The sequence below is a fragment of the Klebsiella sp. C349492 genome (assembly GCF_042055345.1).
GTDB lineage: Bacteria > Pseudomonadota > Gammaproteobacteria > Enterobacterales > Enterobacteriaceae > Klebsiella > Klebsiella scottii.
Genome location: NZ_JANQCE010000006.1, coordinates 57,672 through 285,744 on the forward strand (window position 1 = coordinate 57,672; position 228,073 = coordinate 285,744).

Below are 228,073 nucleotides of genomic sequence, written 5' to 3' on the forward strand. Positions count from 1 at the left end.
TAGGCCAGTGACGACCGTCATCACCGCCCGCCTAGGGCGGAAAAAAGCTCAATAGGTTAAAAAACAGCGGAAAAGGAGCACGAAGTGAAGAGGAAGTTATAAATACGGCACTTACCATATTGTTTTTCAATATATAACGTGGTGCTAATGTCTGTACTCAGAAGCTTTCTCTTCTTCCTCGGCGCGGCCTTCGCCTCCGCCGTCGCGGTGCTCTGCCTGTGGATGGACGTGCGGGTCTTTGATAACAATATTGCGGAAATATCGCTCACCGAAATAGTGCAGGAACTGGTGCTGATGACGATCGTGCTGATTCACTTCTGGCTGGCGAAGAGATATACGCTTCTGCGCTACTGTAATATTCTCGTCGGCGGCTTTTTCCTCGCGATGCTGATTCGTGAACTGGATGCGGCCTTCGATCTTATTTCCCACGGTAGCTGGGTCTGGTTTGCCCTGTTCTCCACGCTCTGTACGCTTATTTATCCGCTAATCCATTTCCGTCAGACCCTCGCGCAGCTGGCGCAATATACCCGCTCGCCCTGGTACGGGATGATGCTCAGCGGCCTGCTGGCGGTGCTGGTCTTCTCGCGTCTGTTCGGCATGCACGGCCTGTGGTTCGCCATCCTTGCCGAGGATTACGCCCGGGCCGTGAAAAACGCCGTCGAAGAGGGCAGCGAGTCGTTTGGCTATATGCTGTGCCTGACGGCATCAATCGGCTACTACTGCTATTTTCGCTATCTCGCCCGCACTTCGGCAACGGCCAGCGCCTGATCGCGCGCGTCCCCGGGGCAACGCCGCAATGCCCCGGCGGCCCTTAATAGTTCCACTTCGGCCTGGCGACGGTATTCTTCTTCAGTAAATTACGAAACTCTTTCAGATAGGGCTCGTTGCTGCGCCCGCGTTTGCAAATCGCCGAGAACGGCGACTGGAAGCCGAACTCGTTGGGCAGCAGCACCCGCAGCCGGTTCTCCTTGATCCACGGCCAGGCGTAGTGTTCCGGGAGATAGCCGATATATTTCCCCGACAGGATCAGCAGCAGCTGCGCATCGACCGTCTCCACGGTGGCGCTGCCTTTACTGAAACCGCGCCGCCGCAGATCGCTGGTATTCCAGTAGCTGCGGGTCACCAGCGGGCACTGGCTGATGTGCTCTTTATCGAGCTGGCGGCTGAAGAACATCGGGTGCAGGTCGCTGCAGTAGAGCCAGTGCTGCTCGCGATAGAGCGGCTCACTGATGATGTTATGCACCTGGGAGTTGTAGCTGCCGATAGCCAGATCGATATGGTTGTTGAGCACGCCGTTCAGCTGCTCCGCCGGAGTGCGGATAATCAGTTTGATATGCACGTGGGGAAACTTATCGCTGAAGCTGCGCAGCACCACCGGCAGCGACAGCGCGGTTTCGGTTTCAATCGAGTCGAGCGTCGAGATGCAAATCGTGCCGCTGTGCTCGCCCTTCAGCAGCGCCGACTGGCGTTCCAGCTCGTTCAGCTCGCTTAGCACCCGAATCGCCTGCTGTAAAAACTGCTGCCCTTTCTCGGTCAGCGCAAAGCCGCCGCGCCCGCGCTGGCACAGGCTAAACCCCAGCTGGCCTTCCAGCTGAGACATCGCGTTGCTGATCGCCGACACGGAAATCCCCAGCTCCTGCTGGGCTCTGCCGTAGCTTTCCAGGCGGGCCACCGCCTCAAAAATCTGCAGTTGGCGAATGTTAAGGCTGCCGTCGTTGAGCATGATTAGTTCACCATTAAATGAACTAAGTATTTACAGCAGACGATTTAAAGTCCAGCACATCTTTCGCACTATCACCTTATCGAGCATTTGTGTGTCAGATTCAGGAGCTGAAATGGATAACATCTTTCATCAACCGCAGGGTGGCAACGAGATGCCGCGTTTCGGCGGCCGCGCAACGATGATGCGACTGCCTTTTATCGAAGATTTACAGGGGCTTGATGCGGCTTTCGTTGGCATCCCGCTGGATATCGGCACGTCGCAGCGGTCCGGCACCCGCTACGGACCGCGCTATATCCGCGCCGAATCGGTGATGATTCGTCCCTACAACATGGCAACCGGCGCGGCGCCTTTTGAATCGCTATCGGTGGCCGATATCGGTGACGTACCGATAAATACCTACAGCCTGCTCAAATCGGTGCAGATCATCGAGGATTACTACACCGGTTTAAATAGTTTTCCGCTCATCCCGCTGACCCTCGGGGGAGACCACACCATCACCCTGCCGATTCTCCGCGCCCTGACCAAAAAACATGGCCCGGTCGGGCTGATTCATGTGGATGCCCACACCGACACCAACGATGACATGTTCGGCGAGAAAATCGCCCACGGCACCACCTTCCGCCGCGCAGTCGAAGAGGGGCTGCTGGATCTTAAACGCGTGGTGCAGATTGGCCAGCGCGCCCAGGGTTACGCCGCCGGCGACTTCCAGTGGGGCGTCGACCAGGGCTTTCGTCTGGTGCAGGCGGAGCAGTGCTGGCACCGGTCGCTGGCGCCGCTAATGGCGGAGGTTCGCCAGCAGATGGGCGCAGGCCCGGTCTATCTCAGCTTCGATATCGACAGCCTCGACCCCATCTGGGCGCCCGGCACCGGCACCCCGGAAGTCGGCGGCCTGACCTCCATTCAGGCGCTGGAGATCGTCCGCGGCTGCCGCGGCCTGAACCTGATTGGCTGCGACCTGGTTGAGGTCTCCCCGCCTTACGATATCAGCGGCAACACCTCCCAGCTGGCGGCCAACCTGCTGTATGAAATGCTCTGCGTCCTGCCGGGCGTGAAATATCCATAGGGGATTCAGAATGCAGCCAACCATGCAGCTCAAGGTTTTTCGCACCCTCTGGGGCGTGACGACCCCGTGGCAACAAACCCTCAGCGAGCTAAAAAGCGTCGGCTGCTGCGGCATCGAGGCGCGGGTCCCGCTGAGCGCCGATGAGCGGCAGACGCTGGCCCGGCGCCTGCAGGAGTCCGAACTGGAGTATATCGCCATCCTCTTCAGCGGCGGCGGCGTGATCCCGGCGCAGGCCGAAACGCCGCTCCAGCATCTGGAGCGCTTAAAAAGCCGCTTTGCAGAGGCAAAGACGCTGAATCCGCGCTTTGTCAATCTGCTGGCCGGCAACGACCGCTGGCCGCTGGCGCAGCAGGTGGATTTTCTCGGCCGGGCCCACGAGCTGGCCGCCGCCAGCGAACTGATCTGCAGCTTTGAAACCCATCGCGCCACCTCGCTGTATAGCCCGTGGCTGACTCTGGAAATTATCCAGCAGCTGCCGCAGCTGCGCTTTACCGCCGATATCAGCCACTGGCTGGTGGTGAGCGAGCGTCTGCTGGATGACCCCTGCGATGATTTCAGCGCCTTTATCGACCGCGTCCACCACGTCCAGGCCCGCGCCGGCTACGACCAGGGGCCGCAGGTGCCGCACCCGGCGGCGCCGGAATATCAGGCCGCGCTGCAGTTTCAGCAGCGCTTCTGGCAGCAGGTCTGGCAGTCGCAGCGCCGGCGCGGGTATCAGCAAACCACGTTGACGCCTGAGTTTGGCCCTGACGGCTATCTGCACCACCTGCCGTTCACCAACGTCCCGGTGGCCGATCTGTGGTCGCTGAATGCATGGATGGCGAAACATGAACAGCAGCATTTCGCCGAGTTTTTATCGCTAACCGAAAAGGATCTGTCGTAATGAGCGTCGCAAAAAGTTCTTTCACTGAGTTACCGACCATCGATATCAGCGATCTGGCCAGCGACAGTCTGGCAAAGCGCCAGGCCGTCGCCGACACCATCGGCAAAGCGGCGCGGGAAGTCGGCTTTTTCTACATCACCGGCCACGGCATTGCCCCTGAGCTGATCGCCGGGATCCGCACGGCGGCCAAACGGCTCTTCGCCCTGCCGATGGATCAAAAGATGCAGTACTACATCGGCCACTCCCGCAGCCACAAAGGCTACGTCCCGGAAGGGGAAGAGATCTACGGCTCCGGTAAACCGGACCACAAAGAAGCGTTTGATATTGGCTTTCAGGCCGCGGATGACCACCCGTTTGTGCTGGCCGGCACGCCGCTGATTGGCGCCAACGAGTGGCCGCAGCTGCCCGAGTTTCAGTCCCGGGTGCTGGCCTACTATGAAGCCGTATTTGCCCTCGGCCATCGCCTGTTTGACGCCTTCGCCCTCGCCCTTGGCCTGCCGGAAGGGTATTTCAAGGCGATGGTGACCTGCCCGCCGTCGAAGCTGCGCCTGATCCACTATCCCTTTGACGCCAGCGCCGAAGACGTTCCCGGTATTGGTGCACACACCGATTACGAGTGCTTCACCCTGCTGCTCGCCGACCAGCCGGGCCTTGAGGTGCTGAATGAAGATAGCGCCTGGATCGACGCCCCGCCGGCGAAGAGCGCCGCCGGAGAAGAGGCTTTCGTGATCAATATCGGCGATATGCTGGAAGTGCTAAGCGCTGGCACATTTGTTGCTACAGCCCACCGTGTCCGCAAGGTGCCGCAGGAGCGCTACTCCTTCCCGCTGTTCTTCGCCTGCGATTACCACACCCTGATCCGCCCGCTGCCCAACTTTTTAACCGCCGGAGAGGCCAGCGACTATCAGGAACTGAGCATTGGCGAGCATATGTGGAGCCAGGCGTTGCAGACCTATCGCTACCTGCGCGAGAAGGTCAACAAAGGCGAGCTGCAGCTCCCGGAACGCGCCCGAGGCACCAACACCTTTGGTCATCTGAAAAAACAAGCCCAGCAAAAAACCGTAACTAACCCGTGAGGATACATGATGAAAAAAACGCTCCATAAGCTCTCGCGCCGTGTGGCTTTGGGCATCGCCGTCGCCGCCTGCTTTTCACCGCTGACCCAGGCGGCAGAACTGCTGACGGATGGCGTATTTAAAGTCGGGATGGAGGTGACCTATCCGCCGTTTGAATCTTACGACAGCAATAACAACATCGTCGGCCTCGACCCGGAATTCGCCGCGCTGATTGCCGAGCAGCTGAAGGCCAAACCGCAGCTGATCGATACCAAATTCACCAGCCTGATCTTAGGGATTGGCAAGAAATACGACGCGGTGATCTCCGGAATGTACATCACGCCGGAGCGCCTTAAACAGGCCGACGCGGTGCCTTACGCCTTATCCGGCGCGTCAATTATCGCCCTGAAGAGCGGCGAGATTCAGCCGAAAACGGAAGACGAACTATGCGGCGTCAAGGTCGGGCTACAGCAGGGCACCAGCTGGGTCGCCAGCCTGAAAAATCACTCCGACGAGTACTGTCTGAAAAACGGTAAGCCGGCGATTAGCATTCAGGAGTTCCCGACCGCCCCGGAAGTCTCCCAGGCCCTGATATCGAAAAATATTAGCGCGCAGTTAGAGATCGCTCCGGCGGCGCAAATTCTTGTCGATAAGAGCCGCGGGCGGCTGGCGATTAGCTCCACGCGGCTGGTCTATCCCCTGCCGCTGGGGATTTATGTCAGCAAAGGCAATAGTGAACTGGTGGAGGCGATTAAATCGACGTTAGCCACCTTAAAAGCCAACGGCAAATATGACGCCATCATCAAAAAATACAATTTAGAACGCATCGATTAAATACGATCAAGCCAATGCGCAACAGGAGTCGGTATGGAGTTCGATTGGGGATACTTTTTCTCGTTATTTAGCATTGGGGCATTCTGGCAGGCGTGCGTTACCGTCATCGTCGTCAGTTCATTGTCGTGGTTTATTGGCCTGGTATTAGGTTTTCTTTTAGCCTGCGCGAAGCTCTCCGGCCCGCGCTGGCTCAAGGTTCCCGTCGAACTCTATATTTGGTTTTTCCGCAGCGTGCCGCTAATGGTGCTGCTGGTGTTTGTCTATAACCTGCCGCAGCTGTTTCCGGCCACCCAGCCGCTGCTCGGCATTCCGTTTATTGCCGGCCTGGTCTCGATGACCGTCACCGAGGCGGCCTATATGGCGGAAATTCATCGCGGCGGTTTAATTTCAGTGGCGAAAGGACAAAGCGAAGCAGGCCACGCCTTAAGCTTCAGCTTTATCGGCATTCAGCGCCTGATTATTATCCCGCAGGCGTTTCGCATCTCGCTGCCCACGATGATTAATGAATACATCACCATCATTAAACTCAGCTCGATTTTGTCGGTGATCTCTTTACCGGAACTGCTGCTCACCGGCCAGCGGCTGTACGCGCAGAACTTCCTCGTGATGGAGACGCTGCTGGCGGTGGCGGTGTACTACGTAATGGTGGTGACGGTATTTACCTGGCTGTTCCGGGCGCTGGAAAACCGGCTCGATATTCAGCAAAAGCGCCCGCAAACCTTCAACGACGCCGAATGCGAGACCCTGCGCCAGAGCCTGAAAGCGCCGCCGCAGGCGGCGAAAACCGAACCCGCCAGCGGCAACCCGCCGGCTCTCGATCTGCGGGCGATCGAAAAATCCTGGGGCCAGCATCAGGTGCTGAAAGGCATCGATCTGAAGGTCGATAACGGCGAGGTCATCAGCATCATCGGGCCATCCGGGTCGGGCAAAACCACCCTGATCCGCACCATCAACGCCCTGGAAAGCATCGATGGCGGGGAAATCATTCTCTACGGCGAAGATTACCTGAAAGGCGCGGCGATCGTCGATAAGCCGCAGATGCGCGCCGGCGTGCGCCGTATCGGCATGGTTTTCCAGGGCTTCAACCTGTTTCCTCACCGGTCGGTGCTCGACAACGTCATGCTCGCCCCGCTGTATCACAAGCTGGTCGATCGCCGCGTGGCAAAAGAGCAGGCCCTCTATCTGCTGGATCGCGTCGGGCTGCTGGCCCACGCCGAAAAATACCCCTGGCAGCTCTCCGGCGGCCAGCAGCAGCGCGTTGCCATCGCCAGGGCGCTGGCCTTAAAACCGGACATCATGCTGTTTGACGAACCCACCTCGGCGCTGGACCCGGAGCTGGTTGGTGAGGTGCTGAAGGTGATTCAGTCTCTCGCCCGCGAAGGGATGACGATGCTGATCGTGACCCATGAGATGGACTTCGCGTTATCCATTTCCGACCGGGTGGTGATGATGGAAAACGGCGTGGTGGTGAGCGATGTGCCTCCCCGGCGCATTCGCGACGGCGCCAGCGATCCGGCACTGACCCGCATCCGTGAATTTATGGGAGTACAATAAATGGCTACTGAACGTGAACTGCGCCAGGATCTGGCCGCCGCCTACCGCCTGGCGGCGCTGTTTGGCTGGGAAGATACGCTCTATACCCACTTTTCCGTGCGCCTGCCGGGCGACGGCGAACCGCGGTTTCTGATTAACCCGTTCGGCATGATGTTCGATGAAGTGACCGCCAGCAATCTGATTGTCGTCGATATGCAGGGCAAGGTGGTGGAAGGCCACGCCCCGGCTAACTCGGCCGGTTTTACCATCCACAGCGCGGTGCATATGGCGCGGGAGGATGCCCACTGCGTGATCCACACCCATACGCTGCCGGGGATGGCGGTCGCCGCCTGTCAGGATGGCCTGCTGCAGCTTAACCAGATCAGCACCGAGTTTTATCAGCGCGTCGGCTATCACCCGTATGAAGGCGTGGCGTTTGACCTCGACGAACGCGAACGTATTCAGCGCTCGCTCGGGGATAATATCGCCATGATTTTGCAGAGCCACGGGCTGCTGTCGGTCGGGCGCAGCGTCGCCGATGCGTTTTGCATCATGTACTACCTCAACCGCGCCTGCGAAATTCAGATGGCCGCCGCCCAGCTCGCCCAGCTCAGCCCGATTCACCTCATCCCGGCGCACCTGAGCCAGCACGCCTGCGAACAGCTGATGGGCGTGGAGCACGAGCGCCAGCAGGTCTGGCAGGCGTGGCTGCGCCGCCTTAACCGCCTCGACACCTCTTATAAAGACTAACGCCTATGCCGAACCTGACTATCGTTGTCGACTGCAACGACCCAAACTACGCCCGCGAGATTTGCGACGCGCTGCAGCTTTTTCCCCACGTGACGGCGGTCCTGCCCGACCATCCGGCGGCTGGTCGCGCGGAGTATGCCAGCTGCTGGTTTCCCGACCCTCAGCTGCTGGCCCGCTCGCCGGAGCTAAAACTCATCCAGGCCGCTTCGGCCGGGGTCGACCATCTTCCCGAAGAGGTGTTCGCCAGCCAGGTTCCGCTATGCCGGGTGGTGGATGAAGATTTTCGTCACGGGATGTTCGAATATGCGCTGTGGGGCGTGCTGTGGTTTCAGCGCCACTTTGACCGCGCGCTGGCGCATCAGCGCGAGCGGGTGTGGCAGGCCTACCCGCAGCGGGCCGCCGCCGATTTTCGCGTCGGGGTGATGGGGCTCGGTGAAATCGGCGGCTACATCGCCACCCGCCTTGCCGGGCTGGGGTACTGCGTCTCCGGCTGGGCGCGAAGCGAAAAGCGCCTGGCGGGCGTGCGCTGCTACCACGGCGATGCGCAGGCCGCTGATTTCCTGGGCGAACTGGACGCGCTGATCAACGTGCTGCCGCTCACCGAGCAGACCCGCGGCATCCTCGCGCAGCCTCTGCTCGACCAGCTCCCGGCCGGAGCGGTGCTGATCAACTGCGGACGCGGCGAGCATATGGTGAATCACGATGTGCTGCAGGCGCTGGACAGCGGCCGACTGGCGGGCGCGGTGCTGGACGTCTTCCCCGTCGAACCGCTGCCGGACGCCGATCCGCTGTGGTCGCATCCGCGGGTGGTCATCACTCCGCATATCGCCTCCATCGCCCCGGCGCAGGTGATCGCTCGCCAGCTGCTGGAAAATATTCAGCGCCTGCAGCAGGCGCTGCCGCTGAAAAATCTGGTCAATAAACAGATGGGCTATTAACACCTTGCAACCTCTGTCTCCGCCCGGTGCGGGCGTCAGCTGCTACGCTTAATGGTCTGTTGCTCACACAATAAGGCCAAGGTTATGAAGATTGATTTATCGGGGAAAGTCGCGCTGGTCACCGCCTCCACGGCAGGCATTGGTTTTGCTATCGCCAAAGGGCTGGCGGCCAGCGGCGCGGAGGTGGTAATTAACGGGCGCAGCGAACGCAGCGTTAACGCGGCCATCTCCCGCTTACAAAACGAAGTTCCCGGCGCCAGAACGCGTCCGGCGGTCGCCGATCTGAGCGGCGCGCAGGGCGTGAATCAGCTGCTGCAGGCGCTGGTCGGCATCGATATTCTGGTCAACAACGCCGGCATCTATGGCCCGCAGGATTTCTATGAAACCGATGACGAGACCTGGGAAAACTACTGGCAGACCAACGTGATGTCCGGCGTGCGCCTTACGCGCGCCCTGCTGCCGGCGATGGTGCAAAAAGGCTGGGGCCGGGTGGTGTTTATCTCTTCGGAATCGGCGCGCAACATTCCGGCGGACATGATTCACTACGGGGTGACCAAAACCGCCCAGCTGTCGCTGGCGCGCGGGCTGGCGAAATACGTCGCCGGCAGCGGCGTCACCGTCAACAGCGTGCTGCCGGGCCCCACCCTTTCCGACGGCTTTGCCGAAATGATGAAAGAAGAAGTCGCCAGGACCGGGAAACCGCTGGAGCAGCTGGCGAAAGAGTTTGTCATGGCCCATCGCCCCGCGTCGGTGATTCAGCGCGCGGCATCGGTGGAAGAGGTGGCGAATATGGTGGTGTACGTCTGCTCGACCCAGGCCTCGGCGACCTCGGGTGCGGCGCTGCGCGTTGACGGCGGCGTGGTGGACGATATCGTCTGATGACGCGACGCCCGTCCGCCGGCTAGCGGTCGGGCGTTTTTGACGACTCTTTTACGGTGGTCATTTCGTACTTACCCTCAGGATCCATCGCGTTGACCGCTTTTTGCAGCTCCGCCAGCGCAAACTTGAGGGAGGCAACCTCCTCTCGCAGCGCCTGCACTTCCTGTTCCTGAGTGGTACCCCGGCTGGTTTTGGGGAACGCTTCGAAGACGTCCTCTTCGAAAAACATACGAACCTGACGATTATCAACGTTGACCAGCTGGTACTTCAGCCGGCCGCTGTTGATCGCGTTATAGATAGTTTTACGACTCACCATCGCTAACTCTATGACGTCGCTGATTCGTAACATCTTGTCCCTCTTCGCTTCCGGCATCACCGTATTGAGCTCATCAATTTATCTTACTGCGTGACGATGGCATCGGTGAACACTTTTGCAATCTCCTCTGGCGTCATTTTAACGATTTCGTTAACGCGATCGCTATCGGCCAGTAAGGCGAACAAGGATTGAATAATTGCCACCTTTTCGCAAGTTTTATCAATTGCCATCATCACCACGATCTGCGGAACTACCGCCTCCTCAGGCTCATCGGTACGCTGGAACTCAACGCCCGCGAGGTTAATGCCAATGGCAAAACCGGTGCGGTTGACGTGCTCAAACTCGGTATGCGGGATGGCGACGCTGTGGGTCTCCATAAAAATCCCCGTCGGATAGACCTTTTCCCGCTCCAGCACCCCTTCGCTAAAGCTCGGCTTGACCAAACCATCGGCCTGCAGGCTTGCCGCCAGGCGGGTCAGCAACGCCGTCCGGCTGACCGCCTCGGTGAACTTCACCACGCGCTGTGCGCTAAACATCATTTGCCCACCTCTGCGTTCGCTTCAGCTATCTGCCCGTTTTCCTGCGCCAGCTTGCGGCGGTTCCACAGCACCAGGGCGATGGTGCACAGGGTCAGGATCCCCACGCCAATCTCTTTTAAATGGAAGCTCTGGATGATAGCCCACGGCAGCATCGCTCCGGCGTAATCCACGCTGCTGATGCTGGTGGTGCCCTGCGGCAGAGAGAAGCCGGTACTCACCGCCGTGCTGGTGACGATCGGCGCCAGGTTGGTGCCGATCAGCAGCGCCAGGCTGAGCGTCAGCAGACCGGTAAGCAGCGTGCGGAACATATCGCCACGGCACACCGCGGTAACCAGCACAAAGGCAAACGGCAGACCGGTTAACGAGGCGAAGGGCAGGAACTGGTTGCCCGGAATAATCGCCGCCAGCACCAGCATAATGGGGATCATCAGCATCGATACCGACAGCGTCACCGGATGACCAACGCTGACCGCCGAGTCGAGGCCGATGGCAATTTTACCGAACGAGCCGGCGCGCGACTGGGCAATTTCCTGAATACGCTCGCTGATCGGATAGACCCCTTCCATCAGCATTTTAGCCATTCGCGGAATAATGGTCATCACCGCCGCCATAGTAATCGCCGTTTGTAAAATGGCCTTCACTTCAATACCGGCAATAATTCCCAGCAGCGCCCCGATAATTGCGCCAAGCGATGCCGGACCGCCGAGAATAGATAGCCTTTTCTGAATAACCTCGGTATCAATTTTAATATCGCGAATCACCGGAATACGATCGACAATCGCATTGACCAACCATGCCGCCGGAACAAATGATGCGGAGAAACCGTGCGGCACGGAAATAGACGGCAGGTTCAGGTATTTTTCGACATCGCCGCTGGTACGGTCGGCAATAACCATCGTGATAATACAGTTAATCGCAGCTGCGAAAATACCCAGCCAGAGGCTATCGGTAATAATCGTGACCAGCGAACCGGTAAACGCGTGGTGCCACAGGTTCCAGATATCGACGTTCAGCACCCGGGTGGTTTTGCTGTACAGCATCAGCACGTTAATAGCCACGCACACCGGAATGACCAAGGCGCCGACCCGCGTCCCCATTGCCACCGCCGCCGCAGCGGGCCAGCCCACGTCCAGCACGGTGAGGTTCAGGCCAAAGCGTTCCACCAGCGCATGGCTGACCGGCGTCAGGGAGTCGATCATCAGATTAACGGTAATGCTTAAGCCGATAAAACCAATCCCCACCATTAAACCAGCTTTAAGGGCTTTGCTGAGCGACAGACGTAATATCAGTCCGAGGATCATAAATATTAGCGGCATCATCACTGAAGCGCCCAGGCCCACAATATAATCAACAATAAACATGGCTTAACCCTCGGCGAGAATTAATTCTTTCACGCTGCTGAAAACTTTATCGGTGCCCATGCCGGTCAACAGCGGCAGAGCGTTAATAACCGGAACGGAAAGCGCAACGGGTGAAGTCGAGACAATAAAATCAATATCATCACGCGTTTTAGCTTCCGCCACGGTGCCCTGCGAAATACGCACCTTAGCGACGAGATTTTCTTTTTTCAGGAACTCCTGCAGCTTGTTTAACGCAACGGTGCTGGTTGCTACGCCAGCGCCACAACAAATCATCATGTGTTTCATGAGTATTCCTCTCCGTTTTGGTTGAGAGGATTAAATCATGACGGCGGGTTAAGAATTGTGATCAGTGTGTAATTTTACACACTGAGTACACATAGAATGAGATTAAACACATAACACATTGATAGTAATTAATATTTATTTAAAGCGTCTCTTCTACCCCTTCACGCCGGTGGCCTGGATATAGCGCTGGGGCGAAACGCCCAGCTTTTTGCGAAACATGGCGATAAACGCGCTGGCGCTGGCGTAGCCCAGATCGTTTGCCAGGGTGCTCACCGCCACGCCGCGGGCCAGATTACACACCGCCTCCAGCAGGCGAATTTGCTGACGCCATTCGGAAAAACTCAAATGCGTCTCTTCGCGAAACAGCCGCGCCAGGGTCCGCTCGCTGGCCCCCACCTTTTGCCCCCACCAGGCAAGGGTCGCCGCGTGATCCAGCTCGCGACAAAGCGTATCGCACACCTGACGCACCCGGCGGTCGCTGGGCAGCGTCACGTGGCACAGGGCGCAGGCAGGCAAACGCGCAAGCTCGTCGCTCAGCAGGGCGTAAACCAACGCCTGCCGCTCCGCCGTCAGCCCCTCTTCGAAGCCGGCGGCGATAAGCGCTTGCAGCAGCGGCGTAGCGGACAGGCCGCGGCAGCGGTCGCCGAACTGTCGGGACGCCGGAGGCGTTAAATAGAGATTTTGCGTTACCACGTGGTCAACCGCCTGCAGGCCGTGCGGCAGGCCGCCAGGCAGCCAGATGGCGCGCCCCGGCGACAGCAGCCAGATATGCTGCGGGGTAACAATTTTCGCCACCCCGCGCAGCGGGTAGATCAGCTGCCCCTGTTCATGTTGATGAACCGGCTCTTCGCTGCCCGGGGTGTACTTCAGCTGGCGCAGCCCTTCAATCGCGTGCTGGGTTGTCATCTTCACCTGCCCTTTGTCTGATTCTCACCATTTGTGCTTACTGCTGCGTTTAGAGACAACTTTTGTCCGAATGGCGACATCCAGGTGACCAGTGGCGCCATTCTGCCACGGACGGTCTTCTCTTTTAAAGGTGAATAATTATCATTTCCATCCAATTCTAATAACAGTCGGAAATGCTATGAGACAGATTGGCAAGCTTTTCAGGGATAAACCGTTGAAAGTACTGGCATGTACGATCATCGCAGGATACAGCGGGCAGGCCTTCACTGCGGATAACGGGCAGGATAGCACAAAAGAACAGACGATGGTGGTCACCGCCGCTCCCGACGTCCAGGGGCAGGATGACGAAAGCAATATCGTCCCCCATAGCGCGACGGCGGCCAGCAAATCCAGCCAGCTGATTAGCCGCACCGCGCAAAGTATTGCGGTCGTCACCCAGGCGCAAATTGCCGCCCAGGCGGCGAAAACGATCCCGGAAGCGCTGCGCTACGTCTCCGGCGTCTCGTCGGAAAGCTCCGGACCGGATACCCGTTTCGACACCATTATGGTGCGCGGATTTGAAGCCGATGAGTATCTCGACGGCCTGCGTCTGCCGCGCGAAGCCTGGTGGAGCCGGCCGGCGTGGGACCCGTTCCTGCTGTCGCGCATCGAAGTCGTCAAAGGCCCGGCCTCGGTGCTTTACGGCCAGGCTAACCCCGGCGGGATCGTCAACATGGTCAGCAAGACCCCGCAGGCCGAACCCGGCGGCCAGGTGTACGTCACCGCCGGCAACAATAACCTGTTTGGTACCGGCTTCGACGCGACCGGGCCGCTGAATGATGATAAAACCCTGCTGGGCCGCGTCGCGGGCACCTTTTTCGATACCGAAACCCAGGTCGATCACACCCGCTATCAGCACTATGCCATCGCCCCGTCGTTAACCTGGCAGCCGAGCGATCGCACCAGCCTGACGCTCCTGGCGCAGCTGCGCAAGGACCCGGACAGCGGCTTCTACAACCAGATGCCGGTCTCCGGCACGCTGACGCACAACCCGAACGGCCAGATCTCCTCCAGCTTCTACGGCGGCCAGCCCGGATTCGATAAATACGAGCGCAAGCAGGGCAGCATCGGCTATCAGTTCCGCCACGACTTCAACGATACGGTCACCTTCCGCCAGAACCTGCGCTATATCAGCAGCACCGGCGACTACCTGATGGTCTATCCGTGGGGCGCGCACGCCGACGCGCCGCTGATTGACCGCTATTCGATGAACCTGAAAGAGACGATGGTCAACTTCGCGGTGGATAACCAAGCGGAATTCCATCTGCAAACCGGCCCGCTGAAGCACACCCTGCTGGCCGGTATTGACCGGATGCACAGCTCGGTGCGCAGCCAGTCCGGCTACGGCGACGCCAGCCCGATCAACTATCGCGATCCGGACTACAGCACCCCGGTGGAAAAGCCGCCTTTCGACAGCAGCACCCACTCGACGATGGATCAGACCGGCCTCTATTTGCAGGATCAGCTGGAGTGGAACAGCTGGATCATGAGCCTTGCCGGGCGCTACGACGCGGCGAAAACCAAAAGTACCGACCTGCTTACCGACGTGCGCAGCGAGCGTAACGACTACGCCACCACCGGCCGCGCCGGGCTGCTCTACCACTTCGATAACGGCCTCGCGCCCTACGTCAGCTACTCCACGTCGTTCGTGCCGAGCAGCAGCAGCGATTTCTACGGACGCGCCTTTAAGCCCACCGAAGGTAAGCAGTCGGAGATTGGCCTGAAGTACGATCCGGTCGGCCTCGACGCCCTGTTTACCCTCGCGCTGTTTAACCTGCGCGAAACCAACGTCGCTACGCCCGATCCCGATCACGCCAACTTCAGCGTGCAGACCGGCGAGATCCGCTCCCGGGGGATCGAGCTGGACGGGAAAATCAACATCACCCCGGCCTGGTCGGTGCTGGCATCCTGGGCCTTAACCGATCCGCAGGTCACCAGCGCCAACGACGGCAGCGAAGGCAAGCATCCGGTAGGGATTGCCCGCAACAGCGCCAAACTGTGGACGCAATATGCGCTCAGCGGCCCGCTGGACGGCTTCTCAATCGGCGGCGGCGTGCGCTACGTCGGCAGCAGCTACGCCACCACCGATAACAGCCTGAAGGTCCCGGCCGCCACGGTGTACGATGCGCGATTGGGCTATCAGTGGCGCGAGTGGGGCGTGGCGCTTAACGCCGCCAACCTGACCAACAAAACCTATCTCGCCTCCTGCCAGGATAACGGCTGCGAATATGCGATGAAGCGCCAGCTGGTCGCCACCGTGAACTACAAGTGGTAACCATGCTTTCACGACGCAGGTTGTTAACCGCCGCTCTGCTGGCCCCCGCGCTGTCGTGGGCCAGCGGTACGCCGGTGCCGCAACGGCTGGCGGTGCTCGACTGGGGGCTGGCAGAGACGATCCTCGCCCTCGGCGTGACGCCGGCCGGCGTTTCGGCGCCGGCGTGGTATCGCAAACTGATCCCTACCCCCGCCCTGCCGCAGACGGTGCAGGACCTGGGGCTGCTGTTTCAGCCGAACCTCGAAACCCTCTACGCGCTGCGTCCTGACCGCATTGTGGTCACTCCCCAGCACGTCCTGCTCAAGCCAGCCCTCGAAAAGATAGCCCCGATCCTGACGCTTCCCGCCCACGGGCTGGGCGCGTTTATCGAATCCACGCGCCGGCTCGGCGCCACGCTGCAGCGCCAGGCGCAGGCGGAGAGCCTGCTCGCCCGCCTGCATCAGCAAATCGCCCGCGCCCGCGGCTACGCGCAAACCCTGCGCCAGCCGGTGATATTCGCCGCCCCGGTCGATGCCCTGCACCTGCAGCTCTATACCAGCGGCAGCCTGCCGGGCGACGTGCTGGCGGCCTGCGGCATGCGCAACGGCTGGCCCGGCGGCGGCGGGGCGGAGGGGAACGTGCTGATGGAGCTGACCCGCATCGCGACTCTCGACGCGCGGCTGATCCTGCTGGTGGCCGAAGAGCGGCGTGAAGCGCTCGCCCGCTGGCGGCAAAGCCCGCTCTGGCAGCGCCTGCCGCTGACGTCGCGCTATCCCATCGGGCTGATTGAGCAGCCCATCAGCGACGCCGGGGCGCTGATCACCGCCGGGCGTTTTGCCGATATTTTCAGCCAGCTGATGGCGGGGTGGCGCGATGCCTGAATCCTTTTCCCGCCGCCTGTCGTGGGGCGTCATCGGCATCCTGTGGCTGATTTCCCTGCTGCTGGCGGTCAGCGACGTACTGCATCAGGGCGGATTTCATGCGCTGTTCAGCGCGCAAAACGCGCGGCCGCAGGCGATTATCCTGCACGGCATGTGGCTCCCGCGCCAGGGAATGGCCATCGTCAGCGGCGCCACCCTCGGGCTGTGCGGCTGGCTGATGCAGCGCGCGCTGCGTAACCCGCTGGCGGAGCCGATGACCCTCGGCCTGACCTCGGGAGCGACCCTGGCTATGGGGCTGGCGTCGCTGTGGCTGCCGACGCTAACGGGCGGGCCGCGGATGGCGGTGATTATCGGCGGCGAGCTGGCGGCGCTGCTGCTGGTGCTGCTGCTGAGCTGGCGCCAGCGCCTCTCCCCGCTGGTGATGATTCAGGCCGGCATGATGATCAACCTGTGGTGCGGAGCGCTGACGATGCTGATCGCTATCGTCAACGACCGCTTTCTGCTGACCGTCCTGATGTGGGGCGGCGGCTCTCTGGCGCAGGAAGATGGTCATCTGCTGCTGACGCTGCTGCCGTGGCTGGCGCTGTGCATGCTCCTGCTGGCCCTGCTGTTCCGCCCGCTGGAGCTGCTGCAGCTGCCGGAAACGATGGTCAGCGGCCTCGGCGCCTCGCCGCTGCGCATTCGCGGCGCCGCGGTCGCGCTGGCGCTGGCGATGAGCGCGCTGATTATCAACGCCGTCGGGGTGATTGGCTTTCTCGGCCTCGCCGCGCCGCACCTTGCGCGCTTTGGCGGCGCCCGCACGTCGCGCCAGCTGATGCTGCATAGCGCGCTGACCGGCGCCGGCCTGCTGTGGTTTACCGACCTCTGCGTGTCAAAGGTTTCTCTGTTCAACGGCCAGCTGCTGCCGGTGGGGATGCTGACCGCGCTAACCGGCGGGCCGCTGCTGATCCTGCTGGCGCGCCACGCCCGCCAGCACGGGATTGATACCTCCCCGCCGCCGCTGGTTTCGGCGCGCTCCGCCGGCCGCTGGGTGCCGTGGGCGGCGGCTCTGACGCTGGCGGCGGCAATAGTGATTTCGCTGTTCCTCGGCCACGGGCTAAGCCACTGGCACTGGGCAACCCGCGGCGAACTGGCGCAGCTGCTGCCGCTGCGGATACCTCGGCTGCTGGCGGCCATCAGCGCCGGCGCCCTGCTGGCCGCAGCGGGAGTCCTGATGCAGCGGGTCAGCGGCAACCCGCTGGCCAGCCCGGAAGTGCTGGGCATCGGCGGCGGCGCGGCGATGGGAGTAACGGTCTATATTCTGCTGTTCCCCGCTCAGGGAAGCGGTTTTCTGCTGCTCAGCAGCCTGGCCGGGGCGCTCATCAGCCTGCTGCTGACGATGTGGAATAGCCGCCGCAGCGCCTTTAATCCGCAGCGGGTATTGCTCAACGGTCTGGCGCTGAACGCCCTTTGTCAGGCGGCGGTGAGCATCGTGATGCTCAACAACCTTGCCGCCAGCTCGATACTGCTGCCGCTGATGACCGGCAGCACCTACTACATCAGCGCCCCGCTGGCTCAGGTTTTATTTATCGCCACCCTGATCCTGCTGGCTCTGACGCCGCTGTTTCGCCGCTGGCTGGTGCTGCTACCGCTGGGCAGCGTCGCCGGCTCGCTGGGCGTTTCCCTGCCCCGTGCCCGCCTGGGCGTGCTGGCGCTGGCGGCAGTCATGACCGGACTGGCTACCCTGCTGGTGGGCCCGGTGTCGTTTATTGGCCTGCTGGGGCCGCATCTGGCGCGCCGGCTCGGGGTCAAGGGGCCGCTGGCTCAGCTGTACGCCGCGGCGCTGCTGTCGGCGGGCATTATGACGGTCGCCGACTGGCTAGGGCGCAATGCGCTCTATCCGCGCCAGCTGCCGGTTGGGCTGGTGGCATCGCTTATCGGCGTTCCGCTGCTGGTCTGGCCGCTGATCCGCTCCAGGGCCCATCGTCAATCCGCATAACGCGTTGTGAGCAATGAATAAGGAATTTCGCATGTCGGTGTTGTTGATTTTATTTCGAATGGTCGGCGGCTGGCTGCTGCTGGCGGTGGTCGCCGGGCTGATTAGCGGTTTTAGCAACGCCTCGCTGCTGGCCATGATTAACCACAGCCTGACGCTGCCGCAGACCGAGCGCTGGCTCGGGCCCGGCGTCCAGTTTGCGCTGCTGGCGCTGCTGATGCTGGCAACCCGCGTGATCTCGCAGACTACCTTTATGTATCTCGGCCAGAAGGTGAAAGCCCGCCTGCGCGGCGAGCTGACCCGGCAGGTCAGCGAAACCCGCTGGCTGCAGCTGGAGAAGTCCGGGATGAGCAAAACGATATCGGTGCTCACCCAGGACCTCGACACCCTGGTGGTGTTTTTCGTCAGCCTGCCCAACCTGTTCATCTACGGCGCGGTGATCGCCGGCTGCCTAGTTTATCTCGCCACGCTCTCCGCCAGCGTCCTCGGGCTGGCGCTGGCGGCAATCGCCCTCGGCAGCCTCGGCTATCGCGCCGCGCACGGTCGGGCGATGGGGCTGCTGCGCCAGTCGCGGCAGCGGGAAGATACCCTGATTCAGCAGTGCAAAAAGCTGTTCGACGGCGGACGCGAATATCGGCTTAACGCCGACCGTCGCCGTCGGTTTGTCTCCGGCGAGCTGGCCGATAATATCGAGGCCGTGCGCCGGCAGCGTACCCGCGGCTACGTGCTGTACGGACTCGCCACCAGCTGGGGCAGCATTTTGTTCTTTGCCTTTATCGGCCTGGTGCTGTTCGGCCTGCGCGATCTGCTGCTGCTGGAGCCGGCGACCATCACCGGCTACGTCATGATATTTCTGTATATGATTGTGCCGGTGGAGGGTGTGCTGTCGTCGCTGCCGACCCTCGCCAGCGCCAGGGTCGCGCTGCAGCGGGTGCAGCAGCTGCGCGACGATCTGCCGCCGGAGCAGCCGCAGCGCCCCTTGCCTGTTGAACCCTTTCGCTCCCTGGCGCTGGAAGAGATCCGCTATCGGTACCAGGGCGAAGATGGGGAGCGCTTCACCCTCGGCCCGCTCGATATGCGCTTCTCCCCGGGCGAGCTGGTGTTTATCGTCGGCGGCAACGGCAGCGGTAAAACCACCCTCGCCAACCTGCTGGTGGGACTCTATCCGCCGGATAGCGGCGCGATTGTGCTTAACGGCCGCGCCGTCGCCGGCGACCAGCAGGAGGGCTATCGCCAGCTATTCTCGGCGGTATTTAACGACTTTTTCCTTTTCGACGACGTGGCGTTTGTCCACGAGCGCACGGCGGAGCAGGTTAACCATCTGCTGCTGCTCCTGAAGCTGCAGCACAAGGTCCGCTTTGCCGAGGGGCGTTTCTCAACCACCGCCCTGTCGCAGGGACAGCGCAAGCGGCTGGCGCTACTCCAGGCGTGGCTTGAGGAGCGCCCGCTGTACCTGTTCGACGAGTGGGCGGCCGATCAGGACCCGGAGTTTAAGGCGGTGTTTTATCTTGAGCTCCTGCCGATGCTGAAGGCCGAGGGCAAAACCATCGTCGCCATCACCCACGACGATCGCTACTTCCACCTCGCGGACCGCATTATCAAGCTGGAGTCGGGGCGGATCGTATAGGTGCCTCAGGGTTGGCGCTTAGCACGCGCGCCGCACAGCAGCGCCGCCAGCGCCGCCATCACCGGAACCAGCGAGCCCCAAAGTACGGCGTTCCAGCCGAAGAGATTCATCAGCGCGCCGGAGGCGAAGGCCCCCACCATCATCACGCCGAAGACGATAAAGTCGTTCAGCGACTGCACCTGGGTTTTCTCTTCCGGACGATGGAAATCCATAATCTGCGTCGAGGCGCCGGTGAAACCGAAGTTCCAGCCGATGCCCAGCAGAATGAGCGATATCCAGTAGTGCATCACCTCGGTCCCGGCCAGCCCAACCAGCACCGACAGCGCGAGAAGAGCCAGCCCCGCCTCATTAATTCGCCCGGCGCCAAAGCGGGCGATGAGCCTGCCGGTAAAAAAGCCGGGGCCGTACATCGCCACCACGTGCCACTGAATGCCGAGGTTCGACGCCTGCTGAGAAATCCCGTGCAGGTGCATGGAGAGCGGCGCGGCGGTCATCAGGAAGTTCATCACCATGTAGGCCACCGCCCCGCTGAATACCGTGCGGGCGAAACCAGGCTGGCGCACGATCTCCCCGAGCGGGCGGCCGCCGCTCCGCGCCTGGGCCACCGGCTCTGCGGACTTGACCCCCAGCAGCACCAGCGCTGAAACCGCCGCCACCGCGCCCTGGGCAATAAAGGTCATGGCGAAGGTATGCGCCGGCCACAGGTTCATCGTGCCGGTCACCAGCATCGGCCCAATCACGCCTGCGGCCACGCCGCCGCCCATTACCAGCGACAGCGCCCGGGCGCGGCGCTCAACGCCGACGCCGTCCGTGGCGGCAAAACGAAACGAGACCGCCACCGCCGCGTAGGCTCCGCCCAAAAATGCCGCCACGCAAAATAGTCCAAATGCGCCGAGCACCACCGCCAGAGCGGCCAGCAGGCCGGTCAGGACCCCCGCGCCGGTTCCCAGCATAAAGACCGCCTGGCGCCCGCGCTTTCTGGCAAGAAAGCCAAACGGTAAAATGCAGGCCGCCATCCCGAGGACAAAAATGGCGATCGGCAGCGTGGCAAGGGTGCTATCGGGGGCAATGGCGTTGCCGACAATCGCCCCGGTGGCGTAAAAGACCACCGAGTTGGCCCCCGCCAGCGCCTGAGCCGTAGCCAGACGGATAATATTGTTGTTTTGCTGCCTGACGGGCAGGGTTATCTCAGCGTTCATAAATTTTCGTTATCCGGTTTCGATGCGGCCGCAGCGCGCCTGCGCGGCGGGTAAAACAGTCACTTTACCCGGCAACGAGACAATCGCCAGCGCCTATTCGTGAATTTTCCACTTCTGCTTGAGCACATTTTTATCCTGGCTATCCAGCCAGCGGTTGACCTTCTCCAGCAGCGGCTGATTATCCTTTTTCATCATGTACACCTTAAAACTGGCGGTTCCCGGGAAGGGCCGTTCGTTGGCGACGCAAAAGACGCCGGGCTCTTTATTCTGGTAATAGATGCCCTCAATCAGGTCGGTCACCATCATATCGGCGGTTTTCTGCCGCAGCGCTTCCAGGTTATCAACGTTGTTTTTCACCCGGATAATCTGCGCATGTTTAATATGCGCATCAACATAGCTTTGATTGGTACCGCCGGGGTTCACAATCACCTTCACGTTCGGCCGATCGATTTTTTCGAGGCTCCCCAGCGCCGGCGCGGCCATGCAGCTGGCGAGGGCAATTTTGCCGTTGGTGACCACCGGATGGCTGAGGGCGAAATCTTTGGCCCGCTCCGGCGTTTCGGTGACGCCACCCATGGCGATATCAAACTTATCGGCCTGCAGATCGCCCGACAGAGTCGGCCAGCTGGTCTGCACGAACGTCACCTTAAGGCCCAGCTTCTCGCCAAGATCTTTTGCCATATCAACGTCATAACCGAGCAGCTCGCCGACGCCATTATGAAACGCCAGCGGGGCGTAATCTCCCGGCACGCCGACCTTCAGCTCGCCGCTTTGCTGAATTGTTTGCATATCACGTGCCAGGCTACTGCAGGCAATGCTCGCCAGCGCCAGGGCAATACAAACCTTAATCTTCATACAATCATCCTTATTAATTAGTCAGTTATGTTAATTCTTCACGCCTGATGTCCGCCGGTTTTCTTTTTTCGTTAACGGGCATTAATGATAATTTTGTTAACCATATGTTTTCTTTTTGTGATGCACAACCAGGAAATGTTGCACCTTCTTTGTGCATATTTTGGCGAAAATCTACGCTCATAGTTCGCCTGCCTCCACTCTTTTCCCCGTAATACCGCAAACGACGGTGTTCCGTAATAGATGGCATGCATCGTGCTTTGTTAGCTGAGTAACAGCGGAATGGTTTATGAGAGCCAAATATCACCGGGGGTAAGGATGAACGATAATAGCGATGGGCTGTTTCGCACCATTGAGGCGACCTTTAGCCAGCTGACGCCTAGCGAAAAGCGCATCGGCAGCTGGCTGCTGAGCCATCGCCAGCATATCCCCTTTGAGACCGCGGACAGCATTGCCCAGGCGACCGGCACCAGCGGGATCACCGTCGGCCGCTATCTGCGCAAGCTGGGCTACCGCAACCTCGACGACGTCAAAAACAGCCTGAAGGATCGCGCGCCGGTGCCCTATAAACATTGGGGCGTCATCGATCGCCTCGACTCCTGGGAGCAGCAGCAGGCGCAGCCCGACCGCGCCAGCCTGTCGCTGCAGATGGAGTTTGACGCTATCCGCTACGTCTACCAGCTGGCGCAGGAAGAGACCTTTGCCCGCATCAGCGAACGGATTGCGCAGGCCGACACGGTGATTGTGATCGGCATTCAGTCAACGCGCGGTCTTGCCAACGCCTTTTTTAGCCATCTTGAATACCTGCGCCCGCGGGTGACCTACGCCGACGGCAGCTCCGGCAGCTGGCTGGAGGCGCTGAACTCCGAATATGAGCATCCTTATGTAGTGATCACCGATACCCGCGCCTACTCCAGCACCGCCCGCCAGTTTTGCCGGGTGGCCGCCGACCGGCGCATTGCCACCGCGCTGGTGACCGACATCTGGTGCCCGTGGGCCCGCGACTATCCGCTCGATCTGCTGCAGGTCAAAACCGATACCGGCCACTTTTGGGATTCGCCCGCGCCAATCAGCTGTCTTTTCAACCTGCTGCTCTCGGCGGTGGTCGAACGGCTCGGCCCGTCGCTGTCGCAGCGCCTGGCTGAGAACCGCGCGCTGCAGCAGGAATTTGGTCAATTTGAACGTGAATAAGCGCCTGCTCGCCAGGCTCCAGGACAGGAAATAACAGATGAATCAGCAAGTCTCTCTGGTCGATATCCGCGCGCGGTTTCCGGCGCTCCCCGTCGACCTCAAGTACGCCAGCGCCGATAACATTACCGGCCAGCCCATTTATGCCGAAGCCCGCTGCCTGCTGCACCCGGATGCGGCGGCGGCGCTGGAGAAGTCTCTGCGCATCGCCCGGCTGGCCGGCCTGACGCTGCTGGTTCTCGATGCCTATCGTCCGCAGCAGGCTCAGCAGCTGCTGTGGAACGCCTGTCCGAATCAGGACTACGTGGTGCCGATTGCGCTGGGTTCGAACCACAGCCGCGGTACCGCCATCGATGTGACGTTACTCGACGAAAACGGCCAGCCGCTGGATATGGGCACCGCCTTCGATGAGATGGACGACCTGTCCCACCCTTACCACCCGGCGCTTCCCGAGGCCGCTCAGCGTAACCGCCTGCTGCTGAACGCCATTATGTTTGGCGGCGGCTTTAAGGGTATTTCCACGGAATGGTGGCACTTCGAACTACCGGACGCGGCCGGTTATCCGCTCCTTGATGATGTTTTTGCCTGCCTGGCCCCGGCCAGGACTGACGGAGTTACGCCATGAAAATGATTCGCACCCCCTTAACCGCTTTTCGCCCACTGCTGCTGGCCGTCGCGCTGGCCGCCGCCGTCGCGCCGGCCTATGCCGCGGTCCCCAAAGATATGCTGGTCATCGGCAAAGCCGCCGATCCGCAGACCCTCGATCCAGCCGTGACCATCGATAACAACGACTGGACGGTCACCTACCCGGCCTATCAGCGGCTGGTGAAATACAAAACCGATGACGGGAAAGGTTCGACGGACGTCGAGGGCGAGCTGGCGGAGAGCTGGCAGGTCTCCGATGACGGTAAAACCTGGACCTTTACGCTGCACAAAAGCATGCAGTTTGATGACGGCTCGCCGGTCACCGCCGAGGCGGTCAAGCTCTCGTTCGAGCGCCTGATGCGCATTAAGCAGGGTCCTTCGGAAGCCTTCCCGAGCGGGCTGAAAATTGAAGCCGTCGATCCCACCACCGTCCGCTTCACCCTGCCGGAGCCTTTCGCTCCGTTCCTGCATACCCTCGCCAACGACGGCGCGTCGATCGTTAACCCGGCGGTGCTGAAGGCCAACGCCGGCGACGACGCCCGCGCCTGGCTGGCGGAGCATACCGCCGGCTCCGGCGCCTATATGCTGCAGCGCTGGCAGAAAGGCCAGCAGCTGGTGCTGGTGCCCAACCCGCACTACAGCGGCATTAAGCCGGTCTTTAAGCGGGTGACGGTGAAGATTATCGGCGAAAGCTCCGCCCGCCGCCTGCAGCTAACCAAGGGCGATCTGGATATTGCCGATGCCCTGCCGGTAGACCAGTTCGCGGCGTTGAAAAAAGAGGATAAGGTCGCGGTGTATGACTATCCGGCGCTGCGCGTCACCTACCTGTACCTTAACAACGGCAAGGCGCCGATGAATCAGGTCGATCTCCGCCGCGCCGTCTCCTGGGCCACCGACTATAAAGGGATGGTCAGCGGGATCCTCGGCGGCAACGGCAAGCAGATGCGCGGCCCGATCCCGGACGGCATGTGGGGCTATGACGCCAGCGCTATGCAGTACTCCCTCGATATGGATAAGGCCAAAGCCGCGCTGGAGAAAGTGGCGGATAAGCCGAAAACCCTGTCGTTCCTCTACTCCGATAATGACCCGAACTGGGAGCCTATCGCCCTCTCCACCCAGGCGAATCTGCAGGCGCTGGGTATCCAGGTGAAGCTCGAAAAGCTGGCTAACGCCACCATGCGCGAGCGGATTGGCAAAGGGGATTACGACATCGCCATCGGCAACTGGAGCCCGGATTTCGCCGACCCCTATATGTTCATGAACTACTGGTTTGAGTCGGATAAAAAAGGGCTGCCGGGCAACCGTTCATTCTATGAAAATCCTCAGGTTGACGCCCTGCTCAAGAAGGCGGTCTCCACCGCCGATCAGGCGCAGAGAACCGCGGATTATCAGGCGGCGCAGAAAACGGTTATCGATGAGGCCGCCTACGTCTATCTGTTCCAGAAAAACTATCAGGTGGCGATGAACAAAGAGGTCAAAGGCTTCGTCTTTAACCCGATGCTCGAACAGATCTTCAATATTGCCGAGATGCACAAATAGCGGGCCGCACCTTAACCTTGTGATGCCGGGCAGCCATCGGCCCGGCAGAGGACGTCATGATGAGTTTCTGGGGTTTACTACGACAACGCAGCTGGGGACTGATCCTCGTCGTCGCCGGCGTATGCGCAATCACGTTTATTATTTCGCACCTTATTCCCGGCGACCCCGCGCGGCTGCTGGCGGGCGATCGCGCGAGCGATGAGATCGTGCGCCATATTCGCCAGCAGCTGGGGCTGGATTTACCGCTCTGGCAGCAGTTTTTGCACTACGTCAACGCGCTGCTGCACGGCGACCTCGGCACCTCTATCCGTACCGGTCGCCCGGTGCTGGAGGATCTGAAAACCTTTTTCCCCGCGACGCTGGAGCTGGCGATATGCGCGCTGTTTATCGCCCTGGTGGTCGGCATTCCGCTCGGCGTGCTCTCGGCGGTGTACCGCAACCGCTGGACCGATCATCTGGTGCGCCTGATGGCGCTGACCGGGATTTCCACCCCGGCGTTCTGGCTGGGGCTGGGGGTGATTGTCCTGTTTTACGGCAAGCTGAACTGGCTGCCGGGCAGCGGACGCCTTGACGACTGGTTTGACCCGCCGACCCACGTGACCGGTTTCTATCTGATCGACTCGCTGCTGGAAGGCAACCTGGAGGTGTTCTTTAACGCGCTTCAGCACCTGGTTCTGCCGGCCACCACCCTGGCCTTCGTCCACCTGGGAATTGTTGCCCGCCAGATTCGCTCGGCGATGCTGGAGCAGCTCAGCGAAGATTATATCCGCACCGCGCTGGCCAGCGGCCTGCCGAAGTGGACCATCGTGATGCGCTACGCGCTGCCCAATGCGCTGATCCCCTCGGTCACCGTGCTCGGCCTCGCGCTGGGCGACCTGCTGTACGGCGCGGTGCTAACCGAAACCGTCTTCGCCTGGCCCGGGATGGGCGCCTACGTGGTCTCCTCGATTCAGGCGCTCGATTTCCCGGCGGTGATGGGGTTCGCCGTGGTGGTGTCATTTGCCTACGTGCTGGTCAACCTGCTCGTTGACCTGCTCTATTTATGGATAGACCCGCGTATGGGTCGGGGAGAAAGCTAAGTGATGATGACCCAGGAACGTCCCGGCGTCGGCGTGAAAATCAGCCGCAGCCACGCGTGGAAACGCCGCCTGTGGCTGATACGTAAAAGCCCGCTGACGCTGATCGGCGGCGGCATTATGCTGATCATGCTGTTCCTGATGATCTTCTCCCCCTGGCTGGTGCCGCACGATCCCAACGCCATCGATCTGACCGCCCGCCTGCAGGCGCCGTCGCTGAGCCACTGGTTTGGCACCGACGAAGTGGGCCGGGATCTGTTTAGCCGGGTGCTGATCGGCAGCCAGCAATCGATCGCCGCCGGGCTGGCGGTGGTGCTGATCGCCGGGATCGGCGGCTCGCTGCTGGGCTGCCTCTCCGGGGTCCTCGGCGGGCGCAGCGATGCGCTGATCATGCGGCTGATGGATATCATGCTGTCGATCCCCTCGCTGGTGCTGACGATGGCGCTGGCCGCCGCGTTAGGCCCCAGCCTGTTCAACGCCATGCTGGCGATCGCTATCGTGCGGATCCCCTTTTACGTCCGCCTGGCGCGCGGGCAAACGCTGGTCGTCCGCCAGCACAGCTTCGTGGAAGCCTCCGTGACCTTCGGCGCCTCCCGCTGGCATCTGATCAGCTGGCATATCCTGCGCAATGCGCTGCCGCCGCTGGTGGTGCAGGCTTCGTTGGATATCGGCAGCGCCATTTTGATGGCGGCGACGTTAGGCTTTATCGGCCTCGGCGCCCAGCAGCCGACCGCCGAATGGGGGGCGATGGTGGCCAACGGCCGCAACTATGTTCTCGATCAATGGTGGTACTGCGCCTTCCCCGGCGCCGCCATCCTGATTACCGCCGTCGGTTTTAATCTGTTTGGTGATGGGATTCAGGATTTACTGGATCCGAAGTCCGGAGGACGCAGCTAATGAATAACCGGGTTCTGACTATCGATAACGTCCGTTTAAGCTTCCCTGTCTACCAGGGCGCGGTGCATGTCCTGAACGCCGTCTCCCTGCATATCGACCGCGGTGAAATTGTTGGCGTGGTGGGCGAGTCGGGGTCGGGGAAATCCGTTACCGCGATGCTGGCGATGCGTCTGCTGCCGCCGGGCAGCTACCAGATTCACAGCGGCCAGGTAACCCTGATGGGCGACGATATCCTCGGCGCAACGGAAAAAGAGATGCGCGATATTCGCGGTCGCAAGGTGGCGATGATTTTCCAGGAGCCAATGACCGCCCTGAACCCGACGCGGCGGATTGGCAAACAGATGGTGGACGTTATCCGCCAGCACCATCCGCTCTCCGCCCGCGAGGCGCGCGCCAGGGCGGCCGCTCTGCTGGCGGATATGCAGATCGCCGACCCGCAGCGGGTGATGGAGCGCTACCCCTTCGAACTCTCCGGCGGGATGCGCCAGCGGGTGATGATCGCCATCGCCTTCTCCTGCGAGCCCGACCTGCTGATTGCCGACGAACCCACCACCGCGCTGGACGTCACCGTCCAGCGCCAGGTCCTGCGTCTGTTAAAACAGAAAGCGCGGGCCACGGGAACGGCGGTGCTGTTTATCAGCCACGACATGGCGGTGGTTTCCCAGGTCTGCGATCGGCTGTACGTTATGTACGCCGGGGCGGTTATCGAAAGCGGTTCGACCCCGCAGGTGCTGCACCATCCGCTGCATCCCTACTCCGTTGGCCTGCTGAACAGCGCCCCGGATAACGGCGAACCGCGATCGCCGCTGCGATCGATTCCCGGCACGGTGCCAAATCTCGCGCGCCTGCCGGGCGGCTGCGCCTTCCGCGAACGCTGCTTCGCCGCCGGCGAGGGCTGCGGGATCGCCCCGATGCTGCGGCTAATCGAACCCACCGAACAGCAGGCGGCCTGCTGGTATCCGCAACGGGAGAACGCCCATGTCTGACCGGCTATTAACGCTGAACGATGTTCATCTTAACTTCCCGGCGCGCAAGAACTGGCGCGGTAAGGTCGTCGAGCGCGTCTATGCGCTAAACGGCCTGGATATGACGGCATATCGCGGCGAAACCCTGGGCATCGTCGGTGAATCGGGCTGCGGGAAAAGCACCCTCGCCAGGCTGCTGATGGGCATGCTCAAACCCTCTTCCGGCCAGTTCGAACGCGGCGGAGACTCCGCTGCCGGGCGCTCCGCCGGCAGCATGCAGATGGTCTTTCAGGACCCGCTCTCCTCTCTGGATCCGCGCCTGCCCGTCTGGCGGACTATTACCGAGCCGGTGTGGATCCAGTCCCGGCCCAGCGAGAAGGCGCGGCGCGAGCTCGCCGAACGGCTGGCGCTACAGGTTGGGCTGCGCCCGGAGTACCTCGACCGCCTGCCGCACGCCTTTTCCGGCGGCCAGCGGCAGCGCATTGCGATCGCCCGCGCGCTGTCGGCGAAGCCGGATATTATCGTGCTGGATGAGCCCACCTCGGCGCTGGATATTTCGGTGCAGGCGCAGATCCTCAATCTGCTGGTTGAGCTGCAAAAACAGCAGAACCTGACCTTCGTGCTGATCTCGCACAACGTCTCGGTGGTGCGCCATATGAGCGACCGCGTGGCGGTGATGTATCTCGGGCAAATCGTGGAAATGGGTGAGGCGCGTCAGGTCCTCGACGCCCCGGCTCATCCCTATACCCGGCTGCTGATGGATTCGGTGCCGCGCATTGGCATGCCGCTGGGCGACGCGCCGCGCAACACCGAGCTGCCCGGCAACCGGCATCTGCCGGAGGGCTGCTATTTTCGCGATCGTTGCCCCTTCGCCAGCGCAGGCTGTGAAAAGCCGCAGCCGCTGCGCCCGCTGGCTAACGGCACCTCGGCCCGCTGCTGGCAGGCGGAGGCCCTTGCCCGCGGCGGCGTAAACTAAAAAAACCCGCCACCTGAGCATAAGGTGGCGGGTTTTATCTGCCGGTCACGGAGTGACGCGGCGTAGGTTCAATCAAAACAGACCGAGCGGCGCGGTGCCGTAGCTCACCAGCAGGTTTTTCGTCTGCTGGTAGGCGTTCAGCGCCATTTTGTGGGTTTCGCGCCCGACGCCGGACTGCTTATAGCCGCCAAACGCCGCGTGGGCCGGATAGACGTGGTAGCAGTTTGTCCACACGCGGCCCGCTTTAATCCCGCGCCCCATGCGATAGGCCAGGTTCGTGTCGCGCGTCCAGACGCCGGCCCCGAGGCCAAACTGGGTCTCATTGGCGATCGCCAGCGCTTCCGCTTCATCCTTAAAGGTGGTCACGCCGATTACCGGGCCAAAAATCTCCTCCTGGAAGCTGCGCATATCGTTGCGCCCCTTGATCAGGGTCGGCTGAATATAGTAACCGTTATCCAGCTCCGCGGTGATGCTGGCGCGCTCGCCGCCGGTGAGGATCTGACCGCCTTCTTCGCGAGCAATTTTAATGTACGACAGGATCTTATCGAACTGCTGACGCGAGGCCTGGGCGCCGATCATCGTATCGGTATCAAACGGGTCGCCGCGGCGAATTTGCGCGACTTTCGCCATCACCCGCTCCATAAACGGCTCGTAGATGGATTCATGGATCAGCGCCCGCGACGGGCAGGTGCAAACCTCGCCCTGGTTGAAGAAGCCGAGCACCAGCCCTTCCACCGCCTTCTCAATGAACTCGTCTTCACCCTCCATCACGTCGGCAAAATAGATGTTTGGCGACTTGCCGCCGAGCTCAACGGTACAGGGAATAATATTCTCCGCGGCGCAGGCCATAATATGCCGGCCGACCGGCGTGGAGCCGGTGAAGGCGATTTTGGCGATCCGTTTGCTGGTCGCCAGCGCTTCCCCGGCCTCCTTACCGAATCCCTGCACGACGTTCAGCACGCCCGGCGGGAAGATATCGCCGATAATTTCCAGCAGCAGCGTAATGCTGAGCGGCGTCTGCTCTGCCGGCTTGAGCACCACGCAGTTGCCCGCCGCCAGCGCCGGCGCCAGCTTCCATGCCGCCATCAGCAGCGGGAAGTTCCACGGGATGATCTGCCCCACCACGCCCAGCGGCTCGTGGAAGTGATAGGCCACGGTGGTTTCGTCGATCTCGGCGGTGCTCCCCTCCTGCGCGCGCAGGCAGCCGGCAAAATAGCGGAAGTGATCGACCGCCAGCGGCAGATCGGCGTTCAGCGTTTCGCGAATCGGCTTCCCGTTATCCCAGCTTTCCGCCACCGCCAGGTACTCGAGGTTTTTCTGGATGCGATCGGCAACTTCCAGCAGCAGATTGGAGCGCTGCTGGACCGACGTTTTTCCCCATGCGTCCGCGGCGCGGTGCGCGGCATCAAGGGCAAAATCAATATCTTTGGCATCGGAGCGGGGAAATTGCGCAATGTCGCTACCGTCCACGGGGGAGGTATTCATAAAGAATTCGCCGCCGAGCGGCTCGACAAACTTACCGTCAATATAGTTGCCGTAGGCGGATTTGAGTGAAACTAACGCGCCCGGGGTGCCAGGATGAGCATAACGCATTGCAATCTCCTTCTTGTAGGGTTGAGGCGCAGCGGCGTATTGGTTTTTTGCTCTTGCCTGCTGCATCAACGCTATTGCAGGGGTTGTGCCAGTTTTACCATCCTTTAAAATAATAAATAAAATCAGATAATTAATAGCGAATTCTCGTCTGCATGGCGCCTGCTGCCGCATTGATTTCTGCTTCTGTGTCGCAAATCGCAACACATAAGAAACCGCAAAGCTACAATGTTGCAACATAACTCAGCCGACCATGAGGTGCTCCGTGCAAGGAAACCCGTTTACCCTCGCCCCGGAGGTAACAGCTAATCCGTTGCTCAGCGATTCGTGGTTTCGCAGCCAGCTGTATGGCCTGCAGCCCACGACGGATGACTTCCCGCGCCTGCGATCCGGCGAGCTGGCGGATCTGCTGGCCAGCCATAGCGGGCTGCAGCAGCTCGCGCAGCCGGTGATTAGCGCCCTGTCGCGTAAAGTCGCCGACCTGCAGTCGGTGGTGATCCTCTCCGATGCCAGCGGCCTGGTGCTGCAAACCTTCGGCAACATGCACGCCATGCGCAAGGCGCAGAGCTTTGCTCTCGCGCCGGGAAATTTATGGAGCGAGAGCGGTCGCGGGACCAACGCTATCGGTACCGCGCTGGCGATTGATGACAGCTGTGAAATTGACGGCCGCCAGCATTTTCTCACCAGCAACCAGGATCTCTACTGCGCGGCGATCCCCATTCAGAGCCCCGACGGGCAAATTGCCGGCGTGCTGGATATTTCCGGGCCGGCGCATTTCCCGCACCCGCATACCCTGGGCTGGGTGAAAGAGGCGGCCAAACAGATCGAGTATCTGTGGGTGAAACAGAGCCTGCACCCGCAGCAGTGGCTGATGAGCCTGCACTCTCAGCCGCAAAAGCTCGACAGCGTCGAAGAGCTCCTGCTGGTCTTTTCCGATAACGTGCTCACCGCCGGCAACCGGCTGGCGATGCGCGAGCTGGGGCTGAGCAGCGAGCAGCTAGGCCACATCACCTTCCAGCAGCTCTTTCCGCTGCTGACGCAAACCGCGGTCGCCGTTCCGCTGCCGCTTACCGTCCGGCGACAAAGCTACTATTATCGGTTACGCGCTCCCACCCGCAGCGCCGTGGCGGTGCCGGCCCCTCCGGGCGTCGACCTCCCCTTCGCCAGCCCGCGCGAAGGGGAAAAAATGGTGCGTCTGCTCAATGCCGGTATCGCGCTGTGCATTGAAGGAGAAACGGGATGCGGAAAAGAGTATGTCAGCCGTACGCTGCATCAGCATAGCCGCTGGCGCAGCGGTAAGTTTATCGCCATCAACTGCGCCGCTATTCCCGAATCGCTGATTGAGTCAGAGCTCTTTGGCTATCAGCCGGGCGCCTTCACCGGCGCCAGCAAAAACGGTTATATCGGTAAAATTCGCGAGGCCGATGGCGGCGTGCTGTTCCTGGATGAGATTGGCGATATGCCGATGCTGCTGCAGACGCGGCTGCTGCGCGTGCTGCAGGAAAAAGAGGTCACTCCGCTCGGCGCCAGCCAAAGCTCCCCGGTCAACTTCGCGGTGATCTGTGCGACCCACCGTAACCTGGCGCAGCGCGTCGCCGACGGCGAGTTTCGCGAGGATCTGTTCTATCGCCTGCGGGAATTTGCCTTAACCATTCCGCCGCTGCGCGACTGGCCGGCGCTCCCGGCATTTATCCAGCGGCTATGGCAGGCGCTCGGAGCGGGCCAGCGCCGGGTGCTGCTGTCGCCGGGCCTGCTGGAGAATCTCTCCCGTCAGCCCTGGCCGGGCAACGTGCGGCAGCTGCAAAGCCTGATGAAAGTTCTGCTGGCGCTGGCCGACGACGGCGCCCGCCTCGAGGTCGACGATTTACCCGCAGAGTACCGGGCGGCTCCGGTATCCGCCGCGCCGCGCGGGCTGCAGCAGCATGATAGCCAGCTGATTGCCGATACGCTGACCACCTACAACGGTAATATCAGTAAAGCGGCGCAGGCGCTGGGCGTGGCGCGCAGCACGCTCTATCGCCGGGCCGCGCGATCGGGACGCAATTAACCCTCTGCGGGGCATCGCGCCCCGCGATCGCAGCGACGACGTCAACACACCGCCCTTCTCGCTGGCGTAATCCGCCGCTTTATTTTAGAATAATCTAAATTTAGACAATGCTAAAATAAAGAGATGAATACACCACAGCAGCTGCAGGTCAGCGCCGGGGAAGCCGCGGCCCTGTTAAAAGCAATGAGTAACCCAAACAGGCTGATGATTCTGTGCATGCTTTGCGACGCGCCGAACGCCAGCGCCGGCGAGCTGGCGCAGATTACCGGCCTGAGCCCTTCCGCAACCTCACAGCATCTGGCGCGTATGCGCGACGAAGGCCTCATCGACAGCAGGCGCGAGGCGCAGCGCATCCATTACTTCATCACCGATCCTGCCGTCCAGCAGATTATCGCCACGCTGAAGGCCATCTATTGCCCTTAAGGAGCCGCCATGACTATCGCCACCCTTTCTCCTGAAGAAGCCCGGACGCAAATCGCCCGGGGCGCCAGATTAATTGATATCCGCGACGCCGATGAGTATGCCCGCGAGCACATTCCCGACGCCGAGCTGGTCCCGCTCAGCGCCCTGAACGGCGGAGCCACGCTGCAAGCCACCGCCGATCAGACGATTATTTTCCACTGCCAGGCGGGATCGCGGACGCAAAATAACGCCATTCGCCTGCTGGCCGCCGCCGCTCCGGCGCAGGTCAGGCTGCTGGCCGGCGGTATTCAGGCCTGGAAAGCGGCGGGCCTGCCGGTCAAAGAGGATAAATCCCAGCCGCTACCGCTGATGCGTCAGGTACAGATCGCCGCCGGCGGGCTGATACTCCTCGGCGTAGTGCTGGGATACGGCTTCGGCAGCGGCTTTTTCCTGCTGAGCGCCTTCGTCGGCGTCGGGCTGACCTTCGCCGGTATCACCGGCTTTTGCGGCATGGCGCGGCTGCTGGCCGTGATGCCGTGGAACCGACGCTGAGACCTACTCCTTCAGGTCAGTTGTCTCCTGCCGTTTGGCTGAGCTATGGTTAATATCCGCAATCGCGACGCAGGGTCACGGCAGGTAGCAGGATGAAGCGTCGGATTATTCATGCAGAGGAGAGAGATAATGTATTCACCGGGCGATCTGGTACAGCCGCGAACGGGCGGTCCAAAGCTTAAAGTGGTGGCCGTCGAGGGCGATCAAATTGTCGCCGTGCAGGCCAGCAATGAGCAGGGCGAGAAATTTACCTTCAAATCGGCCGACGTTACGCCCTATACCGAAGACGGCGATTTCGGCGTTTGCTGATATTCACGGTGGGTAGCCCCACCGTGATTAATCTCTCCCGCAGCGAGCCTGCAGCTGCGGGGATAATATTAAATCAGGAAACTCTCCAGCGTTTTACCCGCGGAGATCGCGCGGGCGATTGGCTTCGGCATACGGCCCTGGCCCGTCCAGGTTTTTTCCAGGCCGTTAAAATCGATAAAACGATATTTTGCCGGGCGCGGCCGGCGCGCTTTCTTCGTTCCCGGCGAGGTCTGCTGGCCGAGCAGCTCATCCGGCATAATGCCATCGGCCATCATCAGCTCCAGCCAGGCACTCATTTTTTCCTGATATTCAGCTTTCTGCTCGCGAGCAGCCTGCTGCCGGGCGCGCTTTTCTTCAGTGACGGTCCTGAGCTTTTCCAGCATATCGTCAAGAACGTCAATGGAGAATTCACGCGTCATGACACGCAGCGAGCGGATATTATTCAGTTTGCGTAATATTAAAGACATAAATTTCCAAAAGACTCCGGCTAAAAAACGAAACAAAATTACGCCGCCATTTTAATGGCCGAGGTTATTTATTACCACCCTTAACATTCCCGCATAAATATATAAAGATAATTCCAGTGTGAATTATTTTATACACAAGCTGGACGGCAGGCCTGCGCGGATAGGATCTGTTATAGCGCCGGGCGTTGCGAATTATTCAGATTAGCGCAACGGCAATCTGCTCGCTGAAATTACCCTGAGGGCCGCGTCGCGAAATGGAAAATAACCAGAAGGAGCGCGCGTGCTCCGTCATGCGGATATGGCGAGGATGCGGGGAGCCTTTGCATAATATCGCCAATGGCGAAGCGCGCCGCGCCCGCCAGCTTCTGCATAAGCATTCATTAAAATCGAATGGCAAAAAGGAGTCCGCAACAGCATCTTATGCTGAATTAATCGGCATAATGTGCATAATAAATCTAAAAGTGATAAATATCACACCACTGCCAGAAAAATGCGCTGGACAAGGACTTACCCATCGGGGTTATCTTTTACGCAACATACTTATAACAACAATAACTCACTGATAATTAATGATAAAAATAAAAATCAGCATAAAACTAGCGAAACGCTCAGCGAACACTCTTCCGCAGAGTATTTTATAGACAAAAAGCCATTAAATAAAAATTTACAGCTAGTTGCTACCTTCAAGCCAGAGATATAACCTACTCACATCAAAACATACAGCCCAAAAACGCTATAACAGCGCGCATTTTTTGGCGTAACAGACTTTATTTTCGAGGAGCATACCGATGTTCTCTGCGCAGTCCCGCTTGCGTCATGCGGTAGCAGACACCTTTGCGATGGTCGTGTACTGCACCGTCGTGAACATGATGATCGAGATTTTCCTCTCCGGAATGACTTTTGAGCAGTCGTTATCTTCACGTCTGGTCGCTATTCCGGTAAACATTATTATTGCCGTACCCTACGGTTTTTATCGCGACCGCGCGATGCGCCTGGCGCGCCATATCAGCCCGACAGGCTGGATGAAGAACATTGCCGACGTCGTCGCCTATGTAACCTTCCAGTCGCCGGTGTACGTCGCGATTCTGTTTGTGGTGGGTGCCGACTGGCATCAGATTGCCGCCGCGGTGAGTTCGAATATCGTCATTTCGATGATGATGGGCGCGGCGTATGGCTACTTTCTTGATTACTGCCGCCGCCTGTTCCGCGTCAGCGCCTACCGCCAGGCGAAAGCCTGAGCCCATAGCCAACCAGCGACTGGCAAGCGCCAGTCGCTTTCTGCATTCACATCCTTGTTATCATCCCTCAGCTGCGATCGGTTCGCACATCGATGCGGAAATCCGCTAGTTAATTATGGGACATCGTCGGCTGCGCTTCGCCGAATAAGCCACTCAGAAAGCGCTCAAGCGCAATACGTGAACTGAATCCGTGTGGAATACCATAATGCTGCTGCGCATCACCGGCTAAATAGAGCGGGAACTGCTCGTAATGATCGCAGGTCTTGATATCCGAAGCGGGGTCCGCCAGCGTATTGCTGCGCTCTTTGAGCGCCGGATGAATAATTAAAGCGGTACGCCCCATGCGCGCTTCGCGGTTCACATAAACATAATTATCGCCACGGCGATAGCCGTACGCTTTTTGCGTCACAACATCCATGGTGAAGCCGGCTTTTTCAAGAACACGCGCCACCTCATCGGGTCTTAAATACATACTCATTCCTCGTTATCTTTTACCGCACATTTACCTTACCTTATTCATGATTGGCAGGGCTTTCGGAAAATTCCAGAAACCACGGTTTAAAAGCATAATTCAAAATCTTGTCCTACACTTAATCGCTCTACCCTAAATAATGCAGATTGCAAAGCGACAGCAACGTGAATGCAACCTGAAGTATGGCGGGTATCGATGAAATTAAGGGAGAAATCAATGGCCAACCGTGTGAATCGCAACAATGTAGATGAAAGCGCTGAGGATATTCATAACGATGTCAGCCAATTAGCGGATACGCTGGAAGAAGTGCTGAAATCGTGGGGCAGCGATGCAAAAGACGAAGCGGAGGCTGCGCGGAAAAAGGCGCAGGCATTGCTGAAAGAAACCCGCGCGCGCATCAACGGCAACAACCGCGTGCAGCAGGCCGCACGTGATGCCGTCGGCTGTGCCGACACCTACGTGCGCGACAAACCCTGGCAAAGCGTCGGCGCCGCCGCCGCAGTTGGGCTATTTATTGGCGTATTGCTGAATTTACGCCGATAATATAAACGTAAGACGAAGATAACAAATACGCGTCAACCCCTGTATGCCGTCGGTATGCGGGGGTTTTTTATTTCTCGCCGATAGCCAGCCTGAGCTGACGCACGAGGTCAGCGGCCATCTCTGGTGACGTCAGGTTGGTAAAACTGACCAGCAGCCCTCCCTCCCCGCGGCTTTGCATCCGCCAGTCGCTCAGCGCCTGAACGTCCAGCCCGGCCTCCCTTGCCCGCCGCGCCAGCAGCCGATCGTCGCCGCGCGTCGCAATAACCAGCTGAATGCCGCCCAGCTGCGGAACCACCGCAAAGCCGGCGGCCGAAAGCGCCGACTCCAGCCACTGACGGCGCAGGGCGTAGCTGGCGCGCATTTTTTTCAGATGGCGCCAGAAATGGCCTTCCTGAATAAAATCAGCCAGCGTCTGCTGCCACAGCGTCGGAACGCTGCAGCTCATCAGCTCCGCCTGGCGCCGGAATGCGGGCACCTGCGGCGGGGGAACCACCAGCCACGCGGTGCGCAGCGCGGGGAATAGTGATTTGCTGAACGTCCCGCAGTAGATCACGCGCTGCGGGGCATCGAGGCTTTTCAACGGCGGCAGCGGCTTGCCCCGATAGCGAAACTCGCTATCGTAATCATCTTCGATAATCCAGCCGTCATTTTGCGCCGCCCATGCCAGCAGCTGCCTGCGTCTCGCAAGCGAGAGCGCAACGCCGGTCGGGCTTTGGTGAGCGGGGGTCAGCAGCGCGAAGTGCGCGTCCGGAAAGTGACGCAGCGCGTACTCCACATCCATTCCTTCATCATCCACGGGGACCGGATTAATGATGATATTTTGCCCCGCGATCGTCGGGCGGATAAGCGGAAAACCGGGGTCTTCCATCCACATTGCCTGTCCGGGCCGCGCCAGGGTACGCAGGATCAGCGTCATTGATGCGGCATAGCTGCCGGTCACCAGCACCTGCTCCGGCTGGCACTCAATGCTGCGCGAGAGGCGGAGATAATCGACAATCGCCCGACGAAGGATCGGTTCGCCGCAGGGCTCACCCGGCGCCAGATCGAAGCGGGTTTGCGTGCGCAGGCGGCGGCCCATCACCCGCGCCCACAGGCCGCGCGGGAAAAGATCCAGCGCCGGCAGGCCCATTTTAAACGGCAGGGGCGCTGTCGGCTCGCTGCCCGTCGCCAAACGCGTCGGCGCCTCCTGCTGCGGGCTGAGACGCTCGCTGACGAAGGTTCCCGCCTGGCCGCGCCGTTCGAGCCATCCCTGGGCCACCAGCTCACCCCAGGCATTTTCCACCGTCGCCCGGGATACGCCAAGCTCCTGAGCATATACCCGGCTGGCGGGCAGGCGGCTGCCCGGCGGCAGCTCGCCGCGCTCAATGGCGGATTTGAGCTGGCGGGCGATACGCTGGTAGTGCGGCGCTTTTTTGGCTTCCATCATGGTCTGCTTTTTTCATCAAAATATGGCTATCTTTTGCAGTCCATTATAGTGCTATTTTGACTGCCGTCTTAGAGACTATCTCAACAGACGTCACCGTTGATGTCCGTTTGGGGCCCGCTGCAGGGCCCTGTAGCCAAAGGGATAGCTCTTAATGTGGAGAGAAAAATGAACACACTGCGTCAGCCCTACAATGAACTCAGTCCGGAAGTCTATAACGCGCTGGTACAGGCGAAAGTTGCGCTGGAAAAAAGCGCGCTCGACGGCACGCTGCTGGAACTGGTCTACCTGCGCGTGTCGCAGATTAACGGTTGCGCCTTTTGCCTGGAGATGCACAGTAAAGCGCTGCGCAAATCCGGCGTCGCCCAGGGCCGTCTGGACGCGCTGGCCGGCTGGCGGGTAAGCGCCCACTTTGACGCCGCGGAGCGCGCGGCGCTGGCGTGGGCGGAGTCCGTGACCCACATCGCCAGCAGCCATGCGGAAGATGACGTTTATCTGCCGCTGCTGGAGCATTTTAGCCCCCGTCAGATCAGCGATTTAACCTTCGCCATCAGCCTGATGAACGCCTTTAACCGTCTTGCCGTCAGCATGCGTCTGTAGTTTTACGCCCGGCCGCCCCCGCCCTCACAGGATCGCTCCTTGGGGGTTTTTCTTATTTTAAAACGCTATATATTGCGTGGTTGAACTTTTCTACAACTACATCTAGTATTTCCTGAACAGTTAATCGATACCAACCGCTGCGCCTTTTTGCGCCGTCCTGTTATCTTAAATGGAAATACGAATCATGCGCATTACTATTTACACTAAAAATGACTGCGTTCAGTGCCATGCTACTAAGCGCGCTATGGAGAGCCGCGGCTTTGCCTTCGAGATGGTCAACGTCGAGCATCATCCCGATGCCGCAGAGATGCTGCGCGAGCAGGGCTTTCGCCAGCTGCCGGTGGTGATTGCCGGCGAGACCCGCTGGTCCGGCTTCCGTCCGGATATGATTAATCGCCTGCATCCCGTCACGGCGGCCAGCGCATGAGCCTCATCGTCTACTTCTCCAGCAGCTCCGAAAATACGCATCGGTTCGTCCTGCGTCTGGGGCTGCCCGCGGTGCGCATTCCGCTTAACGAGCGAGAGCGTATCCAGGTAGACGAACCCTATATTCTCATCGTCCCCAGCTACGGCGGCGGCGGTACCGCGGGCGCGGTGCCGCGCCAGGCGATCCGCTTTTTAAACGATCCCCACAATCGTCAGTTAATTCGTGGCGTCATCGCCGCAGGCAACCGCAACTTTGGCGACGCCTACGGCCGGGCCGGCGACGTTATCGCGCAGAAATGCAGCGTGCCGTACCTCTATCGCTTTGAGCTGATGGGTACCCCACAAGATGTCGCTAACGTACGCAAAGGAGTAAGCGAATTTTGGCAACAACAACCGCAGAACGTCTAACCGCAGAGGCGCCGGATTTCCACGCCCTGAACGCCATGCTGAATTTGTACGACAGCAACGGCCGCATTCCGTTTGAAAAGGACCGCCAGGCGGTGGACGCCTTTATGGCGACGCATGTCGACGCCAACACCGTCCCCTTCGCCAGCCAGAACGATAAGCTGGAGTGGCTGATGGCCGAAGGTTACTACGACGCCGGCGTGCTGGCCCGCTACGACCGCCGTTTCGTCCTCGCGCTGTTTGAGCAGGCCCACGGCTACCGTTTCCGCTTCCAGACCTTTCTCGGCGCCTGGAAGTTCTATACCAGCTATACGCTGAAAACCTTCGACGGCAAACGCTACCTTGAACATTTCGCCGATCGCACCTGCATGGTGGCGCTGAGCCTGGCGCAGGGCGACGAAACCCTGGCCCGCCAGCTGACCGATGAGATCCTGAGCGGGCGCTTCCAGCCGGCGACCCCCACCTTCCTTAACGCCGGCAAGCAGCAGCGCGGGGAGCTGGTTTCCTGCTTCCTGCTGCGCATCGAAGACAATATGGAGTCGATTGGCCGGGCGGTAAACTCGGCGCTGCAGCTCTCAAAACGCGGCGGCGGCGTGGCGTTTTTGCTGTCGAACCTGCGCGAGTCCGGGGCGCCGATTAAGCGTATCGAAAACCAGTCGTCGGGGGTGGTGCCGGTGATGAAAATGCTGGAAGACGCCTTCTCCTACGCCAACCAGCTCGGCGCCCGCCAGGGGGCCGGAGCGGTCTACCTGCACGCCCATCATCCGGATATCCTGCGCTTCCTCGACACCAAGCGCGAAAACGCCGATGAAAAAATCCGCATCAAAACCCTGTCGCTCGGCGTCGTTATCCCGGACGTGACCTTCCAGCTGGCGAAAGACGACGCGCAGATGGCGCTGTTCTCACCCTATGACGTCGAGCGGCTGTACGGTAAACCGTTCGGCGATATCGCCGTCAGCGAGATGTACCCGCAGCTGGTCGCCGACGAGCGGGTCAGCAAGCGCTGGATCCGCGCCCGCGATCTGTTCCAGCGGCTGGCGGAGATTCAGTTTGAGTCCGGCTATCCGTACATCATGTTTGAAGATACCGTGAACCGCGCCAACCCGATTGCCGGACGGGTCAACATGAGCAACCTGTGCTCGGAAATTTTGCAGGTCAACACCCCGTCGACCTTTGACGAAAATCTCGATTACGCCAGCGTCGGCGAGGATATCTCCTGCAATCTCGGCTCGTTGAATATCGCCCATACTATGGATTCGCCCGACTTTGCCCGCACGGTTGAAGTCGCCATTCGCGGCCTGACGGCGGTATCCGATATGAGCGATATTCGCTCGGTGCCTTCGGTGGCGGCGGGTAACGCGGCCTCTCACGCCATCGGGCTGGGGCAGATGAACCTGCACGGCTATCTGGCGCGGGAAGGTATCGCCTACGGCAGCCCGGAGGGGCTGGATTTCACCAACCTCTATTTTTACACCGTGACCTGGCATGCGCTGCATACCTCAATGCTGATGGCGCGCGAGCGCGACCAGCGCTTCGCCGGTTTCGCCCGTTCGCGCTACGCCAGCGGCGAGTATTTCCAGCAGTATCTGCAGGGCGACTGGCAGCCGAAAACGGCGAAGGTGCGCGAGCTGTTCGCCCGCGCCGGTATCGCCCTGCCCGACCGTCAAATGTGGCAGCAGCTGCGCGATGACGTGATGCGTTACGGTATCTATAACCGCAACCTGCAGGCGGTGCCGCCCACCGGTTCTATCTCCTATATCAACCATGCGACGTCGAGCATCCATCCGATCGTCTCGAAGATAGAGATCCGCAAAGAGGGCAAAACCGGTCGGGTTTACTATCCGGCTCCGTTTATGACCAATGACAACCTGGAACTGTACCAGGACGCGTATGAAATCGGCCCGCAAAAAATTATCGACACCTACGCCGAGGCCACGCGACATGTCGATCAGGGGCTCTCTTTAACGCTCTTTTTCCCCGATACCGCCACCACCCGCGATATCAACCGGGCGCAGATCTACGCGTGGAAAAAAGGCATTAAGACGCTCTACTACATCCGCCTGCGCCAGCTGGCGCTGGAAGGTACTGAAATTGAGGGCTGCGTGTCCTGCGCGCTGTAAGGAGAACCCGATGACCCATCTATCGCGCATTAGCGCCATTAACTGGAACAAGATTCAGGACGACAAGGATCTGGAGGTGTGGAACCGCCTGACCAGCAACTTCTGGCTACCGGAGAAGGTGCCGCTGTCCAACGATATCCCCGCGTGGCAGACCCTCAGCCCGACGGAGCAGCAGTTGACCATCCGCGTTTTCACCGGCCTGACGCTGCTCGATACCATTCAGAACACCGCGGGCGCGCCGGCGCTGATGAACGACGCCCTCACCCCGCATGAGGAGGCGGTGATGTCGAACATCAGCTTTATGGAGGCGGTGCACGCCCGCTCCTACAGCTCGATTTTCTCCACCCTGTGCCAGACCAAAGACGTCGACGCCGCCTACGCCTGGAGTGAAGAGAACGCCCCGCTCCAGCGCAAAGCCGAGCTGATGCTGGAGTATTATCACGCGGATGAGCCGCTGAAGAAGAAAATCGCCAGCGTATTCCTCGAATCCTTCCTCTTCTATTCCGGATTCTGGCTGCCGATGTACTTCTCCAGCCGCGGTAAGCTAACCAATACCGCCGACCTGATTCGCCTGATCATCCGCGACGAGGCGGTGCACGGATATTACATCGGCTACAAATATCAAAAAGGGCTGGAAAAAGTCAGCGCCGAAAAGCGGGAGGAGTTGAAGAATTTCGCCCTCGATCTGCTGATGGATCTCTACGATAACGAGCTGGCCTATACCCATGAACTGTACGCCGACAGCGGCTGGGCTGAGGAGGTCACCGCCTTCCTGTGCTACAACGCCAACAAGGCGCTGATGAACCTGGGCTATGAGGCGCTATTCCCGGCGGAAATGGCCGCGGTCAATCCGGCGATCCTCGCCGCGCTCTCGCCAAACGCCGATGAAAACCACGACTTTTTCTCTGGCTCAGGATCGTCCTACGTGATGGGTAAAACGGAAGAAACCGCCGACGCCGATTGGGACTTTTAACCTTACTTTCACCAGGAATATATTCACTTGATTCCTGGTGATCTATTTCACATTATTTCCATTCATCACACCATTATCTGTTCTGACATTTTCAGGAAATCCTCTCGTAATATTTAGTAGAAATCCCGTGATTTTGACAATAATTCTCCGGTAAGCATTAAAAAATATCACTACGGCGTAATCAACGCTCAGCCCTTATATCACGGGGAATGCGCGGCATTGCTGCCGCGCCATATCCTCCCGCCGCGGACATTGAGGGTTGTCACAGAATCTGAGTATGTTAGGGTGTAAACAGGTAAATATCTCCACCAGGTACTATATCGACATAATACAAATAACGGGAAACTCTCTATTGCATGGCAATTAAATTAGAAATAAAGAATCTCTATAAGATATTTGGCGAGCATCCGCAGCGAGCGTTCAAATATATTGAAAAAGGATTTACTAAAGAACAACTGCTGGAAAAAACGGGGCTTTCACTTGGCGTAAAAGACGCCAGTCTGACCATTGAAGAAGGCGAGATATTCGTCATCATGGGGCTTTCCGGATCGGGAAAATCCACCATGGTTCGCCTTCTCAATCGCCTGATTGAACCCACCCGCGGACAGGTGCTGATTGACGGCGTGGATATCGCCAAAATCTCAGAATCCGAGCTGCGCGAGGTGCGCAGAAAAAAGATCGCAATGGTTTTTCAATCATTTGCGCTGATGCCGCATATGACCGTGCTGGACAATGCCGCCTTTGGCATGGAGCTGGCGGGCCTCTCCACCCAGCAACGCCAGGAGAAAGCGCTGGAGGCGCTGCGCCAGGTCGGTCTGGAAAACTACGCTCATGCCTGGCCGGATGAACTCTCCGGCGGGATGCGCCAACGCGTCGGGCTCGCCCGCGCGCTGGCGATTAACCCCGATATCTTATTAATGGATGAAGCCTTCTCGGCCCTCGATCCCTTAATTCGTACCGAAATGCAGGATGAGCTGACAAAATTACAGGCCAAACACCAGCGCACCGTGGTCTTTATTTCCCACGATCTTGATGAAGCCATGCGCATCGGTGACCGGATTGCCATCATGCAAAATGGCGAAGTTATTCAGGTCGGTACTCCGGATGAAATCCTGAATAATCCGGCCAATGATTACGTGAAAACCTTCTTCCGCGGCGTCGATATTAGCCAGGTATTCAGCGCCAAGGATATTGCCCGCCGTAGCCCGGTAGGCTTAATTCGTAAAACGCCGGGATTTGGCCCCCGTTCGGCGCTGAAATTGTTGCAGGATGAAGACCGCGAATATGGTTATGTGATTGAACGCGGTAATAAGTTTGTCGGCATTGTCTCCATTGATTCACTGAAATCCGCGCTGAGCGAAGGTCAAGGAATTGATGCGGCGTTACTCGACTCCCCGCAGGCGGTGGATGCGCAAACGTCGCTTAGCGACCTGCTCTCCCACGTAGGCCAGGCACCGTGCGCGGTGCCGGTTGTGGATGAAGGGCATCAGTATATCGGCATCATTTCTAAACGAATGCTGCTGCAGGCTTTAGATCGCGAGGGGACAAACAATGGCTGATCAATCTAACCCGTGGGATACCGCACCGGCGGCGGATAGCGCCGCCCAATCTGCCGATGCCTGGGGCACTCCGGCCGCCGCGCCGACCGACGGCGGCGGTGCCGACTGGCTGACCAGCGCGCCGCAGGCGCAGCCGGAACATTTCAACATCATGGACCCGTTCCATAAGACGCTGATCCCGCTGGATAGCTGGGTGACGCACGGTATCGACTGGATAGTGATCCACTTCCGCCCGCTGTTCCAGGGGATCCGCGTGCCGGTGGACTACATACTCAGCGCCTTCCAGCAGCTGCTGTTAGGGATGCCCGCTCCGGTGGCGATTGTGATATTCGCCCTGATCGCCTGGCAGATCTCCAGCGTCGGAATGGGCGTCGCCACGCTGATCTCGCTGGTGGCTATCGGCGCTATCGGCGCCTGGTCGCAGGCGATGGTCACCCTGGCGCTGGTTCTGACCGCCCTGCTGTTCTGTATGCTGATCGGCCTGCCGCTGGGGATTTGGCTGGCGCGCAGCCCGCGCGCGGCAAAAATTATCCGTCCGCTGCTCGACGCCATGCAGACCACTCCGGCGTTCGTCTACCTGGTGCCAATCGTCATGCTGTTCGGGATCGGTAACGTTCCAGGCGTGGTGGTGACCATTATCTTTGCCCTGCCGCCCATCGTGCGTCTGACCATTCTGGGGATTAACCAGGTGCCGGCCGATCTGATTGAGGCATCGCGCTCCTTCGGCGCCAGCCCGCGCCAGCTGCTGTTTAAAGTTCAGCTGCCGCTGGCGATGCCGACCATTATGGCCGGGGTCAACCAGACGCTGATGCTGGCGCTCTCGATGGTGGTTATCGCCTCGATGATCGCCGTCGGCGGTCTCGGCCAGATGGTACTGCGCGGGATCGGCCGTCTTGATATGGGCCTGGCCAGCGTGGGCGGCGTCGGGATTGTTATCCTCGCCATCATTCTTGACCGCCTGACCCAGGCCGTTGGGCGCGACTCCCGCAGCCGCGGCAGCCGCCGCTGGTACACCACCGGGCCGCTGGGGCTGATCACTCGTCCTTTCAGTAAATAACCTTCTCATTGCCCGGCGGCATTGCGCCTGCCGGGCCAGCAGTCATCCTTTCATATTTATGAGGAACAACGATGCGACATACAGCGATTCTTGCCACAGCGTTCACCGCACTCATTTCCACCGGCGCCTTTGCCGCCGATCTGCCGGGTAAAGGCATCACCGTAAAACCGATTCAGAGCACCATCACCGAAGAGACCTTCCAGACCCTGCTGGTCAGCCGCGCGCTGGAGAAGCTGGGCTACACCGTCGATAAGCCGAGTGAAGTTGACTATAACGTCGGCTACACCTCGCTCGCCTCCGGCGACGCCACCTTTACCGCCGTTAACTGGCAGCCGCTGCATGACGACATGTACGCCGCCGCCGGCGGGGACAAGAGCTTCTACCGCGAAGGCGTTTTTGTTAACGGCGCCGCGCAGGGCTATCTGATTGATAAGAAAACCGCCGAGCAGTATCACATTAAATCTATCGATCAGCTGAAAGACCCGAAAATCGCCAAACTGTTTGATACTAACGGCGATGGTAAGGCCGATCTCACCGGCTGTACGCCGGGCTGGGGCTGTGAAGCGGTGATTAACCACCAGATTGATGCCTATGGCCTGAGCAACACCGTGGTGCACAACCAGGGCAACTATGCCGCGATGATGGCCGATACCATCGCTCGCTATAAAGAAGGCAAGCCGGTGATTTACTACACCTGGACGCCGTACTGGGTCAGCGACGTGCTGAAACCGGGTAAAGATGTGGTCTGGCTGCAGGTGCCGTTCTCCTCCCTGCCAGGCGTACAGAAGAACATCGACACCAAACTGGCTAACGGCGCGAACTACGGCTTCCCGGTCAGCACCATGCATATTGTGGCCAACAAAGCCTGGGCCGAGAAAAACCCGGCGGCGGCGAAGCTGTTCAGTATCATGAAGCTGCCGATTGCCGACATTAACGCCGAAAACGCCATGATGCATGCAGGCCACGCTTCGGAAGCGGATATCCAGGGCCACGTTGACGGCTGGATCAAAGCCCACCAGCAGCAGTTTGACGGCTGGCTGAAAGAGGCGCTGGCGGCGCAGAAATAATCCGCCCTCGTCAGAATGCCATGTCGCTCCGGCGTGCGTTATGCCGCCGGAGGTTCCCGGGTTTCGCCTTCTGCGCCCTGCCCGGGCACCGCTTCTCTTTCGCTATTCCACAAAACCACCTCCGCTCCTGCCGCCTCAGTATCTCCCGTCGCTAATGTGCGCTAACCTACGAACCGGCAAAGAGATTTTATTCCTGGCTATAGGTTTAACGTATCAATTGTAGTCAATAATTCATTTGATTTATTTGTCACAATAGTTATTATATCGGCTGTAATTAATGAGGTCATACCCAAATGGATAGTTCGTTTACTCCCATTGAGCAAATGCTCAAATTCCGCGCCAGCCGTCACGAAGATTTCCCTTTCCAGGAGATTCTGTTAACTCGCCTCTGCATGCACATGCAAGGTAAGCTACTGGAAAATCGCAATAAAATGCTGAAAGCGCAGGGAATTAACGAGACATTATTTATGGCGCTGATCACCCTGGAATCTCAGGAAAACCACAGCATTCAGCCCTCCGAGCTGAGCTGCGCCCTGGGGTCGTCACGCACCAACGCCACGCGCATTGCCGACGAGCTGGAAAAACGCGGCTGGATTGAACGCCGTGAAAGCGATAACGATCGCCGCTGTCTGCATCTGCAGCTTACCGACAAAGGTCATCAGTTTTTGCGTGAGGTTCTGCCTCCGCAGCACAACTGCCTGCATCAGCTCTGGTCTTCTTTAAGCACCAGCGAAAAAGATCAGCTCGAGCACATCACCCGTAAACTGCTTGGTCGCCTTGACCAGATGGAAGAGGACGGTGTGCTTGCGGAGTCTCTGCGCTAAGCACGGAACCGCTCGAAATCTTTCTGAATTGACAAGGAAAAACAGACCAGGCCAGCAGATCTTCTGCTGGCCTTTCTGATAAACAGGTCGGCCCAGCCGATGTGAAATAATAAGATCGTGGAGAATAACATGAGCGCAAATGCGGAGAGCCAAACCCCGCAGCAACCGGGCAGCAAGAAAGGGAAGCGCAAAGGTGCCCTTCTGTTGCTGACATTGCTCTTTATTATTGTTGCCGTGGCATATGGGATTTATTGGTTTTTGGTACTGCGTCATTATGAAGAGACCGATGACGCATATGTGGCAGGGAATCAGGTACAGATTATGGCGCAGGTGTCCGGCAGCGTGACGAAAGTCTGGGCCGACAACACCGATTTTGTGCAGAAAGGCGATCCTTTGGTCACCCTCGACCAGACCGATGCCCAGCAGGCGTTTGAGAAAGCGCAAACCCAGCTGGCCGCCAGCGTGCGTCAAACCCGTCAGTCGATGATCAACAGCAAGCAGCTGCAGGCCAATATCGACGTCAAAAAAACCGCGCTCTCGCAGGCGCAAACCGACCTCAACCGCCGTATCCCCCTGGGAGCCGCTAACCTGATCGGCCGCGAGGAGCTGCAGCACGCTCGCGATACCGTCGCCAGCGCCCAGGCCGAGCTCGACGTGGCGGTGCAGCAGTTTAACGCCAACCAGGCCATCGTTTTGGGGACCCGCCTTGAGCAGCAGCCTGCCGTTCTGCAGGCGGCCACCGACGTCCGTAACGCCTGGCTGGCCCTGCAGCGTACGCAGATCGTCAGCCCGATTAGCGGCTACGTTTCCCGTCGTTCGGTACAGCCCGGCGCGCAGATAAGCCCGACCACCCCGCTAATGGCGGTCGTTCCGGCGACGAATCTGTGGGTCGACGCCAACTTTAAAGAGACCCAGCTGGCGCATATGCGCATCGGCCAACCGGCCACCGTAATCAGCGATATCTACGGCGACGATGTGAAATACACCGGTAAGGTCGTAGGGCTGGATATGGGGACCGGTAGCGCCTTCTCCCTGCTGCCGGCGCAGAACGCCACCGGGAACTGGATTAAAGTCGTCCAGCGTCTGCCGGTGCGTATTGAGCTCGATGAGAAGCAGCTGGCGGCGCACCCGCTACGTATTGGCCTCTCTACGCTGGTTGAAGTGGATACCTCCAACCGCGACGGCGAGATACTGGCGAACGAGACGCGTAAGTCTCCGGCGTATGAAAGTAATGCCCGTGAAATCGCTCTCGACCCGGTAGACAAACTGATCAACGGCATCATCCAGGCTAACGCCGGATAATTCGGGGTGAGCGTAATGCAACAGCAAAAACCGCTGGAGGGCGCGCAGCTGGTCATCATGACCATTGCGCTGTCGCTTGCGACCTTCATGCAGGTGCTGGACTCCACTATCGCCAACGTGGCTATCCCAACCATCGCCGGTAACCTTGGCTCGTCCCTGAGCCAGGGTACCTGGGTGATTACCTCGTTTGGGGTGGCAAACGCCATCTCCATTCCGATAACCGGTTGGCTGGCAAAACGCGTGGGGGAAGTGAAGCTGTTCCTGTGGTCAACGGTGGCGTTTGCCATCGCCTCCTGGGCCTGCGGCATGTCCAACAGCCTGACGATGCTGATTTTCTTCCGCGTGATTCAGGGGATCGTCGCCGGTCCGCTGATCCCGCTGTCGCAAAGTCTGCTGCTCAACAACTACCCGCCGGCAAAACGCTCCATCGCCCTGGCGCTGTGGTCGATGACGGTTATCGTGGCGCCAATCTGCGGGCCGATCCTCGGCGGCTATATCAGCGACAACTACCACTGGGGCTGGATATTCTTTATCAACGTCCCGATCGGCGTTGCGGTGGTGATCATGACGCTGCAAACCCTGCGCAGCCGGGAAACCCGCACCGAGCAGCGGCGCATCGACGGCGTCGGGCTGGCGTTGCTGGTGGTTGGCATCGGCAGCCTGCAGGTGATGCTCGATCGCGGTAAGGAGCTGGACTGGTTCGCCTCCACGGAGATTATCGTCCTGACGGTGGTGGCCGTGGTGGCCATCAGCTTCCTTATCGTCTGGGAGCTTACCGACGACAACCCGATAGTCGACCTTTCGCTATTTAAGTCGCGAAACTTCACCATCGGCTGCCTGTGCATCAGCCTCGCCTATATGCTCTACTTCGGCGCTATCGTTCTGCTGCCGCAGCTGCTGCAGGAGGTCTATGGCTACACCGCGACCTGGGCGGGTCTGGCGTCGGCGCCGGTGGGGGTGATCCCGGTCATTCTCTCGCCGATCATCGGCCGCTTTGCCCATAAGCTCGATATGCGTCGGCTGGTGACCTTCAGCTTTATCATGTATGCGGTGTGCTTCTACTGGCGCGCATGGACCTTCGAACCGGGGATGGACTTCGGCGCATCGGCCTGGCCGCAGTTTATCCAGGGCTTCGCGGTGGCCTGCTTCTTTATGCCGCTGACCACCATCACCCTGTCCGGCCTGCCGGCGGAGCGGCTGGCGGCGGCCTCAAGCCTGTCGAACTTCACCCGTACGCTGGCGGGCTCTATCGGGACCTCGATAACCACCACCATGTGGACCAACCGCGAGGCGCTGCACCACGCGCAGCTCACCGAGTCGGTCACGCCCTACAACCCTAACGCCCAGCAGATGTATGACCAGCTGCAGGGGCTGGGGATGACCCAGCAGCAGGCGTCCGGCTGGATAGCCCAGCAGATAACCAACCAGGGGCTAATTATTTCCGCTAACGAAATATTCTGGGTCTCGGCGGGGATCTTTATCCTGCTGTTAGGCCTGGTGTGGTTTGCCCGACCGCCGTTCAGCGCGGGCGGCGGCGGCGGTGCGCACTAGCGTTAATACTAAGGGATCTGCGGATCCCTTTTTTATTGGCCGATAAAAACGCCTGCCTGTCCAGTTTGCGCTAGCTTCTGTCCACTGCGCTAAAGCGCCCCGCTCTCCTTGTCGTGCAGGATAAAGATCCAACTCAAGGAGCTCATCATGCTGAAAAATCCTCACCAAAAGTATCGCCCCTCGCCGGTGATATCCCTGCCCGATCGCCGCTGGCCGGACCGGCAAATTGCCCACGCGCCGCGCTGGCTCTCTACCGACCTGCGCGACGGCAACCAGGCGCTGGCGGAGCCGATGGACGGCGCGCGCAAGCTGCAGTTCTGGAACCTGCTGCTGGAGTGTGGGTTCAGAGAGATTGAAGTCGCTTTTCCGTCCGCATCGCAGACTGATTTCAACTTCGTTCGCCAGCTGATTGAGGAGCAGCGTATCCCCCAGGACGTCACCATTCAGGTGCTGACCCAGGCGCGGGAAGATTTAATCCTGCGCACCTTCGAATCGCTGCGCGACGCCCACAGCGCCACCGTGCATCTGTATAACGCCACCGCGCCTCTGTTTCGCCGGCTGGTCTTCGGTATGGAAAAAGCGCAGGTGGTTGAGCTGGCGACCCGCGCCACCCGACTGATCCGCCAGCAGTGCGAACAGCAGCCGCAAACGCGCTGGCAGTATGAGTATTCGCCGGAAACCTTCTGCTTTACCGAACCTGAGTTTGCGCTGGAGATCTGCGAAGCGGTGGCGGACATCTGGCAGCCCTGCGCCGAACGCCCGATGATCATCAACCTGCCCGCCACCGTGGAGGTCAACACCCCCAACGTCTATGCCGATCAAATCGAGTATTTTTGCCGTCACTTCTCGCGCCGCGCCGACGTCTGCATCAGCGTCCACCCGCATAATGACCGCGGAACCGGCGTTGCCAGCGCCGAGCTGGCGGTGATGGCCGGCGCCGATCGCGTTGAAGGCTGCCTGTTTGGTAACGGCGAGCGCACCGGCAACGTCTGTCTGGTCACCCTCGCCATGAACCTCTACAGCCAGGGCGTCGATCCTCAGCTCACCTTCCCGGAGATGAAGCGGGTCGTGGAGATCGTCGAGAGCTGCAACCAGCTGCCGGTTCACCCGCGTCATCCGTGGGCGGGAAGCCTCGCCTATACCGCCTTTTCCGGCTCGCATCAGGATGCGATTAAGAAAGGTTTCGACGCCCGTCGGCCCGGCGAAATTTGGCAAATGCCCTACCTGCCCGTCGACCCGCAGGACATCGGCTGCAGCTATGAGGCGGTTATCCGCGTCAACAGCCAGTCGGGTAAGAGCGGCAGCGCATGGCTGATTGAGCAGAATCACGGCTTAAAGCTGCCCCGCATGCTACAGCAGGATTTCAGCCTGCACGTGCAGCGCGCAACCGATAGCCACGGCAAGGAGATGACGCAAAACGCCCTGTGGCAGCTGTTTCGCGAGCGCTACGGCCTGGTGGCTGCACCGCCGCTGGCGCTGCTGGATTATAAAAGCGACGGCCAGCAGGACGGCCAGCTCTCGCTGCAGGCGACGCTCAGGGTCTACGGCGAGACCCGCAGGCTGCAGGGGAACGGCAACGGGCTGCTTTCCGCCGCGGCAAGCGGGCTTAGCGCGCTGCTTAAGCAACAGTTTGTGATTAAGGATTATCACGAGCATACCCTCGGCGAACGCAGCGACAGCCGTTCGGTGGCCTATATCCGCTGCGTCTTGCCGAATGGCGACAGCCGCTGGGGGGTCGGGATCGATAACGATGTTGCCCGGGCCTCGCTCCAGGCGCTATGCAATGCGCTCAGCGGCGGCGATCACTCTGGCGAGCGGAAGTAATCGCTGGGAGCCATCCCCATCACCCGGCGGAACATGGCGCTGAAGGCGCTGTGGCTGCCGTAGCCAAGGTCCAGCGCCACCCGCAGGACCGACTGCCCCTGCGCCAGGCGCACCAGCGCTTCCATTAGTTTCGCCCGGCGCACCCATTCGCTCCAGGTCAGCGTTGTCTGCTGCTGGAAGTGGCGGTTGAGCGTCCGCTCGCTCATATTGCTCTCTTTTGCCGCCTGGACGCAGCTCCAGGCGTCGCCCGGCGTTTCGCGGACCTTTTGACATAGCCGGCGCAGCGCCTCGCTTTGCGGTTCGATCAGGCCAAAGGGCAGCACGGTCATGCCGCGGATCTCATCAAGAATTAATTCATAGACGCGCTCATCGCGGCTGCCGGGATCGTAGCGTTCGGCCAGCGTCAGCGAGGTGACGATCAGCTCGCGCAGCAGCGGCGAGATCTGCACGATCTGGCACGATGACGGCAGATCGGCGCGGGCAAGGGGATCGATAAACAGCGTGCGCGCCGCGACTGCGCCGGTGATCCGCAGCGCGTGGGGCGTACCCGCCGGCAGCCAAACGCCGCGCCCCGGCGGGACAACCCAGTAGCCAGCCGGCGTCTCCACCCGCACCACGCCGCTCAGGATATGCAGCAGCTGGACGCAGTCATGCTGATGCCACGGCTCGCTATCGCCATGGGCGTAATCATGGGCAAAGGGCACCAGGGAGCGATGCTGAAAGGAGAAGCGGGAAGTCGTCGACATCGCGGCGTGAGGATATCGGCCCGACGCTATCGCCGGGCCGTGGCAGAAGAACTAGATATGCAGTTCTTGCAGCGTTTCTTTCGGCAGCGCCAGCTCGTCATTGCTGTTGATGCGTACGTCGCGCTCAAGAATATGACGCGCGATGTCCTGAGCTTCTTCCAGCGAGTGCATGGTGTAGGTACCGCACTGGTAAACGTTGAGCTCAGGGATCTGGCTCTGCTCTTTTACCTTCAGCACGTCGGCCATTGCCGCTTTCCAGGCATCCGCTACGCGCTGCTCGTCCGGCGTACCGATCAGGCTCATATAGAAGCCCGTGCGGCAACCCATCGGAGAGATATCGATAATTTCCACACCCTTACCGTTGAGATGGTCGCGCATAAAGCCCGCGAACAGGTGCTCAAGCGTGTGAATGCCTCTTTCCGGCATCACTTCCTGATTCGGTATGCAAAAACGCAGATCGAAAACGGTAATTTCATCGCCGTGCGGCGTGTTCATTTTCTTCGCGACGCGCACCGCAGGGGCTTCCATTCGGGTATGGTCGACTGTGAAACTATCTAACAACGGCATTCTTCACCTCCGATAGTGATTTTTTTTAAAATAAAATGAACTCTTTTTACACCCGCTAGTCTGAGTATGTGAAAGACGCGCATTTATTATCATCATCATCCCTGAATCAGAGATGAAAGTTTGGCCACATTGATGTGGCCTTTTTCTTTTGTACCGCTTTTTGCTACGCGTGTCTCGCTAACAGAGCGCTAAACGGTTCGCTATCTTCCGCTTCTACCTTCTGCTGACGCACGGCTGACGCCTCACGCTCGGTAATGAAATCCTCTTCGCGTAAAATCTCCAGCGGCTCTTCCCGCAGCATCGTACGATACCGATCGGCCAGCTCCTTACCGGTGCCGCCAATCCCTTCTTCAAGCATAGAACGCAGAATGCGCGCCGAGAAAGTTAATTCCGGATCGTCGAAGCTGGCAACCAGCTCATCGCACACCTTCTGATAGGCGTCGCCGCCGTGAATGCCGTCCAGAATCTGCGCAACGCGGCGCAAATCGCGGAACAGATCTTTACCTACCTCAGCCAGCGGGAACTGCGCGCTTTCGCAGCCGATCCCCAACGTTAGGCCAGGCTTACGCCCTTCAAGAATCACCCGATTCCAGTTAGTGCGCGTACACAGCAGCTCGTCGCTGCTCATTTCCGGCGCATCGGCCAGCACGCACCAGACCATAAACAGATCGAGGAAGCGCACCTGCTGCTCGTCAACGCCAATCGGCGAGAACGGGTTGATATCCAGTGAACGAACTTCGATATATTCGATTCCGCCGCGCAGCAGCGCGTCAGACGGCGTCTCGCCGCTGCGGGTCACGCGTTTCGGGCGGATTGGCGCATAGAGCTCGTTTTCAATCTGCAGAATATTACTGTTAATTTGCAGGTACTTACCGTCTTTCTCGAGGCCAATTTCCGCATATTCCTGCGACGGGGTTTTAATCGCCCGCTTCAATCCTGCCACATACTCCTGCAGATCGTTAAACGTAATTCCGAGATTGCTTTGCGACTTATTGGTATAGCCGAGGTCGCTCAGGCGCAGGGAGGTCGCGTACGGCAGGTAATACATGCCGTTTTCCGCTTTCTCAAACGGCAGCGTGGTCGGTTTCCCCTGCAGGAAAGAGGAGCAAATCGCCGGGGAAGCGCCAAACAGATACGGGATCACCCAGCCAAAGCGGTAGTAGTTGCGGATTGAGCGGAAATAGCCCGCCGAAATGGCCTCTTTCCCGCTTTCCTCGTCCTCAACGCCGCACTTCGCCTGCCAGAACGCCATCGGCAGAGAGAAGTTATAGTGCACGCCGGAGATGGTTTGCATCAGCGCGCCGTAGCGGTTTTTCAGCCCTTCACGATACAGCGTCTTCAGACGGCCGATATTCGATGTGCCGTACTGCGCCAGCTCGATGTCCTGGCCCGGAGCAATATAGCAGGGCATGCTCAGCGGCCACATCCGCTCATCGCCGATATGGCGGGCGGTATAGCGATGAACATCGCGCATAAAAGTCAGCATGTGCTGAATATCGCCATCAACCGGCGTAATAAACTCCAGCAAAGCTTCAGCAAAATCGGTGGTAATCCATTTATGGGTCAGCGCCGAACCCAATGCCTGAGGATGGCCGGTAGTGGCCAGCGAGCCATCGGCGTTAACGCGCAGCGTTTCGCGCTCAAGGCCGCGATGAATGCCCTTTAGCGCCTGCGGATTTTTTTCCAGCCAGGCCAGCGCCTGTGATACGTCCGGGATCAATTTGACCTCCCGCCTGTCGAAATCATTTGAATAAGCATAATTGTAATGGTGACCATACAGGTTATTCCAGCAGACGTTATTGTTACAGCCTGTCCGGAGAGCCTCAGTTCCACAATTAGTGCCACCACATCATGCCCTGAAGCGTAACCAGCGCAATGACGATATAGCGCAGCGCTTTACCAAGGCATAAAAAAAAGAGCACTGGTCCCCAGGAAATGCGCATCCATCCCGCCAGTAAACACAGCAAATCGCCTATCACCGGCGTCCAGCTTAATAATAATGTGACCGCACCGTAGCGCTTTAACCAGCCGGAAGCCTTCTCCTGCCAGCGCGACGTTTTGCGCAGCGGAAACAGGCGCCCCAGAATAACGTTAGTTACCCCTCCAAGGCTATTGCCGATTGTTGCTATTAATACCAGCATCCACGGTTGGCTCGCTCCCGTAAGCAGCATAGCAACCAACACAACTTCCGAGTTACCGGGAAGCAGCGTGGCGCTGAGAAAGCTACTGGCAAACAGCGATATCAGCGATAGCGCGTCGCTCACAGCAGCCGAACGTCGACAGCATCCATCCCCGCGCGCTGTGCGGCCTGCAGACCAAAGTCAGCGTCTTCAAACACCACGCATTTTTCCGGCGCAACGCCCATGCGCTCGGCGCACAGCAGGAAGGTATCAGGAGCAGGCTTGTGGTTTGTTACGTGATCGGCGGCAATGACCGCGGAGAAATAGTGACGCAGGCCGAGATGGGCCAGCAGAGCTTCCGCAACGGCGCTTTCGCTGCCGGTGCCAACCGACATCGGGCGACGGCCGTGCCACTCTTTTACCACCTCAATCAGCGGTAAGGGGCGCACGCTATCCAGCAGCATCGCTTTGACGGCGTTGGTTTTTTCCAAAGCCAGGCGATGAGGGTCTAAATCCGCCTGGTTCATTTCGATAATCACCTGGGCAATACGCCAGGTCGGAGAACCATTGAGCGCGACCATCGCCTGTTCGTCGAAACGCATTCCGTAACGGCCCAGAACCTCGCGCCAGGCCTTACGATGCGTCGGCTCGGTATCAAGAATAGTGCCATCCATATCAAAGATAAGTCCTGCGTAACGTTCGTACATCGTGTTCTCACAAACCGGATAAGGAAAGGTTACTTTATCGCAAAAGGCGCATATTGTCGCGGGTGGAGGCAGAAGCAGCAAAGGCGCCACGGGGCGCCTTTATTATATCGATGCATCGGCTTATTTGATTTTCAAATCATTCTCAACCAAACGAACGCCCTGCACTCTGCGGGTCACCTCTACGGCGCGATTAGCATCCTTCTGTGACGAAACAAAACCGCTCAGCTGAACGCGGCCTTTGAAGGTCTGCACGCTAATTTCAGTGGATTTAATCTCTTTTTCGTTAAACAGCGCGGTTTTGACTTTGGTGGTCACGACGGTGTCGTCGATATAGCCGCCGGTACTTTCCTTCGTGGCCGATCCGGCACAGCCAGCCAGAGATACGGCAACCAGAAGCGTCGCGCAAAAGGCAGGTATTGCTTTGAACCATTTCATGGATTTCTCTCCTTGCACTCATCTCACCCGAATCAGGTCGATATACAGGGGTAAATTATAGTGGAAAGAGCAACTTGCCAATATTAAAAAGTGCGCAAGAGCGTGCAGAAACGGCTAAGCGACGGCGGCTGACGGGGTGGTTGGGCGATAAGGTTTTCGAACGCGGGACTATTTCGCAGACCGTGGAACAATTGTGTCAGGGTTATTTCAGGAGAAGATGGTGCATCCGGGAGGATGACTCACTGGGTTCGCCCTGCGGGCCGTCGCTTATGCGACGTTATCCTCCCTGGTGCTGGCGACTATCTCGCAGACCATGAGGCAATAATGTTGGGGTTATTTCAGGAGAAGATGGTGCATCCGGGAGGATGACTCACTGGGTTCGCCCTACGGGCCGTCGCTTATGCGACGTTATCCTCCCTGGTGCTGGCGGTTTTTTCGCAGACCATGAAGCAATAATGTTGGGGTTAGTTCAGGAGAAGATGGTGCATCCGGGAGGATTCGAACCTCCGACCGCTCGGTTCGTAGCCGAGTACTCTATCCAGCTGAGCTACGGATGCATCAGGGGGAACTTCTTTACTACGCTATCTTCCCTGGTGCTGGCGATTATCTCACAGACCATGAAACAACAGTATTGCTGTTATCTCGAAGAAGATGGTGCATCCGGGAGGATGACTCACTGGGTTCGCCCTACGGGCCGTCGCTTATGCGACGTTATCCTCCCTGGTACTGGCGATTATCTCGCAGACCTTGAAACAACAGAATAGCTGTTATCTCGAAGAAGATGGTGCATCCGGGAGGATTCGAACCTCCGACCGCTCGGTTCGTAGCCGAGTACTCTATCCAGCTGAGCTACGGATGCATCAGGGAGAACTTCTTTACTACGTTAACTTCCCTGGCGCTGGCGATTATCTCGCAGACCATGAAACAACAAAAGTGCTGTTATCTCGAAGAAGATGGTGCATCCGGGAGGATTCGAACCTCCGACCGCTCGGTTCGTAGCCGAGTACTCTATCCAGCTGAGCTACGGATGCATCAGGGAGAACTTCTTTACTACCAGCAAGCGCCGCAAATTAACCATTGCCACGCTTCACAAGATGGTGCATCCGGGAGGATTCGAACCTCCGACCGCTCGGTTCGTAGCCGAGTACTCTATCCAGCTGAGCTACGGATGCAAAATGGCGGTGAGGCGGGGATTCGAACCCCGGATGCAGCTTTTGACCGCATACTCCCTTAGCAGGGGAGCGCCTTCAGCCTCTCGGCCACCTCACCACACGCCTCTTTCGAGTGCTTCGAAGAACTTGTTTCTGCTCTTCGTCGCTGCGATGGCGCACATATTACTTTCTGGTACTTATAAGTCAAACAATTTTTCGAGACCTTTTTTCCGTTTGCACACTTACCGCGCAATCAGCCTGCAAAAACGGCAAAAAGAGCGTTTAATCAACAGAAATTCAGGGTTTACGGCCTGCTACGGGCAAAAAATAAAGATAGCCGACGATGGGCAAGTAACGGAAAAGAGAGGCGTCTGAAGTAGAAAATAGAGAGAAATCGACTGGCTGTGGGATGCGCCTCACGAAATCGCGAGGCGCGAAAGCCTTAGTAACTGGACTGCTGGGATTTTTCAGCCTGGATACGCTGGTAGATCTCTTCACGATGCACGGAGACTTCTTTAGGGGCATTAACGCCAATACGTACCTGGTTACCCTTAACCCCTAAAACTGTCACAGTGACCTCATCTCCAATCATGAGGGTCTCACCAACTCGACGAGTCAGAATCAGCATTCTTTGCTCCTTGAAAGATTAAAAGAGTCGGGTCTCTCGTATCCCGGCATTATCCATCATATAACGCCAAAAAGTAAGCGATGACAAACGCCTCACGGCGTAACGCAGTCATGGCATCACATTCTGTTAAACCTAAGTTTAGCCGATATACACAACTTCAACCCGACTTTATCGTTATCAGTGCTTCTCTTGCAAGATACCGTAATCCGAAGATCACGGCACCTATGCGTTTATAGTTATTACAGTTTTGCGCTTACCCAGCCTTTCACACTGGCTAACGCAGCAGGGAGAGCAGACGCATCGGTACCACCGGCCTGAGCCATATCCGGACGACCGCCCCCTTTGCCGCCCACCTGCTGAGCGACCATACCAACCAGCTCCCCTGCCTTCACGCGATCTGTCACATCCTTAGACACACCGGCAATCAGAGAAACCTTACCATCCGCAACCGTGGCTAACACTACAACCGTTGAACCCAGCTGGTTCTTCAGATCGTCAACCATAGTACGCAGCATTTTTGGCTCAACGCCGACCAGCTCGCTGACCAGCAGCTTAACGCCGTTAATCTCTTCCGCTTTGCTGGAGAGGTTTGCGCTCTCCTGCGCTGCCGCCTGCTCTTTCAGCTGCTGCAGCTCTTTTTCCAGCTGGCGGGTACGTTCCAGCGCGGAGCGTATCTTGTCACCGAGGTTATGGCTATCGCCCTTCAGCAGCTGTGCGATATCGCCCAGCAGATCGCTTTGGGAATGCAGACTCGCAATCGCGCCCTCACCGGTCACCGCCTCAATACGGCGCACGCCCGCGGCGGTCCCGGATTCGGAGGTGATGCGGAACAGGCCGATATCGCCGGTACGTGAAGCGTGAGTACCGCCGCACAGCTCGGTGGAGAAATCACCCATTTTCAGGACGCGAACGCGGTCATCATACTTCTCGCCGAACAGCGCCATGGCGCCAGATTCGCGAGCCGCATCGATATCCATAATGTTGGTTTCGATAGCCAGATTGCGGCGAATTTGCGCATTGACTAAATCTTCAACCGCGCGGATCTCTTCCGGCTTCATCGCTTCAAAATGCGAGAAGTCAAAGCGCAGCGCCTTGTCATTTACCAGAGAGCCCTTCTGAGCCACGTGCGTACCGAGAACCTGGCGCAGCGCGGCATGCATCAGGTGGGTCGCGGAGTGGTTCAGACGGATACGCTGGCGGCGAGCGCGATCGACATCGGCCTGCACCGCGTCGCCCACTTTCAGGGTGCCGCCAGCCACTTTGCCGATATGACCAATAGCCTGGCCGTACTTCTGCGCATCGCTGACGATGAACGAGAAGCCCGCGCCTTTCAGCTCGCCCTTATCGCCGACCTGGCCGCCGGACTCGGCATAGAACGGCGTCTGATCCAGAATAACAACCGCTTCCTGACCGGCGCTGACGGTATCAACCGCTTTGCCGTCGATGAACAGCGCGGTGACCTTGCCGTTCAGCTCCAGGCTATCGTAGCCTTTAAACTCTGAAGCCCCCTCAACGCGAATCATCGCGTTGTAGTCGGCGCCGAAACCGCTGGACTCACGCGCGCGACGGCGCTGCTCTTCCATTGCCGCTTCGAAGCCTGCCTCGTCAACTTTGATATTGCGCTCGCGGCACACGTCCGCGGTCAGGTCAACCGGGAAGCCGTAGGTATCGTACAGGCGGAAGGCCGTTTCGCCGTCCAGGGTGTCGCCTTTCAGCTTAGCCAGCTCTTCGTCCAGCAGCGCCAGGCCGCGTTCCAGAGTGCGGGCAAACTGCTCTTCTTCCGTTTTCAGAACATGCTCAACCTGAGCCTGCTGCTGCTTCAGCTCTTCGCCAGCGGAGCCCATGACCTCAATCAGCGGCGCAACCAGCTTCCAGAAGAAGGTATCCTTCGCACCGACCATATTGCCGTGGCGGACGGCACGACGAATGATACGACGCAGCACGTAGCCGCGGTTCTCATTCGACGGGATCACGCCATCAGCGATCAGGAACGCACAGGAGCGAATATGATCGGCAATCACGCGCAGCGACTTGTTGGTCAGATCGGTGGCGCCGGTCACTTTTGCCACGCTCTCGATCAGTTGACGGAACAGGTCGATATCATAGTTGGAGTTCACGTGCTGCAGAACGGCGGCGATACGCTCAAGGCCCATACCGGTATCAACGGACGGCTTCGGCAGCGGCTCCATGGTACCGTCGGCCTGGCGGTTAAACTGCATGAAGACGATGTTCCAGATCTCAATGTAGCGATCGCCGTCCTCTTCCGCGCTTCCCGGAGGGCCGCCCCAGATGTGGTCGCCGTGGTCAAAGAAGATTTCGGTGCACGGGCCGCAAGGACCGGTATCGCCCATTTGCCAGAAGTTATCGGAGGCAAACGCGCCGCCTTTATTGTCGCCAATGCGAATAATGCGCTCACGCGGAACGCCAACCTCGTTGGCCCAGATGTCGAAAGCTTCGTCATCGGTTTCGTAAACGGTTACCCACAGCTTTTCTTTCGGCAGAGCGAACCAGCTTTCGCCGGTTAACAGCTCCCATGCGTACTTGATGGCATCCTGCTTGAAGTAGTCGCCGAAGCTGAAGTTGCCCAGCATTTCAAAGAAGGTGTGGTGGCGCGCGGTATAGCCGACGTTTTCCAGATCGTTGTGTTTGCCACCCGCACGAACGCAGCGCTGCGAGGTGGTCGCACGGGAATAATTACGCTTGTCGAGGCCAAGGAACACATCCTTGAACTGGTTCATCCCGGCGTTGGTAAACAGCAGGGTCGGGTCGTTGTGCGGCACCAGGGAGCTGCTGGCAACTACCTGATGTCCCTTACTATGGAAAAAATCGAGAAACGCCTGACGGATCTCAGCAGTGCTCTTGCTCATAATTATCCTGAAATCAAGCTATACACTTCATCCTTCACGCCGCCTCGACGCTGGCTGCGCGCGTTCACCTCAGCTACGTACCTTTGTACGCCTCAGGGACTCACTCCGTTGCCGCCGTGATGCGGCGTGAATGATTTTGTGTATAAGGAATAATCGCCCTGGGCGCTGATTGCCTTTTAAACAGCCAGCGGCCGGACGGAATAAAGTGGGAATAAGATAAGTTTTCTTTACGGGGAAGTAAAATCCCCGATGGGTCAATCTGCAAAATTTCGCCAGATTTCCTGGATATCTTCCATTAAGTAGCCGCGGTACAGCAAAAAGCGCTGTATTTTAACTTTTTCTGCAAATACGGTGGGGAGCGGATCGCCATACTTTCTCTGCGCCTGCTCCTTCGCCAGCAGCGCCCAGTCGATTTCGCACTCGCGCATTGCGCGCTCGCTCTCTTCGCGGGCGATACCTTTCTGGTTCAGCTCCTGGCGGATGCGCGCCGGACCGTAGCCTTTGCGGCTGCGGCTGGCAATAAACTGGCGGACAAAGCGCTGGTCATCGAGGTAGCGGTTTTCGATGCACCAGCCCACAACGCGATCGACCTCTTCCGGCGTAACGTCCAGCGCCTCGGGGCCATTTTTCCCCATGACCGGCGCGGCCATCTTGCGCCGCAGCTCCTGTTCGCTATGGTCGCGCATTGCCAGAATACGAATCGCGCGATCCAGCAGGCGGGCGTAGCCGGAACGGCGGGATGAAGATTCAGTCACGAGCACCTCGATAATCAAAAAGCAAAAGGGCCGCATAAGCAGCCCCTTGTTTTCCCGTCTTATTTCAAATCGCATGCACGCTGGCCCTGCCAGCCCTGCAACCTGAACTATTCAGGAGACCATTACCTGAAGGTATCAGAAATCCTGCTCGCTTGCTTCTTCGCTTTTACCGTCAACCGCGAAGTCCGGCGTGGAGTCCTGGTTGTTCAGCAGCAGCTCACGAACTTTCTTCTCGATCTCTTTCGCCGCAGCCGGGTTCTCTTTCAGCCAGGAGATAGCGTTCGCTTTACCCTGACCAATTTTGTCGCCGTTATAGCTGTACCAGGCACCCGCTTTTTCAATCAGCTTCTCTTTCACGCCCAGATCGACCAGCTCGCCGAAGAAGTTGATGCCCTCGCCGTAGAGGATCTGGAACTCCGCCTGCTTGAACGGCGCGGCGATTTTGTTCTTCACGACCTTCACGCGGGTTTCGCTGCCAATGACGTTATCGCCATCTTTTACCGCACCGATACGGCGGATATCCAGACGCACGGAGGCGTAGAATTTCAGCGCGTTACCGCCGGTGGTGGTTTCCGGGTTACCGAACATCACGCCGATTTTCATACGGATCTGGTTGATGAAGATCAGCAGCGTGTTGGACTGCTTCAGGTTACCGGCCAGCTTACGCATTGCCTGGCTCATCATACGCGCCGCGAGGCCCATGTGAGAGTCGCCGATCTCGCCTTCGATTTCCGCTTTCGGCGTCAGCGCCGCAACGGAGTCGACCACCAGCACGTCTACCGCGCCAGAGCGCGCCAGCGCGTCACAGATCTCAAGCGCCTGTTCGCCGGTATCCGGCTGAGAACACAGCAGGTTGTCGATATCTACGCCCAGCTTGCGGGCATACACCGGATCCAGCGCGTGTTCTGCATCGATAAAGGCACAGGTTTTACCTTCACGCTGCGCGGCGGCGATAACCTGCAGAGTCAGCGTCGTTTTGCCGGAAGATTCTGGCCCGTAGATCTCGACGATACGGCCCATTGGCAGACCGCCGGCGCCCAGGGCGATATCCAGTGAAAGCGAACCGGTGGAGATAGTTTCCACGTCCATGGAACGGTCTTCACCCAGGCGCATGATGGAGCCTTTACCGAACTGTTTTTCGATCTGGCCCAGTGCTGCCGCCAACGCTTTCTGTTTGTTTTCGTCGATAGCCATTATTACTCCTGTCATGCCGGGTGGAACCGGGTAGTGAATTCTGTTCTGTTGAGGCAATTATACTGTATGCTCATACAGTATCAAGTGTTTTGTAGAAATTGTTGCCAGAGGAGCTGCAGGGCGTAGGCCGTGGCCTGACGGCGCACCGACTCACGGTCTCCGGCGAAACATTCGCGCTGCGTGATCCCCTGCCCGTTGGCGCAGGCGACGCCAAACCACACCGTTCCGACGGGCTTTTCTGCGCTGCCGCCATCCGGCCCGGCAACGCCGCTCACCGAGATCGCGTAGGTGGCGCGCGCAGCGCGCAGCGCGCCAATCGCCATCTCCACCACCACCGGTTCGCTCACCGCGCCGTGCTCAGCTAACGTCGCTTCGCTGACGCCAATCATCTGGGATTTAGCTTCATTGCTGTAGGTGACAAAACCGCGCTCAAACCACGCCGAACTGCCGGCGATATCGGTAAGCACTTTAGCAATCCAGCCGCCGGTACAGGATTCAGCCGTGCTCACCGTCGCGCCCTGCGCCTTCAGCGCCTGCCCAACCCGCTCACTCAGCTGCATTAATTCCGAATCAGTCATCGTCGCCTCGTTTAAGCCAGATAAAGAGGCCATCAAAGATAGCACTTTCAGCACAGATATGGGGATCGGGAGATGAATTTACGAGGGGGCTTGTGAAAATGGACGGTCCCGACGGGCCGGGACCGTAAAATAGCGCTTTACTTCATGCTGCCGGCAATCAGTTCGACGTTATGACGCATCATTTTCACGTAGCTGTCCGCCACGCCGCCCGGTTTTGACAACGCCTCCGGATAGAGCTCGCCGCCCGGCTGCGCGCCCGTCGCGTTGGCAATCTGCTTCACCAGCCGCGGGTCGAGCTGGTTTTCCATAAACCAGGTGTGCACGTTATCGGCTTTAATCTGTTTAATCAGCGCCGCAACCTGCGCGGCGCTGGCTTCACTTTCCGATGACAGCCCCTGCGGCGCAAGGAAGGTCACGCCGTAGGCGCGCCCAAAGTAGCCGAACGCGTCATGGCTGGTCAAAACCTTACGTTTCGCCTGCGGAATGGCGCTGAACTGGTTCTTCGCCCAGCCGTGAATCTCGTTGAGCTGGCCGATATAGCGCTTACCGGAGACCTCAAGCGCCGCTTTATCCTCAGGGTCGGCTTTGACCAGCCCGCTGAGGATATTTTGCGCGTAAAGCGCGCCGTTGGCAGCGCTGTTCCAGGCGTGCGGATCGGTCACCGTTTTCCCGTCCTCATCGAGGGTATGCGTTTTTACGCCCGTCGATGCCACCACCAGCTCGCCTTTGAATCCCGATGCTTTAATCAGCCGATCGACCCACCCCTCCAGCCCGAGGCCGTTAACCACCACCACGTCGGCCTTGCTGAGTAAAGCGCTGTCCTGCGGCGATGGCTCAAAGGTGTGCGGGTCGCCGTCGGGACCAACCAGCGTATCGACATGAACATGCTCGCCGCCAACCTGCTGCACGATATCGCCCAGCACCGAAAAGCTGCTGACCACGTTGAGCGTTTTCGCCATCGCCCCCTGCGCCGCCAGGCCCAGCGCCAGCGCTAAAACTACCCCGGTACGTTTCATCATATTTTCCTTACCCCATTAATTTGCGCCAGCCGACCACCAGCCGGCTGCGCGTGCCAAAAAACACCGAAATAAAAAAGATCCCGCTGGCGGTCAGCACGATGGCGGGGCCGGCGGGCAAATTCGCCGCCCACGACAGGCTGAGCCCCATCCAGGCGCAGGCGCTGCCGATCAGCGCCGCCAGCAGCAGGATGGCGGGCAGCGTTCGCGCCCAGCAGCAGGCGGCCACCGCCGGGAGCATCATCACCCCCACCGCCATCAGGGTGCCCAGCACCTGAAAACCCGCCACCAGGTTCAGCACCAGCAGCGCCAGAAACAGGCCGTGCAGTAGCGCGGGCAGCCGGCGGTTATTCACCTGCAGCCACGCGCTGTCAAAGGCCTCGCTCACCAGCCCGCGATAGAGCAGCGCGATGCAAATAAGCGTCAGGCTGGCAACCCCGGCGACGAACAGCGCCGCGTCGTTATCCACCGCCAGAATCGAACCAAACAGCAAATGCAGCAGATCGACGCTGGAGCCACGCAGCGAAACCAGCGTCACCCCCAGCGCCAGCGAGCCCAGATAAAACCCGGCGAAGCTGGCGTCTTCTTTAAGCGGCGTGCGGCGGCTGACCCACCCCGCCACCAGCGCTACCGCAATGCCGGCGATAAAACCGCCCACCGACATCGCCAGCAGCGACATGCCGTTAAGCAGATAGCCCACCGCGACGCCGGGCAAAATCGCATGCGACAGGGCATCGCCCATCAGGCTCATGCGTCGCAGCAGCAGGAAAACCCCGAGCATGGTGGTGCTCAGCGAGAGGGCCAGGCACACCACCAGCGCCCGGCGCATAAAGCCGAATTCGATAAAAGGTTGAAAGAAGGTGTGCCAGATCATGCCAGCCTCGCGGAATCGAAGGCGGGAAGCACGTCGCCGGTCTCGCCCCAGCGGGCATTCCTCGGCTCCAGCAGCAGGGTTTCCGGGAAATATTCGGCGACGCGCTGATTATCGTGCAGCACCGCCAGCACGGTCTGTCCCTGCCGGTGCATCTCAAGGATCAGCGTCATCAGCTCGCGGCTGGTGGACTCATCGATCCCGGTAAAGGGTTCATCGAGCATCACCAGCGGAGCCTGCTGGACCATCACCCTGGCAAACAGCATGCGTTGAAACTGCCCGCCGGAAAGCGCTTCAATCGGCGTTTTCGCCATTGACGCCAGGCCGACGCGATCCAGCGCCGCGTCAATGCGCCGGCGAAGCTCACCGCGCAGTCCGCTCAGAAGCGAGACCTGCGGCCAGGCGCCCTGGCTCACCACGTCCCGAACCACGAGGGGAAACTGTGATTCCAGCGAATGCCGCTGCGCCAGCCAGCCGATAACCGGGCGCGACGCGCGCCAGTGCAGGCGGCCGCTCACCGGGGGAATAAACCCGGCCAGCGTTTTTAATAAAGTCGATTTACCGCAGCCGTTCAGACCGACAATAGCCATCAGGCTGCCCGCGGCGATAACGCCGCTCAGCGCCGGGGTAATCGCCAGCTCGTCATACCCGGCAACCAGGTTTTCCAGTTCAATCATGGCAAGGTTACCGCCCACCATGTCGCCAGCCACAGCAGCGCCAGCAGGACGCAGGCGAAACCTACGCGCAGCGCGGCGGAGCTTGAAAAAAGAGAAGTGAACATCTTTGCCTCAGTCAATATGTTATAACATAACACTATTGGATCGGCGGAATAATGTAAATCAGCGTCAACGAAGGGAAATGCTGCAAAATGTAACAGACTCCCCTCCGGGCAGAGGGAAGTCTCGGGGAAAGCTTACTGTCCGCGGGCCTGAGAAACGGCCAGGCCGAGCTGCCAGACGGCCATCGCGTAGTGGGTGCTGTGGTTATAGCGGGTGATGGTGTAGAAGTTCGGCAGCCCGTACCAGTACTGGTAGCCGGTACCAATATCGAGGCGCAGCAGGCTAGCCTGCTGATGGTTACCCAGCGGCTGCGTTGGCGTCAGGCCGGCCGACGTCAGCTGCGATACGCTGTAATTGGTCTTAAAGCCGTTCTCCAGACCCGGGGCCTGACCCATTGCCGGTACCGCGACCAGATCGCCGCTCACCCAGCCGTGCTGCTTGAAGTAGTTGGCAACGCTGCCGATCGCATCCACCGGGTCCCACAGGTTGATATGCCCGTCGCCGTTGAAATCCACCGCGTACTGGCGATACGAGGAGGGCATAAACTGACCGTAGCCCATTGCGCCGGCGAAGGAGCCTTTAAGGTTCAGCGGATCGTCGCTTTCGCTACGCGCCATCAGCAGGAAGGTTTCCAGCTCGCCGGAAAAGTACTCGGCGCGTCGCGGATAGCTGAAGGAGAGCGTCGCCAGGGCGTCAAGAATGCGGGTTTTCCCCATCACGCGCCCCCAGCGGGTTTCCACGCCGATAATACCGACAATGATTTCCGGCGGTACGCCGTAGACCTGCCAGGCGCGGTTCAGCGCATCCTGATACTGATTCCAGAACGCCACGCCGTTTTGCACATTATCCGGGGTGATGAACTGCTTTTTGTAGCGCAGCCACGCGCCGTTCGGCCCGGACGGCGGCAGTCCGCTCGGCGCCTGGCGGTCCATCAGGCGCAGGACGTAATCCAGACGCTTAGCCTGGGAGAGAATTTCGTGCAGCTGCTGCCGGTCAAATCCGTGCTTGCTCACCATTTTGTCGATGAACTGCTCCGCAGCAGGATTGTTGGCGAAATCTCCCCCCATATTCATAACGTTATGCTGCGGCTCCAGCAGGAAGCCACCGGATCCTCCCGTGGTCTCCGTTACTGCGGTGGCTTTAGGTTTGCTGCTACAGGCAGCGAGGAGTACGCACAGCGGGAGTAATGCCAGATAGCGACGCTTCAACATGGGGCTTCCATTTAACAAATTCGGCAAAGGGTAATTATGGTAAAGCATGCGGCCGTCAACAAGGAAGCGGCAATGTATTCGCGGACAAAATAGTCCTGCCCGCCCCCTCTCTCCCCGCCCGAAGATCCTCTTCCCGGCCAATTTGCAGGGTGAAATTTTCATCCCATCGGCAATAAACTTTCAAATTAAAATATTTATCTTTCATTTTGCGATCAATTTAACACTTTTAAACCTTTCAAAATGATTAAAATCAGCTGCCAGTTAGCAAGAAAAATAACGCTACAAAGGAGAGAATGATGATTGAAGTTATTACCCACGGCGCCGAATGGTTTATCGGCCTGTTTCAGAAGGGGGGCGAGGTCTTTACCGGTATGGTTACCGGGATCCTCCCTCTGCTGATCAGTCTGCTGGTTATCATGAACGCGCTGATCAACTTTATCGGCCAGCAGCGGATCGAAAAGCTGGCGCAGCGCTGCGCCGGGAATCCCGTCTCCCGCTACCTGCTGCTGCCCTGTATCGGAACGTTCGTTTTCTGTAACCCGATGACCCTGAGCCTGGGGCGCTTTATGCCCGAGAAGTACAAGCCCAGCTACTACGCGGCGGCCTCCTACAGCTGCCACTCCATGAACGGCCTGTTTCCCCATATCAACCCCGGCGAGCTGTTTGTCTATCTCGGGATCGCCAACGGCTTAACCACCCTAGGCCTGCCGCTGGGGCCGCTGGCGGTGAGCTATCTGCTGGTCGGTCTGGTAACCAACTTCTTCCGCGGCTGGGTGACCGACCTGACAACCTCCATTTTTGAGAAAAAAATGGCCATCCAGCTTGCACAAAAAGTGCATCTGTCCGGAGCTGCATCATGACGCGTATTCGTATTGAAAAAGGGGCCAGCGGCTGGGGCGGCCCGCTTGAGCTGGACGCCGTCGAAGGCAAAAAAATAGTCTATATCACCGCCGGAACCCGCCCGGCCATCGTCGACAAGATCGCCCGGCTCACCGGCTGGCAGGCCGTGGACGGCTTTAAAGAGGGGGAACCGCCGGAAGCTGAGATCGGCGTGGCGATTATTGACTGCGGCGGCACCCTGCGCTGCGGCATCTACCCGAAGCGGCGTATTCCGACCATCAATATCCACGCCACCGGCAAGTCCGGGCCGCTGGCGCAATATATCCTTGAGGACATCTACGTCTCAGGCGTTAAGGAAGAGAATATCCACTCCGTCGCCGATGCCGGCGCCGACGAACCGGCCCCGCTTCAGCCCGCGGGTCGCGATTACGATGCCAGTAAAAAAATCACCGAGCAGAGCGACGGCCTGCTGGCCAGGGTCGGTATGGGAATGGGCTCCGTGGTGGCGGTGCTGTTCCAGGCCGGGCGCGACACCATCGATACGGTGCTGAAAACGATCCTGCCGTTTATGGCCTTCGTCTCGGCGCTGATCGGCATCATCATGGCCTCGGGCATTGGCGACTGGATTGCCCACGGCCTGGCGCCGCTCGCCAGCCATCCGCTGGGGCTGGTGACGCTGGCGCTGATCTGCTCCTTCCCGCTGCTGTCGCCGTTCCTCGGCCCTGGCGCGGTTATCGCCCAGGTTATCGGCGTGCTGATCGGCGTGCAGATTGGCCTCGGTAATATTCCGCCGCATCTCGCCCTCCCCGCCCTGTTTGCGATTAACGCCCAGGCGGCCTGCGACTTTATCCCGGTCGGCCTGTCGCTCGCCGAAGCCCGTCAGGAGACGGTGCGCGTCGGGGTGCCTTCGGTGCTGGTCAGCCGCTTCCTGACCGGCGCGCCAACGGTGCTAATAGCCTGGTTCGTTTCCGGATTTATTTACCAATAAGAGGTTCCTGAAGATGACCGTGATTTACCAGACCACCATTACGCATATCGGCGCCAGCGCGAAGATGGCGCTTGAGGATCGGATGCTGATTACCTTCCGCGAGGGCGCGCCGGCGGATATCGAAGAGTACTGCTTTATTCACAACCACGGCGAGCTCGTCGGCTCGCTGGCGCCGGGGGCGGAGCTCCAGCTGGGCGATCGGCGCTACCCGGTCACCGCGGTGGGCGACGTGGCGGAACAGAATCTGCGCGAACTGGGCCATATCACGCTGCGTTTCGACGGCCACCGCGTGGCGGAGTTTCCGGGGACGGTTCACGTGGCCGGCCCGGTACCGGAGGCAATCGCCCCCGGCTGTGTACTGAAATTTTTTGCTTAAGCTGTAAGGAGAGAACTATGAGTCAGGTTGCTGTTGTCATCGGCGGAGGACAAACCTTAGGTGAGTTTCTGTGTCGTGGCCTCGCCGCGCAAGGATATCGCGTGGCGGTGGTTGATATTCAAAGCGATAAGGCCACCCGCGTGGCGCAGGCGATTAACGCCGAGTATGGCGAAGGGACGGCGTACGGTTTTGGCGCCGATGCGACCAGCGAGGCCAGCGTCGTCGCGCTCGCCCGCGGCGTGGACGAGATATTCGCCCGCGTGGACCTTCTGGTTTACAGCGCCGGGATCGCCAAAGCGGCCTTTATCAGCGATTTTGCGCTGGGCGACTTCGACCGCTCGCTGCAGGTCAATCTGGTGGGCTACTTCCTCTGCGCCCGCGAGTTTTCACGGCTGATGATCCGCGACGGCATTCAGGGACGCATCATTCAGATCAACTCCAAATCCGGCAAAGTGGGCAGCAAGCATAATTCCGGCTACAGCGCGGCGAAGTTTGGCGGCGTGGGGCTGACCCAGTCGCTGGCGCTGGATCTGGCGGAGTACGGTATTACCGTGCACGCGCTGATGCTCGGCAACCTGCTGAAGTCGCCGATGTTCCAGTCTCTGCTGCCGCAGTATGCCCACAAGCTGGGTATTGCCGAAGATCAGGTCGAGCAGTACTACGTCGACAAGGTTCCGCTGAAGCGCGGCTGCGATTATCAGGACGTGCTCAACGTACTGATGTTTTACGCCAGCCCGCAGGCCTCTTACTGCACCGGGCAGTCCATCAACGTCACCGGCGGGCAGGTGATGTTTTAACCGCCGGTTCCCGGGTCGCGCCGCGATCCGGGTTCTTCCCGACGCCACGCCTTAAGGAGATTTTATGGTTAGCGCATTAATCACCGTCGCCGCCATCGCCTGGATCGCCCAGCTCGCCTTCGGCGGCTGGCAGATCCGCCGCTTTAACCGCGAGTTCGATAAACTCTGTCAGCAGGGCCGCGTCGGCGTGGGACGCTCAGCGGGCCGCTTCAAGCCGCGGGCCATCGTCGCCATTGCGGTTGATGAACACGACCGCATCAGCGGCACGCTGCTGATGAAGGGCCTGACCGTCTTCGCGCGTCCGCAAAAAATCCCGGCGCTTGACGGCAAACTTTTGCAGGAATTGCAGCCGGATATGATCTTTCCCCATGATCCGCTCTGTCGGAATGCACTATCATTAGCGCTTAAACCGAAACATGTATAATTTCGTTGTAAAAGTAAATATCTTGCGAAATTATCATATCGAAACTTTAAACGCAGGATATAACCGCTATGAAACCACGTCAGCGACAGGCCGCTATTCTTGAGCATCTGCAGTCGCAGGGTAAATGCTCGGTCGAAGAGCTGGCGCAACACTTCGATACCACCGGCACGACGATCCGCAAGGATCTGGTGACCCTCGAACATGCCGGAACCGTCATTCGCACCTACGGCGGAGTGGTGTTGAATAAAGACGAAAGCGACCCGCCTATCGATCATAAGACGCTGATCAATACCGCGAAGAAAGCGCGCATCGCCGAAGCCGCCGTGCGCTTTATTCACGATGGCGACTCGATCATCCTCGATGCCGGCAGTACGGTGCTACAGATGGTGCCCCTGCTCAGCCGCTTCAATAACATCACGGTAATGACCAACAGCCTGCATATCGTTAACGCCCTCTCTGAGCTCGACAATGAACAAACGATTCTGATGCCCGGCGGCACCTTTCGCAAAAAATCAGCTTCCTTTCACGGGCAGCTGGCGGAGAATGCCTTCGAGCAGTTCAGCTTCGATAAGCTGTTTATGGGTACCGACGGCATCGATCTGAACGCCGGCGTTACCACCTTCAACGAGGTTTATACCGTCAGCAAAGCGATGTGCAATGCCGCCAGGGAAGTGATCCTGATGGCCGACTCATCGAAGTTTGGCCGTAAGAGCCCAAACATCGTCTGCGGCCTTGAAAGCGTGGATATGCTGATTACCGATGCCGGTATCGACCCGACGTTCCAGCGGGCGCTGGAAGAGCAAGGCATCAAAGTGATTATTACTGGAGAAGATCATGAGTAACTTTCTGTTAGAAGCCGGACGCCAGACCCTGCTGCTGGAGCTCCAGGAGGCGAGCCGCCTGCCTGAACGCCTGGGCGACGACTTCATCCGCGCGGCGGAAACCATCATCCACTGCGAGGGTAAACTGATTGTTTCCGGCATCGGTAAATCAGGTCATATCGGCAAAAAGCTGGCCGCCACCTTTGCCAGCACCGGCACGCCGGCGTTTTTTGTCCACCCGGCGGAGGCGCTGCACGGCGATCTGGGGATGCTCGACGGCCGCGACGTGATGCTCTTTATCTCTTATTCCGGCGGGGCGAAGGAGCTCGACCTGATCGTGCCGCGGCTGGAAGAAAAATCGATTCCTCTGCTGGCGATGACCGGTAAATCGAAATCCCCGCTGGCGCTGGCGTCCAGGGCGGTGCTGGATATTGCCGTAGAGCGCGAAGCCTGTCCGATGCACCTCGCCCCGACCTCCAGCACCGTCAACACGCTAATGCTCGGCGACGCGCTGGCGATGGCGGTGATGCAGGCCCGCGGCTTCAATGAAGAAGATTTTGCCCGCTCGCATCCGGCCGGCGCGCTCGGCGCGCGGCTGCTGAATAAAGTCCACCATCTGATGCGTCGCGACGAGGAGGTGCCGCGCGTTGACGTCACCGCCAGCGTGATGGCCGCCATGCTTGAACTCAGCCGCACCGGGCTCGGCCTGGTGGCGGTATGCGATGCGCAAAACCGCGTCGAGGGCGTATTCACCGACGGCGACCTGCGCCGCTGGCTGGTGGGCGGCGGCACCCTTGAGGATACCGTCAGCCGGGCGATGACCCGCAGCGGCGTGACGCTGCAGGCCGAGAGCCGCGCGGTTGAAGCCAAAGAGCGCCTGATGAAGCACAAAATCAGCGCCGCCCCGGTGGTGGATGAGCGTGGCCAGCTGGTCGGCGCGATTAACCTGCAGAACTTTTATCAGGCCGGGATTCTTTAAGCCCCAGACGCTTCGCCAGCCGATGCAGGTTGGCGACGTCCAGCGCCAGCGCGCGGGCCGCTGCCGCCCAGCTGCGGTTATTCTCCGCCAGCGCCCGGGCGATCGCCTCGCGCTGGAATGACTCCGTCGCCTCACGCAGGTTTAGCGTCGGCGCCGGCGGCGCGGCGCTCGGCAGGTTCGGCGCGTCGCCGGCAAACTGAAAGTGCTGCGGCTCCAGCACGATTTCATCCCCCGCCTGGGTCGCCCGCGCCAGCACCACCGCGCGATGAATCGCATGCTCCAGCTCGCGAACGTTGCCGGGCCACGGCCAGGCGCCCAGCCTTGCCCGCGCGGCGTTGCTTAACACCACCTGCCCCAACCCCATCCGCAGGCGGCACTGCTCGCAGAAATAGCCCGCCAGCAGCACCACGTCCTGATCCCGCTCGCGCAGCGCCGGCACCGACAGCGGAAAGACGCTCAGCCGGTGATAGAGATCGGCGCGAAAGCGCCCTTCGACCACCTCCTGGCGCAGGTCGCGGTTGGTGGCCGCCAGCACCCGCACGTCCACCCGCAGGCTGCGATCGTCCCCGACGCGCTGAATGTCGCCATACTGCAGCACGCGCAGCAGCTTCGCCTGCAGCGCCAGCGACAGCTCGCCGATCTCATCGAGGAACAGCGTGCCGTTATCGGCCATTTCAAACTTGCCGCTGCGGTTGCTGATAGCCCCGGTAAACGCTCCTTTAACGTGGCCAAACAGCTCGCTCTCGGCAACGCTTTCCGGCAGCGCCGCGCAGTTGAGGTAGACCAGCGGATTGGCGGCGCGCGGCGAGCCCTGATGCACGGCTTTCGCCACCAGCTCCTTGCCGGTGCCGGTTTCACCGTCAATCAGCACGTTGAGATCCGATGCCGCGACGATATCAATCTCCTTTTTCAGCTGCAGCATCGGCGCCGAAAGGCCAATAATCTCCTGGCGCTCGGCGGCCGGGTAGCTCACGCTCGGCTCCGGCAGCACGTTCTGGTTCTCCAGGCGGGCGATCAGCAGCGCATTGTTGAGCGCCCCCGCCACCAGCGCGGCAATCAGCCGCAGCTCCTCATCGCTGAAGCTGTCAAAGCGGTCGGCGTCCATGCCGTCGAGGGTCAGCGCGCCGATCAGCGTCTGCCCGGCAAACAGCGGCAGCCCCACGCAGGCGTGAACCTTGAGGCTTTCCTGGCCGGGGATCAGCCCGTCATACGGGTCCGGCAGGTCGCTATCCGCCGGAAAGCGCACCACGTCGCCGGCGCGGGCGATCGCCTCCAGGCGCGGATGCCCTTCGAGGGAAAAGCGCCGCCCCAGCACGTCCTGGGCGAGGCCGTCGATGGCCAGCGGCACAAACTGATGCGCCTCATAGCGCAGCAGCGCCGAGGCATCGCAGCCGAGGATCTGCCGCAGGGTGGTAATCAGACGCAGGAAGCGGTCGGCATGGCCGATATCGCTTTGCAAATCAATGGCGATTTTCGCCAGCGCCTCTACGGAAAAGCTCATCGCTGCCTCACTGTCATTTTGACAATCACAATAGTCATAACGACTATTTTAACCATTGTCATTTTGACAGCAACGCTTTTAGCAAAAAATAATAAAACCAATAAAATCAACAAACTGAAAAGTTGGCACGCAACTTGATATAAGCAAAACATCTTATTTTGAAAACGCTGAATTAATTGAGGTTGCTATGTCTATTCTGGTTAAAAATAACATTCATTGGGTTGGCCAACGCGACTGGGAAGTGCGTGATTTCCACGGAACTGAATATAAAACGCTGCGCGGCAGCAGCTACAACAGCTATCTTATCCGTGAAGAAAAGAACGTCCTGATTGATACCGTGGATCATAAATTCAGCCGCGAGTTCGTACAGAACCTGCGCAGCGAAATCGACCTCGCCGATATCGACTACATCGTGATTAACCATGCGGAAGAGGACCACGCCGGCGCGCTGACCGAGCTGATGAACTCGATCCCGGACACCCCGATTTACTGCACCGCCAACGCCATCGACTCCATCACCGGGCACCACCATCACCCGGAGTGGAACTTCAACGTGGTGAAAACCGGCGACAGCCTCGATCTCGGCAACGGTAAGCAGCTGATCTTCGTGGAAACCCCGATGCTGCACTGGCCGGATAGCATGATGACCTATATGACCGGCGACGCGGTGCTGTTCAGCAACGACGCCTTCGGTCAGCACTACTGCGACGAACACCTGTTCAACGACGAAGTGGATCAGACCGAGCTCTTCGAGCAGTGCCAGCGCTACTACGCCAACATCCTGACGCCGTTCAGCCGCCTGGTGACGCCGAAAATTACCGAGATCCTCGGATTCAACCTGCCGGTGGATATGATCGCTACCTCCCACGGCGTGGTCTGGCGCGACAACCCGACGCAAATCGTCGAGCTGTACCTGAAATGGGCGGCGGATTATCAGGAAGACCGCATCACCATTTTCTACGACACCATGTCCAACAACACCCGCATGATGGCCGACGCTATCGCCCAGGGCATCACCGACATCGACCCGCGCGTGGCGGTGAAAATCTTTAACGTTGCCCGCAGCGACAAAAACGAAATTCTGACCAACGTGTTCCGCTCAAAAGGCGTGCTGGTGGGCACCTCGACCATGAACAACGTCATGATGCCGAAAATCGCCGGCCTGGTGGAGGAGATGACCGGCCTGCGTTTTCGCAATAAACGCGCCAGCGCCTTTGGCTCCCACGGCTGGAGCGGCGGCGCGGTTGACCGCCTCTCTACCCGCCTGCAGGACGCCGGCTTTGAAATGTCCCTGAGCCTGAAGGCGAAATGGCGCCCGGACCTGGATGCGCTGGAAGTCTGCCGCGAGCACGGTCGCGAAATCGCCCGCCAGTGGGCCCTCTCCCCGCTGCCGGTCGCCGCGGATAAGAACGCGTCGGCTGAGCAGAGCGCCTGCGCCGCCGCAGCGGCGGCCGACCTCGGCCCGTCAATGCAGTGCAGCGTGTGCCAGTGGATCTACGATCCGGCGACAGGCGAACCGAACCAGGACGTCCAGCCTGGCACCCCGTGGAGCGACGTACCGGATAACTTCCTGTGCCCTGAGTGCTCTCTCGGCAAAGATGTCTTTGACGTTCTGGCAACGGAGGCAGTATGAGCGATGGCATCGTCATCATCGGCTCGGGCTTCGCGGCCCGCCAGCTGGTAAAAAATATTCGTAAGCAGGACCCGCAGATCCCGCTGACGCTGATCGCCGCCGACAGCATGGATGAGTACAACAAGCCGGATCTCAGCCATGTCATCAGCCGCGGTCAGAGCGCCGAGGATCTGACCCTGCAAACCGCCGGGGAGTTTGCCGAACAGTATAATCTGCGCCTGTTCCCGCATACCTGGGTGAGCGACATCGACGCCGAGGCCAAAGTGGTCAAAAGTCAGGATCGCGAGTGGCGCTACGACAAGCTGGTGCTGGCGACCGGCGCCGCGCCGTTTATTCCGCCGGTGCCGGGTCGCGAGCTGATGCTCACCCTCAACAGCCAGCGGGAATACGGCGCCGCCCAAACCCGGCTCCACGACGCGCGGCGCGTGCTGATCGTCGGCGGCGGGCTGATCGGCTGCGAGCTGGCGATGAATTTCTGCCGCGCCGGCAAAGCGGTGACGGTGGTCGACAATTCCGCCAGCGTGCTGTCGACGCTGATGCCGCCGGAGGCCAGCAGCCGCCTGCAGCATCGGTTAACCGACATGGGCGTGCACCTGATGCTGAAAACCCAGCTCGAAGGGCTGGAGCAAACCGCTGACGGCATCCGCGTAAGCGTCGATCGCCAGCGCAGCGTGACCGTGGACGCGGTGGTTGCCGCCGCCGGCCTGCGCCCGGAAACCGCTCTGGCGCGTCGGGCAGGCCTTGAGATTAACCGCGGCGTGGTGGTCGATAGCCGCCTGCGCAGCAGCCATCCGGCAATCTTCGCCCTCGGCGACTGCGCCGAAATTAACGGCATGGTGCTGCCGTTCCTGCAGCCTATTTTGCTCAGCGCCATGTGCCTGAGCAAAAATCTGCTGGAGCAGCCGGGCGAGCTGAAGCTGCCGCCGATGCTGGTGAAGGTGAAAACCCCGGATCTCCCGCTGCATCTGGCCGGAGATACGCGGCGCGAAGACCTAACGTGGAATATCGTGGCCGCCAACGACGGCCTGGTGGCTAAAGGCGTGGATGCGGAAAACCAGCTGCGCGCCTTTGTGGTCAGCGAAGACCGGATGAAAGAGGCCTTTGCCCTGCTGAAGCAGCTGGTGAGCTAAGCGCTTTCCCGGGTCGCGACGTCAACGCCTTGCCCGTGTATGGATGCCCCCGTTATACAACCCATCTCTTCGGTTGTGTAACGGGGGTAAGTGGCGTTCACATATCCGGCCCCTCTCTCAACACCATCACCATCGTATACGGCCAGGATGCTATCTGCGCGCCAGCTTCCCTTCGGGCTATCGGCTTGTTTATCAGAGTGCCTTCAGCCAGGCAGCTTATTATGAGCAATGTTTATCTGGTAAAAATGCTCAACCAATTGCGTCCATTGCTGCCTGGCTTCGCAAAGTGAATGGGCTAACGCCAAAAGACGTGTGTGAAAGGTGAAGAGTACCCTGCAGATTTACGCTCCCCCGCCACGGACAGAATCACCGCAAAATCCTTCAGGATGAAATTTACCCCTACATTTAGTGGTGGCTACGTGAAGGAGGTTCATCTATTCTGCCTTTATCAGCGAGCAGGCCGGAGTCCTTCTTTGTGGATAATCCCATTCTTCAGAAAACCCTCATCATCTTTATTCTCATCCTGTGGGTAATCGATGAATTCCGGGCCAGGGCCAGGAAAATAAAAAATTCTGACCCCGCGATTGAAGCAGCTGATGCCAGGGAACGCCATCAATGGCGCTATCTCAGATGGGGGTTCCGGGCAGTACAAGCGGCAGCGACGGTGTATATCTTCATTCAGCTGATTCAGGTATTACTGAGATAGATGCCACAGGCAGGTACAGCTGGACAGACACATTTTACTTTCCAGCTGAGGCTCGGTGAGCGCCGTGGTGTAGATGCCATGAGTGCCAAGGGCGGACGTTGCTAACATTCTGACTGTATTAATCAATTGGAACAAGTCAGTTATACAATGAATGAAACGGCTCTATAGCCATCTATCTGCGATTGTGATAATTATTAAGTAGGTACAGTGGAAAAATGAAAGGAAAGCTGCCTTTGTAAGCATGCCCAATACGGATGCAATAGTTTTAGCGGGCGATTATTTTTACCACAGTGAAATCTGCAGAAAAGCCTTTACATTAGCTCAAAGCAGATCTTTGCAGCGGTCAGTTAAGTACCAAGAGCGGAGTGTATTAGATATTTTAACAGTCATGTATAGTATCTATAAGTTCATAACTCGTCTAGATGGGCTACTTAAAACTCGGGCATTGAGATAATAAAAGTTGATATGAAAAACAATATTACTAATGATAAAAAACTATCTAAGTTATGCCTGGGGATTTATATTTTATACGAATCTCTTTGAAAGCTTATTGCTTTCGTATCACACTCTTTGTATAGTAATATTGAGTTAAATTTACGCTTTATAATTTGAGAGTATTAACTACTTTTTTTGAAAGGAGCGAAGCACCATGGAAAAAAATAGTAAAGGTCTAAGGGTTCGTAATTTTTTTGATATTGAAGCCAAAGAAATCATGGAAAGATATCGTGTGATAGAAACTTTATTGCCTAATACAAATGCCAAAGGTGCTTATCACCGAGGCGAAGAAGGGCGTTATATTGAATCGTTGTTAAGATCGTTTCTTAATAGCCATCTTCCTTCTAATCTAAAAGCCATGTCTGGATTTATTCTTAGCCCCTCAACTAAAACGGGAATAGAGGATAATACTCGTGTTGAAAACTACCCAGATCGTCATTCAAGGCAATTAGATATTATAGTGTATGATGTTGCTAACTATCCAATTTATGAAAAATTTGAAGAGTTCTGTATTGTCCCACCTGAAGGTGTTGTGAGCATAATATCTGTAAAAAAGAAATTAAAGATAAATGACATTCCCCATGAGGCTAAAGCATTAAGAGAGTCTGCCACCTTATGCTCTGGAAATAATAAGAGAACACCTCACACAGCTATCTTTTCTTTTGATAGTGATATCAAAACATTGAGAAGTCTCAATGCGAAAATCTTCTCAAGTATTTCAAAAGAGAACGGAGGTTCTTTTTCCACTCTTATTAACGAAATTATAGTTGCAAATAAGACATGTGTATTTAAACTTAGAAAGGACAACACAACTGTAGAAGGTCATGCCCAATATGTGGGTGTGGATTGTACAAAAAGACCTCATATCACGTTGCAGAGAATACTTCAGAGTATATTATCGGTTCACTATGATATATCTAGAGGTAGTACACTTAATAGGCCAGGATTTGTATCTTTCGAAAAGAATACATTTGCCGATTCTCCAAAAATTGGTACAGTTCCATATGATTATGACTAGGTAGGAGTACTTATATTGCCGACCACCAATTACTTAAGCTGTCTTTTTGCAAAATATTTTAATTTAGCACGAAGACATAATTAAAATCATCATACCTGACTAACCTAGGCTTGTATTGAGGTGACCTGCTCTCTATGACTCAAGACACCTATACATTCCGAACCTCCACGGTTCGCTCACAGCGGACCTTTGGCTCAGTTAGTTTGTCCGCTCTGTGCCAAGAGCGGAAGTTGTCAAGACCACGCTAGATAGGTTGAAATATTGCATATCCCAATGGATATGGATTCTACACATGAAAATACGCTGGTTACTGCTTATATTGCTCATCACTTCCCAATCGTAGGCAAGTCAGCCCTCCCCAAGGGAGCAAGCTAAACAAATGGCTGAAGCAGCATGTCTATTCCAATACAATGTAATCCACTCTCACTTTACGTTTTATTTTCATGAGGAAAAAGCAATTCAAGCATCGTCTAAAATACTAACTAATTATCTGGAGAGTAATGAATAAAATGCGGAAAATTCTTTTCTCTCATCGATTCGTAGAAGTAAAATTGCACAATTACGGGAGTTAGAAGTAAATAAATAGGCAGTGCAGCAACTAAGATCTCCCGCATCAGATTTTAAAGATAAATTTTTATCTTCTTGCAATGAAATGAAAACAGAACAGTTGGAAGCTATGCTTTTTTTTGTACAAATCCAGCATTCATACATGCTGATACGATTTTTTATGGGGCATCGCATTAGTTACTTATGATCCTCGCTCATAGCAGGTCTTACGCCCACTACGCTTAGTCGGGAGGGACAATAACACACGTGCGAACATGGTGGTACATCAGATAAATAGCCTATCGACGACAACATTCCTGATAGGCTGTTAGGAATATTAACTCAGTAATTGAAACTTATACTGAGGTTATTTTAGTTCTTTATTTTTGCCATCTTTTTATAATGTGCAGAATATCCTGTATGCTCGAATACTAATCTAAGCCCCTCTTTGAAATCATTATAGTTAAATTCCTTGAAGTCAAAAATGTTCTGTCCTAATGAGTGTGATTCTCTGTTTATGTAGCGAATAAAGGACTGAAATCGTGGTTTTTTTAACTCCGGTTTTTGAGTGACGTTGCTTAAGTCTGCTTTTTGTACAAAGTTGAAAAAGTATTCAATTATATTCCTCATGCAGTTAGCAATTAAGGCCGGGGGTTGTTTATCATCATTTATTACTGACCAGTAAGACTGGTAGTCATTTTGTATTTCATCGTACTTCATTAAGCTAATTGAACTGCCATTGGAGTTTTTAGACAGCCTAAATAAATTTTGAGTTTCTTTTCTTCTTTCATGGTTTGCATCAGCAAGTTCATAGAAAAAATATAGGCTGTGAGATAAAACAAATACCTGTTCAATTTCATCAGAGTTAAAGAAGTCATTTTTTATTAGTTGGCCAATGTTATAGACAAAAATATGTGATAAGCTTGATACAGGATCATCGATTATTGCTATTTTTCTCGTTTTACCCTCGGTAGCGATTCTTTTACCTCTGAATAGTTCTCTAAAATATAAAAGGCTGATAATCATTTTTTCGCCTTCACTTAATGATGAGAATATTTTAGAATTAGACTCATTGCGTACTATGCGATAAAGAGCATCTTCATATTTTTCGATATAAAAATCAGTAATTCCGATATCATTTAAACCTTGATTTATATTGAATACTGCCTCATCTATATTTACGGTGGATTTCTGACATTCAATACGCTCTTCATCTTTAGCCTTTATCGTTTCTTCTTTTCCATCTTTTTCTATTTTTTTTTGAATGATAATATTATTTGCACTGTTTTTTACATCATTGAAATTTAAAATTGTTTGATCATACTCATGCCTTAAAATCTGCCAGAACGATATCTTTATTTTTTCTAACTCATCTTTTGCATTGTCTATTTTGGAGTTATGTGTGGTTATTTCAACATTAACTAATTCCACTAATGAATTGAAGTTATCAACAGAGTTAGATATATCAGCCAGAGCTACCGGATTACTGGGGTTTATTATTTTCTGTTTTATTAGTTCCAAGTTACTCTCTGTATCTTTGCTTAATTGGTTATAATAGCCACTTAATTTAATTAATTGATTGGCAGACAGTTTGCATTCTTTATAAGTATCCAGTGAAGGAATGGTGTCAATCAATGACTTATATTTAGTCTGAATGGATTTTATTTTTTCCACACTATTTTGATACGTCTCGTCGAAATAATTACGAATATGCTGAACCAAGTTTTCAGTTATAGTTTGAGATTGACAAAATGGACACTGGGAGTCTCCTGTTTGTTCTAAGTATTTTAGCCCTTCATTTACCCAATCTGAATTCTGAAGCTTACTTATAAGATATGAAACGGGACTGTCTGTACTTCCCACAATGATATCTTGAAGCAATTCCACTTCATCGAATGATAATTCAATGGTGTCAATTTTCTCTAACATGCTGTATTTAATTGCTGTCTCGCCATCAACTGCACTTGCTTCTTCTTTTAGGTTAGAGATGTTTTTTGATGGCTTAGGATTAGGTAAAGGAATGGAGCAAAGATGGTTAAATAATGATTCTTTACTTCCCATTTTTCCTGACAAACAAAACTCAAGGACTCTATCACCACCTGAATAGTTAGTTTTTATTTCCCATGTTTTATTTTGAGCTTTGTTTTTTGCATCAGAGATAGTTTTTTCTTGTGCTGTAATTTCACTTTCAATTTCACGTTTTTCATCAGAAAATTTTATTATTTCTAATGTAAGGCTCTCAACCTTTTCTTTTGCTTCTTTATTTTCTTTGGATAAACTAAATATTCCATTTAGAGAATCCTTTGCATAAAAGTTATCCTGAATGAATTTCTGATTGTAGACAAGAACTTCATCATACTCACCTGAGTGAGAGCAATGCTGATATTTTTTATTCTCTATGTCATAGAAATAATTGGAGAGAGTGCTTTTACCTGTTCCATTTAAACCATAAATAATATTTACTTTTTTATCAGTATTCAACTCTGATTTTGATTTATAACTTGCAACTTCATTTAACACTATATTGTTTATCATGATTTGCCCTTTAGATGTTCGTGACTAAAGACCCAAGGTTGATAAAGTATCTCTTATGAGGGTTCTAAGCAAGTAAGCGAGTGATGTTTTGCGACGTAGATACATAAGATATTACCCTGCCACTGCGACTTCATATTCTCTTCATTGCAAGAGAGGGGTGTCCGTTAATTGAAGTGTAGTTTTTAGTGTTTTCTATCTTTCATGTTAGCCAATCATCATAAATTTTATTTTATATTTTAGCAAGGCTGTTTTAATTTAAATAATCTATGGCGTATAGGATAAACGCAAACTAATTTATGCACCGAAAAGGTTGACGACTCGGTTTGTATTTTTCATTCGGATAGACCCAGTTTCATCAAAAGTACGATCAAGAGTAGAGCCTTTATGCCACAAGTTTTCTAACTACCCTCAAAAAATAGGTATTAAAAGTGTGCCGATGAAGTTGCAAAATCCGCTCCCCGCTCATACCAGCCCTTTAGCATTACCGTTCATCTCGTTGCCTGTACTCTGACTCGCCCCAGTGTCCAAGGTGGAAGGAAGTATTCATCAGTCCGCCGTTCTTGCAAAAGGCATTGGATAGATACCTTCAATGCCGCTACCCATGACAAAAGCCCCGTGTACTCCTATTAGTAATGCAACGTTACATGATCTTATATTCTTTCCTGAATCCCCTTCGCAATAATCAATACTGCTCATGAAATATATACTGTGTTTTTATTCAGTACAGTACAATAAATAAAGCCAGATAAAACCCTCACCTGTCATAACGGAAGAATGGAATAAGCAGGAAGATTTTTAAAGAGCGCGGTATGAAAGTGTTACCAGCACTTCCACACCGCTAACCACAGACAACTATCAAGGAGTTGAATATGGCTGAGCAGAATTTTAAGCCAGAAAGTACTATTGCCAAAATAGATTCTGATGAATCAGAAACGAGTGGTAAAAATTGCGAGCTGGAACGTAAAAAAACCGTTAAGCACTTGCAGAATAAATCCACAGCGGAGTTACCGCTACCGCTTAGCCGCACGGAGTTTTATGACCGTATGCGGCATGACTATATCCCGCTCGAGGGTGACTGGCTTTCGCAGGCCGGATTTACGCCGGGTATGCCGATAAAAATCAGAGTGATGCCAGATTGCATTGTGATCACCGCCCAGAACAGCCGGGAGCTGTTCGGTTGTGCCGAAGGGCTAAGCGCGGCTCATTTCAGCAAGAAGAAAATGGACTTGTGGATCAAGACGTTTCCCGGTGCGCTTAACGATACCGGTGACCTGCCGGTTATCCGGCGGGAGAAGCCCCGCTATGATTGCCTGAAGCGAAGCCGCTACTGACCCTTAAGGTAAAATCCCGGCTCAGACGGCCGGGATTTTAATGAAGATCAATCAGCATCTGAAGGGGGGTAATTTACGGGCTGTGCGCTCATCTAAATAGCTGCGCCTGATAGCGCTACGCTTTTGCCAGACCATATTGATCACCGGGGAATGGACTGGCCGTTTTTATAAAGTGGCGAACCTTTTTCAACCGTTGTCACATTGAGCGACACTGACGGTTCGGGTGATAGCGTCATGTCATGCCTGCCGCAGGCGTGCAACATGATTGGCGAATAGACCGGCTGATAAATAACCCGAACTTCGGGCTATGCGTCAGCCAGCGCTGCCTTTCCCGGCTCTGGTGAATAATCCAGGTACAGCGCAAGCCGGGACGAGATCCCCGGCCTACTGCGCCAGATTATCGTATCCGCGCCAGCGATAGTTAATCACCGACAGCACCCAGCAGGCGACAAACAGCCCGATAACCACGAAGCCGGCGTTGCCGAGATTATCGTTCAGCGCCCCCACCCAGCGCCACGGCCCGCCGCTGAGCGCAAATTTATCCATCAGCAGGCCCAGCGCCTCCATGCCGCCGATAAACAGCGCCACCACCACCGAAGTCCCGGTAATGGTCATATTGTAATAGAGCTTGCGCTGCGGCTTGCTGAACGCCCAGCCGTAGGCGCCCACCATCAGCACGTTATCGAGGGTATCCACCAGCGCCATGCCGCTGGCAAACAGCGCCGGGAAGACCATAATCGACCAGATAGAGATGCCGCTTGAGGCGCTGGCGGCGGAGATGCCCAGCACGCCAATCTCGGTCGCGGTATCAAAGCCGAGGCCGAACAGAAAGCCGACCAGATACATCTGCCAGCTGCGGCTAATCAGGCGGAAGGTTTTGCCGAACAGCCAGCTCATCATGCCGCCGCCCGCCGCCACCACATCGCTCACCTTCTCCCCGCGCTTCCACGCCTGAAAGCTGCGCCAGACGCTGCGCAGAATAACCAGGTTGATAAAAGCCATCAGCAGCAGAAACAGCGCCGAAACGGCGGTACCGATCGCGCTGCCGGTATCGTGAAACCAGCTCATCTGCTGGCCGAACGCCGTCGCGGTAGCGGCAATGGCGGCGGAGGCCAGCACCACAATCGACGAGTGCCCCAGAGAGAACCAGGCGCCCACGCCGAACGGACGCCGCCCCTGCTGCATCATCTTGCGCGTCACGCTATCAATCGCCGCAATATGATCGGCATCGACCGCATGACGCAGACCGTATCCCCAGGCCAGCAGGCTGGCGGCCATCAGCGCGCCGCTGTCGCCAAAGGCCTGCCACGCCCAGACCCAGGCGACCAGGTTGGCCACAATAAGCCCCAGCACCAGCGCTGCGGCGCGCGGCTGCTGGCGTAAAATCGTCACTATCATGATGGTGTCCTGTGAGCCTGCCAGCGGGCGGCGGCGACTGCCGCCTGACCAAACGCGATAGCTCCATCACCGGCAGGCAGCTGATGCGGAAACAGCAGAGTAAAATCCGCCAGATAAAACGTCAATCGGGAAACCAGCAGCCGGTTGTGTAGTACCCCGCCGCTACAGACCAGCGTAGAGATGCCGCGCCTGTCGGCGTGGTCGCGCGCCATTGCCGCCAGCCCGCGGGCCAGCGCGTCGTGAAAGGCCCAGGCCTTGTGCGCCGGCTGCGCCTGCCAGCCTAGCCACCGGCGCCAGAAGGTGGCGAGATCCAGCCGACCGTCGCGCCACGGCAGGCTAACCGGATGATCGATACCGGCGCAGGTCGCCGCCAGCGCCTCCAGCCGGCAGGCCGCTTCCCCTTCGTAGCTCAGCGTGGTCGGCGCACAGCCCAGCGCGCAGGCCACGGCATCGAACAGCCGCCCGCAGGAGGAGGCTTTCGGCGCGTTAATTTCCCGCTCGACGGCGCGGGCGACCAGCGGCCACGCCTGCCGGAGCAGAACCTGGGTTTCAGGATAGTTTTGCCACTCCGGCACAAAGGCCAGACAGTGGGCCAGCAGGTTGCGCCACGGCTGACGAGCCGCCAGATCGCCGCCGGGGAGCGCCACCGCCGGCAGGCCCGCCAGATGTTCACACTGGCGGTAGTTGACCCGCAGGCATTCGCCGCCCCACAGCGCGCCGCCCTCCCCCATGCCGATGCCATCCAGCACCAGGGCGATCGCGTCCCCGCCGTCCAGCGGCCAGCCGTGCTCCGCCAGACAGGCGGCGGCATGGGCGTGATGATGCAGCACCCGCTCGATCGGCAGCGCCATCGACGCCGCCCACCGCGTCGAACGATAGCCCGGATGCGCATCGGTCACGATCCCCTGCGGGGTGAAGGCGTAAATCTCCTGCATCAGGCGCAGCGCCTCGCGCCACTGCGCCTCCACGCCCTCATCGCCGAGGTCGCCAAAATGCTGGCTCAGCACCGCTTCATCGCCGCGCGCCAGGCAGAAGGTATTTTTCATATCCGCGCCGAGGCACAGCAGCGGCGGGACGTCGTGAAACCCCGGCGGCAGCGGCAGCGCATCCGGCACGTAGCCGCGCGAACGGCGTAGCATCTCCCCGCTCTGCCGCACCACGGAATCATCCATTCGCTGCACGATATCGCGGTTATGCAGCAAAAATCCGTCGGCAATCCCGGCTAAATCCGCCAGCGCCCGGTCATTAGCCAGCGCCGGAGGGCGCCCGCTGAGATTGCCCGAAGTCATCACCACCGGGCGCGCCAGCGCCTGCAGCACCAGGTGCTGGAGCGGGTTCGACGCCAGCATGACGCCCGCCTCCGCCAGCCCCGGCGCGATATCGTCACATAAGCCGCTGAGCCGGGTTTTATCCACCAGCACCACCGGCGCGGCGGGCGACGACAGCAGCGCCAGCGCCTCGGCCGGCAATCCCTCCGCCGTCGGCAGCATCACCGCCAGCGGCTTAGCCGGGCGGTGCTTGCGCTGGCGCAGGATCGCCACGGCGCGTGGGTTTCCGGCGTCGCAGGCGAGATGGAAGCCGCCAAGCCCTTTAATCGCCACAATCTGTCCGGCAGCAAGCCGGTCCGTTGCCGCCCGCAGCGCCGCCTCGCCGTAGCAGTTCTCCTCCCCGCTGCGCCACTCAAGCCGCGGCCCGCACGATCCGCAGGCCACCGGCTGGGCATGAAAGCGCCTGTCGGCCGGACTGCGGTATTCGGCTTCGCAGGACGGGCACAGCGGGAACGGCGCCATCGCGGTAAACGGACGATCGTAGGGCATGGCGCGAATAATGGTAAAGCGCGGCCCGCAGTGGGTGCAGTTGATAAACGGATAGCGGTAGCGGCGCTCCCGCGGATCGTTCATTTCCGCCAGGCACGCCGGACAGGTGGCGGCATCGGGAACGATCTGCGTGCGCATGGTTCCGCCTCCGCTCCGGCAGATGGTGAACGCCTCCGGCAGGGCTTCCCAGGCAAAGGGTGAGGCCTGCGCGCTGTCGATACGCGCCAGCGGCGGGCAGCGGCGGGCCAGCGCGGCGACAAACTCCGCCTCGTCGCCCAGCAGGCGAACCAGCACGCCGTCGCCGTCGTTGCACACGTCGCCGAAGCGTCCCAGGCGCTGCGCCAGCTGCCAGACGAAGGGGCGAAATCCCACCCCCTGCACCTTACCGCGGATGCGGATTTTCACCCCGTTCATGCCGCTTTCGCCCTACCAGGCCAGCGCCGTACGGCGACGTTTTTCAATATTCATCTGCTCAAGCTTATTGCGGTCAACGCAGATAAGCGCATGCGTCGGGCAGGCGTCCATACAGGCGGGCCCCTCTTCGCGATGATGGCAAAGGTCGCATTTATTGGCTTCGGCCTTTTCCGCCGTCACGTTCAGGCCCGCGCCGCTATGGCGGATCACCGGACGCACCACCACCTCCATCGCCCCATACGGGCAGGCCACCACGCAGGTTTTGCAGCCGATGCAGCGCTCCTGCATCACGTGGACAAAGCCCTTATCGCGGCTGATGGCCCCGTTCGGGCAGACGTTAGCGCAGGGCGCATCTTCACACTGACGACAGGCGGTGGCCGTCGACACGTTGACACCCTTGATGACATGGATACGCGGTAAAAAGGATTTTGGCGTCAGCGCGGCGCAGTCCTGATTGGCCTGATGAGAGACCACGCAGGCCACTTCGCAGGTACGACAGCCGATGCATTTGCTCGCATCGGCAATAATGAAACGGTTCATCCATTTCTCCAGCAGTAAGAAGGTTACGCGCCGGAGTATGCATAATACGTTCCAATTATTATCTGATTGATAGTAAAGGTAATTAATCGGGTGATTTCTGTCATCGTCACATCTGACGATGACAGGTGACGATCTCAGGCGCCGGGGCCTGCGCCAAGAGAATCGCGCTCAATCAGCTCGCCGGGGAACGTTTGCTGGAATTTTAAATCACCGCCGTCGAGCATGAAAATCAGCCGGTTAATGCTCTCTTTGATCATCTCCGTCACCGGGATTTTGACGCTGGAAAGCGCCGGGATCATATAGGGCGCCAGCACGATATCATCGAAGCCAATCACCGAGACCTGCTCCGGCACCTTCACGCCGTGCAGATGCAGCTGCTTCATCGCGCCAATCGCCATATCGTCGTTGCTCGCCACCAGCGCGCTGTAGCCGGCGTTGCGCTGGCGCAACGTCTCAACCCCGGCCGCACCGGTTTCCGGCGTCCATTTTCCCTTCACGATCAGCCCTTCATTGAGCGGAATGTCGTGCTGAGCCAGCGCATCTTTGTAGCCGGCGAGACGTTCGATGCCGGTAGGTGAATCCAGCGAGCCGGTGATAAACGCAATCTCACGGTGGCCGCGGGCGATGAGCTGCTGTACCGCGGCAAAGGCCGAGGCTTTTTGATCGGACCAGACGCAGTGGCTGGCGTTGCGCCGCAGGCGGCGGTTAAGCACCATGATTGGCCGGTCGTGCTGCTCGACGATCTCGTCCATTTCATCGACGCTAAGAAAGCGCGGGTAAATAATAATCGCGTCGCAGCGCAGGTCTAGCAGGTACTGAATCGCCTCGCGCTCTTCGTCGGCGCTGTGCTTGCCGTCGGCCAGAATCAGCTGACGCCCCTTGTCTTCGGTCATCCGCGCCACCTGAAACAGCAGCTCGCTGAAGTAAACCCCGTGATAGAGGGTATTGGTGACGACCAGTCCCAGGGTCTGGCTCTTTTTGGTGGCCAGGTTGCGCGCCAGCAGATTCGGCCGGTAGCCGCTTTCAGCAACGGCCTGGAACACGCGATCTTTCGTCTCCTGGCTGACGTAGCCGTTGCCCGATAGCACCCGCGAAACCGTCGCCTTCGACACCCCTGCGCGCTTAGCGACCTCCAGCATCGTTGCCATGTTGTTCTTCCTGTTGCAAAAGATGCTCGCAGTGTACTGCACGCCCTGTCGTTTTACAGCCTTCACGTTGCTGACGGCCTGTTTTCCCTCTTCGCGACAAAGCGATCAAAATCACAAATTTGAAAACTGATTTTTTTAGATCTTGTATGAATCGATGAAACTCATCATGATTTTGTGGAACCGGTTTCCTACATATGCACGACGCCACGCAGCTTTACGGCGCGGTGAAAAGCCAGTACCCCATTGATAAACAGGATAAAATCCGATGTCTAAAAATTATGCAGCCCTGGCACAGCAGATCGTCTCGGCGATTGGCGGCGTTGAAAACGTCACCGCCGTCACCCACTGCATGACCCGCCTGCGTTTCGTGGTCAAAGACAACGAGCAGGTGGATAGCGCGACCCTAAAAGGGCTGAAAGGCGTACTTGGCGTCGTGCGGAGCGATAACCAGTGCCAGGTGATCGTCGGCAATACCGTCTCCCAGGCCTATCGCGAAGTCATTGGCCTGCTGCCGGGCGATATGCGCCCGGCGGAGCCCGTGGGCAAACCGCCGCTGACCTTCAGGCGAGTTGGCGCCGGGATCCTCGATGCGCTGATCGGCACCATGTCGCCGCTGATCCCGGCGATTATCGGCGGATCGATGGTCAAACTGCTGGCGATGATCCTCGAGATGAGCGGCCTCCTGGCGAAAGGCGCGCCGACGCTCACCATTCTGACAACGATCGGCGACGGCGCATTCTTCTTCCTGCCGCTGATGGTCGCCGCCTCTGCGGCGGTAAAATTCAAAACCAATATGTCGCTGGCGATTGCCCTCGCCGGGGTGCTGGTGCATCCGAGCTTTATTGAGCTGATGGCCAAAGCCGCTCAGGGCGAGCACGTCGAGTTCGCCTTTATTCCGGTCACCGCGGTGAAATATACCTACACCGTGATCCCGGCGCTGGTGATGACCTGGTGCCTCTCTTATATCGAGCGCTGGGTCGACAGAATCACTCCGGCGGTGACGAAAAACTTCCTCAAGCCGATGCTGATCGTGCTGATCGCCGCGCCGCTGGCCATTCTGCTGATCGGCCCGCTCGGGATCTGGATCGGTAGCGCCATCTCGACGCTGGTGTACACCATTCATCACTATCTGGGCTGGCTATCGGTGGCGATTATGGGCGCCCTGTGGCCGCTGCTGGTGATGACCGGGATGCACCGCGTCTTTACGCCGACGATCATTCAGACCATTGCCGAAACCGGCAAAGAGGGCATGGTGATGCCGTCGGAAATCGGCGCCAACCTGTCGCTGGGCGGCTCTTCGCTGGCGGTGGCGTGGAAAACGAAAAACCCGGAGCTGCGCCAGACGGCGCTGGCGGCGGCGGCGTCGGCTATTCTCGCCGGGATCTCCGAACCGGCGCTGTACGGGGTCGCGATACGGCTCAAGCGCCCGCTGATCGCCAGCCTGATCAGCGGCTTTATCTGCGGCGCGGTAGCCGGCATCGCCGGGCTTGCCAGCCATTCAATGGCGGCACCGGGCCTGTTTACCAGCGTCCAGTTCTTCGATCCGGCGAATCCCATGACTCTCGTCTGGGTCTTCGGCGTGATGGCGCTGGCGGTGGTGCTGTCGTTTGTTCTGACCCTGCTGCTCGGCTTTGAGGATATCCCGGTGGAAGATGCCGCCGCCGATGCCCGACAGCGCCAGGCGACGGCCGAAGCATCGCACGCCTGAACATAATTTTTGACACAGAGGTAACGCATGGCGACTTTTCCACACGGATTTTTATGGGGCGGCGCACTGGCCGCCAACCAGGCTGAAGGGGCATATCTGGAGGGCGGCAAAGGGCTGACTACCGTCGATACCCTTCCCCACGGGGCCAGGCGCCTGCCGGTTAAGCTGGGGCTGGAAAAACGCTTTCAGCTGCGTGACGATGAGTTCTACCCAAGCCATGAAGCGATAGACTTTTATCATCGTTATAAAGAAGACATCGCCCTGATGGCGGAGATGGGCTTTAGCGTATTTCGCACCTCCATCGCCTGGAGCCGCCTGTTCCCCAACGGCGACGAGCAGGAGCCAAATGCGCAGGGGATCGCCTTCTACCGTTCGCTGTTTGAAGAGTGTAAAAAACACAATATCGAGCCGCTGGTGACCCTGTGCCACTTCGACGTGCCGATGCATCTGGTGACCGAATACGGCTCCTGGCGCAATCGCAAAATGGTGGGATTCTTTACCCACTACGCCCGCACCTGCTTTGAAGCCTTTGACGGGCTGGTGAAATACTGGCTGACCTTTAACGAAATCAACATCATGCTCCATAGTCCCTACTCCGGCGCCGGCCTGGCGTTCGAAGAGGGCGAGAATCAGGAGCAGGTGAAGTACCAGGCCGCGCACCATGAGCTGATTGCCAGCGCCCAGGTGACCAAAATCGCCCACGAGGTGAACGCGCAAAATCAGGTTGGCTGTATGCTGGCGGGCGGCAACTTCTACCCCTGGTCCTGCAAGCCGGAAGATGTGTGGATGGCGCTGGAAAAAGATCGCGAAAACCTGCTCTTTATCGACGTGCAGGCGCGCGGCGCCTGGCCGGTATGGGCGGCGCGGGTGCTCCGCGAGAAAGGCGTGACGATTGTCAAACAGCCGGGCGACGACGAGATCCTGCGCAACACCGTCGATTTTGTCTCCTTCAGCTACTACGCCTCGCGCTGCGCCTCGGCGGAGATGAACGCCAACAATACCAACGCGGCCAATATCGTGAAGTCGTTAAAAAATCCGCATATTCAGGCCAGCGAATGGGGCTGGGGAATCGACCCCCTCGGCCTGCGCATCACCATGAATATGATGTATGACCGCTACCAGAAGCCGCTGTTCCTCGTGGAAAACGGCCTCGGGGCGCGGGACGAAATCGACGCCAACGGCGAGATTAACGACGACTATCGCATCAGCTATCTGCGCGAGCACATCAAAGCGATGGGCGACGCTATCGAAGACGGTATTCCGGTGATGGGCTATACCAGCTGGGGCTGCATTGACCTGGTGGCCGCCTCCACCGGCGAGATGAGCAAACGCTACGGCTTCATCTACGTTGACCGCGATGACGCCGGCAACGGCACTCTCGACCGTAAGCGCAAGAAGTCGTTCTGGTGGTATAAAAAGGTCATTGCCAGCAACGGCGAAGACCTGGCGTAACGGCAATCCCCCGGATAGCGGCGCTGACGCCTCTCCGGGGAAACCTCACTCCGCCACCGCTTCCAGCGGAGCAAACCCGCCGAGGCCCTGCCAGCCGTTCAGCTGCCGGTAAACCTCGGCCACCGCGTCTTTAATCGGCTGGGTCATCGGATAGTAGAAGCCGACGATATCCGGCTGAATGCCTAAGAAAATCACCTCGCCGACGTCCTCTTTCAGCTGATCGATCAGATAGTTGAGCGGCATATTGTGGGTGGTCATCATAAACATTTCGGCGATATCGTCAGGATCGACGATGCGGATCGCGCCGGGACTGAGCCCCATGTCGGTCGCGTCGACGATCAGCAGGCGATCGGGGCGCAGCTCGCGGATCGCGACGATGTCGTTTTCCGGGGCGCTGCCGCCGTCAATGACCACCCAGCGGCCCGTCGGGTTTGCCGCGCACGTTTCCGCCAGCAGCGGACCCGCGCCGTCGTCGCCCATCATGCTGTTGCCCACGCAGAGTAAAACGTCAGTCACGGAGTCTCCTCACCATCAGATAGATGGCGCTTTCCTGGTGAATATCATGCAGCATGCTGAGCATCAGCCTGCTCCACGCCTGCTGCTGCGGCGTCTGCGCAACCTGCGCGTTATCAAAGGCGTTGGCCAGCATCGTCACGTGATTGCTGTCGATAACGATTTCGCCATATTTCGGCACGCCTTCCATTTTTCGCCGGGCGGTGCTGCCCGCTTCAAGGGTTGCAATCCACGCCAGGTACTGGTCCCACGGGCAGCTCAGCGCCGTTTCCAGACAGTCGATAACCCCAAGATGGTGACCAATCGCCAGGCTGTAATAGATAACCTGCTGCGCCTGGTCAGGCGTGGCGTCGTTCTCATCAATAAATTTACGGCTCAGCTGGCTGAACACCACCGTTTCACTCATCGGATGCGCGCCTCCTCAACCACCTGATTGAGATGGGTAACGATCTCGGTCAGACGCGGATCTTTTTCCGCCTCCAGCCAGCGCACGACCTGGCTGTCGCCCTGGCCGAGCAGGCGCATATAGTCATCGGCAATCTGCCGACCGTAGCGATAGCCCGCCAGGCGGCGCGCTTCGCGGTCGATGCGCACCCGCAGCGGCTGGACCATATTCGGATGCAGAATTTCCGCCGCCTTGTCATCCTGCTCGCCCGGCAGACGGGCGTGAATTTTCTGCTCCAGCAGGCCCAGCGCCATCGCAAAACCGTACAGCGTCGCGGCCGGCGTCGGCGGGCAGCCGGGAATATAGACGTCGACCGGCACAATTTTATCGGTGCCGCCCCATACGCAGTACAGATCGTGGAAGATACCGCCGCTGTTGCCGCAGGCGCCGTAGGAGATACAGATTTTCGGGTCCGGCGCGGAGTGCCAGGCGCGCAGCGCCGGTGAGCGCATGGCGCGGGTCACCGCCCCGGTGAACAGCAGGATATCGGCGTGACGCGGCGACGGAACGACCTTTATTCCAAAGCGTTCGGCGTCAAACAGCGGCGAAAGCGTGGCGAAAATCTCAATCTCGCAGCCGTTGCAGCCGCCGCAGTCCACGCGGTACACGTAGGCGGAACGCTTAATATTCTTCAGCAGCGATGCCTTCATGCTGGCGATAGACTCGTCTACCGTCATCGGCACGGGAATACCGTTTTCATCGCGCGGGCCCAGTAAATTACTCATCAGCTGGCCTCTCTCATATGGCGAGTCAGTTCAATACGATCGGACGGCACCAGGCACTTCTGGCGCTTGCACTCGGGGCAGGTTTCGAAGCTTTCGCGGCGCAGCTCGGCGCGGGTATCGCCGTTGTGCTCCAGCAGCGCGATGGCGTAATCGATCTCTTTCTGCACGGCGAAGGGACGCGCGCACGCCCGGCAGTGGCACATAGCAAAGCGCGACTGCTGGAGGAAATCCTCTTTCTTCCACACCGCCAGCTCGTACTCCTGCGAGAGCTTAATCGCCGCCGTCGGGCACACCTCTTCGCAGCGGCCGCAAAAGATGCAGCGCCCGAGGTTGAACTGCCACGCCAGCTGGTTAGCGGCGAGGTCAGTCTCCACCGTCAGGGCATTCGACGGGCAGGCGTTAACGCAGGCCGCACAGCCGATGCACTGCTGGGGAGTGTGTTCCGGCTTGCCGCGGAAGTTTTTATCCACCGGCATCGGCTCCAGCGGATAGGCGTGCGTCGCGGTGCCGGTATTAATAACTTTTTTAATAAAGGTAAACATGGCGGCTCCTTATTTCAGCGGCGAGTTTTTACGCTCGATGCTGTAGCGCTCCAGCTCTTTGTACGGCACCACTTTGCTTTTCTTCTTCCGCACGTCGACCACGGTCATTCGGTCGGTACAGGAGTAGCAGGGATCGAGGCTGCCGATAATCAGCGGCGCATCGGAAACGGTATTGCCGCGCAGCATATAGCGCAGGGTCGGCCAGTTGGCGTAGGTCGCCGCCCGGCAGCGCCAGCGGTAGAGCTTCTGATTGTCGCCGGTCATGCTCCAGTGGATATCATCCCCGCGCGGCGCTTCCGAGAAGCCCAGCGCAAAACGATGAGGAATATAGGTGAAGCCATCCACCATCAGCGGGCCGCCCGGCAGATTGTCGAGGCCGAAGTCGATCATATTTAGCGCGGTGTAGACCTCGTTGATGCGCACCTTCAGGCGCGAAATCACGTCGCAGCCCTGCTCGCTGTGCACTTCCATCGGCAGCAGGCCGTAGCCGACAAACGGATGGTCGGCGCGGGTATCGCGCGCGTGGCCGCTGGCGCGCACCATCGGGCCAACGTTGCTGAAGTCGCGGGCGATTTGCGGGTCGAGACGGCCAATGCCGACGGTACGCTGCGCCATGTTCGGCGTGCTGAGCAGCATCTCCACCAGCTCCTGCACGTCGCGGCGCATCTGCTGCGCCAGCTGGCGGGTCTGGATCATATCCTCTTTCAGCAGGTCGCGACGGATGCCGCCAATCAGGTTCAGGCCGTAGGTTTTACGCGCCCCGGTGAGGATCTCCGCCATCTTCATCGACGTCTCGCGCACGCGGAAGAACTGCATGAAGCCGGAGTCAAAGCCGGTAAAGTGGCAGGCAAGGCCGAGGTTGAGCAGATGCGAATGCAGACGCTCCACCTCCAGCAGAATGGCGCGGATCATCTGCGCGCGTTCCGGCACCACGATGCCCATCGCGTTTTCTACGGAGGTGGTATAGGCGGTGCTGTGGGCAAAGCCGCAGATGCCGCACACCCGATCGGAGAGGAAGGTCACTTCGTTGTAGCCCATCCGGGTTTCCGCCAGTTTCTCCATCCCGCGATGGACGTAGAACAGACGGTAGTCGGCGTCGATAATATTCTCCCCGTCAACGAACAGGCGGAAATGGCCGGGTTCATCGGAGGTGACGTGCAGCGGGCCAATCGGCACCACGTTGTTTTTCTTACTGCCCAGCTCGTTAATGAACTCGTAGGTTTCCGCATCGGTGGTCGGCGCCGGACGCTGACGGTAATCCATGCTGTCTTTGCGCAGCGGATAGAGTTCGTCCGGCCAGTCGTCCGGCAGCACCAGACGGCGCTCATCCGGCAGGCCAACCGGCAGCAGGCCGTACATATCGCGCACTTCGCGCTCGCCCCATACCGCAGCGGGCACCCGCGGCGTCACCGACGGATATTCCGGCTTATTGGCGTCCACTTCCACGCGCACGGTTATCCAGCACTTCGTCCCCTGCTCCATCGACAGCACGTAGTAAACGGCATAGTGGCCGTTGAGCTTGCGTTCGTCGTTACCGAACAGCACCGACAGCCAGCCGCCCTGCTGGTAGTAGAGAAACTCCACCACTTCCGGGAGATAGTTGATCTTCACCGTGACGGTGAGCTGATCGTTGGTCTGCCAGGCCTCGTCCAGCACCACGCCCGGGAAGGTCTGATGCAGCGCGGCGAGATAGCGTTGACCCGGTTTTTCTTCGTTCATATATAAAACTCTCTTAAATCACGCCGCCAGCAAGGAGACGAAGGCTAAAAAGGCAAAGCCAAAACCGGCCCAGGTAACGCGGGACGTGGCACAAAAGCGCAGGCGCGCCATGCTGTTTTCAAACAGGGCAATAATCAGGACGCCGGCCACCAGCTTGACGACGGCGACGACCAGCGCCAGCAGCAGCCCACCGACGCTAAAGCTGGTCATCTGCCCCCACGGCATAAACACACCGACAAACATCTGCAGGACCACCAGCTGCTTGAGGCTAATCCCCCACTTCAGCACCGCGAAACCGCTGCCGCTGTATTCGGTCAGCGGCCCCTCCTGCAGCTCCTGCTCCGCCTCGGCAAGGTCGAACGGCAGCTTGCCCATTTCGATAAAGGTGGCAAAAGCGCAGGCGCCCAGCGCGAGGATCAGCGGAATGCTGCGCGCGGCGGGCCAGTGGTAGATGGTATCGGTGATGCTGCTGATATGGGTTGAGCCGGCAACCTGCGCCGCCACCCACAGTCCCAGCAGCAGAATCGGCTCCACCAGCACGCCGAGCATCGCTTCGCGGCTGGCGCCGATGGCGGTAAACGGGCTGCCGGTATCCAGACCGGCGATAGCAAAGAAGAAGCGGGCGATGGCGAAGAGATAGATCAGCGTAATCAGGTCGCCCAGCCCCGCCATCGGCGAGTCTACGGTAACCACCGGCAGCGCGGTGGCGATGGTCAGCATCACGCCGACCATCACGTACGGCATCAGGCGGAATACCCAGCCGGAGGCATCCGGACCGATGCTCTGGCGCCCCAGCAGCTTGATAATGTCCCGATACTCCTGCAGCACGCCCGGCCCGCGGCGGTTATGCAGACGGGCGCGGGCGACGCGGGTGATACCGGACAGCAGCGGCGCGGCGGCAAACAGCGCCAGCGCCTGCAACAATGCAACGAATACGCTCATTCTCAGGCTCCTCGTGAAATGACAATAACGACCAGCACCGCCAGCTCAATCAGCGCAACGCTGCGCAGCAGCGCGGGCGCGGAGCCGTTCTGCCAGCCGGGGATCAGGCGTACCGGGTTCAGCCAGTGGCGCAGCTTGAGCAGCGGAGCAAAGGCCTCTTTGACCGGCATCGCGAAGCCGTGGGCGGTCACCACCATCGATTTTTCATGGTCGTAGCCGCAGACCCAGGCCGCGCCGCGGGATCGCGCGGGCAGGCGGTCGCCTTTGTAGAAAATCATCAGCAGCAGCGGCAGCAGCGGACAGGCGATCAGCAGAATGGCAATCAGCGGCTGCGACACCACGCTCGATACCTGAGCCTGGGCCGGGACCACGCCGCTCACCAGCGGCAGAAGCCACGGCGCTGCCACGCCGCCAATCACGCAGCAGAGCGCGGAAAACACCACGCTGAAGGTCATCAGCCACGGGGCGCTGGTGGCGTTTTCCGCCTGCTGGCTCCGCGGCGCGCCGAGGAAGGTGACGCCGTAGACTTTAGCCATGCACATCACCGCCAGGGCGCCGGTAATCGCCAGGCCTACCGCCAGCAGCGGCCCGAGCAGGCGGCCGATAAACGCCTCGCCGGTGCTGAGCCTAAAGAACGACTGATAGATAACCCACTCGCCGGCAAAGCCGTTCAGCGGCGGCAGCGCCGCCATAGCCATCAGGCCAACCAGCATAGAGAGCGAAATCAGCGGCATTCTTTTGCCGATACCGCCCAGCTTTTCGATATCGCGATGGCCGGTGCGGAACCACACCGCCCCGGCGCCAAGGAACAGCGTGGTTTTAAACAGACTGTGGTTGATCAGGTGATACATCCCGCCGATAAATCCCAGCACCATCAGGCTGGCGTTACCGAGGGCCACGCCGGTGACAAACGCGCCGAGGCCCAGCAGGATGATGCCGATATTTTCCAGAGTGTGGTACGCCAGCAGGCGCTGGATATTGTGTTCCATCAGCGCGTAGAGCCCGCCGATAAACGCGGTGATCATCCCCAGCACCAGCAGCAGTACGCCCCACCACAGCGGCGGGATGCCGCCGGCAAGGGAGACCGTCAGGATGCCGAACAGGCCAACCTTCATCACCACCGTGGAGAACAGCGCGGCGGCCGGCGCGCCGGCGCCGGCATGGGCCTGCGGCGCCCAGCCGTGCAGCGGAATAATCCCCGCCAGCAGCGCAAAACCGACCAGCGCCGGGAGCCACAGCAGCATCTGCTGCGGGGCTCCGGCGGCCAGCAGGCTAATCTGCGTCAGATCGAGCGTGCCGTAAAACGACCACACCAGCCAGCAGCTCCACGCCAGCAGCAGCGTGCCGAAGCGGCCCAGCGCAAACCACAGCTTGCCGGACTGGGCGCAGCCGGTAAGGAAGGCTCCGCACAGGGCCATAATTTCCGCCATCACCACCAGACTGCCAAAGCTGGTCGTCACGACGGCGCAGGTGGCGGCCGCCAGCAGCAGGTTGACCAGCAGGCCGTTAGCTTTTACCTGCGGATGGCGGTGCCAGGAGATATTAAATAGCGAAATCGGTAATGCCGAGAGGCCGATGGCCAGCAGCCACAGGGCGTTAACCCCGCTAACCCGCACGGGCAGCGAGATCATCTGCAGCACGCCGGTGCTCACCCTACCCGGCATCAGCAGCGTCGCCATCCCGGCGACGATCAGCATCGCGCTGGCAACCGCCCCGCCGATCCCGGCGATCGCGCCGCTTAGCGGTTTTCTCAGGCTAAAGAGCAGCGCCAGCACGGCGCTGACGGCGTACCAAACCACCGCCTGACTGACTAAAGAGATAATGTTCACTTCACGCCCCCTTGTTGCGCCTGAAACAGCGACAAATCGCCGAGGTCGGTGTTAAAAGTCAGCTCGCGCTTACGCCTGCTGGCCAGGGCGATGTCGCGGATATCAACCAGCAGCAGCGCTTTTGTCGGGCAGGTACGCACGCAGGCAGGTCCCTGCTCATCGAAATGGCACAGATCGCATTTCACCGCGATGGCGCGTACGCCCGGTACCCAGTCGAGCAGCGAACTGACGCGGGCGGGCGCGGGCGGCGCGGCGGGCGCCATCGGCGTATTCGCATTTGCCGGAATATCCAACGGCCGGCTGCCGGAAAATTCGATCGCGCCAAACGGGCAGGCGATGCCGCACAGCTTGCAGCTTACGCACAGGCTTTCGTTTAGCTGGACCGCGCCGTCGATGCGGTTAATCGCGTTAACCGGGCATACTGCGGCGCAGGGGGCGTCTTCGCAGTGGTGGCACATCTGCGGCGCGGATTCTTTTTCATTACGCATGACCTGCAGTCGCGGCATCGCCTGCAGGCCCTGCTGGCGATGCGTCTCAGCGCATGCGGCTTCGCAGGTGCGGCAGCCGATACAGACGGTGGAGTCAGCAATTACAAAACGGTTCACCGGGTCTTCCTCGGGTGAAAGTCATTTTTGACGAAATCAGGTGGTGCAGATGTCATTTTCGACACCCGTCGACACCTTGCGCTTAATCGTCCAGCTGCAGATGGCTTAAATCCACCGGCTGGTCCTGTTCCATGGCGTCGTACAGGCGGTCGTATACGGTCGCCACGATCGCCAGATAATGCTCCAGCACCTGCTCGCGGGAGCGGTTGCTGATCCGGCCGTCGATGGTGCCGTCAGAAGCCAGCGTAGCCTGCGCGATCAAGCGCTTATCTTCGCCATTTTTGCTTTGCACGTAGTATTCGATGGTGTGGTTGTTAAAGCCTTCCGCCAGCGCGACAAAAACCTGAAAGTGGCCGAACAGCACGAAGCACAGCTCTTTGTCCGGCGCGCAGCTCATCGCATGATGCAGGCGCGCCTTCGACAAGGTGATGCCCTGAACCAACGAGTTGCAGTAGGTATGCCACTGCTCCTGATGCTGGCGGTGACGATCGGCGATGTAGTCCGCCTTTTCACTTATTTCCCAAATAGTCATCTCGGATCTCCCGGTTGCATGAGATGCACTGCACTAGCATTTTCTATGCCAAATTTTATCTTATTGATATTTATTGAAATTAATAAAATTCGGGGCCTTCAGCGACATGTCGACGACGTCATCAGGCCATCGTCATCGACAGTTTCTCCGACAGTACCGATGCCCTGGCATCGTTATTGCATATATGGCCCATTGCGGCGATGTGGAGGCCACCATGCACGAAATCACGCTTAGCCAGCGGGCGTTGGAAATTATTGAACAGCAGGCTCAGCAGGCCGGCGCGCGTCGGGTCACCGGCGTGTGGCTCAAGGTCGGGGCCTTTTCCTGCGTGGAGGCCAGCGCGCTGACCTTCTGCTTTGAACTGGTGTGCCGCGGCACGCTGGCCGAAGGCTGCGAGCTGCATATCACCGAACAGCAGGCCGAATGCTGGTGTGAGTCCTGCCAGCAGTACGTGCGCCTGATCTCTCAGCACGTGCGGCGCTGCCCGCAGTGTCAGAGCGACAGGCTGCAGATCGTGGCGGACGATGGCTTACAGATTCAGAGAATAGAAGTGATCCCCGCATAGTGCGCCTGGGATCGCGGCGGCAGGCGCGCGAGCGCCGCCAGCAGAGAAACAACGCGCAGTATGGCGGGATAGACCAGGAGTAAAATTATGTGTACCACCTGCGGCTGTGGGGAAGGCAACCTTTATATAGAAGGTGACGAACGTAACCCCCACTCGGCGTTTCGCAGCGCCCCCTTCGCGCCGGCTACGCGCCGGCCGATGACCATTACCGGCGTCAAAACCGACGGTTTTACCCCCAGCCGCTCCGCTGAGGGCGACCTGCACTACGGCCACGGCGAGGCGGGTACCCATGCGCCGGGCATTAGCCAGCGTAAAATGCTGGACGTTGAAATTGACGTGCTGGAGAAGAACAACCGTCTGGCCGCCCGCAACCGCGCCCGCTTTGCGGCCAAAGGCCAGCTGGTGCTGAACCTGGTCTCCAGCCCCGGCTCCGGCAAAACCACCCTGCTGACCGAAACCCTGCTGCGCCTGAAGGCGAAAACCGCCTGCGCGGTGATTGAAGGCGACCAGCAAACGGTCAACGATGCGGCGCGCATCCGCGCCACCGGCACGCCGGCCATTCAGGTCAACACCGGCAAGGGCTGCCACCTCGACGCGCAGATGATCGCCGAGGCCGCCCCACGCCTGGAACTTGCCGATAGCGGCATCCTGTTTATTGAAAACGTCGGCAACCTGGTATGCCCGGCGGGCTTCGATCTCGGCGAGCGGCACAAGGTCGCGGTCCTGTCGGTGACCGAAGGTGAAGACAAGCCCCTGAAGTACCCGCATATGTTCGCCGCCGCCAGCCTGATGCTGCTGAACAAAATCGATCTCCTGCCGTACCTCAATTTTGACGTTGAGCAGTGCCTCGCCTGCGCGCGGGAGGTAAACCCTGATATTGAAATCATCCTGCTTTCCGCCACCAGCGGAGAGGGCATGGAGCAGTGGCTTAACTGGCTGGAGGCGCAGCAATGTGCATAGGCGTCCCGGGACAAATTTGCGCCATTGAGGGCAACCAGGCCAGGGTCGAGATCTGCGGCATCCAACGCGAGGTCGACTTAACGCTGGTGGGCGCCGTCGATGAGCAGGGCCGGCCGCGGCTCGGCCAGTGGGTGCTGGTGCACGTCGGCTTCGCCATGAGCATCATTAATGAAGCCGAAGCCCGCGATACCCTCGCGGCGCTGCAAAATATGTTTGAGGTCGAGCCGGACGTCGGCGCCCTGCTGTTCGGCGAGGAGCGATAATGCGTTTCGTTGATGAATACCGCGCGCCGGAGCAGGTGCTGCAGCTGGTGGATCGCCTGCGGGAGCGCGCTCGCCTGCTGCCGCATACCGCCGCCCGTCCGCTGCGGATTATGGAGGTTTGCGGCGGCCACACCCACGCCATCTTTAAATTCGGCCTCGACCAGCTGCTGCCGGAAAATATTGAATTTATCCACGGTCCCGGATGCCCGGTCTGCGTCCTGCCGATGGGCCGCATTGACGCCTGCATTGAAATTGCCGGCCGCCCGGGCGTCATTTTCTGCACCTTCGGTGACGCGATGCGCGTACCTGGGAAAAACGGCTCCTTGCTGCAGGCAAAATCGCGCGGAGCCGACGTGCGCATCGTCTATTCGCCGGTCGATGCCCTGAAGCTGGCGCAGCAAAACCCCGACCGCGAGGTGGTGTTCTTCGGGCTGGGCTTTGAAACGACCATGCCCGCCACCGCGCTGACCCTACGCCAGGCGCGCGACCGCGGCGTCGATAACTTCTTCTTTTTCTGCCAGCACATTACCCTGCTCCCGACCCTGCGCAGCCTGCTCGATACTCCGGACAACGGTATCGACGCCTTCCTCGCCCCCGGTCACGTCAGCATGGTCATTGGTACCGAAGCCTACGGGTTTATCGCCAGCGACTACCGCCGGCCTTTAGTGGTTGCTGGATTCGAACCTCTTGATCTACTGCAAGGCGCGGTGATGCTGGTTGAGCAGACAATAGCGCGGTGCAGCCGGGTCGAGAACCAGTATCGTCGCGTGGTACCCGATGCAGGTAATCCGCTGGCGCAGCAGGCGATTGCCGACGTGTTCTGTCTCTCCGGCGACAGCGAATGGCGCGGGCTTGGGGTCATCAGCAATTCCGGCGTAGGGCTGACGCCTGAGTATCAGCGTTTCGACGCCGAAGCCCATTTTCGCCCAGCGCCCCAGCGCGTTTGTGACGACCCGCGAGCCCGCTGCGGCGAGGTGCTGACCGGGCGCTGCAAACCGCATCAGTGCCCGTTATTCGGGCAGGTCTGTAATCCGCAAAGCGCGTTCGGCGCGCTGATGGTCTCATCAGAAGGCGCCTGCGCCGCCTGGTATCAATATCGCAGTCAGGAAAACGAAGCATGAAAAGCATCCAGTTAGCCCACGGTAGCGGCGGTCAGGCGATGCAGCAGCTGATCGCCTCCCTGTTTATGCAGGCCTTCGCCAATCCGTGGCTGGCGGAGCAGGAGGATCAGGCGCGGCTTGACCTGGCGCAGCTTGCCGCCCAGGGGGATCGCCTCGCCTTCTCCACCGACGGCTACGTTATCGATCCGCTGTTTTTTCCCGGCGGCGATATCGGCAAGCTGGCGGTATGCGGCACCGCTAACGACGTGGCGGTAAGCGGCGCCCTGCCGCGCTACCTCTCCTGCGGTTTTATCCTCGAAGAGGGGCTGGAGATAGCCACCCTTGAGAAGGTGGTGAACAGCATGGCGCAGACCGCTCAGGCGGCGGATATCGCTATCGTCACCGGTGATACCAAAGTCGTGCCGCGCGGGGCGGCGGATAAGCTGTTTATCAATACCGCCGGGATTGGCGCGATTCCTCCCGAGATCCGCTGGGGAGCACGGCAGATTACGCCCGGCGACGTGCTGCTGGTCAGCGGCACGCTGGGAGATCACGGGGCCACCATTCTGAATTTGCGCGAAGGGCTCGGGCTGGACGGCGCGCTCTCCAGCGACTGTGCGGTATTAACGCCGCTGATTCAGACGCTGCGCGACCTTCCCGGCGTGAAAGCGCTGCGCGATGCCACCCGCGGCGGCGTTAACGCGGTGGCCCATGAATTTGCCGCGGCCAGCGGCTGCGGGATTGAGCTGCACGAACGAGAGCTGCCGGTCAACGATACCGTACGCGGCGTTTGCGAACTGCTTGGGCTCGATGCCCTCAACTTTGCCAATGAAGGCAAGCTGGTTATCGCCGTCGCTCGCGATGCGGCGGAAGCGGCGCTGACCCGGCTGCGGGCGCACCCGCTCGGCCGCCGCGCGGCGATAGTCGGCGAAGTAGTTGAGCGCAGCGGCGTGCGGTCCGTCGGCCTGTACGGCGTGAAACGCACCCTCGATCTTCCTCACGCCGAGCCGCTGCCGCGAATTTGCTAGTCGCCTCTGGCCGCCGGGGTAGCGTTGCGGCGGAAAGCGCCCGACTGGCGCAAAAATGCTTTATTAACATACTATTACATCCTAAATAATTCGAGTTGCAGGAAGGCGGCAAGCGAGGGGATCCCGATGAGCTTACTCAGGTAAGTGATTCGGGTGACTGAACGCAACCCACGCAAATGCAACTTGAAGTATGACGGGTATATTTATGTCATCACTTTCTTATGCGCTGCTTTGTCGGCGCTTTTTGGACGTAAGCAATGTCGTATACACCGTTGGGCGATTTCGGGCAGCAGGGTCTGTTCGACATCACCCGTGTTTTATTACAGCAGCCCGATCTGGCCGCGCTGAGCGAAACGCTGACGCGTCTGGTCCGGCAATCTGCGCTGGCGGATCGCGCCGCTATTATTCTCTGGAACGCCGGCAACCACCGCGCGGCAAGATACGCCTGCGACGAAGCGGGCCTGCCGGTGAGCTACGAAGATGAGACCGTGCTGGCGCACGGGCCGGTGCGGCGCCTGCTTTCGCGCCCCGACGCGCTGCACTGCGATCGCGCCACCTTTGTCGAAGCCTGGCCGCTGCTGGCCGATAGCGGCCTGTACCCGTCGTTCGGCCATTACTGCCTGCTGCCGCTGGCAGCAGAGGGCCGCATCTTCGGCGGCTGCGAATTTATCCGCAACGATGCGCGTCCGTGGACGGAAAAAGAGTATCAGCGCCTGCATACCTTCACGCAGATCGTCGCCGTGGTCACCGAGCAGATCCAGAGCCGGGTCAGCAATAACGTTGATTACGATCTGCTGTGCCACGAGCGCGATAACTTCCGCATTCTGGTTGCCATCACCAACGCCGTGCTCTCCCGTCTGGATATCGATGAGCTGGTCAGCGAGGTCGCCAAAGAGATCCACCGCTATTTCCGCATCGACGCCATTAGCGTGGTGCTGCGCAGCGGCCGCAAAGGCAAGCTGAATATCTACTCGACCCACTACCTCGACGCCAGCCATCCGGTGCACGACCAAAGCGAGGTCAACGAGGCCGGAACGCTGACCGAGCGGGTGTTTAAAAGCAAAGAGATGCTGCTGCTCAATTTGCACGAACACGACTCCCTGGCGCCGTACGAAAAAATGCTCTTCGAGATGTGGGGTAACCAGATTCAGACCCTGTGCCTGCTGCCGCTGATGTCCGGCAATACCCTGCTTGGGGTCCTGAAGCTGGCGCAGTGCGATGAGAAGGTCTTCACCACCACCAACCTCAAGCTGCTGCGCCAGATTGCCGAGCGCGTATCGATCGCCGTCGATAACGCGCTGGCGTATCGCGAGATCCAGCGTCTGAAAGAGCGGCTGGTTGATGAGAACCTCGCGCTGACCGAGCAGTTGAACAACGTCGAGAGCGAGTTTGGCGAGATAATCGGCCGCAGCGAAGCGATGCACAGCGTGCTCAAGCAGGTCGAAATGGTGGCGCACAGCGACAGCACCGTGCTAATCCTCGGCGAAACCGGCACCGGTAAGGAGCTGATTGCCCGCGCGATCCATAACCTCAGCGGCCGCAACGCCCGGCGAATGGTGAAAATGAACTGCGCGGCGATGCCCGCCGGGCTGCTGGAAAGCGACCTCTTCGGCCACGAGCGCGGAGCCTTTACCGGCGCCAGCGCCCAGCGTATCGGTCGTTTTGAGCTGGCGGACAAAAGCTCGCTGTTTCTCGATGAGGTCGGCGATATGCCGGTTGAGCTCCAGCCGAAGCTGCTGCGCGTGCTGCAGGAGCAGGAGTTTGAGCGCCTCGGCAGCAATAAGCTGATCCGCACCGACGTGCGGCTGATCGCCGCGACCAACCGCGATCTCAGGCAGATGGTCGCCGATCGCGAGTTCCGCAGCGATCTCTACTACCGGCTCAACGTTTTCCCGATCCATATCCCGCCGCTGCGCGAACGTCCGGATGATATTCCGCTGCTGGTCAAAGCCTTCACCTTTAAAATTGCCCGCCGTCTTGGGCGCAATATCGACAGCATTCCGGCTGAAACCCTGCGTACCCTAAGCCGCATGGAGTGGCCGGGCAACGTCCGCGAGCTGGAAAACGTCATTGAGCGCGCGGTGCTGCTGACCCGCGGCAGCGTGCTGCAGCTATCCATGCCCGAGCTGAACAGCGATCCGGAACCGATGGCGGCAGAAATTCTGCCGCAGGAGGGCGAAGACGAGTATCAGCTTATCGTCCGCGTGCTGAAAGAGAGCAACGGCGTGGTTGCCGGCCCCAAAGGCGCCGCCCAGCGTCTGGGCCTAAAGCGCACGACCCTGCTGTCGCGGATGAAAAGATTGGGTATTACAAAAGATGAGCTAGTATAGGTCCGACACGCACTCAACCAGGTACAAGGAGATTCTATGGCGGTATCAGCACGTAATCAGCTCACCGGCACGGTCAGCGCGGTAGCCACGGGCGCAGTTAACGATGAGGTTGAATTAACCCTCGCGGGCGGCGCAAAGCTGGTGGCAATTGTCACCCACAGCAGCAAGGAAGCGCTGGGCCTGGTCGCAGGAAAAGAGGCCATTGCGCTGATTAAAGCGCCGTGGGTCACCCTCGCGACCGAGGATTGCGGCCTGAAGTTCTCCGCACGCAACCAGTTTGCCGGCAGCGTGACCCGCGTAACGGAAGGCGCGGTCAACGACACCGTACATATTAAAACCGATGCGGGTTTTGAGATTGTCGCTGTCGTCACCAACGAAAGCCAGCAGGAAATGAAGCTCGCGCAGGGCAGCCGCGTGATTGCGCTGATCAAAGCATCGGCGATCCTCCTCGCAACCCGCGCCTGAGTCAGACTCAAAGCGCTGCTTCACTTTGAGTGAAACAGCGTTCATTGCAAACCTCCGCGTCAGCAGCGCCTTTCGGCATTTTTCCGCTGGCGCTGCGCCGATCGGGCGTCGATTTCGCGCCCGTTTCCCCTCCGCCGCTATGCCGATCTATCGTTTCCACGCTCATTATTCGCCCACCATCTAAATAATAATCATTTTCATTTATCAATAGCCTGTGCTATATAACATAGCACAGGCTATAAATGATGATTAATTAATCGCAACGTTGTGAGGGAACCTATGCTGCACCTGCCACCGCTGAAACACCTGATGTTTGCCGCTACTCTGGCGATCCTCGCCGTCGCCCCCGCGCAGGCGAAAGATAAATTTAAGGTCATCACCACCTTTACGGTGATCGCCGATATGGCGCAGAACGTGGCCGGCGATGCCGCCGAGGTGAGTTCAATTACCAAACCGGGGGCCGAGATCCATGAGTATCAGCCCACGCCCGGTGATATCAAGCGCGCCCAGGGAGCGCAGCTCATTCTCGCCAACGGTCTGAATCTCGAACTGTGGTTCGCCCGCTTCTACCAGCATTTAAACGGCGTGCCGGAAGTGGTGGTCAGCAACGGCATTCAGCCGATGGGCATCAGCGACGGCCCCTATAACGGCAAGCCCAACCCGCATGCGTGGATGTCGGCGGACAACGCCTTAATCTACGTCGATAACATCCGCGACGCGCTGGTGAAATACGATCCGGACAACGCCGACGTCTATCGCCGCAACGCCGAGGCCTACAAGGAAAAAATCCGCCAGACCATGGCGCCGCTGAAAGCGCAGCTGGCGAAACTGCCGGAAGATAAGCGCTGGCTGGTCACCAGCGAAGGCGCATTCTCCTACCTCGCCCGCGATAACGGCCTGCAGGAGCGCTATTTATGGCCGATTAACGCCGACCAGCAGGGCACGCCGCAGCAGGTGCGTAAAACCATCGACACCATGAAAAAAGAGCATATCCCGACCATCTTCAGCGAAAGCACCATCTCCGATAAGCCGGCGCGCCAGGTCGCGCGCGAAGCCGGCGCCCACTACGGCGGCGTGCTCTACGTTGACTCCCTGAGCACCGCCGACGGCCCGGTACCTACCTATCTCGATCTGCTGCGGGTGACCACGCAAACCATCGTCCAGGGCATCAACGATGGCCTGAGGAAACAGCCATGAGCGCAGGGACGGCGGGGCTGGTCATCGATCGGGTCAGCGTAACCTACCGCAACGGCCATACCGCGCTGCGGGATGCCTCCTTCAGCGTCCCGCAGGGTTCGATTGCCGCGCTGGTTGGGGTGAACGGCTCGGGGAAATCGACCCTGTTTAAAGCGCTGATGGGCTTCGTGCGCCTGGCGCGCGGCGATATTGCGATTCTCGGCCGGCCGGTCAACCAGGCGCTGCGGCAAAATCTGGTGGCCTACGTCCCACAGTCCGAAGAGGTCGACTGGTCGTTCCCGGTGCTGGTGGAGGACGTAGTGATGATGGGACGCTACGGCCATATGGGCTGGCTGCGGCGGGCAAAGGCTCGCGACCACGAGATCGTTGACGCGGCGCTGGCGCGCGTAGGCATGAGCGAATACCGCCAGCGGCAGATCGGCGAACTCTCCGGCGGGCAGAAGAAGCGCGTGTTCCTTGCCAGAGCCATCGCCCAGCAGGGCAAGGTGATCCTGCTGGATGAACCCTTTACCGGCGTCGACGTACAGACCGAAGCGCGGATCATCGCCCTGCTGCGGGAGCTGCGCGATGAAGGCTGCACCATGCTGGTCTCAACCCACAATCTCGGTTCGGTCAGCGAGTTTTGCGACTACACCGTGATGGTCAAAGGCACCGTTCTCGCGAGCGGCCCAACCGAGACCACCTTTACCGCCGAGAATCTGGAGCTTGCCTTTAGCGGCGTGCTACGCCACGTGGTGCTGAAAGGCGGCGAGGATCGCATCATTACCGACGATGAACGGCCGTTTATCAGCCGCCGGGCGACGGGAGGCGAAGGATGAACTGGCTGATCGAGCCGTTTGGCTATCAGTATATGCTGAACGCGATGTGGGTCTCCGCGCTGGTCGGCGGCGTGTGCGCATTTCTCTCGTGCTACCTGATGCTTAAAGGCTGGTCGCTGATTGGCGATGCCCTTTCCCACTCGATCGTCCCCGGCGTGGCGGGAGCCTATATGCTCGGCCTGCCCTTTGCGCTGGGCGCCTTTCTCTCCGGCGGGCTGGCGGCGGGCAGCATGCTGTTTCTCAACCAGCGCTCAAAGCTCAAGGAGGATGCCATTATCGGGCTGATTTTCTCCTCCTTCTTCGGTATCGGGCTGTTTATGGTGTCGCTCAACCCGACCTCGGTAAATATTCAGACCATTATCCTTGGCAATATTCTGGCGATTGCCCCGGAGGATATTATCCAGCTGGCGGCGATTGGCTTTATTTCGATAGTCATCCTGCTGCTGAAATGGAAAGATCTGATGGTGACCTTTTTCGATGAAAGCCACGCTCGCTCCATCGGCCTGAACACCACCGGACTCAAGCTGCTGTTCTTCACCCTGCTGGCGGCCTGTACCGTTGCGGCGCTGCAAACCGTGGGCGCGTTTCTGGTGATTTGCCTGGTGGTCACCCCCGGCGCCACCGCCTGGCTACTCACCGACCGCTTTCCGCGCCTGCTGGCGATTGCCGTCGCCATCGGCAGCCTGACCAGCTTCTTCGGCGCCTGGCTGAGCTACTATCTGGACGGCGCCACTGGCGGCATTATCGTGGTGGCCCAAACGCTGCTGTTTCTGGCGGCATTTATCTTCGCGCCAAAGCACGGCCTGCTTGCCAGCCGCCGTCGCGCCAGGGAGGCCTCATGCTGACCGCTCTGCTCGAACCGTTCCAGTTCTCTTTTATGATTAACGCCATGCTGGTGGCGGCTATCGTTGCCGTCCCCTGCGCCCTGCTGTCGGTGTTTTTGGTGCTTAAAGGCTGGGCGCTGATGGGCGATGCCATGAGCCACGCGGTGTTTCCGGGGGTGGTGGTGGCGTACATCGTCGGCATTCCATTCGCCATCGGCGCCTTTATTGCCGGGCTGTTCTGCGCCATTGCCACCGGCTATCTTGATGACAATAGCCGCATCAAGCGCGACACGATCATGGGGATCGTCTTTTCCGGCATGTTTGGCGCAGGGCTGGTGCTATACGTCGCCATTCAGTCCGAGATTCATCTCGACCATATTCTGTTCGGCGATATGCTGGGCATCTCCGCGAGCGATATCGCGCAAACGTCGCTGATCGCGCTGGCTATTGCGCTGATTATTGGGCTGAAGTGGCGCGATTTTCTGCTGCACGCCTTCGACCCGCATCAGGCCAAGGCCAGCGGTTTACGCTGCGGGCTGCTGCACTACGGGCTGCTGTGTATGATTGCGCTGACTATCGTCGCGACGCTGAAAGCGGTGGGGATTATTCTGTCGATTTCGCTGCTGATAGCGCCGGGCGCTATCGCGCTGCTGCTGACGCGGCGCTTTATCAGCGCGCTGCTGCTGGCGGTGGCGCTCGCCGTGAGCTGTTCGCTGGGCGGCGTCTGGCTGTCGTTTTATCTCGATAGCGCCCCGGCGCCCACCATCGTGGTGCTGTTCACCGCGCTGTTTATCATTACGTTCGTTTATACTTCGATGCGCGATAGCCAGACGCAGGCCGACTCCGCAGAGGTCGAGGGCCGCGGCTAGCGCCACTGCCTGGAAAAGCGCCGGCTATTTTTTTGGCCGGTATTTTTCCGGCAGCTCGGGTACCGGGCGCCGGTCATCAATCAGATGACGAATGGTTAATATCGGGTGGCGCCAGAGCATTCGCGGCCCCGCCCAGCGCATGATCTGCTTCATCTCTTCGCGTTTTGCCGGCTGATAGCAGTGCACCGGGCACTGCTTGCAGGCCGGCTTTTCTTCACCAAACACGCATTTATCCAGCCGCTTGTCGGCATAGGCATTGAGCGCCTGATAGTGCTCCACATCGCCTGTAGCCTCCGGGCAGCGGCGCCGATAGAGCGAAATCATCCTGCTGATGGTCTCTTTTTCGCGATCGATACGTTTACCCGCCATAGCCTGCCCCCGGCAACAAAGATGCACCTATAATACACCTTAAGGCGGCGCGGCGCAGCCGGTTACTCCCTGAGGATTAGGCCGGCTTATCCACGTGCCCCAGCGGTTTTTCCGGGAAGCAGACGTCGCGTACCCGACGCTTGAGCTCCGCCGCATCGGGGAAACCGTCGTCCTGTTTGCGATCCCAGATTTGCACATCGTCTACGGTGATGGTGAATATTCCCCCGGTTCCCGGCACCAGCGTTACCGAGCCGATATCGGTGCTGAAGGTGTGCAGCAGCTCCTGCGCCATCCAGCTGGCGCGCAGCATCCAGTTGCACTGGGAGCAGTAGGTGATGGTAATGGCGCGCTTAGTCATTGTTATCCTCAATAGTTCCTACCTGAATGATCAGGTTAGTTAATCGTTAAGCCGAATTGTAAGCAACTTTATGAATAAAATGTGGAGATATAATGAATTAGTTGCAAATGGTAATACTTATCATTAGTATTCGCAAAATTACAGGGAATGAATTCGCCAGCGCAGGGAAATAACGGGGTGAATCGACAAATCTGGAAGTAACGCGTGAGCCGATACTAATAATTATCAAGGCGTGGCTACTATGTACAAATCCACTCAATCAACGGCATGGTTTAAAAAAAGCCTGCTGGTGACTTCTTTGCTCGCAGCAATTTATCAGACCTCCGCCGGGGCGGCTGACAGCACCAATAAAAATCTCACCAGCGATGCATCATCCGATGATAGTTCGGAGCTGATGACCGTGACCGCACCCGCGCCCGAGCTGAAAGCAGGCAGCGAACACTCCGTTAGCGCCCAGGATCTGCAGGATAAAGGCGCGAAAGATTTTGGCTCCATCATGCGCTATGAACCGCTGATTGGCGCCACCGGCGCCAGCGGCGGATCGGGCAACGGTAAAAGCGGCTTCGACCGCGGCGGCTATACCGGCTACAACATTCGCGGCATGGAGAGCAACCGCGTCGGCATCGACGTCGACGGCATTGCCCAGCCGAACGCGACCGGACGCAGCTACGTCAGCCGAGCGGGCCTCAACACCTTCGGCATCGGCCGCGACTACATTGACCCGTACATGTACGGCAGCATCAATATTCAGTCCGGCGCCACCTCTACCGAAACGGCCAACAGCTCCATCGGCGGTAACGTCTCTTTCCGTCCGAAATCTGCCGATGACTATCTGCACTCGGGTAAAACCAGCGCCTTTGGCTACCGCAGCGGCTACGACTCCGCCGACCGCAGCTGGCACAACGGCGTCACCATCGCCGGCGGCGATGAGACCCTGCGCGGGATCTTCGTCTACAGCCGTCGCGACGGCCAGGAAACGGAAAATAACAGCGGAACCGTCGATTCATATCCGGCCAACTGGCACTCCGACGCCTTTATGACCTCCGGGATCTGGCAGCCAAATGAAGAGCATAAGCTGACCGGCACCTTCGATTACTACCATAAAACCAACCATACGCACTACGACACCTGGGACTCCAGCGGCGGCAGCGTTATCGGCACCGCCAACCAGACCAGCCAGACGCGTCGCTGGGGCCTGAGCCTGAAAGACGACTGGACGCCGATGAACGACTATATCGATAGCGTGTCGACTAAGGTCTACTACCAGCATACCGAGGCCCATGACTGGACCTATATGCCGGATAGCACCTCCCTGGCAATGGAGACCGTGAACTCGAACTTTGACACCGACACCTGGGGATTCCAGACCGCGCTGGCCAAATCCGTGGGCCGTCATGACCTGAGCGGCGGCCTCAACGCCAGCACCACCAAAACCCAGCGTCCGTTCAGCCAGTCGCCGGTACCGAGCGTCTACAGCGCGATCATGCAGCCGGAAGCTGATAGCCGCGGCTACGTCATCGCCGGCTTCGTGCAGGATAAGATTAACTTCGATCTCGACAGCCATAACTTCGCCGTGATCCCGGGTATTCGCGTAGTGCACCAATCGACCAAGCCTGAGAACCTCTCGGATCTGACCACCAACAGCAGCGTGCTGACCGGCTCCGCCGTCTCGACGCTGTACGGTAAGAACTCCGATACCCAGGCGCTGCCGTCGCTGACCCTGCAGTACGATATGACTCCGCGCCTGATGACCTACCTGCAGTACCAGCGCGGCGCGCAGTTCCCGAACGCCAGCCAGCTGTACGGCTCATGGAACCTCGGCTCCAGCTATGCCGGACGGGCGCAGTACGCGCTGATCGGCAATACCGATCTGAAAACCGAAACCAGCGATAACTTCGAGTGGGGGATGAAAGGCGAGGTGACGGAAGGCATCACCATGCGTACCGCGCTGTTCTACAACAGCTATAAAAACTTTATCGCCTATAGCCGCTACACGCGCTCCGGCAACCCGGACCAATTCACCAACGTACCATCGAATATCTATACCATTTATCAGGCGGAAAACCGCGATAAGGCCTATATCTACGGCGGCGAAATCAGCGCCAAATTTAACTTTGGCACCTGGTTTGAAGAGGTTAACGGCCTGAGCGCCACCCTCGCCTACGGCTATAGCGAAGGGAAATCGAAGTCCAGCTATAACGGCGACAAGTACGTCGACCTCGATAGCGTCGCGCCAATGAAGGCTATCGTCGGCGTGGCCTGGGACGACCCGGCAAAAGTGTACGGTACCGCGCTGACCGCGACCTTTGTTAAGGGCAAACGCGCCAGCACCACCAACCGCGAAAGCTATACCAACACCGGCTCGGCGATCACAGATTCCACCAGCGAATATATGCGCGTGCCTGGCTACGGCATGCTCGACTGGACCGCTTACTGGCAGGTGGCGAAGAACGTGCGCCTGAACGGCGGGGTTTACAACATTACCGATCGTAAATACTGGGATTACCTGAGTAGCCGTAATATCGAGACATCGACCAACCAGGATGCCAATGACAAAGCGCTGGCGACGATGCCTGGCCGTACCTGGCAGCTGGGCGTGAACGTCGATTTTTGATAGATCCAATAATAAGAAACCTGCCCCCGGCCATCGTGCCGGGGTTACTCATCGTAGAGAAGGATGTGAATTATGCGAGACGCTCAACATCAACCTGCCCCGCTGTGGCAGCGCTATCTGACCACTAAAGCGCAATCCTCCGCCAAATACGCCCGCGATATCGCCGCCGAAATGGGGATTAGCGAAGCCGAACTGACCGAAGCCCGCCTCGGCTACGATGCCGTGCGCCTGCAGGACGACGCGCGCGCTATCCTGGCCGCGCTGGAAGCCGTCGGCGAAACGAAGTGTATCTGCCGCAACGAATATGCGGTACACGAGCAGGTCGGCGAATTTACCCACCAGCACCTCAACGGCCACGCCGGGCTGGTGCTCAACCCGCGGGCCCTCGACCTGCGCCTGTTTCTCAGCCAGTGGGCCAGCGCTTTCCACCTGACCGACAACGATCGCCAGAGCATTCAGTTCTTCGATCATCACGGCGACGCGCTGCTGAAGGTCTACGCCACCGAACAAACCGATATGGCCGCCTGGGACGCGCTGATTGCTGAGCACACCCAGAACGCGCCGACGCCGCTGGCGATTCGTCCCGTCGAGATCGCAAAATATGCAGACACCGTCGACGGCGCCGCGCTGGAGAGCGAGTGGCGCGCGATGACCGATGTGCACCAGTTCTTCGTCCTGCTGAGAAAGCATAATCTGTCGCGCCAGCAGGCTTTCCGGGCGGTGAGCGACGACCTCGCCTGCCGCATTGAAAACGATGCCCTGCCGCGCCTGCTGGGCGCCATCCGCGAAGAGGGCAACGAAATTATGATTTTCGTCGGCAACCGCGGCTGCGTGCAAATTTTTACCGGCGCGATCGAAAAGCTGCTGCCGATGCGCGGCTGGCTCAATATTTTCAACAGCACCTTTACGCTGCACCTGCGCGAAGACAGCGTTGACGAGGTTTGGGTGACCCGCAAGCCGACCACTGACGGTCACGTCACCAGCGTCGAGCTGTTCGCCAAAGACGGCACGCAGATCGCCCAGCTCTTCGGCCAGCGCAGCGAAGGCCACCCGGAGCAGGAGCAGTGGCGCAGCCAGGTTGACCGTCTGACGACGGAAGGACAGACCGCATGAAACGCTGGCTCGTACTGTTGACGGTCTTGCCGCTGGTTGCCAGCGCCGCCGCCGAACGCATCATCTCTCTCGGCGGCGACGTCACCGAAGTGGTTTACGCCCTCAATGCCCAGCAGCAGCTGGTCGCCAAAGACAGCACCAGCACCTGGCCCGCCGAGGCGCAGTCGCTGCCGGACGTGGGCTATCTGCGCCAGCTCAACGCCGAAGGGATCCTCTCGCTACGTCCGACCCTCGTGCTGGCCAGCGCCCAGGCCCAGCCTTCGCTGGTGCTAAAAAAGGTGCAGGAAAGCAGCGTGAAGGTTATTGACGTGCCGGGGGGCTACAGCCTGGCGTCAATTGATAAAAAGGTCGCCACGATTGCTGATGCCTTAGGCAAACAGGAACAGGGCGATGCGCTGCTGCAGAAGCTGCACCAGCAGATCGCGCAAATCCCCACCCAGCCGCTTAACAAGCGGGTGCTGTTTATTCTCAGCCACGGCGGGATGAACACGCTGGTTGCCGGGAAGCAGACGGCGGCTGACGGCGCGATCCGCGCCGCCGGCCTGCAGAACGCGATGCAGGGCTTCGACCACTACCGCAGCATGTCCCAGGAGGGCGTGGTCGCCAGCCTGCCGGACCTGGTGGTCATCTCCGCCGACGGGCTTAACGGCATGGGGGGCGAAGCGGGACTGTGGAAACTCCCCGGCCTGGCGCAAACCCCGGCGGGCCGCCATAAGCAGGTGCTGGTGATTGACGATATGGCGCTGCTCGGGTTTGGCCCACGCACGCCGCAGGCGGTCATCACGCTGCGGCAAAAAGCGGAGCAGCTGCCCTGATGCGTGCCGCTCCCGCCCGTACTCTGTGGCTAATGCTGTTGCTGCTGGCAGGACTGACGCTGTTCGCCACCACCCTCGGGGCGATGCGTCTGCCGCTCGCCAGCCTGTGGCCGTCAGGAGATGAGGTGCTGCGCCATATCTGGCTGACGATCCGTCTGCCTCGCGTGCTGCTGGCGCTGCTGGTGGGCGCCGCGCTGGCGCTCTCCGGCTGCGTGATGCAGGGGCTGTTTCGCAACCCGCTCGCCGACCCGGGCCTGCTGGGGATCAGCAGCGGCGCGGCGCTGGCGGTAGCCTGCTGGCTGGTGCTGCCGCTGTCGGTGCCGGTACTGGTGGCGCTGTATGCGCCGATGCTGGCGGCCTTTATCGGCAGCATGGCGGTTATGGTGGTGATTTTTATCCTCAGCCGGGCCGGCGACGGCTCGCTGTCGCGCCTGCTGCTGGTCGGGATTGCCATCAACGCGCTGTGCGGCGCGCTGGTGGGCGCGCTGGCGTGGATAAGCAACGATACCCAGCTGCGCCAGCTTTCCCTGTGGGGGATGGGCAGCCTCGGCCAGGCGGAGTGGTCTACGCTGCTGGTGGCGGCCACGCTGATGGTCCCGGCGTCAGCGGCGGTATGGCTGATGGCCTCGCGCCTCAATTTGCTGCAGCTTGGCGATGAGGAAGCGCACTACCTTGGGGTCAACGTCCGGGCGCTGCAGCGGCTTCTGCTGCTGTGCAGCGCGCTGCTGGTGGCGGCATCGGTAGCCATCAGCGGAGTGATCGGCTTTATTGGCCTGGTGGTTCCGCATCTGATGCGGATGTGGCTGGGGCCGGACCATCGCGGCCTGGTCCCCGGCTCGCTGCTCGCCGGCGCGATTTTACTGCTCCTCGCCGATACCCTCGCCCGCACCGTCGCCGCTCCCGCCGAAATGCCGGTCGGCCTGCTGACCAGCATGCTCGGCGCGCCGTGGTTTTTATGGCTTATTTTCCGCCAGCAGAGGACGATCAATGGATAACAGCTATATCGCCCGCTCGCTGTCGCTGCGCGTCGGCCAACGCCTGCTGATTGACGATATTTCACTGCAGCTGAGCGCGGCCGGAATGACGGCGCTGATTGGCCCGAACGGCGCGGGCAAATCGACCCTGCTCCGCCTGCTGACCGGCTTTTTAACCCCGGACAGCGGCGAACGGCGCGTAGAGGGCCGACCGCTGGAAAGCTGGACGCCGGAGGCGCTCTCCCGCCGTCGGGCGGTGATGCTGCAGCGTACCCAGCTTCACGCCGACTGGCCCGTTGAGACGGTGATCGCTATGGGACGCTCCCCGTGGGGCAAAACCCCGGACCTCAAGGCGGTCCGCAGGGTGATGGCGGAGACCGGCTGCGACCATCTGGCCGGCAGGCGCTACCCTTCGCTCTCCGGCGGCGAGCAGCAGCGGGTGCAGCTGGCCCGCTGTCTCGCCCAGCTGTGGCGCGACGACGCACCGCAGGGCTGGCTGTTTCTTGATGAGCCGACCTCGGCGCTGGATCTTTACTATCAGCAGCACCTGCTGCGCCTGCTGAAACGGCTGACCCGCAGCGGCCTGCTGCACGTCTGCATCGTGCTGCACGATCTTAACCTCGCTGCGCTATGGGCTGACCATATCCTGCTGATGCATCAGGGAAAGCTGGTGGCGGAAGGCACGCCGCATGAGGTGATACAGCAGCCGATCATCAGCCGCTGGTACGGCGCCGACGTGCGCACCGGCCAGCACCCCGATCACCCGATCCCCCAGGTCTATCTGGCGCCATAATTCCGCCGTGGGTAGCGCGCTCGTCCGCGCTACCCGCTTTAGCAACTGGAACGCAGATCGCTGCATCTCGTTTCGTCACTTTCCCTGAAAGTCGTATCTCCGTTATGATGTCTCTCCAATGTGATACCAACGAAAACAAAAAAGATCGCAACCCATTAAAACCCAGGGAGCTGGATAACTTTCTATGAGTACAATCGACAATCTCGACGCCCACACCCCGATGATGCAGCAGTATCTGAAGCTGAAAGCGCAGCATCCGGAGATCCTGCTGTTCTACCGCATGGGCGACTTTTACGAGCTGTTCTATGACGACGCTAAACGCGCCTCGCAGCTGCTTGATATCTCGCTGACCAAACGCGGCGCCTCGGCGGGCGAGCCGATCCCGATGGCCGGGATCCCGCACCATGCGGTGGAAAACTACCTCGCGAAGCTGGTGAATCAGGGCGAGTCGGTGGCGATTTGCGAACAGATTGGCGATCCGGCCACCACCAAAGGACCGGTCGAACGGAAAGTGGTACGCATCGTCACGCCCGGCACCATCAGCGATGAAGCGCTGCTGCAGGAGCGTCAGGATAATCTGCTGGCCGCCATCTGGCAGGACAGCAAAGGCTTCGGCTATGCGACGCTGGACATCAGCTCCGGGCGTTTTCGCCTCAGCGAGCCGGCCGATCGCGAAACCATGGCGGCGGAGCTGCAGCGCACCAACCCGGCAGAGCTGCTGTATGCCGAAGATTTTGCCGAAGCGGCGCTGATTGAAGGCCGCCGCGGCCTGCGCCGTCGCCCGCTGTGGGAGTTTGAAATCGACACCGCGCGCCAGCAGCTGAATTTACAGTTCGGCACCCGCGACCTGGTGGGCTTCGGGGTCGAAAACGCCCCGCGCGGCCTGTGCGCGGCGGGCTGCCTGCTGCAGTACGTCAAGGATACCCAGCGCACCTCCCTGCCGCATATCCGCTCGATTACCATGGAGCGCGAGCAGGACAGCATCATTATGGATGCCGCCACCCGCCGTAATCTTGAGATCACCCAGAACCTGGCCGGCGGCACCGACAATACCCTCGCCTCAGTCCTCGACTGCACCGTCACCCCGATGGGCAGCCGGATGCTTAAACGCTGGCTGCACATGCCAATCCGCAATTCCGCGGTGCTGATCGAGCGCCAGCAGACCATCGGCGCCCTGCAGGAGCGCTATGGCGAACTGCAGCCGGTGCTGCGTCAGGTCGGCGATCTCGAACGTATTCTGGCGCGCCTGGCGCTGCGCACCGCGCGGCCGCGCGATTTAGCCCGCATGCGTCATGCCTTCCAGCAGCTGCCGGCGCTGCGCGACATGCTGGCCGACGTCCCCTGCGCCCCGGTGCAGCAGCTGCGCGATAAAATGGGCGAGTTCGACGAGCTGCGCGAGCTGCTGGAAAAGGCCATTATCGACGCGCCTCCGGTGCTGGTGCGCGACGGCGGCGTGATTGCCCCGGGCTATAACGAAGAGCTCGACGAGTGGCGCGCGCTGGCCGATGGCGCCACGGACTATCTCGATAAGCTGGAGGTTCGCGAACGCGAACGGCTGGGGCTGGATACGCTGAAGGTGGGCTACAACGCGGTTCACGGCTACTACATCCAGATTAGCCGCGGCCAAAGCCAGCACGCGCCGATTCACTACGTGCGTCGCCAGACGTTAAAAAACGCCGAGCGCTATATTATTCCTGAGCTCAAGGAGTATGAAGACAAGGTGCTAACCTCGAAAGGCAAGGCGCTGGCGCTGGAGAAACAGCTCTACGACCGCCTGTTTGATATGCTGCTGCCGCATCTTGCCGACCTGCTGCAGAGCGCGAGCGCGCTGGCGGAGCTGGACGTGCTGATTAACCTCGCCGAGCGGGCCGAAACCCTTAACTACTGCTGCCCGACCTTTAGCGATAAACCGGGCATCCGCATTGTCGAAGGCCGCCATCCGGTGGTGGAGCAGGTGCTAAAAGAGCCGTTTATCGCCAACCCGCTCACCCTGTCGCCGCAGCGGCGGATGCTGATTATTACCGGTCCGAATATGGGCGGTAAAAGTACCTATATGCGCCAGACCGCGCTGATTGCGCTGCTGGCGTGGATCGGCAGCTACGTCCCGGCTGAAAAGGTCGAAATCGGCCCCATTGACCGCATCTTCACCCGCGTCGGCGCGGCGGACGATCTGGCAAGCGGCCGCTCAACCTTTATGGTCGAGATGACCGAAACCGCCAATATTCTGCATAACGCCACCGAACACAGTCTGGTGCTGATGGATGAAATCGGCCGCGGCACTTCGACCTACGACGGCCTGTCGCTGGCGTGGGCCTGCGCGGAGAACCTGGCGAATAAGATAAAAGCGCTGACCCTGTTTGCCACCCACTACTTCGAGCTCACCCAGCTGCCGGAGAAAATGGAAGGGGTGGCTAACGTGCATCTGGACGCGCTGGAGCACGGCGACACTATCGCCTTTATGCACAGCGTTCAGGACGGCGCGGCGAGCAAAAGCTACGGCCTGGCGGTCGCGGCGCTGGCGGGGGTGCCGAAAGAGGTGATCAAGCGCGCGCGGCAGAAGCTGCGCGAGCTGGAGAGCATTTCGCCCAACGCGGCGGCGACCCAGGTTGACGGTACGCAGATGTCGCTGCTGTCGGCTCCGGAAGAGACCTCCCCGGCTCTCGAAGCGCTGGAGCATCTTGACCCCGATACGCTGACGCCGCGTCAGGCCCTGGAGTGGATCTATCGGCTTAAAAGCCTGGCGTAATCCTCTTATCCTCTGAACGTCACTCCCGGGCAGCAATGCTTCGCCCGGGAGTGAACCGCAGAAATGGCCGCAGAAACCGGTATGTTACCCCGCCCGCTGACGTAAAAAATCGATAAACGCCCGCACCTTAGTCGGCACGTGCCGCGCATCCGGATAGACCGCATAAACTCCCTGCGACGGAAAGCTTACCTCCGGTAGCAAATGGATCAAACGCTTCTGAGCCAACGATGAGGCCACCAGCCACTCCGGCAACAGCGCCACGCCGCTGCCGGCAAGGGCGAAGGCCATTAGCGCACTGGCGCTATCCGCCGACAGACGCGGGGTCTTTTGAATTTCAAAACCGAACGCCTCCTGATCCTGCCCGCTGAGCTGCCAGCGCAGCGGCGTTTGCAGGCGCTCATGAATAATCCACTCGGCCTGGGCCAGGTCTTCGAGGGTTGCCAGCGGATGCTGCGCCAGCCACGCAGGCGCGGCCACGGGCAGGATCGCGAAACGCGAAATCAGCGCCGCGCGGTAGCGCGAGTCCGCCAGCGTCCCGAGACGAATGGCGACATCAAAGCGTTCAGAAATTAAATCGGCATGATGCGAGGATGAAACGTGGCGCACGCGCAGCGCCGGGTGCAGCTGGCTAAACTCGGCCAGGGCGGGAATAATCACCCGTGCGCCGTACTCCGGAGTGGTGGTGATGCGCAGCTCGCCGCTCAATCCGGCGTGGCTGGCCCGCACCTCGTCCTGGAGATTTTCCGCCGCCTTCAGCAGCCCGACGCCGCGGTGATAGAACACCGTCCCCGCATCCGTCAGGGTCAGCCGCCGCGTGGAGCGTAAAAGCAGCGTGACGCCAAGCTCGCTCTCCAGCTGCCGCACGTTAAAGCTCACCACCGCCTTGGTCTGGGCCAGGGCGACCGCCGCCGCGGTAAAACGTCCGCACTCCACCACCGCCACAAACATGGCCATTCGTTGCAGATTCAGCATGCTAACTCAGCTTATTGTCAAAAATTATCAGACAGTATATCCCGCTTCGCCGCGTTTATCCGCCCGACGCAGAGGTTTAGAGTAGCGACCTTCTTTACCGGAGATCGCCATGACCTATCGCAGCAAGGTTGCCACCGTTTTTCTGCTCGGTTTCTTTCTCGACTTAATCAATATGTTTATCGCCAGCGTTGCCTTTCCCGATATGAGTCGGGCGCTCAACGCCTCCGTGGGCGAGCTGACCTGGGTCAGCAACGGCTATATCGCCGGGCTCACGCTGGTGATCCCCTTCAGCGCCTGGCTCGCACAGCGATTTGGCGCCCGGCGCGTTTTTCTGCTGTCGCTGCTTCTGTTCAGCGCGGCGGCGCTGGGAGCCGGAATGGCGGATTCGCTGAGCGCGCTGGTTTTCTGGCGCGCGCTTCAGGGGATGGGCGGCGGGCTATTAATTCCCGTTGGTCAGGCGGTGACCTGGCGCTACTTTAAGCCCCACGAGCGGGCAAAGCTCTCTGCCGCCGTGATGCTGGTCGGGCTGCTGGCTCCCGCCTGCTCTCCAGCACTTGGGGGGCTGCTGGTGCAGACGTTCAGCTGGCGATGGGTTTTCTTTGCCAGCCTGCCCGTCGCTTTTCTGACGCTTATCCTGGCCGCCTGCTGGCTTGAAAAAGAGGTGACAACGACGCGCCCGGGCCGCTTTTTACATCTGCCGCTGCTGGCCGACCCGCTGCTGCGCTTCGCGATGCTGATTTATCTCTGCGTCCCCGGCACGTTTATTGGCATCAACGTGGTCGGCCTGTTTTACCTGCAGACCCTCACCGGGATGTCGCCTTCAGCCATCGGGTCATTGATGCTGCCGTGGTCGCTGGCATCGTTTGTGGCGATAACGCTGACCGGCAGATACTACAATCGATTCGGCCCCCGGCCGTTTATTATCAGCGGATGCCTGCTTCAGGCGGCGGGGATCCTGCTGCTGATCGGCGTAAGCCCGCAGACATCGGCGAGCACCCTGATAAGCGCCTTCACGCTGATGGGCGCGGGCGTCAGCCTGTGCAGCAGTACGGCACAAAGCAGCGCCTTTTTGAATATCGCCAACCACCACCTGCCGGACGCCAGCGCGCTGTGGAATATCAACCGTCAGCTCAGCTTTTTAGCCGGCGCGGCGCTGCTGGCCGCGCTGCTCAGCGCCCTGCTCCACCACTATTCCACCGCGCTGGCATGGCGCGGGGTTTTTATCACCGCAGCCGGGATCACCCTCATCCCCCTGCTGAGCTGCCTGCGATTCGACAACCGGGCGCTGATCCTGCGTCTGCATAGCAAAATGGAGAAGAAATGAGCGCATATTTCGAGGAAGTCCTCAATGCCCACGTCATCATTGAAAACTGGTTAGGCCGTAAGGAAGGAAGCGCTGAGGCGTTAATGACGCGCTTTACCCACGATTTTACGCTGGTCGCCGCGGGCGGCGCCCGTATGGATCGCCGGGCGGTCAGCAATTTTTTTCAGCAGGCTGGCGGCAGCCGCCCGGGCCTGAAGATCGCTATTGATAGCCTCACGGAGCTTGCCAGCTGGCACGACGGCGCGGCGGTTCTCTATCGCGAAACGCAGACCCTTCCCGGACAGGCGCCCACGGTGCGCTGGTCAACGGTAGTGTTCAGGCAGGAGGATGAGCGGATTTTGTGGCGCCACCTGCAGGAGACCTGGCTGGGGTAGAATAAGGCTGGCTAAAAAAGGAAAAGGCCCAATCAACCGATCGGGCCTTTTTTAAGAAAAATGTCTTATTCGCGGAATAGCGCTTCGATGTTCAGCCCCTGACCTTGCAGGATTTCCCGCAGGCGGCGCAGGCCTTCAACCTGGATCTGACGCACGCGTTCGCGGGTCAGGCCAATTTCACGACCTACATCTTCAAGCGTAGCGGCTTCATAGCCCAGCAGGCCAAAACGACGCGCCAGGACTTCACGCTGCTTGGCGTTCAGTTCGAACAGCCATTTGACGATGCTTTGTTTCATATCATCGTCCTGCGTGGTGTCTTCCGGGCCGTTATCTTTTTCATCGGCCAGAATATCCAGCAGCGCTTTTTCCGAGTCACCGCCCAGCGGGGTATCCACCGAGGTGATGCGCTCGTTCAGACGCAGCATACGGCTAACGTCATCAACCGGCTTATCCAGCTGTTCGGCAATCTCTTCCGCACTCGGCTCGTGGTCCAGCTTATGGGACAACTCACGCGCGGTACGCAGATAGACGTTCAGCTCTTTCACAATATGGATAGGTAAACGAATGGTACGGGTTTGGTTCATAATCGCCCGTTCAATCGTTTGACGGATCCACCAGGTTGCATAAGTTGAAAAACGGAACCCACGTTCCGGGTCAAACTTTTCAACCGCGCGGATCAGCCCCAGATTACCCTCTTCAATCAGATCCAGCAGCGCCAGACCACGATTGCTATAACGACGGGCAATTTTTACCACCAGACGCAGGTTGCTTTCTATCATCCGGCGGCGTGAAGCGACATCACCACGCAACGCGCGTCGGGCGAAGTAGACCTCTTCTTCAGCCGTCAGCAGCGGGGAATAACCAATCTCACCAAGATAGAGCTGAGTCGCATCAAGCACGCGTTGCGTTGCGCCTTGCGACAGGAGATCTTCCTCGGCCAGATCGCTATCACTGGGTTCCTCTTCTACTAAGGCTTTCTCATCGAAAACCTCAACTCCGTTCTCATCAAATTCCGCGTCTTCATTTAAATCATGAACTTTCAGCGTATTCTGACTCATAAAGATGGCTCCTACCCGTGATCCCTGAGCAAAGCACCTTCGCTAAATATCATTCAAATGTCGCCAGGACAGCTTTTTAGCCCCAATGCAGAGCGGCGTTCACCGCCCCGGCGCCTTTTAACTGACGTTATGCTTATGCGTACTTCGCCAAATTATCGCTGCGGTAAGTACTGCAGCGGGTTGACGGATTTCCCCTTGTAACGAATTTCAAAATGTAATCTTGTCGAGCTGGTTCCGGTGCTACCCATGGTAGCGATTTTCTGCCCCGCTTTAATTTCCTGTTGCTCCCGGACCAGCATGGTATCGTTATGAGCGTAGGCACTCAGGTAATCATCGTTGTGTTTGATGATAATAAGATTACCGTAACCGCGCAGTGCGTTACCGGCATAGACGACGCGTCCATCAGCGGTCGCGACGATAGCCTGTCCTTTACTGCCTGCAATATCGATGCCTTTATTACCGCCTTCGGCGCCGCTAAAGTTCTCGATAACCTTGCCCTCAGTCGGCCAGCGCCATGAAGAGATCGGCGAACTGGTTGACGTGCTGCTTGCAGTCGGTTGGTTGCTGCTGATAGCTGGAGCCGTAACCGGCGCAACGACTGTCGTCGCAGGCTTATTGTTCGGCAACATCTTATTAGCATTCTGTTCACCTGAGGGTTCAGAATACGTAATAGTTGGTTGTGACGCAACCACTGCGGTTGATTTTTGTGCAGGATGTGAGGCCGCCGTCGCACCTCCGCTTGCCCGAGCGCTGGCCTGAGCAACGGCGTTATCGCCGGTGATTGGCTGGCCCGCGGAGTTGCCAACCTGCAGCGTCTGGCCGACGTTCAGGCCGTACGGCGCCGGGATATTATTGCGTTGGGCAAGGTCACGGAAATCGTTGCCGGTCACCCAGGCAATATAGAACAGCGTGTCGCCGCGTTTGACGGTGTAGGTGCTGCCGCCGGTGTAGCTGCCTTTCGGAATATCGCCATATTTGCGGTTATAAACGATCTTGCCGTTCATGGTCTGCAGCGGCTGCTGCTGCTCCATCGGCTGAATTTGCGTCGGCCGGGTCTGAACCGGCTGCACCTGAGGCACGGCGGTAACGCCCGTTTTCGCCGGCGGGGTAATCAGCATCCCGGAGCTGGTCCCGGAGGAGGAGGCGCCTCCAGCCGAACTGACCGGCGCAGGCGGATTATTCGTATTCGAACAGCCTGCCAGCCACAGTGAAACCAGCGATAGTGCCGCAATACGGCTTAAGGTAAATTTTGGGCTTCCCGCGCTCATTTATCCCCCAGGAATAGGTTAACTACCAATATCTTGCTTACCGGGCAACGCCCGGCCAGGACACTGAAAATGTGTCCACCCTACGCCTAAAATCAGGCAAAAAAAACCTGGAATAATCCGGGTCTCACGCCAGCTCACCTTGAACCAGGGGAACGAAGCGAACGGCTTCAACGGTATCAATAACAAACTCATTACCGCGACGACGGATCCGTTTCAGAAACTGATGCTCTTCACCTACCGGTAAAACCAGCACGCCACCTTCATCCAGCTGCGCCAGCAGCGCCGGCGGAATTTCCGGTGGCGCGGCGGTGACGATAATCGCATCAAAAGGTGCTCGCGCCCTCCAACCCTGCCATCCATCACCATGACGGGTTGAAACATTATGTAAATCAAGTTGTTTGAGGCGACGCCGCGCCTGCCACTGCAGGCTCTTAATTCTCTCGACCGAACAGACGTGGTGCACCAGCTGCGCCAGTATCGCCGTCTGATAGCCCGAGCCGGTGCCAATTTCCAGCACCCTGGACTCTGGCGTCAGCGTCAGAAGCTCCGTCATCCGCGCCACCATATAGGGCTGCGAAATGGTTTGCCCCTGGCCAATCGGCAGCGCGGTGTTTTCCCACGCCTTATGTTCGAAGGCCTCATCGACAAACTTTTCCCGCGGCACCAGCGCAATCGCTTCGAGCACGCGCTCGTCGACGATGCCCTGAGTACGGAGCTGATTCAGCAGGCTTTCAACACGTTTGCTTACCATTGGCTGTCTACTCCGACGCGTTCGAGCCAGTCGGTGACCACTTCATGGGCCTGGTGGGCGGTTAAATCAACGTGCAGCGGCGTAACCGACACGTAGCCTTCATCTACTGCCGCAAAGTCGGTATCGGGCCCGGCATCGTGCTTCTCGCCCGGAGGACCAATCCAGTACAGGGTATTGCCGCGCGGATCTTTTTGCGGGATAACCTGATCGGCCGGATGGCGGCTGCCGCAGCGGGTCACGCGGATGCCTTTAATCTGCTCAAGCGGCAGATCGGGTACGTTGATATTGAGAATGCGCCCGGTGCGCAGCGGCTCGCGGCTGAGCGCGCGCAGAATAGTGCAGGTGATGGCCGCCGCGGTAGCGTAATGCTGATGGCCGTTTAGCGACACGGCCAGCGCCGGAAAGCCAAGGTGCCGGCCCTCCATCGCGGCGGCCACGGTACCGGAGTAGATTACGTCATCGCCAAGATTCGGCCCGGCGTTAATACCAGAAACCACGATATCCGGACGGGGGCGCATCAGGGCGTTGACGCCGAGATAGACGCAGTCCGTCGGAGTGCCCATCTGGACGGCGATATCGCCATTATCAAAAGTGAAGGTGCGTAGTGAAGACTCTAGCGTCAGGGAGTTCGATGCGCCGCTGCGGTTACGATCGGGTGCGACAACCTGGACCTCAGCGAATTCCCGTAAGGCCTTCGCCAGGGTCTGAATGCCCGGCGCATGAATCCCGTCATCGTTACTCAGCAATATTCGCATAGTCACCCGTTGTGTTGATAAGTTCCCTTACCACGCTGGTGGCGAAGCTGCCCGCTGGCAGCCAGAAACGCAGTTCAACGGTTACGTCATCCCACCAGTTCCAGCTCATCTGCTGCGGATAGAGCAGCATCGCCCGGCGCGCGGCCTCTACTTTTTCACGCACCAGCAGCGCCTGGAGCGGCGTCTCTTCAGCCACCGCCGCCCGTTCGGCGGCCAGCGCATCGCGTTGGCTGCCCCAGTCGCCGCTGCCCGGCAGCGCAGCGGTAATCAGCAGCTCGCGGTTATCAACCCGCCCCTGCAGTTCCGCCAGCTCTTCAGGCGCAGCGACAAACCAGCTGCCGCGCCCCGCTAATTGTAGCGCATCGCCATCAACAACCTGATTAAATTCTGTTTTTTTTAATCTAATACTGACCTGCTGATTAAACAAGCCGCTACGCGCCGCCGACAGCCAAAAACTGCGTTTATTTCGATCGCGCACCGGGGCTCCGCTCTCTGCCCAGCGCAGCGCGCCCAGCAGGTTGCTGCCGCCAATCCCAAAGCGCTGAGCGCCAAAATAGTTTGGCACGCCGCCGGCAGCGATGGCCTGCAGGCGCTGCTCGACATCATCGCGGTGGCTGACTTCGCGCAGGATCAGGGTGAACTGATTGCCCTTCAGCGCCCCAAGGCGTAGCTTGCGCTTATGGCGCGCGTACTCCAGCACCTGGCAGCCCTCGAGCTGAAACTTGCTGAGGTCGGGCATCTCTTTACCCGGCACCCGGGCGCAGAGCCACTGTTCGGTCACCGCGTGCTTGTCCTTTTGCCCGGCAAAGCTAACTTCCCGGGCATGGATTTTAAGGAATTTTGCCAGCGCGTCCGCGACAAAGCGCGTGTTGCAGTCCTTTTTGAGGATCCGCGCCAGCACGTGCTCACCTTCGCCGTCGGGCTCAAAGCCGAGGTCTTCTACCACCATGAAGTCTTCCGGGCTGGCTTTCAGCAGCCCCTGCCCCAGTGGTTTACCGTGCAGCCAGGTGAGTTCGTTGAAGGCGATCATTGTGCCGCCTTACGCAGCAGCGCCACCGCTTCACAGGCAATGCCTTCGCCGCGGCCGGTAAACCCGAGCTTTTCGGTGGTCGTCGCCTTCACGTTGACGTCGTCCATATGGCAGCCAAGATCTTCGGCGATAAAAACGCGCATCTGCGGAATATGCGGCAGCATTTTGGGCGCCTGGGCAATGATGGTGACGTCAACGTTGCCGAGGGTATAGCCTTTCGCCTGAATCCGGCGCCAGGCTTCGCGCAGCAGCGCGCGGCTGTCGGCGCCTTTGAAGGCCGGATCGGTGTCCGGGAACAGCTTACCGATGTCCCCCAGCGCAGCCGCGCCCAGCAGAGCATCGGTCAGCGCATGCAGCGCGACGTCGCCATCGGAGTGGGCCAGCAGCCCCTTCTCGTAAGGAACGCGCACCCCGCCAATAATGATTGGGCCTTCACCGCCAAAAGCGTGTACGTCAAAACCATGTCCAATTCGCATTAAGCCTTCTCCTGGTGTCGGGAACGGGTAAGGTAAAATTCTGCCAGCGCCAGGTCTTCCGGGCGCGTCACTTTAATATTATCCGCGCGTCCGGCTACCAGTTCGGGATGGAAGCCGCAGTACTCCAGCGCCGACGCTTCGTCGGTGATGGTTGCGCCTTCGTTGAGCGCACGCGTCAGGCAGTTAAAGAGTAATTCACGCGGGAAAAACTGCGGCGTCAGCGCATGCCACAGGTCGTTGCGATCGACGGTATGGGCAATGGCGGCTTTGCCGGGTTCGGCGCGCTTCATGGTATCGCGAACCGGTGCCGCCAGGATGCCGCCAACGCGGCTGGTTTCACGCAGCGCCAGCAGGCGGGTGAGATCGTCCTGATGCAGGCACGGGCGCGCGGCGTCATGCACCAGCACCCACTGCGCATCGGGCAGCGCCTTGAGGCCAGCAAGAACGGAGTCGGCGCGTTCGCTGCCGCCATCAACGACGGTAATCTGCGGATGGGAGGCCAGCGGCAGCTGGCTAAAGCGGACATCGCCGGGGCTGACGGCAATCACCACGCGCTGGACGCAGGCGTTGGTCAGCAGCGCGGCGACCGCGTGCTCGAGAATCGTTTTGTTACCGATTGAGAGATATTGTTTCGGGCATTCCGTTTGCATACGACGGCCAAAACCGGCCGCCGGCACCACGGCGCAAACGCCCGGAAAAGTGGCTGCCATGTCGTAATCCTGGGCTTATTTATCGATTATTCTGCGCCGATCCCTGATTGCGTTTAGACGCATCCGGGACCAGACGATAAAACGTTTCACCCGGGCGGGTCATACTTAGCTCGTTGCGCGCGCGTTCTTCGATCGCTTCCTGACCGCCGTTGAGGTCGTCGATTTCCGCAAACAGCTGATCGTTGCGCGCCTTTAATTTACCGTTAGTGTCCTGCTGAGCGGAGACATCGTCATTAACCCGACTATAGTCATGCAGACCATTTTTACCGAACCACAGCGAGTACTGTAGCCAGACCAGCAAAGCCAATAATAGCAGCGTTAATTTACCCATCCTGCCCCCTGAAAAACGGCATCATCATCCGATAACTCGCCCGAGCGTTTTACTCCGACGCGCGGACGATGCCGCGTAACGCGGGGACTGTACCACATTTTTGTCATCGATACCCAGGCTTGATTCATACGCCAAAAAGACTATCCCAGCAGCCAGAGGAACAGCAGGCCGAACATCAGTCCGATGGTTAAAATCGTCGCGCACGAGCTGTAGAGGAGTTTACCATTCAACAACGAATGCAGCGCAATACCGACCACAACGGCAACCGGCATCAGTGCAAGGAAGAACGGCCAGGTGTAGAGAAGAAAAAACAGCGTATTGCTGCCATAGATGAGAAAGGGGATACCCAGCGCCAGCAGCCATGAGATAAATCCCACGGCGGCGCCTGACAAAGACCAGGTGGTCTCGTCATTCGCCACCGGGGGTGGTTCTGAACGAATCATACTGAGGTTCTGGGTATTGCGCATATCGAATCCTGTTCACCGGGCGGCCAACATCTCAGTGCCGCCACCGTTTCAGGATCTGATAATATCGCTCTGTCTGAGCAGGTCTAATAGTTGGTGCACCAAATTTGTTACCAATTGTTCACCATCCAGATGAATTTCCGCCTTTTCCGGTGCTTCATAAACTGAGTCAATTCCGGTGAAATTGCGTAATTCTCCCGCTCGCGCCTTCTTGTATAACCCTTTCGGATCTCGCGCCTCGCAGATCGCCAGCGGCGTATCGACGAATATTTCGATAAAGCGCCCTTCCCCCAGGCGCTCGCGCACCATCTGGCGCTCGGCGCGGTGCGGAGAGATAAAGGCCGTCAGCACAACCAGCCCGGCCTCAACCATCAGCTTAGCCACTTCGCCCACGCGGCGAATATTCTCTTTCCGATCGCCGTCGCTAAAGCCCAAATCGCTGCACAGGCCGTGACGCACGTTATCGCCATCCAGCAGATAGGTACTGACGCCTAGCTGCTGGAGCGCCTCCTCCAGCGCGCCGGCAACGGTAGATTTACCAGAGCCGGAGAGCCCGGTAAACCACAGCACCACGCCGCGATGGCCGTGGCGCTGCTCGCGCTGCTGCTGAGTGACCGGATGGGCATGCCAGACGACGTTTTCGTCATGCTGCGCCATTACTTGCCTCCCAGCAGATCGCGAGCGTCCCAGTGCGGGAAATGCTTACGGATAAGCTGGTTCAGCTCCAGCTCAAACGCGCTGAACGACGAAGCGGACGCCTGAGCGTGCTCCTGCGGTTCGCGCACCATGCCGGCGCCGACGGTGACGTTCGACAGGCGGTCGATAAAAATAAGCCCCCCGGTCACCGGGTTGTCCTGGTATTTGTCCAGTACCAGCGGCTCATCAAAGGTCAAATCCACGAGGCCGATGCCGTTGAGCGGCAGCGATTCCACCTCACTCTGGGTCAGATTGTTAATATCAACCTGATAGCGAATGCCGTCCACGCGGGCGCGGGTTTTCTTACCGGCAATTTTAATATCAAAGCTCTGGCCCGGAGAGAGCGCCTGTTCAGCCATCCACACCACGTCAATGCTGGCGCTCTGCACGGCTGGCAGCAGTACCTGCGCATCGACCAGCAGGTCGCCGCGGCTGATATCAATCTCATCCTTCAGCACGATAGTAATCGCTTCCCCGGCGCCGGCTTCCTGCAGGTCGCCGTCAAAGGTCACGATGCGCGCCACGCTGGACTCCACGCCCGACGGCAGCACCTTCAGACGCTGGCCAACCGTCACTTTGCCGGAGGCTACGGTACCGGAGAAACCGCGGAAATCGAGGTTTGGACGGTTCACAAACTGCACCGGGAAACGCAGCGGCTGGGTTTCGACCTGGTGATGGATCTCAACGGTTTCCAGCACTTCCAGCAGCGTCGGGCCGCTGTACCAGCCCATCTTCTCGCTCTGGCTGGCAACGTTGTCCCCTTCCAGCGCGGAAAGCGGCACGAAGCGAATATCGAGGTCGCCCGGCAGCTGCTCGGCAAAGGTCAGATACTCTTCGCGAATCTGGTTAAACCGCGCTTCGCTGAACTCCACGAGGTCCATTTTATTCACCGCCACCACCAGGTTTTTAATACCCAGCAGCGTTGAAATAAAGCTGTGACGACGGGTCTGATCCAGCACCCCTTTGCGCGCATCGATCAGCAGGATCGCCAGATCGCAGGTTGAGGCGCCGGTCGCCATATTGCGGGTGTACTGCTCGTGCCCCGGCGTGTCGGCGATAATAAACTTGCGCTTTTCGGTAGAGAAATAGCGGTAGGCCACATCGATAGTGATGCCCTGCTCGCGCTCCGCCTGCAGGCCATCCACCAGCAGCGCCAGATCCAGCTTCTCGCCCTGGGTTCCGTGACGCTTGCTATCGTTATGCAGCGATGAGAGCTGATCTTCATAGATCTGGCGGGTATCGTGCAGCAGGCGGCCAATCAGCGTGCTTTTGCCGTCATCAACGCTGCCGCAGGTCAGGAAGCGCAGCAGGCTTTTATTCTGCTGCGCGTGCAGGTAGGCTTCAACGCCGCCTTCATCAGCAATTTGTTGTGCAATTGTCGTATTCATGGCGGCTCCTTAGAAATACCCCTGACGTTTCTTCAGCTCCATCGAGCCTGCCTGATCGCGGTCAATCATGCGACCCTGACGTTCGCTGGTCGTGGAGACCAGCATCTCTTCAATAATTTCCGGCAGCGTTTGCGCGTTGGACTCCACCGCGCCGGTCAGCGGCCAGCAGCCGAGGGTACGAAAACGCACCATCTGCTGTTTGATAACCTCGCCCGGCTGCAGGTCGATGCGGTCGTCATCGATCATCATCAGCATGCCGTCACGCTCGAGAACCGGGCGCTCTGCCGCCAGGTACAACGGCACGATTTCGATATTTTCCAGATAGATGTACTGCCAGATATCCAGCTCGGTCCAGTTAGAGAGCGGGAACACGCGGATGCTTTCGCCTTTGTTAATCTGGCCGTTGTAGTTGTGCCACAGCTCCGGGCGCTGGTTTTTCGGATCCCAGCGGTGGAAGCGGTCGCGGAAAGAGTAGATACGCTCTTTAGCGCGAGATTTCTCTTCATCGCGGCGGGCACCGCCGAACGCGGCGTCAAAGCCATATTTGTTCAGCGCCTGCTTGAGACCTTCGGTCTTCATGATATCGGTATGCTTGGCGCTGCCGTGGACAAACGGGTTGATGCCCATCGCCACCCCTTCCGGATTTTTGTGCACCAGCAGCTCGCAGCCGTAGGCCTTCGCGGTACGGTCACGGAACTCGTACATCTCACGGAATTTCCAGCCGGTATCAACGTGCAGCAGCGGGAACGGTAGGGTTCCCGGATAAAACGCTTTACGCGCCAGATGCAGCATCACGCTGGAATCTTTACCGATGGAGTACATCATCACCGGATTTGAGAATTCTGCGGCCACCTCGCGAATGATATGGATGCTTTCCGCCTCCAGTTGTCGCAGGTGAGTGAGTCGTTTTTGGTCCATTAACCGTTCCTTATAAGGCCTGTTGCGCCGGGCCTAAGCCAGATTGACCACAGAAGAGCCAAACCCTTCTGCGTTCGTTGTGTGTTGAAACCAGGCGAGCTGCTGATGTAGCTGCACCACTTCGCCCACCACCAGCAGAGCCGGCATCGGGGCATCTTTCGCCAGGTGTTCCAGTTGTTCTAACGTGCCGATCGTCGTTTGCTGATCGGCGCGAGTGCCGCGGGAGATAACCGCTACCGGCGTGTTCCTGTCGCGCCCGTGCGCGATCAGCTGCGCGCTGATTTCCGCCGCCTTCATCGTGCCCATATAGATAGCCAGCGTTTGCCGGCTCTGCGCCAACAGCGCCCAGTCGAGCGGCGCGCTGTCCGCCTTGTAGTGGCCGGTGACAAAGGTCACGCTCTGCGCGTAATCGCGGTGGGTCAGCGGAATTCCGGCATACGCCGTCGCGCCCGCTGCTGCGGTCACGCCGGGAACAACCTGAAAGGAGATCCCCGCAGCCGCTGCCGCCTGCAGCTCCTCGCCGCCGCGACCGAAAATAAACGGATCGCCGCCCTTCAGGCGCACCACCGTTTTGCCCTCTTTCGCCGCCGCGACCAGCATCTGATTCGTTTCATGCTGCGGTACCGAATACTCTCCGGCGCGTTTACCAACGCAGATCATCTCCGCATCGCGACGCACCAGCTCGCGTATCTCCGGCGTTACCAGACGATCGTAAAACACCACGTCCGCCCGCTGAATCGCCTGAAGACCGCTTAGCGTAAGGAGTCCGGCATCACCCGGCCCGGCGCCGACAAGGATGATTTCACCCAACCGCTTTTCCGGCTGATACAGCTCATCCTCCAGCGCCTTATCGGCGGCGGCTCTGTTGCCGGCAATCATCAGGCTGACAAAGCGGCCGTTGAAAACGCGCTCCCAGAAACGGCGCCGCGCCGCGGTAGTGGTCAGATGCGTTTTAATATGATGCCGCCAGTAGCTTGCCGCTTCGGCAACGCGTCCCAGATTGGTCGGCAGCAGCGCTTCAATTTTTTCGCGTATCATCCGCGACAGTACCGGCGCCGAACCGCCCGAAAAGATCGCCACCAGCAGCGGGGAGCGATCGACAATGGAGGGGAAGACCACCGAACAAAGCTGCTGATTGTCCACCACATTCACCAGGCGAAAGCGCGCGTTCGCGGCGGCAAAAACCCGCTGGTTCAGCGCGTCGTCTTCGGTGGCGGCAATCACCAGGAAAACGTCGTCGATCTGCTGTTCCTGAAACGCTTCTGCGCGCCACGCTATTTCCTGGCGCTCGACCAGCTCAGCAAGCTCATCGGATAGCGCAGCGGCCACAATCTGCACTTTCGCCCCCGCCCGACGCAGAAACATGATCTTGCGCTCGGCAATCTCGCCGCCGCCGATAACCAGCACCGGCCGCTCTTTTAATTCGGCAAATAAGGGCAAATAGTCCACGATGCCATAACTCGCTTACAATCAGTCATAGTGCGACTATAGGGTGCCACTTAGAGCAAATGAAATTACGAAATGGAATGAGTTGTTACTCAAAGGAATAACGACCTGGGAAAGCAAAGATCAAAAAGTGCTTAACATGCGACTTTTCCGCTATTTAAGAGCAAATGAAATTGTTTAACCTCGGTCACAGTTTCATACTAAGCGGGTCAAATTGTTCTGTTGCCGTAAGGACCCTCTTATGTTTTCCGCGTTGTGCCGCCGCCTGCTTCCACTGGCGCTTGGCGCAGGTTTTGTCTTCTCCGCCCCGGCTTTTAGCGCTATGGGCGAAACCGCTAATACGCAGGCTCGTCATATCGCGACCTTTTTCCCCGGAAGAATGACCGGCTCGCCCGCAGAGATGCTGTCGGCGGACTACCTGCGTCAGCAGTTCGCGCAGATGGGCTACCAAAGCGATATCCGCAGCTTTCATACGCGCTATATCTACACCACCAAAAATCAGCGACAGAACTGGCAAAACGTCACCGGCAGCACGGTGATTGCCGCCCACGAGGGCAAGGCGCGCCAGCAAATCATCATCATGGCGCACCTCGATACCTACGCTCCCATGAGCGATAGCGACGTGGAAAAAAACCTCGGCGGTTTAACCCTGCAGGGGATTGACGACAACGCCCTTGGCCTTGGCGTGATGCTGGAACTGGCCGAACGACTCAAGAACGTGCCCACCCATTATGGCATTCGCTTTATCGCTTCCAGCGGTGAAGAGGAGGGCCGCCTCGGGGCGCAGAATCTGCTGAAGCGTATGGGCGACGAGGAGAAGAAAAATACCCTGCTGGTGATCAACCTCGATAATCTGGTGGTCGGCGATAAGCTCTATTTTAATAGCGGCCGCAGCACGCCCGCGTCGATTCGCAAGCTCACCCGCGACCGGGCGCTGGCCATCGCGCGTAGCAAAGGGGTTGCCGCCTTCAGCAACCCAGGGCTGAACCGTGACTATCCGCAGGGCACCGGCTGCTGCAATGACGCCAGCGTTTTTGACAGCGCCGGAATCCCGGTGCTGTCGGTGGAGGCCACTAACTGGTCGCTCGGTAAGAAAGATGGTTTTCAGCAGCGGGCAAAATCACCCGCTTTCCCAGACGGCAACAGCTGGCACAGCGTTCAGCTGGATAATCAGCAGCATATCGACAAGGCGCTGCCCGGCCGCATCGAGCGGCGCAGCCGCGACGTCGTCAAGGTGATGCTGCCGCTGGTGAAAGAGCTGGCGAAGGCCGATAAGCGCGGCTAGCTGGCGCTTTGCTGCTGCCGGTTGCACGAAAAAGCCCTCAGCGTGAAGCGCGAGGGCTTTTTTTAAAACTCAATATGTTTAAAGCAAACGTCTTTAAAACAAAGGCGATCGAGACCTACCCTTCGTGCAGCCCGCACTCGCGCTTCAGGCCAAAGAAGCGCGTCTCTTCTTCCGCCATCCCCGGCTCCCATTTACGGGTGGTGTGGGTATCCCCCACGGAGAGGTATCCCTGATCCCACAGCGGATGGTATTTCAGGCCGTGCTTCTGCAGATACTGATAAACGGTGCGGTTATCCCAGTCGATAATCGGCAGCACCTTAAATACCCCGCGCTGAATCGCCAGCACCGGCAGCGTTGCCCGGCTACCGGACTGTTCGCGGCGCAGGCCGGCAAACCAGGTACGGGTGTTCAGCTCCTGCAGAGCGCGGTTCATCGGCTCGACTTTGTTGATGTCATTGTATTTCTCAATGCCCTCAACGCCCTGCTCCCACAGCTTGCCGTAGCGGGCTTCCTGCCAGGCCGGGCTGGTCTGCGCCCGATAAACTTTCAGATTCAGCTGCAGCTTGTCGGTAAGTTCATCAATAAACTGATAGGTTTCCGGAAACAGGTAGCCGGTATCGGTGAGGATCACCGGAATATCCGGACGGATCTGGTTAACCAGATGCAGGCTAACCGCCGCCTGAATACCAAAGCTTGAAGAGAGCGCATAGTCGCCGGGCAGGTTTTCCAGCGCCCACGCCACGCGTTCTTCGGCGCTGAGCTTCTCCAGCTGAGCGTTGGTTTCCGCCAGCTGCAGTACGCGTTCAACTTTCGGCAGTTCATTTAGCGCGTTGAGATCGAGTACGGACATAGTTACCTCGTTATTTTCCCTTCACCTCATTCCGCTCCCCGTAAGCAGGGAGGGAATCGTCAGGCGCAGATGAATAGGTTTATTCCCAGAAATCACGGGCTGGATCGAGCACCGGACGCACGATACCCGCACGCACCGTAAAGTCGCCGAAGCCTTCACCCGCTTCGCGCTCTTTCGCCCAGCGCCCGACCAGTTCGTCTATCGAATCGAGAATTTCCGACTCGGTAATATTTTCGCGATACATGCGCGGAATGCGCGTTCCGCTGCGGTTGCCGCCAAGGTGCAGGTTGTAACGGCCCGGCGCTTTACCGATCAGCCCAACCTCCGCCAGCAGGGCGCGGCCGCAGCCGTTCGGGCAGCCGGTCACGCGGGTGACGATATGCTCCTCGCCCACGCCGTACTTGCTCATCACGCCGTCCACCTTATCAATAAATGACGGCAGGAAGCGCTCCGCTTCGGCCATCGCCAGCGGGCAGGTCGGGAAAGAGACGCAGGCCATCGAGTTTTCACGCTGCGGGGTGACGCTATTCATCAGCCCGTGATCGCGAGCCAGCTTTTCGATCTTCGCCTTCTGATCTTCCGGCACGCCGGCAATAATCAGGTTTTGGTTCGCCGTAATACGGAACTCGCCTTTGTGGATCTTCGCAATCTTCAGCAGGCCCGTCTTCAGCGGACGCCCCGGATAATCAAGGATACGACCGTTTTCAATAAACAGCGTCAGGTACCAGTTATTGTCGATACCTTTCACCCAGCCAATCCGATCGCCGCGACCGGTAAACTCATACGGACGGATCGGCTCGAATTTAATGCCGGCACGACGCTCAACTTCGGCCTTGAAGGTTTCAACGCCAACGCGTTCCAGGGTGTATTTCGTTTTCGCATTTTTGCGGTCGGTACGGTTGCCCCAGTCGCGCTGGGTAGTGACCACCGCTTCCGCCACGGCCAGAGTGTGCTCAAGCGGCAGGTAGCCGAATTCGCTGGCGGTGCGCGCGTAGGTTTTCTTGTTGCCGTGCTCAATAGACAGACCGCCGCCCACCAGCAGGTTAAAGCCCACCAGCTTGCCGTTTTCGGCAATCGCCACGAAGTTCATGTCGTTGGCGTGCAGATCGATATCGTTCTGCGGCGGGATAACCACGGTGGTTTTGAACTTACGCGGCAGATAGGTCTGGCCAAGGATCGGCTCTTCGTCCGTGGTGGCCACCTTCTTCTGATCGAGCCAGATCTCCGCATAGGCGCGGGTGCGCGGCAGCAGGTGCTCGGAGATTTTTTTCGCCCACTCGTAGGCTTCAGCATGGAGCTGAGACTCGTTGGGGTTAGAGGTGCACAGCACGTTACGGTTCATATCGTTGGCCGTCGCCAGCGCGTCCAGCCCCACCGAGTGCAGCATCTGGTGCACCGGCTTGACATTCTTCTTCAGAATGCCGTGGAACTGGAAGGTCTGACGGTTGGTCAGACGAATGCTGCCGTAGATCGTGTTATCGGCGGCAAACTTATCGATCGCCTGCCACTGTTTGGTGGTGATCACCCCGCCCGGCAGGCGGCAGCGGAGCAGCATCGCGTGACGCGGCTCGAGCTTCTGCGCCGCGCGTTCGGCGCGGATGTCGCGGTCATCCTGCTGATACATGCCGTGAAAGCGGATCAGCAGGAAGTTATCGCCTTTAAAGCCACCGGTGAGGGGGTCGTTTAAGTCTTCCGCGATGGTGCCGCGCAGGTAGTTGCTCTCTACCTTCATACGCTCGGCGTCGGTCAGTTTACCTTCGACCACCAGCGGTCCAGGATGTTTTTCGCTCATTAGTAGACATCTCGCTGATAACGGCGCTCAACGCGCAGCTCACTTAAAAATTCGTCCGCCGCTTCGGCGTCCATCGCGCCGAATTCGGCAATCACTTCCAGCAGCGTCTGTTCAACGTCTTTCGCCATGCGATTGGCGTCGCCGCAGACATAAATATGGGCGCCGTCATTAATCCAGCGCCACAGTTCGGCCCCCTGCTCGCGCAGCTTGTCCTGAACATAGACTTTTTGTTGTTGATCGCGGGACCAGGCCAGATCGATGCGGCTCAGTACGCCCTCTTTGACGTAGCTTTGCCATTCAACCTGGTAAAGGAAATCTTCCGTAAAGTGCGGGTTGCCGAAGAACAGCCAGTTCTTGCCCTCGGCGCCTTCCGCCGCGCGCTGCTGCATAAATGCGCGGAATGGCGCAATGCCGGTACCCGGGCCAATCATGATGACCGGCGTCTGCGGATTAGCAGGCAGGCGGAAGTTATCATTGTGTTCGATAAAGACGCGGACTTCGCCATCTTCTTCCACGCGATCGGCAAGGAAGCTGGAAGCGCCGCCGGCGCGCGCGCGGCCTTCGATCTCATAGCGCACAACGCCGACAGTCACGTGAACTTCGTTTTCCGTTTCCGCCTGCGACGAGGCAATCGAGTACAGGCGCGGCGTGAGCGGGCGCAGCAGGTCAATCAGCGCCTGGGCATCCAGCTGCGCCGGAGAGAAGCGCACCATATCGACGATCGGCGTGGTAGCGGCGTAGTGCTGCAGCTGCGCTTTATCGCCCACCAGCGGCAGCAGCGTTTCGCTGCGCGTTAGGGTGGCATAGTTCTCCACGATGTTGGCGGTGTTCACCGTCAGCTCAAAGTGCCACGTCAGCGCTTCGGCCAGCGGCAGCGTCTTGCCGTCTACGCTAACCGGCTCGTCGCCCTTCAGCCACAGCAGTTCGGCCAGCTCGTTGACCAGCGCCGGATCGTTCTGATACCAGACGCCCAGCGCATCGCCGGGCTGATAGCGCAGGCCGGAGTCGCCAAGATCGATTTCAACGTGGCGCACGTCTTTTTCCGAATCGCGACCGGTAATTTTTTGGTTTACCGAAAGCGTCGCGGTCAGCGGCGCTTCTTTGGTATAGGGGCTGGTGTGAATGTCATTGACCGCGCCGCTTGTCGCCAGCTGAGCCGGCGTCGCCGCCGGGGCGCGGGCTTTCAGCACCTCGACCACGCGGGTGCGCCATTCGGCCGCGGCGCCCTGATATTCAACGTCGGAGTCAACGCGATCGAGCAGACGCTCCCCGCCCAGCTCGGCCAGCCTGCTGTCGAAGTCTTTACCCGACTGGCAGAAGAATTCGTAGGAGGTATCGCCCAGGCCAAAGACCGCAAAAGCGGTGCCTTCGAGCTTCGGCGCTTTTTTCGAGAGCAGGAATTTATGCAGCGCGACGGCTTCTTCCGGCGGCTCACCTTCGCCCTGGGTTGAGGTCACGACGATCAGCAGTTTTTCGGAGGCTATTTGTTTGAATTTATAGTCGCCTGCGTTAACCAGCTTGACGTTCAGCTGCGCTGCCTGAAGGTCGTCACGCAGCGCTTCTGCCACGCGGCGGGCGTTGCCGGTTTGCGAGGCGGAAAGCAGCGTAATGCTCGGGACTTCCGCAGCCGGGGCCGGAGCGGCAGCCACCGCGCCGGGGTGCTGATTCAGCACGCCCCAAAAATAGCCGGAAACCCAGGCAAGCTGGGTCGGAGTGAAGTCTGTCGTGGCCGCCTGCAGGCGCGCCATTTGCTCCGGGTTGAGCGGCAGCAAATTGGAAGGTGGGACCTGTGTCGTCATGCGTCGTTATGTTCCAGTAAGCAAAGCTGTTATTCGCACCCTGTCAGCGCGGCAAAAACAGAAGAGAATGTAAGGTTAACGGCGCTGATAGTAACAATTAAATAAGGGATGGAAATAACAAATAACCAAATGAACTAACCTGTTTTATCTATAGTTATTAACAACAAAATCGATTAAATAACCACATGAAATATAAAGAGATAATATGCATCAGCGCGGCGGATGCGGCGATTTTCCGCTCAGGGCCGTTTTAGTTAATGCTAAAAAATGTACTTTCCGGTACCCTACGGCGGTTTTTTGTCTTATTGAGAGTAAAAGATGTCCACCACCCTGTTTAAAGATTTTACCTTCGAGGCCGCCCACCGCCTGCCCCACGTACCGGAAGGTCATAAGTGCGGTCGCCTGCACGGTCACTCTTTTATGGTACGTCTGGAGATTACCGGCGAAGTCGATCCTCATACAGGTTGGATCATGGATTTTGCCGAGCTTAAAGCCGCCTTCAAGCCGACCTACGATCGCCTGGATCACTACTATCTGAACGATATTCCAGGGCTGGAGAACCCGACCAGCGAAGTTCTGTCGCGCTGGATTTGGCAACAGATTAAACCCGTTGTGCCGCTGCTGAGCGCGGTGATGATTAAAGAGACCTGCACGGCGGGCTGCGTCTATCGCGGCGAGTGATTAAAGCCTTTGTGTCGATGGTCAATATTCCTTAGATAACGCCATGCTAGCCTATGCGCTCTGGGTATCTGGGGCGCAATATGGCTGACGATTTTGATATTATTATCATCGGTGCAGGGATAGCCGGCACCGCTTGTGCTCTACGCTGCGCGCGGGCAGGACTTTCGGTCCTGCTGCTCGAACGCGGCGAACTTCCCGGCAGCAAAAACCTCTCCGGCGGGCGCCTGTACTGCCGCGCTCTCGCCGAACTTCTCCCTCATTTTCAACAATCCGCGCCGCTTGAACGCCGTATCACCCAGGAAAACCTGACCCTGCTGACCGACGAGGGCGCCACAACCTATTCCAGCCTTCAGCCCGGCGGCGACTCCTGGAGTTTACTGCGCGCCCGTTTCGATCCGTGGCTGGTTAACCAGGCCGAAGGCGAAGGCGTACAGTGTATTACCGGCGCGACGGTCGCGGCGCTGTATCGCGAAAACGGCCGGGTTTGCGGGGTCATTTGCGATAACGAAACGCTGCGCGCCCGCTATGTCGTGCTGGCGGAAGGGGCCAACAGCGAGCTGGCGGAGCGTCACGGTTTACTCCCTCGCCCGTCCCCAACCGCCATGGCGCTGGGGATCAAAGCGGTGCTGGCGATGGAGCGCAAGACGCTGGAGGATCGTTTCCGCCTCGAGGGCAACGAGGGCTCCGCCATGATATTCACCGGCGGAGTCTGCGGCGATTTACCCGGCGGCGCGTTCCTTTATACCAATCAGGATACGCTCTCATTCGGTATCGTATGTCCACTCTCCTCGCTGGGAAAAGGTGCGGTTCCTGCCTCCGGGCTGCTGGATCGTCTCAAATCGCATCCGGCCCTGCGTCCTCTGCTGCACGGTAGCGAAACGCTGGAATATGGCGCGCATCTGGTACCTGAAGGCGGCCTGCACGGCATGCCGGCGCAGTATGCCGGAGAAGGCTGGCTGCTGGTCGGCGACGCGCTGCGCACCTGCGTCAATACCGGCTTCACCGTGCGCGGGATGGACATGGCCTTAATCGGCGCCCAGGCGGCGGCGCAAACGTTAATCCAGGCCTGTCGGCACGGCGCGCCGCAAAATCTGTTCGCGCAATACCATCAGGAGATCGAGCGCAGCCTGCTGTGGGACGTGCTCCAGCGCTACCGGCACGTTCCCGCGCTGCTGCAGCGCCCCGGCTGGTATCGCCGATGGCCCGCGCTGATGGACGATATCTCCCGCGAACTCTGGCAGCAGGGCGAAGGCCCGGTCCCGCCGCTGCGCCAGATAGTCTGGCGTCATCTTCGCCGTCATGGCCTGCGCCATCTGGCAGGCGATCTTATCCGGAGCTTACGATGTCTGTAGCACGTAACGTCTGGCGTCCCGCCGACGACCCGCATATTGTCCCGGCGGCTGCGCCCGACCTGGAAGTCGTCGAACGGCTCATTGCATCCTGTCCCGCCGGGCTTTTTTCGCGAACGGCGGAAGGCGGCGTGCAGGTCGACTATCGGGGATGCCTGGAGTGCGGCACCTGCCGGCTATTATGCGATGAGGCAACGCTCAAAGAATGGCGCTATCCTGACTCTGGATTCGGTATTACGTTCCGTTTCGGCTAATAAAACGACTCGTTATAATTCAGGCTGCAGGAACGCTCGCGCCCCCGCAGCCTGAATTATAACGAGTAAAATACGAAGGACACATCATGCCCCTGTTACACCTGCTACGACAAAATCCGGTCATTGCGGCCGTCAAAGATAACGCCAGCCTGCAGTTAGCCATCGATTCCGAGTGCCAGTTTATTTCCGTGCTGTACGGTAATATCTGCACCATCAGCAACATCGTGAAGAAAATCAAAAACGCCGGTAAATACGCGTTTATTCATGTCGACCTGCTGGAGGGGGCGTCGAATAAAGAGGTGGTGATTCAGTTTTTGAAGCTGGTTACCGAAGCGGACGGGATCATCAGCACCAAAGCGCCGATGCTAAAAGCGGCCAGAGCGGAAGGCTTTTTCTGCATTCATCGCCTGTTTATCGTCGACTCTATTTCCTTTCACAATATCGACAAGCAGGTGGCGCAGTCCAACCCGGACTGTATTGAAATCCTGCCGGGCTGCATGCCAAAAGTGCTGGGATGGGTGACGGAGAAGATTCACCAGCCGCTGATTGCCGGCGGCCTGGTCTGCGACGAAGAGGATGCGCGTAATGCGATGAAAGCCGGCGTGGCGGCCCTGTCGACCACCAACACCGGCGTCTGGAAATTAGCGAAGCAGCTTAATTAATCCTGCGTACAGGCTACCAGTGCTTTCAGTACCGGTAGCCAGTCATCCACGATGCCGACATCCGCCTGAGAAAATACCGGCGCGCTGGCGTCATGATTAATCGCCACGATAAATCGGCTCCCGCGCACTCCCGCCATCAGCGCCGCCGCCCCCGATGCCCCCGCCACAATGCAGATATCCGGGGCCAGCAGATGGCCGGAAATACCCACCAGGCGATCGGCATCATAGCCGCCATTCATCACTCGCGCTCGGCTGTAGCCCGCTTCCGCGCCCAGGTTTTGCGCAAGCGCCGCAATGCCTCCCGCATCGGCCTCTTCCCCGCCCTGCCCGACAACCAGCACCCGCTCCGCCGCCAGCAAAGGGTGCGCGCCCGCGCGCTCAACGCGCTCAATCTCCGTCAGCCACTCGGGCTGCGCCGCCGGTACGATACGGCGCTCAGGCAGGCCGTCAGGAAAATCCCCGGACGCATTCCCTCCGGGCTGGCGCGCCAGGGAGAGGCACAGCGGCCGGGCGCTCACCTCCAGCGTGGCCGTCAGCGCGTTGCCCCAATGAGACTTTGTCACCCGGCCCTCCGGCACGTTCAGCGATTGCACCTGGCATACGCTGCCTCCCCGCAGGCGCCAGGCCAGCCGCGTGGCCAGCTCATCGGCCAGCGCTCCCGCCGGGAATAGCACCATATCCACCGGCGTCTGTCGCCACTGAGCGACCAGCGCATCCAGAAGCTGCCCGGCAACCTCCGCCCCGGCGTCTGGCGTCCAGCGCTCGAGATCCGCCGCAGCGAGATCGTTTGCCGCCAGCCAGCCGCCCATCGCGGCGCGATCGCCGGCCGCCATAACTATCGCTATCTTCATGGCCGCATCCTCTGGCATAAATAGTTCTCCCATAGCGCCCCGGCTTTCTCCTGCGCCGTCGCGCCCTCAACGATAACGGCCGCGCGCCGCGGCGCCGGGCGCATCAGGCGCAGGCACTGAACGTCAGACGTCGCCTCAACGGTCGCCGCCTGGCGCACGATGTCCGCCTTTGCCGCCGCCAGGCGCTGGCGCATGCCGGGTACCGGGAGCGCCACTTCGCCGCACTGCCTGACGGCAATCACCGCCGGTAGCCGCACCCGGCAGCGGCGGATGCCGGAGTCCGTTCGCTGCTCGACAACGGCGAAAGGCGGTTCGAGCGTAAAGCGTTCAACCTGGGTGAAACAGGGCCAGTTGAGCATTTCCGCCAGCAGAAACGGCGTCTGGCCATTTTGCCCTTCGCTGCTCTGACAGCCGGTCACGATCAGCTCCCCGCCGTGGCCGCGCTGCCAGCCGGCAATCTGTCCGGCGATAAACGATGGCGCAAAGCGCAGATCCGCTGCCGTCTCCAGCAGCACCCGCTGGTCAAACCCCAGCGCGGCAAAGTAGCGCAGCCAGTGCAGCGCGCGCTCGTCGCCAATGCTTAGTGCGCTCAAGGTCATCTCGCAGCCCGCATTGCGCTGGGCCAGCAGCAGCGCGGCGGCGGCCTGCTCATCGGCGCCGATAGCGCTGCGCAATAGTGCGACATCCGGCCCGCAGGTATCCAGCGCGGCGGCCTGCCAGTCCTTTTCCGCCAGCATGCCGGCGTCAGGCTCCGGCTTAAACGCCAACAGAATGTTCATTCGCTCCTCCTTGTCTTTTGTCGCCGCTCCCGGCAGCAGCCAGCGGCAGCGCTTTGGTTTCCGGGGCCCACAGCCAGGTCACCACAAAGCCGATCAGCAGTACGCCGGCCAGTAGCAAAAGGGTGACCGTCATCCCCCACTGCGCCAGGGTCCAGGGCAGCAGGCCGGTGCCGATCGCGGCCCCAAGCCGGCTCATGGCGGTTGCGAAGCCAACGCCCAGCGAGCGGATATCCGTAGGAAAGCTTTCCGCCGGTAAAATCCCCACCAGGTTGCTGACTGCCGAAATCGTGGTACTAAACAGGATAAAAAGCAGCAGCGTCCAGGGGCTGCCTGCCGGCAGGCAGGCCATGACGAGTAGCGTCGTCGCCAGCAGCAGAAAGCTGCCGAGCAGGAAATGACGATGGGCCAGCAGATGGGTTAATACCAGGCCCAGCAGCGCGCCAACGATCAGCAGCGCATTCAGCAGCAGGCTGGCGGTCAGCGCATCTTCAAGACCGATGGTTTCCGCGATGGTGGGCAGCCAGGTATAGATAACGAACCACGGGATCACCAGGCAGACAAAGAAGATGCTGTTAAATGCCGTTCGCCGCCAGTAGCGCGGTGAAAACAGCGTTCTGATCCGTTTATTGGTTGCCGTCACCACCTCGTCGCCGAGCAGCACGTGCGGGCCAAAGCAGCGGCGCACCACCGCATGAGCCTCGGCGAAGCGGCCCTGGCGTAATAGCCAGCGCGGAGACTCCGGCGTCCCCCAGCGCAGCAGCGTGATTAACAGCGCCGGTAGCGCGGATGAGGCCAGCAGCCAGCGCCAGGCCTCCGGGTTTTCGCTAATAAAGTGGTGCCCGGCGAGGCTTGCCAGAACGTACCCGATGGTCCACACCACGCTAAACGCCCCGAGCAGGATGCCCCTATGCCGGCGCGGCGCAAATTCGGCGAGCAGCGTATGGCCCACGGAGTAATCCCCGCCCAGCCCAATGCCTATCAGGATCCGCAGGCCAATAAGCTGTTCAGGCGTGGTGGCAAAAAACTGCAGAAAAGAAGCGATGGTAATCAGGACAAAGCTGAGGTTGAAAATCTTCTGGCGGCCAATGCGATCCGAGACCCACCCAAGGGTCAGGCTACCAATAAACAGCCCAAGCAGCGCCGCCCCGCCGATCATCCCGGCCATAAAAGGCGTCAGGTGCATGGCGGGGGTCAGCTGGATAATGGCGTAACCGATGACGCCGAGGACGTAGCCGTCAACCAGGTGCGCGCCGAAGGTTAGTGCAGCAATCCGGCAGTGAAAACCGTTAAGCGGCAGGTCGTCCATTCTCACCGGTGAAGCGTTCATTTCTACCCCTTCATGGTCCGGTAAAGGCGGCTTCCCGGTTGAGAAGCCGTATATACCCGTCATACCTCAAGCGGCTTGTGGGTTAGCTTTGTTACCCGGCTCATCCATGAGCCTCGCCCTTGAGGACCGCCGCTACACGGCGTTCAAATCTGTTCCGGACAGATTTGTCGCTCACCCAACATAGCTATCTATGCTCCAGGGGATTGACTCTCTTGCCGCCTGCAAGCAACTCGAATTATTTTGGATATAACTATTATTTTTCAATCGGGTAAATCGTTCCGGTATTCATAATTCCGTTTGGATCAAACTGCTTCTTCAGCCCTTCCAGCAGCGGCCACGCGCTGCCGTGCTCCAGCTTGCTCCAGTGAACGCGATGTTTACCGATTCCGTGGTGATGCACCATTGAGCCGCCGAGGCGAATGGTCTCTTCGCAAATGATCTTGTTGAGCGGGTTATGGTATTTATCAATTTCCTCTTCCGGCTTACAGTCCACCACGTTGTAGTCGTAGACGAAGTACATGTTGGTGCCGTTCATATAGCTATGAGAAGAGTGGCCGCCCAGCATGGTGATATCGTCCGCGTGCGGGAACTCGGTGCGGATGCGGTTGATTACGCTTTCATAGATCTCATTGATGCAGCTCCAGCAGCCCGACACCTCCGTGGTAAAGCCCATATTGCCGGTTTTGAGGATCTGTACGCGTTCGGCAGCCACTTTTTCCGGGCCCCAGTTGAGGTGGTTGAACCAGGTTTCGATCAGCTTGCTGTCTACGCGCCGGCACTGCGGATAGCGCGCGACAACCTGCGCAATACCTTCCCCGGTTGCTTTCGCCATCAGCGGGTTGCCTTCGGCCATAAAGATCAGCACGCATTTGCCATCGGCAAAATGGGTAAAGTGCTGGGTGCCGTCCTCGGCATCGTACAGACGGGCGATCGACGGGCGATAACCTTCCACCATGACCTCGCGCAGGATGCTGAAGCCCACCTTCATATCGTCCAGCACGTAGCCGTAGAACAGGTTATTTTCCGGCGTGAACCTGAAGATTTTCACCGTCACTTCGGTGATATAGCACAGCGCACCTTCGTTGCCGATGATGATATGGCGAATATCGGGCCCGGCGGCGCGGCGCGGAACGTTTTTGATGCGGGTGACGGTGCCGTCGGGCAGCACGGCCTCAAGCCCGACTACCATATCTTCGATCGCCCCGTAGAGCGTGGAAAACTGGCCGATGCTGCGGGTTGCCACCAGGCCGCCCATCTGCGCCAGCGGCTTGGACTGCGGCGAGTGCCCGGTGGTGTAGCCTTTTGCCCGCAGCGCGTTTTCGAGAATTTCCAGCGGCACGCCGCACTGCGCGGTTGCCTGCATATTTTCAATATCAATATTCAGGATTTGGTTCATCCCGGCACCGTCCAGCACCACAGAATTTTCCACGACGGTTTCGAGGCCACCTTCGGTCGCCGAGGCGCCGGTACGCGGTACGCCGTTGATCTTATGCTGGTTCATAAAGGACAGTACGTCAGAAACCTGTTCGGTCGAGCCTAGCTTAACGACCGCGGCGGGCAGCGGCAGCGTAAAGACGCCGTGGATGTCGGCATATTTACGAAAGCGGTCAATACTGTTGCGCTTTAAAACGGTTTCATCGGTGATCACGCGATCGGAACCGACGATTTCTTTTAACTGGTCAACAATCGCTTCACGGGATAAAGACATAGTAATACCTTCCTGATAATTAATTCGGAACAGACACTTCATCCTTCAAGCTGCCTCTTTATTAACGGCTTTTATAAACCCCAATAACATTGCGTTCTATATTACCGGAGATTTATTTCCTTACGGCCTCGATGCATCCTGAATGATATTTTGTGACATAATTAATAAAAATACAGAAACCACCGGTTAAGAATTAACGTACCAGATAACCGCCGTCGACAACCAACAGATGGCCGTTAACATAATTGGATGCCTGACTGGCTAAGAATACGGCTGCGCCCATTAGGTCCTGAGTATCGCCCCAGCGGTTTGCCGGAATATGGTCCAGCACTCGCTGATTGGTTTCGGGATTGCTGCGGGTCGCCAGCGTAATATCGGTTGCATAATATCCCGGGGCGATACCGTTGACCTGGATATTATACTGACCAAGCTCGTCGCAATATGCCTTAGTAAAACCGGCAAGCGCGTGCTTAGTTGCAGAATAAGCCGGTGACCACTGGCCGCCAAGGTAAGAAAATAATGAGCAGATATTAATAATTTTGCCGCTGTGTTGCGGGATCATAATTTTTGCCGCTTCATGGCTGAGCTCGAAGGGTGCCGTCAGGTTAACATCGATCATCGGGTCCCAATCCGCACGCCCGAAGTCCAGCACCTTATTCAGTTTACAAATTCCGGCATTGTTGACGAGGATATCGACCGTGCCAAAGCGTTCACAGCAGGCGGCGATGATCTGCTGCGGCGCGCCTTTGGCGGTAATATCCACCTGCATAAACTCAACTTCAACACCCTGTTTTTCAATAATTTCTTTCGTCTCTCCGTTATCCTTGACGACGCTTGGGATAAACAGATTCGCTCCCGCTTTAGCCAGCGCCATAGCAAAGGCCTGACCCAGCCCGCTATTGCCGCCGGTCACAATTGCCGTTTTACCTTTCAGAGAGAAGAAATCCATTGAGAACGCGTTAAGAGATTCGATTGACATAGTTGGCTCCAAATTCCTTTAGGCAAAAAAAAAGAAAGGTAACTTCCCCCACGAGAGGGAAGTTACCTTTCTCATTGTCTCTGGTAACTGAGCTAATTTTTTAGCACAGCGCCCGGGCACCTAATGTGATCGCAATCACAGATAAATATTTCATTCATAAATTATGCGCAAAGCTATGAAGCGTGATTATTCTCACACTAAAACCCACGCTGACATGTTATTCCTAATCGCAATTACTAGAGACCAGAGAAAAGTAATCCACCTGCAAAGGCGGTTTACTTTTCTCTTTTTTTCGTCTATTTAAAATGAGATCACGATATGCAACAGAATTCATATCGCCGTTGGATAACCCTTGCCATTATTAGCTTTAGCGGCGGCGTCAGCTTTGACCTTGCCTATTTACGCTATATCTATCAAATCCCAATGGCAAAATTCATGGGATTTAGCAATACCGAAATCGGCTTAATTATGAGCACCTTCGGTATTACTGCTATTATTCTTTACGCCCCCAGCGGGGTTATTGCTGATAAATTTTCCCATCGTAAAATGATTACTTCAGCGATGATCGTTACCGGCCTGCTCGGTTTATTAATGGCGACCTATCCACCGCTGTGGGCCATGCTTTGTATTCAGGTCGCCTTTGCCATCACCACCATTCTGATGCTGTGGTCCGTTTCAATTAAAGCCGCCTCGCTGCTCGGCGATCATAGCGAGCAGGGGAAAATCATGGGCTGGATGGAGGGGCTGCGCGGCGTCGGCGTTATGTCGCTGGCGGTATTTACCATGTGGGCATTTTCCCGCTTCGCCCCTGACGATAGCAACAGCCTGAAGGTCGTTATCCTGATTTACAGCGTGGTTTATATCCTGCTGGGGATATTGTGCTGGTTCTTCGTCAGCGACGCGCCTCAGCGCGGCGGCGCGGCGCAGGAAGATAAAAAGGCGTTTCAGCTGAGCGATATTCTCGCCGTCCTGCGCATCAGCACGACCTGGTACTGCAGCATGGTCATTTTTGGCGTCTTTACCATCTACGCCATCCTCAGCTACTCCACCAACTATCTGACGGAGATGTACGGTATGTCGCTGGTGGCCGCGAGCTATATGGGGATTGTCATCAACAAAATCTTCCGCGCGATTTGCGGCCCGCTGGGCGGCATTATTACCACCTACAGCAGAGTGAAATCCCCGACTCGCGTCATTCAGCTGCTGTCGATCGTGGGGGTTCTGGCGCTTATAGCGCTGTTAGCCACCAATTCAAACCCGCAGTCCGTTGCGATGGGGATCGGCCTGATCCTGCTGCTGGGCTTCACCTGCTACGCTTCGCGCGGGCTCTATTGGGCCTGCCCCGGCGAAGCGCGGACGCCGGGCTACATCATGGGAACAACCGTCGGTATCTGCTCGGTTATTGGCTTCCTGCCTGACGTTTTTGTCTATCCGATCGTCGGCCACTGGCAGGACACCCTCCCTGCCGCAGACGCTTACCACAATATGTGGCTAATGGGCCTGGCCGCGCTGTGCATGGTGATCCTCTTTACCTTTTTGCTGTTTCGTAAAATACGCCGCACCGACGCCGCGACAGAACGCGAGGCATCGCTGGCCGCAGAAACTGCTGGCGAGTGATGGTGAAAATTTAAAGGAGAATAATAATGTCGAAGAAATACATCATTGGAATTGATGGCGGGAGCCAGAGCACCAAGGTCGTGATGTACGACCTGCAGGGAAACGTGGTCTGCGAGGGAAAAGGCCTGCTGCAGCCAATGCACACGCCGGACGCCGATACGGCGGAGCACCCTGATGATGATTTGTGGACCTCTCTCTGCGCCGCCGGGCAGGATCTGATGGGCCGGTTCGCGGGCCAGAAAGAAGATATTGTCGGCATCGGTCTGGGCTCCATCCGCTGCTGCCGCGCGCTCCTTAAAGCCGACGGTACGCCCGCAGAACCGCTCATTAGCTGGCAGGACGCCCGCGTCACCCGGCCTTATGAACACACCAATCCCGACGTGGCCTGGGTCACCTCATTTTCCGGCTATCTGTCGCACCGTTTAACCGGCGAGTTTAAGGACAATATCGCCAACTACTTTGGTCAGTGGCCGGTGGATTACAAAACCTGGGGGTGGAGCGACAATGATGAGGTCGTTAAGCAGTTTAATATTCCGCGCCGGATGCTATTCGACGTGCAGATGCCCGGCACAATTCTGGGTCATCTCACCGGCCAGGCGGCTCTCGCGACCGGCTTCCCGGCAGGATTGCCCGTTATCTGCACCACCAGCGATAAGCCGGTTGAGGCGCTCGGCGCAGGGCTACTGGATGATGAAACGGCGGTTATCTCATTAGGCACCTACATCGCCCTGATGATGAACGGCAAAGCGCTGCCGAAAAATCCCGTCGCCTACTGGCCGATTATGTCCTCCATTCCGGAGACGCTGCTGTACGAGGGGTACGGTATTCGCAAGGGAATGTGGACGGTTAGCTGGCTGCGGGACATGCTGGGCGAATCCTTAATTAAGGACGCCGGGGCCCAGGGCCTGTCGCCGGAAGATCTGTTAAATAAAAAGGCCGCAACGGTGCCACCGGGCTGCAACGGTTTAATGACCGTACTGGACTGGTTAACGAACCCCTGGGAGCCATATAAACGCGGGATAATGATCGGTTTTGATTCCGGCATGGATTACGCGTGGATTTATCGCTCCATTCTGGAGAGCGTTGCGCTGACGTTGAAAAATAACTACGACAATATGTGCAATGAAATGAATCACTTCGCTAAACATATCATCATTACCGGCGGGGGTTCGAACAGCAACCTCTTTATGCAGATCTTCGCCGATGTATTTAACCTGCCGGCCAGACGCAACGCTATTAACGGCTGTGCAAGCCTCGGGGCGGCAATCAACGCCGCGGTTGGATTGGGTTTGTATCCCTCCTACGCGGCAGCGGTTGCAAATATGGTGCGGGTAAAAGATACCTTTATGCCAGTAGAGAAGAATGCCAACAGGTATGAGGCATTAAATAAGGGGATCTTCAGGGAGTTAACCACGTATACGGATACGATTTTGAAAAAGTCGTATGCGGTCACCCACGGTAGCCTGGAAAACGTTGACGCGATTCAAAGCTGGTCGAACGCGTAGCGGACGCGCCGGGTAGAACGCATCTACCCGGCGATTTATCAGGCAATATTCAGATACTTATGCGTTTGCATCGATAGCCGCCAGTTGCGGGCGATGCAGGTCTCAATACACAGACGCGTCGCATCCTCTTTTTGGCTGATAGGCTGCAGAGCAATAATCCGCGGCTTGTCGTCGGTGAGCGTTTCCAGCAGTTCATCCAGCGCTTCGATATCGCGCACGCGCCCCACCGGATGCTTGATTTCGTCCGCCCGCAGCAGCGCTTGCGACAGCACGTCGTAACCGCCGCGCATATTGACCTTAGGGGAAACCGTCACCCAGGCCCGCGGGCTACAGCGCACCTCATGGGTGCCGCTGGTTTCAATCTGACAGCTGAAGCCGTTATGTTCAAGAAGGGTCGTCAACGGGGTGAGATCGTGAATACAGGGCTCGCCGCCGGTGATCACCACGTGACGAGCGGTCCACCCCTGACGGCCAATAATCGCCAGCAGATCTTCGCCGCTGGCCGGGCCCCATTTATCGCTCTCTTTGGTTTTCGCCAGAATGCTGAACAGCGACACTTCCCGATCGGCAAGTTTGTCCCAGGTATGTTTAGTATCGCACCAGGCGCAACCAACCGGGCATCCCTGCAGGCGAATAAAAATGGCGGGCACGCCGGTAAAGTAACCCTCGCCTTGCAAAGTCTGGAACATCTCGTTAATCGGGTACTGCATAATCATCTCTGTTTAGGTTCTAAACGATCATTATCGCAGATTTGCGCGCCCAGGTCTTGTCCTCAGCTGCGATGGCGCGCGCCTCTCCCCCCATACCCTAAGCAACGCCCTATCCGCCATCTGACGATAAAACTGCGGCTATTATTCCTCTTTACGCTGCCAGATTTATGGATTATCCGCACCGTATTAATAATTCATTTTATTTTTTAGATTCGCGCCTTTGATGTAACAAAAAATTTTAAATATTACATTAATGAAAAATATTAAAACCTGAGAAATAAATAAAATAATCAATAAAATCATTAATGTACAAACTGATACATGAAAGTTCGAATCTTTATAAATAGCCTGATGTCGAATCCAATCCACGCCCGTTCATAACCTTAAAACAGTCTTAAGAATTGGTTTAAATGGCCCATTTTCCATTTACCCGCCGTTTAGTTTAGCCCGCCTAGAATCCACTCGACTAACCATGATGAGACTGTATTCATGAATACATTATTAATTACAGGCGTTACCGGATTTCTGGGTGGAGCAGTTTTAGAGAATATCCTGAATCAAAAAAATGGGGTTAATCTGCTGCTTTTAGTTCGTGCCAATAATGGTGAAGCAGCGCTTGCCCGGGTTAAAGACAATCTGCGTAAATTCAATATCGCTGAGGAGACGCTGGCGACGCTGAGCACCCGGCACATACTGCTGGGCGATTTGGCGAATCCTGAAGAATTCCTTGCCGATCCGCGCCTTGAGCGCGTTACCCACGTGCTCAACTGCGCCGCCGTCGCTTCGTTCGGCAATAATCCGCTGATCTGGAAGGTCAACGTCGAAGGGACGCTCCGCTTTGCCCAACGCATGGCCGAGGTCTCCGGGCTGCAGCGCTTCCTGCACGTTGGCACGGCAATGTCGTGCTCGCCGGAGCCTGATTCTCTGGTCGCGGAAAGCGCCGAATTCCGCGAGCGCGCCGAACATCTTGTCGAGTACACGCATTCTAAATCGACCATCGAGCGGCTGATGCAGCAGGAGTGCCCGACGCTCCCGCTGGCTATCGCCCGCCCCTCTATCGTCGTCGGCCATACCCATCACGGCTGCCAGCCCTCCAGCAGTATCTTCTGGGTATTCAGCATGGGCCTGATGCTGCAAAAGTTCATGTGTTCAATGGAGGACAGGATTGATGTTATTCCCGTTGATTACTGTGCCGACGCGCTGCTGATGCTGCTCGACAGCCCGCTTGCCCGTGGTGAAGTGGTGCATATATCGGCGGGGGAAGAAAACAGCGTCAGGTTTGCCGAAATTGACAGCGCGATGGCCTCCGCGCTGGAGCGGCTGCCCGTCGGCGACAGCTATGCCCAGGTGAGCTATGAGACGCTGGTTAAGATGCGCCGTGAGCTAAAGGACATCTTTGGTCCGTGCAATGAGCGCCTGATGCTGAAAGCCATGCGTCTGTATGGCGCATTCGCCACGCTTAACGTACGCTTCAGTAACGATAAGCTGCTGAGTATGGGGATGCCCAAACCGCCGCGCTTTACCGATTATATTGACCGCTGCGTGCAAACTACCCGCGGGCTTTCGATCCCGCAGCAAATGGCCGTCGACTTTAAATAATCGCCGCTGTGCAGACAAAAAAAATGCCAGTCCGGCAGACTGGCATTTTTATATCAGATAAAGACCGGCTTATGCCTGACCTTTGATCTCTTTACGACCGTTGTACGGTGCTTTTTCGCCCAGAGCTTCTTCGATACGAATCAGCTGGTTGTATTTAGCAACGCGGTCAGAACGGCTCATAGAACCGGTTTTGATCTGGCCTGCAGCGGTACCAACAGCCAGGTCAGCGATGGTAGCGTCTTCAGTTTCGCCTGAACGGTGAGAGATAACGGCAGTGTAGCCAGCGTCTTTCGCCATTTTGATCGCAGCCAGAGTTTCGGTCAGAGAACCGATCTGGTTGAATTTGATCAGGATGGAGTTAACGATGCCTTTGTCGATACCTTCTTTCAGGATCTTGGTGTTGGTTACGAACAGATCGTCACCAACCAGCTGGATTTTGTCGCCCAGAACTTTAGTCTGGTATGCAAAGCCGTCCCAGTCAGATTCGTCCAGACCGTCTTCGATAGAAACGATCGGGTACTGTTTGGTCAGGTCTTCCAGGAAGTGAGTGAACTCTTCAGAGCTGAACGCTTTGTTGCCTTCGCCGGCCAGAACGTATTTACCGTCTTTGTAGAATTCAGAAGCCGCGCAGTCCATCGCCAGAGTGATGTCTGTGCCCAGCTCGTAGCCAGCAGCTTTAACCGCTTCAGCGATAACCGCCAGAGCTTCAGCGTTGGAACCCAGGTTCGGCGCGTAGCCGCCTTCGTCACCAACTGCAGTGTTCATGCCTTTAGCTTTCAGAACTTTAGCCAGGTTATGGAACACTTCAGAACCCATACGTACGGCTTCTTTCAGGGATTTAGCGCCAACCGGCTGAATCATAAATTCCTGGATGTCGACGTTGTTGTCCGCGTGCTCGCCGCCGTTGATGATGTTCATCATCGGAACCGGCATGGAGTATTTGCCCGGGGTACCGTTCAGCTCGGCGATGTGTTCGAACAGCGGCTGACCTTTAGCAGCGGCTGCTGCCTTGGCGTTCGCCAGGGACACGGCCAGGATTGCGTTCGCACCGAAGTTAGATTTGTTTTCAGTACCGTCCAGATCGATCATGATCTTGTCGATGCCGGCCTGGTCTTTGGCGTCTTTGCCAAGGATTGCCTGAGCGATCGGGCCGTTAACCGCGCCAACAGCTTTCAGTACGCCTTTGCCCATGAAACGGGATTTGTCGCCATCGCGCAGTTCCAGCGCTTCGCGGGAACCAGTAGAAGCACCTGACGGAGCTGCTGCCATACCAACGAAACCACCTTCCAGGTGTACTTCGGCTTCAACAGTCGGGTTACCACGGGAGTCGATGATTTCACGACCGATGACTTTAACGATTTTGGACATTAGATTTTCCTCAGTACAAGTTAAACTAAAACTCCAGACAAACAATGCACCCGGATGGGTGCATTGCCGTTCTAACTCTTTTACTTCGCCTGACGCTTCTGATACTCGCTTGCCGCTTTCACAAAACCTGCAAACAGCGGATGGCCATCGCGTGGCGTAGAAGTAAACTCCGGGTGGAACTGGCAGGCCACAAACCACGGATGGTTCGGCACCTCGATGATCTCGACCAACTGATCGTCCCCGGAACGGCCCGCAACGCGCAGGCCCGCATTTTCAATAGGTTTCAACAACATGTTGTTGACTTCGTAGCGGTGACGATGGCGCTCGGTGATTGTCGGCTCGCCGTACAGCTGGCGCACCAGGCTCTCTTCGTCCAGCTGGCACTGCTGCGCGCCCAGGCGCATGGTGCCGCCGAGATCGCTTCTCTCAGTACGAACTTCAACGTTGCCTTCTTCATCACGCCATTCGGTAATCAGCGCCACTACCGGGAACTTACAGTCTGGCACAAATTCCGTGGAGTTGGCGTTCTCCATCCCCGCTACGTTGCGCGCGAACTCAATCAGCGCAACCTGCATGCCCAGGCAAATACCCAGGTATGGAATATTGTTTTCACGCGCAAAGCGCGCGGTGGCAATCTTACCTTCAACGCCGCGGTAGCCGAAGCCGCCCGGGATCAGGATAGCATCTAAATTCTTCAGAATTTCGACGCCGCGCGTTTCCACATCCTGCGAATCAATCAGCTTGATGTTCACGGTCACGCGATTTTTCAGACCGCCGTGTTTCAGCGCTTCAATCACCGATTTGTAGGCATCCGGCAGCTCAATGTACTTGCCGACCATACCGATGGTGACTTCGCCTGCCGGGTTAGCCTCTTCGTAGATAACCTGTTCCCATTCGGCCAGGTTTGCTTCCGGGCAGTTCAAGCTGAATCGTTTACAAATATAATCGTCCAGCCCCTGAGATTTCAACAGGCCTGGAATTTTATAAATGGAATCGACATCTTTCAGAGAAATAACGGCCTTTTCCGGGACGTTACAGAACAATGCAATTTTAGCACGTTCGTTCGCCGGTACCGCCCGATCGGAGCGACAGATCAGAATATCTGGCTGAATACCGATAGAAAGCAGCTCTTTTACGGAGTGCTGAGTCGGTTTGGTTTTGACTTCACCGGCTGCTGCCATGTACGGCACCAGGGTCAAATGCATAAACAGGGTATGCTCACGGCCGATTTCTACCGCCATCTGGCGAATAGCTTCGAGGAACGGCAGGGATTCGATATCACCCACGGTACCGCCGATTTCAACCAGCACCACGTCGTGACCTTCGCCACCGGCAAGCACGCGCTCTTTAATGGCATTAGTAATGTGCGGAATAACCTGTACGGTTGCGCCCAGGTAATCACCACGGCGCTCTTTGCGCAGAACGTCGGAGTAAATACGGCCCGTAGTGAAGTTATTGCGGCGACTCATTTTGGTACGGATGAAACGCTCGTAATGACCCAGGTCCAGATCGGTTTCAGCGCCGTCTTCAGTAACGAACACTTCCCCGTGTTGGATAGGGCTCATGGTACCCGGATCGACGTTGATGTACGGATCCAGTTTCATCATGGTCACGTTAAGCCCACGGGCTTCGAGAATAGCTGCGAGGGAAGCTGCGGCAATGCCTTTACCCAGAGAGGATACGACCCCGCCGGTCACAAAAATATAGTTCGTTGTCATGCTGAACCTGAGAAGTTAGGGTGAAACGATGGAATAACCAGGACGGGAAAGTAGTATACCCGAACACGACGAGCGCCACAAACTTTCATTCTCCGTCTCCTTTCCAGGTCATGACAATCATAAGGAGTGAGAAAATAGCTCCTTTTGGGTAAATGTTTTTGACGCAAATCAAGCGCTTGTCATTTAAAAAATCACACAAATTGCGCTTGATCGCAAAATTTCGTTAGAGATCAGTTTCCTGCCGCTTTACCTCTTGCCACACTTCTTCCATGGTATCGAGGTCAACGCCGGTCATCTCCAGCCCGCGAGCGGTCACAATCCGCTCAACTTCGCGGAAGCGACGCTCAAATTTCAGGTTGGCTTTTTGCAGGGCGACTTCGGCTTTAACGCCTAAATGGCGGGATAAATTGACCGTCGCAAACAGCAGATCGCCAACTTCCTCCTCCAGTTTAGCTTCATCTACCACCGCCTGCTGCACTTCGTGCATCACCTCATCGATCTCCTCGTGCACTTTGTCCAGCACCGGACCGAGCGAGGTCCAGTCAAAGCCAACCCCCGAGCAGCGTTTTTGTATTTTATGCGCGCGCATCAGCGCCGGCAGGCTATGCGGAATATCATCCAGCGCGGAGTGCTGGGATTTTTCCGCCCGCTCGGCGCTTTTAATCTCTTCCCAGCGCGCCAGCACTTCCGCGCTGGTACCGGCGCTGGCATCGCCGAAGATATGCGGATGGCGGCGCTCCAGCTTGTCGCTGATAGCGGCGCAAACGTCGTCAAACGCAAAACGCCCTTCTTCCTGCGCCATCTGGGCGTAGAACACTACCTGGAACAGCAGGTCTCCCAGCTCGCCGCGCAGATCGTCGAAATCTTCGCGGGCGATAGCATCCAGCACTTCATACGTTTCTTCGAGGGTATAGGGAGCAATGGTGGCAAAAGTCTGCTCTTTATCCCACGGGCAGCCGTTCTCCGGGTCGCGCAGGCGTTGCATTATCCCGAGCAGGCGGTCGATTTGAGTCATGGTGATTCCTTGCAAAATGTTGGTCTTTTTCGCTTCCCCCGGTGAAAACGCAGGAGAAAATCAGCGCGGTTGCCCTCTCCCCGGAGGAGAGAGGGTCATGGATGGAGGGATAAACCATTACCCGCCGTGCAGGCGGCGGGCATCAATAACATCCGGCACCTGGTTCAGCTTGCCGAGCACGCGGCCCAGCACCTGCAGGTTATAGATTTCGATATTCATATCGATGGTGGCCAGCTGCTGTTTCGTATCGCTACGGCTGGCAACGCCCAGCACGTTGACCTTCTCGTTGGCGAGGATGGTGGTGATATCGCGCAGCAGCCCGCTGCGATCGTTGGCGACCACGCGCACCACCAGCGAGTAGCCCGCCGAATAGCTCTCCCCCCAGACCGCATCAACGATCCGCTCCGGCGCGTGCGACTGCAGCTCCGCCAGCTGATCGCAGTCAGCCCGGTGCACCGAGATCCCGCGCCCCTGGGTGATAAAGCCGACGATCTCATCGCCGGGGATCGGCTGACAGCAGCGCGCGATGTGGTGCATCAGGTTGCCGACGCCTTCCACAACTACCCGACCGTTGTCTTTGCTGCGATTCTGCGGCGCCCAGCTCTTCTGCTGCAGCTGCTTCAGCGCCGCCGCATCCTGCTCGGCCGCGCTCGGCTTGTTGAACTGCGCCTGCAGGAAGTTGACCATCTGGTTAAGGCGAATATCTCCGCCGCCAATGGCCGCCAGCAGCTCATCCAGCTCGTTGAAGTTGTAGCGCGGCAGCAGATGTTTTTCTGCATCCTTCAGGCTGATGCCAAGATGCTCAAGCTCATCGTCAAGGATCTGCCGCCCGGCGATAATATTCTTGTCGCGATCCTGCTTGCGGAACCAGGCGTGAATTTTGGAGCGCCCGCGGCTGGTGGTCACATAGCCGAGGTTCGGGTTCAGCCAGTCGCGGCTTGGATTGGGCTGCTTCTGGGTGATGATTTCAATCTGATCGCCCATTTGCAGCTGATAGGTAAACGGCACAATGCGTCCGCTAATTTTCGCCCCGATGCAGCGGTGGCCGACATCGCTGTGGATATGGTAGGCGAAATCGAGCGGCGTCGAGCCGGCGGGTAAATCCACGACGTCGCCTTTCGGCGTAAAGACGTAAACCCGGTCGTCAAAGACCTGGCTACGCACTTCATCCAGCATTTCGCCAGAATCCGCCATCTCTTCCTGCCAGGCGATCAGCTTACGCAGCCAGGCGATGCGGTCTTCGTAACCGCGCCCGCCGCCCACCGCTGCGCCAGCGCCCTCTTTGTACTTCCAGTGCGCGGCGACGCCCAGCTCGGCATCCTCATGCATCTGGCGAGTACGAATTTGAATTTCTACCGTTTTGCCGCCGGGACCGAGCACCACGGTATGAATAGACTGGTAGCCGTTAGGTTTCGGATTAGCGACGTAGTCATCGAACTCATCCGGCAGATGGCGATAGTGGGTGTGGACTATCCCCAACGCGGCGTAGCAGTCCTGCAGGCGCTCAGCGACAATGCGCACCGCCCGCACGTCAAACAGCTCATCAAAGGTGAGATGCTTTTTCTGCATTTTCCGCCAGATGCTGTAGATATGCTTCGGCCGGCCGTACACTTCGGCCTTAACGCCTTCCGTTTTCATTTCTGAGCGCAGGTGGCCGACGAATTCGTCAATGTAGTGTTCGCGGTCGATTCGCCGCTCGTGCAGCAGCTTCGCGATGCGCTTATATTCGTCCGGATGCAGGTAGCGGAAGCAGTAATCCTCCAGCTCCCACTTCAGCTGGCCGATACCTAAGCGGTTGGCCAGCGGCGCGTAGATATTGGTGCACTCTTTCGCTGCCAGAACCCGTTCATCTTCGGGCTCGTCTTTGACTTCCCGCAGGTGGGCAATACGTTCGGCAAGCTTGATGACCACACAGCGGAAATCGTCGACCATCGCCAGCAGCATGCGGCGAATGTTATCCACCTGTTCGGAGGAGACGGAGTCGGTGTGGGTCGCCTTGAGCTGGCGGATGGCCGCCATGTCGCGCACGCCGTGGATCAGGGTCACCACGGATTTGCCGACGCTCTCCTGCATCACCTCTTCGCTGACGACCTCGCCGTCCGCCAGCGGGAACAGCATCGCGGCCCGCAGCGTATCGATGTCCATGCTCAATGTGGAGAGGATTTCAACCATCTCCACGCCGCGCCATAGCAGGAGGTCCGCGCGCGGATGTCCCTGCGTTTGCTCGCGACAATAGTCCCAGGTTTCGGCTAAGCGTTCACACGACTGCTGGCTGGAAATTCCCAGACTCGCGATCCATTTATTCGGGTCAAATTCACCAGCTTTATTTAAATGTGCACTTCTTACCGCAACCATTGTCCTCTCCTTAAGGGACCTGGCCTGCCGAAGTCGGCAAGCCTCAACTTTTACACGTCACCCTGCAAATCGTATCAGCGCCGGCTTCCGTCGCCCACCTCAGTCGCTGAGCTGCGCAAGCCGCTGAGGATTTACTCTACTGCCACCTCGATGCGATTCGTATGATTTTATGTAAGCTTGTGCTCAAACAGCACCATTGATTCCAGATGCCCGGTGTGCGGGAACATATCCAGCATCGCCAGGCGTTGGATTTTATACCCCGCCTCTAAAAGCAGTTCGCTATCGCGCGCCAGCGTCGCCGGGTTACAGGAGACATAGACTACGCGCTGCGGGGCCAATTTTATAATATGTAACATCACGCCGGCCGCACCGGCTCTTGCCGGGTCGAGCAATATTTTATCAAAGCCATGCTTCGCCCAGGCCTGGCGCGTCACGTCCTCTTCCAGATTTTCGTGGAAGAATGTGACGTTATGCAGATTGTTAAGCGCGGCGTTTTCGCGCCCCTTCTCGACCAGGGCAGGAACGCCTTCAACGCCGACAACCTGCCCGGCGCGCTGCGCCAGCGGTAGGGTAAAATTACCCATTCCGCAGAACAGATCCAGCACCCGGTCCTGCGGCTGAATATCCAGCCACTCGAGGACCGTACGCACCATCAGCTGGTTAACGCCATCGTTAACCTGAATAAAGTCGCGCGGACTGAACACTAAGCGTAGTCCGTCTGACGTATACCATGGCGCTTCCCCGGCAATATGTTCAAGTATCTCGCTTTGCGGCGCCAGGTACAGGGAAAGACCGTGAGATTGCGAAAATCGTTCCAGTTTTTCTTTATCGCCGGCAGGCAACGCAGCGGTATGACGCAATACCATCAGCGGCCCGTTATCGGCCTGCACCAGCTCAACGTGGCCCAGCTGACGCATGGATTTCAGACCGCTCAGACATTCGCGCACCGCCGGCAGCAGCGCATCAAGAGCGGGCGCCAAAACGGGGCACTGCACCACGTCGACGATGTCGCTGGAGCTGGCCTGACGAAAGCCCATCTGTAATTGTTGGGTCTTTGGCTGATAATTCAAGCTCAGGCGCGCGCGTCGACGATAGCCCCACGGCGAAGCGGCTATAATCTCATCGACATCGCGCTTCATCAGCCGACCGAGCGCGGCGCGCTTGCTTTGCTGCTGTAGCTCAACGCTGGCATGCTGCTGCTGGCAGCCGCCGCAGACGCCAAAGTGCGGGCAGCGCGGCGTCTGGCGCTGCGGGCTGTCGTTCAGGCGGCGTTTAACCCTGGCGTGAGCGTACTGTTTTTTATCGTCAACCAGCACGACCTCGGCCTGCTCCTGCGGCAGCAGGCCGCGAACAAATAGCGCTTTTCCCTGGTGACGAGCAACGCCCTGACCAAAGGGATCGAGGTCATTGACTGTAACGGTTATGATCTGGCGCGTCGTCACACGCCGTTTTGCAGAGTAGAATTGCGCCATCGTAGAGATTTGTCTCAATCAAATATACTGACTCTTATTCTCCCATAACGGAACCGCATGACCAACTACAGCCTACGTGCTCGCATGATGATTCTTATTCTGGCACCTACCGTACTTATTGGTTTGTTGCTCAGTATTTTCTTCGTCGCGCATCGCTACCACGACCTGCAGCGGCAGCTGGAAGACGCCGGAGCCAGTATTATCGAGCCGCTGGCGGTCTCCAGTGAATATGGCATGAATCTGCAAAACCGCGAATCTATCGGGCAGCTGATAAGCGTCCTGCACCGTCGTCACTCGGATATTGTGCGCGCAATTTCAATCTATGATTCGCAAAACAAGCTCTTTGTTACCTCCAATTTTCAGCTTAACCCCAGCGAGCTGCGGCTGGAAAAGGGGGCAAAATTCCCCCGCCAGCTCAGCGTGACCCGCAAAGGCGACGTGATGATTCTGCGTACCCCTATCATCTCGGAAAGCTATTCGCCCGATGAGTCGCCGGTGACCGATGCCAAAATGCCCGGCAATATGCTGGGCTACGTGGCCCTCGAACTGGATCTCAAATCGGTACGCCTGCAGCAGTACAAAGAGATTTTTATCTCCAGCGTGATGATGCTGTTCTGTATCGGGATTGCGCTTATTTTCGGCTGGCGGCTGATGCGGGACGTCACCGGGCCAATCCGCAATATGGTGAATACCGTTGACCGCATTCGCCGCGGGCAGCTGGATAGCCGCGTCGAAGGCTTTATGCTCGGCGAGCTGGATATGCTGAAGAACGGCATCAACTCTATGGCGATGTCGCTGGCGGCCTACCATGAAGAGATGCAGCACAATATCGATCAGGCGACGTCGGATCTGCGCGAAACCCTCGAGCAGATGGAGATCCAAAACGTTGAGCTGGATCTGGCGAAAAAACGCGCTCAGGAAGCCGCGCGCATAAAATCAGAGTTCCTCGCCAATATGTCCCACGAGCTGCGAACGCCGCTTAACGGCGTGATCGGCTTTACCCGCCTGACCCTGAAAACCGATTTAAATACCACCCAGCGCGATCATCTGACGACCATCGAGCGCTCCGCCAACAACCTGCTGGCTATCATCAACGACGTGCTGGACTTTTCCAAGCTGGAAGCAGGGAAGCTTATTCTTGAGAGCATCCCTTTCCTGCTGCGCAATGCGCTGGATGAGGTGGTGACCCTGCTGGCCCACTCGGCGCACGATAAGGGACTGGAGCTGACGCTGAACATCAAAAATGATGTTCCGGATAATATTATCGGCGACCCGCTGCGCCTGCAGCAGATCATCACCAATCTGGTGGGGAATGCCATCAAGTTCACCGAGCACGGTAATATCGACGTGCTGGTGGAGCAGCGCGCAATCACGAATTCCCGCGTGCAGATCGAGATCCAAATCCACGATACCGGGATCGGCATTCCGGAGCGCGACCAGTCGCGGCTGTTCCAGGCTTTCCGCCAGGCCGATGCCAGCATTTCCCGCCGTCACGGCGGCACCGGGCTGGGGCTGGTCATTACCCAGCGGCTGGTGAAGGAGATGGGGGGCGATATCTCCTTCCACAGCCAGCCTAATCGCGGCTCTACCTTCTGGTTCCATATCAGCCTCGACCTCAACCCGAACGCCATTCCCGATAGCCCGCTCACCGACTGTCTGCGGGGGAAAACGCTGGCCTATATCGAAGCCAACGCGGCGGCGGCCCAGTGCACGATGGAGCTGCTGGCCAGCACGCCGCTGGAAGTGGTCTACAGCCCGACGTTCTCGGCTCTGCCGGAGACGCATTACGATATTCTGCTGGCCGGCATTCCGGTTTCAATGCGCGACCTTAATCAGCAGAAGGATAAGCTCACAAAAGCCTGCTCGATGGCCGATCATTTACTTCTCGCGCTCCCCTGCCACGCGCAGATAAACGCCGAAGCGCTGAAGCGCGAGGGCGTGGCCGCCTGCCTGCTTAAACCGCTGACCTCAACCCGGTTACTCCCAGCGCTAACGGCCTCCTGTCGGGTACAGCCGGCGGTGATGCTGCCGCATACGGACAGCAGCAAGCTGCCGATGACGGTCATGGCGGTTGACGATAACCCGGCAAACCTGAAGCTTATCGGCGTGCTGCTGGAAGACCTGGTCCAGCACGTCACGCTATGCGAGAGCGGCCAGCGCTCCGTGGAGCTGGCCAAGCAGATGCAGCTGGATCTGGTGCTGATGGATATTCAGATGCCGGATATGGACGGCATTCGCGCCTGCGAGCTCATCCGCCACCTCCCTCACCATCAGCAAACGCCGGTCATCGCGGTCACGGCCCACGCGCTGGAGGGACAAAAAGCGAAGCTGCTGAGCGCCGGCATGAACGATTACCTGGCGAAACCGATTGAAGAGGACAAGCTGCACAGCCTGCTGCTGCGCTACCAGCCGGGAATGCACGCCGCCGCGCCGCTGTCGGCCGACATCATTGAAGCCCCGGTCGATCATAACGTTACCCTCAGCTGGCAGCTGGCGCTACGGCAGGCGGCGATGAAGCCGGATCTGGCGCGGGAGATGCTGCAGATGCTGCTCGCCTTTATGCCGGAGGTTCGTAACAAGGTTGAAGAGCAGCTGGTGGGCGAAGAGCCGGAAGGGCTGCTGGATTTGATTCATAAGCTTCACGGCAGCTGCAGCTACAGCGGCGTGCCGCGGCTGAAGAAGCTGTGTCAGACCATCGAGAGCCAGCTGCGCGCGGGAACCGCCGCCGAGGATCTGGAGCCCGAGCTTCTGGAGCTGCTGGATGAGATGGATAACGTCACGCGGGAAGCGTGCAAGCTGATGGGCATCTAGCCCGGCTGACTCTGCGGGTCCAGGCAACGACCCGGCCCCGCGGAGCGCAGCTACAGTCTGTGCCCCATTTTCAGTATCGCCGCCACGTTGCGCGCCGTCATGCGCACATTATCGGCGGCATTTTCCAGCGCCTCTTCAAGCGTGCACACGGAATAGAGCACGCTGAAGACCGCATCCAGCCCGTGCTGATGCACAACGCCCACGTCTGCGGTCAGGCTGCCGGCAATGCCAATCACCGGGATATTGTAGCTTTTCGCCACCTTAGCCACCCCAACCGGCACCTTGCCGTGGATAGTCTGGCTGTCAATGCGCCCTTCGCCGGTGATAACCAGGTCAGCGTCCGCCACCCGCTCCGCGAGGTGCAGCGCGTCGGTCACAATCTCAATACCTGGGCGCAGCCTCGCCCCGCAAAAAGCGTAGAGCGCGGCGCCCATTCCGCCCGCCGCTCCGCCGCCCTCAAGATTGAGGACATCAATGTCGAGGTCGCGATGGATAATTTGCGCGAAATGCGCCAGCGCGCGATCGAGGCGAGCGATCATCTCCTGCGTCGCCCCTTTCTGCGGGCCAAATACCGCCGTTGCGCCTTCCGGGCCGGTTAGCGGGTTGGTCACGTCGCAGGCAACCTCGATGCGGCAATCCGCCAGCCGTTGATCCAGCTCGCTGAGGTCAATCTTCGCCAGCTGCTCCAGCGCCGCGCCGCCGGCCGCGATCTGCCGGTTATCTTTCGTCAGCAGCTTTGCGCCCAGCGCCTGCACCATCCCGGCTCCGCCGTCGTTAGTGGCGCTGCCGCCGATACCGATAATAATTTGCTTCACGCCGCTGTCCAGCGCGTGGCGGATCAGCTCGCCGGTCCCCCAGCTGGTGGTGAGCAGCGGATTGCGGCGCGCCGGCGGTACGCTTTCCAGACCGCTGGCCGCCGCCATTTCGATATAGGCGCAGCGTTCGTCGCCGGAAAGGCCGTAAAAAGCGTTCACCGGCTCGCCGAGAGGGCCGGTAACGACAGCCCGCACCAGATGCCCCTGAGTGGCGGCGACCATCGCTTCAACGGTCCCCTCCCCGCCGTCGGCGACCGGTAGCTTGAGGTACTCTGCGTCGGGATAAATCTCCCTGAACCCCTGCTCTATCGCGGTCGCTACGCCCAGCGCACTCAGGCTCTCCTTATAGGAATCCGGTGCAATTACTATTTTCATAAGCTGTCCTTAACATGAACCAACGCCAGCTATCCAAAAGCTACCGGCTCCCGCAGGAACCGGTTTGTCCTCAGCGCACCATGCACGGGCGCTTGTTGTCAAACGTCCACTCGGGGATCAGATACTGCATCGCCATCGCATCGTCGCGAGCGCCCAGACCGTGCTTTTTATATAGTTCATTAGCCTGCATAACGCGGTCCATATCGAGCTCTACGCCAAGGCCAGGCGTCGACGGTACCTGCACCATACCACCTTTGATCTCAAAAGGTTGTCTGGTCAAACGCTGATTCCCTTCCTGCCAGATCCAGTGGGTATCAATGGCGGTGATCCTGCCCGGCGCCGCCGCCGCGACGTGGGTGAACATCGCCAGCGAGATATCAAAATGGTTATTGGAATGCGAACCCCAGGTCAGGCCAAATTCATGACACATCTGGGCAACGCGAACCGATCCCTGCATGGTCCAGAAGTGCGGATCGGCCAGCGGGATATCAACCGACTGCAGCGACAGGGTGTGCCCCATCTGCCGCCAGTCGGTGGCAATCATATTGGTCGCCGTCGGCAGACCGGTCGCGCGGCGGAATTCAGCCATCACCTCACGGCCGGAGAACCCCTGTTCAGCTCCGCACGGATCTTCCGCGTAGGCCAGCACCCCTTTCAGCTGTTTACCAATGGCGATGGCCTCATCGAGCAGCCAGGCGCCGTTCGGGTCAAGCGTCACCCGCGCCTGCGGGAAGCGTTTCGCCAGCGCGACGATGGACTCTGCCTCCTCCTCGCCGGCCAGCACGCCGCCTTTGAGTTTGAAATCGTTGAAGCCATACTTTTCGTAGGCCGCTTCCGCCAGGCGCACGACGGCGTCCGGGGTCATGGCCTCTTCATGGCGCAGCCGGTACCAGTCACACTTCTCATCCGTTTGGCTCTGGTAGGCCAGCGGCGTGGCCTGGCGGTTACCGACGAAGAACAGGTAGCCAAGCATTTCCACTTCGCTACGCTGCTGCCCGTCGCCCAGCAGCGAAGCCACGTTCACGCCAAGGTGCTGCCCAAGCAGATCCAGCAGCGCCGCTTCAATCCCGGTCACTACATGAATAGTGGTACGCAGGTCAAAGGTTTGCAAACCGCGGCCGCCGGCATCGCGGTCGGCAAACTGCTGGCGAACGGCGCCCAGCACGTTTTTATATTCGCCGAGCGTTTTGCCGACAACCAGCGCCGCGGCATCCTCCAGCGTCTGGCGGATTTTCTCTCCGCCAGGAATTTCGCCCACTCCGGTATGACCCGAGTTATCTTTAATAATCACAATATTGCGGGTGAAGTACGGGGCGTGCGCGCCGCTGAGATTCATCAGCATGCTGTCGTGACCGGCCACCGGGATAACCTGCATAGAAGTGACTACCGGCGTTGAGAATTGCGTCGTCATTATTGAATCCTTTTCTAATTAATCGCGGCCGAAAACGGGACGTTTGCGGTCAAATTTCCAACCTGGGATCAGGTACTGCATCGGCCCTGCGTCGTTACGCGCCCCTCCGGGCAGCGTCTTATAGGCCTCGTGCGCTTTTTGCACCTGCTCCCAGTCCAGCTCCACACCCAGACCCGGTGCGTCCGGTACGGCAATCTTGCCGTTTTCAATCTGCAGCGGATTTTTGGTCAGGCGGCAGTCGCCCTCCTGCCAAATCCAGTGGGTATCGATGGCGGTCGGATTGCCCGGCGCCGCCGCGCCGACATGGGTAAACATGGCCAGAGAAATATCGAAGTGGTTATTTGAGTGGCAGCCCCACGTCAGCCCCCAGTCATCGCACAGCTGCGCGACCCGCACCGCGCCGGACAGCGTCCAGAAGTGCGGATCGGCGAGCGGTATATCCACCGCATTGAGCATCACCGCGTGCCCCATTTCACGCCAGTTAGTGGCAATCATATTGGTTGCGACCGGCAGGCCGGTGGCGCGGCGGAATTCCGCCATCACTTCCCGACCGGAAAATCCCTGTTCGGCGCCGCAGGGATCTTCGGCGTAGGTCAGCACATCCTGCAGGCCTTTACAGAGTTCAATGGCTTCATCAAGCAGCCAGGCGCCGTTCGGATCGACGGTAATACGCGCATCCGGGAACCGTTTTTTCAGCGCACGGGCGGTGTCAATCTCCTGCTCGCCCGGCAGCACGCCGCCCTTAAGCTTGAAATCTTTAAAGCCGTAGCGATCCTGAGCGGCTTCGGCGAGGCGGACCACCGCTTCGCCGCTCAGCGCCTCCTGATGCCGCAGGTGGTACCAGTCGTGCTGGCCTGGGGTGGTCTCCAGATACGGCAGATCCGTTTTATTGCGATCGCCGATATAGAAGAGATAGCCCAGAACGGTGACCGCGTCGCGCTGTTTGCCCGGCCCAAGCAGTTCGCAGACCGGAACATTCAGCGCTTTGCCCAGCAGATCCAGCAGCGCAGCTTCCAGCGCCGCGACCGCGTTAACCCGCAGTTCAAAGGTCCAGGCGCCTTTACCGAACGTGTCGAAATCCGCCGCCTGATTGCCTTTATGTACCTGCTGAACCACTTTGTTCAGGCGCGCAATTTCCTGCCCCAGCACCTGCGGAATAGCGTCCACCAGCGTCTGATAGATCACCTCGCCGCCGGGGGCCTCGCCGATACCGGTGTTGCCCGCGCTGTCGGTGAGTACCACAATATTGCGGGTAAACCAGGCGTTGTGCGCGCCGCCAATATTCAGCAGCATACTGTCATGCCCGGCAACCGGGATCACCTTCATGTCGGTGACGATCGGAGTAGATTGAGTATTCATCGTTAGCGTTCCCCAACAGGTTTCAGTTCTATGCGTTTAATATCCCCCACCAGCACCAGGTAGCTCAGCACCGCCACCAGCGCATGTATCCCGACATAAATCAGCGCACCGTTGAACGAGCCCGTCGTCCCGACGATGTAGCCGATCGCAATAGGCGTGACGATACCGGAGATATTGCCGAACATGTTGAACAGACCGCCGGAGAGACCGCTTATCTCTTTCGGGGCGGTATCCGCCATCACCGCCCAGCCCAGCGCGCCGATGCCCTTGCCGAAGAAGGCCATCGCCATAAAGCCGATAATCATCCATTCCGCGTTAACGTAGTTACAGAACACCATCACCATCGACAGCAGCATGCCGAGCACGATTGGGGTTTTGCGGGCAATATTCAGCGAGCCGGTGCGGCGCATCAGCCAGTCGGAGATAATGCCGCCCAGGACGCCGCCGACAAAACCGCAGATGGCCGGAACGGAGGCGACAAACCCGGCTTTCAGAATCGACATGCCGCGCGCCTGCACCAGGTAAACCGGGAACCAGGTGATAAAGAAGTAGGTCAGCGCGTTAATGCAGTACTGGCCGATGTAGATCCCGACCATCATTCGCGATCCGATCAGCTGTTTGATCTGACCCCATTTTTCACTGAACGGAACCTTCCTGGCGTCTTTCTTCTGATCCATATTGATCAGCGCCCCGCCGGCGGCGATATATTCCAGCTCTTTTTGGTTCACGCCAGGGTGCTGATTCGGTTCGTGGATCACTTTCAGCCAGACGAAGCTAATCACGATCCCCAGCCCTCCCATAAAGAAGAAGACGTGCGACCAGCCGACCTCATGGGTCAGCCAGCCCATGATCGGCGCGAAGATAACGGTGGCAAAGTACTGGGCGGAGTTAAAAATAGAGACCGCGGTGCCCCTCTCCTGCGCCGGGAACCAGGCCGCGACGATGCGGCTGTTGCCGGGGAAGGATGGAGCTTCCGCTAAGCCGACGAGGAATCGCAGGGTAAACAGCGCGATGATGATGCCAAAACCGCTAAAGATATCGACGAAACCCTGCAGGAGGGTAAACATCGACCAAATGAAGATGGACCAAAAATAGACCCGTTTTGAACCAAAGCGATCGAGCAGCCAACCGCCGGGAATCTGACCAATCACGTAGGCCCATGAGAACGCCGAGAAAACGTAGCCCATGCCCACCGCGTCGAGGCCAATATCTTTGGCCATTTCCGAGCCGGCAATCGACAGCGTCGCGCGGTCGCCATAGTTAAAAGAGGTGACGATAAACAGCATCACCACTATCCAGTAGCGGGCGTTGGTGCGTTTTTCCGCGCCGCTCGCCGCCTGACTTAATGTACTCATTGTTGCACTCCTGAATCATAGCAATTAGCTACGTTCATTCTGAACAGCACAACCTGTAGGGTAGTCAGAATGACGTGTTAGTGTTTTCGTTTTATCTGGCATTTTGCTTTTTCAAACTGGCAGAGAAAGTATAAAAAGAGGACATGGCTGGCTCACCGTGCACATACACAGCTTTGCGGGACGTGCTGAAATCGATTTATGGCTTATGCCTAATCAGATGGGGGGTAGTTCACGGAAATGAAAAGCAGCAGCCGCTTAGCGCTGCCAGCGACGGTGCAAACGGCGGGAGTGTGAAATATCTCTCTTGACCCGGTGAAAACACCTGGAAAAAACCACTCTGTATAAGCGGTTATTATGCAGATGCCTGAACTCCCAGCGAGCGGGAACGGGTATGATCCCGTTGAGCGTTTATCCGGCGCTGGCCTTCAGAAGGGACGCCCTCTACGTAGGGGGAGAGCGTCACTTTTCATCCGCCTATTCGAGCAGGGTCGCCCACTGTTCAACCCACGGGTTGGAAACGCCTTCGGGTTCCGGGTCTTCGCTGGCGTCAATCAGCAGCATTTCGCCGACGCGCTTTGCGCCCTGCTCCTGCAGCAGCGCATCAAAGGTTTTGCCGCCGCCGCAGAAGTTAGCGTAGGTGCTATCGCCGAGCGCGATGATTCCGTAGCGCAGGTGCGGCTGGTACATATCCTTAATGCCTTCGTACAGCGGGACGATGCTATCCGGCAGATCGCCCTGTCCGGTCGTTGACGTCACGACCAGGACATATTTTCCGCTGTAGGGTTCCCAGTCCTGAACCTCCGGGTCTTCGAACACCTTCGCTTTATGGCCCAGACCGCTCAAAATGGCTTCAGCTTCTTCAGCGACCAGCAGCGCGTTGCCATACATCGTACCGACAAAAATCCCGACTTCTGCCATGTTTATCTCCCTGGATTGACCTCAATCTGTTCATCCTGACCGCTGTCGCCAGCAAACTCAACCCTTTCATTTAGCGGCAGAAGGCCTCGCCAGCCAAACTGCGACAGAGCCCGCATCCACACATCGTCCAGGCTGGCGCGAATGACCAGCGGCTCGCCGGTAAACGGATGAGTTAGCGAGAGCTGGCTGGCATGCAGCATCAGGCGGTCGCAGGCAAAGTTTTCAACCGCGCTGCGGTTCTGCCGCAGATCGCCGTGCTTGCTGTCACCGATAATCGGGTGGCGCAGGTGTGACAGATGGCGGCGCAGCTGATGCTTACGTCCCGTTTTAGGCTCCAGCTCAACCAGGCTATAGCGCGTCGTCGGATAGCGTCCGGTGGCGACCGGCATTTCCACCGTCGCCAGGCCACGATAGTGGGTCACCGCCGGCTGCGGGCCTTTATCTTCGCGCGCAAATTTATCGGCTATTTTATCCAGCTCTTCAACCAGCGGATAATCGAGCAGCGCCTCTTCGGTGAGCCAGCCGCGGGCAATGGCGTGGTAGCGTTTTTGCATCTGGTGTTGTTCAAACTGCTGCGACAGCCGCCTTCCCGCCTCGCTTGATAGCCCCATCAGCAGAACGCCGGAGGTCGGTCTGTCGAGCCGATGGGCGGTAAAGACGTGCTGGCCAATCTGATCGCGCACCGTTTGCATAACCACCACTTTTTCATCGCGATCCAACCAGCTGCGGTGGACCAGCCAGCCGGAAGGCTTATTGACCGCCACCAGCCACTCGTCCTGATAAATAATTTCCAGCATCAGGCGTTATCGCTCGCAAAAAGGGTATCGAGCAGCAGCAGCTCGGCCAGCACGCGATCGCGCAGCGGGTGGGCGGCATCAAGGGCCATCTCATAATAAGGGGAGACGGCAAAACTCTGCGGCAGCGGCTGCTCGCCATCCAGCAGCTGATGCATACGAGGGATCAGCACCCACTGGAGCCACTCCAGCGGCTCCATGGTATCCATGCAGAACGGACTGTCGCTGGCAAAGGCGCTGCTTTGCGGCGCGCTTTCCTGCCAGTACTGCGTTTCGCGCAGCAGCGCTTCAATCGCGTGCAGGCGCTCGCGCACGCTGAGGTGAAGAGTCATGGGGAAACCTCGATGAGTTGTAAACCGGCGCAGAATAGCAAATTCAGAAGAGAAATAAAAAAAGGGAGCACTGTATAAACAGTGCTCCCGGTTCGTTTCGCAGCAATCCAGCTACATTGGTGCTCCCTGCTCGTCCGTGAAAACTTTTCCTGAGGTCTCCTGACCATGTTCATCCATAAACCAGTGCGTCCTGCTTTCACACCACCCCGATGTGAAATTACCTGTCCTTAAGTCTATCCCGATCTTCCTGATCCACCGTTCATCATGAGCGGCTCACGTTCTCCATCCTGGAGGTGTCCTTTACGCAATCCTGCGTTATCCTGTGCTTCATCCTGAAGCCTGTCCTTGCTGCGCCTTCCCGGCGGGTCCTGCAGAAGCGTCATCATCCTGATGTTCACTTCATTTGCGACTCCCTGTCGACATACATAGGATCCCTGATTCCGCCTCGTCTTACAAGCCTTCATACGACAATCTCTTAAGATTAGTCACCACTGAAAAAGACGATATAAAACCTAACCAACTGAATTTAATTGATTTATTAAAAATTAAATAGTTGAAAAATGACTTAAATGATGACGATCTCTTACAGGTCTTGTAAGAGATCTCTCACAAATGGACAGGCACAATGGGTTACAGAACCGGCTCAAGCTGGTTAAGAAAACTCGCAAGGGAGGGAGCAAGGGTCGTACGCTTGCGCGTGCCGAGCGTCTCTTTGAGGACTTCACCGCTCAGGTTACAAACGGAGATAACTTCCAGCTCGCTGTCCAGAGTGGCGATAAACAGCGTCGGCGACAGCTTCAGGCGTTTTTGCACCACCAGATGACCAATCAGATTTTCCTGCATACGCTGGAAGTCATCCGGACTCCAGGTTTGCAGCAGGGTCATCGTTTCACCGGCCAAGCGCGCCTGCATATCGCCGGCAAACTGGGTGGTATAATAACTATGAGCCGGCGGTTGTACCACAATATCTAAGGCCCTTTCAACCGCGCTGATATTGGCGGCGAGTGAAAAGGGCTGCGGTTGCCAGAAAACGGCGTCGGCGTCCGTCGAGCTGATGCAGGGCGACGGGATGCCGTAAAGCTCTTCGCTGCGCGGCAGGCTTGCGCGCTGCTGCTGCCAGGCGTCGCAATAACGTTGGGTAAATGCTTGCAGCGCTTCTGCGGTCTGATTGTCCACCGGTTTCTCTCTTCACGTTAGCCAGGATACACTTAGCAAATAGTGTACCCGCTTTACTATGGTGAAACATGTCTTCTTATGAGAATCATCAGGCTCTGGCTGGCCTGACGCTCGGTAAATCAACCGATTACCGTGATACCTACGACGCATCCCTGCTGCAGGGCGTGCCGCGCAGCCTGAACCGCGATCCGCTGGGCCTCCACGCCGACAGCCTACCCTTCCACGGCGGCGATATCTGGACGCTGTACGAACTCTCCTGGCTGAATGCAAAAGGCCTGCCGCAGGTGGCGGTGGGCCACGTCGAGCTGAGCGATACCAGCGTGAACCTGGTGGAATCCAAGAGCTTTAAGCTCTATCTCAACAGCTTTAACCAGACCCGCTTTGCCAGCTGGCAAGAGGTGCAGGCGACCCTGGCGCGCGACCTTAGCGCCTGCGCCCAGGGCGAGGTCACGGTTGCGCTCTATCGCCTTGACGAACTCGAAGGCCAGCCGGTGGCCCATCTGCACGGCACCTGCATCGACGATCAGGACATCGAGATTGATAACTATGAATTCAGCACCGACTACCTGCTGGGCGCCGCCGGCGACAACATCGTCGAAGAGACGCTGGTGAGCCATCTGCTTAAATCCAACTGCCTGATCACCCATCAGCCGGACTGGGGTTCGGTGCAAATCCAGTATCGTGGGCCAAAAATCGATCGCGAAAAGCTGCTGCGCTACCTGGTCTCGTTCCGTCATCACAACGAGTTTCACGAGCAGTGCGTCGAGCGGATCTTCAACGACCTCCTGCGCTTCTGCCGGCCGCAATCGCTCTCCGTCTACGCCCGCTATACCCGCCGCGGCGGCCTCGACATCAACCCGTGGCGCAGCAACGCGGACTTTGTTCCGGCTATCGCTCGCCTGGCGCGCCAGTAGTAAAGAATTTTCACAACTTTGCGTGCGTTCACGCGTACGCAAGGTTGTGGAAACGCCGCAGGCAAGGCTATTGTAATCACAGGAAGACGATAATCGTCCTGTTAAGGAGTTCACTTGATTACACATGTTAGCCCGCTTGGTTCAATGGATATGCTGTCACAGCTGGAAGTGGATATGCTTAAACGCACCGCCAGCAGCGACCTGTATCAGCTCTTTCGCAACTGTTCGCTTGCCGTGCTCAACTCGGGGAGCCTGACCGATAACAGCAAAGAGCTACTGTCTCGTTTTGAAAACTTCGATATTAACGTGCTGCGTCGCGAACGCGGCGTAAAGCTGGAACTGATCAACCCGCCGGAAGAGGCGTTCGTTGACGGGCGTATTATCCGTTCCCTGCAGGCCAACCTGTTTGCCGTGCTGCGCGACATCCTGTTCGTTTACGGGCAGATTCATAATACCGTTCGTCTCCCGAACCTCGACCTCGAAAGTTCGGTGCATATCACCAACCTGGTATTCTCGATTCTGCGTAACGCCCGCGCCCTGCACGTCGGCGAAGCGCCAAATATGATCGTCTGCTGGGGCGGCCACTCGATCAATGAGACCGAATATCTCTACGCCCGCCGCGTCGGGACCCAGCTCGGCCTGCGCGAGCTGAATATCTGCACCGGCTGCGGCCCGGGCGCGATGGAAGCGCCGATGAAAGGCGCCGCGGTTGGCCATGCCCAGCAGCGCTACAAAGACAGCCGCTTTATCGGCATGACCGAACCTTCTATTATTGCCGCCGAGCCGCCGAACCCGCTGGTGAACGAACTGATCATCATGCCGGACATCGAAAAACGCCTTGAGGCGTTCGTGCGCATCGCCCACGGTATCATCATCTTCCCGGGCGGGGTGGGGACGGCGGAAGAGCTGCTCTATCTGCTGGGCATTCTGATGCACCCGGCCAACAAGGCGCAGGTACTGCCGCTGATCCTTACCGGGCCAAAAGAGAGCGCGAACTATTTCCGCGTGCTGGATGAGTTCATCGTCCACACTATGGGCGAATCGGCGCGCCGCCACTACCGGATTATCATTGACGACGCCAGCGAAGTTGCGCGTCAGCTGAAGAAAGCGATGCCGCTGGTGAAAGAGAGCCGCCGGGAAACCGACGACGCCTACAGCTTTAACTGGTCGATTCGTATTTCGCCGGACCTGCAGATGCCGTTCGATCCGACGCACGAAAACATGGCCAACCTCAAGCTCTACCCGGACCAGCCGGTAGAAGTGCTGGCCGCGGATCTCCGCCGCGCCTTCTCCGGGATCGTCGCCGGGAACGTCAAAGAGGTCGGCATCCAGGCGATTGAAAAATTCGGCCCTTATAAGCTGCACGGCGATGCGGAGATCATGCGCCGCATGGACGATCTGCTGCAGGGCTTCGTCGCCCAGCACCGCATGAAGCTGCCGGGCGGCAGCGCCTATATTCCTTGCTATGAAATAGGCTCCTGAGCCCTGTTGTAACCCTTCCCGGGCGGCGGCTGACGTCCTGCCCGGGCAGCCCAACCCGAACTCCAGCACTCCAGCACTCCAGCACTCCAGCACTCCAGCACTCCAGCACGATAATCTGCCTACCCACCGGCTTCGCCGCGCGCCCTGTCAGAAATCTATTTCCTTTGTGAATGTTTTGTAGCTTTTTACAAAGCCAATCGTTTGCCTTTCCAAAAACAGCAACAAATATCACCACAAAAAAGATATTTGAGAGCTAAAACATCGAGAACATCTCATTTTTACAGCAAAAACCTCGTTATTACGCCGTCATGCTTTTATCTCATATGCTGCGAATGATAGCCTTCGCGCCACAAATATCTGGCTGAACATCAGAAACAGACTGTTGGACTAAAAATACCCACCTTGAAAGTGGATTATTGCAATTGAGATCGAGATCACTGATAGATTTCCAATATGAATGTATCTTTCCGCCCCACTTGTTACGGAGAAAATCACTAAAAAACCGTAAACAAACGAATTTTATATTACTTAATTGATTTTATTTATTATTTTTTGTTGCTTCCTCCAGGAGATACAGATGGAAACCACGCAAACCAGCACTGTCGTTTCGGGCGCAACCCGCAGCGGATGGCGCAAAACGGATACCATGTGGATGCTGGGCCTGTACGGCACGGCTATCGGCGCGGGCGTTTTGTTCCTGCCGATCAACGCCGGGGTCGGCGGCCTTATCCCCCTGATCATCATGGCTATTCTGGCTTTCCCGATGACGTTCTTTGCCCACCGCGGGATGACCCGTTTTGTGCTTTCCGGTAAGAATCCGGGCGAGGACATCACCGAAGTCGTCGAAGAACACTTTGGCGTTGGCGCCGGTAAGCTGATTACCCTGCTCTACTTCTTTGCTATCTACCCGATCCTGCTGGTTTATAGCGTCGCGATTACCAATACCGTCGAGAGCTTCATGCTGCACCAGCTGCACATGACGCCGCCGCCGCGCGCGATTCTCTCGCTGATCCTGATCGTCGGGATGATGACCATCGTGCGCTTCGGTGAGCAGATGATCGTTAAAGCGATGAGCGTGCTGGTGTTCCCGTTCGTGGTCGCCCTGATGATTCTGGCGCTGTATCTGATCCCTGAGTGGAACGGCGCGGCGCTGGAAACGCTCTCCCTGAGCAGCGCAACCTCTACCGGCAACGGCCTGTGGATGACCCTATGGCTGGCGATTCCGGTCATGGTCTTCTCCTTTAACCACTCACCGATCATCTCCTCCTTCGCCGTGGCGAAGCGTGAAGAGTACGGCCAGGGCGCTGAGAAGAAATGCTCCAGCATCCTCGCCCGCGCGCACATCATGATGGTGATTACCGTTATGTTCTTCGTCTTCAGCTGCGTACTGAGCCTCTCCCCGACGGACCTGGCGGCGGCAAAAGATCAGAACATCTCGATTCTCTCTTACCTGGCGAACCACTTTAACGCCCCGCTGATTGCCTGGATGGCGCCGATCATTGCGATGATTGCCATCACCAAATCCTTCCTCGGCCACTATCTTGGCGCCCGTGAAGGCTTTAACGGCATGGTGATTAAATCCCTGCGCGGTAAAGGTAAATCCATCGAAATCAATAAGCTGAACAAAATCACCGCGCTGTTCATGCTGGTCACCACCTGGATTGTGGCGACGCTGAACCCGAGCATTCTCGGTATGATCGAAACCCTAGGCGGCCCGATTATCGCGATGATTCTGTTCCTGATGCCGATGTACGCGATTCAGAAAGTCCCGGCGATGCGCAAATACAGCGGCCACGTCAGCAACGTCTTCGTGGTGCTTATGGGCCTGATTGCTATCTCCGCAATTTTCTACTCTCTGTTCAGCTAATCTCCCCCTCGCGCCGCCCGCCGGCGGCGCGCTTTCCGACAGCTCTGGATGTGCATCATGATCAGCGTATTCGATATCTTTAAAATCGGCATTGGCCCTTCCAGCTCCCACACCGTGGGGCCAATGAAAGCGGGCAAACAATTCACCGACGACCTTATCGCGCGCGGGCTGCTTGCCAACGTCACCACCGTCATCGTCGACGTATACGGTTCCCTTTCCCTGACCGGCAAAGGCCACCACACCGACATTGCGATTATTATGGGCCTGGCGGGCAACATGCCCGATAGCGTCGACATTGACGCCATTCCGGCGTTTATTCAGGACGTCAACACCCACGGGCGCCTGATGCTGGCAAACGGCCAGCAGGAAGTCGACTTCCCGGTTGACCGCTGCATGAATTTTCATGCTGACAACCTGTCGCTGCATGAAAACGGCATGCGCATTACCGCCCTCGGCGGCGACAAAGTGCTCTATAGCCAGACCTACTACTCCATCGGCGGCGGTTTTATCGTCGACGAACAGCACTTCGGCCAGAGCAACGACGCGCCGGTTGCCGTGCCTTATCCCTACCAAAATGCGGCTGATTTACAGCGGCACTGCCGCGAAAGCGGGCTCTCGCTTTCCGGCCTGATGATGCAAAACGAGCTGGCATTGCACAGCAAAGAAGAGCTGGAGCAGCACTTTACCGCCGTCTGGGAAGTGATGAGCGGCGGTATCGAACGCGGCATCAGCACCGAAGGGGTTCTGCCGGGCAAGCTGCGGGTCCCGCGCCGCGCCGCCGCGTTACGCCGGATGCTGGTCAGCCAGGACAATACCAACAGCGATCCGATGGCGGTCGTTGACTGGATCAATATGTTCGCCCTGGCGGTGAACGAAGAGAACGCCGCCGGCGGCCGCGTGGTCACCGCGCCGACCAACGGCGCCTGCGGGATCGTGCCTGCGGTACTGGCCTACTACGATAAGTTTATCCGCAAGGTCAACGCTAACTCTCTGGCGCGCTACCTGCTGGTGACCAGCGCAATTGGCTCGCTGTATAAGATGAACGCCTCGATTTCTGGCGCCGAAGTGGGCTGCCAGGGCGAGGTCGGCGTGGCCTGTTCGATGGCGGCGGCCGGCTTAACCGAGCTGCTGGGCGGCAGCCCGGGCCAGGTGTGCATCGCCGCGGAAATTGGTATGGAGCACAACCTGGGTCTGACCTGCGACCCGGTTGCCGGCCAGGTTCAGGTGCCGTGCATCGAGCGTAACGCCATCGCCTCGGTGAAGGCCGTCAACGCCGCCCGGATGGCGCTGCGCCGCACCAGCGAACCGCGCGTGTGCCTCGATAAGGTTATCGAGACGATGTACGAAACCGGCAAGGATATGAACGCCAAGTACCGTGAAACGTCGCGCGGTGGCCTGGCGATGAAAATCGTGACCTGCGATTAAGCCCTCTCCAGCCCGGCAGCCGCGCCTGCCGGGCACTCTCCCGCACTCCCCGCCGCGCCGACCGCTACTTTTGTTATATAGACTAAGATTTAGTTATTTATTGGTTATAAGGGCAATTTGTTACCTTACGGTTAACCGCTACAGGAGAACAAATCATGTCCAAAAGGTTCCATCTGGCCCTGCTGCCGCTGGTGCTCGGCCTCTCTGCTTCCGCGCTGGCACAGGCGCCGGAAACCGTTAACATCGGCTATCAAAAAGCCAATATTTTCGCCCTGCTGAAATATCGCGGAACCCTCGATGAGACCTTCAAAAAACAGGGGATCGCCGTGCGCTGGATAGAGTTTCCTGCCGGTCCGCAGATGCTGGAAGGACTGAACGTCGGCAGTATCGACCTGGCGGCCACCGGCGACGCTCCGCCGGCATTCGCTCAGGCGGCGCGGGCGGATCTGGTTTATCTCGCCCACTCCCCGGCGAACCCCAAAACCGAAGCCATCGTGGTGCCGGAAAACTCGACGCTCCACAACGTGGCCGACCTGAAAGGCAAGCGCGTGGGGCTGAATAAAGGCTCTGACGTCAACTACCTGCTGGTGGCCGCGCTGGAAAAAGCCGGACTGAGCTATAAAGATATCACGCCGGTCTATCTGCCTCCGGCCGATGCCCGCGCCGCCTTCCAGCGCGGCGCCATTGATGCCTGGGTTATCTGGGACCCGTACCTTGCCGAAGTCGAAACCAACGCCAAGGCGCGGCAGATCCGCAACGCTGAAGGGCTGGTGCCGCACTACACCTTCTATCTCGCCAGCCGCAAATTTGCCGAAAACCACCCGGATACGGCAAAACAGGTGGTGGATGAGTTACGCCAGCTCAGCGACTGGGCTAACGCTCATCAGGACGACGCCGCCGGGATTTTGGCGACCTCAACCGGGCTGGATAAGGCTATCTGGCTGAAAGCGCTCGCCCGCCTGCCCTACGGCGCCGAACGCATGACGCCTGCGGTCTATAACGAACAGCAGGCGCTGGCGGATACCTTCACCCGCGTTGGCCTGCTGCCGGTCAAAGTGGACGTGCGCAGCGCCACCTGGTCGCAGGATAAATAGTGATTAACGGCGACGGTTTTCCCCGTCGCCTCCCTCCTTACCCCTGCGTTTTCTCGCCGTTGCCTATCTGCCAGATAAAGGTCGGCGCTTCGCCGTTGACCAGCCAGTTGCCGATATTGCGCGCTTTATAGATAACCGGATTATGCGACGCCACCGTGCGCGCGTTGCGCCAGTGGCGATCGAGCGCTTTGCCTACCCGGGTGTCCGACGCGCCGAGGGCGTTAAACAGCTCGGTCGCCGCGCGCGGTATCCAGTCGCTGGCAATCACCTGCGCCTGCGCCGCTTCAACCTCCGCCAGACGATTACGCTGCTCAATCAGCGCCTCGTCGCCGCTGGCGTGAACGATATAGGCCTGCTGTAAAGACTCCGCCGCCTGCAGCACCGCCGCGCGGGTCGCCCACGCCCAGCTGCTGATTTGCCCTACCACCTGCAGCACCTGAGGATCTTCGCGCGGCACGGCGGCATTGCCGTGGCTGTACATACGGGAGCGTTTTTTCACCCCTTCGGCGGCATCGCGTTCTACCGCCAGGCCGATACCCGCCAGCGTCGCCAGTAAGATATGCTGATAGAAGGCGGTCTGGTAGCGAAAGCGCTCGGCAAAATCGTAGACATGTTCCTGCTCAACCTGCGCCTGCCGGAAGCGGGTGGTGCCGCTGCCGGTCAGACGCTGGCCAAAGCCATCCCAGTCGTCCTCTCGCTCCACCCCGCTTTGCCTGGTACTGACCAGCGCTATCACGTCGCCGTTGTTGTCGCTGCGGCGGGCAAAGACGTCAATCCAGTCGGCGTACAGCGTCCCGGTGCTGTAAAACTTCTCGCCGCTGAGCCGCCAGCCGTGCTCGTCCGGCGTCACCTGAGTATTCACCTCCCCAAGCTTTACCGCCCCCGTTTCGGTCCAGCCGCTGCCCACCAGCTCCCCGTCGCGAAAACGCTGGAACCAGCGATCGCGCTGCGCAGAATCGGGCTGATTCAGACGATCCTCAACAAAGGCAAAATGAGCGCGCAGCGCCTGCGGCAGGTTTGAATCAGCCTCGGCCAGCTCAATCAGCAGGGCAATCAGCTGCGGCAGCGACGCGCCCCAGCCGCCCTTTTCCCGCGGAATGCGCAGCGTGCCGAATCCCGCCTCCTTCAGCCAGCGAATCGGCTCCTCGGGCAGAATACGCTGCTGCTCGCGGCTGGCCGCCCCTTGCGCAATGCGCGAGAAAATCGGCCGAAAGGCCGCCGCCAGCAGTTCGTAATCGGTACCGGTAGAAAGTAGTGTCATCATCTGTTCCTTAATGGTGGCTGTCGTCAATGTCGTGACGCGTCGGCTCGTGGCGAACCGCAAGCAGGAAGAAGATCGGAATCAGGGCGGCCAGCGATACCACCCAGAACATTTGCGTGCCGAGGGAGGCCTGCAGCAGCGGCAGCACGAACAGCGCCAGCGCGCTGCCGATCCCGGAGAGCGCCCGGCTGAAGCCGACGCCGGTGGCGCGAATCGAGGTTGGATAGGAGAGCGCCGGATAGATCATCAGCTGCGCGCCGGGGCCAAAGCCCTCGGCAAACAGCCACAGCCCAAGCATCGCAATCGCCAGCACCACGCCGACGGTGGCCTGCGGCTGACCCACCAGAGCAAGCACAATCAGGGCGATAAACTGCAGCGCGAAGCCGGCAATCGCCACGTGGCGCGACGGATATTTCCACGCCAGATGCATTCCCAGCAGACCGCCGGTAAAGGCAAACAGCGCGTTCAGCCCCAGCGAAGCGGAGATGGTTTCAAACACGCCGGCCCCGAGAAACTGCGCGAGGATCGACGGCAGGAAAAAGGCGATGGCGGTGTACTCAAAGGAGATACAGATATTCATCACCCCGGCAACGATGGTGCGCTCGCGGTACGGCTTTTCAAACAGCACGCGGAAGCTCACCTTCGGCGGCGGCGCGGGGCGTTCAGCCGGCGCTTCATGGGCGGCAATGCCGTAAGAGTCGCGCAGAATGCGCACCGCCGAGGCCAGGTCTCCCTGGTTTGCCGCCCACAGCGGCGATTCATTCATAAATTTTCTGCGCACGGCGATAATCAGCAGCGCCGGAACCGCGCCAAACAGCAGCGAGGCGCGCCACAGCCAGTCGAGATGCTCCTTTGGCAGCAGAAAATAGAGGCCGAAGATAATCAGAAAACAGACCGTCGAGGCGGCGTACCACATCGGGCACCAGGCGGCGAGGCGCGAGGCCTTGTTGCCTTTGCCGGTAAAACGGGAGAATTCAGCGAGGTAGGACATGGCGACCGGCAGATCGATACCGACGCCGATGCCCATCAGGAAACGGGCGCCGATCAGCACCCAGACGTTGGGCGCCAGCCCCGCGGCGATAGCCGAGACGACAAAAAACAGCATATCGGCCATAAACACCGAATAGCGGCCATATTTATCCGTCAGCCAGCCGCCGATCAGGTTGCCAAAAATGGTGCCGACCATAATGGATGAGGTGACCAGGCCGGTCAGCAGCGGCGAGAGCTGGAATTCACGCACCACGTCGTCGATGCCGTAGGAGAGCGTGGTTAAATCATAGGCGTCAAGGAAGACGCCGCCGAGAGCGAGGAAGACAATCATCCGCGCATATTTAGCCTGATCCTTGCCCGAATTAATTAGCCGCGCCACATCCCCGACGCTACTCACCGGCGCGGAGGCCACACCGGGATTATCAACAGACAGCGTACTCATGTTTTCACCTTATTATGTTGTGCAGACGATCGCAGTTATAGGCCGACCGTTGATAAAGTGGAACCAACAAATACGCATATAAAAATCAATATATTCAATAAGTTAATTGAATAAAACGGCAAAATCAGGACGAGCTTTCGCCCGTCCTGCGAGATCGCTCATCAGCGCAGATTATTCGGCGGAAACCGGCACCAGCACGTCTTTCACCAGCGGATCGTCGGTGGTTTTCAGCCAGGTCTGGATCCGCGGGTCGGAAAACGCCTGTTTTAATTTGACGATATTCTCCTGCGACAAATAAGGCGTCCCGATGACCAATTGCGAAGCGAAGGTGCGCGGCGCCGGCGGGAATAAAATGCCTCTGTCACGCGATACTTTTCCGGCATCAAACTGCGAGACATAGCCGATTGCCGCATCCACCGAATTGAGCGCCCGCGGCATGGTTAACAGGTCCAGCTCTTTGAAATTAAACTGATGCGGGTTGCCGACGATATTTTTCAGCTTCGCCGTGCGCGGCTCCACCGCCGGGTCGAGCGTAATCAGGCCGATGCGCTGCAGCAGCCACAGCGCCTGCCCCTGGTTGGCGCCATCATCCGGCACCACGATCGTCGCCCCGTTCGGCAGATCCTTAACCGATTTATAGCGATCGGAGTAAATGCCAAAGGCCCACTGGAACACCGGCACCGTGGTGGAAAGCGCGAAGCCGTTAGCGTCCACCACCTGCTTCAGCCACCACTGATGCTGATAGATGGTTCCCGCATATTCCCCCTGCGCCACCGCGCGGTCCGCCTGCACCGGATCCTGTACCCCCACCGCCTCCAGCTTCAGGCCGTAATCCGGCGCGATATGCTCGCCGATGTACTCGATGATCCGCTGCTCGCCGGCCATCGCCGGTTCATAATGAATTTTCAGGGTGGTGCCGAACACCACCTGCTGCGACCGGGCCTCTCCCCGCCACCACCAGAAGGCGACGGCCAGCGCCACAATCACTACCAGCGCCGCCAGCCACGGCCAGCGGCGGGCCTTACGTAACTCAAACTGTTCTGTTGTCATGAAGAGATCCCCTGCGTGTGGCGAAGTTTGTTGACCAGACGGTCACCGAAAAATTGAATCAGCTGGATAGTGGCGATCAGCGCGATAATGGTGGCGATCATGATGTGATTGTCGAAGCGCTGGTAGCCGTACACCACCGCCAGATAGCCGATCCCTCCCGCGCCGATGGTGCCGGCAATGGCGGAATATTCGATCATCGACACCAGGTTGAGCGTCACCGCCGCCACCAGCGCGGGCAGGGCTTCGCTCAGCTGGGCGCTGCGGATAATCTGCCAGCGCGAGCCGCCGCAGACGATCCCCACGGCGGTGACCTCCGCCGGCAGCTCGCGCAGCGCGTTTTCCACCAGCCGGCCGAAAAACGGCACTCCGGCGGCGATCATCGGCACCACGGCGGCAGGAATGCCGATCGTTGTCCCGGTGAGCCAGAAGGTGAAGGGAATAATCGCCGCCATCAGCACCAGAAACGGCAGGGAGCGCCCCATATTCACCACCCAGTTCAGCACCCGGTACAGCACGGCGTGCGGGAACAGGCCCCGCGACGAAGCGTTGAATAGCACCACTCCGACCACTCCGCCGAGGGTCACCACAAACAGCATCACAATGGCCACCATCAGCCAGGTTTCGCCGTAGGCGGGCAGCAGCAGCGTATGGATCTCGCTCCAGGGGGTATCCTGGCTGATTACCGAAGGTTTCATACCGCCTCCTTGAGTTCCGGCGCGCCGTCAAGCACCTCCGCCGCGATACCGAGCTGCGCCAGCAGCGCCAGCATCCGCGCCGCCGACAGGCGCTCGCCCTGAAAGCGCACCCCCGCCTGCAGCCGTCCCGCCAGCCGGCCGTTGATCACCTCAACGTGGCCGCCGAGCAGGTCGATCTGCAGCGCAAACTGCTGGCTCAGGCGGCTGATCCAGTCGGTGGCCACCGGCACATCCCAGCGGTAGCTCAGGCGCAGCAGCAGATCGCTATGGGCCGCCACCGGAGAGAGCGGCAGCAGCTGCTGGCCCAGCAGAGAATCCGGGCGCGCCAGCAGCTCTTTCACCTCGCCGAACTGAAGGATCGCGCCGTCGCGAATTTCAGCGACCGCATCCGCCGCCGCGCGTACCGCGTCCATCTCGTGGGTAATCAGCACGATCGCCAGGCGATACTCATCGCGCAGGCGTTTAAGCAAATTGAGCACCGCGGCGGTGGCCTGCGGGTCCAGCCCGGAGGTGGCCTCGTCCGCCAGCAGCACCGAAGGACGCAGCGCCAGGGCGCGGGCGATGCCGATGCGCTGGCGCTGGCCGCCGGAGAGCTGGGCCGGCCAGGCGTCCGCTTTATCGCTCAGGCCGACGCTTTCCAGCAGTTCGCCGACCCGGGCTTTAACATCCCGCTCCACCACCCCGAGGTACTCCAGCGGCAGGGCGATATTTTGCCAGGCCGTTTTGCGGTTCAGCAGCGCCGAGGACTGGAAAACGGTGCCGATCGCCCGCCGCTCGCGGCGCAGCGCCTCGCCGCTGAGCAGCGACAGGTCGTTGCCGTTAACCCGGATGCTGCCGCTGTCGGGGCGCTCCAGCAGGCTGATGCAGCGTGCAAGGGTCGATTTACCCGCGCCGCTTGGCCCCACCACCGCGGTGATGGAGCCGGTCGGCACCCGCAGCGACAGCCCTTTCAGCACCTCGCTGACCCGCTCCCCCGCCGTGCGGTAGCTTTTATGCAGGTCGTCTATCTCAATCATGTCACCTTCTCCCCCGCCCCGGCGTCGATGCGCACGCCGCGCCGGTAGCTGGCCCCTGGATGCGGGGCCACCAGGCGCGGCCCGGCGCCGAACAGTTTTTCGCGCAGCGTGCCTTCGCGGTACTCCTGCTTGAAGACGCCGCGCTTTTGCAGCTCGGGAATAAGCAGATCCACCACATCGCGGAAGGTTTCGTGGGTGACGGCGTAGGCGAGGTTAAAACCATCGACATCGGTCTCCTCGACCCACGACTGCAGCTCGTCGGCCACGGTTTCCGCACTGCCGACGATCAGCGGGCCGAAGCCGCCAATCCCCACCCAGTCGGCCAGCGCCTGCACCGTCCACTGACGGTCCGGATCGGCGGTGGAAAAGGCCTCGACCGCCGACTGAATGGCGTTGGTATGCAGATATTTCAGCACCTGATCCGGCTGGTACTGGCCGAAGTCGATCCCGGTCCAGCCGGAGATCAGCGCCAGCGCCCCTTCATAGCTGACGTAGGATTTATACTCCTGCCATTTGGCCTGCGCCTCGCGATCGGTTTCGCCGACGATCACCGTTTGCAGGTTAAAAATCAGGATGCTGCGCGGATCGCGCCCGGCCTCCGCGGCGCGGCGGCGAATGTCGGCCACGGTCTTTTTAAGCAGCGTTTTTGACGGCGCGGCGACAAACACGCACTCGGCGTGCCCGGCGGCAAACTGCTTCCCGCGGCTCGACGCCCCGGCCTGATAGAGCACCGGAGTGCGCTGCGGCGAGGGCTCGCAGAGGTGGATCCCCGGAACCGAGAAGAAGTTGCCCTGGTGGTTGATCGGATGGATTTTCTGCGGATCGCTGAAGATCCCCCGTTCGCGATCGCGCAGCACCGCCCCGTCTTCCCAGCTGCCTTCCAGCAGCTTATAGACCACGTCGAGATACTCGTCGGCGTAGTCGTAGCGCGCATCGTGATCGGTCTGCGCCTGATGACCAATGTTGCGCGCCCCGCTTTCCAGGTATGAGGTCACGATATTCCAGCCCACCCGGCCTTTGGTCAGATGGTCAAGGGTCGACAGGCGGCGGGCAAACGGATACGGATGCTCAAACGACAGCGATGCGGTCAGGCCAAAGCCGAGGTGCTCCGTCACCAGCGCCATCGGGGTAATCAGCGCCAGCGGATCGTTCACCGGCACCTGCGTTGCCTGGCGAATGGCGGCATCGCCGTTGCCGTTCAGCACGTCGTAGATGCCCAGCACGTCGGCAATAAACAGGCCGTCGAACTTCCCGCGCTCCAGCAGACGCGCGAGGTCAACCCAGTAGTCCAGATCCTTGTACTGCCATGAGCGATCGCGCGGATGGGTCCACAGCCCCGGCGACTGGTGGCCGACGCAGTTCATATCAAAAGCATTAAGACGAATTTCGCGTTGTGATGACATAGCACTTCTCCACGGTGCGTCCCGATCGAGGGGCGCACGCTTAATCATGAATAACGAAAGAACTCTCGATCCCCAGCGTCGCCAGCGCTTCGGCGGCGACCGCGGCGGCATGGTCGGCGACCTGCGGCAGACCCATCAGCTCGCCAAAACGTCCGCGGGCCGCCGGACCGGAAATCAGTACCTTTGGCGTCACCACGCCCTCGCGGCCAATCGCCCGGGAGCGCGAGTCGACGTCGAGCCCGAGCCCGAGCGCGTCGGCGCGGATCAGCCCCTCCTGCGCCAGGTCGCGCAGCAGCGGCTGGCTGTCGATCAGGCCGCCGTGCGCGGGGCCGGTGGTCAGAATCAGGCGATCGACGGTCAGCGATTGAGGGTCGCCGTGGCGCGGACTCAGGGTCAGGGTCAGCCGGCGGGCATCGCCCTCCAGCGCCGTCAGCCTTGCCGCCTGCACCTTCAGGCTGCCGTCGCGCTGCCGCTGGCTAAGCACATCGGCGACCTGCGGGGCGATGCGGTAGCGATGCACATCCCAGTAGCTGCGCAGATGGCGCAGGAAGCGCTGGCGGTCGGCAAAGGTCAGCCCCTGCCAGATGCTCTGCCCCTGGTTACGCACCGCGTCCAGCACCACCTGCCACGGCTGCCCCAGCTCCGCGGCGCGACGGACATCTTCCCGCACCCGCCGCAGCCGCTGACGCAGCGTGCCCTGGCGATAGTCGCCGGGCCACGGCTCGGCAGCGCCGCTGATGTTTCCTCTGGGCAGCAGGCCGTGCCGCGAAAATACCGTCACCGGACCGCGATGTCCGAGCCGCGACAGGGTGGCGATGGTGTCGGCCATCGTCAGCCCGGTACCCATCACCGCCACCCGCGCATCCGGCGCAATGTCGGCAAGCGCGTCCGCACGCCACGGATTGGCAATCAGCGCAGGATGGTCGTGGAAAGGGGCCGCCAGGCGCGGCAGCGCCGGCGGCGGATGGCTCACCGCGAGGATCAGCAGATCGCTTTTCAGCAGCCGGCCGCTGGCGGTGGTGACGCCGCGCGGGTCATAGGCCAGCGCCTGCTCACGCAGGTGGACCAGCCGTCCCGCGCTCGCCCGCAGCGCATCGGCAAAGCGCTGACTGACGTAGCGGCCAAACTGGCCGCGCTGCGGATAGAGCGCGCCGTCCTCACGCCGCGCCTGCGGGTCGTCGGCAAATGCCGGCTGGCCGCGATACCAGCGGTCGAAAGCGCCCTCCTCCTCGCCCGCCAGCTGCATCCGCGCGGCGGGGACGTTGATGCGATGGGAGGGCTCGGCGGTGGAGTAGGCCACCCCCGCGCCGGGCACGGCGCGAGGCTCCAGCAGCGTCACCCGCAGCCCGTGCGGGGCCAGGCGCAGAAGCTCAATCGCCACGGCGGCGCCGCTGAACCCGCCGCCGATAATGACCACCTGCGGTTCAGCGCTCATCGGCAATCCCCCTCTGGAGGCAGAAAAGCATGTCCACCTCCCGCTCAGCTGGCGCTGACCTGTTTAACCGGCCGCTTATCGCCGCCGATGGTTTCGCCAAACGGGCCGGTATTCACGCCGCGCGCTTTGGGCAGCGCGTTGCCGGCAAGCGGCAGCAGCGGCATGACCAAATCGGCAAAGCGGTGGGCCTCTTCGAGGTGCGGATAGCCGGAGAAGATAAAGTTGGTGATGCCGAGGGCCTGATATTCGCGAATGCGGTCCGCGACCTGCTGCGGGCTGCCGACCAGCGCCGTACCCGCCCCGCCGCGCACGAGGCCAACGCCCGCCCACAGGTTCGGGGCGATGCGCAGGTTGTCGCGGGAGCCGTTATGCAGGGCGCTCATTCGCGCCTGGCCTGCGGAATCCATGCGGGCAAAGATCTTCTGCGCCTGGGCGATGGTGTCATCATCCAGATGGGCAATCAGACGGTCGGCGGCGGCCCAGGCCTCTTCTTCCGTTTCACGGACGATAACGTGCAGGCGAATGCCGTACTGCAGGGTGCGGCCGCGGGCGGCGGCGCGCTCGCGCACGATGGCCAGCTTCTCCGCCACCAGCTCAGGCGGTTCTCCCCAGGTCAGATAGCTATCGATTTGCCCGGCGGCAACGTCAATGGCCTCCTCTGAAGAGCCGCCGAAATAGAGCGGCGGGCCGTTTTCCTGCACCGGCGGGAAGAGAACTTCCGCCCCCTCAACCTGAATATGCTCGCCGTGATAATCCACCTTTTCGCCTTTCAGCAGGCGCGAGTAAACGTCAAGAAATTCACGGGTAACCTGATAGCGCTGGCTATGGTCGAGGAAAATCCCGTCGCCCTTGTTCTCCACCGGATCGCCGCCGGTTACCACGTTGATCAGCAGCCGGCCTTCCGACAGGCGGTCGAGGGTCGCCGCCATGCGCGCCGCCAGCGTCGGCGGCTGCAGTCCCGGACGCACCGCAACCAGATAGCGCAGGCGGCGGGTTAACGGCGCCAGCGCCGAGGCGACCAGCCAGGAGTCTTCGCAGCTTTTGCCGGTAGGGATCAGCACGCCGTAGTAGCCAAGGCTGTCGGCGGCCAGAGCAACCTGTTGTAAGTACGCTAAATCAACGGGGCGTCCGCCTTCGGTGGTGCCCAGATAGCGGCCGTCGCCGTGGGTGGGTAAGAACCAAAACACGTTGATCTTATCGCTAGCTTTCTGCGTCATTATCCATTTCCTATATAACCATATTCGATATTCATCGAAGAGTTGTTTTAATTTGGTTATATGAGTGTTAGCGATAATCGTGCCAATGCGGACAGGAAAATTAAGACAATAAAATCAAATAATTAATAAAATTCTGCGCCCGCCAGGCTGTTGCAAATGCGCCAGCAGATGGGGCGAGGCTGCCGCTTTTGCAACAAAACCACAGAGTTTGCCCGTGTTTACCACCGCCGACAGAGGATAAGTTCAAGGCGTTATTTAGCGGAGGACTACCATGCTCAATCCTGAACCCCCAGCCGATACCCCGGTGCTGATCGATCCGGCGTCAAAAGCCTTTCAGAACCTGTTGGATAAACTGGCGCCCACGGAGGCCACCGTGCTGATCGTCGGTGAAACCGGCACCGGTAAAGAGGTGGTCGCCCGCTACCTGCATCACCACAGCAGCCGCCGCCAGCAGCCTTTTCTCGCCGTGAACTGCGGCGCGCTCACCGAGAGCCTGGCGGAAGCGGAGCTCTTCGGTCACGAAAAGGGGGCGTTTACCGGCGCGGTGCAGGGGCATCCCGGCTGGTTTGAGGCCGCCGAGGGCGGCACGCTGCTGCTCGATGAGATTGGCGAATTAAGCCTGCCGCTGCAGGTGAAGCTGCTGCGCGTGCTGCAGGAGCGCGAGATTACCCGCGTCGGCTCGCGCAAGGCGATTAAAGTCAACGTGCGGGTCATTGCCGCCACCCACGTAGATTTGGCGCAGGCGATCCGCGAGCGCCGCTTCCGCGAAGACCTCTATTACCGCCTGAATATCGCCATCGTCCCGCTGCCGCCGCTGCGCCAGCGCCGCCAGGATATTCCGCTGCTGGCCAATCATTTCTTATCGCTCTACGCCCGTCGGCTGGGGCGCCCAACCCGCTATCTGGCGCCTGAGGCGTTAGCCCGGCTGATGGACTACCCGTGGCCCGGCAATATCCGCGAGCTTGAAAACACGCTGCATAACGCGGTTTTGCTCAGCAAAGAGGAGGAGATTACGCCCGCACAGCTGCGCCTGACCACGCTGCACGCCGCGCCGCTGACGGCAACGGATATTGAGCTGGACGACTTTATCCACCAGCAGCTCGCCCAGCCCGGCGACGCGCTGTGGGAGCGCATGACCGGCGCGCTGATCCGCGGCGCTATGGCCCATTGCGACGACAATCAAAGCCAGGCGGCCGCGCTGCTGGGGATCAGTCGCCACACCCTGCGTACCCAGCTGGCCAACATCGGCATGATTAAAAGCCGCCGCCGGGTGGAAACGGCTCCGCGCCGGTTAGCCGAAACCGCGTCCGTAGACCGCGAGCTGCGCATCGGCTATCAGCGCTTCGGCAACCTCGGCATTTTAAAGGCCCGGCAGAGCCTCGAGAGCGCCTTCTCCAGCCTTGGCGTCAGCGTGCTGTGGAGCGAATTCCCCGCCGGGCCGCAGCTGCTGCACGCCCTTGCCTGCAATGAGATCGATTTTGGCACCACCGGCGAAGCGCCGCCGGTCTTTGCTCAGGCCAGCAACGCCGAGCTGGTGTACGTCGCGTGGGAGCCGCCGGCGCCGCAAAGCGTGGCGATGGTGGTGCCGCAGCATAGCGATATCCGCGCCCTCAGCGATCTGCGCGGCAAGCGTATTGCGCTGAATAAGGGCTCAAACGTGCACTGGCTGCTGCTGCAGATTCTGGAAGAGGCCGGGCTGAGCCTGAATGACGTGAAGGTGGTCTACATCCCGCCGAAGTACCCTCTCACCGCCAGCGATTATCTGGCGGTCGACGCGTGGATGATGTGGGACCCGCTGCTCAGCGACGCCGAACATACCGGAGAGCTGCGGGTGGTCGCCAGCGGCGAGGGCCGGGTGCACAACCATCAGTTCTATCTCTCGCGCCGCGATTACGTCAATCGCAACGGCGACATCATGCAGCGCCTGCTGCACGAGCTGACGCAAACCGGGCAGTTTATCGACCGCCGGCGCGAGGAGGCCGCCGGCCTGCTTGCCGCCGAATTAGGCATTAACGTCGATTCGCTGGCCCTCGCCCTCGCGCGGCGCAGCCATCGCCCACGGATGATGGATCTTAAGGTCATCCGCGCGCAGCAGACCATCGCCGACCGCTTTTATGCCCTCGGACTGATCGGCAAACCGGTTTCCGTGCGCGAAGCCGTTTGGTACGGGGAAGCGGCCCATAGCGACCTGGGCCTGCTGCTGCACGCGGATTAAGCCGCTTTACGAGGCGCGTTCCCGATTATCCCCGTGCCGATAGCCTCCTCCGCACGGCAATGATACCCTTACATTTCTGAGAACATTGGTCGGGCACGGCGCCCGGCCAGGCCGGCCGCTCATCCGCCGGGCTAAATGATAAGGAGAGACCTGTGGCCGTTCATCTGTTAATCGTCGACGCGCTCAATCTGATTCGCCGCATTCACGCGGTGCAGGGTTCGCCCTGCGTTGACACCTGCCTGCACGCGCTGGAGCAGCTGATCGTCCATAGTCAGCCAACGCACGCGGTGGCGGTATTTGATGATGACGATCGCGCCCACAGCTGGCGGCACCAGCGTCTGGCGGAATATAAAGCCGGCCGCGCGCCGATGCCGGAGACGCTGGAGGCCGAAATGCCCGCGCTCCGTGCGGCGTTTGAACAGCGCGGAATACGCTGCTGGGCCTTAGCGGGCAGCGAAGCCGACGATCTCGCCGCCACCCTGGCGATGAAGGTGGCCCAGGCCGGGCACCAGGCCACCATCGTCTCCACGGATAAAGGCTACTGCCAGCTGCTTTCGCCCACGGTTCGCATCCGCGACTACTTCCAGAAGCGCTGGCTGGACGCCCCCTTTATTGCCAAAGAGTTTGGCGTGACCCCGCAGCAGCTGCCTGACTACTGGGGCCTGGCGGGCATTAGCAGCTCGAAGGTACCGGGCGTGGCGGGTATCGGCCCTAAAAGCGCCGCCCAGCTCTTAACCGAGTTTGCGGATCTGGAGGGGATTTACGCCCGTCTCGACGAGGTCGCGGAGAAGTGGCGCAAGAAGCTGGAAGAGCATAAAGAGATGGCGTTCACCTGTCGTGAAATCGCCCGCCTGCAGACCGATTTACAGCTCGACGGCAATCTGCAGCAGCTGCGGCTGACGGCGTAGTCGGTGTCGCTGGCATAGTCGGTATAGCTGGCGGCCGAGGTTCAGCCAGAAAGGGCGATAGCCAGCATCGCCCTTGCCCCCCGGCAGCGTTTACCAGGCGGAGTGGTAAAGCTCGATAATCTCCGTCAGGCTGGCTTCCCGCGGGTTGCCGCCGGTGCAAACGTCGTCAAACGCCGCCTGCGCCAGCGCCGGAATATCCTCTTTACGTACCCCGACATCGCGCAGATGCGGCGGGATCCCCACGTCACGATTGAGTTTACACACCGCCTCTACCGCCGCCTGGCGTACCTCCTCTTCGCTTCTGCCTTCAACTTTCTCGCCCATAGCCCGGGCGATATCGGCAAACTTACCTCCGCAGTACGCGGCGTTATAGCGCATCACGTGAGGCAGCAGAATGGCGTTGGCCACGCCGTGCGGCGTGTTGTAAAACGCGCCTAAAGGATGCGCCATGCCGTGCACCAGCCCGAGGCCGACGTTGGAAAAACCCATCCCGGCAATATACTGCCCCAGCGCCATCGCCTCACCGGACCGGCTCTCGCCGGCCACCGAGCCGCGCAGCGCGCCGGCAATAATCTCTATCGCTTTCAGGTGCAGGGCGTCGGTTAACGCCCAGGCCGCCCGCGTAACGTAGCCTTCGATGGCATGGGTCAACGCGTCGACGCCGGTCGCGGCTTTCAGCGCCGGCGGCATCCCGTCCATCATATCGGCATCGATAAACGCCGCCTGGGGGATATCGTGCGGGTCGACGCAGACAAATTTACGCCGCTTTTCCTCATCGGTGATCACGTAGTTGATCGTCACCTCCGCCGCGGTTCCGGCGGTGGTCGGAATGGCCATAATCGGTACGCTCGGGGCGCGGGTTGCCGATAGCCCTTCCAGGCTACGAACGTCGGCAAACTCAGGGTTAGCGCTGATAATCCCCACCGCCTTACAGGTATCCTGCGGCGAGCCGCCGCCAATGGCGATCAGGTAGTCCGCCCCGCTCTGCTGAAAAACCCGCAGCCCCTCCTGTACAACCGCAATCGTCGGATTCGGGATCACGGCGGAAAAGATCTCCCACGCCAGACCGGCGGCATCCATCCTGTCGGTGACCTTGCTAACCGCGCCGCACTGAACCAGCGTCTTATCAGTGACAATCAGCGCCTTACGATAGCCGCGACGCTTCACTTCGTCGGATAGTGCCGCTATCGCCCCTCGGCCAAACCACGCCGTTTCGTTCAAAATCATTCTGTTCGCCATTGCCCGTCTCCTGTTTGTCGTGCGGGATCACTCTTCGATACGTAGCCCATAGGTTTTGAATTTTTCCAGCACGATGGCTATCGCTTCGTCATCCAGTACCGGCACGGGATCGATAATCGCCAGCGTGCTGAGGTACAGCTGGGCCAGCACCTCCACCTCATGCGCCAGCCACAGCGCTTTTTCCAGACTCTCTTCACAGGCAATCAGCCCGTGATGCTGCAGCAGGGTCGCCTTGCGGTTTTTTAGCGCGACGGCCACATATTCGGAGAGCTCGCGCGTTCCGAAGGTGGCGTAGGGCGCGCAGGGGATGGAGTTGCCGCCGGCGGCGGCAATCATGTAGTGGATCGCCGGAATGGGCCGGTTAAGGATCGACACCGCGGTACAGTGCACCGCGTGGTTATGGACCACCGCCTGCGCGTCGGGGCGGGTCTGGTAGGCCGCCATATGGAAACGCCACTCGCTTGACGGCAGCTTGCCCTGCTCATGCTGGCCGTTGGCGTCAATCCATACGATGTGGGATTCGGTGAGCTTTTCGTACGGGATGCCCGTCGGCGTAATCAGCATGCCGCCTTCATAGCGCACGCTCACGTTGCCTGCGGTCCCCTGATTCAGCCCCAGCCGGGTCATTTCCAGGCAGGTATCAATAATCTGCCGCGCCAGCGTATTTCGTTCCATTCTTTACCTCTCTCAGCGTTTCAAAACAGACCAACAGAATCCTCACTTAACATCATCCCGGTTCTGTCGAATTAATTGGATATTTACTTACCATCATCATATTGAATAACCAGAATGGAATTGATATCAGCGTATTCTGTGACCGCCATCAATTAATCTCCGCGAATAAATAAAGCGCCGGTTACTTTCACCGAAGAAAACTGCCCGTTATTATTTTTCTTTTTTAAAACGGGCATTTCCCTCTGTCTTTAACAATTGCCCGTTTGCGCCGCAATAAATTAAATCGGGCAGCGCCGCTGTGGCTTTTAAATTAAATAATCTCAAACGGTCATTGTTTTAGATAAATTAAAGTGATGCTAATCACATAAAGCCATAGTCTTCGGGCCAAATGTGACCGCCATCATATTAAAAGGCGTTGTTTATTTGAAAATGAATTCATGAGTTCATCCATGAGAGCATTTTATTCGCTGCCGCTTAATCGGAACTCACCTTGTTTTGCCGGCTGGAGAGAGTTGCCAGCCGCACTCTAAAGATGCTGGACACGCTTCTGAACTGATGAGGATGCTATGGGAAACACAACAATACAAACGCAGAGTTTTCGTGCGATAGATGTCGGCCAAAGTAAGCGCTATATTATTCCATTCGCCCTGCTGTGCTCGCTATTTTTCCTGTGGGCCGTTGCCAATAATTTAAATGACATTTTGCTGCCGCAATTCCAGCAGGCTTTTACCTTAACTAATTTTCAGGCCGGGCTGATTCAATCAGCATTTTATTTTGGCTACTTCGTCATTCCCGTTCCCGCCGGGATCCTGATGAAAAAACTCAGCTATAAAGCCGGGATAATTACCGGGCTATTCCTTTACGCGTTCGGCGCTGCCTTATTCTGGCCAGCTGCGGAAATAATGAATTACACTTTATTCCTGATTGGCCTTTTTATTATTGCCGCTGGTCTGGGATGTCTTGAAACCGCCGCCAACCCTTTCGTTACGGTCCTTGGCCCGGAAAGCGGCGGTCATTTCCGCCTCAACCTGGCACAAACCTTTAACTCCTTTGGCGCCATTATTGCCGTCGTCTTTGGGCAAAGTCTTATTTTGTCTAACGTGCCGCATCAATCTCAGGAAGTGCTCGATAAAATGGCGCCCGAGCAGCTCAGCGCCTATAAGCACAGCCTGGTGTTATCGGTTCAGACGCCGTATATGATTATCGTGGCGATCGTGCTGCTGGTTGCCGTGCTGATCGCGCTGACAAAGTTCCCTTCTCTGCAAAGCGACGACCACGGAGATAGCGCCCAGAGCTCTTTGACCGCCTCCTTCTCCAGGCTGGTGCGCATTCGCCACTGGCGCTGGGCGGTTCTGGCGCAGTTCTGCTACGTTGGCGCGCAAACGGCCTGCTGGAGCTATTTAATTCGCTATGCTATCGAAGAGATCCCCGGCATGACGCCCGGCTTCGCCGCGAACTACCTGACCGGCACTATGGTCTGCTTCTTCATCGGCCGCTTTAGCGGCACCTGGCTCATCAGCCGCTTTGCCCCGCATAAAGTGCTCGCCGCCTACGCCCTGCTGTCGATGGCGCTGTGCCTGATTTCCGCGCTCAGCGGCGGGCATATCGGCCTGCTGGCGCTAACCCTGTGCAGCGCGTTTATGTCGATTCAGTACCCCACCATTTTCTCTCTGGGGATCAAAAATCTGGGGCAGGATACCAAATACGGTTCGTCGTTTATCGTCATGACCATTATCGGCGGCGGGATCGTCACGCCGGTCATGGGATTTGTCAGCGATGCGGCGGGCAATATTCCGACCGCCGAACTGGTCCCGACGCTGTGCTTCGCCATCATCTTTATTTTTGCCCGTTTCCGTTCACAAACGGCAACAAACTGAACATTTTCCGAATAACGTGAGGAGTCTGGAATGAAAAAAATCAGCTTACCGAAAATAGGCATTCGCCCGGTCATTGACGGACGTCGCATGGGCGTACGCGAATCGCTGGAAGAGCAAACCATGAATATGGCGCAGGCCACCGCCGCGCTGATCGGCGAGAAGCTTCGCCACGCCTGCGGCGCGCAGATCGAGTGCGTCATTGCGGATACCTGCATCGCCGGTATGGCGGAGTCGGCGGCCTGCGAAGAGAAATTTAGTCGCCACAACGTCGGCGTGACCATTACCGTCACCCCCTGCTGGTGCTACGGCAGCGAAACCATCGATATGGACCCGATGCGCCCGAAAGCCATCTGGGGCTTCAACGGCACCGAGCGTCCGGGAGCGGTCTATCTCGCCGCCGCGCTGGCCGCCCACAGCCAGAAGGGCATTCCGGCCTTCTCGATCTATGGTCACGACGTTCAGGACGCGGACGACAGCTCGATCCCTGCGGACGTCGAAGAAAAGCTGCTGCGCTTCGCCCGCGCCGGGCTGGCGGTTGCCGCCATGAAGGGCAAAAGCTACCTCTCCGTCGGCGGCGTATCCATGGGGATTGCCGGCTCCATCGTCGATCATAACTTCTTCGAATCCTGGCTAGGCATGAAGGTGCAGGCAGTCGATATGACCGAGCTGCGTCGGCGCATCGACCAGAAAATCTATGATGAGGTGGAGCTGGAAATGGCGCTGGCGTGGGCGGATAAAAACTTCCGCTACGGTGAGGATCAGAACGCCAGGCAGTACAAACGCAATGCGGAGCAGAGCCGGGCCGTCCTGAAAGAGAGCCTGCTGATGGCGATCTGTATCCGCGACATGATGCAGGGCAACGCGAAGCTGGCGGAGAAGGGCCTGGTAGAAGAGTCGCTGGGCTATAACGCCATTGCCGCCGGTTTTCAGGGCCAGCGCCACTGGACCGATCAATACCCGAACGGCGATACCGCCGAGGCGCTGCTGAACAGCTCGTTTGACTGGCACGGGGTGCGCGAGCCGCTGGTTGTCGCGACCGAAAATGACAGCCTCAACGGGGTGGCAATGCTGCTGGGCCATCAGCTCACCGGCACCGCCCAGGTATTTGCCGACGTGCGGACCTACTGGTCGCCGGATGCGGTCGAACGGGTGACGGGCCAGCCGCTTACCGGGCTGGCGGAACACGGCATTATCCACCTGATCAACTCCGGTTCCGCGGCGCTGGACGGCTCCTGTAAACAGCGCGATGCCGAGGGCAATCCGACCATGAAACCGCACTGGGAAATCTCGCAGCAGGAGGCCGACGCCTGCCTCGCAGCCACCGAGTGGTGCCCGGCGATCCACGAGTATTTCCGCGGCGGCGGCTTCTCCTCGCGCTTCCTCACCGAAGGCGGCGTCCCCTTTACCATGACCCGGGTGAACATCATTAAAGGCCTCGGGCCGGTCCTGCAAATCGCCGAAGGCTGGAGCGTCGAGCTGCCGAAAGAGATGCACGACCAGCTGGACGCTCGCACCAACTCCACCTGGCCAACCACCTGGTTTGCGCCGCGTCTGACCGGCAAGGGCCCGTTCTCCGACGTCTATTCGGTGATGGCGAACTGGGGGGCCAACCACGGCGTGCTGACCATCGGCCACGTCGGCGCGGACTTTATCACCCTCGCCTCCATGCTGCGTATTCCGGTCTGCATGCATAACGTGGAAGAGGCGAAAATCTATCGCCCTTCAACCTGGTCTGCGCACGGTATGGATACTGAAGGTCAGGACTACCGCGCCTGCCAGAACTATGGCCCGCTGTACAAACGTTAATACGTTTCCGCCCTTTCATCGCGAAAGGGCTTTTTTTGTTTCAGGAGCAATGATGAAACAAGACGTTATTCTGGTCCTCGACTGCGGGGCAACCAACGTCCGGGCCATCGCCGTCGATCGGCAGGGGAAGATTGTTGCCCGCGCATCAACCCCCAACGCCAGCGATGCCGCTGCGGAAAACGGCGCGTGGCACCAGTGGTCTCTGGAAGCGATCCTGCAGCGCTTCGCCAGCTGCTGTCAGACGCTCGCGGCGGAGCTCGCCGCCTGCCGCATTCGCGGTATTACGGTCACCACCTTTGGCGTGGACGGCGCGCTGGTCGATGAGCGCGGCGCCCTGCTCTACCCGACGATCAGCTGGAAATGCCCGCGCACCGCAGCGGTGATGCACGACATCGGTCGAATAATGCCGGCGCAGCGGCTGCAGGAAATCTCCGGCGTCGGGGCCTTCAGCTTCAATACCTTATATAAGCTGGTGTGGCTGAAAGAGAACCACCCGCAGCTGCTGGAAAAGGCGCATGCCTGGCTGTTTATCTCATCGCTTATCAACCACCGCTTAACCGGCGAATTCACCACCGATATCACTATGGCGGGTACCGGCCAGATGCTGGATATTCACCGGCGGGAGTTTAGCCCCGAGATCCTGCAGGCCGCGGGGATCCCGCGCCGGCTGTTCCCTACACTGGTGGAAGCGGGAGAGAAGATCGGCACCCTCCAGCCCGATGCCGCCGCGCTGCTGCAGCTCCCCGCGGGGGTACCGGTATTCTCCGCCGGGCACGATACGCAGTTTGCGCTGTTTGGCGCCGGAGCGCAGCAGAATGAACCGGTACTCTCGTCCGGCACCTGGGAAATTCTGATGGTGCGCAGCGCCGAGGTTAACACCCCGCTGCTGAGTCAGTACCCCGGCTCAACCTGCGAGCTGGACAGCCAGCCCGGACTGACCAACCCCGGGATGCAGTGGCTGGCGTCCGGCGTGCTGGAGTGGGTGCGCCAGCTGCTATGGACGCCGGAGACGCCGTGGCAAACGCTGATTGAGGAAGCGCGCCTCATTCCCGCCGGCGCCGAAGGCGTGAAGATGCAGTGCGATCTGCTGGCCTGTCAAGACGCAGGCTGGCAGGGCGTAACGCTGAATACCACCCGCGCGCACTTTTATCGCGCCGCGCTGGAGGGCTTAACCGCCCAGCTGCAGAGCCACCTGCGCACCCTGGAGAAAATCGGCGGCTTTAAGGCCAGCGAACTTCTGCTGGTGGGCGGCGGCAGCCGCAACGCGCTGTGGAATCAAATAAAAGCCAACGCGCTCGATATGCCGGTTAAGGTTCTGGACGACGCTGAAACGACCGTTGCCGGCGCGGCGATGTACGGCTGGTTTGGCGCGGGCGAGTTTGCCAGCCCGGAGCAGGCCAGAGCCGAGGTGCGCTACCAGTACCGCTACTTTTATCCACAAACCGAACCTGAACTGATAGATGAGGTATGACATGCTAAAAACGATCTCGCCACTCATCTCCCCCGAGCTGCTTAAGATCCTGGCCGAGATGGGCCACGGGGATGAAATTATTTTTTCCGACGCCCACTTCCCGGCCCACAGTATGGGGCCGCAGGTCATTCGCGCCGACGGCCTGCAGGTCAGCGACCTCCTGCAGGCGATCGCGCCGCTGTTTGAACTCGACGGCTACGCGCCGCCGCTGGTGATGATGGCGGCGGTGGCGGGCGACGCGCTCGATCCCGGCGTTGAGCAACGCTATCGCGATGCGCTCTCCCGGGAGTCGCCCTGTCCGGAAATCACCCGCATCGATCGCTTTGCGTTCTACGAGCGGGCGCAAAAAGCCTTTGCGATCGTTATCACAGGGGAGCGCGCGAAGTACGGGAATATTCTTTTAAAAAAAGGAGTAACGCCGTAATCTCATGCCGGAGCGCCCGCCTGATGCGGGCGTTTATTGACTGACAGGGTGAGAGAAAATGAAAGCGGCACGCCAGCAGGCGATCATAGACCTGCTGATCAACCATAGCAGCCTGACGACTGAAGCCCTATCGCTGCAGCTCGCGGTCAGTAAAGAGACGATTCGTCGCGACCTCAGCGAACTGCAGTCGCAGGGCAAAGTGCTGCGTAACCACGGACGCGTCAAGATCATCCACCGGCAGAGCCAGGACAGCGGCGATCCGTTTCATATCCGCCTCAAAAGCCACTATGCCCACAAAGCCGATATCGCCCGCGAGGCCCTTGCCTGGATAGAAGAAGGGATGGTTATCGCCCTCGATGCCAGCTCCACCTGCTGGTATCTGGCCCGTCAGCTCCCCGACGTCAACCTGCACGTGTTTACCAACAGCCAGCCCATCTGCCAGGAGCTCAGCAAGCGCGAGCACATCCAGCTCACCTGCTCCGGCGGCACCCTGCAGCGTAAATACGGCTGCTACGTGAGCGCTTCGCTTATCCCGCAGCTCAGGTCCCTGGAGATCGATCTGTTCGTTTTTTCCTGCGAAGGCATCGATAGCAACGGCGCGCTTTGGGATTCAAATACGGTTAACGCCGAGTTCAAATCCCTGTTGCTCAAACGCGCGGCGCAGTCTTTACTGCTGATCGATAAGAGTAAGTTTAATCGCTCGGGCGAGGCCAGCATTGGCCATCTCGATGACGTGACGCACATCATTTCTGATGAGCCCATCGCGACGAAATAGCCGGCAGGAGAAGGGAGAAGAGAGCCCGGATAACGGCGCCGCTATCCGGGATACGACGCCAAATTAGCGTTCGTCGCGACGACCGCCAACCGCAGCCCACAGGCGGCGAATATGAACGGTCACTTCTTCGCGATCGTGATACAGCTGGCGCGCCTGAATCTGCGCGTTAATGCCGTGCTCATCCAGCTGCTCCTGGATGTAGGCCAGATTGCGCGACAGCTCTTCATAGCGCTTTTTCATCGGCAGCTTCAGGTTGAAGATAGTCTCGCGGCACCAGCCGTTGACCAGCCACTGCGCCATCAGCGCCGCAACCTTAGCCGGCTTTTCCACCATGTCGCACACCATCCACGAGATGTTGTTACGGGTCGGACGGTAGCGGAAGCCGTCTTCGCGCAGCCAGGTCACCTGCCCGGTATCCATCAGGCTCTGCGCCATCGGGCCGTTATCGACCGACGAAACCCACATGTTGCGTTTCACCAGCTGATAGGTCCAGCCGCCGGGACAGGCGCCAAGATCCACCGCATACATGCCGTTGCCCAGGCGCTCGTCCCACTCATCGGCCGGGATAAAGACGTGGAACGCCTCCTCCAGCTTAAGCGTAGAGCGGCTCGGCGCATCGGCAGGGAATTTAAGCCGCGGGATCCCCATATAGAACGGAGAGTTGTTGTTGGAGTAGGAGTAGCCGGTATAGCAGCAGCCCGGGGCGATAAAGAACACGTGCACCACCGGACGCTTCGACGTTTCGTAGCTGGTCAGCACGCCCGCTTCACGCAGGGCAGCGCGCAGCGGAACCGTAAACTTACGGCAGAACTTCATCAGCTCTTTGCTTTCATTGGTATCGGCAACTTCCACCCGCAGGTCGCCGCCCTTCTCCACCACGCCCTGCAGCATGCCGACAATCGGCGTGATGCGATCTTCCGGCGGCAGGTCGCGAAGCAGCTCGCCCACCACAAACATCTGGCGGGCAAAAACCAGCGAGCTGAACGGCAGCTCGCGCGCCAGCTTGTCGCCATCTTCCATCTGATAGCATTCAAAAACCACGTACCCGGCGTTATCTTTAACGCGGGCAAAACCAAACACCTCAAGGCGGGATGCCTTATCGGTAATTTCTGCTGCGCACTCCTTCTCAAACCCGGGGCGACAATAGAGGACAACCTTATTCATGAACAACGCCCTTACGTTTCAGACGAATTGCACCAATTAACATTAAGACCCAGCCGGCGAGGAAGCTGACGCCTCCCACCGGCGTAACGAACGCCCACAGGCGTAAATGCGACAGCGCCAGGCAGTAAAGGCTGCCGCTGAATAAAACGGTACCCAGCGCCATAAAGACGCTGCTCCAGTAAAACCAGATGCTGATGCGGCGCTGCATCGCCACCGCCAGGCCAAAAATGGCCAGCGTATGGAAGGCCTGGTACTCAAGGCCGGTATGGATCCAGCCCATTTCCGCAACGCCCAGCGACCGGCTTAACACGTGCGCGCCGAAGGCGCCCAGAGCAACAAAGATAAAACCGCTTATCGCGGCGAATATCAGCATAAAACGGCTGGTCATGTTATTACCCTACAATCATTTATTGTTCGTAACGAAAGCGAAATTTTTCTTGTTCACTCGCCGCTTTCGCCAGTATCCACTGCCGGAAGGCGGCTATTTTACCCAGTTCAGCCTGACTGTCATGACAAACCAGATAAAAGGCATTTTTACTGACCAGAACATCATTAAACGGACAGACCAGGCGGCCGGCCTCAATTTCGGACTGGGACATCACGTTATTGGCGAGCGCGACCCCCTGCCCGTGAATTGCCGCCTGCAGCACCATTGCGCTGTGGCTGAAAATCGGCCCCTGCTGGACGTTAATATGGCTTAGACCCAGCTGGCGGGTATAAGTTTGCCAGTCGCGACGGGAAGCATCGTGTAATAGCGTATGTTGCGCCAGATCCGCAGGCGTTTTCAACGCTTTGTCGCCGGTCAGCAGCACCGGGGAGCAAACCGGCAGCAAATACTCAGCGTACAATTTTTCGACGCGCAGCCCCGGCCAGTTGCCGCGACCGTAGAAAATCGCCACGTCAACGTCATCCGCCAGCTTATCCTCCTGACGGTCCACGGCCTGGATTCTGACGTCGATTCCCGGATAAGCTGAGTTAAAGCTTGAAAGGCGCGGGACCAGCCACTGAATCGCAAAACTGGGCAACAGGCTGACCGTTAACGCCCCTTTTGCGCTACGCGCCTGCAGTTTACGCGTCGCTTCCGTCAGCTGCGAAAAAATATCTTTAATATCCTGAAAATAGCTCTGACCTTCTTCCGTTAGCAGCAGCGATCGATTGCGCCGCCGAAACAGCTTCAGCCCAAGAAAGTCCTCTAGTGACTTGATTTGGTGACTTACTGCGGCCTGGGTCACAAAAAGCTCATCGGCTGCGCGAGTGAAGCTTAAATGACGTGCGGCTGCATCAAAAACACGTAATGCATTCAGAGGTGGTAATCGCTTTGACATGGTTATTCTGGCTTAGATGTTAAGGCAATTTAACAAACAGGAAACAACAGTTAACCTATTAGTTTTTTTTATCTGAGACATTATAATTTGTCCGTTGAGGTTCTACCAGCAAATACCTATAGTGGCCGCACTTCCTGAGCCGGAACGAAGAGCTTTTTTTGGAATGCGTGTTCCAACAAGCTTTTGGCTTACGGTTGTGATGTTGTGTTGTTGTGTTTGCAATTGGTCTGTCTTTGCGGACCACGGTGGCTAAGCTACCCCCTTTTCACTTCCTGTACATTTACCCTGTCTGTCCATAGTGATTTAATGTAGCACCGCAATGCGCGGTGCTTTTTTTTGCCCTGAATTTCCCCTCTCTTCCTTATCCCGTGCTTGTCAGCCTTGCCCTGACGGATAAATTGCGCGACGATCGTCGTATTGCAACGAGGAGTTCCATGAACGCATTCAATCCCGCTCAGTTTCGCGCGCAGTTTCCTGCTCTGGCCGATGCCGGCGTTTACCTTGATAGCGCGGCGACGGCGCTAAAGCCGCTGGCCGCCATCGATGCCAGCGATCGGTTCTATCGCCTCAGCGCCGGCAACGTGCACCGCAGCCAGTTTGCCGCCGCCCGGCGTCTGACCGAACGTTATGAAGACGCCCGCGAGCGCGTCGCGGCGCTGCTTAACGCGCCGTCGGGCAAAGATATCGTCTGGACCCGCGGCACCACCGAGGCCATTAACATGGTGGCGCAAAGCTACGTTCGCCCGCGCCTGCGGCCCGGCGACGAAATCATCGTCAGCGAAGCGGAGCATCACGCCAATCTGGTTCCCTGGCTGATGGTGGCGGAGCAGACCGGCGCCCGGGTGGTGAAGCTGCCCATCGGCGCCGATCGCCTGCCTGACGTCGCGAGCCTGCCCTCCCTTATTACGCCGCGTAGCCGGGTGCTGGCCATTGGCCAGATGTCGAACGTAACCGGCGGCTGCCCGGACCTGGCGCTGGCGATCCGCCTCGCGCATGAAGCCGGAATGGTGGTGATGGTCGATGGCGCGCAGGGCGCGGTGCATTTCCCGGCCGACGTTCAGGCGCTGGATATCGACTTTTACGCCTTCTCAGGCCATAAGCTGTACGGCCCGACGGGGATTGGCGCGCTGTACGGTAAAAGCGAGCTGCTGAACGCCATGTCGCCGTGGCTCGGCGGCGGTAAAATGATTACCGAAGTCACGTTCGAGGGTTTTAAAACCCAGCCCGTGCCCTATCGACTGGAAGCCGGCACGCCAAACGTCGCCGGGGTCATTGGCCTGAGCGCGACGCTGGAGTGGCTGCAGGAGACGGATATCTCCCAGGCCGAAAGCTGGAGCCGCAGCCTGGCGACGCTGGCTGAAGACGAGCTGACCAAGCGTCCGGGCTTTCGCTCCTTCCGCTGTCAGAGCTCAAGCCTGCTGGCATTTGATTTCGCCGGCGTTCACCACAGCGATATGGTGACGCTGCTGGCGGAGTCCGGCATCGCGCTTCGCGCCGGGCAGCACTGCGCCCAGCCGCTGCTGGCGGCGCTTGGCGTCAGCGGAACCCTGCGCGCCTCGTTTGCGCCTTATAATACCCAGGATGATGTTTACGCGCTGGTGCATGCCGTTGACCGCGCTCTGGAAATTTTGGTGGACTAATGACGATTCCCGATCCGCAGAACCATCCGTTTGGCACCGCCATCACTGAAGCGACGCTGCGGCAAACCTTCGTCCCGCTGAGCCAGTGGGAAGATAAGTACCGCCAGCTGATCCTGTTAGGCAAAAAGCTGCCGCCGCTGGCGGACGAGGCGAAAGCCCGCACGACGGAGATTGCCGGCTGTGAAAACCGCGTCTGGCTGGGGCATACCCTGCGCGACGGTCGGCTGCATTTCTTCGGCGACAGCGAGGGGCGGATCGTTCGCGGCCTGCTGGCCGTGCTGCTGACCGCCGTTGAGGGGAAAAGCGCCGCCGAGCTGCTGGACCACGATCCGCTGGCGCTGTTCGATGAGCTGGGGCTGCGTGCGCAGCTGAGCGCCTCTCGCGGCCAGGGACTCGCCGCGCTGGGCGCAGCGGTGCTCGCCGCGGCCCGCGAGGCTTAACCTGGAATAAGAACGGCGCTTAGCCCTGACGCCCGGCTTTCGCCAGCATCTTCTTCAGCGCATGGGATACGGCGACAAAGCCAAAGGTGGCGGTAACCATCGTTGCCGCCCCAAAGCCCGACGCGCAGTCCATCCGCTTAGGTCCTTCCGCGCTGCTTTTCATGGCGCATACGCTGCCGTCAGCCTGCGGATAAACCAGCGCCTCGGTCGAGAACACGCAGTCGATGCCGAGCTTACCCTTACTATTTTTCACCACCCCGAACTGGCCCTTCAGGCGCTCGCGCAGCTTCGCCGCCAGCGGGTCCTGGATGGTTTTCGCCAGGTCAGCCACCTGAATCTGCATTGGGTCAATTTGCCCGCCCGCGCCGCCGGTGGTCACCAGCGGCACCTTATAGCGGCGGCAGTACGCAATTAACGCCGCCTTCGGCCGCACGCTATCTATAGCATCAATCACGTAGCTGAAGCCCGCGCCCATATATTCGGCCACATTTTCCGGCGTCACAAAGTCATCAATTACCGTAACCTGACATTCAGGGTTGATCAGCCGGATACGCTCCGCCATTACCTCGGCTTTCGCCAGCCCGACGTTGCCGCCCAGCGCATGAATCTGCCGGTTGGTGTTGGTGACGCAGACGTCGTCCATATCGATAAGGGTAATGGCGCCGATCCCGGTTCTTGCCAGCGCCTCCGCAGCCCAGGAGCCGACGCCGCCGATGCCCACGACGCAGACATGCGCGTCGGCAAAGCACTGCAGCGCTTTTTCACCATATAAACGCGCCGTACCGCCGAAACGCTGGCGCCAGGCGTCGCTAATTACAACAGACATATAACCTCAGAATAAAATGGCCGCTTCCCCGACACGCCCATGCCGCCGGGGAAGCGGAAACAAGAGCGTTAGCCGCTAAAGACGTTGCCAGCACCCGGCGCGTTTTTCAGCACCCAGACGCGACCATAGTGGTTATACCAGCCCGCACGATGCCCGGCATCCGCGCCGATACCTTGATAGATATCGAAGTGCTGGCCTTTAATCGCACCGCCGACGTCCAGGGCAACCATCAGACGCAGCTCATACTGACCGTTAAACTTGCCTTTATTATCCAGCAGCGGTACTTCCGCCAGCAGGGTGGTACCCGGCGGGATAATGCTGCGGTCAGAGGCGACCGACGCGCGGCCAATCAACGGCACCGCGCTGGCGCCTTTCACCGGGGCGAAGGATTGCGGTTTAAAGAAGACAAAAGAAGGGTTCTCTTCGAGCAGCGCACGAACTTCAGCTTCGCTATGGGTTTCCCCCCATTCGCGGATCGCCTGCATCGACATATCTTCTTTCTTCACTTCGCCGCGATCGATAAGCACCTTGCCGATGCTGCGATACGACCAGCCGTTCTTCCCGGCATAGCTAAAGAAGTTCAGCGGCGAGCCGTCGCCAAAATCGATATAGCCGCTGCCCTGGACATCCATAATGAAGTTGTCCATCAGCGAATTGCTGTAGGCCAGAATATAGCTGTCGCTCAGCCCACCGGCGTAGATGCTGGCGCGAGACGGAAGCTTGCCGCGCTTCGGCGGCATGCGATAAATGGGGTACTGGAACTCACCCTGACGGGTGTGGCGCGCCTGCACCACCGGGGTGTAGTAGCCGGTAAACTGAACGTTGCCGTAGCTATCGGCGCCCTGCATCTGCCAGGCGTCAATCCCGTACTGGCTCAGCGTGCGGGTATCGCCACCGGCGCTTAGCCACTGCTGCAGGGAGTTATAGACGTTGCTCTGGCTATTATAGAGGCGCGGAGAGGCGCTGCGGATCTGCCTGACCTGTTCGGAGAAGTCGCCAGCGTTAATCGGCGTGCCGACCGCATCAGGCTGGTTAACCAGTGAAAACGGCTGGGTAAGCTTTCCTTCATTATACTGCTGACCGCGATCGGTCGGTTTCGAGGAACAGCCGGCGAGCATCGCCAGCATTGCTCCGGTTGCAACATACTTTGCCCAACATCCTTTCATGGTATCTCTTCTTTTGCTGCTTAGTACCGGTTGGTGATGAGGGAAGATAACAAACCGCCAGGGCTATTGAAATGCGATAAAGCAGCACAAATACAAAATCGGCTAAAAAACGAGCTAAAAACGGTTCTTTCTACATCATTCATTACAAAATTATCGATTTAGCTGAAAAAGGGTTGCATCAAAACGTTAGCAGAGTATAGTGCGCATCCACGGACGCGGGGTGGAGCAGCCTGGTAGCTCGTCGGGCTCATAACCCGAAGGTCGTCGGTTCAAATCCGGCCCCCGCAACCAATTAAAATCAGAGAAGTAAGCTTTACTCGATGGAAGAGTAAAGACGGACGCGGGGTGGAGCAGCCTGGTAGCTCGTCGGGCTCATAACCCGAAGGTCGTCGGTTCAAATCCGGCCCCCGCAACCAATTAAAATCTGATGCAAAGTTTACTCGATGAAGAGTAAAGACGGACGCGGGGTGGAGCAGCCTGGTAGCTCGTCGGGCTCATAACCCGAAGGTCGTCGGTTCAAATCCGGCCCCCGCAACCAACACAATAAACACCCTTCCGGGTGTTTTTTTGTTTCTGCGCTTCCTTGCGCACGCGCCTAATGCTGCGGCAGGACGATATTGCTGGCAGCCAGCTGGCCCATGTCGCGATACATGGCGCAGGCGGCCTCAACAATCGGCATCGCCAGCGCCGCGCCGCTGCCTTCACCTAAACGCATCCCCATATTCAGATACGGCTCCATCTCCAGATGCGCCAGCGCAATCCGCGCGCCCTTCTCCGCCGAATAGTGCGACGGGATCAGGTACGGCTTAATTTCCGGCGCTAACCGGCACGCCGCCAGCGCCGCGGAGTATGAGAGAAAGCCGTCCAGCAGCACCGGCAATCCGCAGGACGCCGCCCCGAGCATCACGCCGGCCATTCCCACCAGATCGAAACCGCCAATTTTTGCCAGCACGTCGATTCCGTCGTGCGGATCAGGCCGGTTGACGGCAATCGCCCGCCGCACAACCGCCACCTTATTGCCCACCTTTGCCAGCGGCAGGTTGGCCCCAATCCCCACCACCTCTTCGGCATCGCTGCCGCTCAGCACGCTAACGATCGCCGCCGCGGGGGTCGTGTTAGCCATTCCCAGCTCTCCGACGCCAAACAGCGTCACGCCGCTTTCCGCCAGCTTGCGGGTATAGCGAATCACCTCCAGCAGCAGCTCTGCGGCCTGGGTACGGCTCATCGCCGGGCCGCTGGCGATATTACCGCAGCCGCGCGCAACCCGCATATTCACCACGCCGGGAACCGGTTCGGCGTCAATGCCCACGTCAATCACGTGAACTTTCGCGCCCGCCTGCGCCGCCAGCACGCAGACGCCGGTAGTCCCGCGCGTCATATTTTCCGCCTGAATGGCGGTGACCGCCTTCGGCGAGATGGCGACGCCTTCGTCCCAGACGCCGTGATCGGCGCACATGACCAGTATCGCTTTCTTGTCGACGTGCGGTACGCCGTTAAGCCCCGGCATCCCCGCCAGCTGTACCGCCAGCGCTTCCAGGCGGCCAAGACTGCCGGGCGGCTTCAGCAGGCCATCAATATGCCGCCGGGCACCCGCCATCGCCGCCTCATCCACAGGGGGAATGGCGCGCAGTATTGAAGATAAATTCTGCATAAGAGTTCTCGTGGTAGTGGCCGGCTCACAGCAGAGCCAGCAGGAAGATCAGTTCGCCAAGTTCAATCGCCGCTCCCAGCGTATCGCCGGTTTGCCCACCGAGGGTTCGCTTTAAGAGCTGACCGAGAATGAAAATCGCCGCCGCGGTAGCCGCCAGCGCCGCCACTCCGCGCATGCCCGGCAACAGCACGGCGGCCAGAATGACCGCTAAACCCAGGGTTACGCAGGTTTGTCGCCCGCTCACCTTACCGATGAACAGGTTGCCCAGCCCCTCTTCCCGGGCATAGCGATGGCGGTACATCAGCAGCACGCTGGTCCCCCGCCCTACCGCGCAGGCTGCCGCCAATGCCGCCAGCATCGGCGTTCCGCGCAATGCCAGTTCGCTGACCACCAGCACCTTCGCCAGCAGCACAAAAATCAGCGCCAGCCCGCCGTGAGTCCCTAGCCGGCTGTCGCGCATAATTTCCAGCATGCGTTCGCGGCGTCGGGCGGAAAACACCCCATCGCAGGTATCGGCCAGCCCGTCGAGGTGGAAGCCGCCGGTCAGCAGCGCCAGCGCCAGCACGGCAAACAGCGCCGCCAGCGGGATCCCGCACCAGGCCTGAAGCGCAATAAATACCGCGCCGCTCAGCAGCCCCAGCAGCGCGCCGACCAGCGGAAAAGTGACAATCCCGCGGACGTACTGCTCAATATCCAGCCCCTGCGACCAGCGCGCGGGCACCGGCAGGCGGCTAATAAAAGAGAGCGTTGCGCAGAATAATTTGATCATTTAATTTTGACTCCAATACCTGATACCACCAGCCAGACCTCATCCGCCGCGGCCGCAAGACGCTGGTTAACTCGTCCGGCAATATCACGAAAATGGCGCGCGAGACGATTTTCCGGCACGATCCCCATCCCGACTTCATTGGTGACCAGCACTACCGTCGCCGGGCAGCGTTGACAGGCCGCAATCAGCGCGCGGATCTCGTCGTCGATCGTCCGCTCCATCGCCGCGTAGTCCCAGCCGTCGGGGTCGGCATCGCCGCCGATCGCAAACAGCAGGTTGGTCACCATCGTGGTGATACACTCCAGCAAAATAGCTTCCGCAGGATCGTTGTGCGGCGTAATCAGCTCATCAAGCTGCTGCCAGCGCTCGGCTGTGCGCCAGTGCGCCGGCCTGCCGTCGCGATGGTGCTGGATCCTCGCGGCCATCTCCTCATCAAAAATCTGCGAGGTGGCGATATATAAAACCTGCGGTGAGCCGGCGATCAGCGCTTCGGCGTGACGGCTTTTGCCGCTGCGCGCGCCGCCGGTGACCAGAATCAGCATGATGGCTCCTGATGCTGCTGCATAATGTGGTAAATTTTTTCAATATCAATATGTTGGCGCATTGCGTCGGCCAGAATATCGAACTGCTGTGATTTATACCGCGCGTAGTGGAGCGTGGTATCCAGCGCCTCCAGGCCTTTACGTTGACGCAGGCCGTTGACCAGCGCGCGGGTGAAATCATCGCTGTCGAACAGGCCGTGCAGGTAGGTACCAAACGCCAGCCCGTCGTCCGTCGTCGCCCCGTCCGCCACCGGCCGCCCCTCTTTTTCCAGCTGCACCAGAGGCTGGCAATCGCCTTGCCGGGTCGTTTCACCCATATGAATTTCATAGCCGCGCACGCGTAGAGCGGAAGCGCCCGCCAGCCAGCCAGGGAGCGCGGCCGCCATCGTCGCCTCAACCAGCGTCGTGGTTTTATGGCGGGCAAACTGCGTCACGGTATTGAGCAGACCCAGGCCGGGCAACCTTCCCAGGCCGGACTCCACTTCATCGATGATGGTCTCGCCAAGCATCTGGTAGCCGCCGCAGATCCCCAGCACCGGTATCCCCTGCTGATGCGCCTGCAGCACGCCCTGCTCCATCCCGCTTTCGCGCAGCCACTGCAGATCGCCCAGCGTATTTTTGCTGCCAGGCAGAATCACCAGATCGCTCGCCGTCAAATCCTGGGGATAACGAACGTAGCGCACGCGGACGTCCGGCTGCGCCGCCAGCGCGTTGAAATCGGTAAAGTTGGAAGTATGCGGCAGCTGAACGACCGCAATGTCGATCTCCCGCTTCGCGGTGCTCAGATATTTCCCTTTCTGCAACGCCACGCTATCTTCATCTTCCAGATCGACCTCCAGCCACGGCATCACCCCCAGCACGGGAACGCCGGTCAAAGCTTCAATCTGTTCGATTCCCGAGTACAGCAGCGCCGCATCGCCGCGGAATTTATTGATGATCACCCCTTTCACCCTGGCGCGCTCCTGCTCCTCAAGCAGCGCCAGCGTTCCGTAGATTGCGGCGAACACGCCGCCTCTGTCGATGTCGGCGACGAGGATCACCGGACACTGCGCCATCTCCGCCATGCCCATATTGACGATATCGCGATCGCGCAGGTTGATCTCCGCCGGGCTGCCGGCGCCCTCCAGCACCAGCACGTCATACTCCTGCGCCAGGCTGCGATAGACCGCCAGGATCTGCTCGCGCAGGCGCGGCTTATATTCGTGGTAGCTCACCGCGTCCATATCCGTCGCGACCTGCCCCATCAGCACCACCTGCGCTTTACGGTCGCTGGTGGGCTTCAGGAGTATTGGGTTCATGCGCACATCCGGGACAATACCCGCCGCTTCGGCCTGAAATATCTGCGCCCGCCCCATCTCTTTGCCGTCCGGCGTGATGCCGGAGTTCAGCGCCATATTCTGCGATTTAAACGGCGCGGTACGCAGGCCATCCTGATAAAAAATTCTGCACAGCCCCGCCACCAGCACGCTTTTACCCACGTCGGATGCCGTACCTTGCAACATGATTGCCTGCGTCATAAGGCCTCCTTTATCGCGTTCTGTCGCATTCGTATGAAAAACTCATCTTCTGTTTTACACAGCGGCAGCCCTAGCCGGGCATGCAGCTTCACCAGCCACGGCTGGGTTAACCCGGCCTCGGCAATCAGCTCCGTACGGGAAAAAACGGCCCCCGGCTCATCGTACGCCAGCACTTCCCCGCGGCGCAGAACATACACGACATCGCTCACTTCATAAATCAGATCGATATCGTGGCTGGAGATCACCACATGGTTTCCCTGGGCGACGATCCGCTTAATGATGGCGATCATCTGCGTCCGCCCGGCGGGATCGAGGCCCGCCGTAGGCTCATCCAGCAGAAGATAGCGCGCCTGCAGCACCAGGGCTCCGGCAATCGCCACCCTCTTTTTCTGCCCGTGGCTCAGGCACTGAATCGGCTGATGGCGAAAATGCCGGGCATCGACCAGCGTGAGCGCATCGTCCACGCGCCGGGCAATCTCGGCTTCCGCCACGCCTAAATTACGCAGGCTAAAGGCGATGTCGCTATCGATATCGGTATAGAAAATTTGCTGTTCCGGATCCTGAAAAACGGTGGCGACCTGCTGGCGCAGCGCCAGCAACGCCCGCTTGCTATACTCCAGCGGCTTTCCTTGCCACAACACCGCCCCTTTTTGCGGCCGCAGCAGGCCGCTCAGGTTCATAAACAACGTCGATTTTCCGCAGCCGTTCGCGCCCACCAGGCCGGTCACGGAATGTTGGGAAAAATCCAGCGTCAGCCCCTTGAGTACCTGTTCATCCTGATAACGGAACCAGAGATCTGTCGTGGCAAGCATGCTTTTCCTTAGAGGTGAAAATCACCCTGATACAATTTTATATCCAGCGTGGCGCTCATTTGCTGATAGCGAATGAGCACGCGGGTAAACAGCAACCCGACCAGCATTGCCAGCGAGCGATAGCCCTGCGGCAGGCTACGGTAGCCAAAGCGCAGCGTCTGCGCGCGATGAATGGCCAGCGCCTCATCAAACAAAATAAAAATAAAGCGCCAGGTCAGCAGGATTTGCTCGGTCAGCAGCCGCGGTACCCGCGCCCGCTTAAGCAGCACAATCAGCTGGGGAAACGGTAGGTTCAGCACCAGCCACAGCGTTGACGCCAGCGCGGCGAGGCTGCGCCAGAAGGTTTCATTGGCGGTGTTCAGCCCGGAGGCGGCGATCCCCAGCCAGTAGTCTCCCAGCGGCAGGCTCACCAGCAGGGTCTGCGGATCGCGGCTTACGCTGAACAAAATCGTCACGACCCCTACGGCTAAAAAGCCAAACGGCAGGGCAATCCAGCGGCACCAGCGCCAGAAGGAGACCCGCAGCAGCCGGCAGGTCAGCCCGGCGATAAGCAGCAGTTCAATACCCTGTCCCAGCGGAGGCAGGGTAAAGGCCAGCACCATCATAAGAAGCCAAAACAAGAACTTACGTTCAGGCGCAACGTGGAACCAGCGGCTTTGATAGCTTAACCTGTCAAACCCGGTCATCACGGCGCTGTCTGCCTTTGCTATAGCCTAAAATGTAGAAAATGACCGCCGCGCCCAGCGACCCCTGCAGCGTAAACAGCAGGCTTTCAATTTCACCGCTTGCCGGCTCATACAGCGGCTGGAACCAGGGCTCATAGTGCGGAGCGACAACCTGAATCTGGCTCTCGGCCTCGCCGTCCGAGCCGCCGAACTCGCCGCCATGATCGATAAAGAACGGCAGGATCACCAGCGCAACCACCATCGCCAACAGTATCAGCATCTTTTTCATTTTAATGTCCTTGTGCGGTAATCAGCTGACGTTTGGTCAACTGGTCGTAGATCATCACGGTTAACAGCCCTTCGGCGATGGCGATCGGGATCTGCGTCAGGCAGAAGATCCCCATGAACTTGACGATCGAGCCGGTCGCGCCCGTGGCGGGGTCCGGGAACGCCACCCCCAGCTGGACCGAGGTGACAAAATAGGTCACCAGATCCGCCAGCATGGCGCAAAGAAAGACGCAGACGTCGCGACGGAACCCGGCGCGGCAGGCCAGCTTCCACACCAGATAGCCGACGACCGGCCCAATAACCGCCATCGACATACCGTTAGCGCCCAGCGTCGTCAGCCCGCCGTGCGCCAGCAGCAGCGCCTGGAACAGCAGGACGATAGCCCCAAGGATCGCCACCACGCCCGGCCCAAAGAGAATCACCGCCAGGCCAACGCCGGTCGGATGCGAGCAGCTGCCGGTCACCGACGGAATTTTTAGCGCTGACAGAACGAAAATAAACGCGCCGCACAGGGCCAGCAGCACCTTCTGATTATGGTCCTGCTGGACGATACGGCGCAGGCGCACCAGCCCGTACCACAGGCAGGGTAAAAACAGCAGCCACCACGCCAGCGCCCACATCGGCGGCAGGAAACCCTCCATAATGTGCATCGCAAACGCCTTCTCAGGGACAATCATCAGCAATAGCGCCGCAGCCAGTCCGCTGAAAGACAGCTGTTTTAGCTGTTGTTCAAGTTTCATTCCACATACTCCCACTGTTTGTTGACCAAAATGGTCGAGAAATAAGGCAGCGGCTGGTCGTCGCTCACGTCGCTCAGGCGGTGCCAGCACCGTTCGCCCGGCAGCGTGGCCTCGGACATCATCAGCGCCGAATCCAGCAGGCCGGTCCCGATCAGCAGCGCTTTGATTTGCGCAAAGCGGCCGTATACCTTCATCAATACCAGGCTATCGTGCTGCCGTAGCGCCCGCTCAATCTCCGCTTCCGGCGCGGTGCAGGAGACAACGGCCAGCGACTGCTGCTCCATAGCCAGCGGCGTTTGCGAACGGGCGGCGATGGCGGCAAATGAGGTTACGCCGGGAACAATTTCCAGCCATTCCCGACTGCCGATTCGCTGGAGCAGGAAGACCCAGGTGCTAAACAGCATGGCGTCGCCAAGGGTAATAAATCCGACCTGCTTACCCGCCTCGACTTCCTGAACCAGGGCGGCGGCTACGTCGTTCCAGACGGACTCTTTCTCAGCGCTGTCGGCGCTCATGGGGAAATGGCAGCAGCGCACTTCGGTTTGTTCGCCGAGGTATTCCCGGACGATCGACAGCGCAAGGCTGTCGCCGCCTTTGCGCCCGGCCGGGGCGTAGAGGATATCCAGCTTGCCGAGAATGCGCGACGCGCGAACGGTGATCAGATCGGCAGCTCCCGGCCCGGTGCTCAAGGCGTACAGTTTGCCGCTCATGCCGCCTCCTCCATCGCCAGATTCAGCGCCTGCTGCAGGTGGGCGACGAACATCGCGCGCACCGCCGGGTTTTCTCCCAACCCGCTAAGCCACGGCGTGGCCGGAATACCGGCGGCATTGAACCGCGTTTTCCACGAGTCCTCTTCGTCAGAAGCCATGTCGTTGATGGCATGATCGCCAGCCACCAGCATCAGGGGCATCAGATGCACGGCGGTGACCCCCTCCTGGCGCAGGCTTTCAATAAGGACATCGACTTCCGGATAGCTCTCCACCGCGCCAACCCGGGCCGGAAAGCGCTGCGCCGTCATCATATGGTCGAGACAGGCGTAGGCGGCGAAGGCGTGATGGCTGGCGCCGTGGCCCATAAACACCACCTTTTCACTCGCCGCCAGCTTCGGCATCTGCTGGAGCAGCGCCGGCATCAGCTGCGCATAATCGCGGTGGCTACTCAACAGCGGCGTCCCCAGCGTCAGGCGGGCAAACAGCGGGCGCATGCTCTGTACCTCGCGAACAACTTTTTCGTATTCATCGCCGTTGATAATGTGCAGCGACTGAACCGCCACATCCTGATAGCCCTGCTCGGCCAGCCTCTGTAGCGCCTGCAGCGGCGTATCAATCTCGATCGCGTCGCGCTGCCTGAGCTTGCGGATAATCATCCCTGAGGTGAAAGCACGAAACGGAGTGCGGTCGGGGCAGCTGGCCGCCAGATCCCGCTCGCAGGCGACAATATTTTTTTCGCAGGTATCGTGATAGCTGGTGCCAAAACTGACCACCAGAAGCGCTTTTTTCATTTCTGACTCCTTAAGCAGCAGCTAGCCAGCGCGCTAAGCGCCCGGCAAATGCGGCCTGACTTTCCAGTAATTCGTCACCGGTCACCAGCGGCGCCGGACGGGTAATTACGATGCAGGGAATACCTGCATCCAGACAGGGTTGAACTTTTTCCCGATAGCCGCCTTCGGCGCCGGAGGCTTTCGTGATCACCACATCGGCCCGGCACTGACGATAAAAGGCGGCGTTAAATTCGGCGCTAAACGGCCCGCAAAGCGCGAAGATTTCGCCGACGCCAAAGCCGAGTTCGGCGCATTGCGTCATCACCTCAGCAACGGGCAGCACGCGCGCCAGCAGCGTTTTCCCGGCTAATCCCTCCCGCCAGAGCGCCAGCTCCTTACTGCCGGTAGTCAACAGCACGCGCTCGCCAAAGCGCCGTGCGACAGCGCAGGCCTGCGCAATACTTTGCACGGGATAAAGCTGCGGATGCGTCAATTCGCTGAGCTGTTCGGGACGCTGATAGCGGCTCAGCAGCACGCCTGTCGCTGCGCAGGCGCGCACAATATTGCGGCTCACCGCCTCGGCGTAGGGATGCGAGGCGTCGATCGCCCAGCGGGTACGGTTTTCCTGCAGCCAGGCGATCATCTCTCTCAGCTCCAGGCGGCCGCAGCGTATCCGGCCTTTGATATCACCGGCCAGCGCCCTGCCGACGGGCGTGGCAACCGACAGGGTATAGCTGACCTGCGCCGCATCCAGCTGCTGGCATAGCGCCCGGGCGTCGCTGGTTCCGCCTATCACCAGCACCTCGCCCCCATTCACAGCGTGTAGCCTCGCGGGGTGATCATCAGGCCATCCTGCTCATAGGTGGCTTTGTTGCCGACGATCACCAGGCTGGTCATATCTACCGGTGCAAAATCCATCTCACCGAGGGTCGTCAGCCATTTCTCCTGCTTTTTACGCCCGGCCGATTTCACGACGCCCACCGGCGTATTCGCGCTTTTACTGGCAGAGAGCAGCTCGAAGGCGCGCGCCAGATGGCCTTCACGGCCCCGGCTACGCGGGTTATAGAAGCAGATAACAAAGTCAGCCTCGCCGGCAGCAATAATGCGTTTTTCGATAACCGGCCACGGCGTGAGCAGGTCGCTGAGGCTGATATGACAAAAGTCGTGCATCAGCGGCGCGCCGAGCAGGGAAGCCGCGGCGATGCTGGCCGTCATCCCCGGAACCAGACGAACCTCGACGTCCAGCTTCTGCTTGCTGACCAGCTCCAGCACCAGCCCCGCCATGCCATAAATTCCCGCATCGCCGCTGCTGATCAACGCGACCTTGTGCCCGGCCTGCGCCAGCTCAATCGCGGTCTGGCAGCGTTCAATCTCTTTGCACATCCCGGTTTTTATCACCTGCTTTTCGCCGGTAAAGGCCTTCACCAGATGGGTATAGGTTTTATAACCGACAATAATTTCCGCCTCCTGGAGCGCTTCAACGGCCTCCATAGTCATCATTGCCTGCGAGCCGGGGCCAATCCCAATAACGGTTAACATCAGTGTGAAACTCCCAAAGTAATAGTGACGCCCTGTTCGCGCAGGGTCTCGCCTAACAGCTGTCCATGACTCAGCAGCCACGCTGCCGGACCGGAGACGCTTCCTGTACCGACGGTCTGGCGGACAAACGTCGACACCGGAAAGCGGTGTTCATGTTCGCGCAGGGCGTCGGCGCTAAAGGTTTCAAACGGCACGCGGCAGCAGGAGGCAAGCTGAATCAGCCCCTGCTCATCTTTTTTAAGCGTGACGCTGCCGATGGCTTTTAGCGCCAGCGGGTCGAGCTTTTGTGCCGCCAGCTGCCGGGCCAGCAGCGCTGCCAGCAGCGGGAAAGGCGTATCGCGGCGACAGCCGATTCCGGCCACAACCCGCTGCGGCACCAGCTTCCAGTGCATAACCGGGAGCTCGGGAAGGTCGTTGCGCAGGCTGACGCACACCAGCGCATCGAGTGCGGGAAGCCGCTGCAGGTCGCTGACGGTGATAAACCCCCGGCGATCGCAGTGGCGTACGTCCTCAGCCAGCTCCTCGTCCCACCACAGCCCGACGCGCTTATGGCTCACCAGCAGCTGGTTGACGATTTTTACCGCCGTGCGAAAGTCGCTCATCCGGGCGTTAAGCTGGAATGCCAGCGTATCCAGCGCCGCCATTTCGTTGACGTCGGTGGCCGTCGTAATCACCGGATCGGCGCCCAGCATGCCGGCCAGATAGCGGCTCAAGGCGTTGGCGCCGCCGGCATGGCCGGAAAGCAGGCTGATCACGTGCTGGCCGCGCTCGTCAATCACCACCACCGCCGGGTCGCTAAACTTGTCGTTAACCAGCGGCGCCAGCACGCGCACCGCGATGCCGGTCGCGGCGATAAAAATCAGCGCGGAATAGTTGGCGAAAGCGTCGCGCGCGCTGGCGGCAAACCCGCCGTCAAAGGCGGTAAATCCCTCCTCCAGCAGCTTCTCGCTGGTAAAGCAGGTGACCGGCAGCATCGCCGCCAGCCGTTTAGCCAGCAGCACGCCGCCGGGCGTCAGGCAAAAAAGAGCTATGGATTCAGGCTTTACGGTATTCATGGCTAAAGTCCGCCGCATAGAGTCTGGAGTAGTGGTACTCCGTACCGAGGAAATTGCCGACCAGGATAAGCGCCGTTTTGCGGATCCCCGCCTCGCGAACCTTATCGCCAATGTCGGCCAGCGTGCCGCGTACGGTCTGACTCTCAGGCCAGGTCGCTTTATAGATAACCGCCACCGGAGTGGCCGCCGGGTAGCCGCCCTCAATCAGGCGCTCGGCGACCCGATGGATCCGCTGAACCGAGAGATAAATCGCCATCGAGGTTTGATGGCTGGCAAAGGATTCCAGCTGCTCGCGTTCCGGCACCGGCGTGCGCCCCTCAAGGCGGGTGATAATCAGGCTCTGCGAGACTTCCGGAACGGTGTACTCAACGCCAAGCTCGGCCGCAGCGCCCAGGAACGCGCTGACTCCCGGCACCACCTGCCAGCCGATGCCGCGACGGGTCAGCTCTTCGCCCTGCTCACGCACGGAACCGTAGAGCGACACGTCCCCCGTCTGCAGGCGTACCACCGTCTTCCCCGCTTTTACGCCCGCCGCCATCAGGTCGAGAATTTGTTCGAGATGCAATTCAGCGCTGTCGTGGCACTCCGCATCCGCCGGGCAGTACGCCAGCAGCTCGGTGTTGATAAGCGATCCGGCATAGATAACCACCTGGGCCTGCTGCAGTAACCGGTAGCCCTTGAGGGTAATCAGCTCGCGGTCCCCCGGCCCTGCGCCAACGAACCATACACAACGGGAATCAAATGTCTCAGCCATAGTTTTCTTCCTTCTGACAGGCGATAACAAAAACGGGGTTATTCGGTTTGAAGTAGTGGCCGCTACCGAGCGCGGTCAGGGACGAAACGTTGAGCTGCAGGCAATCAAGCCCGGTGATGCCGGACTGCTGCAGGTGCGCCAGGGCGGCGCTGAGGTTCTCCTGCAGGATAAAGGTCATCACCAGCCGGCCGCCGGGATAGAGCTGCTGCAGCGACCAGTCAATCAGCGCCTCGAGATGGCCGCCGCTGCCGCCCATAAAAATCGCGTCGGCTTGCTCGGTGATAACCATCGGCGCTTCACCGGGGTAGATGTCGATGTTGCCGCAGGCGAAGCGCTGGCGATTTTCGTCAAGCAGCCGCAGGGCCGCCGGGTTTCGTTCGATTGCCGTCACCCGCAGGGAGGGGTATTGCAGCGCCGCTTCAATCGAGACGCTGCCGGTCCCGGCACCAATATCAATCAGATGGCTGGCCTGATGCAGCTCCAGCTTTGCAAGAGCCAGCGCGCGCACCGCCTCTTTGGTCATCGGGACTTTCTCACCGCGCAGAAAAAGCTCATCTTTCATCGAGGATCACCACCGCATTCATTTCATATTCGGCGTCGACCTCACTGACCGGTAGCCAGTGGATCCGCTCGTTATCCATCGCCAGATTTTCGCCAATCACCATCCAGCGATACCCTTTGCCGCGTGCCGTGAGCTGGGCGGCTATTTCACGAGGGCCGCAGCGGGCATCCGTTACCATTGCCACCTTGCAATGGCGCGCCAGCTCGTCAAAACTGACGCTGCGGCCGTGGCTACTGGTGAGCCACATATCGTTCATATCGATCCCCGAACGCGCGCACAGATACTGCACGGCGCTAATACCGGGAATAATGCGCACGCGTTCCAGGCCAAAGTGGGCGACCAGACGGCTGCCGATGCCGTAGAACAGAGGGTCTCCGGAAGCCAGGACCACCACGCGCTGCGCCTCACGCTCGCCGAGCCACGCCAGCAGCTGAGGAATATTGGCGCCCAAAGCAAAGCGTTCGCCGCGAAATTCGGGGAACTGCTGCAGATGGCGCTGGCCGCCGACCAGAGCGTCTGCCGCCGCCACCGCGTCCCGCGCCGCAGGCGTCATCAGGTGCAGCCCCGACGGCCCCATGCCGACCACCGTTAACATGCCATCTCCCGCGCAATCTCTGCGACCGGGCGACTGCTGCCGAGAACCTTGTTATCAAAGGAGAACAGGATCGCGTCGCAGACTGGCGGCGTTTTGGTAAAGCGCAGCATCTGCATCACGCGCAGGCAGATCCGCTCGGCAAGATGGTTATAAAGATGCTGAAAACCGTAGGCGTCGATATGTTCCATTGCCGCTTCGGTGGTGTCGCAGTCGCTGACCAGTTTGAGCAGTTCGATAGGCGCGCCGAGCAGCGCCAGATGCGCCACCAGCGTTTCCATCCGCGCATCGGCAATATGGCTGTGGGTATGAAAAATACCGGCGGCAATTTTGACCAGCTTACCCGGATGCCCGATCAGCACGATTTGCCGATAGCCCAGCCGAACCGCCTCTTCGATCATGTAACCGACAAAGTTGCTCATGGTGACCACGACCTGGGAATCAATACCCATCTGCTCGCGCACGAAGCGCTCCCCGTGGTTGCCCGGCACCAGCACCACCCGCTCCAGGCCCGCCGCGCGCTTGATTTCCAGCTCCAGCGACAGCGAGCGCTTCCAGCTCTCTTCGGACATCGGCGTGACGATCCCGGTGGTACCGATTATCGAAATACCGCCCAGAATACCGAGCCGCGAGTTATAGGTTTTTTGCGCCCGCTCTTCGCCTTCCGGGGCAAAAATCTCCACCTGCGCCCCGCGCGCGGGGCCGATGGCTTCTCGCACCGCCGACTCGATAGTTTGCCGAGGCGTACGGTTAATCGCCGGGCTGCCGATCGGCAGACCAATCCCTTTACGCGTCACGGTGCCGACGCCCTCGCCGCCCTGCAGGCTAATTTCACCGCTCTCATTGAGAGTGACCCGGGCAAAAATCAGCATCCCGTGCGTGGCGTCGACATCATCGCCACCGTCTTTACGGATGGCCGCAATCGCCTGCTGCCCCTCGATATGCGGCGACTCAACGTTCAGAGAGAGGGTCACGCCCGATGGCGTAACGATCGAGACCTGATGAATCAGGTGCTGGCGCAGGACCATCAGCGCCGCAACTTTCGCCGCCGCGGTAGCGCAGGACCCGGTGGTATAGCCTTTACGCAGCGCCTTCCCGTTGTGCCAGACCGGCGCATCAAAGGATTGCTCGCTCATCGTGTGCGCTCCAGGTAATAGAGCATCGCGTTGACGATGGCGGCGGCAACGTTGCTCCCGCCTTTGCGCCCGAGGGCGGCAATGGCCGGAAAGCGGCTTTTCGTCAGCGCATCTTTTGATTCCGCAGCCCCGACGAAACCCACCGGAACCCCCACCACGCCGCTAACCGCCGCATCGTGTTCGAGCAGACGAAACAGCGCGGTTGGCGCATTGCCGAAAACAAACAGCCTCTCGCCCTCTTCGGTTACCGCGATATCGACGGCGGCCATTGAGCGGGTGATCCCCTGGGCTTTGGCCGCGCTCACCACCCGCGGGTCGCTGATATAGCAGCGGCACTCGCTACCCGACTTCGCCAGCAGCGTTTTATTGATTCCTGAAAGCGCCATCGTGGTATCGGTGTAAATCACGCATCGACGTTCGAGCGCGGCGCAAAGCCGTTCCAGCGCATCGCTGGAAAACCACAGGATATCCAGCCATTCGAAGTCGGCGGTGGTATGGATAACCCGTTTGATAATGGCTTCGTGCAGGGGGCTGGCAAAGCGGTAGTCCGGGCGGGTTTGCGCAATAATTTCGCCAATAATGTCGAAGCTTTTCGCTTCAATTGCCTGCGGCTGCTGGATGTAGTGCATCGTTTTGTCCTCAGGCCGCGCCAATCAACAGGTACCGCGCCGCGATAAACAGCGCCAGTGCCAGAGTTGAGGCGACCCACATCAGTCGAATCGTTTGGGAAATGTCGTCAACGCAAACGTCGCGTACCGCGTCGCCTATCCAGGGCTTGTCTACACGCTGGCCGAAATAGTCATTCGGGCCGCCGAGGCGGATACCCAGCGCGCCGGCAACGGTGGCTTCCGACCATGCGCAGTTGGGGCTGCTGTGGTTGTAGCGGTCGCGCCAGCCGATACGGAAGGCCCGGGCGCCATCGAGGCGGCACAAATATGCCGCGACGCTGAAGAGCAGCCAGCTCAGGCGGGCGGGGATCGCGTTGGCGACGTCGTCAAGGCGCGCGCTGACCATACCGATGGCGCGGTATTTTTCATGCTTATAGCCGACCATCGAATCGAGGGTATTAATGGCTTTATAGGCCATTGCCAGCGGCGCGCCGCCCAGCAGCAGGAAGAACAGCGGCGCGATAACGCCATCGACGGTGTTCTCCGCCACCGTCTCCACTACCGCGCGGTTAATCTGCTGCGGCTGCAGCTGCGAGGTGTCGCGCCCGACAATCCACGAGAGCTTCTCGCGGCTCGCGGCAAGGTCGCCCGCGCGCAGTGGGCGTTCGACTTCCCGGGCGGAGCTGGCCAGACAGCGCCCGGCCAGCACCGTAAAGACCATCCATACCTCGATAGCCCATCCCAGCCAGGGGTGAATCGCTTCTGCCAGCGTCAGTACGCCCCAGGAGATCCCCCAGGTGAGGCCAACAACGACCAGCCACATTAGCCCTCCGCCGATCCTTAATGCGCGATCGCTGCGGCAGTAGCGGCGCACCGGGCGCTGGATCGCGGTAATGAGGTTGCCGATCCAGCGTACCGGATGAGGCCAGCCCTGCGGATCGCCGATAATAAAATCGAGGGTCCAGGCCACGCACCAGGCCAGCAGCGTCATAGCGCCTCCCTTGCGGCCGTCAGCCAGTGCTTGAGCATTGCGGGGCGCTGGGCGAAATGAACGTGCAGGTAGCTGGCAAAAGTGTTGCCTACCTGCCAGCCGCCGGACCACTCCAGCAGGGTCATACCGTCACGCACCTTGCGACATGCCAGAACTGCGGGGGTATCAGGCGTAAAATCCGAGTAATGAAACTCATGCCCACGCAGCCGCTCTCCCGGCGCCGCCAGCAGCGTTTGCCGCGTGGCCTGCGCCTCGCAATAGCCAAAGCGAGTCAGCCGTGAGCCCATTTGGCTGTGGCCAGGAATAATATCCGCCATTCTGTAAACCTCGCCGCGGGCATCCGTCAGCGAGGTTCCCAGGTACATCAACCCGCCGCATTCGGCGTAAATGGCCACTCCCCGTTGGTGCGCCGCCCGCAGCTGGGCCAGCATGGTCGTATTCGCCGCAAGCGCGGCCGCGTGAATTTCAGGGTAGCCGCCGCCCAGCCAGATCATCTGGCAGGCGGGTAAATCGCGGTCATGCAGGGGGCTAAAGCGGACGATATTCACCCCACAGCGTTCGAGAAGCGCGAGGTTATCCGGATAGTAAAAGTTGAAGGCTTCGTCGTCGGCCAGCGCGAGTGTCAGGCCCGCGCCGGACTCAGGCAGAGGCAGCGCGGGACACTCCCCGGCGGGTAGGGCCGGGAGCCGACTGACGGCAAGCAGCTGCGTAATATCCAGCGTCCGCTCCAGCGTGTCGGCAAAATCCTGCCACGGCTGCTGATTGACCACCGATTCTCGGGCGGTAACCAGCCCCAAATGCCGCTCGGGCAAGGCAACGCCGTCCATCCGCGGGACATAGCCGAGAACCGGCAGCGCGCAGTAACGTTCAATGGCGCTTTTCAGCAGCTGATAATGGGATTCGCTGTTGACGCGATTAACAATAACGCCGGCAATATTGAGGCTCGGATCGAAGTGTTGAAACCCCATCACCGTTGCGGCGATGGAGGTGGAGACCGCTTTGCCATCCACCAGCAAAATCACCGGACAGCCGAGCTGCTTAGCCATCGCGGCGGTACTGCAGTAGTTGGGGTCGGTGCCGTAGCCGTCATAAAGGCCCATCACGCCTTCAATGACCGCGATATCCGCCTGCTGCATCCGCTCGCAGAACAGCGCGTTGAGAACGGGTTCGGGCAGCATAAAGCTGTCGAGGTTACGGGAAGCCGTGCCGCAAACGGCAGTATGCCAGCCGGTATCAAGATAATCGGGGCCAACCTTGCAGGGCTGAACCCGCATGCCGCGATTTTTCAACAGGCTAAGCAGCCCCAGCGTAACCGTGGTTTTACCGCAGCCGCTGCCGGTACCTGCGAGAATAAATGCGTGAAGCCTTGCCGCCATACCCCGATCCTGTTCAGGGTGGTAGGGATGTAAAGGTGCGTATACCCGCCATTCCTCAGGTGACAGCGCTGCTGGCCCGCGCTTTCGCCCCGATCACCTGCTTTTGCAAGCTTGCGGAGCCCCGCCGCGTCGCCGCCTGGCTGAGACCTGAATGATGTAAGAGATATACCCTGGTCTTTCGACCGTACGCCTCTGAGCAACCCACTTCCCACCGAAGTTGTTGGTAATCACGGACAGGCAGGTCTTCTGGCTTAGCGTCATCCTCTCCCATCCTTCCCAATCTTGCGATCAGTGGTTTTTACCCGGCATATTTCACGTTGCGCCCGCTGGCGACAGCAGCAGGCCCGTCTATGGCCTCATCCCTGTGGGGCCGGCTCAGGCGCAGTTTGAAAGCGGCTGAAGCCTGTTATCCTGCAACGTGAATATTTAGGTAAATATGGGTTCGTCAGCATCACAGCAGCGGGGGCTGCGGGGGATTTTCACCCCCTTCCCTGGCACGTTTCGTGCCGTACCTGTCGGTTTTATGGCCAGAGCTCCGAGGCTCTCGCCATCGCTTATTTTCAGCTTATCTACTTCGTCACTGCGCCCTTCATCAGACGCTGGAAAACGAAAGGTAATTTCTGATGTCACTCTACTCCATCAAAGAAATAAAAACTGGTGCAGCTTATCCTGCTCCGCTCATTATTTTGTTGCGCTATGACAATTTATTGCTTTGGAGGGGATTTTTTATTTTTATAATGAGGCGGATACGTAGACATATCAAAAAAAAGCCATAACAAAATATTGTCATTTAAAATGGCTCAGTTTGTGATCCGGAATTTATTTGCTGGCGAAAAGCCTGCGGCGTGATCTGATAGGTTTGACGAAAAACTTTGCAGAAATAGCTGGTTTGAGAAAATCCTAAATTACGTGCAATGCTGGCGATACTCCAGTCGCTGTGAGAAAGCAGCTCCTTCGCGCTCACCATACGCTGATGATTCACCCAGGCATTAAAGCCAATTCCCTGATACTTTTTGAATAACTTACTGAAATAGTAGGGGCTGAGATAAACATGGTTCGCGACCTCCTCCAGGCGTAGTTCGTCAGACAGGTGCGCGTCGATATAGCGCAATGCCTTTTTCATTTTGCCATCGTGAGGGTTCACGCCCCGCTGGGTTCGCACGGGCTCCGGCTGCTGCTGATTATCCTTAATAACAACAAAGTTAAGCTGTTTTTTCAGGCAGTTTTCCACGATAAGTTTCAGCAGGTCGGCCGAGGCAATGACCCTGGAATAGTCCATTTCCGGGACGTTGCGAAACTCGCTCAATAGTTCAGAATCGGCCTGCCAGCCTATATCCACGTTCAGGATATCGACCAGCTCGACATCCTCGCGCAGGCGAACCTGCCCGCACAGAACAAACCCGACGAGATGCCCGGCGATCACCAGCGGGATGGAAAAATCCGTTAAGCCTGCATGGCAGCGATAAATGCACGGCTGATCGGATTTTGAGGCCTCAAGGCCACCACAGCGATCGCTCATACGGCAGCGGATGCTATGCTGAGGATGTTGACGCATGAGCTGACAGAAGGACGTAAAATTAAACAGCTCAGAAATTTCATCACCATGAATATTCACAACCACTACCGCCAGACTGGTAGCCTGAGCAAAATCCTGCGCGATTTTATTAATGAGTTCTGAGTTAAGCGAGCTCGCAGAAATCATGATAAAACCTCCCAGTTAATTTATTGTTATGAATAAAACATTCTATTCATATTTACTTTTCATTATTGCAACTAAAATTCATGATAGAAAGTAGGGTGACGATAACAAAAGTCTCCCACCTGCGGGAGACTTTTTGACCAGTTCGTGATACCGGTTCATGAATCATTTTCAGTATTTCATTAACCGTCACGCATCGTGGAACTTGCCTTCCTTGTCTTCCAGCTTGCAGGTATTACAAGGCAGGTTATTACCAATAAAGTATCGATAAATGGCCGCCCCGGCGCAGGCGCCAATTAATGGCGCAACGATCGGTACGATAAAGTACGGGATCTCTCGTCCGCCGGTCATGGCAATATTGCCCCAGCCGGCAAGCCAGGTGAAGATTTTCGGCCCAAAGTCGCGGGCAGGATTCATGGCAAAGCCGGTGAGCGGCCCGGTGGAGGCGCCAATCACCGCGACTAAAAGGCCAATAAGCAAAGGGGCCAGCGGCCCTTTCGGTACGCCGTTGCCGTCATCGGTCAGCGCCATAATCATGCCCATCAAAATTGAGGTTATCACTATCTCAACGAATGCCGCCTGCCAGACGCTCAGCTCTGCTGCCGGGTAGGTACTGAATATACTGGCTAGCTGAAGACTCTCAACGCTTCCACGCACCAGCTGATGCGTCGCTTCGAACCCGGTAAATACGCTACTGTAAAGGAGGTACGCCAACAGCGCGCCGGCAAAAGCCCCCGCGACCTGCGCAACAATGTAAGGCGCGACTTTCCTGCCTGGGAAGCAGGCAAACAGCCACAGGGCGACGGTGATAGCCGGATTGAGATGTGCGCCCGATATCCCGGCGGTCAGATAGACGGCCAGAGAAATCCCCAACCCCCAGATAATACAAATTTCCCAAAGACCAAGGCTTGCCCCGGCGATCTTTGCCGCACTCAGGCATCCGATACCAAAAAACAGAAACAGCCCGGTGCCCAAAAACTCGGCAGTGCATTGTGCTTTTAGCGAATCATTCATGGTGACACCTTCTTAGCAGAGTTCGTGTCCTGACCAGCACCAAGCTATGCTGGCAATGGGTACAGCGAGCATCACTATAGAAACTGGCGCCCACAAATTGTTGGCAATCTGTCGACGCTGGGCTCTGAAAAATCGTTCATGAGTAACAAATTATTGCTCTTCCGCTATTGTTCCGCACAGGCTTGATGCCTTATTCCGCAAATATTCCGGATAAATATACATAGCAATATTTTGCTAATTCCTGAATGTCATTTTTCAAACCGGTATCACATATGCATTCCCCCACATAGCAAACAACAATTAATCTGTCATCTATTAAAATGTAAAACTGGAATATAAAAAACAAAATAATCACATAACCAATAAAAATAAAAGACAACAAAAACAATGCATTAAAATTAATTCATCTGTTTTTTTATTATTATAAGACAACTATTTCCCCGTTTTAAAATTCAAGTCAGCCATTCTTTTCCCTTGCTTCTTTTTATAGTCATCAACATTGGAACAATCCAGGCGAGGTCTTTATGCAACAAGAAGCATTAGGAATGGTAGAAACCAAGGGCTTAACCGCAGCCATAGAGGCCGCTGACGCAATGGTGAAATCAGCCAACGTGGTGCTGGTAGGCTACGAAAAAATTGGCTCCGGGCTGGTGACGGTCATCGTGCGCGGCGACGTCGGTGCGGTAAAAGCCGCCACCGATGCCGGTGCCGCAGCCGCACGCCACGTGGGTGAAGTGAAAGCCGTACACGTCATCCCCCGCCCCCACTCAGATGTAGAAAAAATCTTACCGAAGGGAATTAGCCAATGAGCAGCAATGAGCTGGTGGAACAGATCATGGCGCAGGTGATTGCCCG

216 protein-coding genes, 8 tRNA genes, 1 pseudogene and 1 riboswitch (2 of these 226 only partly in view) are annotated in these 228,073 nt (G+C 58.7%); of the genes and pseudogenes, 101 read left to right on the plus strand and 124 right to left on the minus strand.

The features are described 5' to 3' along the window. Both surE (NWP14_RS20240) and NWP14_RS20245 read left to right on the plus strand, forming a co-directional pair. Window positions 1-11, plus strand: partial view of a 5'/3'-nucleotidase SurE gene (gene surE / locus NWP14_RS20240; protein WP_331833902.1) — the end only. It extends 865 nt beyond the left edge of the window; 11 of the gene's 876 nt are visible here — the last part of the coding sequence; its start codon lies beyond the left edge, outside the window; its stop codon occupies window positions 9-11. A 136-nt stretch (window positions 12-147) separates the two neighbouring features. Further along, window positions 148-768, plus strand: coding sequence for a transporter (locus tag NWP14_RS20245; RefSeq protein WP_375215871.1), 621 nt, complete (start codon window positions 148-150; stop codon window positions 766-768). 43 nt (window positions 769-811) lie between these two features. Here NWP14_RS20245 and NWP14_RS20250 read toward each other — a convergent pair whose 3' ends face one another. Then, window positions 812-1,723, minus strand: coding sequence for a LysR family transcriptional regulator (locus NWP14_RS20250; RefSeq protein WP_095098241.1), 912 nt, complete (start codon window positions 1,721-1,723; stop codon window positions 812-814). A 112-nt stretch (window positions 1,724-1,835) separates the two neighbouring features. On the opposite strand from NWP14_RS20250, the gene speB reads away from it, so the two are divergent. From speB to NWP14_RS20290, 8 genes are all read left to right on the plus strand, one after another. Beyond that, on the plus strand, window positions 1,836-2,786 hold the full coding sequence (gene speB / locus NWP14_RS20255) for an agmatinase (protein ID WP_331833905.1): 951 nt from the start codon (window positions 1,836-1,838) through the stop codon (window positions 2,784-2,786). 22 nt (window positions 2,787-2,808) lie between these two features. Further along, window positions 2,809-3,669, plus strand: coding sequence for a sugar phosphate isomerase/epimerase (locus NWP14_RS20260; protein ID WP_095098247.1), 861 nt, complete (start codon window positions 2,809-2,811; stop codon window positions 3,667-3,669). Further along, a complete protein-coding gene (locus NWP14_RS20265; protein WP_095098249.1) occupies window positions 3,669-4,745 on the plus strand; it encodes an isopenicillin N synthase family oxygenase in 1,077 nt (358 codons plus the stop codon). The genes NWP14_RS20260 and NWP14_RS20265 overlap by 1 nt, the downstream gene beginning before the upstream one ends. Window positions 4,746-4,754: 9 nt before the next feature. Beyond that, window positions 4,755-5,558, plus strand: a complete 804-nt coding sequence (locus NWP14_RS20270) for an ABC transporter substrate-binding protein (RefSeq protein WP_095098251.1) — start codon at window positions 4,755-4,757, stop codon at window positions 5,556-5,558. Between the two features lie 33 nt (window positions 5,559-5,591). Next, window positions 5,592-7,112, plus strand: coding sequence for an amino acid ABC transporter permease/ATP-binding protein (locus tag NWP14_RS20275; RefSeq protein WP_375215872.1), 1,521 nt, complete (start codon window positions 5,592-5,594; stop codon window positions 7,110-7,112). After that, window positions 7,113-7,841, plus strand: coding sequence for a class II aldolase/adducin family protein (locus tag NWP14_RS20280; RefSeq protein WP_325940696.1), 729 nt, complete (start codon window positions 7,113-7,115; stop codon window positions 7,839-7,841). It begins immediately after the preceding gene. A gap of 5 nt (window positions 7,842-7,846) precedes the next feature. Beyond that, complete coding sequence (locus NWP14_RS20285) at window positions 7,847-8,779, plus strand: 2-hydroxyacid dehydrogenase (RefSeq protein ID WP_375215873.1); 933 nt, start codon at window positions 7,847-7,849, stop codon at window positions 8,777-8,779. 84 nt (window positions 8,780-8,863) lie between these two features. Next, window positions 8,864-9,658, plus strand: coding sequence for an SDR family NAD(P)-dependent oxidoreductase (locus NWP14_RS20290; protein WP_375215874.1), 795 nt, complete (start codon window positions 8,864-8,866; stop codon window positions 9,656-9,658). Window positions 9,659-9,680: 22 nt separating this feature from the next. On the opposite strand, the gene NWP14_RS20295 is transcribed toward NWP14_RS20290, so the two are convergent. The 5 genes from NWP14_RS20295 to NWP14_RS20315 form a co-directional block, all read right to left on the minus strand. After that, the gene (locus NWP14_RS20295) at window positions 9,681-10,007 is read right to left on the minus strand and encodes a hypothetical protein (RefSeq protein ID WP_095098266.1); all 327 of its coding nucleotides are present in this window, start codon (window positions 10,005-10,007) and stop codon (window positions 9,681-9,683) included. A 50-nt stretch (window positions 10,008-10,057) separates the two neighbouring features. Then, window positions 10,058-10,513: a PTS sugar transporter subunit IIA gene (locus NWP14_RS20300; RefSeq protein WP_132513201.1), complete on the minus strand. Its 456-nt coding sequence runs from the start codon at window positions 10,511-10,513 to the stop codon at window positions 10,058-10,060. Next, window positions 10,510-11,874: a PTS galactitol transporter subunit IIC gene (locus NWP14_RS20305; protein WP_375215875.1), complete on the minus strand. Its 1,365-nt coding sequence runs from the start codon at window positions 11,872-11,874 to the stop codon at window positions 10,510-10,512. Before NWP14_RS20305 ends, NWP14_RS20300 begins: the two co-directional genes overlap by 4 nt. A gap of 3 nt (window positions 11,875-11,877) precedes the next feature. Then, entirely contained in the window at window positions 11,878-12,159 is a 282-nt protein-coding gene (locus NWP14_RS20310) for a PTS sugar transporter subunit IIB (RefSeq protein WP_375215876.1), read from the minus strand. 153 nt (window positions 12,160-12,312) lie between these two features. Beyond that, window positions 12,313-13,065, minus strand: a complete 753-nt coding sequence (locus NWP14_RS20315; protein ID WP_095098278.1) for a helix-turn-helix domain-containing protein — start codon at window positions 13,063-13,065, stop codon at window positions 12,313-12,315. A 214-nt stretch (window positions 13,066-13,279) separates the two neighbouring features. Here NWP14_RS20315 and NWP14_RS20320 point away from each other — a divergent pair, with 214 nt between their 5' ends. From NWP14_RS20320 to NWP14_RS20335, 4 genes are read left to right on the plus strand one after another with little or no spacing between them, the layout of a single operon-like run. After that, window positions 13,280-15,379 carry a TonB-dependent siderophore receptor gene (locus tag NWP14_RS20320; RefSeq protein ID WP_375215877.1) on the plus strand — a complete coding sequence of 700 codons (2,100 nt, stop codon included), beginning with the start codon at window positions 13,280-13,282 and terminating at the stop codon, window positions 15,377-15,379. A gap of 2 nt (window positions 15,380-15,381) precedes the next feature. Beyond that, a complete protein-coding gene (locus NWP14_RS20325; protein WP_375215878.1) occupies window positions 15,382-16,239 on the plus strand; it encodes an ABC transporter substrate-binding protein in 858 nt (285 codons plus the stop codon). After that, a complete protein-coding gene (gene fhuB, locus NWP14_RS20330) occupies window positions 16,232-18,217 on the plus strand; it encodes a Fe(3+)-hydroxamate ABC transporter permease FhuB (RefSeq protein ID WP_375215879.1) in 1,986 nt (661 codons plus the stop codon). Before NWP14_RS20325 ends, fhuB begins: the two co-directional genes overlap by 8 nt. Before the next feature lie 31 nt (window positions 18,218-18,248). After that, entirely contained in the window at window positions 18,249-19,841 is a 1,593-nt protein-coding gene (locus NWP14_RS20335; RefSeq protein WP_375215880.1) for a cyclic peptide export ABC transporter, read from the plus strand. 5 nt (window positions 19,842-19,846) lie between these two features. Here NWP14_RS20335 and NWP14_RS20340 read toward each other — a convergent pair whose 3' ends face one another. The 3 genes from NWP14_RS20340 to NWP14_RS20350 form a co-directional block, all read right to left on the minus strand. After that, a complete protein-coding gene (locus NWP14_RS20340; RefSeq protein ID WP_375215881.1) occupies window positions 19,847-21,040 on the minus strand; it encodes an MFS transporter in 1,194 nt (397 codons plus the stop codon). 93 nt (window positions 21,041-21,133) lie between these two features. Continuing rightward, a complete protein-coding gene (locus tag NWP14_RS20345; protein WP_375215882.1) occupies window positions 21,134-21,895 on the minus strand; it encodes a transporter substrate-binding domain-containing protein in 762 nt (253 codons plus the stop codon). A gap of 25 nt (window positions 21,896-21,920) precedes the next feature. Continuing rightward, the gene (locus NWP14_RS20350) at window positions 21,921-22,076 is read right to left on the minus strand and encodes a hypothetical protein (protein ID WP_157349161.1); all 156 of its coding nucleotides are present in this window, start codon (window positions 22,074-22,076) and stop codon (window positions 21,921-21,923) included. Window positions 22,077-22,210: 134 nt separating this feature from the next. On the opposite strand from NWP14_RS20350, the gene NWP14_RS20355 reads away from it, so the two are divergent. From NWP14_RS20355 to NWP14_RS20385, 7 genes are read left to right on the plus strand one after another with little or no spacing between them, the layout of a single operon-like run. Further along, a complete protein-coding gene (locus NWP14_RS20355) occupies window positions 22,211-23,083 on the plus strand; it encodes a MurR/RpiR family transcriptional regulator (protein WP_375215883.1) in 873 nt (290 codons plus the stop codon). A 37-nt stretch (window positions 23,084-23,120) separates the two neighbouring features. Then, window positions 23,121-23,705, plus strand: a complete 585-nt coding sequence (ddpX, locus tag NWP14_RS20360) for a D-alanyl-D-alanine dipeptidase (protein WP_095098302.1) — start codon at window positions 23,121-23,123, stop codon at window positions 23,703-23,705. A 2-nt stretch (window positions 23,706-23,707) separates the two neighbouring features. Continuing rightward, a complete protein-coding gene (locus NWP14_RS20365) occupies window positions 23,708-25,264 on the plus strand; it encodes an ABC transporter substrate-binding protein (RefSeq protein ID WP_375215973.1) in 1,557 nt (518 codons plus the stop codon). 59 nt (window positions 25,265-25,323) lie between these two features. After that, the gene (locus NWP14_RS20370) at window positions 25,324-26,343 is read left to right on the plus strand and encodes an ABC transporter permease (RefSeq protein WP_095100063.1); all 1,020 of its coding nucleotides are present in this window, start codon (window positions 25,324-25,326) and stop codon (window positions 26,341-26,343) included. Next, window positions 26,344-27,237 (plus strand): D,D-dipeptide ABC transporter permease, encoded by an 894-nt coding sequence (ddpC, locus tag NWP14_RS20375; protein ID WP_095098305.1) that lies wholly within the window; start codon window positions 26,344-26,346, stop codon window positions 27,235-27,237. It abuts the gene before it with no gap. Further along, a complete protein-coding gene (locus NWP14_RS20380) occupies window positions 27,237-28,223 on the plus strand; it encodes an ABC transporter ATP-binding protein (protein ID WP_375215884.1) in 987 nt (328 codons plus the stop codon). The genes ddpC and NWP14_RS20380 overlap by 1 nt, the downstream gene beginning before the upstream one ends. After that, window positions 28,216-29,178 carry an ABC transporter ATP-binding protein gene (locus NWP14_RS20385; RefSeq protein ID WP_331833937.1) on the plus strand — a complete coding sequence of 321 codons (963 nt, stop codon included), beginning with the start codon at window positions 28,216-28,218 and terminating at the stop codon, window positions 29,176-29,178. Before NWP14_RS20380 ends, NWP14_RS20385 begins: the two co-directional genes overlap by 8 nt. Window positions 29,179-29,250: 72 nt before the next feature. On the opposite strand, the gene NWP14_RS20390 is transcribed toward NWP14_RS20385, so the two are convergent. Beyond that, window positions 29,251-30,771, minus strand: coding sequence for an aldehyde dehydrogenase family protein (locus NWP14_RS20390; protein WP_095098313.1), 1,521 nt, complete (start codon window positions 30,769-30,771; stop codon window positions 29,251-29,253). Window positions 30,772-31,033: 262 nt separating this feature from the next. Between NWP14_RS20390 and NWP14_RS20395 the strand changes: the two genes are divergently transcribed. From NWP14_RS20395 to NWP14_RS20410, 4 genes are all read left to right on the plus strand, one after another. Then, window positions 31,034-32,815 (plus strand): sigma-54-dependent Fis family transcriptional regulator, encoded by a 1,782-nt coding sequence (locus tag NWP14_RS20395; RefSeq protein ID WP_331833939.1) that lies wholly within the window; start codon window positions 31,034-31,036, stop codon window positions 32,813-32,815. A 123-nt stretch (window positions 32,816-32,938) separates the two neighbouring features. Beyond that, a complete protein-coding gene (locus NWP14_RS20400) occupies window positions 32,939-33,238 on the plus strand; it encodes a metalloregulator ArsR/SmtB family transcription factor (protein WP_346430822.1) in 300 nt (99 codons plus the stop codon). A 9-nt stretch (window positions 33,239-33,247) separates the two neighbouring features. Beyond that, window positions 33,248-33,769 (plus strand): rhodanese family protein, encoded by a 522-nt coding sequence (locus NWP14_RS20405; RefSeq protein WP_095098322.1) that lies wholly within the window; start codon window positions 33,248-33,250, stop codon window positions 33,767-33,769. Window positions 33,770-33,898: 129 nt separating this feature from the next. Next, on the plus strand, window positions 33,899-34,078 hold the full coding sequence (locus NWP14_RS20410) for a hypothetical protein (RefSeq protein ID WP_331833944.1): 180 nt from the start codon (window positions 33,899-33,901) through the stop codon (window positions 34,076-34,078). Window positions 34,079-34,146: 68 nt separating this feature from the next. Here the strand turns inward: NWP14_RS20410 and stpA are convergent, their stop codons facing one another. After that, the gene (stpA, locus tag NWP14_RS20415; RefSeq protein WP_375215885.1) at window positions 34,147-34,545 is read right to left on the minus strand and encodes a DNA-binding protein StpA; all 399 of its coding nucleotides are present in this window, start codon (window positions 34,543-34,545) and stop codon (window positions 34,147-34,149) included. Window positions 34,546-35,333: 788 nt separating this feature from the next. Here stpA and alaE point away from each other — a divergent pair. Next, a complete protein-coding gene (alaE, locus tag NWP14_RS20420; RefSeq protein ID WP_095098329.1) occupies window positions 35,334-35,783 on the plus strand; it encodes an L-alanine exporter AlaE in 450 nt (149 codons plus the stop codon). 109 nt (window positions 35,784-35,892) lie between these two features. Here alaE and NWP14_RS20425 read toward each other — a convergent pair whose 3' ends face one another. Further along, the gene (locus NWP14_RS20425) at window positions 35,893-36,255 is read right to left on the minus strand and encodes a DUF2002 family protein (RefSeq protein ID WP_331833947.1); all 363 of its coding nucleotides are present in this window, start codon (window positions 36,253-36,255) and stop codon (window positions 35,893-35,895) included. A 216-nt stretch (window positions 36,256-36,471) separates the two neighbouring features. On the opposite strand from NWP14_RS20425, the gene NWP14_RS20430 reads away from it, so the two are divergent. Continuing rightward, on the plus strand, window positions 36,472-36,798 hold the full coding sequence (locus NWP14_RS20430) for a DUF883 family protein (RefSeq protein ID WP_095098335.1): 327 nt from the start codon (window positions 36,472-36,474) through the stop codon (window positions 36,796-36,798). Between the two features lie 67 nt (window positions 36,799-36,865). Here NWP14_RS20430 and NWP14_RS20435 read toward each other — a convergent pair whose 3' ends face one another. Continuing rightward, the gene (locus tag NWP14_RS20435; RefSeq protein ID WP_375215974.1) at window positions 36,866-38,221 is read right to left on the minus strand and encodes a PLP-dependent aminotransferase family protein; all 1,356 of its coding nucleotides are present in this window, start codon (window positions 38,219-38,221) and stop codon (window positions 36,866-36,868) included. Window positions 38,222-38,389: 168 nt separating this feature from the next. Here NWP14_RS20435 and NWP14_RS20440 point away from each other — a divergent pair, with 168 nt between their 5' ends. From NWP14_RS20440 to leuA, 12 genes are all read left to right on the plus strand, one after another. Beyond that, entirely contained in the window at window positions 38,390-38,821 is a 432-nt protein-coding gene (locus NWP14_RS20440) for a carboxymuconolactone decarboxylase family protein (protein WP_375215886.1), read from the plus strand. A gap of 184 nt (window positions 38,822-39,005) precedes the next feature. After that, the gene (nrdH, locus tag NWP14_RS20445; protein ID WP_095098344.1) at window positions 39,006-39,248 is read left to right on the plus strand and encodes a glutaredoxin-like protein NrdH; all 243 of its coding nucleotides are present in this window, start codon (window positions 39,006-39,008) and stop codon (window positions 39,246-39,248) included. Continuing rightward, a complete protein-coding gene (gene nrdI / locus NWP14_RS20450; protein ID WP_095098347.1) occupies window positions 39,245-39,655 on the plus strand; it encodes a class Ib ribonucleoside-diphosphate reductase assembly flavoprotein NrdI in 411 nt (136 codons plus the stop codon). Before nrdH ends, nrdI begins: the two co-directional genes overlap by 4 nt. Beyond that, entirely contained in the window at window positions 39,628-41,772 is a 2,145-nt protein-coding gene (nrdE, locus tag NWP14_RS20455) for a class 1b ribonucleoside-diphosphate reductase subunit alpha (protein ID WP_095098350.1), read from the plus strand. The genes nrdI and nrdE overlap by 28 nt, the downstream gene beginning before the upstream one ends. Window positions 41,773-41,782: 10 nt before the next feature. Beyond that, entirely contained in the window at window positions 41,783-42,745 is a 963-nt protein-coding gene (gene nrdF, locus NWP14_RS20460; protein ID WP_095098353.1) for a class 1b ribonucleoside-diphosphate reductase subunit beta, read from the plus strand. A 356-nt stretch (window positions 42,746-43,101) separates the two neighbouring features. Next, on the plus strand, window positions 43,102-44,304 hold the full coding sequence (proV, locus tag NWP14_RS20465; RefSeq protein ID WP_095098356.1) for a glycine betaine/L-proline ABC transporter ATP-binding protein ProV: 1,203 nt from the start codon (window positions 43,102-43,104) through the stop codon (window positions 44,302-44,304). Further along, window positions 44,297-45,361: a glycine betaine/L-proline ABC transporter permease ProW gene (gene proW, locus NWP14_RS20470; protein WP_331833955.1), complete on the plus strand. Its 1,065-nt coding sequence runs from the start codon at window positions 44,297-44,299 to the stop codon at window positions 45,359-45,361. The genes proV and proW overlap by 8 nt, the downstream gene beginning before the upstream one ends. Before the next feature lie 71 nt (window positions 45,362-45,432). Beyond that, on the plus strand, window positions 45,433-46,428 hold the full coding sequence (proX, locus tag NWP14_RS20475) for a glycine betaine/L-proline ABC transporter substrate-binding protein ProX (protein WP_331833957.1): 996 nt from the start codon (window positions 45,433-45,435) through the stop codon (window positions 46,426-46,428). 293 nt (window positions 46,429-46,721) lie between these two features. After that, complete coding sequence (gene mprA, locus NWP14_RS20480; RefSeq protein ID WP_041146855.1) at window positions 46,722-47,252, plus strand: transcriptional repressor MprA; 531 nt, start codon at window positions 46,722-46,724, stop codon at window positions 47,250-47,252. 129 nt (window positions 47,253-47,381) lie between these two features. Continuing rightward, the gene (emrA, locus tag NWP14_RS20485; RefSeq protein ID WP_331833960.1) at window positions 47,382-48,554 is read left to right on the plus strand and encodes a multidrug efflux MFS transporter periplasmic adaptor subunit EmrA; all 1,173 of its coding nucleotides are present in this window, start codon (window positions 47,382-47,384) and stop codon (window positions 48,552-48,554) included. A 15-nt stretch (window positions 48,555-48,569) separates the two neighbouring features. Next, a complete protein-coding gene (emrB, locus tag NWP14_RS20490; protein ID WP_375215887.1) occupies window positions 48,570-50,105 on the plus strand; it encodes a multidrug efflux MFS transporter permease subunit EmrB in 1,536 nt (511 codons plus the stop codon). 147 nt (window positions 50,106-50,252) lie between these two features. Beyond that, a complete protein-coding gene (gene leuA / locus NWP14_RS20495) occupies window positions 50,253-51,929 on the plus strand; it encodes a 2-isopropylmalate synthase (RefSeq protein WP_375215888.1) in 1,677 nt (558 codons plus the stop codon). Here leuA and NWP14_RS20500 read toward each other — a convergent pair. The 20 genes from NWP14_RS20500 to mltB all read right to left on the minus strand — a co-directional run bounded on the left by NWP14_RS20500 (window position 51,908) and on the right by mltB (window position 67,554). Then, window positions 51,908-52,675, minus strand: coding sequence for a helix-turn-helix transcriptional regulator (locus NWP14_RS20500; RefSeq protein ID WP_331833965.1), 768 nt, complete (start codon window positions 52,673-52,675; stop codon window positions 51,908-51,910). The genes leuA and NWP14_RS20500 overlap by 22 nt on opposite strands. Before the next feature lie 51 nt (window positions 52,676-52,726). Next, entirely contained in the window at window positions 52,727-53,242 is a 516-nt protein-coding gene (luxS, locus tag NWP14_RS20505; RefSeq protein WP_072051859.1) for an S-ribosylhomocysteine lyase, read from the minus strand. A 163-nt stretch (window positions 53,243-53,405) separates the two neighbouring features. Beyond that, entirely contained in the window at window positions 53,406-54,962 is a 1,557-nt protein-coding gene (gshA, locus tag NWP14_RS20510) for a glutamate--cysteine ligase (RefSeq protein ID WP_375215889.1), read from the minus strand. Window positions 54,963-55,077: 115 nt separating this feature from the next. Next, the gene (locus tag NWP14_RS20515) at window positions 55,078-55,506 is read right to left on the minus strand and encodes a YqaA family protein (RefSeq protein WP_095098373.1); all 429 of its coding nucleotides are present in this window, start codon (window positions 55,504-55,506) and stop codon (window positions 55,078-55,080) included. Further along, window positions 55,503-56,069, minus strand: coding sequence for a fructose-1-phosphate/6-phosphogluconate phosphatase (yqaB, locus tag NWP14_RS20520; RefSeq protein ID WP_095098378.1), 567 nt, complete (start codon window positions 56,067-56,069; stop codon window positions 55,503-55,505). The genes NWP14_RS20515 and yqaB overlap by 4 nt, the downstream gene beginning before the upstream one ends. A gap of 120 nt (window positions 56,070-56,189) precedes the next feature. Next, complete coding sequence (locus NWP14_RS20525; RefSeq protein WP_095098381.1) at window positions 56,190-56,504, minus strand: BON domain-containing protein; 315 nt, start codon at window positions 56,502-56,504, stop codon at window positions 56,190-56,192. Between the two features lie 480 nt (window positions 56,505-56,984). Then, window positions 56,985-57,061: transfer RNA gene (locus NWP14_RS20530), tRNA-Arg, on the minus strand. A 225-nt stretch (window positions 57,062-57,286) separates the two neighbouring features. Further along, window positions 57,287-57,363 (minus strand) — tRNA-Arg (locus NWP14_RS20535). Window positions 57,364-57,458: 95 nt separating this feature from the next. Further along, window positions 57,459-57,535: transfer RNA gene (locus NWP14_RS20540), tRNA-Arg, on the minus strand. A gap of 64 nt (window positions 57,536-57,599) precedes the next feature. After that, window positions 57,600-57,676 (minus strand) — tRNA-Arg (locus tag NWP14_RS20545). Between the two features lie 4 nt (window positions 57,677-57,680). After that, window positions 57,681-57,773 (minus strand) — tRNA-Ser (locus NWP14_RS20550). A gap of 324 nt (window positions 57,774-58,097) precedes the next feature. Next, window positions 58,098-58,283 carry a carbon storage regulator CsrA gene (gene csrA / locus NWP14_RS20555; RefSeq protein WP_000906486.1) on the minus strand — a complete coding sequence of 62 codons (186 nt, stop codon included), beginning with the start codon at window positions 58,281-58,283 and terminating at the stop codon, window positions 58,098-58,100. A 239-nt stretch (window positions 58,284-58,522) separates the two neighbouring features. Next, window positions 58,523-61,150, minus strand: a complete 2,628-nt coding sequence (gene alaS, locus NWP14_RS20560) for an alanine--tRNA ligase (RefSeq protein WP_095098384.1) — start codon at window positions 61,148-61,150, stop codon at window positions 58,523-58,525. 254 nt (window positions 61,151-61,404) lie between these two features. Next, window positions 61,405-61,905, minus strand: a complete 501-nt coding sequence (gene recX / locus NWP14_RS20565) for a recombination regulator RecX (protein WP_331833990.1) — start codon at window positions 61,903-61,905, stop codon at window positions 61,405-61,407. 135 nt (window positions 61,906-62,040) lie between these two features. Next, window positions 62,041-63,099: a recombinase RecA gene (gene recA / locus NWP14_RS20570; RefSeq protein WP_095098387.1), complete on the minus strand. Its 1,059-nt coding sequence runs from the start codon at window positions 63,097-63,099 to the stop codon at window positions 62,041-62,043. 80 nt (window positions 63,100-63,179) lie between these two features. Continuing rightward, window positions 63,180-63,677 carry a nicotinamide-nucleotide amidase gene (pncC, locus tag NWP14_RS20575; RefSeq protein ID WP_375215890.1) on the minus strand — a complete coding sequence of 166 codons (498 nt, stop codon included), beginning with the start codon at window positions 63,675-63,677 and terminating at the stop codon, window positions 63,180-63,182. A gap of 137 nt (window positions 63,678-63,814) precedes the next feature. After that, the gene (locus NWP14_RS20580) at window positions 63,815-64,693 is read right to left on the minus strand and encodes a metal ABC transporter substrate-binding protein (protein ID WP_375215975.1); all 879 of its coding nucleotides are present in this window, start codon (window positions 64,691-64,693) and stop codon (window positions 63,815-63,817) included. Between the two features lie 10 nt (window positions 64,694-64,703). Beyond that, entirely contained in the window at window positions 64,704-65,567 is an 864-nt protein-coding gene (locus tag NWP14_RS20585; RefSeq protein WP_095098396.1) for a metal ABC transporter permease, read from the minus strand. Continuing rightward, the gene (locus NWP14_RS20590) at window positions 65,564-66,262 is read right to left on the minus strand and encodes a metal ABC transporter ATP-binding protein (RefSeq protein ID WP_370525550.1); all 699 of its coding nucleotides are present in this window, start codon (window positions 66,260-66,262) and stop codon (window positions 65,564-65,566) included. The genes NWP14_RS20585 and NWP14_RS20590 overlap by 4 nt, the downstream gene beginning before the upstream one ends. A gap of 215 nt (window positions 66,263-66,477) precedes the next feature. Continuing rightward, complete coding sequence (gene mltB, locus NWP14_RS20595) at window positions 66,478-67,554, minus strand: lytic murein transglycosylase B (protein ID WP_346430813.1); 1,077 nt, start codon at window positions 67,552-67,554, stop codon at window positions 66,478-66,480. A gap of 296 nt (window positions 67,555-67,850) precedes the next feature. Here mltB and srlA point away from each other — a divergent pair, with 296 nt between their 5' ends. From srlA to gutQ, 7 genes are all read left to right on the plus strand, one after another. Then, on the plus strand, window positions 67,851-68,414 hold the full coding sequence (gene srlA, locus NWP14_RS20600; RefSeq protein ID WP_076946057.1) for a PTS glucitol/sorbitol transporter subunit IIC: 564 nt from the start codon (window positions 67,851-67,853) through the stop codon (window positions 68,412-68,414). Further along, window positions 68,411-69,382 (plus strand): PTS glucitol/sorbitol transporter subunit IIB, encoded by a 972-nt coding sequence (locus NWP14_RS20605; RefSeq protein WP_346430812.1) that lies wholly within the window; start codon window positions 68,411-68,413, stop codon window positions 69,380-69,382. The genes srlA and NWP14_RS20605 overlap by 4 nt, the downstream gene beginning before the upstream one ends. A gap of 13 nt (window positions 69,383-69,395) precedes the next feature. Next, window positions 69,396-69,758 (plus strand): PTS glucitol/sorbitol transporter subunit IIA, encoded by a 363-nt coding sequence (srlB, locus tag NWP14_RS20610; RefSeq protein ID WP_346430811.1) that lies wholly within the window; start codon window positions 69,396-69,398, stop codon window positions 69,756-69,758. Window positions 69,759-69,775: 17 nt separating this feature from the next. Then, window positions 69,776-70,555 (plus strand): sorbitol-6-phosphate dehydrogenase, encoded by a 780-nt coding sequence (gene srlD, locus NWP14_RS20615; protein ID WP_095098409.1) that lies wholly within the window; start codon window positions 69,776-69,778, stop codon window positions 70,553-70,555. Window positions 70,556-70,619: 64 nt separating this feature from the next. Further along, entirely contained in the window at window positions 70,620-70,979 is a 360-nt protein-coding gene (gene gutM, locus NWP14_RS20620; RefSeq protein WP_159874045.1) for a transcriptional regulator GutM, read from the plus strand. 68 nt (window positions 70,980-71,047) lie between these two features. Then, a complete protein-coding gene (locus NWP14_RS20625) occupies window positions 71,048-71,821 on the plus strand; it encodes a DNA-binding transcriptional repressor (protein ID WP_095098414.1) in 774 nt (257 codons plus the stop codon). Then, window positions 71,814-72,779, plus strand: a complete 966-nt coding sequence (gutQ, locus tag NWP14_RS20630; protein WP_133600339.1) for an arabinose-5-phosphate isomerase GutQ — start codon at window positions 71,814-71,816, stop codon at window positions 72,777-72,779. Before NWP14_RS20625 ends, gutQ begins: the two co-directional genes overlap by 8 nt. On the opposite strand, the gene norR is transcribed toward gutQ, so the two are convergent. Then, window positions 72,742-74,280: a nitric oxide reductase transcriptional regulator NorR gene (norR, locus tag NWP14_RS20635; protein WP_375215891.1), complete on the minus strand. Its 1,539-nt coding sequence runs from the start codon at window positions 74,278-74,280 to the stop codon at window positions 72,742-72,744. The two genes, gutQ and norR, sit on opposite strands and share 38 nt — an antisense overlap. 187 nt (window positions 74,281-74,467) lie before the next feature. Between norR and norV the strand changes: the two genes are divergently transcribed. The 4 genes from norV to NWP14_RS20655 all read left to right on the plus strand — a co-directional run bounded on the left by norV (window position 74,468) and on the right by NWP14_RS20655 (window position 79,262). After that, window positions 74,468-75,913, plus strand: coding sequence for an anaerobic nitric oxide reductase flavorubredoxin (gene norV, locus NWP14_RS20640; RefSeq protein WP_375215892.1), 1,446 nt, complete (start codon window positions 74,468-74,470; stop codon window positions 75,911-75,913). After that, on the plus strand, window positions 75,910-77,043 hold the full coding sequence (norW, locus tag NWP14_RS20645; RefSeq protein ID WP_375215893.1) for an NADH:flavorubredoxin reductase NorW: 1,134 nt from the start codon (window positions 75,910-75,912) through the stop codon (window positions 77,041-77,043). Before norV ends, norW begins: the two co-directional genes overlap by 4 nt. Before the next feature lie 475 nt (window positions 77,044-77,518). Further along, window positions 77,519-77,749, plus strand: a complete 231-nt coding sequence (locus NWP14_RS20650) for a hypothetical protein (protein WP_375215894.1) — start codon at window positions 77,519-77,521, stop codon at window positions 77,747-77,749. A gap of 649 nt (window positions 77,750-78,398) precedes the next feature. Next, entirely contained in the window at window positions 78,399-79,262 is an 864-nt protein-coding gene (locus tag NWP14_RS20655) for a DUF6602 domain-containing protein (RefSeq protein WP_375215895.1), read from the plus strand. A 918-nt stretch (window positions 79,263-80,180) separates the two neighbouring features. Here the strand turns inward: NWP14_RS20655 and NWP14_RS20660 are convergent. Then, window positions 80,181-82,343 carry an AAA family ATPase gene (locus NWP14_RS20660; RefSeq protein ID WP_375215896.1) on the minus strand — a complete coding sequence of 721 codons (2,163 nt, stop codon included), beginning with the start codon at window positions 82,341-82,343 and terminating at the stop codon, window positions 80,181-80,183. 869 nt (window positions 82,344-83,212) lie between these two features. Here NWP14_RS20660 and NWP14_RS20665 point away from each other — a divergent pair. After that, window positions 83,213-83,674 carry a SymE family type I addiction module toxin gene (locus NWP14_RS20665; protein WP_375215897.1) on the plus strand — a complete coding sequence of 154 codons (462 nt, stop codon included), beginning with the start codon at window positions 83,213-83,215 and terminating at the stop codon, window positions 83,672-83,674. 115 nt (window positions 83,675-83,789) lie between these two features. On the opposite strand, the pseudogene NWP14_RS20670 reads toward NWP14_RS20665, so the two are convergent. From NWP14_RS20670 to NWP14_RS20690, 5 genes and pseudogenes are all read right to left on the minus strand, one after another. Continuing rightward, window positions 83,790-84,026: pseudogene (locus NWP14_RS20670) on the minus strand (IS630 family transposase); the annotation flags it as partial. Between the two features lie 32 nt (window positions 84,027-84,058). Next, the gene (locus NWP14_RS20675; RefSeq protein ID WP_375215898.1) at window positions 84,059-85,072 is read right to left on the minus strand and encodes a HoxN/HupN/NixA family nickel/cobalt transporter; all 1,014 of its coding nucleotides are present in this window, start codon (window positions 85,070-85,072) and stop codon (window positions 84,059-84,061) included. Then, window positions 85,069-87,303, minus strand: a complete 2,235-nt coding sequence (gene hypF, locus NWP14_RS20680) for a carbamoyltransferase HypF (RefSeq protein ID WP_375215899.1) — start codon at window positions 87,301-87,303, stop codon at window positions 85,069-85,071. The genes NWP14_RS20675 and hypF overlap by 4 nt, the downstream gene beginning before the upstream one ends. A gap of 12 nt (window positions 87,304-87,315) precedes the next feature. Continuing rightward, window positions 87,316-87,843, minus strand: a complete 528-nt coding sequence (gene hydN / locus NWP14_RS20685) for an electron transport protein HydN (protein WP_095098443.1) — start codon at window positions 87,841-87,843, stop codon at window positions 87,316-87,318. A gap of 134 nt (window positions 87,844-87,977) precedes the next feature. Further along, window positions 87,978-88,991, minus strand: a complete 1,014-nt coding sequence (locus tag NWP14_RS20690) for a LacI family DNA-binding transcriptional regulator (protein ID WP_095098445.1) — start codon at window positions 88,989-88,991, stop codon at window positions 87,978-87,980. A gap of 265 nt (window positions 88,992-89,256) precedes the next feature. Between NWP14_RS20690 and ascF the strand changes: the two genes are divergently transcribed. Then, entirely contained in the window at window positions 89,257-90,699 is a 1,443-nt protein-coding gene (gene ascF, locus NWP14_RS20695) for a PTS cellobiose/arbutin/salicin transporter subunit IIBC (protein ID WP_375215900.1), read from the plus strand. Between the two features lie 27 nt (window positions 90,700-90,726). Beyond that, entirely contained in the window at window positions 90,727-92,151 is a 1,425-nt protein-coding gene (locus tag NWP14_RS20700) for a 6-phospho-beta-glucosidase (RefSeq protein WP_095098450.1), read from the plus strand. Between the two features lie 45 nt (window positions 92,152-92,196). On the opposite strand, the gene hycI is transcribed toward NWP14_RS20700, so the two are convergent. The 9 genes from hycI to hycA all read right to left on the minus strand — a co-directional run bounded on the left by hycI (window position 92,197) and on the right by hycA (window position 100,003). Then, the gene (gene hycI, locus NWP14_RS20705; RefSeq protein WP_375215901.1) at window positions 92,197-92,667 is read right to left on the minus strand and encodes a hydrogenase maturation peptidase HycI; all 471 of its coding nucleotides are present in this window, start codon (window positions 92,665-92,667) and stop codon (window positions 92,197-92,199) included. Further along, a complete protein-coding gene (locus NWP14_RS20710) occupies window positions 92,660-93,070 on the minus strand; it encodes a formate hydrogenlyase maturation HycH family protein (protein ID WP_375215902.1) in 411 nt (136 codons plus the stop codon). The genes hycI and NWP14_RS20710 overlap by 8 nt, the downstream gene beginning before the upstream one ends. Continuing rightward, window positions 93,067-93,834: an NADH-quinone oxidoreductase subunit B family protein gene (locus NWP14_RS20715; protein WP_095098457.1), complete on the minus strand. Its 768-nt coding sequence runs from the start codon at window positions 93,832-93,834 to the stop codon at window positions 93,067-93,069. The genes NWP14_RS20710 and NWP14_RS20715 overlap by 4 nt, the downstream gene beginning before the upstream one ends. After that, window positions 93,834-94,376: a formate hydrogenlyase complex iron-sulfur subunit gene (locus NWP14_RS20720; protein WP_375215903.1), complete on the minus strand. Its 543-nt coding sequence runs from the start codon at window positions 94,374-94,376 to the stop codon at window positions 93,834-93,836. Before NWP14_RS20720 ends, NWP14_RS20715 begins: the two co-directional genes overlap by 1 nt. A gap of 9 nt (window positions 94,377-94,385) precedes the next feature. Then, complete coding sequence (gene hycE / locus NWP14_RS20725) at window positions 94,386-96,095, minus strand: formate hydrogenlyase subunit HycE (protein ID WP_133600358.1); 1,710 nt, start codon at window positions 96,093-96,095, stop codon at window positions 94,386-94,388. An 18-nt stretch (window positions 96,096-96,113) separates the two neighbouring features. Continuing rightward, on the minus strand, window positions 96,114-97,037 hold the full coding sequence (locus NWP14_RS20730) for a respiratory chain complex I subunit 1 family protein (RefSeq protein ID WP_375215904.1): 924 nt from the start codon (window positions 97,035-97,037) through the stop codon (window positions 96,114-96,116). A 2-nt stretch (window positions 97,038-97,039) separates the two neighbouring features. Continuing rightward, on the minus strand, window positions 97,040-98,866 hold the full coding sequence (gene hycC / locus NWP14_RS20735) for a formate hydrogenlyase subunit 3 (protein WP_375215905.1): 1,827 nt from the start codon (window positions 98,864-98,866) through the stop codon (window positions 97,040-97,042). Then, window positions 98,863-99,471, minus strand: coding sequence for a 4Fe-4S dicluster domain-containing protein (locus tag NWP14_RS20740; protein ID WP_095098475.1), 609 nt, complete (start codon window positions 99,469-99,471; stop codon window positions 98,863-98,865). The genes hycC and NWP14_RS20740 overlap by 4 nt, the downstream gene beginning before the upstream one ends. Window positions 99,472-99,553: 82 nt before the next feature. Then, a complete protein-coding gene (gene hycA / locus NWP14_RS20745; RefSeq protein ID WP_095098478.1) occupies window positions 99,554-100,003 on the minus strand; it encodes a formate hydrogenlyase regulator HycA in 450 nt (149 codons plus the stop codon). A gap of 214 nt (window positions 100,004-100,217) precedes the next feature. Between hycA and hypA the strand changes: the two genes are divergently transcribed. The 11 genes from hypA to sitD all read left to right on the plus strand — a co-directional run bounded on the left by hypA (window position 100,218) and on the right by sitD (window position 110,422). Beyond that, window positions 100,218-100,568, plus strand: a complete 351-nt coding sequence (gene hypA / locus NWP14_RS20750; RefSeq protein ID WP_375215906.1) for a hydrogenase maturation nickel metallochaperone HypA — start codon at window positions 100,218-100,220, stop codon at window positions 100,566-100,568. Between the two features lie 87 nt (window positions 100,569-100,655). Next, entirely contained in the window at window positions 100,656-101,528 is an 873-nt protein-coding gene (gene hypB / locus NWP14_RS20755) for a hydrogenase nickel incorporation protein HypB (RefSeq protein ID WP_133600363.1), read from the plus strand. Beyond that, a complete protein-coding gene (locus NWP14_RS20760; RefSeq protein ID WP_095098487.1) occupies window positions 101,519-101,791 on the plus strand; it encodes a HypC/HybG/HupF family hydrogenase formation chaperone in 273 nt (90 codons plus the stop codon). Before hypB ends, NWP14_RS20760 begins: the two co-directional genes overlap by 10 nt. Further along, window positions 101,791-102,912 carry a hydrogenase formation protein HypD gene (hypD, locus tag NWP14_RS20765; RefSeq protein WP_375215907.1) on the plus strand — a complete coding sequence of 374 codons (1,122 nt, stop codon included), beginning with the start codon at window positions 101,791-101,793 and terminating at the stop codon, window positions 102,910-102,912. The genes NWP14_RS20760 and hypD overlap by 1 nt, the downstream gene beginning before the upstream one ends. Beyond that, entirely contained in the window at window positions 102,909-103,919 is a 1,011-nt protein-coding gene (gene hypE / locus NWP14_RS20770; protein ID WP_159236145.1) for a hydrogenase expression/formation protein HypE, read from the plus strand. Before hypD ends, hypE begins: the two co-directional genes overlap by 4 nt. A gap of 257 nt (window positions 103,920-104,176) precedes the next feature. Then, entirely contained in the window at window positions 104,177-106,249 is a 2,073-nt protein-coding gene (gene flhA, locus NWP14_RS20775; RefSeq protein WP_375215908.1) for a formate hydrogenlyase transcriptional activator FlhA, read from the plus strand. Window positions 106,250-106,285: 36 nt separating this feature from the next. Next, a complete protein-coding gene (locus tag NWP14_RS20780) occupies window positions 106,286-106,714 on the plus strand; it encodes a molybdopterin-binding protein (protein WP_095098499.1) in 429 nt (142 codons plus the stop codon). A 279-nt stretch (window positions 106,715-106,993) separates the two neighbouring features. Then, complete coding sequence (locus NWP14_RS20785; protein WP_095098502.1) at window positions 106,994-107,911, plus strand: metal ABC transporter substrate-binding protein; 918 nt, start codon at window positions 106,994-106,996, stop codon at window positions 107,909-107,911. After that, a complete protein-coding gene (locus tag NWP14_RS20790) occupies window positions 107,908-108,729 on the plus strand; it encodes a manganese/iron ABC transporter ATP-binding protein (RefSeq protein ID WP_095098505.1) in 822 nt (273 codons plus the stop codon). Before NWP14_RS20785 ends, NWP14_RS20790 begins: the two co-directional genes overlap by 4 nt. Further along, on the plus strand, window positions 108,726-109,574 hold the full coding sequence (gene sitC / locus NWP14_RS20795) for an iron/manganese ABC transporter permease subunit SitC (protein ID WP_095098508.1): 849 nt from the start codon (window positions 108,726-108,728) through the stop codon (window positions 109,572-109,574). The genes NWP14_RS20790 and sitC overlap by 4 nt, the downstream gene beginning before the upstream one ends. After that, window positions 109,568-110,422 (plus strand): iron/manganese ABC transporter permease subunit SitD, encoded by an 855-nt coding sequence (sitD, locus tag NWP14_RS20800; protein ID WP_095098510.1) that lies wholly within the window; start codon window positions 109,568-109,570, stop codon window positions 110,420-110,422. Before sitC ends, sitD begins: the two co-directional genes overlap by 7 nt. A gap of 24 nt (window positions 110,423-110,446) precedes the next feature. On the opposite strand, the gene NWP14_RS20805 is transcribed toward sitD, so the two are convergent. Both NWP14_RS20805 and NWP14_RS20810 read right to left on the minus strand, forming a co-directional pair. After that, window positions 110,447-110,791 carry a nitrous oxide-stimulated promoter family protein gene (locus NWP14_RS20805; protein ID WP_375215909.1) on the minus strand — a complete coding sequence of 115 codons (345 nt, stop codon included), beginning with the start codon at window positions 110,789-110,791 and terminating at the stop codon, window positions 110,447-110,449. Window positions 110,792-110,867: 76 nt separating this feature from the next. Further along, the gene (locus NWP14_RS20810) at window positions 110,868-111,149 is read right to left on the minus strand and encodes a SelT/SelW/SelH family protein (RefSeq protein WP_133600372.1); all 282 of its coding nucleotides are present in this window, start codon (window positions 111,147-111,149) and stop codon (window positions 110,868-110,870) included. A 241-nt stretch (window positions 111,150-111,390) separates the two neighbouring features. On the opposite strand from NWP14_RS20810, the gene NWP14_RS20815 reads away from it, so the two are divergent. The 6 genes from NWP14_RS20815 to mutS all read left to right on the plus strand — a co-directional run bounded on the left by NWP14_RS20815 (window position 111,391) and on the right by mutS (window position 120,204). After that, window positions 111,391-113,763: a TonB-dependent receptor domain-containing protein gene (locus tag NWP14_RS20815; protein WP_095098518.1), complete on the plus strand. Its 2,373-nt coding sequence runs from the start codon at window positions 111,391-111,393 to the stop codon at window positions 113,761-113,763. Window positions 113,764-113,835: 72 nt separating this feature from the next. Beyond that, window positions 113,836-114,876: a hemin-degrading factor gene (locus NWP14_RS20820; RefSeq protein WP_095098521.1), complete on the plus strand. Its 1,041-nt coding sequence runs from the start codon at window positions 113,836-113,838 to the stop codon at window positions 114,874-114,876. Continuing rightward, window positions 114,873-115,691, plus strand: coding sequence for a hemin ABC transporter substrate-binding protein (locus NWP14_RS20825; protein WP_375215910.1), 819 nt, complete (start codon window positions 114,873-114,875; stop codon window positions 115,689-115,691). The genes NWP14_RS20820 and NWP14_RS20825 overlap by 4 nt, the downstream gene beginning before the upstream one ends. Beyond that, window positions 115,691-116,686: an iron ABC transporter permease gene (locus NWP14_RS20830; protein ID WP_095098526.1), complete on the plus strand. Its 996-nt coding sequence runs from the start codon at window positions 115,691-115,693 to the stop codon at window positions 116,684-116,686. The genes NWP14_RS20825 and NWP14_RS20830 overlap by 1 nt, the downstream gene beginning before the upstream one ends. Beyond that, window positions 116,679-117,458 carry a heme ABC transporter ATP-binding protein gene (locus NWP14_RS20835; protein WP_375215911.1) on the plus strand — a complete coding sequence of 260 codons (780 nt, stop codon included), beginning with the start codon at window positions 116,679-116,681 and terminating at the stop codon, window positions 117,456-117,458. Before NWP14_RS20830 ends, NWP14_RS20835 begins: the two co-directional genes overlap by 8 nt. A gap of 184 nt (window positions 117,459-117,642) precedes the next feature. Next, entirely contained in the window at window positions 117,643-120,204 is a 2,562-nt protein-coding gene (mutS, locus tag NWP14_RS20840) for a DNA mismatch repair protein MutS (protein ID WP_346430791.1), read from the plus strand. Between the two features lie 84 nt (window positions 120,205-120,288). On the opposite strand, the gene NWP14_RS20845 is transcribed toward mutS, so the two are convergent. After that, complete coding sequence (locus NWP14_RS20845) at window positions 120,289-121,176, minus strand: LysR family transcriptional regulator (protein WP_375215912.1); 888 nt, start codon at window positions 121,174-121,176, stop codon at window positions 120,289-120,291. A 109-nt stretch (window positions 121,177-121,285) separates the two neighbouring features. Here NWP14_RS20845 and NWP14_RS20850 point away from each other — a divergent pair, with 109 nt between their 5' ends. Continuing rightward, complete coding sequence (locus NWP14_RS20850; RefSeq protein ID WP_375215913.1) at window positions 121,286-122,500, plus strand: MFS transporter; 1,215 nt, start codon at window positions 121,286-121,288, stop codon at window positions 122,498-122,500. Continuing rightward, the gene (locus NWP14_RS20855) at window positions 122,497-122,874 is read left to right on the plus strand and encodes a DUF4440 domain-containing protein (protein WP_375215914.1); all 378 of its coding nucleotides are present in this window, start codon (window positions 122,497-122,499) and stop codon (window positions 122,872-122,874) included. Before NWP14_RS20850 ends, NWP14_RS20855 begins: the two co-directional genes overlap by 4 nt. A 65-nt stretch (window positions 122,875-122,939) precedes the next feature. Here NWP14_RS20855 and rpoS read toward each other — a convergent pair whose 3' ends face one another. Both rpoS and nlpD read right to left on the minus strand, forming a co-directional pair. Next, window positions 122,940-123,932 carry an RNA polymerase sigma factor RpoS gene (gene rpoS / locus NWP14_RS20860; protein ID WP_004866938.1) on the minus strand — a complete coding sequence of 331 codons (993 nt, stop codon included), beginning with the start codon at window positions 123,930-123,932 and terminating at the stop codon, window positions 122,940-122,942. Between the two features lie 152 nt (window positions 123,933-124,084). Beyond that, window positions 124,085-125,149, minus strand: coding sequence for a murein hydrolase activator NlpD (gene nlpD, locus NWP14_RS20865; protein WP_370525551.1), 1,065 nt, complete (start codon window positions 125,147-125,149; stop codon window positions 124,085-124,087). Here nlpD and NWP14_RS20870 point away from each other — a divergent pair. Beyond that, entirely contained in the window at window positions 125,091-125,222 is a 132-nt protein-coding gene (locus tag NWP14_RS20870) for a peptidase (protein ID WP_259274799.1), read from the plus strand. The two genes, nlpD and NWP14_RS20870, sit on opposite strands and share 59 nt — an antisense overlap. A 102-nt stretch (window positions 125,223-125,324) precedes the next feature. On the opposite strand, the gene NWP14_RS20875 is transcribed toward NWP14_RS20870, so the two are convergent. The 11 genes from NWP14_RS20875 to cysG all read right to left on the minus strand — a co-directional run bounded on the left by NWP14_RS20875 (window position 125,325) and on the right by cysG (window position 134,159). Further along, window positions 125,325-125,951: a protein-L-isoaspartate(D-aspartate) O-methyltransferase gene (locus NWP14_RS20875; RefSeq protein WP_095098546.1), complete on the minus strand. Its 627-nt coding sequence runs from the start codon at window positions 125,949-125,951 to the stop codon at window positions 125,325-125,327. Continuing rightward, a complete protein-coding gene (gene surE / locus NWP14_RS20880) occupies window positions 125,945-126,706 on the minus strand; it encodes a 5'/3'-nucleotidase SurE (protein ID WP_095098550.1) in 762 nt (253 codons plus the stop codon). Before surE (NWP14_RS20880) ends, NWP14_RS20875 begins: the two co-directional genes overlap by 7 nt. Next, window positions 126,687-127,736 carry a tRNA pseudouridine(13) synthase TruD gene (gene truD / locus NWP14_RS20885; RefSeq protein ID WP_095098555.1) on the minus strand — a complete coding sequence of 350 codons (1,050 nt, stop codon included), beginning with the start codon at window positions 127,734-127,736 and terminating at the stop codon, window positions 126,687-126,689. Before truD ends, surE (NWP14_RS20880) begins: the two co-directional genes overlap by 20 nt. Continuing rightward, entirely contained in the window at window positions 127,733-128,212 is a 480-nt protein-coding gene (gene ispF / locus NWP14_RS20890; protein ID WP_041146943.1) for a 2-C-methyl-D-erythritol 2,4-cyclodiphosphate synthase, read from the minus strand. Before ispF ends, truD begins: the two co-directional genes overlap by 4 nt. After that, window positions 128,212-128,922: a 2-C-methyl-D-erythritol 4-phosphate cytidylyltransferase gene (ispD, locus tag NWP14_RS20895; RefSeq protein ID WP_095098562.1), complete on the minus strand. Its 711-nt coding sequence runs from the start codon at window positions 128,920-128,922 to the stop codon at window positions 128,212-128,214. Before ispD ends, ispF begins: the two co-directional genes overlap by 1 nt. A 19-nt stretch (window positions 128,923-128,941) precedes the next feature. Next, complete coding sequence (gene ftsB / locus NWP14_RS20900; protein ID WP_045857570.1) at window positions 128,942-129,253, minus strand: cell division protein FtsB; 312 nt, start codon at window positions 129,251-129,253, stop codon at window positions 128,942-128,944. 140 nt (window positions 129,254-129,393) lie between these two features. Then, a complete protein-coding gene (locus NWP14_RS20905; protein WP_041146946.1) occupies window positions 129,394-129,720 on the minus strand; it encodes a DUF3561 family protein in 327 nt (108 codons plus the stop codon). A gap of 48 nt (window positions 129,721-129,768) precedes the next feature. After that, on the minus strand, window positions 129,769-130,374 hold the full coding sequence (cysC, locus tag NWP14_RS20910; protein WP_095098567.1) for an adenylyl-sulfate kinase: 606 nt from the start codon (window positions 130,372-130,374) through the stop codon (window positions 129,769-129,771). Then, complete coding sequence (gene cysN, locus NWP14_RS20915) at window positions 130,374-131,801, minus strand: sulfate adenylyltransferase subunit CysN (RefSeq protein ID WP_095098569.1); 1,428 nt, start codon at window positions 131,799-131,801, stop codon at window positions 130,374-130,376. Before cysN ends, cysC begins: the two co-directional genes overlap by 1 nt. 9 nt (window positions 131,802-131,810) lie before the next feature. Beyond that, window positions 131,811-132,719, minus strand: coding sequence for a sulfate adenylyltransferase subunit CysD (gene cysD, locus NWP14_RS20920; protein ID WP_041146949.1), 909 nt, complete (start codon window positions 132,717-132,719; stop codon window positions 131,811-131,813). 33 nt (window positions 132,720-132,752) lie between these two features. Continuing rightward, on the minus strand, window positions 132,753-134,159 hold the full coding sequence (gene cysG / locus NWP14_RS20925) for a siroheme synthase CysG (RefSeq protein ID WP_375215976.1): 1,407 nt from the start codon (window positions 134,157-134,159) through the stop codon (window positions 132,753-132,755). A gap of 247 nt (window positions 134,160-134,406) precedes the next feature. Between cysG and NWP14_RS20930 the strand changes: the two genes are divergently transcribed. Beyond that, window positions 134,407-135,450: an aminopeptidase gene (locus tag NWP14_RS20930; RefSeq protein ID WP_095098575.1), complete on the plus strand. Its 1,044-nt coding sequence runs from the start codon at window positions 134,407-134,409 to the stop codon at window positions 135,448-135,450. 115 nt (window positions 135,451-135,565) lie between these two features. Here the strand turns inward: NWP14_RS20930 and cysH are convergent, their stop codons facing one another. From cysH to cysJ, 3 genes are all read right to left on the minus strand, one after another. After that, window positions 135,566-136,300: a phosphoadenosine phosphosulfate reductase gene (cysH, locus tag NWP14_RS20935; protein WP_095098579.1), complete on the minus strand. Its 735-nt coding sequence runs from the start codon at window positions 136,298-136,300 to the stop codon at window positions 135,566-135,568. Between the two features lie 79 nt (window positions 136,301-136,379). Beyond that, entirely contained in the window at window positions 136,380-138,092 is a 1,713-nt protein-coding gene (gene cysI / locus NWP14_RS20940; RefSeq protein ID WP_346430784.1) for an assimilatory sulfite reductase (NADPH) hemoprotein subunit, read from the minus strand. Then, a complete protein-coding gene (cysJ, locus tag NWP14_RS20945; RefSeq protein WP_375215915.1) occupies window positions 138,092-139,891 on the minus strand; it encodes an NADPH-dependent assimilatory sulfite reductase flavoprotein subunit in 1,800 nt (599 codons plus the stop codon). The genes cysI and cysJ overlap by 1 nt, the downstream gene beginning before the upstream one ends. A 318-nt stretch (window positions 139,892-140,209) precedes the next feature. Between cysJ and queD the strand changes: the two genes are divergently transcribed. The 4 genes from queD to NWP14_RS20965 all read left to right on the plus strand — a co-directional run bounded on the left by queD (window position 140,210) and on the right by NWP14_RS20965 (window position 142,837). Continuing rightward, the gene (gene queD, locus NWP14_RS20950) at window positions 140,210-140,572 is read left to right on the plus strand and encodes a 6-carboxytetrahydropterin synthase QueD (protein ID WP_095098587.1); all 363 of its coding nucleotides are present in this window, start codon (window positions 140,210-140,212) and stop codon (window positions 140,570-140,572) included. A gap of 80 nt (window positions 140,573-140,652) precedes the next feature. Further along, window positions 140,653-141,924 (plus strand): FAD-dependent oxidoreductase, encoded by a 1,272-nt coding sequence (locus tag NWP14_RS20955; protein ID WP_331833502.1) that lies wholly within the window; start codon window positions 140,653-140,655, stop codon window positions 141,922-141,924. Further along, the gene (locus tag NWP14_RS20960; RefSeq protein WP_375215916.1) at window positions 141,915-142,175 is read left to right on the plus strand and encodes a ferredoxin family protein; all 261 of its coding nucleotides are present in this window, start codon (window positions 141,915-141,917) and stop codon (window positions 142,173-142,175) included. Before NWP14_RS20955 ends, NWP14_RS20960 begins: the two co-directional genes overlap by 10 nt. An 86-nt stretch (window positions 142,176-142,261) precedes the next feature. Continuing rightward, window positions 142,262-142,837, plus strand: coding sequence for a glycerol-3-phosphate responsive antiterminator (locus NWP14_RS20965; RefSeq protein WP_041146964.1), 576 nt, complete (start codon window positions 142,262-142,264; stop codon window positions 142,835-142,837). Here NWP14_RS20965 and NWP14_RS20970 read toward each other — a convergent pair. The 5 genes from NWP14_RS20970 to NWP14_RS20990 all read right to left on the minus strand — a co-directional run bounded on the left by NWP14_RS20970 (window position 142,834) and on the right by NWP14_RS20990 (window position 148,481). Beyond that, a complete protein-coding gene (locus NWP14_RS20970) occupies window positions 142,834-143,688 on the minus strand; it encodes an electron transfer flavoprotein subunit alpha/FixB family protein (protein ID WP_375215917.1) in 855 nt (284 codons plus the stop codon). The genes NWP14_RS20965 and NWP14_RS20970 overlap by 4 nt on opposite strands. Next, on the minus strand, window positions 143,685-144,467 hold the full coding sequence (locus NWP14_RS20975; RefSeq protein ID WP_375215918.1) for an electron transfer flavoprotein subunit beta/FixA family protein: 783 nt from the start codon (window positions 144,465-144,467) through the stop codon (window positions 143,685-143,687). Before NWP14_RS20975 ends, NWP14_RS20970 begins: the two co-directional genes overlap by 4 nt. Beyond that, window positions 144,445-145,857, minus strand: coding sequence for an MFS transporter (locus NWP14_RS20980; protein WP_375215919.1), 1,413 nt, complete (start codon window positions 145,855-145,857; stop codon window positions 144,445-144,447). Before NWP14_RS20980 ends, NWP14_RS20975 begins: the two co-directional genes overlap by 23 nt. Before the next feature lie 190 nt (window positions 145,858-146,047). Further along, entirely contained in the window at window positions 146,048-147,502 is a 1,455-nt protein-coding gene (locus NWP14_RS20985; RefSeq protein WP_095098611.1) for an FAD-binding oxidoreductase, read from the minus strand. 193 nt (window positions 147,503-147,695) lie between these two features. Further along, complete coding sequence (locus tag NWP14_RS20990) at window positions 147,696-148,481, minus strand: SDR family oxidoreductase (protein ID WP_095098614.1); 786 nt, start codon at window positions 148,479-148,481, stop codon at window positions 147,696-147,698. Window positions 148,482-148,799: 318 nt separating this feature from the next. Here NWP14_RS20990 and NWP14_RS20995 point away from each other — a divergent pair, with 318 nt between their 5' ends. Then, the gene (locus NWP14_RS20995; protein WP_095098617.1) at window positions 148,800-150,098 is read left to right on the plus strand and encodes a nitrate/nitrite transporter; all 1,299 of its coding nucleotides are present in this window, start codon (window positions 148,800-148,802) and stop codon (window positions 150,096-150,098) included. Between the two features lie 26 nt (window positions 150,099-150,124). After that, on the plus strand, window positions 150,125-151,603 hold the full coding sequence (locus tag NWP14_RS21000) for an FGGY-family carbohydrate kinase (protein WP_375215920.1): 1,479 nt from the start codon (window positions 150,125-150,127) through the stop codon (window positions 151,601-151,603). A gap of 38 nt (window positions 151,604-151,641) precedes the next feature. On the opposite strand, the gene queE is transcribed toward NWP14_RS21000, so the two are convergent. Continuing rightward, window positions 151,642-152,313 (minus strand): 7-carboxy-7-deazaguanine synthase QueE, encoded by a 672-nt coding sequence (queE, locus tag NWP14_RS21005; RefSeq protein WP_041147731.1) that lies wholly within the window; start codon window positions 152,311-152,313, stop codon window positions 151,642-151,644. 489 nt (window positions 152,314-152,802) lie between these two features. Between queE and NWP14_RS21010 the strand changes: the two genes are divergently transcribed. Next, window positions 152,803-153,912 (plus strand): SDR family oxidoreductase, encoded by a 1,110-nt coding sequence (locus NWP14_RS21010; RefSeq protein WP_375215921.1) that lies wholly within the window; start codon window positions 152,803-152,805, stop codon window positions 153,910-153,912. A 69-nt stretch (window positions 153,913-153,981) separates the two neighbouring features. Here the strand turns inward: NWP14_RS21010 and eno are convergent, their stop codons facing one another. From eno to rlmD, 5 genes are all read right to left on the minus strand, one after another. After that, window positions 153,982-155,280, minus strand: a complete 1,299-nt coding sequence (eno, locus tag NWP14_RS21015; RefSeq protein WP_095098626.1) for a phosphopyruvate hydratase — start codon at window positions 155,278-155,280, stop codon at window positions 153,982-153,984. An 80-nt stretch (window positions 155,281-155,360) separates the two neighbouring features. Further along, window positions 155,361-156,998 carry a glutamine hydrolyzing CTP synthase gene (pyrG, locus tag NWP14_RS21020; RefSeq protein WP_095098629.1) on the minus strand — a complete coding sequence of 546 codons (1,638 nt, stop codon included), beginning with the start codon at window positions 156,996-156,998 and terminating at the stop codon, window positions 155,361-155,363. Window positions 156,999-157,221: 223 nt separating this feature from the next. After that, the gene (mazG, locus tag NWP14_RS21025; RefSeq protein ID WP_095098632.1) at window positions 157,222-158,013 is read right to left on the minus strand and encodes a nucleoside triphosphate pyrophosphohydrolase; all 792 of its coding nucleotides are present in this window, start codon (window positions 158,011-158,013) and stop codon (window positions 157,222-157,224) included. A 117-nt stretch (window positions 158,014-158,130) separates the two neighbouring features. Continuing rightward, entirely contained in the window at window positions 158,131-160,368 is a 2,238-nt protein-coding gene (gene relA, locus NWP14_RS21030) for a GTP diphosphokinase (protein ID WP_095098635.1), read from the minus strand. A gap of 167 nt (window positions 160,369-160,535) precedes the next feature. Then, entirely contained in the window at window positions 160,536-161,840 is a 1,305-nt protein-coding gene (gene rlmD, locus NWP14_RS21035) for a 23S rRNA (uracil(1939)-C(5))-methyltransferase RlmD (RefSeq protein ID WP_375215977.1), read from the minus strand. A gap of 57 nt (window positions 161,841-161,897) precedes the next feature. Here rlmD and barA point away from each other — a divergent pair, with 57 nt between their 5' ends. After that, the gene (gene barA, locus NWP14_RS21040) at window positions 161,898-164,651 is read left to right on the plus strand and encodes a two-component sensor histidine kinase BarA (protein ID WP_375215922.1); all 2,754 of its coding nucleotides are present in this window, start codon (window positions 161,898-161,900) and stop codon (window positions 164,649-164,651) included. A 50-nt stretch (window positions 164,652-164,701) separates the two neighbouring features. Here the strand turns inward: barA and NWP14_RS21045 are convergent, their stop codons facing one another. From NWP14_RS21045 to syd, 8 genes are all read right to left on the minus strand, one after another. Further along, entirely contained in the window at window positions 164,702-165,841 is a 1,140-nt protein-coding gene (locus tag NWP14_RS21045) for a glycerate kinase (protein WP_095098642.1), read from the minus strand. 70 nt (window positions 165,842-165,911) lie between these two features. Continuing rightward, entirely contained in the window at window positions 165,912-167,252 is a 1,341-nt protein-coding gene (gene gudD, locus NWP14_RS21050; RefSeq protein WP_095098644.1) for a glucarate dehydratase, read from the minus strand. Between the two features lie 18 nt (window positions 167,253-167,270). After that, window positions 167,271-168,611 carry an enolase C-terminal domain-like protein gene (locus tag NWP14_RS21055; RefSeq protein WP_095098646.1) on the minus strand — a complete coding sequence of 447 codons (1,341 nt, stop codon included), beginning with the start codon at window positions 168,609-168,611 and terminating at the stop codon, window positions 167,271-167,273. Window positions 168,612-168,613: 2 nt separating this feature from the next. Continuing rightward, on the minus strand, window positions 168,614-169,966 hold the full coding sequence (gene gudP, locus NWP14_RS21060; protein WP_095098649.1) for a galactarate/glucarate/glycerate transporter GudP: 1,353 nt from the start codon (window positions 169,964-169,966) through the stop codon (window positions 168,614-168,616). A 474-nt stretch (window positions 169,967-170,440) separates the two neighbouring features. Further along, complete coding sequence (locus NWP14_RS21065; RefSeq protein WP_095098651.1) at window positions 170,441-170,884, minus strand: flavodoxin; 444 nt, start codon at window positions 170,882-170,884, stop codon at window positions 170,441-170,443. Between the two features lie 2 nt (window positions 170,885-170,886). After that, on the minus strand, window positions 170,887-171,681 hold the full coding sequence (truC, locus tag NWP14_RS21070; protein ID WP_095098653.1) for a tRNA pseudouridine(65) synthase TruC: 795 nt from the start codon (window positions 171,679-171,681) through the stop codon (window positions 170,887-170,889). Beyond that, the gene (locus NWP14_RS21075; RefSeq protein ID WP_095098656.1) at window positions 171,681-172,010 is read right to left on the minus strand and encodes a YqcC family protein; all 330 of its coding nucleotides are present in this window, start codon (window positions 172,008-172,010) and stop codon (window positions 171,681-171,683) included. Before NWP14_RS21075 ends, truC begins: the two co-directional genes overlap by 1 nt. Window positions 172,011-172,640: 630 nt before the next feature. Next, window positions 172,641-173,186, minus strand: coding sequence for a SecY-interacting protein (syd, locus tag NWP14_RS21080; protein WP_346430775.1), 546 nt, complete (start codon window positions 173,184-173,186; stop codon window positions 172,641-172,643). A gap of 68 nt (window positions 173,187-173,254) precedes the next feature. Here syd and queF point away from each other — a divergent pair, with 68 nt between their 5' ends. From queF to NWP14_RS21105, 5 genes are all read left to right on the plus strand, one after another. Continuing rightward, on the plus strand, window positions 173,255-174,100 hold the full coding sequence (gene queF, locus NWP14_RS21085) for an NADPH-dependent 7-cyano-7-deazaguanine reductase QueF (protein ID WP_375215923.1): 846 nt from the start codon (window positions 173,255-173,257) through the stop codon (window positions 174,098-174,100). A gap of 114 nt (window positions 174,101-174,214) precedes the next feature. Continuing rightward, window positions 174,215-175,582 carry a nucleotide 5'-monophosphate nucleosidase PpnN gene (gene ppnN, locus NWP14_RS21090; protein WP_095098663.1) on the plus strand — a complete coding sequence of 456 codons (1,368 nt, stop codon included), beginning with the start codon at window positions 174,215-174,217 and terminating at the stop codon, window positions 175,580-175,582. A 577-nt stretch (window positions 175,583-176,159) separates the two neighbouring features. Beyond that, window positions 176,160-177,449 carry an HAAAP family serine/threonine permease gene (locus NWP14_RS21095; protein ID WP_346430773.1) on the plus strand — a complete coding sequence of 430 codons (1,290 nt, stop codon included), beginning with the start codon at window positions 176,160-176,162 and terminating at the stop codon, window positions 177,447-177,449. A gap of 57 nt (window positions 177,450-177,506) precedes the next feature. After that, window positions 177,507-178,874: an L-serine ammonia-lyase gene (locus tag NWP14_RS21100; RefSeq protein WP_375215924.1), complete on the plus strand. Its 1,368-nt coding sequence runs from the start codon at window positions 177,507-177,509 to the stop codon at window positions 178,872-178,874. Window positions 178,875-179,029: 155 nt separating this feature from the next. After that, entirely contained in the window at window positions 179,030-179,968 is a 939-nt protein-coding gene (locus NWP14_RS21105; RefSeq protein ID WP_375215925.1) for a sulfonate ABC transporter substrate-binding protein, read from the plus strand. Window positions 179,969-180,005: 37 nt separating this feature from the next. On the opposite strand, the gene NWP14_RS21110 is transcribed toward NWP14_RS21105, so the two are convergent. From NWP14_RS21110 to ssuD, 8 genes are all read right to left on the minus strand, one after another. After that, window positions 180,006-181,229 (minus strand): acyl-CoA dehydrogenase family protein, encoded by a 1,224-nt coding sequence (locus NWP14_RS21110; protein WP_375215978.1) that lies wholly within the window; start codon window positions 181,227-181,229, stop codon window positions 180,006-180,008. 10 nt (window positions 181,230-181,239) lie between these two features. Beyond that, window positions 181,240-182,661, minus strand: a complete 1,422-nt coding sequence (locus tag NWP14_RS21115; RefSeq protein WP_095098676.1) for an MFS transporter — start codon at window positions 182,659-182,661, stop codon at window positions 181,240-181,242. 171 nt (window positions 182,662-182,832) lie between these two features. Continuing rightward, on the minus strand, window positions 182,833-183,711 hold the full coding sequence (locus NWP14_RS21120) for a MetQ/NlpA family ABC transporter substrate-binding protein (protein WP_095098678.1): 879 nt from the start codon (window positions 183,709-183,711) through the stop codon (window positions 182,833-182,835). Further along, window positions 183,708-184,406: a methionine ABC transporter permease gene (locus NWP14_RS21125; protein ID WP_132513005.1), complete on the minus strand. Its 699-nt coding sequence runs from the start codon at window positions 184,404-184,406 to the stop codon at window positions 183,708-183,710. The genes NWP14_RS21120 and NWP14_RS21125 overlap by 4 nt, the downstream gene beginning before the upstream one ends. Further along, window positions 184,403-185,422 carry a methionine ABC transporter ATP-binding protein gene (locus NWP14_RS21130; RefSeq protein ID WP_375215926.1) on the minus strand — a complete coding sequence of 340 codons (1,020 nt, stop codon included), beginning with the start codon at window positions 185,420-185,422 and terminating at the stop codon, window positions 184,403-184,405. The genes NWP14_RS21125 and NWP14_RS21130 overlap by 4 nt, the downstream gene beginning before the upstream one ends. Then, a complete protein-coding gene (locus NWP14_RS21135; protein ID WP_241722870.1) occupies window positions 185,419-186,825 on the minus strand; it encodes an LLM class flavin-dependent oxidoreductase in 1,407 nt (468 codons plus the stop codon). Before NWP14_RS21135 ends, NWP14_RS21130 begins: the two co-directional genes overlap by 4 nt. A gap of 40 nt (window positions 186,826-186,865) precedes the next feature. After that, window positions 186,866-188,260, minus strand: coding sequence for an FAD/NAD(P)-binding protein (locus NWP14_RS21140; RefSeq protein ID WP_375215927.1), 1,395 nt, complete (start codon window positions 188,258-188,260; stop codon window positions 186,866-186,868). 44 nt (window positions 188,261-188,304) lie between these two features. After that, the gene (gene ssuD / locus NWP14_RS21145) at window positions 188,305-189,477 is read right to left on the minus strand and encodes an FMNH2-dependent alkanesulfonate monooxygenase (RefSeq protein ID WP_095098692.1); all 1,173 of its coding nucleotides are present in this window, start codon (window positions 189,475-189,477) and stop codon (window positions 188,305-188,307) included. Between the two features lie 271 nt (window positions 189,478-189,748). Between ssuD and NWP14_RS21150 the strand changes: the two genes are divergently transcribed. Continuing rightward, window positions 189,749-191,692: an aliphatic sulfonate ABC transporter substrate-binding protein gene (locus tag NWP14_RS21150; RefSeq protein WP_375215928.1), complete on the plus strand. Its 1,944-nt coding sequence runs from the start codon at window positions 189,749-189,751 to the stop codon at window positions 191,690-191,692. Window positions 191,693-191,844: 152 nt separating this feature from the next. Continuing rightward, window positions 191,845-192,600 carry a flap endonuclease Xni gene (gene xni, locus NWP14_RS21155; protein WP_375215929.1) on the plus strand — a complete coding sequence of 252 codons (756 nt, stop codon included), beginning with the start codon at window positions 191,845-191,847 and terminating at the stop codon, window positions 192,598-192,600. A gap of 90 nt (window positions 192,601-192,690) precedes the next feature. Here the strand turns inward: xni and fucO are convergent, their stop codons facing one another. After that, window positions 192,691-193,839, minus strand: coding sequence for a lactaldehyde reductase (fucO, locus tag NWP14_RS21160; RefSeq protein WP_095098701.1), 1,149 nt, complete (start codon window positions 193,837-193,839; stop codon window positions 192,691-192,693). Window positions 193,840-193,866: 27 nt separating this feature from the next. Then, entirely contained in the window at window positions 193,867-194,514 is a 648-nt protein-coding gene (gene fucA, locus NWP14_RS21165; RefSeq protein ID WP_095098704.1) for an L-fuculose-phosphate aldolase, read from the minus strand. Window positions 194,515-195,080: 566 nt separating this feature from the next. Between fucA and fucP the strand changes: the two genes are divergently transcribed. The 5 genes from fucP to fucR are packed head-to-tail and all read left to right on the plus strand — an operon-like array spanning window position 195,081 to window position 200,867. Continuing rightward, the gene (gene fucP / locus NWP14_RS21170; RefSeq protein ID WP_346430770.1) at window positions 195,081-196,391 is read left to right on the plus strand and encodes an L-fucose:H+ symporter permease; all 1,311 of its coding nucleotides are present in this window, start codon (window positions 195,081-195,083) and stop codon (window positions 196,389-196,391) included. A 30-nt stretch (window positions 196,392-196,421) separates the two neighbouring features. Beyond that, window positions 196,422-198,197 (plus strand): L-fucose isomerase, encoded by a 1,776-nt coding sequence (gene fucI, locus NWP14_RS21175; protein ID WP_375215930.1) that lies wholly within the window; start codon window positions 196,422-196,424, stop codon window positions 198,195-198,197. 52 nt (window positions 198,198-198,249) lie between these two features. Further along, a complete protein-coding gene (gene fucK / locus NWP14_RS21180; RefSeq protein WP_375215931.1) occupies window positions 198,250-199,668 on the plus strand; it encodes an L-fuculokinase in 1,419 nt (472 codons plus the stop codon). Window position 199,669: 1 nt separating this feature from the next. Next, window positions 199,670-200,092 (plus strand): L-fucose mutarotase, encoded by a 423-nt coding sequence (gene fucU, locus NWP14_RS21185; protein WP_095098716.1) that lies wholly within the window; start codon window positions 199,670-199,672, stop codon window positions 200,090-200,092. Window positions 200,093-200,150: 58 nt separating this feature from the next. Further along, window positions 200,151-200,867: an L-fucose operon activator gene (gene fucR, locus NWP14_RS21190; RefSeq protein ID WP_375215932.1), complete on the plus strand. Its 717-nt coding sequence runs from the start codon at window positions 200,151-200,153 to the stop codon at window positions 200,865-200,867. 63 nt (window positions 200,868-200,930) lie between these two features. Here the strand turns inward: fucR and rlmM are convergent, their stop codons facing one another. From rlmM to gcvA, 3 genes are read right to left on the minus strand one after another with little or no spacing between them, the layout of a single operon-like run. Then, entirely contained in the window at window positions 200,931-202,031 is a 1,101-nt protein-coding gene (rlmM, locus tag NWP14_RS21195) for a 23S rRNA (cytidine(2498)-2'-O)-methyltransferase RlmM (protein ID WP_095098722.1), read from the minus strand. Beyond that, a complete protein-coding gene (locus NWP14_RS21200; protein ID WP_041147011.1) occupies window positions 202,024-202,419 on the minus strand; it encodes a DUF423 domain-containing protein in 396 nt (131 codons plus the stop codon). Before NWP14_RS21200 ends, rlmM begins: the two co-directional genes overlap by 8 nt. A 19-nt stretch (window positions 202,420-202,438) precedes the next feature. Then, window positions 202,439-203,356: a glycine cleavage system transcriptional regulator GcvA gene (gene gcvA, locus NWP14_RS21205; protein ID WP_041147012.1), complete on the minus strand. Its 918-nt coding sequence runs from the start codon at window positions 203,354-203,356 to the stop codon at window positions 202,439-202,441. Between the two features lie 434 nt (window positions 203,357-203,790). Between gcvA and csdA the strand changes: the two genes are divergently transcribed. Together csdA and csdE are read left to right on the plus strand one after the other, a co-directional pair. Continuing rightward, window positions 203,791-204,996, plus strand: a complete 1,206-nt coding sequence (csdA, locus tag NWP14_RS21210; RefSeq protein ID WP_375215933.1) for a cysteine desulfurase CsdA — start codon at window positions 203,791-203,793, stop codon at window positions 204,994-204,996. Next, the gene (csdE, locus tag NWP14_RS21215; RefSeq protein ID WP_375215934.1) at window positions 204,996-205,436 is read left to right on the plus strand and encodes a cysteine desulfurase sulfur acceptor subunit CsdE; all 441 of its coding nucleotides are present in this window, start codon (window positions 204,996-204,998) and stop codon (window positions 205,434-205,436) included. Before csdA ends, csdE begins: the two co-directional genes overlap by 1 nt. A gap of 19 nt (window positions 205,437-205,455) precedes the next feature. Here the strand turns inward: csdE and tcdA are convergent, their stop codons facing one another. Together tcdA and mltA are read right to left on the minus strand one after the other, a co-directional pair. Then, window positions 205,456-206,262, minus strand: coding sequence for a tRNA cyclic N6-threonylcarbamoyladenosine(37) synthase TcdA (tcdA, locus tag NWP14_RS21220; RefSeq protein ID WP_375215935.1), 807 nt, complete (start codon window positions 206,260-206,262; stop codon window positions 205,456-205,458). A gap of 68 nt (window positions 206,263-206,330) precedes the next feature. Beyond that, window positions 206,331-207,428: a murein transglycosylase A gene (gene mltA, locus NWP14_RS21225; protein ID WP_095098734.1), complete on the minus strand. Its 1,098-nt coding sequence runs from the start codon at window positions 207,426-207,428 to the stop codon at window positions 206,331-206,333. 214 nt (window positions 207,429-207,642) lie between these two features. Here mltA and NWP14_RS21230 point away from each other — a divergent pair. The 3 genes from NWP14_RS21230 (at window position 207,643) to NWP14_RS21240 (ending at window position 207,966) form a co-directional block, all read left to right on the plus strand. Beyond that, window positions 207,643-207,719, plus strand: a tRNA-Met gene (locus tag NWP14_RS21230). 48 nt (window positions 207,720-207,767) lie between these two features. Further along, a tRNA-Met gene (locus NWP14_RS21235) sits at window positions 207,768-207,844 on the plus strand. Window positions 207,845-207,889: 45 nt separating this feature from the next. After that, window positions 207,890-207,966: transfer RNA gene (locus tag NWP14_RS21240), tRNA-Met, on the plus strand. A gap of 57 nt (window positions 207,967-208,023) precedes the next feature. Here the strand turns inward: NWP14_RS21240 and cobT are convergent. From cobT to pduF, 22 genes are all read right to left on the minus strand, one after another. Then, a complete protein-coding gene (gene cobT / locus NWP14_RS21245) occupies window positions 208,024-209,079 on the minus strand; it encodes a nicotinate-nucleotide--dimethylbenzimidazole phosphoribosyltransferase (RefSeq protein WP_095098737.1) in 1,056 nt (351 codons plus the stop codon). 25 nt (window positions 209,080-209,104) lie between these two features. Next, complete coding sequence (gene cobS, locus NWP14_RS21250) at window positions 209,105-209,848, minus strand: adenosylcobinamide-GDP ribazoletransferase (protein ID WP_095098740.1); 744 nt, start codon at window positions 209,846-209,848, stop codon at window positions 209,105-209,107. Beyond that, the gene (gene cobU, locus NWP14_RS21255) at window positions 209,845-210,390 is read right to left on the minus strand and encodes a bifunctional adenosylcobinamide kinase/adenosylcobinamide-phosphate guanylyltransferase (protein ID WP_159865498.1); all 546 of its coding nucleotides are present in this window, start codon (window positions 210,388-210,390) and stop codon (window positions 209,845-209,847) included. Before cobU ends, cobS begins: the two co-directional genes overlap by 4 nt. Then, on the minus strand, window positions 210,384-211,907 hold the full coding sequence (locus NWP14_RS21260) for a cobyric acid synthase (RefSeq protein ID WP_095098747.1): 1,524 nt from the start codon (window positions 211,905-211,907) through the stop codon (window positions 210,384-210,386). Before NWP14_RS21260 ends, cobU begins: the two co-directional genes overlap by 7 nt. Beyond that, a complete protein-coding gene (locus NWP14_RS21265; RefSeq protein WP_095098750.1) occupies window positions 211,904-212,719 on the minus strand; it encodes an energy-coupling factor ABC transporter ATP-binding protein in 816 nt (271 codons plus the stop codon). Before NWP14_RS21265 ends, NWP14_RS21260 begins: the two co-directional genes overlap by 4 nt. A gap of 8 nt (window positions 212,720-212,727) precedes the next feature. Beyond that, window positions 212,728-213,405 carry an energy-coupling factor ABC transporter transmembrane protein gene (locus NWP14_RS21270; protein WP_375215979.1) on the minus strand — a complete coding sequence of 226 codons (678 nt, stop codon included), beginning with the start codon at window positions 213,403-213,405 and terminating at the stop codon, window positions 212,728-212,730. Further along, window positions 213,392-213,673 carry an energy-coupling factor ABC transporter substrate-binding protein gene (locus NWP14_RS21275; RefSeq protein ID WP_095098756.1) on the minus strand — a complete coding sequence of 94 codons (282 nt, stop codon included), beginning with the start codon at window positions 213,671-213,673 and terminating at the stop codon, window positions 213,392-213,394. Before NWP14_RS21275 ends, NWP14_RS21270 begins: the two co-directional genes overlap by 14 nt. A gap of 1 nt (window position 213,674) precedes the next feature. Next, entirely contained in the window at window positions 213,675-214,412 is a 738-nt protein-coding gene (gene cbiM, locus NWP14_RS21280; protein WP_095098759.1) for a cobalt ECF transporter S component CbiM, read from the minus strand. Further along, the gene (locus tag NWP14_RS21285) at window positions 214,409-215,122 is read right to left on the minus strand and encodes a cobalt-factor II C(20)-methyltransferase (RefSeq protein ID WP_375215936.1); all 714 of its coding nucleotides are present in this window, start codon (window positions 215,120-215,122) and stop codon (window positions 214,409-214,411) included. The genes cbiM and NWP14_RS21285 overlap by 4 nt, the downstream gene beginning before the upstream one ends. Further along, window positions 215,119-215,913: a sirohydrochlorin cobaltochelatase gene (locus NWP14_RS21290; RefSeq protein WP_095098763.1), complete on the minus strand. Its 795-nt coding sequence runs from the start codon at window positions 215,911-215,913 to the stop codon at window positions 215,119-215,121. Before NWP14_RS21290 ends, NWP14_RS21285 begins: the two co-directional genes overlap by 4 nt. A 10-nt stretch (window positions 215,914-215,923) precedes the next feature. After that, the gene (locus NWP14_RS21295) at window positions 215,924-216,709 is read right to left on the minus strand and encodes a cobalt-precorrin-6A reductase (RefSeq protein ID WP_159865486.1); all 786 of its coding nucleotides are present in this window, start codon (window positions 216,707-216,709) and stop codon (window positions 215,924-215,926) included. Next, the gene (locus NWP14_RS21300; protein WP_095098768.1) at window positions 216,706-217,431 is read right to left on the minus strand and encodes a precorrin-3B C(17)-methyltransferase; all 726 of its coding nucleotides are present in this window, start codon (window positions 217,429-217,431) and stop codon (window positions 216,706-216,708) included. The genes NWP14_RS21295 and NWP14_RS21300 overlap by 4 nt, the downstream gene beginning before the upstream one ends. Beyond that, window positions 217,431-218,486, minus strand: a complete 1,056-nt coding sequence (cbiG, locus tag NWP14_RS21305; protein ID WP_095098770.1) for a cobalt-precorrin 5A hydrolase — start codon at window positions 218,484-218,486, stop codon at window positions 217,431-217,433. Before cbiG ends, NWP14_RS21300 begins: the two co-directional genes overlap by 1 nt. Beyond that, window positions 218,467-219,240, minus strand: coding sequence for a cobalt-precorrin-4 methyltransferase (locus tag NWP14_RS21310; protein WP_095098772.1), 774 nt, complete (start codon window positions 219,238-219,240; stop codon window positions 218,467-218,469). Before NWP14_RS21310 ends, cbiG begins: the two co-directional genes overlap by 20 nt. Beyond that, window positions 219,233-219,802, minus strand: coding sequence for a decarboxylating cobalt-precorrin-6B (C(15))-methyltransferase (locus NWP14_RS21315; RefSeq protein ID WP_346430759.1), 570 nt, complete (start codon window positions 219,800-219,802; stop codon window positions 219,233-219,235). The genes NWP14_RS21310 and NWP14_RS21315 overlap by 8 nt, the downstream gene beginning before the upstream one ends. Beyond that, on the minus strand, window positions 219,792-220,397 hold the full coding sequence (locus tag NWP14_RS21320; RefSeq protein WP_375215937.1) for a cobalt-precorrin-7 (C(5))-methyltransferase: 606 nt from the start codon (window positions 220,395-220,397) through the stop codon (window positions 219,792-219,794). The genes NWP14_RS21315 and NWP14_RS21320 overlap by 11 nt, the downstream gene beginning before the upstream one ends. After that, window positions 220,391-221,530 (minus strand): cobalt-precorrin-5B (C(1))-methyltransferase CbiD, encoded by a 1,140-nt coding sequence (gene cbiD / locus NWP14_RS21325; RefSeq protein ID WP_375215938.1) that lies wholly within the window; start codon window positions 221,528-221,530, stop codon window positions 220,391-220,393. The genes NWP14_RS21320 and cbiD overlap by 7 nt, the downstream gene beginning before the upstream one ends. Continuing rightward, entirely contained in the window at window positions 221,527-222,159 is a 633-nt protein-coding gene (locus tag NWP14_RS21330; RefSeq protein ID WP_346430757.1) for a cobalt-precorrin-8 methylmutase, read from the minus strand. The genes cbiD and NWP14_RS21330 overlap by 4 nt, the downstream gene beginning before the upstream one ends. Window positions 222,160-222,169: 10 nt before the next feature. Continuing rightward, window positions 222,170-223,129, minus strand: coding sequence for an adenosylcobinamide-phosphate synthase CbiB (cbiB, locus tag NWP14_RS21335; protein ID WP_375215939.1), 960 nt, complete (start codon window positions 223,127-223,129; stop codon window positions 222,170-222,172). Beyond that, the gene (locus NWP14_RS21340) at window positions 223,126-224,505 is read right to left on the minus strand and encodes a cobyrinate a,c-diamide synthase (RefSeq protein WP_095098784.1); all 1,380 of its coding nucleotides are present in this window, start codon (window positions 224,503-224,505) and stop codon (window positions 223,126-223,128) included. The genes cbiB and NWP14_RS21340 overlap by 4 nt, the downstream gene beginning before the upstream one ends. Before the next feature lie 218 nt (window positions 224,506-224,723). Further along, a riboswitch (cobalamin riboswitch) is annotated at window positions 224,724-225,036 on the minus strand. A gap of 259 nt (window positions 225,037-225,295) precedes the next feature. Beyond that, window positions 225,296-226,207 carry a regulatory protein PocR gene (gene pocR / locus NWP14_RS21345; RefSeq protein WP_095098786.1) on the minus strand — a complete coding sequence of 304 codons (912 nt, stop codon included), beginning with the start codon at window positions 226,205-226,207 and terminating at the stop codon, window positions 225,296-225,298. 186 nt (window positions 226,208-226,393) lie between these two features. Beyond that, entirely contained in the window at window positions 226,394-227,218 is an 825-nt protein-coding gene (gene pduF / locus NWP14_RS21350) for a propanediol diffusion facilitator PduF (RefSeq protein ID WP_095098788.1), read from the minus strand. A 524-nt stretch (window positions 227,219-227,742) separates the two neighbouring features. On the opposite strand from pduF, the gene pduA reads away from it, so the two are divergent. Then, window positions 227,743-228,027, plus strand: a complete 285-nt coding sequence (gene pduA, locus NWP14_RS21355; protein ID WP_095098790.1) for a propanediol utilization microcompartment protein PduA — start codon at window positions 227,743-227,745, stop codon at window positions 228,025-228,027. Next, on the plus strand, window positions 228,024-228,073 hold the 5' portion of the coding sequence (gene pduB, locus NWP14_RS21360) for a propanediol utilization microcompartment protein PduB (RefSeq protein WP_095098793.1). It continues 763 nt past the right edge of the window; only the first 50 of its 813 coding nucleotides appear in the window; its start codon is at window positions 228,024-228,026; its stop codon lies beyond the right edge, outside the window. Before pduA ends, pduB begins: the two co-directional genes overlap by 4 nt.

Excerpts from the sequence above, each read along its gene's own strand:
- stpA (WP_375215885.1), bottom strand. The coding sequence starts at position 34,545 with ATGTCTTTAATATTACGCAAACTGAATAATATCCGCTCGCTGCGTGTC.
- rlmM (WP_095098722.1), bottom strand. The coding sequence starts at position 202,031 with ATGAATAAGGTTGTCCTCTATTGTCGCCCCGGGTTTGAGAAGGAGTGC.
- truD (WP_095098555.1), bottom strand. The coding sequence starts at position 127,736 with ATGATCGCCTTCAACGAACTCACCTGGCTGCACGGTAAACCACTGGGG.
- NWP14_RS20790 (WP_095098505.1), top strand. The coding sequence starts at position 107,908 with ATGAGCGCAGGGACGGCGGGGCTGGTCATCGATCGGGTCAGCGTAACC.
- NWP14_RS21105 (WP_375215925.1), top strand. The coding sequence starts at position 179,030 with ATGTCCAAAAGGTTCCATCTGGCCCTGCTGCCGCTGGTGCTCGGCCTC.
- yqaB (WP_095098378.1), bottom strand. The coding sequence starts at position 56,069 with ATGTACGAACGTTACGCAGGACTTATCTTTGATATGGATGGCACTATT.
- NWP14_RS20370 (WP_095100063.1), top strand. The coding sequence starts at position 25,324 with ATGAGTTTCTGGGGTTTACTACGACAACGCAGCTGGGGACTGATCCTC.
- NWP14_RS20385 (WP_331833937.1), top strand. The coding sequence starts at position 28,216 with ATGTCTGACCGGCTATTAACGCTGAACGATGTTCATCTTAACTTCCCG.
- NWP14_RS20285 (WP_375215873.1), top strand. The coding sequence starts at position 7,847 with ATGCCGAACCTGACTATCGTTGTCGACTGCAACGACCCAAACTACGCC.
- NWP14_RS21075 (WP_095098656.1), bottom strand. The coding sequence starts at position 172,010 with ATGACTCTTCACCTCAGCGTGCGCGAGCGCCTGCACGCGATTGAAGCG.
- NWP14_RS21310 (WP_095098772.1), bottom strand. The coding sequence starts at position 219,240 with ATGGCTGAGACATTTGATTCCCGTTGTGTATGGTTCGTTGGCGCAGGG.
- gudD (WP_095098644.1), bottom strand. The coding sequence starts at position 167,252 with ATGACGACGCAATTCTCAACGCCGGTAGTCACTTCTATGCAGGTTATC.
- mazG (WP_095098632.1), bottom strand. The coding sequence starts at position 158,013 with ATGACTCAAATCGACCGCCTGCTCGGGATAATGCAACGCCTGCGCGAC.
- pduF (WP_095098788.1), bottom strand. The coding sequence starts at position 227,218 with ATGAATGATTCGCTAAAAGCACAATGCACTGCCGAGTTTTTGGGCACC.
- NWP14_RS20585 (WP_095098396.1), bottom strand. The coding sequence starts at position 65,567 with ATGATCTGGCACACCTTCTTTCAACCTTTTATCGAATTCGGCTTTATG.
- NWP14_RS21290 (WP_095098763.1), bottom strand. The coding sequence starts at position 215,913 with ATGAAAAAAGCGCTTCTGGTGGTCAGTTTTGGCACCAGCTATCACGAT.
- NWP14_RS20305 (WP_375215875.1), bottom strand. The coding sequence starts at position 11,874 with ATGTTTATTGTTGATTATATTGTGGGCCTGGGCGCTTCAGTGATGATG.
- NWP14_RS21320 (WP_375215937.1), bottom strand. The coding sequence starts at position 220,397 with ATGTTAACGGTGGTCGGCATGGGGCCGTCGGGGCTGCACCTGATGACG.
- luxS (WP_072051859.1), bottom strand. The coding sequence starts at position 53,242 with ATGCCGTTGTTAGATAGTTTCACAGTCGACCATACCCGAATGGAAGCC.
- rpoS (WP_004866938.1), bottom strand. The coding sequence starts at position 123,932 with ATGAGTCAGAATACGCTGAAAGTTCATGATTTAAATGAAGACGCGGAA.
- NWP14_RS20715 (WP_095098457.1), bottom strand. The coding sequence starts at position 93,834 with ATGAGTAATTTACTGGGCCCGCGCGATGAAAACGGTATTCCCGTGCCG.
- NWP14_RS20605 (WP_346430812.1), top strand. The coding sequence starts at position 68,411 with ATGACGCGTATTCGTATTGAAAAAGGGGCCAGCGGCTGGGGCGGCCCG.
- NWP14_RS20805 (WP_375215909.1), bottom strand. The coding sequence starts at position 110,791 with ATGGCGGGTAAACGTATCGATCGCGAAAAAGAGACCATCAGCAGGATG.
- NWP14_RS20970 (WP_375215917.1), bottom strand. The coding sequence starts at position 143,688 with ATGAAGATAGCGATAGTTATGGCGGCCGGCGATCGCGCCGCGATGGGC.
- hypB (WP_133600363.1), top strand. The coding sequence starts at position 100,656 with ATGTGTACCACCTGCGGCTGTGGGGAAGGCAACCTTTATATAGAAGGT.
- NWP14_RS20430 (WP_095098335.1), top strand. The coding sequence starts at position 36,472 with ATGGCCAACCGTGTGAATCGCAACAATGTAGATGAAAGCGCTGAGGAT.
- ftsB (WP_045857570.1), bottom strand. The coding sequence starts at position 129,253 with ATGGGTAAATTAACGCTGCTATTATTGGCTTTGCTGGTCTGGCTACAG.
- NWP14_RS20815 (WP_095098518.1), top strand. The coding sequence starts at position 111,391 with ATGTACAAATCCACTCAATCAACGGCATGGTTTAAAAAAAGCCTGCTG.
- emrA (WP_331833960.1), top strand. The coding sequence starts at position 47,382 with ATGAGCGCAAATGCGGAGAGCCAAACCCCGCAGCAACCGGGCAGCAAG.
- cysI (WP_346430784.1), bottom strand. The coding sequence starts at position 138,092 with ATGAGCGAAAAACATCCTGGACCGCTGGTGGTCGAAGGTAAACTGACC.
- NWP14_RS20675 (WP_375215898.1), bottom strand. The coding sequence starts at position 85,072 with ATGATAGTGACGATTTTACGCCAGCAGCCGCGCGCCGCAGCGCTGGTG.
- queD (WP_095098587.1), top strand. The coding sequence starts at position 140,210 with ATGTCCACCACCCTGTTTAAAGATTTTACCTTCGAGGCCGCCCACCGC.
- cysN (WP_095098569.1), bottom strand. The coding sequence starts at position 131,801 with ATGAATACGACAATTGCACAACAAATTGCTGATGAAGGCGGCGTTGAA.
- NWP14_RS21140 (WP_375215927.1), bottom strand. The coding sequence starts at position 188,260 with ATGAGCGCTGAACCGCAGGTGGTCATTATCGGCGGCGGGTTCAGCGGC.
- NWP14_RS20760 (WP_095098487.1), top strand. The coding sequence starts at position 101,519 with ATGTGCATAGGCGTCCCGGGACAAATTTGCGCCATTGAGGGCAACCAG.
- NWP14_RS21315 (WP_346430759.1), bottom strand. The coding sequence starts at position 219,802 with ATGAAAGATGAGCTTTTTCTGCGCGGTGAGAAAGTCCCGATGACCAAA.
- hycE (WP_133600358.1), bottom strand. The coding sequence starts at position 96,095 with ATGAACGAAGAAAAACCGGGTCAACGCTATCTCGCCGCGCTGCATCAG.
- NWP14_RS20655 (WP_375215895.1), top strand. The coding sequence starts at position 78,399 with ATGGAAAAAAATAGTAAAGGTCTAAGGGTTCGTAATTTTTTTGATATT.
- NWP14_RS21045 (WP_095098642.1), bottom strand. The coding sequence starts at position 165,841 with ATGAAAATAGTAATTGCACCGGATTCCTATAAGGAGAGCCTGAGTGCG.
- NWP14_RS20270 (WP_095098251.1), top strand. The coding sequence starts at position 4,755 with ATGAAAAAAACGCTCCATAAGCTCTCGCGCCGTGTGGCTTTGGGCATC.
- NWP14_RS20355 (WP_375215883.1), top strand. The coding sequence starts at position 22,211 with ATGAACGATAATAGCGATGGGCTGTTTCGCACCATTGAGGCGACCTTT.
- fucK (WP_375215931.1), top strand. The coding sequence starts at position 198,250 with ATGAAACAAGACGTTATTCTGGTCCTCGACTGCGGGGCAACCAACGTC.
- fucP (WP_346430770.1), top strand. The coding sequence starts at position 195,081 with ATGGGAAACACAACAATACAAACGCAGAGTTTTCGTGCGATAGATGTC.
- NWP14_RS20990 (WP_095098614.1), bottom strand. The coding sequence starts at position 148,481 with ATGTCAATCGAATCTCTTAACGCGTTCTCAATGGATTTCTTCTCTCTG.
- NWP14_RS21260 (WP_095098747.1), bottom strand. The coding sequence starts at position 211,907 with ATGACGCAGGCAATCATGTTGCAAGGTACGGCATCCGACGTGGGTAAA.
- cysC (WP_095098567.1), bottom strand. The coding sequence starts at position 130,374 with ATGGCGCAGCATGACGAAAACGTCGTCTGGCATGCCCATCCGGTCACT.
- ispF (WP_041146943.1), bottom strand. The coding sequence starts at position 128,212 with ATGCGAATTGGACATGGTTTTGACGTACACGCTTTTGGCGGTGAAGGC.
- NWP14_RS20665 (WP_375215897.1), top strand. The coding sequence starts at position 83,213 with ATGGCTGAGCAGAATTTTAAGCCAGAAAGTACTATTGCCAAAATAGAT.
- cysJ (WP_375215915.1), bottom strand. The coding sequence starts at position 139,891 with ATGACGACACAGGTCCCACCTTCCAATTTGCTGCCGCTCAACCCGGAG.
- NWP14_RS20785 (WP_095098502.1), top strand. The coding sequence starts at position 106,994 with ATGCTGCACCTGCCACCGCTGAAACACCTGATGTTTGCCGCTACTCTG.
- NWP14_RS20345 (WP_375215882.1), bottom strand. The coding sequence starts at position 21,895 with ATGAAGATTAAGGTTTGTATTGCCCTGGCGCTGGCGAGCATTGCCTGC.
- eno (WP_095098626.1), bottom strand. The coding sequence starts at position 155,280 with ATGTCCAAAATCGTTAAAGTCATCGGTCGTGAAATCATCGACTCCCGT.
- NWP14_RS20295 (WP_095098266.1), bottom strand. The coding sequence starts at position 10,007 with ATGTTACGAATCAGCGACGTCATAGAGTTAGCGATGGTGAGTCGTAAA.
- hypA (WP_375215906.1), top strand. The coding sequence starts at position 100,218 with ATGCACGAAATCACGCTTAGCCAGCGGGCGTTGGAAATTATTGAACAG.
- NWP14_RS20315 (WP_095098278.1), bottom strand. The coding sequence starts at position 13,065 with ATGACAACCCAGCACGCGATTGAAGGGCTGCGCCAGCTGAAGTACACC.
- NWP14_RS20965 (WP_041146964.1), top strand. The coding sequence starts at position 142,262 with ATGCCCCTGTTACACCTGCTACGACAAAATCCGGTCATTGCGGCCGTC.
- fucR (WP_375215932.1), top strand. The coding sequence starts at position 200,151 with ATGAAAGCGGCACGCCAGCAGGCGATCATAGACCTGCTGATCAACCAT.
- NWP14_RS20850 (WP_375215913.1), top strand. The coding sequence starts at position 121,286 with ATGACCTATCGCAGCAAGGTTGCCACCGTTTTTCTGCTCGGTTTCTTT.
- srlD (WP_095098409.1), top strand. The coding sequence starts at position 69,776 with ATGAGTCAGGTTGCTGTTGTCATCGGCGGAGGACAAACCTTAGGTGAG.
- cobU (WP_159865498.1), bottom strand. The coding sequence starts at position 210,390 with ATGCTGATTCTGGTCACCGGCGGCGCGCGCAGCGGCAAAAGCCGTCAC.
- gudP (WP_095098649.1), bottom strand. The coding sequence starts at position 169,966 with ATGAGTACATTAAGTCAGGCGGCGAGCGGCGCGGAAAAACGCACCAAC.
- NWP14_RS21110 (WP_375215978.1), bottom strand. The coding sequence starts at position 181,229 with ATGACACTACTTTCTACCGGTACCGATTACGAACTGCTGGCGGCGGCC.
- NWP14_RS20700 (WP_095098450.1), top strand. The coding sequence starts at position 90,727 with ATGGCGACTTTTCCACACGGATTTTTATGGGGCGGCGCACTGGCCGCC.
- NWP14_RS20830 (WP_095098526.1), top strand. The coding sequence starts at position 115,691 with ATGCGTGCCGCTCCCGCCCGTACTCTGTGGCTAATGCTGTTGCTGCTG.
- NWP14_RS20260 (WP_095098247.1), top strand. The coding sequence starts at position 2,809 with ATGCAGCTCAAGGTTTTTCGCACCCTCTGGGGCGTGACGACCCCGTGG.
- NWP14_RS21125 (WP_132513005.1), bottom strand. The coding sequence starts at position 184,406 with ATGAAACCTTCGGTAATCAGCCAGGATACCCCCTGGAGCGAGATCCAT.
- truC (WP_095098653.1), bottom strand. The coding sequence starts at position 171,681 with ATGCTGGAAATTATTTATCAGGACGAGTGGCTGGTGGCGGTCAATAAG.
- NWP14_RS20625 (WP_095098414.1), top strand. The coding sequence starts at position 71,048 with ATGAAACCACGTCAGCGACAGGCCGCTATTCTTGAGCATCTGCAGTCG.
- NWP14_RS20930 (WP_095098575.1), top strand. The coding sequence starts at position 134,407 with ATGTTTTCCGCGTTGTGCCGCCGCCTGCTTCCACTGGCGCTTGGCGCA.
- NWP14_RS21330 (WP_346430757.1), bottom strand. The coding sequence starts at position 222,159 with ATGCACTACATCCAGCAGCCGCAGGCAATTGAAGCGAAAAGCTTCGAC.
- csdE (WP_375215934.1), top strand. The coding sequence starts at position 204,996 with ATGACGATTCCCGATCCGCAGAACCATCCGTTTGGCACCGCCATCACT.
- NWP14_RS21300 (WP_095098768.1), bottom strand. The coding sequence starts at position 217,431 with ATGTTAACCGTTATTGGGATTGGCCCCGGCTCGCAGGCAATGATGACT.
- fhuB (WP_375215879.1), top strand. The coding sequence starts at position 16,232 with ATGCCTGAATCCTTTTCCCGCCGCCTGTCGTGGGGCGTCATCGGCATC.
- mltA (WP_095098734.1), bottom strand. The coding sequence starts at position 207,428 with ATGAAAGGATGTTGGGCAAAGTATGTTGCAACCGGAGCAATGCTGGCG.
- flhA (WP_375215908.1), top strand. The coding sequence starts at position 104,177 with ATGTCGTATACACCGTTGGGCGATTTCGGGCAGCAGGGTCTGTTCGAC.
- proV (WP_095098356.1), top strand. The coding sequence starts at position 43,102 with ATGGCAATTAAATTAGAAATAAAGAATCTCTATAAGATATTTGGCGAG.
- NWP14_RS21095 (WP_346430773.1), top strand. The coding sequence starts at position 176,160 with ATGGAAACCACGCAAACCAGCACTGTCGTTTCGGGCGCAACCCGCAGC.
- csdA (WP_375215933.1), top strand. The coding sequence starts at position 203,791 with ATGAACGCATTCAATCCCGCTCAGTTTCGCGCGCAGTTTCCTGCTCTG.
- cysD (WP_041146949.1), bottom strand. The coding sequence starts at position 132,719 with ATGGACCAAAAACGACTCACTCACCTGCGACAACTGGAGGCGGAAAGC.
- alaS (WP_095098384.1), bottom strand. The coding sequence starts at position 61,150 with ATGAGCAAGAGCACTGCTGAGATCCGTCAGGCGTTTCTCGATTTTTTC.
- mutS (WP_346430791.1), top strand. The coding sequence starts at position 117,643 with ATGAGTACAATCGACAATCTCGACGCCCACACCCCGATGATGCAGCAG.
- ddpX (WP_095098302.1), top strand. The coding sequence starts at position 23,121 with ATGAATCAGCAAGTCTCTCTGGTCGATATCCGCGCGCGGTTTCCGGCG.
- NWP14_RS21270 (WP_375215979.1), bottom strand. The coding sequence starts at position 213,405 with ATGACCGGGTTTGACAGGTTAAGCTATCAAAGCCGCTGGTTCCACGTT.
- hycA (WP_095098478.1), bottom strand. The coding sequence starts at position 100,003 with ATGACTATTTGGGAAATAAGTGAAAAGGCGGACTACATCGCCGATCGT.
- relA (WP_095098635.1), bottom strand. The coding sequence starts at position 160,368 with ATGGTTGCGGTAAGAAGTGCACATTTAAATAAAGCTGGTGAATTTGAC.
- NWP14_RS21340 (WP_095098784.1), bottom strand. The coding sequence starts at position 224,505 with ATGGCGGCAAGGCTTCACGCATTTATTCTCGCAGGTACCGGCAGCGGC.
- emrB (WP_375215887.1), top strand. The coding sequence starts at position 48,570 with ATGCAACAGCAAAAACCGCTGGAGGGCGCGCAGCTGGTCATCATGACC.
- NWP14_RS20780 (WP_095098499.1), top strand. The coding sequence starts at position 106,286 with ATGGCGGTATCAGCACGTAATCAGCTCACCGGCACGGTCAGCGCGGTA.
- fucA (WP_095098704.1), bottom strand. The coding sequence starts at position 194,514 with ATGGAACGAAATACGCTGGCGCGGCAGATTATTGATACCTGCCTGGAA.
- NWP14_RS20335 (WP_375215880.1), top strand. The coding sequence starts at position 18,249 with ATGTCGGTGTTGTTGATTTTATTTCGAATGGTCGGCGGCTGGCTGCTG.
- NWP14_RS20300 (WP_132513201.1), bottom strand. The coding sequence starts at position 10,513 with ATGATGTTTAGCGCACAGCGCGTGGTGAAGTTCACCGAGGCGGTCAGC.
- NWP14_RS21115 (WP_095098676.1), bottom strand. The coding sequence starts at position 182,661 with ATGAGTACGCTGTCTGTTGATAATCCCGGTGTGGCCTCCGCGCCGGTG.
- NWP14_RS20435 (WP_375215974.1), bottom strand. The coding sequence starts at position 38,221 with ATGGAAGCCAAAAAAGCGCCGCACTACCAGCGTATCGCCCGCCAGCTC.
- NWP14_RS20340 (WP_375215881.1), bottom strand. The coding sequence starts at position 21,040 with ATGAACGCTGAGATAACCCTGCCCGTCAGGCAGCAAAACAACAATATT.
- ssuD (WP_095098692.1), bottom strand. The coding sequence starts at position 189,477 with ATGACGCAGAAAGCTAGCGATAAGATCAACGTGTTTTGGTTCTTACCC.
- gutM (WP_159874045.1), top strand. The coding sequence starts at position 70,620 with ATGGTTAGCGCATTAATCACCGTCGCCGCCATCGCCTGGATCGCCCAG.
- NWP14_RS20250 (WP_095098241.1), bottom strand. The coding sequence starts at position 1,723 with ATGCTCAACGACGGCAGCCTTAACATTCGCCAACTGCAGATTTTTGAG.
- pyrG (WP_095098629.1), bottom strand. The coding sequence starts at position 156,998 with ATGACAACGAACTATATTTTTGTGACCGGCGGGGTCGTATCCTCTCTG.
- sitD (WP_095098510.1), top strand. The coding sequence starts at position 109,568 with ATGCTGACCGCTCTGCTCGAACCGTTCCAGTTCTCTTTTATGATTAAC.
- NWP14_RS20380 (WP_375215884.1), top strand. The coding sequence starts at position 27,237 with ATGAATAACCGGGTTCTGACTATCGATAACGTCCGTTTAAGCTTCCCT.
- cobT (WP_095098737.1), bottom strand. The coding sequence starts at position 209,079 with ATGCAGAATTTATCTTCAATACTGCGCGCCATTCCCCCTGTGGATGAG.
- NWP14_RS20290 (WP_375215874.1), top strand. The coding sequence starts at position 8,864 with ATGAAGATTGATTTATCGGGGAAAGTCGCGCTGGTCACCGCCTCCACG.
- gcvA (WP_041147012.1), bottom strand. The coding sequence starts at position 203,356 with ATGTCAAAGCGATTACCACCTCTGAATGCATTACGTGTTTTTGATGCA.
- NWP14_RS20405 (WP_095098322.1), top strand. The coding sequence starts at position 33,248 with ATGACTATCGCCACCCTTTCTCCTGAAGAAGCCCGGACGCAAATCGCC.
- alaE (WP_095098329.1), top strand. The coding sequence starts at position 35,334 with ATGTTCTCTGCGCAGTCCCGCTTGCGTCATGCGGTAGCAGACACCTTT.
- NWP14_RS20905 (WP_041146946.1), bottom strand. The coding sequence starts at position 129,720 with ATGCGCAATACCCAGAACCTCAGTATGATTCGTTCAGAACCACCCCCG.
- sitC (WP_095098508.1), top strand. The coding sequence starts at position 108,726 with ATGAACTGGCTGATCGAGCCGTTTGGCTATCAGTATATGCTGAACGCG.
- NWP14_RS20985 (WP_095098611.1), bottom strand. The coding sequence starts at position 147,502 with ATGTCTTTATCCCGTGAAGCGATTGTTGACCAGTTAAAAGAAATCGTC.
- NWP14_RS21275 (WP_095098756.1), bottom strand. The coding sequence starts at position 213,673 with ATGAAAAAGATGCTGATACTGTTGGCGATGGTGGTTGCGCTGGTGATC.
- NWP14_RS20710 (WP_375215902.1), bottom strand. The coding sequence starts at position 93,070 with ATGAGTGAAACGGTGGTGTTCAGCCAGCTGAGCCGTAAATTTATTGAT.
- hypD (WP_375215907.1), top strand. The coding sequence starts at position 101,791 with ATGCGTTTCGTTGATGAATACCGCGCGCCGGAGCAGGTGCTGCAGCTG.
- srlB (WP_346430811.1), top strand. The coding sequence starts at position 69,396 with ATGACCGTGATTTACCAGACCACCATTACGCATATCGGCGCCAGCGCG.
- NWP14_RS21135 (WP_241722870.1), bottom strand. The coding sequence starts at position 186,825 with ATGTCATCACAACGCGAAATTCGTCTTAATGCTTTTGATATGAACTGC.
- fucO (WP_095098701.1), bottom strand. The coding sequence starts at position 193,839 with ATGGCGAACAGAATGATTTTGAACGAAACGGCGTGGTTTGGCCGAGGG.
- cbiB (WP_375215939.1), bottom strand. The coding sequence starts at position 223,129 with ATGACGCTGCTGGCCTGGTGCGTGGCCTGGACCCTCGATTTTATTATC.
- hydN (WP_095098443.1), bottom strand. The coding sequence starts at position 87,843 with ATGAACCGTTTCATTATTGCCGATGCGAGCAAATGCATCGGCTGTCGT.
- tcdA (WP_375215935.1), bottom strand. The coding sequence starts at position 206,262 with ATGTCTGTTGTAATTAGCGACGCCTGGCGCCAGCGTTTCGGCGGTACG.
- NWP14_RS20350 (WP_157349161.1), bottom strand. The coding sequence starts at position 22,076 with ATGAGCGTAGATTTTCGCCAAAATATGCACAAAGAAGGTGCAACATTT.
- srlA (WP_076946057.1), top strand. The coding sequence starts at position 67,851 with ATGATTGAAGTTATTACCCACGGCGCCGAATGGTTTATCGGCCTGTTT.
- norR (WP_375215891.1), bottom strand. The coding sequence starts at position 74,280 with ATGAGCTTTTCCGTAGAGGCGCTGGCGAAAATCGCCATTGATTTGCAA.
- NWP14_RS20410 (WP_331833944.1), top strand. The coding sequence starts at position 33,899 with ATGTATTCACCGGGCGATCTGGTACAGCCGCGAACGGGCGGTCCAAAG.
- NWP14_RS21100 (WP_375215924.1), top strand. The coding sequence starts at position 177,507 with ATGATCAGCGTATTCGATATCTTTAAAATCGGCATTGGCCCTTCCAGC.
- NWP14_RS20245 (WP_375215871.1), top strand. The coding sequence starts at position 148 with ATGTCTGTACTCAGAAGCTTTCTCTTCTTCCTCGGCGCGGCCTTCGCC.
- nrdH (WP_095098344.1), top strand. The coding sequence starts at position 39,006 with ATGCGCATTACTATTTACACTAAAAATGACTGCGTTCAGTGCCATGCT.
- NWP14_RS20690 (WP_095098445.1), bottom strand. The coding sequence starts at position 88,991 with ATGGCAACGATGCTGGAGGTCGCTAAGCGCGCAGGGGTGTCGAAGGCG.
- NWP14_RS21150 (WP_375215928.1), top strand. The coding sequence starts at position 189,749 with ATGCTCAATCCTGAACCCCCAGCCGATACCCCGGTGCTGATCGATCCG.
- NWP14_RS21120 (WP_095098678.1), bottom strand. The coding sequence starts at position 183,711 with ATGACAACAGAACAGTTTGAGTTACGTAAGGCCCGCCGCTGGCCGTGG.
- NWP14_RS20390 (WP_095098313.1), bottom strand. The coding sequence starts at position 30,771 with ATGCGTTATGCTCATCCTGGCACCCCGGGCGCGTTAGTTTCACTCAAA.
- NWP14_RS20995 (WP_095098617.1), top strand. The coding sequence starts at position 148,800 with ATGCAACAGAATTCATATCGCCGTTGGATAACCCTTGCCATTATTAGC.
- speB (WP_331833905.1), top strand. The coding sequence starts at position 1,836 with ATGGATAACATCTTTCATCAACCGCAGGGTGGCAACGAGATGCCGCGT.
- NWP14_RS21055 (WP_095098646.1), bottom strand. The coding sequence starts at position 168,611 with ATGAATACTCAATCTACTCCGATCGTCACCGACATGAAGGTGATCCCG.
- NWP14_RS20855 (WP_375215914.1), top strand. The coding sequence starts at position 122,497 with ATGAGCGCATATTTCGAGGAAGTCCTCAATGCCCACGTCATCATTGAA.
- norW (WP_375215893.1), top strand. The coding sequence starts at position 75,910 with ATGAGCGATGGCATCGTCATCATCGGCTCGGGCTTCGCGGCCCGCCAG.
- NWP14_RS20955 (WP_331833502.1), top strand. The coding sequence starts at position 140,653 with ATGGCTGACGATTTTGATATTATTATCATCGGTGCAGGGATAGCCGGC.
- ascF (WP_375215900.1), top strand. The coding sequence starts at position 89,257 with ATGTCTAAAAATTATGCAGCCCTGGCACAGCAGATCGTCTCGGCGATT.
- NWP14_RS20365 (WP_375215973.1), top strand. The coding sequence starts at position 23,708 with ATGATTCGCACCCCCTTAACCGCTTTTCGCCCACTGCTGCTGGCCGTC.
- cobS (WP_095098740.1), bottom strand. The coding sequence starts at position 209,848 with ATGATCAAATTATTCTGCGCAACGCTCTCTTTTATTAGCCGCCTGCCG.
- cysH (WP_095098579.1), bottom strand. The coding sequence starts at position 136,300 with ATGTCCGTACTCGATCTCAACGCGCTAAATGAACTGCCGAAAGTTGAA.
- NWP14_RS21000 (WP_375215920.1), top strand. The coding sequence starts at position 150,125 with ATGTCGAAGAAATACATCATTGGAATTGATGGCGGGAGCCAGAGCACC.
- NWP14_RS20440 (WP_375215886.1), top strand. The coding sequence starts at position 38,390 with ATGAACACACTGCGTCAGCCCTACAATGAACTCAGTCCGGAAGTCTAT.
- hypE (WP_159236145.1), top strand. The coding sequence starts at position 102,909 with ATGAAAAGCATCCAGTTAGCCCACGGTAGCGGCGGTCAGGCGATGCAG.
- NWP14_RS21130 (WP_375215926.1), bottom strand. The coding sequence starts at position 185,422 with ATGATTGAGATAGACGACCTGCATAAAAGCTACCGCACGGCGGGGGAG.
- norV (WP_375215892.1), top strand. The coding sequence starts at position 74,468 with ATGTCTATTCTGGTTAAAAATAACATTCATTGGGTTGGCCAACGCGAC.
- gutQ (WP_133600339.1), top strand. The coding sequence starts at position 71,814 with ATGAGTAACTTTCTGTTAGAAGCCGGACGCCAGACCCTGCTGCTGGAG.
- cbiD (WP_375215938.1), bottom strand. The coding sequence starts at position 221,530 with ATGAGCGAGCAATCCTTTGATGCGCCGGTCTGGCACAACGGGAAGGCG.
- NWP14_RS20975 (WP_375215918.1), bottom strand. The coding sequence starts at position 144,467 with ATGAACATTCTGTTGGCGTTTAAGCCGGAGCCTGACGCCGGCATGCTG.
- NWP14_RS21200 (WP_041147011.1), bottom strand. The coding sequence starts at position 202,419 with ATGACCAGCCGTTTTATGCTGATATTCGCCGCGATAAGCGGTTTTATC.
- NWP14_RS20280 (WP_325940696.1), top strand. The coding sequence starts at position 7,113 with ATGGCTACTGAACGTGAACTGCGCCAGGATCTGGCCGCCGCCTACCGC.
- pduA (WP_095098790.1), top strand. The coding sequence starts at position 227,743 with ATGCAACAAGAAGCATTAGGAATGGTAGAAACCAAGGGCTTAACCGCA.
- rlmD (WP_375215977.1), bottom strand. The coding sequence starts at position 161,840 with ATGGCGCAATTCTACTCTGCAAAACGGCGTGTGACGACGCGCCAGATC.
- pncC (WP_375215890.1), bottom strand. The coding sequence starts at position 63,677 with ATGACTGATTCGGAATTAATGCAGCTGAGTGAGCGGGTTGGGCAGGCG.
- NWP14_RS21265 (WP_095098750.1), bottom strand. The coding sequence starts at position 212,719 with ATGCTTGCCACGACAGATCTCTGGTTCCGTTATCAGGATGAACAGGTA.
- NWP14_RS20810 (WP_133600372.1), bottom strand. The coding sequence starts at position 111,149 with ATGACTAAGCGCGCCATTACCATCACCTACTGCTCCCAGTGCAACTGG.
- nrdF (WP_095098353.1), top strand. The coding sequence starts at position 41,783 with ATGACCCATCTATCGCGCATTAGCGCCATTAACTGGAACAAGATTCAG.
- proW (WP_331833955.1), top strand. The coding sequence starts at position 44,297 with ATGGCTGATCAATCTAACCCGTGGGATACCGCACCGGCGGCGGATAGC.
- leuA (WP_375215888.1), top strand. The coding sequence starts at position 50,253 with ATGCTGAAAAATCCTCACCAAAAGTATCGCCCCTCGCCGGTGATATCC.
- NWP14_RS20980 (WP_375215919.1), bottom strand. The coding sequence starts at position 145,857 with ATGACGGGTATATACGGCTTCTCAACCGGGAAGCCGCCTTTACCGGAC.
- NWP14_RS20275 (WP_375215872.1), top strand. The coding sequence starts at position 5,592 with ATGGAGTTCGATTGGGGATACTTTTTCTCGTTATTTAGCATTGGGGCA.
- NWP14_RS20835 (WP_375215911.1), top strand. The coding sequence starts at position 116,679 with ATGGATAACAGCTATATCGCCCGCTCGCTGTCGCTGCGCGTCGGCCAA.
- NWP14_RS20825 (WP_375215910.1), top strand. The coding sequence starts at position 114,873 with ATGAAACGCTGGCTCGTACTGTTGACGGTCTTGCCGCTGGTTGCCAGC.
- mltB (WP_346430813.1), bottom strand. The coding sequence starts at position 67,554 with ATGTTGAAGCGTCGCTATCTGGCATTACTCCCGCTGTGCGTACTCCTC.
- surE (WP_095098550.1), bottom strand. The coding sequence starts at position 126,706 with ATGCGAATATTGCTGAGTAACGATGACGGGATTCATGCGCCGGGCATT.
- NWP14_RS20500 (WP_331833965.1), bottom strand. The coding sequence starts at position 52,675 with ATGTCGACGACTTCCCGCTTCTCCTTTCAGCATCGCTCCCTGGTGCCC.
- NWP14_RS20660 (WP_375215896.1), bottom strand. The coding sequence starts at position 82,343 with ATGATAAACAATATAGTGTTAAATGAAGTTGCAAGTTATAAATCAAAA.
- NWP14_RS20960 (WP_375215916.1), top strand. The coding sequence starts at position 141,915 with ATGTCTGTAGCACGTAACGTCTGGCGTCCCGCCGACGACCCGCATATT.
- NWP14_RS20845 (WP_375215912.1), bottom strand. The coding sequence starts at position 121,176 with ATGCTGAATCTGCAACGAATGGCCATGTTTGTGGCGGTGGTGGAGTGC.
- csrA (WP_000906486.1), bottom strand. The coding sequence starts at position 58,283 with ATGCTGATTCTGACTCGTCGAGTTGGTGAGACCCTCATGATTGGAGAT.
- NWP14_RS20400 (WP_346430822.1), top strand. The coding sequence starts at position 32,939 with ATGAATACACCACAGCAGCTGCAGGTCAGCGCCGGGGAAGCCGCGGCC.
- NWP14_RS20425 (WP_331833947.1), bottom strand. The coding sequence starts at position 36,255 with ATGTATTTAAGACCCGATGAGGTGGCGCGTGTTCTTGAAAAAGCCGGC.
- NWP14_RS20820 (WP_095098521.1), top strand. The coding sequence starts at position 113,836 with ATGCGAGACGCTCAACATCAACCTGCCCCGCTGTGGCAGCGCTATCTG.
- barA (WP_375215922.1), top strand. The coding sequence starts at position 161,898 with ATGACCAACTACAGCCTACGTGCTCGCATGATGATTCTTATTCTGGCA.
- ispD (WP_095098562.1), bottom strand. The coding sequence starts at position 128,922 with ATGGCAGCCACTTTTCCGGGCGTTTGCGCCGTGGTGCCGGCGGCCGGT.
- NWP14_RS20875 (WP_095098546.1), bottom strand. The coding sequence starts at position 125,951 with ATGGTAAGCAAACGTGTTGAAAGCCTGCTGAATCAGCTCCGTACTCAG.
- queF (WP_375215923.1), top strand. The coding sequence starts at position 173,255 with ATGTCTTCTTATGAGAATCATCAGGCTCTGGCTGGCCTGACGCTCGGT.
- proX (WP_331833957.1), top strand. The coding sequence starts at position 45,433 with ATGCGACATACAGCGATTCTTGCCACAGCGTTCACCGCACTCATTTCC.
- hypF (WP_375215899.1), bottom strand. The coding sequence starts at position 87,303 with ATGAACGGGGTGAAAATCCGCATCCGCGGTAAGGTGCAGGGGGTGGGA.
- NWP14_RS20720 (WP_375215903.1), bottom strand. The coding sequence starts at position 94,376 with ATGTTTACCTTTATTAAAAAAGTTATTAATACCGGCACCGCGACGCAC.
- NWP14_RS21285 (WP_375215936.1), bottom strand. The coding sequence starts at position 215,122 with ATGAGCGGCAAACTGTACGCCTTGAGCACCGGGCCGGGAGCTGCCGAT.
- cbiG (WP_095098770.1), bottom strand. The coding sequence starts at position 218,486 with ATGAATACCGTAAAGCCTGAATCCATAGCTCTTTTTTGCCTGACGCCC.
- fucI (WP_375215930.1), top strand. The coding sequence starts at position 196,422 with ATGAAAAAAATCAGCTTACCGAAAATAGGCATTCGCCCGGTCATTGAC.
- fucU (WP_095098716.1), top strand. The coding sequence starts at position 199,670 with ATGCTAAAAACGATCTCGCCACTCATCTCCCCCGAGCTGCTTAAGATC.
- NWP14_RS20265 (WP_095098249.1), top strand. The coding sequence starts at position 3,669 with ATGAGCGTCGCAAAAAGTTCTTTCACTGAGTTACCGACCATCGATATC.
- NWP14_RS21065 (WP_095098651.1), bottom strand. The coding sequence starts at position 170,884 with ATGGCAGAAGTCGGGATTTTTGTCGGTACGATGTATGGCAACGCGCTG.
- queE (WP_041147731.1), bottom strand. The coding sequence starts at position 152,313 with ATGCAGTACCCGATTAACGAGATGTTCCAGACTTTGCAAGGCGAGGGT.
- mprA (WP_041146855.1), top strand. The coding sequence starts at position 46,722 with ATGGATAGTTCGTTTACTCCCATTGAGCAAATGCTCAAATTCCGCGCC.
- pocR (WP_095098786.1), bottom strand. The coding sequence starts at position 226,207 with ATGATTTCTGCGAGCTCGCTTAACTCAGAACTCATTAATAAAATCGCG.
- nrdI (WP_095098347.1), top strand. The coding sequence starts at position 39,245 with ATGAGCCTCATCGTCTACTTCTCCAGCAGCTCCGAAAATACGCATCGG.
- NWP14_RS20590 (WP_370525550.1), bottom strand. The coding sequence starts at position 66,262 with ATGGTGGGCGGTAACCTTGCCATGATTGAACTGGAAAACCTGGTTGCC.
- NWP14_RS20525 (WP_095098381.1), bottom strand. The coding sequence starts at position 56,504 with ATGAAATGGTTCAAAGCAATACCTGCCTTTTGCGCGACGCTTCTGGTT.
- cbiM (WP_095098759.1), bottom strand. The coding sequence starts at position 214,412 with ATGAAACTTGAACAACAGCTAAAACAGCTGTCTTTCAGCGGACTGGCT.
- NWP14_RS20310 (WP_375215876.1), bottom strand. The coding sequence starts at position 12,159 with ATGAAACACATGATGATTTGTTGTGGCGCTGGCGTAGCAACCAGCACC.
- NWP14_RS20730 (WP_375215904.1), bottom strand. The coding sequence starts at position 97,037 with ATGAGCGTATTCGTTGCATTGTTGCAGGCGCTGGCGCTGTTTGCCGCC.
- NWP14_RS21010 (WP_375215921.1), top strand. The coding sequence starts at position 152,803 with ATGAATACATTATTAATTACAGGCGTTACCGGATTTCTGGGTGGAGCA.
- NWP14_RS20580 (WP_375215975.1), bottom strand. The coding sequence starts at position 64,693 with ATGAAACGTACCGGGGTAGTTTTAGCGCTGGCGCTGGGCCTGGCGGCG.
- NWP14_RS20325 (WP_375215878.1), top strand. The coding sequence starts at position 15,382 with ATGCTTTCACGACGCAGGTTGTTAACCGCCGCTCTGCTGGCCCCCGCG.
- recA (WP_095098387.1), bottom strand. The coding sequence starts at position 63,099 with ATGGCTATCGACGAAAACAAACAGAAAGCGTTGGCGGCAGCACTGGGC.